The organism is Paenibacillus sp. JZ16 (genome assembly GCF_015326965.1).
GTDB lineage: Bacteria > Bacillota > Bacilli > Paenibacillales > Paenibacillaceae > Paenibacillus_AQ.
Genome location: NZ_CP017659.1, coordinates 346029 through 576714, shown reverse-complemented (window position 1 = coordinate 576714; position 230686 = coordinate 346029). Strand labels below are relative to the sequence as shown.

Here is a 230686-nt window from a genome sequence, read left to right as displayed (position 1 = left end):
GAATCGGCTGCGAACCTTGCTGATGCATGGGGGCGTTCATGGAGGCAAGGTAGACTTGATCGTAAACTTTGTTCCGTTCCGCCTGGGTGCCGGACCTACGGGGGGAAAGAGCGATGAAATCCTGGCGTTACTAAAAGAAGTGGACGCTCCGATGTTCCATCCGTTTTTCCTGACGCGCCGGGAACGGCAGGAGTGGGAAAGCTCCAGACAAGGCTTGACGCCTTCCGAATTTCTGGTTCAAATGATGCTGCCTGAGCTCGACGGGAGCATTGAGACGCATCCGGTTGCCGCGTTATCCAGCCTTGGATATGACGAGGACATGCGGTTTGATGCCAAAGAGCTCCGTATGATCGAAGATCGAGCGCAGCGGGTGGTCGGTCGTGTAAAGCGGTACCTGAATCTCCGATCCAAGAAGCAATCCGAGAAGCGAATCGCCATTATCGGCTATAACTACCCTCCAGGGGAAGGACATCTGTTCCAGGCCTCCTTTCTGGATACCTTCGAATCGATATCCCGCATCCTCACGGCGATGAAGGCGCATGGTTATGATACCGAGACATACTCTGGTTTCGAATTAAAAGAGCGTTTTATACAGGATGGAACCATAAATTCCGCAGTGTGGTCCAACGACAACTGGCCCGATCATCTTCCGACTTATAAAAATACATCGTATGAGCAGAGCAATCAGGTCTTGAATAAGCGGAAAAGAGAGCTTGTTCAGCAGTGGGGCGAAGTGCCAGGCGACATCATGACGACCGAGGACGGCGATTTCAAAATTCCCGGCCTTCGGATCGGCAACTTGTTCATCGGTATCCAGCCTAGCAGGGGTGTACATGAGCATCCGGAGGCAGCTTACCATGATAAAAGTCTCCTTCCGCACCATCAGTATTTGGCTTTTTACCAATACCTTCGTGATGAGTTCAAGGCTGATGCGATCTTGCATGTGGGAACCCATGGTACGCTTGAATTTTTGGAAGGCAAAGAAAGCGGCATGTCGGGGGATTGTTTACCTGATGCATTGATTCGGGATATTCCGCATTTTTACGCGTATTATGTCGGCAACCCCTCCGAAGCCATGATTGCGAAGCGAAGATCCCATGCTACCTTGATAGGATACCAATCCCCTCCATTCACAGTATCCGGGTTATACGGAGAATACGCCGGCCTGGAAACACTGCTGCATCAGTATCGGGAAGCGGAACAGCTGAATCCTGCACGACTTCCTGATCTGTGGGAGATGTTGCAGGAGCAGGCAGCTGCGCTTTTTCTTGAATCCTCTAGTCTTGAATCGCTGGAATCCGAGCTGTACCGAATCCGAAGATCCATGATTCCTGATGGCCTGCATATATTAGGCGAGGGGTATACACATGAGCAGGCGGCGCAGCATATGAGCATGATTTTTGGCCATGAACGGGGAACCTACGGATCGCTGCAGAGATTATATGCGCGTTCGATGGGCTGGGATTATGATGAGCTGCTGGAAGCCCAGGATATCCGCAGGCTGCGAACGCTGGATGAGTATGTGGAGAAAGCTGTGTTAACCTTTGTTCAAACCCGGGAAGTTCCTGAACCTCCGCAAGGATCAGCCGATCAACAATCACAATGGCAGAACATTTGGGAGCTCGGCTTAAAGGCTTATCAGTCTACGAAGGCAGATCTGGAGCTTACGAATCTTCTTAGGGCCATGGACGGTAAATATATACCGGTTAGTCTTGCAGGCGACTGCTTTCGGAATCCGGAGGTTCTGCCGTCCGGAAACAATCTGGTACAGTTTGACCCAAGGTCCATACCAAGCCGTGCAGCTCTTGCGAGTGGTTGGAGGATTGCGGAGAACACCTTGAATTTGTATGATGCAGCGCAAAAGTCATATCCGGAAACATCCGCGCTGGTTATGTGGGGCTTGGAAACGTCCCGGACACAAGGGGAGACGTTGGGGCAGATTCTGGCTTATCTAGGCGTTAGAGTTAAGGACCAGGATCACCATAAGCAGGTGGAATATGAAATTATTCCGCTATCAGAGCTGAAGAGGCCGCGACTGAATGTCCTGGTCCATATCTGTGGATTTTTCCGCGACATGTTCCCGGACCAGCTATCAACGCTTCACCGTCTCTTTAAAGAAATTTCTGAGCTGGAGGAGCCGGTTGATCAAAACCGGTTCAAAAAGCATTCGGAGAGGTTGTATCAGCAGTTACGCAGCGCCGGGGCAGAGCATGACGAGGCTTGGGACTTGGCATGTGCCCGCATATACGGGCCTGCCGCAGGAGAATATGGAGCCTCGGTAACAAAGCTGATCGAGACCAAGCAGTGGGAAGAAGAAGACCAATTGGGCGCAGCTTTCATGAACAGCCTGAAGCATGTGTACAGCTCCGATTACAGGGGCAAGGATATGTATGATTTGTATGCGGCGAACTTGGCTGCCGTTGATATTGTTTCACAGATTCGGAGCAACCATGAACATGAAATTACCGATCTGGATCATTATTATGAGTTTTTTGGAGGCTTGGCGAAATCGGTAGAAATCACCAAAGGCGTCAAGGCGGAAATATATATTAGCGATACCACGCGGGAGCAAATCTTAACTGAAGAAGTAAGAAACTCTGTCCATCGTGGAGTACGAACCCGTCTGCTCAATCCCAAATGGATAGACGGTTTGCTAAAGCATGATTATCATGGAGCCCAGAAAGCAGCAGACCGAGTAGAAAACTTGTTGGGGCTTGCAGCGACGACCAACCAAGTAGACTCCTGGATTTTCTCAGCGGTTCATCATGAATATGTGGCCAACGAACAACGCAGCAAGCAAATGTCTGAAAATAACAGCTGGGCCTACTCTGGTATGTTGGAAACGCTGCTTGAAAGTCATCAACGGAACTATTGGAAGGCGACAGAGGAAGAATTGAACATGTTACGGGATCGTTTTTTGGAGCTTGAAGGAGAACTTGAGGGTCCTCACGATTAAGAAGAATGACTTATAGCAAACTGTTTGTATACTAATGCCTCCGGGCAGACAATGTGAATGTCTGCTTGGAGGCTTTTTTAATCCCTACGTGTTCATGAGGGGGGAAGTGTTGACATATTATAAAATTGCAAGTAGACTTTAATTGTAAATATTACGATTAATCGAGGTCTTCTCGATTCTTTTTTCGATAATTAATCGTAATTATTACAATTAATGAAACTGATATCTTGTTTAGCCTGAATAAAGGGGCCTTGTATGGATGACAAGTGACTTTGATATCTCAAGGGAGAGTGAATAAATGGAAAAGACGTTACATAAATGGTACGAAGAGAGTTTCGGCAAGGATTATTTGCTAATCTACCGTCATAGGGATAGACGCCAGGCTGAAAAAGAAGTATTTAGAATGATGGAGTGGCTGAAGCTTCCATCTCAAGGTAAAATCCTCGACCTATGTTGTGGTATGGGGAGACATGCAATGTCACTTGCACGTGCAGGCTATCGCGTAACAGGTGTGGATCTTTCCTCGGAGCTGCTCCAGGAAGCTAGGGCCTCCGACCCTAATGAACTTGTAAATTGGGTTGAATGCGATATGCGGGCTTTACCAGAAAGTAAGATGTTTAAGGAGCGATTTGATGCCGTTGTCAATTTATTTACCTCATTTGGTTATTTTGAAGAGGACAGCGAGCAGTTAACGGTGTTACGGCAAATCCATAAGGCATTGAAACCGGGAGGGCGGTTCATTATCGATTATATGAACGCAGAATACACAACAGATCACCTGGTTCCTTTTTCGGAGCGGGTAGAGGAGGGAAACCTCATCTCGGAAACCCGCCGCATTTTAAGCGGTTTCGTTATGAAGGAAATTGTAGTTCAAGGATCTAACCATCTTACTCGTCGATATTCGGAACGCGTCAAGCTATATGGTCCAGAGAAATTGGAAGATATGCTGAAAAAAGTCGGTCTTACATTGGATATAATTTACGGAAATTATGATGGACAACATTATGATAAGAGGCATTCACCGCGAATGATTATGGTTGGTCATCGAAAGGAAAGCGTAGGTTAAAGGAATGCTTAAGAGTATTTATTTTTCATGCTAGATGTTCATTAATCGTAAATATTACATTTAAAATTCCGGAGGAGACACACTTTGTTTATTCAAATAAAATTCTTGTCGAACGTTATCATTAGACTCGCATTTGCAATGATTCTAACTTTGCTTATAGCGGGATGTTCGACAACCAATAATGATGATGCAATTGTAACAAATCAAGAAAGTCAACAGCTGAGTTCACAAAAAGATACGGAACTAAAAAGTTGGACCTTTACCGATACAAGTGGCAAAGAAATTACACTAAATATCCCGGTTCAGAAAACCGTCGTTATTAATCGAAATACAGCAGAAGCCATTAAACTGTTGGGAGCGGAAGACCGCGTAGTGGCCACTGGTGACAATACGATCAAACACAATCCTTATCTTGGCTTTGACAAATTGCCAGACATTGGAGAAACGGAACAGGTAAATTTGGAGGCGATACTTAGCTTAAAGCCTGAAGTGGTATTCACCTACACGAATCGGCCTGATCAAAAACTGGAGGAAAAGTTGGAGCCGGCTGGCATTAAGGTCGTACGCATGAACAATTACTTGCCAGAGCAGACGGATATAGAATGGAAACTGCTGGGTAAGCTGTTCGGTAAAGAAGAAAGGGCCGCTAAATTTCTGGAATGGAGGCATGAAATTGAAAGTATTCCGGCAAAACGAATTCAATCTATAGATACAAGCGAGAAAAAAAGTGTTCTGGCACTGTCAGCCGGTTTTCTCAACTCCAATGGCGGCTATCGAGTTTTTCCAAGCCAGTCACTGGATGGTAAGACCGGCGTAGGTGAAGGTTACGCCACAATTTTGGCGGGTGGAAAAGATGCAGCCGATCTACAATGGAATCCTGCGGAGGCTTCCACAACGATCATGGTCGATGAAGAATATGTGCTCAAACGAAATCCAGATGTCGTTACACTACATGGTACTTGGCTAGGTGGGTACGAAACGATGGATGCCAAACCGCTTGATGAGGCGTTCGCCAATATCATGAAAATTTCATCCTTGAAGAAGTTGAATGCAGGCAAAGACAGGGAAGTTTATTTTTTTCATACTAATTTTATTGGTTCAGACAAACGATATATCGGTGTTTTGCAACTTTCCAAGTGGCTGTATCCTGACCTATTTGAAGATGTTAATCCTGAAGCATATGCCAAGGAATATTTTGAAGAATGGCTGGATGTTCCTTATCAAGGGATTTGGTACTACTCGTTTAAGGAGACGGAATGATGGAAAAATCAATCCATCACAACGATATCCCATTGGAGTCGATGTCCTCAGATCGTCAAATGGAATCGATTTACCGTGGTAGATCATTACGTAAGCTCTTGCTGCTCATATTGCTTCTGATCTTATTGATCATTACAGCAGGAGCAGCGATCACCAAAGGCTCGGCGACGGTGCCCCTTCAAGAGCTCTGGGCAATGATGACTGGCGCCGGTGCTGACGAAATGAATGTGTATATCGTACGTGAGGTTCGGCTCCCCCGAGTCCTGATGTCTGTGGTGACCGGTATATCGCTGGCCGCAGCGGGTACGATCATGCAGGCATTGCTGCGTAATCCTCTAGCCGATCCGTTTACCCTGGGGGTTTCAAGTGGAGCAGCCTTCGGAGCCGCACTTGCGATCGTGGCGGGCACTAGCGTATTCGGTATGAACCTCGTTCACAGCGGACCATGGCTGATTGCTTTTAACGCTTTTCTCTTCGGGTGTTTGGCAGTAGGAGTTGTATACGGTATTGCTCGTATGAAAAACAGCTCAACTACGGTCTTGCTACTCGCGGGTGTAGCGATTGGTCAATTATTCTCGGCCGGCGTATCGGCTCTTAAGTATTTTTCCAACAACGATGCGCTTAAAGATCTGATTATTTGGTTAATGGGGGGGTTCTGGGGCTCCGGTTGGCATGTGCTGGAAATTCTCTTGCCGCTGTCCGCCTTTGCGCTATTAGTCTTGATGAAATATGCATGGGATTTGAATGCTCTCATCTCCGGGGAGGAGGTAGCACTCACGCTCGGAGTGAAAGTGAAGCATATACGCTGGGTTTGCTTGGTGACGGTGACGCTTCTGGCATCAACAACCATTGCTTTTACAGGCATTATCGGTTTTATCGGGCTTGTTGCCCCGCATATCAGCCGAATGATAATCGGTACCGACTATAGATATTTATTACCGTGCTCTTGCTTGATCGGCGCCTTGCTCTTGCTTACGTCGGATACGGTGGCGCGGCTGCTCCTTACGCCGATTGAAATCCCCGTTGGAATTGTAACTTCCTTCTTCGGCGCACCATTTTTCATCTATTTACTGGTCAAGAAGCGCCGGGAGTATTGGACCTAGGAGGGGGAAGTCTTGTTTTTACAAATAACGGGTTTGTCATTTGGATACCGTTCAAACTCCATATTACGAAATATTCACATGAATCTGGAAAAGGGCCGGGTGGTCAGTATTGTCGGTCCTAACGGCGCAGGGAAGACGACATTGCTCAAAAGCATCGCTTCCATTCTTCCGCCTAAGAAGGGAACGGTTTGGCTTAGGGGAAAAGACGTATATTCCCTCAAACCCAGAGATTTGGCTAAAATTCAAGCTTACGTTCCTCAGCATACGGCATCCAGTTTTCCGCTGACTGTCATGGAAACGGTCATGCTCGGGCGAAAGCCGTACATTCGATGGGGAGTGTCATCAGAAGATCTTCATATTGTGGGCACCCTCCTGTCCGACCTTCATCTGGATCACTATACAACGCGTTATCTGGACGAGCTAAGCGGGGGAGAGCGGCAAAAAGTTTGGATAGCCCGCGCGTTGGCACAACAGCCGGATTTGCTATTACTGGATGAGCCGACTTCAGCACTCGATATTCGCCATCAACTCGAAGTGTTGGAGCTAGTACGCAAGCTCTCAAAACATTCGGGCATCCTAGTGATCCTGATTTTACACGATCTAGAGCTGGCTGCTCGGTATTCGGATGAAATATACATGCTCAAGGACGGGGAAGTGTATGCTTCCGGTCGACCTGAGGAGGTGTTTACCTGTACAAATATGGAGACGGTTTACGGCGTAAAAGTGGAGGTTGCCTCTGCAAAATACGGATTGAAAATGACTGCGGTTGAGCCGGTATGGACTTAACCGAGTGAGGAATAGAGGGGGAAACTAAATATGTATCACGGCGTCCGCTTTGATATGAATTTTAAGCAGCTATGGCTGGAAGGGATGAAGGATTGGAACGGCAATCTGCCGGAGCGAATGAGCGACGATGCCAAGGAGGAATCCTTCTGGGAAGGATTTATTCCCAAAAAAACAGATGCATTGGATGACTATGCAGCTGATATTCGGCGAGAGCTTCTTCAATTTATCGAGCCTACCGATGACGTCTTGGAGATTGGACCGGGATGGGGGAACTATACCTTTGCTGCTGCTGATAAAGCATCCTCGCTTGTTTGCGTGGACAGTTCACGTAGTGTGCTCAATCATTTAAAGAAGGATACCAAGCGGCAAGGTCACCAAAATATACGGTTCATTCATTCTAAATGGGAAGACTCTGTACCAAAAAAACAGTTTGATGTTGTTTTTGGGATCAATTGTTATTATCGGATGCAGGAGATCGATCGGGCGCTTCTAAATATGAATAACTCTTCCAAACGGTGGGCGATTATCGGGCTGACAACCGGGCCTGAAAAACCGCATTTGTGGGAGATCCATCAAGAGCTTGGTTACAAAGTCAAATTTCAGCGACGGGACTATATCTATTTAACCAATCTTCTGTATGAACTTGGTATCGATGTAAATTGCAAAATTGTAAATTTGGAAAGAATCTATCGCTATGAGAATGAAGAACAGCTGCTGAAGGACAATTTAGGCGTTATTTTGGAAGCTAACTATGACCGAAAAGCAACGGAAAAGATTCTCAGACAGTTTGTTACGGAAGAGAACGGCATTTTGTTGTACAAACATCGTTTTAAGGCAGCGCTTCTCTATTGGAGGCCCGAAGAGATGATTTTCAAAAAAAATTAGCGCATGTGGTTTGGTTATAAACTCACTGAGGGGCTAATTTCACCTGCACTCCAATCACTACATATGACATTTTCCTTCTTTCTTGTTAAAATAAAAAGATAAGTCTTTTTCAAAACGGAGCGACGGTATTTTGCTGGATGTTTTGTATACTGAGGAAGGGAACGTATGTTTATGAAGGAGAACAAAACCAAAGTTAAAGATATGTTGAATACCATGGCGCGAAATGGATGGAGAGTGACGGAACAACGAAGAACATTAGCCCAAATTTTCGCCGATCACGATGGCTATTTATCGCCCAAAGATGTCTACGATCAAATGTCCGTTCATTACCCAAGCATGAGTCTGGATACAGTTTATCGTAATCTTCGTATGTTAAGTGAGATGGGGGTTTTGGAACATTTCTACTTTATGGACGGAGGTTTAAAATTCAAAGAGAACTGCCTGACTCACCACCATCATCATCTGATTTGCGTCAATTGTGAAAAAACGCTTCCCTTTGACTACTGCCCAATGGATCATGGTCTTGAATTACCTGGGGACTACAGAGTCTTGCGACATCGATTTGAGGTCTATGGGATATGTGAAGTATGCCAGGCACTGGAGAAAGAAGAGACTATGGAATAGAAGAAATGATATTCATTAAGCATGGTCCCGTCCGAGGAACCATGCTTTTAAACTTGTTGTGGTGGGGAGTCATCATTCTTATACTGATTAATAACTTTGCGCAATGCCTGCCATCCCATTAGCGCACAGTTATGCCGAGCCCTAAACGAATGAACCCCTAGTAACGAAAGTGATTCTTCCAGGGCCTCATCTTCCGGGGAGATCCCGATCGTGATCATGGAGGAGAACAGACGGGTGAGATTTTCCGCCTCCTCTAAAGACCGTCCTTTAACAGCTGATGTCATCATGGAACAGGATGCCATACTAATGGAGCACCCGTTACCTTCAAACTTAATATCATGGATCTGCCCTTGATCGACTAGCAGATATAATACAATCGTATCCCCACATGTGGGGTTTTTATAAAATAATCGAATGGAAGACATGTCGTTTATTTCACCATAATTTCGGGGATGTCTATAATGATCGATGATAAGCTGCTTATAAAGTTCGTCCATTTTCAATTCCATCACTCTCCCTGGATAGTTACAATTAGGATTAATTATTTTTCAACAAAAAACCTGATGAATATAATAGACCTCTCAGCTGGAAATGGCACAGACCTACGGCTGAGAGGTCTTTTTGGTTAAATCGATTATGTCTTAAGTGGCTACACAACCAGCAAACTGTTCATGGAACCAGTTCTCGTCAAGATTTCGACCGATCACCACGAATTCGCTGGTTGGCACTTCATCTGGTCTCCAGTCCCTGTCAGGATATGAACTGAACAGCATATGAATGCCCTGAAAAACGACTCGTTTCTTGACTCCCTTAATGTTGAAAACGCCTTTATATCGGAATGTGTCTACGCCATGGTCTACCAACCATTCATTGAGAAAACGTTCGACTTTCTTTAAGTCGAGAGGTCGAGTTTCCCGAAAGAAAATAGAGGTTACTTCATCGTCATGTTCATGATCATGCTCTTCTTCCAGAAATCCAGGTTCGATCTCCAGCTTCTTCTCTAAATCAAAAGCACCTATCCCGAGAATTTGGTTAATGTCAATTTTGGACTGCTGGGTATGATATAGCTTGGCTGCCGAGTTCATGGTACGAAGGCGACGTTCCAACCTCTGTAGTTCGTCTTCTGAAACAAGATCCGTTTTGTTCAGCAAAAGTACGTCAGCAAAGGCGACTTGTTCCTGAGCTTCATGTCCGTCGTCCAAATGCTGCTCAACATGCTTTGCGTCCACAACCGTAACAATCGCATCCAGCTTATAAAAATCAGCTATTTCAGGGTCGACAAAGAAGGTCTGCGCAACCGGGCCAGGATCTGCCAAACCTGTCGTCTCGATGAGCACACGTTCAAAATCTGCTTTGCGATCACCATTACCCAGCTTCGCATCCCTAAGCTGATTAAGAATACGAATGAGATCACCTCGTACCGTACAGCAGATACAGCCATTGTTCATTTCAAAGATTTCTTCATCCGCTCCTACAACAAGTTGGTTGTCGATACCAACTTCACCGAACTCATTGACAATGACCGCTATTTTTTCGCCATGCTCCGCTGTTAATACATGATTTAGTAAGGTCGTTTTACCGGCTCCGAGAAAACCTGTCAGTACCGTGACGGGAATACGTGGGTCGGTCTGTTGAATTGACATAAGAATCACTCCTCGAGACAGATGTCTTAATTGTAAATATTACAATTAAGACAAGTATAGAACTCCGTTTTTCTTTTGTCAAACAGCACTTTGAAAACTTCTTCAGATTCATAACAAGATCCAATTAAAGATTGAAACATACTTTATACGTGTGTATAATCGTAATAATTACAATTAAGACAGGGTAGGTGTTCAACCTCCTCAGTAATATGTATCGCTAGAGAAGGAGATGTTCTATGACGACTTGGAATTTAAATGAGACTCGCTGTCATTTACTTATATGTAATGGCGGTAGTTGCATGAAGCTGAATGCCGAAGAAGTGACGGAAGCAATCCGGGATGAAATTACTACGCTAGGAGCTGACAATTTCATTCATACTACACGTACTCGGTGTAATGGTCGATGTGCGGACGCTTGTGTCGTAATTGCTTACCCAGAAGGAACATGGTATAAATCTATAACCCCTGACCTTGGCAGAGAGCTTGTGCGAAGACATCTTTCAGGAGATTGTTTGGAGGAGCTCAAGGTATATTCGTTTGACGGCAAATTCATTGCGTCTGGTCTTTCCGTTAAAGGTAAAGATAAAGCTCCAGCGGCTGATAATTGAAAATATAATGACTTTAAGAAGGTGATATGGGTGAAAAAGGTTCCTGTTGTTGTTTTGTCTGGTTTTCTGGGGAGCGGTAAAACGACATTACTATCTAAATTGCTAAATTTTTATGAGAAAAAAGGAGTGCGTCCTGCCATCATCATGAATGAAGTTGGCGATGTCAACCTGGATGGTCAGCTTGTAAATGAGGATGTTCCGTTGCGAGAAATGTTAAGTGGTTGTATCTGCTGCACAATAAGTGGTGATTTGGGAATGGAAATCCAAAAACTGGTGCATGAATCGTCGCCAGATCTAATCATCATTGAAGCTACTGGTGTAGCGAACCCGATCGATATCTTTGAGGCGGTAACAGAGGCAGCACTATTGATTCCAATTGATATCTACGCGATGATTACAGTGCTAGATGCCGGACATTTTCAACATTGGTATCGGAAAGGGTCTGGAAAGACCTATCATCTCATGAGAGATCAAATCCGATGTGCATCCGTTTTACTGCTCAACAAATCGGATCTTATTCATATTTCAGACTTGAAAGAGCTGAGAAAGATTATTGAATCAATAAATTCTAATGCATTACTATATGATACCGTTCATTGTCAAATCGATTATTCCGTGTTGGATACAATTTTTCTAGAAGATACTTTTCCTATTTCTCTTGAGGAATCATATCAAGAGAATACACATCAGCAATCTGTATGTAACCATAGTCACCATGATCAGCATTCTCAAAATGCCGCTCATGTGCATCATCATTCTTACGATCACGTTATGGTTTATACGCATTACTTTCAAAATTACATAGACAGGAGTGGTTTTGAACAAATCATAAGAGAACTTCCAGAGAGCGTTTACCGTGCAAAAGGCATTTTTACGGAGGCAGGTACCGGACAGCGTATGTTGTTTCAATTCGCATACAGGCAGTTAGAACTTATTCCGATTAATCCGCAAGGAAAGGTTCAAGATGTAGCTGTATTTATAGGAGAGCAGTTTCCTAAGAATGAGCTAAAAGGGCTGTTGGAACAGTGTGTAACCTGCAGTGCCAAATAAATAACCAGGTAGGGATATTATGACAATGAATAAAAAAGGAGATTCTCTTTTACTTCCATCGAAACATGAACGACTTCAATTATTTGGTACAGTGGATCCGGTCAAAGGAAAGAAACCCGTGGTCAAGGAAGAAATGCAGGATATACAGAATAGCAGAAACGATTTTTTGTTTGAATTGGAGCAGGTTGGAATCGATAATTTGAAATATCCTATTGAAGTTGTGTCTTCCATAACTCCTCAAAGATTTTCGAGTATTGGAAATTTTCGACTCTCGACATCTCTCGAAAGGGAGAATAAAGGAATTAATATGAGCCGGCTCATTGAACAACTTCAGAACAGTAGAGAATTGGGACTCAGTGACAAAATTCCTGATCTCATTGAGTTGACGAAACGTCTTTCGAAGAAAATGGACCAAAGGAAAGCTGAATTGAAAGTATCATATCCATGGTTCTATGAACGTCAGGCACCAGTAAGTGGGTTAATGGGTTTAAGCCATTCCCAAGCATCCGTTACTGTGAAATGGGAGGCTGGCAATGTAGCTGTTCTAAAAGCCCAATTGGAGATACAAATTACGACATTATGTCCTTGCTCAAAAGAAATTAGCGAGTATAGTGCCCATAACCAACGTGGTTTATTACGCATTGAGGTGGAGGGCTACGATGGTGAGTCACTTCCCGAACAGTGGAAAGAAGAGCTTTTGGAAGCAGCAGAGAGCAATGCAAGTAGTTGCCTACACCCGATTTTAAAGCGCCCAGATGAGAAACATGTTACAGAGCATGCATATGAAAATCCGCGTTTTGTGGAAGATATTGTTCGGCTTGTAGCGGCGGATCTTTATGAAAAGGACTGGGTTCGTAATTTTAGTATCGATTGCCGTAATGAGGAATCCATTCATCAACACGATGCAGTAGCGCGTATTGTGTTTGACAAACTCAAGCAAATTAAAGTTTACCCTGACACTGAAAACGTATGAGAGCAACGAGGTGTGATTATAGTTGACGAAATAATACTAGCGAAATTAGTTTGATGGTGATCATACTCCGTAATACCTCACCATGTAAGCATATGTTGTCGCCTATAATCGTAATAATTACATTTAAGTGCCTATTAAGGAGGAGAGAGTGTTGAATAAGGAACAGTTGTATAACAAATGGTGGAATGCGCCAACCGAGAGCGAACAACTGATGGAAGAAAGTCATCGAACCTTCTGGAATAAGATAATCGATAAAATTCTTGAGAAGGAAAAGATCAACGATTTTTCGGTGTTGGATTTCGGGTGTAATCAAGGAGGATTTCTCAGGTATCTTTATTCACAGTATCCTTTCAGGGAAGGAGTGGGTACAGATCTAGGAAAGGAATCAATTCAGGTTGCTAATGAACGCAAAGGGGATTTACCCCTTCAATATGAAGCTACGGCATCCCCTGAGCAGTGGGGTCATCGCTTTGATCTTGCCGTCAGCACAGCTGTAATTTACTTAATATCCGACCTTCAGGAGCATGCATATAAAATCAAAGCTGCTTTAAAGCCCGGGGGAGTCTACTATGCCAGCTATAGTGATTACAGCAAGAATCCAAGCCTCCCTTATATGCGCAAGAAAATTGACAGTAACAGTATGCTACCTATGAATCTTCATGCACTGGATGATATTGCTTCAGCCTTCTTTTCAGAAGGTTTTGAAGTAGGTATTACACGGCTGACTCCCGACATGTATGTTCAGCTTTCCAACAAGGAACGTTTTTTCAGAAACGTCCGGGACCGAATTCAATATGAATACGAAGAGGCCTATTTATTTCGCTTTGTAGCACCAATCTAGAAGAAAGAAAGGACGTTTTTGATCAAATGAAAAACCATGGGTTAGGAGTCAAGAAAAAACTGGTGTTGTTCCTCGCTGTCATATTCTTGGCGGGCTGTTCCAGCACTGGAACCCAATCTGTAAGTCAGGGAGCCACATCGTCTGACAAAGCGCTTACTTTGGCATGGCCTAATGATATTGGTCCGCTCAATCCGCATTTATATGCACCAAGCGAGATGTTTGCTCAGTCCATGATCTATGATTCGCTAGTTACTTATGGTGAAGATGGAAAAATCAAACCCAGTCTAGCAGAGAGCTGGGACATTTCCGAAGATGGACTGACTTACACCTTCCATCTTCGCCCAGGGGTCAAGTTTTCCGATGGCACAAGTCTGACAGCCGATAATATCATTCGTAATTTTGATGCCATAATGGCAAATAAAAGTCGGCACAGTTGGATCGGTATCATGAAGCATATCGATCACGTTGAAAAAGTAGATGATCTTTCCGTACGTCTGCTCTTGAAGGATTATTATTATCCTGTTCTTCAGGATCTGTCCTTTGTTCGGCCGTTTCGTTTCCTGGGAGAGGCTGGTTTCCCCGCTGACGGGAAAACATCCGAAACCATTGTTAAGCCGGTAGGAACAGGGCCATGGGCGTTAAAAGAGTACAAAAAAGATGAATATGCGGTTTTCAAGCGCAATGAACATTATTGGGGACAACAACCTAAGCTGGAGCAAATAACGGTCAAAATTATTCCGGATCAGGAATCCATTGTGCTGGCTTTCGAAAAAGGGGATATCGATTTGATATACGGACGAGGCGTCATCAGCAGAGACAGCTTCCTTCACTTGAAAGAATCCGGCAAGTACGGCGTCTCTCTTTCGGATGGCCTGACGACCCGTGCGATTATTTTAAACACGCTGAAAGGGGCAACTTCGGAACTGCCAGTTCGCCAGGCCATTCAATACGCAATTGACAAGGCTTCGATGATTGAAAGCGTGACGAAGGGAACGGAGCTTAACGCTGAAACAGCTCTCGGGAGAAATATTCCGTATGCTAACCTGGATCTGAAGCCGATTGAGTACGATCCGGCTAAAGCGGGCAATTTATTGGATGAAGCTGGATGGATAATTGATCCATCATCGGGAGTGAGAATGAAAGACGGGAAGCCATTGGTATTGAAGTTTGTTTATATTAGCACGGAAGCGGTTCAGAAGCAGATGGCTGAAGTAATCCAAGGAGATTTGGCTAAGGTAGGAATTAAGGTGGAGATTCAAGGCGTTGAAGTCATGCTTGGCTTACAAATGCTTAAAAACGGAGAAGCCAATATGAATTTTTGGTCCAGCTACGGAGCCCCTAACGATCCACATAATTTTGTTACTGTAATCGCGAATCCAACGGCTGACGGAATTTTTGAAGCTTTCTCAAACCTGCCTCAGAAACAGGAAATAGACCAAGAGATTAATAAGGTTCTTATAAGCAAAGATGAAGAAGAACGAAGAAGTATGTATGCTGATATTTTATTCCAGATTCATGAGGAAGCAGTATTTTATCCTATTTCGTATGAGGCCAATATTGCACTTTACCAAAAGAAATGGATCGGAGTTGAACCAACCGCTTCAAAGTACAAGTTTCCTTTTGAATCCATTGATCTGCGGCCATAGACGGAGAAGTTAATGCGGAGATTTGTTTGGAGACGACTATCTGCACTCCCTTTAATTCTCATAGGGGTATCTGTGCTAACTTTTCTGCTTGTCCGACTTGTACCGGTAGAGCCTGCTGAGGTCATCCTTCGACAATCTAACCTGAATGCAACTGAAGAAGCGATTGCCGAGGTGCGTTCCCAGCTTGGATTGGATCAACCTTTATATATCCAGTACTGGATGTGGATCTCTAATATAGTGAAACTGGATTTTGGAGTATCTTATGTAAGTAAACTCCCGATCTCTTCAGAAATCGCAGAGAAATTTCCAGCTACGATACAATTGGCGTTGTCGGCCATGCTACTTACGGTGATGATCAGTTTACCACTCGGCCTTCTATCATCATTGTTTCCCAATCGTTGGATCGATCGAGCTACCGCCATATTTATCTATGTCGGGACTGCCATCCCGCGGTTTTGGTTAGGCTTCATCCTCATATACTTTTTTTCGCTCAAGCTGGACTGGCTGCCTTTCCAGGGAAAAGGTGGTTTAATGCATTTACTTCTTCCATCCATTACGCTCGCGCTTGCCCAAACTGCAGTGTTCACCCGTTTGTTACGCAGTCAGCTACTCGATCAAATGCGAGAGATTTACGTGCTATACGCAAAAGTACGTGGGCTGAAGGAAGGCTTCATTCTTATTCATCATGTGTTACGTAATGCGTTTTCACCTTTGCTTGCAGTAATGGGAATTAGCCTGGGGAATATGCTAGGGGGAACGGTTATCGTAGAGCAAATGTTTAGCTGGCCAGGCATGGGCCGATACTTGATTGAATCCATTTCTAATCGTGACTATCCGGTGATCCAGTGTTATGTTTTGCTTATGGCTGTTGTCTATGTCTTTATAAATTTATTGGTCGATTTACTACAACGATGGATTGATCCAAGATTGGAACAAAGCGAGGAGAGTGGGATTGACAGATGATTTCGATTACATCGGGAACTCGCATTTCTCTAAGGATCCGCCTGGGACTTGCTGGTGCAGGATTTTTATTCTTGATTTTCATGGGGGTTGCCGGAGCATTGGCTCCTTGGATTGTTCCCCATGATCCTTATCTGGTTGATTTATCAATCCAGTTTAGCCCGCCCTCTTGGACATACCCTTTGGGGACAGACCACTTGGGCCGATGCATTCTTTCCAGGCTTCTTATTGCGATACGTTATTCTTTGGGTGGAGCACTCATTGTTGTAACATGCAGTGTTGTTTCAGGAACGGTGATGGGTGCTTTTTTCTCTTTAAAAGGAGGGTGGCTGGATCGTGCCTTCATAAGGTGTTGCGATATTTTGCTTGCCTTCCCGACACTAGTGTTAGCATTTGCACTTGTAGGCGTGTTGGGTTCCGGGTTCTCAAATTTGCTGATAGCCATGATTTTTTCACAGTGGATTTACTATGCACGATTCGTTCGGGGGATTGTTCTGTCGTTGAGAGAGAGCGATTTCGTCCAAGCAGCCATCGTGTCTGGTTCCAATTATCTGCAAATACTATTGAAACATATCCTTCCGAATATCGTTATTCCTGTATCAGTGCTGGCGCTGCTGGAGACGGGAGGCGTCATCCTCGACATGACGGGACTAACGTTTCTGGGGCTGGGAATACAAGCACCACAAGCGGAATGGGGCATGATGATCAATGAAGGGAAAGACTATGTGTGGCGCCATGCTTTGCTTATGATGTATCCCGGATTAGCGATTTTGCTTTCTGTTATTGCCTTTAATCTAATCGGGGACAGACTTCGGACGTTGTACGATCCCAAGGAGAAATTATGATACAAAACGGTTTATCAAGAGAAACAGCTTCATCCATTAAAATCGAGCAATTATCCGTCGAAATGAAGAAGGGAAATCACAAACGGGTTGTCGATCACGTCAATCTATCAATTTCCGCGGACAGCGTACTTGGTATTGTGGGGGAGAGCGGCAGCGGTAAAACCACATTATGCATGGCGCTTATGGGACTTTTGCCCGAAGAATTTCGGATTACGAAAGGTCATATCTGGTTCAAGGAAGCGGATATTGTTGCGCTCTCAGCTAGAGAACACCGAAGGCTTCGAGGAACAACATTCTCCATGATCATGCAGAATCCAAGGGTTGCGTTTAATCCGCTACGAACCATAGGTGCACACATGATCGAAACGTTTAGGACTCATATGAAATTGAATAAACGAGAGGCCTCCCAATTAGCGGAAGAGTATCTGATTAAGGTCGGCCTGCCTCGTCCTATGCAGATTCTGAAGCTGTATCCGTTCCAGTTGAGCGGGGGCATGCTGCAGCGAGTGATGATCGGAATAACGATGGCTATGAAACCGGAATTGATCATTGCCGATGAGCCGACAACCGGTTTGGATGCAAGCAATCGCAAGCTTATTTTGAATGAGTTGACAGTCTTAAGGCAAGAGACGGGGGCGGCCATTGTAATCGTTACGCATGATCTTGACGTAATTGCTGAAATGGCTGATTCGGTGGCAGTTATGCAGAAAGGAGAAGTTGTTGAATTGGCACCTTGCAAACAGCTGTTTGATTCGCCTAAGCATGAATACACCCGACGTTTATTGCATGCCAGAATAGACTTTAGGCCTTCGCTGGATTGTTAACCTTTAGATAGGAGGCATATAAGATACGAATGAATGTTTTAGAAGTAAGTGAAGTTTCTAAAACGTATCAGCTGGAATCTAGAAGCCCTTGGAGCAATGGAAAACGATTCTGTGCGGTTAACCGAGCTTCGCTCACGATTAAAGAGGAGGAATGTGTCGGTCTGGTGGGTGAGTCCGGATGCGGTAAAAGCACTTTAAGCAGATTAATTCTGGCACTGGACCAGCCGGACTCCGGCGAAATATTCTTCATGAGTAAAAAATGGAACAAAATGAGTCAAAAGCAGCGGTTTCCATATCGTAGATACATGCAAGCCGTTTTTCAGAACAGCTTGTCATCCATGAATCCGAGGTTAAAGGCGGGAGACATTGTAGTCGAACCCTTACTTAACTTTGTCAAAATGGATAGAAAAGAAGCAAAGGCGCATGCTCGCATGTTGCTGGATAAAGTAGGTCTTGATCCTGTGTCTATTGATCATTATCCCCATCAATTTAGTGGTGGACAGCAACAGCGTCTGGCGATCGCACGTGCGATCTCAGTAAACCCAAAATTAATCGTACTGGATGAAGCCATCAGTAGCCTGGATGTTATTACGCAATCCGCGATTTTGTCTTTGTTGAATGAATTGAAAAATAGTTTCGGTATCTCTTATCTGTTTATAACTCATGATATTAAGGCCGCGTGTTTTTTCTGCGACCGTTTGCTGGTTATGCAGGAAGGTACAATTGTTGACGAGGCAGACGCCAAAAAAATCGAACAGTTTTCACACCCCGCTGCTTTAAAATTGCTTAATTCAATGTTGGTGATGCATCCAGAGGACAGGGTCTGAATCTGATGCGATTTCGTCAAATACGAAACCAGTGGTGATTAAATGAAATTTTCCAAGGCGACGAATTATGCTCTTCATACGATGTTGTTTCTAAGTATATCACCTCTAGACAAACCAGTAGGGGTTCAGCAACTCGCTGAAAAGCAGCGAGTATCACCATCATACTTATCTAAAATACTATCTAACCTGGTTAAGGCCGGAATGGTTGAATCGACTTCTGGCGTTAATGGAGGTTATAGGCTTAAACGTCAAAAAAAACAGCGGAAATGTGGGATGTCAATACAGAGTAGATAGAATATATTATATCTGTGCTTTATTGAAAGGTTGTGGCCGGGCACCAACCTTCCTTCAAATAATAAACGTATAACGAGCCTTCGAGAAATTCTCTAAGGGCTCGTTTTTAGTGTATTTCAAATGATAGATGATCAATTTACCGGTATTACTAATCCAGTAGGTTGTTAAAATTGTCAACGTAAGGGTAGACATAAGGAGTCTCCGGAGCATCGATCCGTTGAATATATTTTCCATCCACTTTCACGACGTCAAGATTATTGTAGTTTGTTTTTCCGATTGTTCCCGTTATTTGAACCCATGTGTCTTTCTGCAAAGTGGCAGCAGCATCATCTTCAACGATGATACCGTAGGGAGTGGCGTCAGCAGAACAACATTGGACGGCCAACCTGGAGAGGATAAACTGATTAGCGGCCATATCGGGTTCCCGATAGACAAACCCTGTTAGCTCAACTTTCTTTCCAGTAAGAGCGTCAGCGTATAGACTGAAAGTTGTCAGGTATTCCATAAAACCAGTGTCATTTACGGTGATATAAGGAAGCTCGTTGATTTTCTTGCCAAACTCCGCAAAGTCCTCTAAATGCTCATATTCGGGAAACGGTTCAGGTTCCATCGGAATTTCTTGTTCAGCATCGAACGAATCCATTCCTTCGGGTTCATCTGACGGAACGTCTTTTTGCAACTCCGCATCCAGTCGAGCGGGGGTTAAATTCATCCCTTTTATCGAAGCGACATTACTAGCCATGATGGTATTGGGAAGGAGAACTCCCAGCAGCAACGGAAAGATGAACAATGAATAAATCCCAACATTCCATTTAAGGGATTTCGGCGGATTGCATTGGCACTCACACATGACACTGCGTTTTCGGGCAGTTTGCATGGCCAGGTATGATTGACTAACACTGAGAAGAAAAAGCCCGACTGCAGCTAACTGGATAAAGATTTTCATTCTGGGTGCAATATAATACATTAACGTCCCCGTCTTGACGAGATAGACAATAAAACATAAAAAACTGAGCAGGATGATCGCCCGTATCCAATAATGGACGGCTTCATTTCGCTGATGTTTCACTTAATACACTTCTCCTTCAGAACATCATTTGTCCAAGCGCAATCGAGAGAATAAATACGGTAACGCTTGTAAGAACGATCAGAAATATGACAAAGCGTTTGTTGAAGACAGACAGCAGCATCAATGTACTCTTGAAATCTACCATAGGCCCAAAAACAAGGAAGCTGATGATAGAGGATGCGGAGAATGTCTGCAGGAATGAAGAAGCTACAAAAGCATCCGAAGTAGAGCAAATCGACAATATAAAGGCAAATACCATCATGAACAGATGGGAGCTTAACTCACCTTGTCCAAGTTGAATGAGAAGTTCTCTGGGGATAAATGACTGAATAGCTGCCGTTATAATGGAGCCGATAATCAGATATTTCCCCATGTCAAAAAACTCGTGAGCGGCATGATCCATCATGGAGAGGAATTTGTTCTGGGACTGTCCGTGTGAAGCCTCATTTGCATTGGAGAGACTGGCGGTTTGAGCATTTTTCAATGGATTGCCCGATACAAATTTATAGACGACAAGCCCGATGATCAAACCAACGACCAAAGCCAGGCCCATTCGGGAATAGACGATCTCTGGCTGTAAACGAAAGGCTTGGTACGTTGAGGCATAAACAACAGGGTTAACGATCGGTCCAACCAGTATAAAAACAATCCCGATATAAAGCGGCATCCCCATCACCATGAGTCTACGCACAATAGGGATCATGCCGCATTCACAGACCGGGAAAAGAATGCCGAGTGTACAGGCGAATATAATGCCGAGGACCGGATTTTTCGGGCAGAACCGAGCGATCCATTGTTCTGACAGGAACAGCTGCATGAGTGACGAAACAAATACACCGATCAGGATATATGGCAATGCCTCCAATACGATGCTGATCAGCATCGTTTTAAATGTCTGGATTTTGTCCATATCGGGGACTGGAAAACTTAAGTTTGAGATGACGTCTGGAAATAATGCAACATAGATGATACTTAGAACGATTACGACAAATACCAGATTGAGTCCGGACTTTGAAAGCCACTTACGCAAAACAGTTCCTCCTATTTATAGACAGCTGCTGGAGAAGTGTGAATAATGTACCGATTTTCATATATGTATTTCACCTAATACGTAATAATTATCATTAAATCATGAATGGCAGTCAATTGACAACATCTTTCGTTCCATTTGGGTTTCTCTCGATTTATAGTGTAATAAATACTTTTTGTGGTAAGCGCCGTTTTATGTTGTGTGAAATGGATGCAAGTTTTTGATACGGCATATCGTAATTTGCGCTAGTTAAGTGAGATGGAGGTAATGGAACAGTCTTATTTTTTAGATGGCGGGGTGAAATATTAAGGTTGTTGTTTTTCCCATCACCATCGAGCCTGAAAGTTGACAGATATAAATGAATACTTTATTATTCATTTATGATGTATTTCGTAATTTTTACGAATAAGCAATAACAAAGAGTCAAATGACTCGGAAAGAAGAGGACATCAGATGCAAAAAGGGATACATCCCAACTTTCAGAAAGTCATATTTCTGGACGCAAGCGTAGGCTATACATTTCTTAGCGCCTCCACAAAGACTTCTTCAGAAACCATGGAATGGGAAGACGGTCATACCTATCCTGTGATCCGCGTAGATTCGAGCTCCGCGTCTCACCCTTTCTTCACAGGCAAACAGAAAAATACTGAGATCGGCGGTCGCGTCGATAAGTTCAAGAAACGATTAGGTTATAAAAAGTAGTCGTAAAGGGCTGCCTATATGTGACAGCGTGAAGTGAATTATCACGCTGTCTTTTTTTACTGAAAATGTACGAATAAAAGGGGATACACTGTTCATTTCCGCTCGTCACGGGAAAAAGGTAACACTATCGATCGGAGTGGGCCATTTTAGTTATTTTATTCCATTGACATTTCAAAGAAAGCTAAATTATAATCCTAATCGTAACAATTACGATAAATATGTATAGTTTCTGGTTGTACGGTTTGCGTAAAGGCTATAGATATTCATCAGTGTTTAATTTCGTAATAATTACATATAAAGGAGCTAAAATGACACACAGGCAGTACCTTAAGCTCTCCATTCCTCTCATTATAACCGGTCTGTCCGTCCCCTTGCTGGGAGCGGTTGATACAGCCGTTGCAGGTCGTTTGGGGGATCCGTCCTATATTGGTGGAGTAGCTGTGGGAACATTAATATTTAACAACCTGTATTGGCTATTCGGTTTTTTAAGAGTAAGCACCACCGGGTTTACGGCTCAAGCGGCTGGAGCCAAGCACGACGAGCAGCTTGCATATGCCTTCATCAGACCTCTGCTGATCGCGATTTTGTTAGGCGTGGTGTTCATCGCGGCACAAAAGCCCATTTTGCTGGCTGCCATGCACCTCATTGGGGGCAGCGATGCAGTGCTCCAGCAAGCTGGAATCTATTTTGACATACGGATCTGGGGAGCTCCCTTCGCGCTTCTGAATTATACCATTACGGGTTGGCTGATTGGGGTGTCGAAGGTTAAATTGACCTTGGTTTCTCAATTGTTCGCAAATGTGCTAAATATGCTCTTTGGAATATGGTTAGCCTTGCAGTTGGACTGGGGAGTTGCGGGTATTGCAGTTGCCACCTTGGTGTCAGAAATAATCAGTGTAGCAATTGGCTTCGTGATCATTCGATACAGCAAGCAATTCGCACTAGTTCATCTCCAGATCAGAGAACTGTTTGATCTTTGCCATATTAAAAAAATGGTGATCGTGAATCGTGACCTTTTCCTACGTACGATTTGCTTATTGGTGATGACCAGCTTGTTTATGGTTCAAGCGGCTCGAATGGATGAAACCGTATTGGCAGCCAACGCCATATTGCTGCAGCTCCATTATTTGCTAGCCTATGTGTTCAGTGGCTTGGCTAATGCCTCCAGCATTGTTGCTGGACAGGCTGCAGGTGAAGGAAATATTAATGGTTATCGGAATGCGTTGAAATTATCAGCAGTCTGGGGAGCGCTCTTTGCCGTGTTAATGGGGCTTGTGCTCATCGTTGATCCGTTAGACTTTGTGTCATGGTTTACGGGCGACCTACAGGTACGGTTGGCCGTGCGGGAACATATGTTTTGGATCGCGCTATACAGTATAGCCGGTGTTTGGGGGTTGCAACTGGAAGGCATATTTTCAGGGGTAACACAGGCTTGGGCCATTCGCAACGGCATCTTTATATCGCTGCTCATCTACATTCCCGTTAACTGGATAGCAGGGTTGTCGTGGGGTAGTCACGGCATATGGCTGTCTTTCGTTATCTTTCATTTGATGCGTACGGTTTGTACCTCCATGTACACCGGGAGAGTACAGCGGTCGATATACTCATCTTAATTACATCTACTACAATTATATTCAGGAGGATTCATGAAAAAGAAACTTTTACTTGCTATGTTTACGTTACTGATTGTATTAACAGGCTGCAGCCAGGCTACCAAGAGCAACCCTGCAGCAGTGGACAAGAACGAACTAGTCTTTGCCAGCACCAAAGATATTCGCGATATTAATCCGCATCTGACAGGTGGCGAACTCGCTGCACAAAATATGGTTTTTGAATCTCTGGTTATGAATACACCGGAGGGCGTTAAACCCAAGCTTGCTGAGAAATGGGAGATCTCGGAGGATGGTTTGACCTATACGTTCCATTTAAGAAAAAACATCAAATTCAGCGATGGTGAACCGTTCAATGCGGAGGCCGTCAAGAAAAATATTGATGTCGTCGTAGCCAACTATGAGAAGAATGCCTGGCTGAATCTGGTGCAGGTTATTGATTCAACTAAAGTTGTCGATGAATATACGTTTTCCTTGACACTAAAAACACCATATTATCCGACGTTGGAGGAGTTGGGGCTTACGCGTCCTTTCCGAATGATCTCCCCTAAATGTTTCATCGACGGAACAACAGCGAATGGCGTCAATGGTTATGCAGGCACGGGACCCTATATATTGGCCGAGCATAAAGACAATCAATACGCGTTGTTTAGTGTCAATGAGAACTATTGGGGAGATAAACCGAAGATTCAGCATGTTCGTTGGAAGGTCATGCCGGATCACCAGACGATTCTACTTGCTCTGCAGAACGGCGAGATTGATCTCATATTTGGCGCGGACGGCGACATGCTAGATGCTAATGCCTTCTCCTCCCTGCAAGACGAGGGCAAGTATGTAACGAAGATCAGTCCGCCATCCGGTTCGCGCTCGATATTGCTGAACAGCAAGCGAGAAGCAACTTCTGACAAACTGGTTCGCGAGGCATTGCAATATGCCATTAACAAAAAAACGATCGCGACCGGCATTCTCAACGACACGGAGCAAATTGCGGATGTCCTAATGTCTAAATCCACTCCGTACGCCAACATTGAGCTTAAGGTTCGTTCCTACGACACCCAGAAGGCCGAAGCTTTGCTGGATCAAGCAGGGTGGGCAAAATCAGACGATGGCTACCGTTATAAGGATGGGAAAAGGCTTAACCTGATGCTGTCCTATAATTCTGATAATGCGCAGGAGAAAACGATTGGGGAATCGATGCAAAATGATCTCAAAGCGATTGGCGTTGAGCTTGAACTGTTGGGTGAAGAAAAGCAAGCCTATTTCGACCGTCAAAAATCCGGTGATTTCGATTTGCAATACTCTTTATCCTGGGGCTTGCCTTATGATCCACAAACCTATGTGTCAACCTGGCGTGTGCCTTCGCATGGTGATTATCAGGCTCAGGCAGGTCTGGAAAAGAAGAAATGGCTGGACCAAACGATCAGTGATGTTCTCGTTGAGCAGGACGAAACTGCGCGGGCGGAGAAATATGAGCAAATATTCAGCTATGTGAATGAAGAGGCTGTGTATCTGCCGTTGACTTATTCAGTTGTCAAAGCGATTCATGCCGAACAGCTTAAGGGCGTTTCCTTCAATGTATCGCAATATGAAATCCCGTTTGAGCTCATGTATTTTGAGTAAGCAGAGAGTGAGTCCTTTATGATACAGTATGTAATAAAACGCATAGCAGGTACCGTTCCGCTCCTGCTGCTGGTTACCTTCATGGCGTTCATTCTAATTAATTTAAGAACTAGTGATCCGGCAGAGATTGCTCTGCGTGTAAATCAGATTACCCCGACCGAGGAAGTGGTCCAGAGCATGCGCGAAGAGCTCGGACTTGACGATCCTTTTCTTATCCGATATAAAAACTGGATTATGGACAGCTTTCAAGGGAATTTGGGTACCAGCTACGTCAATAAAAAGCCTGTATTGGAAGAGATGCGTCAAGCGATTCCTCCAACGCTTGAATTAGCGGGGGCTACACTTATAATTATTGTCCTTTTCAGCGTTTCCATCGGGATAATCTGCAGCATCTTCGAGAATAGATGGCAGGATCGTTTTTTGCGGGGCTTCATCTTTTTGCTGTCAGCGATGCCAAGCTTCTGGATCGGCTTGCTGCTCATGTGGTCTTTTTCGGTTTATCTGGGGTGGCTTCCGACAAGCGGGAAGAATGGTCCTTCATCCATTATCTTGCCGGCCGTCACCTTGTCACTAACCTTTTTATCCACCTATGTCAGACTGATACGCAATAATATGATTCAAAATACGCAAGAAAATTTCATTCTTTATGCCAAGCTGCGCGGACTCAAACAGAGCACTGTAATGTGGAAAGTGTTTTCCAATTCGATCCAATCGGCTCTTACCGCGTTCGGCATGTCTATTCCGCGTCTGATTGCTGGGACTGTTGTTGTTGAAAATATATTTGCCTGGCCCGGCATAGGTCGTTTATGCGTCAAGGCTATTTTTAACTCGGATTATCCTGTGATCCAGGCTTATATTCTGATGATGGCCGTCTTATTTATCGTTTGCAATTTATTGGTAGATATTGTGGTCGTGATGATAGATCCACGTTTGCGGAGGGAAGCCAAATGAGTTTTTTCAAGCGTCTTCAACAGGATAAGCTGGGTATCACTTGCTTGATATTTTTGGGCGTGGTCTGCCTTGCTGGGATCTTCGCCCCTCTAATTGCTCCGCATGATCCGACCTTACTTCAGGTGGATATGAAGCTTGCCATGCCAAGCGCAGAGTACCCGCTCGGGACTGATCATCTGGGAAGATGCTTATATTCACGGATTTTATTCGGCATACGCACCACGTTCTTTTATGCTCTACTGGCTATGAGTGTGACGATTTTTTCCGGGGTCGCATTTGGAATTCTAGCCGGCTATTCGAACGGAAGAGTCCGGGAAGTCATTTTGCGTTTCTGCGACGCTATGCTGTCCTTCCCGTCAGAGGTGATGATTCTGGCTATTATCGGCATATTGGGACCCGGGATTATGAATATCGTGATTGCGAATATTTTGTCCAAGTGGGCCTGGTATACACGGATGATCTATAGCAGCGTTCAGCAGTATCGATCAAAAAACTATGTGAAGTTCGCTCAAGTCCATCAGGCTTCTCCAATCTATATTATGAGAAAGCATATTGTTCCCGGGATCTCCGGTGAAGTAACCACACATTCGACCCTAGAGATGGGCTGGGTGATTCTAAGTATTTCGTCCCTTTCCTTTCTTGGATTGGGCGTGCAACCTCCTGCTCCTGAATGGGGAATGATGCTGAATGAAGCGAAGAATGTGTTGTTCACCCATCCCTGGCAGATGATCCCTGCCGGTATTACCATTCTGCTTGTCATCGTCGCGCTAAATTTTCTCGGTGACAGTCTGCAGCAGGCCATGAACTCGAAATCCTACATGGCAAGCCCGAAGCAACAACGCAAGCTATTCCGCTTGGGTGAAGGGAGGAAGATGGTAAGTGACCATACTGACCGTTAAGCATCTTAATATTGTTGATCTCAAGACCCAAAGAAGAATTGTAAAAGATGCATCCTTCTCGGTGCAAAAAAATTCTTGCCTTGGTATTGTTGGGGAGAGCGGCAGTGGAAAGACGATGACTGTTCGGGAAATTTTAGGTGTAAATCCCCGCTGGATACAATCTGAAGGAGAGATTATTTTCGAGGGCCGCAACATTTTGAAGGACAACGAAAAACAGCGGAGGTCCATTCGGGGTCAAAAAATCAAGATGATTCTTCAGGATGCAATGACGGCTTTCAATCCTATTGAGAAAATGGGCTTCCAGATGAAACAAACTTTTATGCAGGTATTGAGGGTATCCAGAAGAGAAGCTGAGCGATTGAGTTTGGAAAGCTTGAAAAAATTGAATTTCCCGGATTCGCTTGCCGTTTATAAGAGTTATCCTCATGAGCTGTCCGGTGGGATGCTTCAACGCTGTATGATTGCGATTGCTCTTGTGCTGAAGCCGGACATTATTATTGCGGATGAGCCTACAACAGCTCTAGACTCCATTAATCAATTGGAAGTCGTCAATCAATTTCAGTCCTTAAAGGAAATGACGGGTACCACACTGATCCTCATCTCCCACGACCTGGGAGTTGTGCAGCGGTTGGCCGACAGCGTTATCGTCATGAAAGAAGGAGAAGTGTTGGAACAGGGCTCGGTCACTGATGTTTTTAATGAGCCTAAACATGCCTACACCCAATATTTAGTTAGCACGCGCCTGCAGCTTTCAGATAGCTTTATGAACACAATGCATAGCGGGGGGATCCAAGAGTATGATTACGGTGGAGAATCTTCAGAAAAGCTATAAGGCTGACCGTGGGCTGCGGAATCACACCCAAAAGCATGTACTGACCGACGTCAGCTTTCATTTGAACGATGGAGACTGTCTGGGCATTGTAGGGGAGAGCGGCAGCGGTAAAAGCACGTTATCCCGGATCCTACTTGGATTAGAAACCAGTGATGGCGGGACCATTCGGATAGATGGCGTGCCACATAAAAAGTGGCTTAAGCAAAACAAAGGGAAATTCAGTGTCGTGTTCCAGGATTATCGCACCTCTGTCAACCCGAACTGGACCTTGCGGCAAATTATCGAGGAACCACTCTATATGCTACGAAGCGGCAAAAACGCTCATGCCGACCATGAAGCGATTATTGCAGAGCTGATGGAGCGGGTAGAGTTGCCCCTTGACTATCTAAAGAAGTATCCGCATGAGCTAAGCGGTGGACAGTTGCAACGTGTATGCATAGCGCGTGCCTTGACCACACGGCCGCGCTATCTTGTTTTGGATGAAGCCATTAGCTCGCTCGACGTTTCTGTGCAATCTCAAATTTTATCTCTCTTAAAGGAGCTCCAGAGGGAGTTTCAATTAACATATTTATTCATAGCGCATGATCTGCAAGCCGTAGCCTATTTATGTAATCGCTTAGCCTTTCTGAGGGATGGGGTCATTATTGAAGAGCTTGATTGCAACCACTTTATGTGTGCGAAGAGCGAATATGTAAAGTCACTGGTGAGCTCGATCCTTCCCTTTCAATCGAGGTTCAACCGGACGAGTGGTCACAATGTTACTTAATGAAAAGCTCCGTTTTCCCTAAATCGGGGCTGGGATTGACCTTAAACGTGTAAAGAAATATGTAGGGGAGATGAAATTGTATTTATCATGAGGGGGAATTCGTGTCAATGGACATGAAGTGTCAGACGAACCTTCATCATCGTTTAATATGCTCACTATGGAAAGGCAACTCGCCAAGAATCAATTAAAAGTTCTATACAGCTCCTAGATAACTAGAGAGCAAACTTTTTGGCCCTTCGACTCCCACTAGGAAGTTTGAAGGGCTAAATTTAATGTATGAAAATATTAAAACAGACTTCTAAGTAATTCGATGAAGTAACGGGGATCACATCACAATTCGCTCATAAGAAAATGTCGGGGGACAAGAACAGACCGATTAGATAAGCATCTAAATATGTTTCCAAGTAATTTAGCAAACGGGACCGTTACCTTATGGAGGGCGGTCTATTTTTTCAATGTAAGCAAGAAGCGCCAAAATAAAAATGCCTAACAAGAATATTAATGAAAGTGCGTCTTTGCCTCCATGCTTGGGCTTATGGTTATTTCGTGATTGGTCTTGCTTTTTTACCCATAATATTAATTCCGATCCAGGCTAACATTAATAAGATCTGAGCCAGAACGACCAGCCACAATACTTCTGTGTAACCTCCTATAAGGCAAAATATAGTATTCACCAGGGGGAACCCCAAGAAAGTAAACATGATAGGAAAATCTTTTTTGGGAGTGATTGAATAAATAGCCTTCCGGTCCCAGAACTTTATAAAAGCTAATGCTAAAACTCCTGCTGTAATTACAGAAAGTGCAATCAACATCACCCATTGCATATTAGAGGTTCTGGCGAAGAACGGCCCCATATAATTAAAGAAGTTAGATAAAGGTGAGAACATGCAAGCCAATGACGCAATTGCCGCCAGAAACGGATAGATATAACCAATTGATTGACTGTAGCCTTTCTTTTTGTGCCACCATTCACCAATTAGTATAAAGACTGTCCAATATCCCGCTATATAAATCCATCCTGTAAAATTCATCACGGGTTCCCCATAGATTTGAGGTTCACCGGCTAGCGGATAATAAGTCCATCTTGCCATGAGTCCATCCGTAGTCTGAAATATCTGTTTAACGGCCACCGGGTCCAATGAAAAGTCAAACACCATAGCGCTTAATCCCGTAATAAATGGTTTAGTCCAGGACGGTATAGTTACAGATTTTAGAACACGCAAAGTGGAATAAATGATCAGAAACTCAATAATAGGGACAGTAATCGGTATATTAAATAACATTAAAATACTCCGCCCATAGGCGTAAAAACCTTCCCCAAGCGATGAAGCAGTAATTTCAAAAACAGCTGCGTAAAAAAACACAAAACCTATAAATTGCAGTAGAACCGTTTTGGGATGTGTTTCCTTATCAAGGATATAGAAAACCATTAGAACAGCAGCAATTAAGACTATAATATCTTGAATTATCCATACAGGCACCACAGTTATATCACCCACATTTTACCCTCCATTTAAGTTGAAATTGAATTGAACGTTCAAATAAATTATAATTTCACTGTGTTACTTAAACAACAGGCTGTTCGATTGAGATATGTTAGTTATCATACAAACCACAGTAGATTTGTTCGCTATTTCTAATTGGAGGATATTATGGCAGACAAAAAAACAGATCACAGAGTGAGATATACAAAGATGGTTGTAAAAGAAAGCCTGCTGAAGCTTTTGACAGAACGGTCTATCAATAAAGTGACAGTGACCGACATTTGCAGAGAAGCAGGGATTAATCGCAACACCTTTTATACACACTATGCGAATCAGTTTGAGCTTCTTTCAACGATTGGAAATGATCTTTACGAAGACATTAAGCAAGTTGGGATGAGTTCTTCAAACCCTCAAAAGCTATCTTATGAATTATGTAAGTATATAAAAGCGAATCAAACGATATGTAAGGTTCTGTTCTCAGAGCATGGCGATAAAGAATTACTAGAACGAATCCTTTATATCAGTCACGATTTAACTATTGAGCGATGGAAGCAGGAATTAAAAGATTTTGATCCACAATTATTTGAGTCCTGGTATACGTTCACCGCTCATGGCAGTATAGCTATTATTAAAAAGTGGGTGAGTAGTGGTCTGAAGGAAAGCCCCAATAAAATTGCAGCTTTTATTGATAAAGCTACGGAATCCGTATCTAAAGCTTTTTATTCTGAAGAATTGTAGTAAGTGAAAACTGCATCCCGTATTTTACCTCGTCGGTCAGGTTCGATATAACTCGATTGCTGGCCATCACAGAAGATCCGGTAATATTATCTTCTATTGCTTTTCCGATGTTTAGAATTAGTAATGGCGATTAGTTCCTGCTCTCGCTTTTTCAAAACAGTTGGATATGATTTAATCATTTGCTGTATTGTCTATTATCAATAAATCTGTTTGCTATATGTTCCAGCAGATACAACCATTTTTTAAGAAGTTGGGCATAACAGTTAAGCCGAAAACTTGAGCTGTCGAGAAACAAGAACATGTAAAACTCCACGTTAACGAAACGTTAGGAGCAACCCTAGTTCCTAACTCAAGAAAAACTGAAGCCTTTTCAAACATGGTTGTAAAGCCACTCAACTAACGGGAAACGATAGTTAAATAAATATAGAAAAGCAGCTGGCCATGATCAGCTGCTTTTTGTTCAACTAACGGGCAGGTTAGTTTAATTTTAGTCACGGAGAAACGTAAGAAACTAAAAAGGAAAGTGGTGACCCAACGTTGGCACGCAAAATCTAGGCAGCCCGCAGCGAGGATGTTCGTGGGGCTGCCTAAATTTGTTGTGGTTACAGGTTGTAATTAATGCCTTCGCCAGCACCTGTGCGGGCGTTTACGTATACGTGAGAAACGCCTTCGATCCCAGTGACGGGAAATGCGTATACGAGCTGGCTGTTGTGGATTTCCAGCTTTGGCTTGCCCGAGGGGGTTACTTTTGGGCCAAGCTTCGCGGAGGCTTGCTCCGCTGTCAGCCTCGGGTGAACGGGGAAGGTTTTATTGTAATGGGAATAATAATTAGACGCATCAAAGCTCTTCAACGTACCGGTACGGCGATCAAATCGCCATACGACTTTCATTTGCGGAATGGAAACTTGCTCCCGGACCGGAATATACGTGAGATAAATGGAAGTATCGTTTATCTCTTTCGCTACTAATGTCAGACGTTCGTCAGACCAGCGAGCCATCCAGGTGTCCGTAACCGCGACAACCTGCTTTAAGTCGATAGTTTGCTCTACATCTCCTTTCTCAGAGATCGAGCTCTTGCGTCTCACTTGGAGCACGTGTCCGCTTTTACTTAGTGTTGCAATATAGGAGTTGGTTGATTTTCCATCGGTGTCCGATAACTTGAAATCCAAGACTTCTCCGAATTGGGGGCTGCTCCCGCCTGAGATGTGGACAATTTGCTTACCTGCTCCTTTATTCCAAGCCTCGCCCATGAAAATTTTCGCTTTGGCCGCAAGCTCCGTAGCCGTATAAGTGGTTTCACCGGCGAAAACGGTTCCTGGCTTCGGAGGTATGTATGGATTCTGGTTGTACAGGAACTCGTTAAAGGCTTTATTTCCATAGGTGGAGACCGAGTCGAGTTGAGACAAAGCCTCTTCCATTTCAGTTGATATCTGTTGTATATCTGATATAGAGGAATCAACAGCTTTCTTTCTCATCTGATCGAGATAAGGTAGGGCGGTCCTCGCGAACGTTCTCAAACGCTGAATTTGTTCTAATTGATCCGGGTTAAGCGAGATTTCCTTCTCGCTGGCAGGATAGGCCAAGTAGCGGCTGCCCTCTGTGATAAACGACTCATATGACCAAGATTGAAAGTTCATTGTAACGGATCCGATCCTTACAGATTGCAAGATAAAATTGGCATTTTCAATCGCAGATTGAAGTGCTGCTTGCCGATCTGAAATCGTAGATGCCGCAAGGGACTCCGCAAGCGCATAGTCGAAATCACGCAGGTAGATCAATTGCATATGTGACCAGTATTGCGTATTGTGCTGTTGTTGCTGCTCCCATTGCCGATTATTCTGATGCTCCGTATAACTGAAATAGGTGCCCGCTAATGTCGTCACGCAAAGCAGACCAATGATAGATTTGGTGAGAACGCTCATGTCTATTAAAACTCCCGTCTTTGTCTTCATAATGCTTATCCACTTTAACAAAGATGAGAACACAGTTTAATGAGTAAATATTGCCAATGCAAATCGCTAGCCCATTAGGCAATCCTGCACAGATGAGACTTATGAAAAGTACATTTGAGGTGGGAAATAGTACCATCAGGACAGATTATTCACGTTAATTTTTGTTTTAATCTTTTACGACTAAGCGATCAGCTGTCTTGTTAAGCTAACGGGCAGTATAGTTCAATTTCCAATGGGCATACTATCCCAAAAAGTATGGAGGGATATCATAAGGGTTATCACCTCCGCTCCGGAAGCGATACTTCCCCACCCAAGTTTGTTGTACCTCCTGATTATTTCACAGGGTAAACAGGAATGTGGAATTGAGGTTGGGGAGAATTATAATTTGGCTAAAGTCAGAGGATGCGAAGCAACCGAATTGCCAAAGCTGATGGTAGAATCGACAGACTTATACCTTATAAAAAATAGTGGAATTAATTGACAGAACAAGTTGAGTGTGATAGCATTGGTTCAACTTAAAACGAAAAGGCTATGATGAGAAATAGTAGCTATTAGGGATCTCACAGAGAGAAGATGGTTGGTGCGAATCTTCATTGATCTAATAGTGAAGCAGTCTCGGAGCTGTGAACCGAACAGAGGAATCTAAGTAGGCTTCAACGGAGTTCCACCGTTATTCAGGAAACAATATCGGAGATATCCCGTATTGATAGAGTGCAGAGAAATCTGAAATTAGGTGGTAACACGGACATCATAGTTCGCCCTAAGTTGACAAGAAATAGGTCAGCTTAGGGCTTTTTTGTTTTATTTCTTCTCGTTTGAATATCTGCAAAGTAATTTCCGAGAATAATTAATAATTGAAATGGAGGTATTGAGCATGGTGAAAATGACACCAGATGAGTTAAGAAAATCATATATTGATTTTATGAAAGGAATAGGGGCTAGCCAAGTGCCCTCTTCTAGCTTGTTGCCAGAAAATGATTCCTCAACGTTGTTTACAGGAAGTGGAATGCAACCTATGGTTCCATATTTATTGGGGGAAAAGCATCCGATAGGTAATGAGATTGCTAATATTCAGAAGTGTTTAAGGACAGTGGATATTGATGAAGTAGGAGATACGTCGCATCTGACATTTTTTGAAATGATAGGTCGATGGGAGTTTAAAGCAAATGAAAATAACTATAAGAAAAAGCAAATCGATGCCATTTGGAATTGGCATATTATCGAATTAGGAATTGATCCTGGCAGGCTGTATATCAGTGCTTTTATAGGAAGTGATGATTTGAATATACAGAAAGATACGGAAGCCATTCAAATCTGGTCAGAAAAATTTAAATCAGTTGGTATAGAACCTATCATTGAAGATGATCCCTATCAATATGGAGCATCTAGAGGTGGAAGAATATTCTTATACGATGAAAAAGAAAATTGGTGGAGTCGAGCCGGAAGTCCATTGGATATGCCTGTTGGTGAACCGGGTGGGCCTGATAGTGAAATGTTTTATGATCTTGAACCAGGCGGTGATTCACTGGATCATCCTGCTTCTGAAAGCGAGAGGTTTTTAGAGATTGGGAACAACGTATTTATGTGTTACAAAAAAGAAGGCACAGGATTTGTAAAAATGCAAAATCCCAATATGGATTATGGAGGCGGATTAGAAAGGGTTGCAACAGCCCTTAATGGTGACAAGGATATTTATAATACGGCTTTCTTCCTTAATCCCAAGAAAAAATTGATGGAGTTAAGTGGTAAACAATATACTGACGATTTAAAGTCGTTTAGAATCATACTTGATCATGTGAGAGCGGCTACTTTTCTAATTAATGATGGTGCGGAGCCAGCTAATAGTGATGCAGGGTATATAACAAGAAGGTTATTAAGAAGGGCGATTCGTGCAGGTAAAAAAATAGGTATACAAGGAAGTTTTGTGGGTGAGTTGTCTGAAGTTTATATAGATGAAGCAACAGCTTATGAAGATTTGATCGGTAATAAAAAGAAAGTTATCGAAACAGTAAATAAGGAAGAAAATCTTTTCTATAGAACTTTACAGCAAGGAGAATTTGAAATACAAAAACATCTTAAGAATAAGGGTAAAGTTACAGGTGCAGATGCCTTTTATTTTTACGAAACATATGGGTTTCCCTTGGAGTTGACGGAAGAGTTTCTAACTGAAAATGGATATAGCATGGAGGACAAGGCGTCTTATATAGAGGCGGCAAAGAAACATGCTGAAAAGAGCAGAACTGCTTCTGTGGGTAAATTTAAAGGTGGATTAGCTGAACATTCAACAGAAACAACAGCGCTGCACACGGTATCTCATTTATTACTTGCTGGTTTAAGGGAAGTTTTAGGTGATCATGTTCATCAACAAGGAAGTAATATTACCTCAGAGCGAATACGGTTTGACTTCAACCATGATGAAAAACTTACGCCAGAGCAAATAGCTGCGGTGGAGAAGTATGTGAATGATGCGATTTCGTCAAAAGCAATTACCTATATTTCAGAGATGCCTAAAACTGAAGCAAAAGAAAGTAATGTTGTAGGGAATTTTTGGGATAAATATCCGGATATCGTTAAGGTGTATACAATCAAAGATAATGAAGGGAAAGTTTGGAGTCGAGAAGTATGTGGAGGACCTCATGTAGAGGATACAACAAACATAGGAAAGTTCAGTATTAAAAAAGAACAATCTTCTGCTGCTGGAGTTAGAAGGATTAAAGGAGTAATTAATAAAAACGCTGAACAATAGCTGATGTTTTAGGATTGCCATTTGTAACAACGTTATGAGTTGCCGGGAATCCAGGATGAATGATAAATCCGGCAAATGAAGACGGTTTGACATCGCTTGGCCTTTCCGTTGGCGGTACCGGAGAACAGTTTTTAAAGAAAAAGCAATTCGGATTTAATCCGAATTGCTCAGATTGGGAGATCTTTTTATGCCACTTGTTAAATTAAAACTACTAGTTGGCCTAATAAGATTGTATTTCAGACAATACTGCTTTTAATCTGCCTAGATTATCAATTTTAAATAGTTTTTCTCTAAAAGAAATAAACTCATTAGCCGCCTTAAGAATTTCAGATAAAAATTCTTCTTCAACAACAATGTTTTTCGTCTCTTTGTAAGCTTCGTAAAGGTTTGTACCTTCAAAAATCAACGGATTTCTTTTTACTCTAAATAATATCTTGTTCTCTGGTTTTGTAATGATTCTTTTGACACTCCACTCATGGCTATTCATGGCCATAATGTGCTCTCCAAAACCTGTTTTTTTATATTCCAAAGTCATTTCTAAAACACCGATCCACATCAAGTCAATATCATCCCAATCCATAAAGTTGGTGATTGTAGTATCAGACGTTTTTATATTTACTACACCATCTAACTTATGGCCTTTATGCTTGTTTAATTGTCTGTTAGCCACCTGGATTGATAAACTATCTTTCAATGAAATAAAATAGTCTTCAATATTATCTTGACTAAAGTAAAAAGAATCTATAGTCTTCTTTTCAATGTATGTGGTTATATTTAGCATAAACTACTCCAATAACTAAAGGTATGTTGTAACTTAATCAATAAGGTAAAATGTATTTATTCTATAATTACTTACAACCAACCTGTACATTTGTCCATCTATACTAACATTTATTGTAGCATAACCGTTACCGCTAATAATTGTACTTCTATTCGCATTAACAATTGAAATAATTCTTGCTCGGACATCATTTATAGCAAGGTTATAGTAGAAGGTTGTTTTTCCAGTGGCTCCTGTCCAATATAATGGGTGGTGATTCGTAAGAACATGATTCATACTGCTATTTTGTAATGCTACGATGCTAATATAGCAGATAGGTTGATGGTGAATATTAATTTGGAGGATTAAATAATGAAACAAAAACTGAAAATCGTATCCGCATTTTTATGTGGCGCTATATTCAAATCGATAATTACTAAAAACTTCCAATTACTATTGCACGTAACGATGTAACAATCACTTTAAATTCCCTGAATTAAGTAAATGGGAAAGTCCTTTTAAATGTTACTGTAAAATTTTATAGTGATAAGCGTATTGATTTTGAACTTTCACGAATTAGAGCTGACGATAATGTTAAGGGTAGAAAGTCGTACACTACAAGTGCAACGTATTTCTATACACCAACTAAAGGCCCCTGGGTTATTACTACAGAAACATACTTAGATAAACCCATCCTAACAGTTTATTCTGGGCACTACCACGAAGGCAACCGCTAAGAGATCGGCTGCCTTTGTTCACAAACGGACAGGAGGCAAATCATATGTATACATGAGTGTTGCTCTACTGAAGGGCCTTACTACGCTACAAAGACATTCGAAGGCTAGCACAGAAGGATGTGACCTAAGAATGATGGGTATTAATCTCACTGGGAAATTTCGAGTGTTCCACTTATTTTGATAAATTAGGACCCCGACGGAAATCTGCATTGTCAGCGCCTTCCGGAAAATGAACGGCCAGCGTCAGGAAGAGGATTCCGAATTGAATAAAACCGTCGACCTGCACAACTAAGCAAGGTGGTTGTAATGGGTTACCATGGGAAAAACACGGAATAAGCGGATTCCGTGTTTTTCGCTGTTCATTTAGTTGACTATGTCAAATTAATATTTGACTTAGTCAAATATTAATGTTAATTTTTTGCTATCCGAATAAAAAGAAAGGGGCTCACTCATCATGTCAGATGCAACCATCATTCAGACGATCCGGCGCTTTAACCGTTTTTATACGAATGTGCTCGGACTCCTCGATCAACATCTGTTGCACAGCGATTTTTCTCTCTCCGAGGCTAGGGTGCTTTACGAAATTCAGAATACGGAGCATTGCACAGCCAAAATGCTGATCGACAAGCTGAGCATCGATGCCGGATATTTAAGCCGCATCTTAAAGCGATTCGATAAGCTTGGGCTGACCTACCGCGTTCAATCCGATAAAGACGGCAGATCCTACTATCATTACCTGTCCGATCAGGGCCGTGAAATGCTGCACAAGCTCGATGCGCTATCCGACGAGCAAATCCGCCGGTTAATCGAGGGACTACCGGAGCACAGAAAGGGGCTGATTGCGAAGAGCATGACGGCCATTGAAAGCTCCCTCTCCACCGAAGAGGATCGCGGTCTGGGCGTGGTCATCCGCACCGAGCTGCGGTCGGGGGACGTTGGCGTCCTGATCCATCTGCACGGCTGGGTGTACGCGGAGGAGTGCGGTTATAATCATGGATTTGAGGGCTATGTTTGCAAGACCTTTCATGAGTTCTTCCAACATTATGACCGGGAGAAGGATCGGTTCTGGCTGGCGGAGGCGGACGGCCACATCGTCGGCGCTATCGCCATTGTCGGGCATACGCCGGACAAAGCACAGCTCAGATGGTTCATCCTGCACCCCGATTTCAGGGGAAGGGGACTTGGCAAGACGTTATTGAACGAGGCCGTCAAGTATTGCCGGGAAAAGGGCTACCGGAACGTGTTCCTGGAAACGACCGAGGATCAGGAAAATGCGATTCGGATGTACGAGAACGTCGGTTTCCGCAAGACCGGCGAGCGTCCGAACGAAGCGTGGGGCGTAAGCCACGTCGAGCAGGTTTTCGAGCTTCACTTGCCATAACGTCCCTTCATCGAGACCCCAAATCCGGATTGCTAACAATTTCTATATTACTACCAAAATACACGGTATTGAAAAGTAGGGGGCGAGCTTGAACCGATCTTATGTCGCAGATCCATTCATACGAAATGAACACGAGGTGAACATTGCGGAGAGGGCAGACCGGCTGGCCGCCATATTCGCGGAGAGAGCTCCCAAGCATGATTCGGAAGGATCGTTTCCGTACGAGAACTTTGAAGATCTCAAGGCGTCAGGCTATTTAAAACTAACCGTTCCCAAGCGATTTGGCGGAGAGGAAGCCTCCGTCTATGAAATGGTGCTGGCCCAGGAACGGCTGGCGCGCGGAGACAGCTCCACCGCACTAGCTGTCGGCTGGAGTATCAGCCTCTTGCTTAAGCAGCGTCTGACCCGGGCTTGACCCGAGGCTTTGTTTGAAAACCTGTGCGAGTCGATAGAGTTGATGGCCTTGTTGGGCGGAACCGAAGATGCAAGACCGGCAAGATTACCGTTACTTATCAAAAGAAATCCTACACCTTGAACCCCAAAAATCAAATCATTTAGAATAAGCGCACATACTACCCTACGAGAGAGCTCGTGACTGGTATCTGTCTAAAGCTATTGATCAAAAGCAAAGCGCAGGCTGCAGATGATTGTTTACGGAGTTTCAAATCATCGAATAGCGATCGAACGTATTCAAGTTACTATAAAACAATAGAGAATCGCCAGGTAAACGGAGAAGACTAACGAAAAGCAAATGACCATATAAAGAAAATATCATTTGTAGGACTTTCAACTATTAGCAAGTGGAGGTTGAAGAAGAGATTAAATAGACTAAATCTGAGTCGCGGCAGTTTTGTGTACAATCGACATGACACATTTAATCCCCGGTGTGTAAAATGTGTCATGTAGACAGTACACATTAGGAGGAGTTACGATGGACCTTCGAGCAGCCGCTCATCTCATTAACACTTCACAGCGTAGAGAGTCTGACCCACCGATCGTACATATATTGGATTGTACCGCCTGCAAGAAATCTTACGCGAGACTTCCCCAAGATATTGCGCTTGCTGAACGGAATGGCTCGTTGCAGCTTTGCAACCTGTGTCAAGATATACAAAGAAAGAGTCAGAAGAGTAGTCGTCTTTATGCCAGAAGAAACGGTAATCTGAAGTGGTCAGATTCGCTTGGCATTGCATATCCTACAAAAGGAAGCATCAAGAATGGAGAAGGTCCTTATACCGAGATCATGCACCGATTTGAGATTTGGCTTCGAGACGTGCACAATTACTTACCTGGGCAAGAAATTGAATGGGAGACCCGGAAGCAGTTACAAAAACAATTCTTCCTAGAGTTTATTGATGAGCCCAACCTCTTCTCTACCCAGCCAATTCGGAAGCTTACACATAACGGTGAAACAGTCTATGTATGTACCGGCTGCCAGGCTCAGATGAGCCCGACCTATTTTATTAAATGTTGCCCATCGAAAAAGCCCAAGAGCAATTAGCATCTAGAGTAAGGTACTGAACATACCAGTGGCTTATGCGCTATCCTACCTGTATCCTTAGTGAGGCAGCGTCAGTCTAATACTTAATTTTACTAGGTTATCAAGACCTAAATTTAAGAAAGATAGATATATTAAAGGGTTTCACATATTAGTCATGACTAATATGTGAAACCCTTTATGTTCAACTATCATTTCCCGTTAGATCAACAAGTAATAGGGTTATCATGTATTATAATAATGGAAATTTAATGAAGGGTAGTGTTTTTTAAATTGAAAACTTTTTATTGTGATCTGGAAATCACTTTAAATGTCATTGGCGGGAAGTGGAAGCCTCTTATTCTGTATTATTTAATAAAAGGTCCTAAACGGACCGGTGAATTGAGAAGGCTCATACCCACAATATCTCAGAAAATGTTAGTCCAGTCGTTGCGGGAGTTGGAGAGTGCTAATTTGATTATAAGAAAAATGTACAATCAGGTACCACCAAAAGTGGAATATTCAATATCAGAAATGGGTATGTCACTTGAACCCACTTTGCGAGCTCTTTGTGATTGGGGCCAAAATTATGCAGAGAAGAACTTGAGTAAGGATGAATATCGGAGATTAAATGTAGAATAGAGTAATTTCATTGATCCATTTATTCTGCACTTCATCACAATTATCACTTTTTAGTTACTATATAACATAAAAGTACGTACTATTTTAAAAGTTATGGATGGATCATAATAAGACTTATGGCCATGAAGAAAATCAAAGAATTAATAAAAGGAGTCGTATGTAGATCGATAAGTTTTTGGAGGTGCGTTATGAAATTTGGCTTTATTGGTGCTGGAACAGTTGCTCAAACGCTGGCGAAACATCTATTGCTTCACGGTCATGAAGTTATTCTCAGTAATAGTCGTGGTCCCGAAACGCTCTCAGATCTGGTAAGCTCGCTTGGTGCTGGCGCAAAATCCGGAACACCGTCAGAAGCAGCTGAGCAGGACTTTGTAATATTATGCGTGACGTGGGCGCAAATGCCTGCTGCTTTGTCAATGGTTCCTGACTGGACAGGCCGTGTTCTTATTGATGCTACCAACCGTTTTGAAAATACGGAACCTCTACTTGGCGAATGGTCAGGAAAGAATTCAAGTGAAATCGTAGCCCAATATGCTCCGGGTGCTCATGTAATTAAAGCTTTTAACAGTGTTCCGATGGAATGGATTAAGGATTACACGGAAGAGAAGCCGAAGACTGTCCTGTTCATGTCCGGTGACGACATCCAGGTAAAACAAGTCTTGAAAGAAATTTGGGAGAAGATTGGCTTTGCCTGTATTGATCTTGGATCCTTGAGCCAGGGCGGTCTGCTGCAGCAAATAGGAGGACCTCTCGCCGGATTGAATTTAAATCTGCTGGATCAATACACTGTACGATAACGTTATCCTATACTGCAACTGGTTTATCAATAAAAGTTCAAAGGGGTTACTAATATGGGTAAAATACTTATTACTGGAGCAACGGGTAATCTTGGCAGCAGGACGCTAAACCTTCTTCTTAAAAAGGTTCCGGCAAATCAGGCCGCTGTATTGGTACGTGATCCGCAATCTGAAAAAATCGAAAGGTTTGTTAAAGAAGGTGTGGAGGCCCATCAGGGCGACTATTTCGATTATAACTCCCTTCTGCGAGCTTTTAATGGTGTTGACAAAGTCATGCTTATCTCCGCGCAAGCATTTACCGACCGTAATACGCAACATTTCAATGTCATCGCAGCTGCAAAGGAGGCTGGTGTTAAACAAGTGATCTACACGTCGATCATTCGAAAAGAAAATTCAAATCTTATTTTGCCCGAAGTAACGATGTCAGACTTATTTGCTGAACAAACGCTTAGAGCATCCGGATTAGACTATACCATTCTGCGGAATCCACCGTACCTTGAAACCTTGCATATGTATTTCGGAGATGCGCTTAAAGCCGGCGTGCGAGTACCAGAGGGTTCCGGCAAAGTTGCCGCTGCATCTCTGGATGACTTGGCGGCAGCTAACGTAGCCGTTCTCACTCAACACGGGTACGAAAATAAGACATACACTCTAAGTGGCAGCGAGGGGAGCTCTTTTGCAGACATCGCTGAAGCCCTCTCGGAGATTAGTGAGATGAATATCCCTTATGAGTCAGTTAGCGAAAAAGAATATATAGACTCTATGGTAGCAAATGGCTTGCCTGTTTTCATGACTGATTTTTTATTAGGCTGGGTGCGAGGAGTCAACACTGGAGAATTTTCGGAGACATCCGGGGATCTTGAAAGTCTAATTGGCCGAAAACCAATGACATATAAGGAATTCTTTAAACATCAGTTTTCTAAAGTTGAAGATTGAAAGCAGGGTATGTTTTAGACTAAATTTGAAAAAGAAACAGCGACAGCCAAGGACGAGAAAATTGACTGTCGCTATTTTATTGAGCTAACGTTTCCCGCAATAAACGTCCGGATTGACCGGCCGTTTATGTGACACAACCCATAAAGAAGTGTCGGAGGACAGAAACATTGTCCCATGGAAAGTCGCTATTTTAGCGGCTTTTTTGTTATATCGGTACAAGTTCTTGTCCCGAGCCAAGGACAAGAACTTGTACCGATTGCCGTAAAGGACAAGAACATGAGCCGATTACCGATTAGACAAGTATCTAACTATGTTTCCATGCAATTTCACTAAGCTAACGGGCAGTTTAGCTTAATAATGTTGAAGTTCCAGGATTGTTTTAACAGGGATATAAAGTTCATTAAAGAATAAATACTTAGTGACATTTCGAGCAGATGAGAAGATAAAGAATTGAGTATATATCGAAGGAAGTCATACAAAATAGATTCAAAAAGAATAGATGAATTTAATCATTTATTTAATGAATTTCTTTTACCTACACAACTCAAATATGGGGCAAGTTTAGTTGGTCGGTGGATGACGGAAGAAATCGAAGGTGCTATTGAAGTCTTTGCGATTTGGGAATATAAGAGCCTTGAGGAATATCAAAATATAGAAAACCAGGTTAAAGGTGATGAAGAGCATGTTAAACGCGTACGGAATCAACACGAGGAACTAAGAATACGTGGAGAAAATCTCTTAAAAGAAGCACCTAAAGAAGACTTTTTATTGAGTACAGTACCTAGGAATAAAACGATACTATCCAATTTTTCATAAAAAACAATTCAACTAACGGGATACAGATAGCTCAATAAAAACAAGAATGCAGCCAATCAACGTAATCGGCTGCTTTTGTTCAACTAACAGGCAGGGTAGTGCAAGAAGGTTGTGGAATACATAAAAATGTTATTATTATACTACTGCATCAATAAATTGGTATTGGATATCTAATTAAAATTATTAACCTAGGGGTAGGTAAACAATGAGCAAAGATTATGAAACTCCTGAAAGAACAAGAGAAAGACTAAGACAAGAAGAATTGGAAAATAATCCATTTGGTCATATGAATCCCGGAAATAGTAGGGCTCGGTATAGTATAGTCGATTTAGGTTGGAAAGGCACTTTAGTATTAACTATTGTTATTATTGTCGGTCTTATAGTTGTTCAATATTTTTATTAATGGTTTTAATATTTGAGAAAGCCAAAATTGTCGAGATACAAGATATCGGTACAAGTTCTTGTCCTGAGTCGAGGACAAGAACTTGTACCGATTGCCGTAATGGACAAGAACATGAGCCGATTACCGATTAGATAATATCTAACTAGGTTTCCATGCAATTCATTAAGCTAACGGGCAGGTTAGTGCAGTCATAGTGGCTAGAATAAGATGACCATTAAAATTAAAAGTAAACATTCCGAAATAAATGGATTTTCTTTGTGATAAAGTTCCACTACCTTTAATGCTGTATGCACAATGAGAGCTTATTTCTGTAAGCTTATCAAAGATAGCAAGTGAGCATTTTAGCTATCTCAAAATACAGAATAAAGGAGCATTATTTGTGATTTCGAACGAAATGTATTCTGCCACAAATGACACCGATGTCAAAAAAGAAAGTCTTCCATGGGCAGGTCTACTGGCGTTAGCTATGGCAGGATTTATCTGCATACTTACGGAAAGTCTGCCTGCTGGGCTACTACCCCAGATTGCGAGTGATCTTGGCGTAACGCAGGCGCTGGCCGGACAACTGGTTACGTTATATGCAGTGGGCTCCCTGCTGGCTGCCATTCCGCTGACCACGGCGACACGAGAGTGGAGACGCAAACCGCTTTTGCTGCTATGTATCATAGGTTTTCTGGTATTTAACACGGTGACTGCCTTATCTTCGGTGTATGCTATAACGCTAATCGCACGTTTCTGTGCAGGAGTAGCAGCGGGGGTGTTGTGGGGAATGACTGCAGGTTATGCACGCCGCATGGTGCCTGAGTCGTTAAAAGGAAAAGCCATGGCCGTCGCTATGGTAGGCACACCTTTGGCATTGGCGCTCGGGGTTCCGATAGGAACATTTTTCGGAACGTATGCAGGCTGGCGCCTGATCTTTGGAACAGTATCCATATTGACGCTAGCCCTCATTGCATGGGTGCTCTGGAATATGCCGGATTATGAAGGAGAGCCCGCTCAGCATCAACTCCCATTGCATAAAATCTTTTTCATACCTGGAATTCGGCCCATTTTGTTTGTGGTTCTCGCCTGGGTGCTAGCTCACAATATTTTGTATACCTACATTTCCCCTTTTCTGGCCGACACGGCACTGGCCCATAGAGTCGATCTGATTCTGCTATTATTCGGTGTGACTTCAGTAATCGGCACTTGGATCATTGGGTTGCTGATTGATCGTTATATGAGAATACTGGTTTTATCAAGCATTGCGATATTTGCCCTTGCCTCAGCGGCAATGGAAATCTGGATAAATCAGCCGGTCGTCATCATCTTCGGTGTCATCGCATGGGGAATGACCTTTGGCGGAGCAGCCACATTACTACAGACAGCCATTGCACATGCAGGTGGCCAAAGTGCGGATATCGCTCAATCCATGCTAGTAACGGCGTGGAATCTCGGAATCGGTGCAGGAGGAATTGTTGGGGCTATCCTGCTTGATTGGATCGGGGCCAGATTCCTACCAGGTTCATTGGTTCTCTTGTTGCTAATTACCCTTATTATAGCTTGGACCGCCCAAAATCACGGATTTCCTAGATCTCGCTAAAAGCGGATTTTTATATCGGAAAAGATCAGTTGTTAGGAATCCCTTCTAAAACGGCTTCATTCTTTATACGAAAGACCGCCCATCCATGTAACCGATAGATGGGCGGTCTTTAAATAAATGCGTAATACTCAGATGAGGAGGTTGGTTCCTTCAATCAGGTTTTTATGCGCAATAGGCGAAGACATCGCGATAAGTGTAGTGTAGGTTCCGAATTTGTCACACTGATCTCCAAACGCTTCTAGGTCCGCGATGGAGTCTGTCATGACTTTTAATAAATAGTTATGTTCCCCGCTTACGCGATAACATTCCACAACTTCGGGGGAAGAACGGCAGAAATCAAGGAAAGCATTGCATTCTCTGGTCCGAAAAAGTAGATAGGATGTACTTTGTTTTCCTATTTTTTTGGGATTTATAACGGTACGATACTCTTCAATCACCCCGCTTTCTTCCAGTCGCTTCACTCGTTCCGTGACGGCTGGCTGTGATAGTCCCACCAACTTTCCCAATTCGGTCATGGACAATCTGGCTTGGTTTTCCATATGAAACAGGATGTTTTTATCGATCTGATCCACATTATCGCTTCCTTTTAATGTATAGGTTATTTGAATAAAGTTCCTTCAGATTAACGGTGATTGAAGATCGATTTTTTGAAAATCTTATGTAATGTAGAAGAAATTATTTATATAATAAACGCACTTACTTTAAATAATCAAGTGGGACCTTTAAGAGAGGGGATGGGGAGTCCACATATTGAAGCTGCAAATATTAGCTGAGCACACCGCAGTCATTGATTCTATTTGTAGTTTGGAAAGCACCGCGGAAAGATTAAATCTGGAATAATTTGAAATAAACGAACAACAGTATCGTTAAGCTAACGGGAAACGATAAGTCAATAAAAACAAGAAGGCAGCAGATCAATGTGATCGGCAGCTTTTGTTCAACTAACGGGCAGGATAGTCGAACAAAGTGTCTAAAACTCTTTTTCACACTAAAGCTTAGAACTGCGGTATAATTCGGTAAAGTATTACATGAGTGGGTGAGTAACTTGACGTTAATAAATAATAATGTCCAAAAATTGGTACAAGAGACTGTGAAGAAATTTATAGATCCTAAAGCAGAAGTTTTAAGCATTGAAAGCAAGGCGATTAATATGGGATTACAAGCAGTTGAGTTAATGCGACATAGTGTACTAATAAAAATACTTAACGAAACCTCAAAGTTGTCTCTTGTTTCAAAACATGCTACCAGGATAGAACGGCTGGTACTAACAAGGCTTTACTCACAAAAAGCAAGTGTGCCTTTTTCTCTGTCATATGGCTCTGAAGTAGATGAAAGGTCTCTTATTTGTTTACAGGATGTTGATTATCAAACGGATTATAAAACTATAAATATTAGGTTGCTTCAGAAAAGTGAACCGAGTGTACTATCACATATTCACATCTCTAACTTTGGTCAAAAAAAAGAACTTTCATGGTTACCTGAGGTAGACAGCTCCCATATTGAAAAGATGTTATACGAGCGGTGGAAACCCCAATGGCATGCAGCTAAGGGGAACGAACAGTTTAGAGCAACCTTCGGAGAATACATACCTTTAGTAGAAGATGTGGCAAATACGATTTCCGAGGATATACAATACGTAATAAAAGATGAGAGCAGTCAAACATTAATTCATAACGACCTTAATCCAGGAAACGTGTTAGTCCATAACAATACGGATGTAATTTTTATTGATTGGGAAGAAGCTAGGTATGGCTCTTTATTTCTAGACATTCCTCTTCGCTGCGGTACCTCGGAACAAATTGAGGAATATAGGGGGTTACTGGCTGCTAATACTATGGAGTTTTCAGATAATCATTTCAATCAAATGTATGCAATCGCCTCTCGCTACCTAGGACTTAGATATATGAGTTGGAATTTAGGAGCTTGGACTAATAATTCACACGCCAAAGATGACTTAAGGAAATACTTGGACATGGTGGTGGGAACTTCGCTAAACTAACGGGAAACGATAGCTCACTAATGATAAAACTGCAGCCGACCAGTTGATCGATTGCAGTTTCCTTACGCTTACGGGCAGGATAGTTTCGGTATGTGGTATTATTTGATTGATGGAGTAAACTAAAGGGTGAGACATGAGTCAGCGTTGGCCAACAAAGGAAAGGATAACGATTAAAGGCTTAAAAGGGAGTGAACTATATTGAATGTACAGCATTCCTATTTACGACAAATTCAGCTCAAGAGGCACCAAGTACCCGCTTATAATCGTTACCCCTTTGATTTGGCGGTCATTCGAAGCCTAAATACTCTTGATTTCCACCCCAAGGTAACCTATATCGTAGGTGAAAATGGGATGGGCAAATCAACACTGATGGAGTCCATTGCTGTCGCATGGGGATTTAACCCGGAGGGTGGGACGATCAACTTTTCCTTCTCAACCCAGGCTACTCACTCCAGCTTATATGAATATATACAATTGATCAGAGGTCCGCGACGCCCGAGGGATGGCTTCTTCTTCCGGGCAGAAAGTTATTATAATTTAGCCACGACGATCGATGAGTTGGACAGCCAACCTTCATTCGGTCGCCCTATTAAAGATTCGTACGGTGGCAAGTCCTTGCATGAGCAATCGCACGGAGAGTCGTTCTTTTCCACTTTCATTCATCGATTCGGGGAGAATGGATTATATATACTTGATGAGCCTGAGGCTGCATTGTCTCCCCTTCGCCAAATGGCGATGCTGACACGAATCCATGAACTTGTTTTGCAAAACTCTCAATTTATTATTGCGACTCATTCCCCAATCCTTATGGCATATCCAGATTCGATTATTTACAATCTAAAGCCGAATGGTATCGAGGTCCAAGTATTGGAAGAGACCGACCATTTTATGATTATGAAAGAGTTTGTGAATAACAAGGATAGGATGCTCAGAGAGTTATTCGCAGAAGCTCAAGATTAAATCCACTGCTATCCTATGGAACCCAAAATTTCAAGAGAGGTCGTTTTAAACGAAGAGATCTATTGTCATGATTAAGCTAACGGATAACTATAGCTTAATGATGACCCGAAGGCAGCCGACGACTAAGATCGGCTGCCTTCGCTGCGCTAACGGGGGCAGGGTAATACAATAGGATATTAGTCTTTTATGGTAAGATTATAGAACAAGAAAATATAGTTAAAGTCGTCGTTTTTAGAATGAACAGTATGAAATTATAGGAGAGTCCTAAAATGAAAAAGAAAATGAACTATTTAATTTTAATTTTAACGATCATCTTTATGGTTGGTTGTACCAACATAGAAGATACATCCAATACAGATGTAGAAACAGATTCACAAGAAATAACCACAGATACAACAACTAAGAATAGTGAAAAAAAAGCAGCTGTCAAAGCGGTTGTTGATGAACCAGTAGGAGAGGAAACATCAACACAACCAAATAACGAATTGTTTTTAGGATACAAGCTTATCGAAGTCGATGGTGGTGATTTGTCTGGGCATCGTGAACCTAACGTTGTTGTTGACATTGGATACGGAGACCGTGAATATTGGGCATTTACTAATGAAGATGGGCAATTAGTACGTGTCATTGCTGATGAAATTATTCTACAAGACGACCGTAACGAACTTGTACTATCGTCTGGCAGATACTACCCTGATGAGGCAAAGGTTCCTGGTGTCGAAAGTGACGTTTTAGATGAAGGACATATCATTGCTGATTCTCTCGGAGGGGTATCGAATGCATATAATATTACCCCACAAGATAGCACACTCAACCGACATGGTGATCAGGCTTATATGAAAGATACGAGCTCCTTCAAAAAGAAGAGCAAGAATTAATAAATAGAATACAAGAACAAGATGTTAAGACTGATGAAATCAGAAACCTATACAGCCTCGACGAAAACTATTTAGGAATGTATATAGACCAAGCTTCAGGAGGTACAATTAATATAGGATTCAAGGAAAATACAACTTCTATGTTGGAGGCTAGTTCCATTAATAGCTTTCTGCCAATTAAAACTTTTGAAGCTGAGTATTCTGAAAAAGAAATGGAGGATGCAGCCAATCTCCTACGCAGCAATCTTTCAATAGTAACTGAATTAATCCCAAGCCTTCTTTATATTAATGTTGACTTTATTAATCAAGAAATTCAAATAGGTACTATAGAGAAAGTTAATGATGCCGATGGTTTAATAGTCCAAAAAATCAGTGAGATTACTAGACAAAATAAAAACCTATTTAAAATAGTTACAGACCCAACTTCAAAGACAGAGGATAATTTACGTAGGGATCGCATTAGACCCTTACAGGGGGGATTAACTATTGATTCGGCACCATCTACAGCTGGAAATTGTTCAACAGGTTATTCTGCCTTAGATTCTTCAGGTAACCCGTATATTATGACTGCAGCACATTGTTGGTATAAACAACCGGGTACAGGAATATATCAGTCCGATGCGTATATTGGTACCTTTAGTAGTATAGCCCATTATGGGAATAACGTAGATGCTGCGGCGATACGTGTTAGTTCAACCAATCTTCTAAGTAATCAAGTCTACAACGAAACCACAAGGTTAACAGCTCTGCAAGTTCCAGGTAATGATGTTATAGGTGAGGTCGTGTGTATCTCAGGACGAAATAGAGGAGAAACCAACCCATGTGGTACTCTGCAGGGTAAAAGCGCTAGTGCATTTTGGGAAATAATGGATAATGGAGTCTTAACAAAAGTATGGTTTTGTCGGGGGACAAGAACATAGTCGCATTGTAAGTCGCTAAAATAGCGGCTTTTTTGTTTTATCGGTACAAGTTCTTGTCCCGAGTCGAGGACAAGAACTTGTACCGATTGCCGTAAAGGACAAGAACATGAGCCGATTACCGATTAGATAAGTATCTAACTGTTCTCATGCATTATCATTAAGCTAACGGGCAGGATGGTGGGATACAACGGCGAATACATATGTCAATTCAGTAAGGAGGTTCAATGTCTTTTCCATTTGATTGCATCAGTGATTTTATGTTTTTCGAAACGGAGATCGGACACGCAGATGTTATTTTAATCCCAGGCGCGAGTCAACCTCAGTTGATGGAAAGAGCCGCAACGTTATACCATCAAGGGCTCTCTTCCTTGATATTACCTTCTGGAGGTTCCACCCCATATGTAGAAACAACCGAATGGGAATATCTACAAAATGTGGGTGTTTCGTTAGGGGTTAATCCTAAAGCAATACTTAAAGAAGATAAAGCAACGAATACCTTTGAGAATGCTCGCTTCTCTTTGGAAGTATTACAGCAACAAGGGATTCACCCTAAAAAAATTTTATTGGTCTGTAAAAATTATCATGCACGAAGAGCACTACTAACTTATCAATTTCATTTTCCTAGAGAGACTATTTTTTATGTTAGTCCAATAATTGATAAATCAGGGACAACTAAAGAGAACTGGTTTCTAGAAGACGATAAAATAAAGCTCGTTATGGATGAGTTAGAGAAGGTTGGGAAGTATTTTAGGCGACAAATACCGAAGTGGGTTGAATAGCTATTTATTCAACTAACGGGAAACCATAAAATAACTTTTCAACCACTGGAAACGTTTTAATCAAGGGAGGTGGCTTGGAAACAACGCTTTGTAACGGAAGAATAAATGATATTTAAAGATGGAGGAATAGTTATGGAGACGAAGGAAGAAAATTTTCCAAGTGATAGCACCATGGAATCAATCAAAAGTTTAACAGAGAAAGATGCCAAGACTTTCTTGAACCTTATATATGCACTTTTAAAAGACAACAAAAATCCGAGCGAACATTTGATTTCAAATGTATTATCCATTTTTGAAAAACAATTACCGAGAGTGGCTAAAGCAAGACAGAATGAAAACTAATCATCATGCTGCTACAAAACGCTGTGAAGATAAAATAATTGAATTTGAACAACGGATAATGTGTGGGGAAAGTGGTGGGGGTGATCGGTAGCCCGTTAAGCTAACGGGAAACGATAGCTCAATGAAGACATATAGAGGCAGCCAGCTTTTTGGTCGTCTGCTTCTTCTCAACTAACGGGCAGGATATTTTCAAAAGTTTAGAGAATACCCTTCATATGGAATTATTTACGAAGTAGTGAATAAGACGTTATACGACAGTCTCTATAATACATAGAAAAACATAGAAAGGAATCATTGAATGATCATTAGGACCGTTTCATTGTGTCTAATTCGAAGAGGCGATCAAATATTAGTTGAAGAATCATATGATAAAGCAGTAAACAAGACTTTTTATCGACCGGTTGGTGGTACGGTTGAGTATGGAGAGAATAGTAAAGAGACGATAATTCGAGAAGTAAAAGAAGAATTAGATTCCCAAATACAAGAACCCAAGCTAAAGTTTGTCATTGAAAACCTATTTTCATACTTGGATCAGATAGGTCATGAAGTAGATTTCATTTATGAAGCTGATCTTGTTGATCATGACTTATACAAAAGAGAAGTTATCGAAGGCATAGAAGGAATAACTCCATATAAAGCAGTTTGGAAATCAATTAATGGATTCGAAAATAATGAACAGGAAAAACTAGTACCGGATGGATTATTGGACCTATTGCTTGCGAATTATTCAGAGAGAATTAGCAAAGTCGAGCACATTAGAACTACATAAAATCAAAAAGAACAACTATGTAAGCAGAAGCGGAATTCGCCCTTAGCTTTGTCTTCGAGTTCGACCCTTAGTTGGTTGAAGTATTCTTGGACAAGATCGAGGAGCACTAGTTGAATTGCTTTGGCGTGCCGAAGCAATTTTAAATCCTGACACGTAACGATGATACGCAAAATAAATACCTCCTCAAGATACAGAAATAGCCCCGTAGATCAGGTGCTCATGGAATTAATATATGGTTGAAATCCTGTCGCTTTCGGTTGCATTTTACCCTCACACAGTATAGAATGAATTGATGAAAAATTACTGGAAGGGGTGGGAATATGAGGAGGAAACGGAAGGCTTATGATAAGTCGATTGTTACAATTTCATATTCACGTTCCATTAAGACACTAAAGCATTCGTTGCTTTAGTGTTTTTTATTTGCGCGGAGGTGTTAATTTGACAAGGTACAAAAGAGTTCTTATTAAACTAAGTGGTGGAGCAGTGGCCGGAAACACGGAATTTGGTTTTGAGTCCGAAACGTTAGACCATATTGCTAATGAAATTATGTCAGTTGTAAATCTAGGTGTTGAGGTATCATTAGTTATAGGTGGAGGGAATATTTTTCGCGGCAATATGGCGGAAAGCTGGGGAATAGAAAGAGAAGAAGCTGACAACATCGGGACGCTTGCTACTGTTATTAATAGCTTGATGCTTCGAGGAGTTCTTAAAGCCAAAACAGACAAAGAAGTTCGTGTAATGACAGCAATACCTATTACATCAGTTGCAGAACCATACATCAGACTAAGAGCAGTTCACCATCTGGAAAAGGGCTACATAGTAATTTTTGCAGGAGGAAACGGGCAACCCTACGTTACTACGGATTACCCTTCCGTTCAAAGGGCAATCGAAGTTAATTGTGAAGCATTGTTAGTAGCAAAACAAGGGGTGGACGGTGTTCTCAATGCAGACCCTAAGTTCGACAAAGAAGCAAGGAAGTTCAGGTCACTTCACTACAACGATGTTTTAAAATACAACTTGAAGGTAATGGATCAATCAGCTTTCATCTTAGCTAGAGACTACAATCTGCCAATGCATGTGTTTAATTTTGACAAGCCGGGCTCAATGAAAGAAATTTGCGAGGGGAAAGTTAATGGCACAATAATTAGTGGTGAGTCAATTTTGGAATTGGAATGAGTTGAAGAATATGAGGGAGCATAACAGCGCTCCCTCTTTTTCGTAATACTTGCGTTACAGATAGAGCGGAGAACCGTATCACAAGTAGTGGTAAAGCGGAGAATTGAGCTCTTGGTGAGTTTAACTGGGAAGAATAGCTAAATAGTGAGCGAAATTTACGGGCCAGAGAACTGTATTGCAAATTTCTGGACAAATTCAGATGATCAGCAAATTGTTGCACATGTTCGCTACATAGAATTGTGTATAAAATATCGAGTTTTTGTTTATACAGTAAAACAAAAAAGAAAGGACTGTACTTAATGAAAAGAAATGAAACCATTGCTCAAAAACGAACTGTAAGAGGATCCCTAAAATCCGGAAGAAAATAACAATAACTTTTAATAAAATCAGCATTCAGAATGAGTGCATTTGTCGAGGGACAAGAACATGGTCACATTGAAAGTCGCTACTTTAGCGGCTTTTTTGTTTTATCGGCACAAGTTCTTGTCCCGAGTCGAGGACAAGAACTTGTACCGATTGCCGTAAAGGACAAGAATATGAGCCGATTACCGATTAGATACATATCTAATTAAAATTCTGCAGCTATTTCATTAAGCTAACGGGCAGATTTGCATAATACGGGTTTAAGGTTTTGATGATAATAATTGATTTAAAAAATTCTTTATTCCCGGAATAAGGAGACCTTCTGATAATATGGATTTGAAGGTATTTGCACCTAATTCTCGATGTGGATAGGATTTGATTAGATAGGTGATTGGTCTATGGTTTAATCCCCTCAGAGTATAGATACATAATTAAAAACGCTGTTGATGTTTAGCTGACAGACAGCAATGTGGTTGTAACTCCGCTTAGTAAATTAATATATGGTTTTAGAAAACTGGAACCACATTTTATTCTTGAGAGGGTGGGTATAATGAGAAGTATAGATTATAGCAATTATTACTGGCAAGATGATGAAGTTAGATTGCGTGCCATACAGGCCGAAGATTGGGAAAGTTGTTACATAAGCGACTTTGATACTCCGGCACGTCGTCTTTTAGAATGTGCTATTGAATTACCACCAACAATTTCTGGGGCAAAAAAATTTGTAGAGGAAAATGCTAATTTCTCTTCTACAAACGGACGGATCATGTTTACCATTGATAAGCTGAATGGGGAAAGTATAGGCGGTATCAATTTAAACAGTATCGACGAGAGAAACGGGACATTTAGTATTGGAATAGTGATAGATAAAGAGTATCGTGGTCAGGGTTACGGTACAAGGGCTATGGAAATTCTCTTAAAATATGCCTTTTTGGAACGAAGACTTAATAAATTTAATGACTATGTTCTTGAAGGAAATGAAGGTTCTTCGAAAATGATGCAAAAACTTGGCTGCATTCAAGAAGGTATACGGCGACAGGTGGTATATATAAATGGTCAATATTTAGATTTTATTTTGTTTGGTTTAACCAAAGATGAGTTTATACAGAAGCAAAATGAGAAACTCAAAATAGGTTGAAGGAGAAGGAGCTTCCTAAGGCAGCTCCTTTTTCATCCGCAAGAAAGAAGGGATCATGGGCATTTTTTACAGAATTAACTTATATATATAAACATCGGTGTCGGGTGACAATCCTGCCTTTGTTACGCTAACGGGAAACTATAGCTGAATAGACACAACGGCAGTTCGGCCAAGAGGTCCCTGCCATTTTCATTAAGCTAACGGGCAGGATAGTTCCAATTTATGGTATTATGTATTAAAAATATTATTACTTTGAATGGGAATGGAGACTTATGGGATGAGAATGTATACAGACCCTAAAGGTGAAGCTTACGAGCAGGTAATAGATTTGGCAATACGGAACTCGGAATGTTTTGTACTTGGGGAGAAAATTCCGGGTGATGTGGTAAGGAGCCATTACACAAGCGTATTGGAAGCGTTGGAACCTTATCTGGTGAAAACAATCATAATCCAAGGTGATAATAGGGATGAGTTTACACAAATAAGAAATACCTATCGCAGTAATGCCTTTTATACTGCAGGAACCTACTATTTTTATAGATGCTGCGAAGAAACCGGGTACTTGCTGAAGCAAATGGCAAACCGCCTGTCGGATTGGATTTACCCTAGCTTGCCGGAAGACTTGTGTTTCTTGAAAGAAGGTGGCGGAAACTACCTTTACTCGGTTGTCCATGAACATATGTATGGTATGGAATTAACTGAGGAAGAAGCAATCGAACTGATGGATCGAATTACAGGGCTTTTTTTGGAATTAAAGTCTCACCGGGACCTGAATCGTCTGCTAGATGATGCCATTAAGCATAAAACCGACCGGCTGTATATAAGCGGACATGGGCTGACAGAGCTGCCTGAGCGAATCCGGGAGCTTACAGAGATGCGTGATCTAGAAATTTTTGAACAGGATCTTTATCGTCTACCCGAAGGGCTGTTCGAAATAAGCAAGCTTGAACGCTTGAAAGTCATGACGGCTGATTTGGAGAGTATTCCCGCATCAATAGCCAGACTGAAGAACCTGAGAGAGCTTTGCATCCAATGTGCGAGCTCGGATCGGCCGGCTCCCGGGTATCGGGTTAAGCCGAAGGAAGAGATCAGCCTAAACAGCATCCCACCGGAGATTGGAAAGTTGGAACAACTGGAGCAGCTTACGATTCAATACACCTCGATCCATGAGCTACCCCTCGAGCTAGAGAAGCTGAAGCACCTGCGAATCTTGGACTTAGGAATGAGCATGATCAATCGCAAGCCAGATTTCCTCTATGGTATGAAGCAATTGAAATATTTAAATGTGTCACGGGATTCGTTATGGGAAACGATTGAATCAGAACAGTAGCGTAATGCATTACGCTAACGGAGAACGATAGGTCAATAATGACAAAAAAGCTGCCGGCCAGAGTTATCGGCTGTTTAGCTATAGAAAACTCACTTCCTCTTATCCATTTAATAAAAAATAATAAGCAGGGCATAATACACCAAATTAAATTGTTACATTCACTTGCTGAGATTCCTTTAAACAAAGTGAAGTGATTTTGGATACTCTCCAGAAGACGGCAGCTCATTAAAGACTAGAAGACAGCCTGTTATTGATGAATAAGCACGAAAGCAGCCGACAGAAACAATGGCTGCTCTTTTTATTTAATCTAACCAACAGGATTGCACGCACAAGTAAATATTAACCGATAATTGAAAAGCGTCATTGCTCAATTTAAAGGCAGAAATATGTAAATTGTCAGTAGTTAATTAGATACGACGCATATATTAGAATAATGATTTGAATTAAGGAGGGTGTTATATGCAACCTCAAATACCTAAAGATCCTGTAGTCCCTGAATTAACTGAAGTACAGATAACAGAATTAACTGATATCGTTTTCTTATCTAAGGAAATATTACCTTGCGATGCTATTTTTGTTTTTGGAGGTACTCATCCAGGGCATTGGGAAGCCGCGATTGACGCTTATAAAAGAGGCTTGGGAAGAACTATTATTGTCACAGGAGGAGTCAGCCCTACAGGAATCAAGCATGAGAATTGGGTAGATAAAACTGTACCCGAAGCGCATGTCATTGTTAATAAACTAACTGAGGCAGGTATTCCTTTAAATGTAATCGTTTACGAAGATCGCTCAAGGAATACGTTAGAGAATGTTTTATTCGCTAAAGAAGTATTTAACTTCGACGCTATCGAGTCACTTCTAATTGTATGCAAATCTCATGGTGCAGGCAGACAATATCGTACATTAGCGAAGCATTTGCCCCCAAAAATTAATTATTTTTCATATGGCTTTGATTCAAGTTATAATGGCCAAACGATAAACAGAGAAAACTGGATGCACAGTTCAATAGGTCGCTCGAGAGTGTTTGGAGAGTATTTGAGAATCTGTTTTTACGGTGACCGTGGAGACATACTTCGCTTAAATAAGAAAGTGGAGGGACTCACTTAAAATATGGATGATTGATTTATTTTATTCATGCGACAGCGGTAGTAGATTAGTCCGATGTTTGCCAGATCAACATGATTTCAACTTATAATGTCGAGGGACATGTCGGGCGACAAGATCATGGTCCCATAGAAAGTCGCTAATTTAGCGGCTTTTTTGTTTTATCGGGTACAAGTTCTTGTCCCGATTGCCGTAAAGGACAAGAATAAGTGCCGATTACCGATGAGATAAGTATCTAACTGGGTTTCCATGCCGTTTCATTAAGCAAACGGGAAGGATTAGGTGGAAACAAGTGGAATATTTATATAGCATTCACGAATGGAGTGACAAGATGATCGGGAGGATCATCCGAGTTTTGGAACAGAACCCACGACTCGCTATCAGCGTTTTTTACCCCTCGTCCGAGGGGCACCCACTTAGAGGGCTAGACCTATACGCACCTTGTCAAACGGAAGTAGCCGCTATTTTTTTAAGGAAGATGGGGGGTTTGAAAATCTGAACGTCATCGATAATTTGACGACACGTGATAAGACAGATGCAAACAAAGGGACATGGCCAGTGATTCTCTTTTCACCGGGATTCGGTGTAGAACGCGATATGTATCTTGGGATTATTTCGCATCTTGTGCCGAGGGGATATATTATTGTCACTATTAGTGCCTCGCACGAATCCGTGTTTACTGGGCGGTGTGGCAGTCCTAGAAGCCGCCAAGTTGGTGAATCGCATCAAGGCTGCTATCCTTCTCGATCCTAGCTTTCATCTCTTCTGTCTGGATGAAATACGTCCATTGTTCCGGTTTTGTTGTTGCGGCAAGAGGCTTCGACTTATGGATCGATGGCAGCAGTCATGTATGAGAAAATCGCGTACGATTACATCGATGGACAACGTATTGCTTACAAGGCTCTAATAAATGCCAGGTTCTATCGGGTATACGGAGCACAACATATGTCGTTCTCCGACGTGCCGCTCCACTACGGCGACCTTCATGCTTCCCCGGTTCATTCCGTTACGATTGAAGCCACACGGCATTTATCTAAGCTGTCCTTCAAAGCGGTCACTTGCCGGCTACCATGCCGTTACAGCTCAGCGAAACGGTCGTTCAGATTAATGCTGAAGGTGATCCCATCTAACTGAGGTAGGATAATAAGCTGAATTAGAAAAAGCAGGCTTACATAGCTAACGAGAAACGTTAGTTCAATAAAGATAAAGAGGCAGCCGGTCATATCGTTCGTCTGCCCTTTAATTCAACTAACGGGCATGGGAAGGTAAGGGGTGTAAATATGTTTAAGTTTATCTTAGGAGTGGGAGTTTATTTTTTTGCAACTTTGCTTATGAGTTATTACTTTGTAGGGGTTAGCTTTATAAAGTCTATACAGATGGCATCTCTTATTACAAGAAAACTAATTAATAGTGGAGAACGATAATTGGGTAAAACTACTACCAAAGATTGGTATTCAGACAACGAAGCTGGATGAAGCGATCGGCGGTCATCTATCGGACTCTAACGTGCTTTGTACGGATGCATGGCGAGCATTCAGTTCCTATGCGAACGCGAAAGGCTTAGCTCATTACCGCTTCAAATCCGACGGAAAACAACATGTGAAAGGCGTATACCACATTCAAAACGTCAACAGCTACCACAGTCGCTTGAAGAAATGGATGGACCGCTTCAATGGTGTTGCGACCAAGTATTTGCAAAACTATTTGGCTTGGTTCCGTTATATAGACAGCAAGGAATGTGAGAATACGGTTTCGAATAAGAAAAATATGTTGGTCAAATCGTGCCTGTTTGTGGTTACTGATACGAATGAAAAGCTTCGGCTTGCTACTTATTTTTGTTAAACTAAAAACGGGCAGTTTAGTGACAGATAGAAACATCTAATATATTGTGCTTATCCAGTTGAATGGAGGGTCTGCCATGGGCATTAGGAATTATCTGATTGAAGGCGTTTCCGGCGCCGGCAAAACTACGGTCTGCAACGAATTGCAGCGGCGCGGCTACCATGCTATTCATGGTGACCGTGAATTGGCATATCAAGGCGATCCGGAAACTGGTACCCCGACGGATGGCTTTAAACCCGAACACCACATTTGGCATGTTGATATAGTAAAAGCTTTGGTCGACAATCAGGATGAGGCGGTAACATTTTTCTGCGGTGGTTCGCGGAATTACACCAAATTCATCGACCTCTTCGACGGCGTGTTTGTCCTTGAGGTCGACCTGGAAACCTCTCTCCGGCGGATTGATGAGCGAGTGGCGCTGGACCCAACTGACTGGGGTGGCAGACCAGAGGAACGGGAAATTAGTGCGCGCTTGCATCAAACGAAAGAAGGCGTTCCTAACAACGGGATTATAATCGACGCCACCGCACCGATCGCGCACGTCGTTGACGAAATCCTCCGTCAAATCGAAGCAAATGAACGCCAACGACAGTAACTTACGGGCGCTCAAGGACAGCCCAATACATCAGTGCACTTGGATAACGAATAGCACCATCCACTGCGCTAACGGCGAACGATAGTTCAATTAACGCCTTTTCACAAGGCGGTATTCTTTTGGTCATAAATCAACATTCGAATTTAATATAGCCTCTGCAATAAAGAGATTGCATAGTCAAATACACAATGCTGAAAAAACGATAATTGCAATAAGTGAACACTATACACAAGTCTTGCATTCATACCAAGGCATATTAAGAGCAATGGAAAAGGAAGAACATATTCTGCTTTTAAATCGTCAAGTTGATTATATTGAGGAACAATACAATTGGATTGATTCACTTGGTCATACTAAACCGTCAAACGGCATATTTTATCTTTTAGAGAGGTTCCACATAAATCATAGAGCAGCATTTCTTAATTCTGCAGAAATTGAGTCGATGGGTGAACGTCTATCAAGGCTGAACGCACATTGTGTACTCTTAACCTTGTCCAATGATACTGTAGAGTCCAGATTTATTGAAAGTCGAAGCGAAGCTTGGAAAACCATATGTATTGAAAAACCAACTCTACGTTAACGGAAGCAAGCGAAAAGTACTTGGAGGATCAGGGAAAACTTCGCAAATGTGCGAAACAATCATACATTCCTACAGTAGAGATAAACACAGACAAAGAAGACTGGAATTCTTATGCAAAACAAATACTACCGGTAATAAGGGGGACTGCAAGGATTATCCATGCAGTCCCCCTATATAAATCTGTTGGATGTTTTAAATACTATACATACTTTAAACGAACTTATAGGTATTATCAAACACCTCGTTGGACAGGGATCATTCTAAGCTTGCAAAGAAGCATAGCATTACACGGGGCTAGATGCCCTACAACCAAAGAAAAGGTGGATAAGGTGTAAGAAAATGAAAAAGGGAGGCATCCGATGTGGATTGGATCCCTTTTTCTATGACACATTATTATATATAATATCTGACGAGTCGAACGAAAAGAATTCGAAAGCGAGCGGTCGTCAGGGATAGATTGTCCAGGCACCTTGCTCACTCCTAGTCGTCCAAGATCTGAGGGTCAGTCAAAGCCACGTCTGCTGCATACACATTGGTGCTTTCAATCCCGATATGGGTTGCTCCAGTAAATGATGAAATGCAACAATGTAGTAGTGAAAGGCATTTTTAACGAGCAATGTTATAACTATTGTGATTTACGGTTTACTGTATTATTATCTTTTATTTCTTTAAGTATTTTTAATACTTCAGCATCGTTTTTCTTAGATCGATTTATATGTCCAATAATAATAAACATGGTATATATACTAAGTATAAAAGTTAACGCACCCACTAACTGAAGTAGTCCTTCCAATTCCTGCATTACAATCTCCCCTTGTTGTTTTATAAATTAAGTATTATTTAGGTCCACTTTGCATTCTACCATAGTTCTATATTCGATGGCTTCTCAAAAATTAATAGGAAAATATTCCTGTTGACCCTCTTGATGTAATAAATGTATGCTTTTCGAGCGATTAAATTAATTGACATCATGAGAAAGTAGGTCGTTATTTTGAAAAAGTTTCTTAGTTCTATGGTTCTTGCTGGTTTTTTTATAATCGGCGTGAGCAGCCAAACCATGTTTGCAGACTCTGTTGAGTCCCCATCTTGGTTTAAGGAAATATCTGTAGAGGAGGCAGTGAAAACAAATATAGATGAATTTGTACAAGGGTATGCTTCCAAATCATCATTGCGAAATGTTGTTTCAAATGAGTATTACTTCATTTCAAACAATGGAGAACCGCTGGATAAAAATGAGTTAAGTGTACTGACTGATAACAGCGTTGAACAATTACCTAACGAAGACGGGAAAATAAGCAATGTTATTGCATTAGGTAAAAGTTCTATTAATGGGGTTGTGATGACTGACTATTATTTTTCGGAAATGGAATTTAATGAGATGGAATCCTTTAAGGAGAATGCCATAAAAGTGGCAACTAATAGTCAAAAGAGTGAATATGCGAGAACATTAACTAACACGGTTACTCCAATGTCAGATGCCCCGAACTACATAGATACTTACTCTTGGGCAATTTATGACGATATCAATCCTTCCGCGATTGGCGGATATCTTAACAGTACTGTTGAATATTATAAACAAGGGAAGGCGATCTCTGGAGGGAAAACTGTTTCCGTTTGGGATATGAAATCATTTAATCAAACAGAACCTATCAATGGATATCAAACTCGCCAAGCATCTTCTAGACACAGCGTTGAAGCTTATGTTCCTGATGAAAAGATGATTTCATATGGACCAACAGGGGATGTAGGGTCATCTACGGTTGAAGTTTCGCTTACCGGAGGAGTACCAACTCTCACTTGGGCTTTTAATAGTACTAATATCACGATTTCTGATCAATCTTCAATGTCCCAAGGTTTTGGAAAATGGACTTTGAATTATGTATTAGGAACAACAAATGCAAAAAGTCCTTATACGTATGCTCCAGGAATTAGAGCAATAAATTTTAGTGGTGAAATGAAATTCCAACATAATCATTTTGGTAAGTTCTATAAGAATTTAAGCGCAGAGGCAACTGAAAGTACTCCACTTGTTGTTAAACGTCTTACTGACCTATAGAAATTTGCTTAGGCTTTCCATAACAGATGAGGCTTAGTTGACCAAATATTCAATGTAGAAGAAATGGAAATAGAGACCTTGAAGTTAACGCTTTGGTCATAGCCCCGTCAAGTAGACATTAAAAAAAGAGATTTTATTAAGCGGCGACTTTTTCCCGAAACTCAATCGGGGAGAGGTCGCCCAGTTTGTTTTGGAAACGTTCCATGTTGTAAAACGAAATATACTCCGTAATTTGGCTCCTGGCTTGCTCCAGATTTTGAGGTCTCTCCAAATACAGTTTCTCTGTCTTTAAGTGGGAGAAGAACGACTCAATACAAGCATTGTCATAGCAGTTTCCACGCCGGGAATGGCTTCCTGTAAGCTTCTTCTCTTCAAGTAACTTGGCATAGGTTTGTGTTGTATACTGAAACCCCTGGTCCGAGTGGAGCAAGGAAGGTCCACATTTCAGTTTCTTCACTGTGTCTGTAACGAGTTTTAAGTCATTTCGCTCAGAGAGTTCCCACGCTACAATTTCATTGTTGTACAGATCCATCACCACGGAGAGATAAGCAAAATCATGCCCAATCCGGACATACGTAATATCCGTCACGAGCTTCTGCACAGGAGTTGTCGCTGAGAATTCCCGATTTAGGACATTACGGAACAGAACGGACGGTTTCCGGCCAGCAAATGGACGTTTCTTGCGAATCACGGAACGAATCTGAAGTTCTCTCATTAAGCGGCGTACCTTTTTGTGATTCACTACAAGGCCTTCTTTGCCTAACGCGGTTCGCATACGTTTGTAGCCGAAATAAGGACGAAGCCGATGAATGCTTAAAATATGTGCTTTCAGATCCGCATCCCGGTCTGCTCGTTTCTCTCTGAGGGCAGCATTTTTCTTCCATTTGTAGTAACCTGCACGCGAAATTTCAGCAATTTTACACAGCCAAACCACAGGTGCCCACTTGCTTATTTCTCGAACGGACTGGCACCGGGCTTCGAAATCCAACTTTCCTCTCCGTGCAAATTTGGATTGAGCTTTTTTAGATATTCTACCTGTGCTTTCAGATAAGCATTTTCTTCTTCTGCACTACTAAAATGCTTCTTCGTCCAACGTCCACGGTAATCCTCGAAACTCTCTCCATTTTGGTTTTTACGAACCCATGTGATAATCTGGCTCTCGCTCTTAATCCCAAACTTCTTCATGATCCGACTGTACGTCCAACCTTCTTCCACTCGCAGACGAACGGCTTCTTTCTTCGTTTCTTCGCTATATCGATTAAAGGTTTGGCCTTTCTTCGCTGACATAACAAAAATCCCCTCCGGTATCCAGTATTTGAGTTCATTGTAACATGTCCTCTTTTTTCACTGTCTACCATGAGGGGATAATACCACTTCGAGGTCTCTTTTGTCCCCTCCTTTTATTTAAAAACAAGTTCGAATTAGACAGGATCCAAGATGAATATACCGTCTTAATTTGTAAGTCTGCAGGTAATGACGGCAACTCTTATATTACAGGCGAAGAACCAAGAAAAATTAGCGTATGCCGCCGATTCAGATAGAGCTTTAACAGTTGGATCTATTTCAAGACATTCCATGAAAATGTGGAGTTAGGACTGAAGATCAATCATGCAGCCCAATCCCACTTGAAAACGACGATGGCTTTTGCCGTTATTCCCACATTGGTTGAGCTGAAGTTCGGGATGGACCACTTATGCATTGAACCTCAGCCTTATCTACTCATGGCGGAGGGATTCCCGAACCCGCTTATCCACTTTAACAAAGATGAGAACACAGTTTAATGAGTAAATATTGCCAATGCAAATCGCTAGCCCGTTAGGCAATCCTGCACACATGAGATTTATGAAAAGTACATTTGAGGTGGGAGATAGTACCATCAGGACATTAGATTATTCACGTTAATTTTTGTTTTAATCTTTTACGACTACTTATGCTAGGATATTGAACTAACGGGACACTCTAGTTCAAATCAGAAAGATTAAAACCTTCTATTAGAAGCAAACTAGATTTAATAGCTCTAATAGGAGGTTTTGTTATGATATTAAGCGAGTTGTGGCGACTGTATGAGACTGATAAACGTATCCAAGGATTTAGTCCGAAAACATTGAAAGCATACGCTCTCCAGCACAAAATGCTGATGAATGAACTCGGTGACCTGGATATAACCGAGATAACTTTAACTCTGCTGAAGGAGTACTTAGCGAAACAATCTAATCGGTTGAAGCCAAGTAGCCTAGGACACCGGATTCGCTTTGTTAGTTCCCTTTTTCGCTATGCTTTTGAAGAAACATACTTGACTTCTAATCCCTCCCTAAAACTACGAGAACCTAAAATGGATAAACGAATACCTAAGTTTTTAATCGAGGAAGATATAATTCACTTAAAGATCGCTTGTCAATCACTGAGAGAAAGGGCGTTACTTGAGTTTCTCTACAGTACGGGCTGCCGGGTTGGAGAAGTGGAGAAGATAAATATCGAGGATCTTAACTGGGAAAACTGCTCTGCAATTGTTAATGGCAAAGGTTCAAAGCAGAGAGAAGTTTATTTCACGACAGAGTGTAAAGTGTGGCTCAAGAAGTATCTGGCCGGCCGTGAAGACAACTGTAAAGCCTTATTCGTAACCGATACACATCCGAGTAGACGGATGGCCATTCCTACGATCCGGTGGGCGTTGAAACGGCTTGCAGGCCGAGGAGAGCTTGAAGTAAATCTATATCCGCATCGATTTCGTCATACCTATGCGTGCCAACTCCTCGATAATGGAGCACCTTTAGATTTCATTCAAGGCATGCTAGGGCATGAAAAAGCATCAACCACTCAAATATATGCTCAGCTGCGCGGCGAACGACGACGAGAACTTTATCGTCGTTTTTTTAGCATTATGAATAACAGCAGATCCCAATAAGGTCCGCCTTTATTCAACTAAGGGCAGATAAACATAATAGGCAACGAGGCAATGACATGAACAGGTAAATTAAAGTATCCCTTGAATATTAATATGTAAATATATACTGGTGAACTATTGTCTGGAGGTGCTTTTTGGGATTCAACCAGCAAACCCGTGTAGGTATGTTATGGGGAGATTACCCATGGACTACGGCTCCAAAGAAAATGGGGAAATTGTGGAGTATGGGCAGGGTAGCCCGAGATGTTTCGCATGCATTGCGTGAAAACATGGTGGTTATCCCGTACGCACAGTCAGAAGGTGAACCTAATCAGCGGGAAAACATGACTTCATTTCTTAAGAGCATAGATATCCTCTGGGCAGATTTATATCCATCCAGTACATATGCACTTAATCTCCGTGACGAATTAGGCCTAACTTGTCCAGCGATTTTGTTTGCTGGAGGAGCCATGCCCAAAGGAGCAGAGGCAATGTTGTTTCCTTGGCAGTCACTACTACGTCCTTATGATGGGATTCTCTTTAGTTGTAAAGCAGACCAAGATATTTGGAGACAATTGACAGAATGGAGCACATTAAAGGAATGGGTTATACCGCTTAGCATAGACGAGCAAATATTTTATCCTCGAAGTGTCGATGAACAAATGGATATACGCAATAAATTCGGCATTCCAGTTCATTCCCCGCTATTAATATTTGTTGGAAGATTAAACATACAGAAGAATGTCCACGCTTTACTAAAAATATTACGCTTTGTTAGTGAAGAAATCCCTGATGTTCATCTTTGTATAATCGGTGAAGAAGATGATATTGTACTAGGAGAGTTTAAGGTCCGGAATACCAATTATAAGGAGTGGTTGCAACAAAAAGCAGATCAATTTGGTTTAACACAACGTGTACGATTTGTAGGCCCACTTTTCGGTGAAGAACTGGCTCAAATGTATTCTGCTGCAGATGTGGTGACTAATCTTGGGTTTTACCATCGTGAAAATTTTGGACTCTCTCAAGCAGAAGCAGTAGCTTGTGGTACACCGGTTGTTTGTACTGAATGGGGGGGATTCAAGGATGTTGTACAGCATGATCTAACAGGTTATTTTGTAGATGCGGTACTAACAAAACGTGGAATACGTGTGGATTGGGCCAAAGGGATAGATTTCGTAATTACTTTATTGCAAAGAGAGGCTCTACGTACGAAAATCGGAAGACAAGCCGCCAATTATGCACGTCAACATTTTAGTATAGCTGCTCTAACAAAAAATTTAGTACAGGTAGTAACAGATGTACAAAGTAGTCTAGCTACGATGAGTAAAGGTTCATTAAATTCTGTCGCTTACAAGCCGAGTCGATTTGCTGAAAAATACGAGGCCCATAAACGTACATGCGGGTGGTACGCAGCTAGCACAACAACGGGCACTCCTCAGTGGTATCCACCAATGTTTGTAGGCGAACATTACGAATTATATGAAAAACTTATGCAACCTTACTCCACGCGATTGGCGGAGGAACTTCAAATCAATTCCCTCAATGGAAACTGCATCCCGTATTTTACTTCGTCGGTCAGGTTTGATGTAACTCGATTGCTGGCCATCTCGGAAGATCCGGTCTGGCCCAGTCGCAGATTTCTTTCGCCGAACGAGTACAGTATGCTAAGGTTCATAGATGGTAAACGTACCCTGAGCAACATCGTAGCTATGACTGGGCTCGAACTTACCCCTTGTATAATAAGTGTTTGGAATTTGTATTTAGATGGCTTTTTGCTCTTCAGAAGTTAGAGGGAAAACAAGCGGTATATCTCTATAGTTACTACGTAATTATTCCCAGCCCAAAAAGAATCATTCGTAACGTATAATATGGCATAATACGCATAATATTGAACTACCGGGAACGATAGTTAAATAAATATAAAAAAGCAGCTGGCCATGATCAGCTGCTTTTTGTTCAACTAACGGGCAGGTTAGTGTAATAAAAAGGAAATCAACGCCGGATCTCGAAATAATGAATATAAACCTGCTTGTTAGGAACGAAACAGATCTGAGTGAAGTTTAACGGAGGTGTGGAGATGAACGAACGTCAATCTACTTACAACATTCAAAATGCAACTCTGGGTTTTGAATCTGAAATAGAACGATTGAAAGTACAGGCAACCATGGGATGGGCTAAAGAATTTCGCAACTTACAATGGTACGGATTACAGAATGGAATGAAAATCATTGAACTCGGTAGCGGACCTGGTTTCGTTACTGAGCAAATAGTTAATAGCTTGCCAGACAGTCAAGTAACTGCTTTGGAAATCGATGGAGCGTTAATCGATAAAGCTAAAAACCTGTTAGAACATGTGCCATCTTCAAGACTGCGATTTGTTCAATCATCAGTTTATGACACAACACTGCCTGATCAATCATTTGATTTCGCAGTAGCTAGGTTACTCTTTCTTCATCTGCATAATCCTGTGCTGGCAGCTCAAGAAATTTATAGAGTTCTAAAACCAGGAGGAAAGCTTGTTATTATTGATGTAGATGATGGGATCTTTGGGGCAGTATATCCTGATATTGACGTGCTACCTACTGTGTTAAAGAAAATTGCTGATCACGTAGCCAACAAAGGTGGGAACCGGCATATTGGTCGGAGTTTACCACGCCTTTTAAAAAATGCAGGCTACACCGATATAGATACTGATGCGATTATTCAGCACAGTGACATTCATGGAATCGAGGGTTTTAAGCACCAGTTTAATATCAATCGTTTCACTGGTTTTTTCAAAAATGGGCTTATTAATAAGCAAGAATATGATCAGCTGGAAGAAGCTTCTCATCAAATTAACAATGCCTCTGAATCCTATGCAATGATGACATATGTTATGGCATGTGGTAAAAAGCCAGAGTAGCAATGAGTTTTGGACAAAGAGTGTAAGATTATCATACTAATCACAAGGACTATTAAACTAACGGGAAAAGCTAGCTCAATAAAACCACTCTCAAAAAAGAACCGGCACGCGCCGGTTCTTTTTATTCACCAAGAAATCTTACCATTACCGCTTATTAATGAGCTATCTGATGTTATAACATCCAAATAGACTCTATATCTACCTTCCCTCTAATACTCGAACCTTGAGTTCTATATATAGTATAAGGGATATAAAATCTATTAGAGAATTCATAGGTAAATGTTTCAACACCAGCTATTTCGTAATTTTGACCAGGTGTTTCGGTGGGCTTATTTGATTCATTATCTGCGGACATAATAGATGTTGTAAAAGAAACCGAGGAGAAAATTACAAACATAAGTAAATATATAAGCTTCTTTTTCACAATATCAAACATTCCATTTTTCCTGTATATAAGAATAAAGACTTAACATTATATTCTAATTTATTATTGGTTAATATTTTCGTTGTTATATGGGAAATAATAATTTTAACATTAAAAAGAGGTGATCAATATGAAAATTAAGCTAAAATTTATTTTTATATTGTCTGTGATATGTTTAGCATTGAGTTTGGCTAACTTTTGTTTTGCTGCACCAGAAGATTCAAAATACGAAGATATTCGAACCTACACTTCACAGATATTGCATAAAGAAATTAACAAATCAATCCATGATAAATTCGGAACCAATTGGATATTCACGCCTAAAAAAGTTTGTGAGATTAATGGGGAAAATCTAATGGTTGAAGGGAATTTGAGTATGGAACGGGGGGAAAAAAGAATACGAATTGAATTAAATAAGGATGATGAAACAAAGTATAGGGTTCTCCGTATTACAGAACTCTAAAATTAAATTCAGAAGAGGCAACATTCTCAGCAGGCACCGAAAAGTAAGTAGTAAATTCAATTAACTTTGACGAAATCTTGTCAGGTGACAGGTGTCGCGGGACAAGAACTTGTTCCCATTGAGAGTCGCTATTTTAGCGGCTTTTTTGTTTTATCGGTACAAGTTCTTGTCCCGAGTCGAGGATTAGAACTTGTACCGATTGCCGTAATGGACAAGAACATGAGCCGATTCCCGATTAGATAAGTATCTTACTATGTTCCCATGCAATTTCATTAAGCTAACGGGCAGGTTAGTTTAATGATGTTTGGTATTATCCCCTCATGGTAGACAGTGAAAAAAGAGGACATGTTACAATGAACTCAAATACTGGATACCGGAGGGGATTTTTGTTATGTCAGCGAAGAAAGGCCAAACCTTTAATCGATATAGCGAAGAAACGAAGAAAGAAGCCGTTCGTCTGCGAGTGGAAGAAGGTTGGACGTACAGTCGGATCATGAAGAAGTTTGGGATTAAGAGCGAGAGCCAGATTATCACATGGGTTCGTAAAAACCAAAATGGAGAGAGTTTCGAGGATTACCGTGGACGTTGGACGAAGAAGCATTTTAGTAGTGCAGAAGAAGAAAATGCTTATCTGAAAGCACAGGTAGAATATCTAAAAAAGCTCAATCCAAATTTGCACGGAGAGGAAAGTTGGATTTCGAAGCCCGGTGCCAGTCCGTTCGAGAAATAAGCAAGTGGGCACCTGTGGTTTGGCTGTGTAAAATTGCTGAAATTTCGCGTGCAGGTTACTACAAATGGAAGAAAAATGCTGCCCTCAGAGAGAAACGAGCAGACCGGGATGCGGATCTGAAAGCACATATTTTAAGCATTCATCGGCTTCGTCCTTATTTCGGCTACAAACGTATGCGAACCGCGTTAGGCAAAGAAGGCCTTGTAGTGAATCACTAAAAGGTACGCCGCTTAATGAGAGAACTTCAGATTCGTTCCGTGATTCGCAAGAAACGTCCATTTGCTGGCCGGAAACCGTCCGTTCTGTTCCGTAATGTCCTAAATCGGGAATTCTCAGCGACAACTCCTGTGCAGAAGCTCGTGACGGATATTACGTATGTCCGGATTGGGCATGATTTTGCTTATCTCTCCGTGGTGATGGATCTGTACAACAATGAAATTGTAGCGTGGGAACTCTCTGAGCGAAATGACTTAAAACTCGTTACAGACACAGTGAAGAAACTGAAATGTGGACCTTCCTTGCTCCACTCGGACCAGGGGTTTCAGTATACAACACAAACCTATGCCAAGTTACTTGAAGAGAAGAAGCTTACAGGAAGCCATTCCCGGCGTGGAAACTGCTATGACAATGCTTGTATTGAGTCGTTCTTCTCCCACTTAAAGACAGAGAAACTGTATTTGGAGAGACCTCAAAATCTGGAGCAAGCCAGGAGCCAAATTACGGAGTATATTTCGTTTTACAACATGGAACGTTTCCAAAACAAACTGGGCGACCTCTCCCCGATTGAGTTTCGGGAAAAAGTCGCCGCTTAATAAAATCTCTTTTTTTAATGTCTACTTGACGGGGCTATGACCAGTTTTATAAAAAAATTCTTCCTTTTTTTAAAGGTAAGGGATTTCTTCACAAACTCTTAAGTAATTATGATTCTTCAGTAATATTTCTATATTGTAGATAATCTAAAAACCGTTTGAGAGCAAGAGAGGTAGAGTTTTTATCTTTCATTGCAAGGCCAATTCTACGGTAGGCTGGGAATTCAAGTTCTTTTACAACAATACGATAGGGGGTACGTTTTAAAATAAGCTCAGGCAGAATACTGATCCCTAACCCACTTTCCACCATCGACATGATGGCATAATCGTCCCATGTGGTAAAATGAACTTGTGGTGTTACATTACATCGCTCAAATATTTCTGAAATTTCGGCTTTAGCGCCTTTTTCTAAAAGCATAAACGGATCTTCACCCAATGCTTTGACAGGAAAACGATCACAGCTTGCGAGTGAGTGATTTTCCGGTAGGATCACAAGTAGCTTATCTTCTTCCAGAAAAGTCGTGTCAAGTTTGGTTTGAGAGGGGAGCCTTAGAAAGCCACAATCCACACGACCTTCCGATATCCAGCTTTCAATTTCCGTATAATCTCCCAGTAAAAGTTCATAGTCAATGTTCGGATATTCTTTTTGAAATGCTTTGATTATATTGGGAAGCCAATGCGTAGCCACGCTTGAAAATGTTCCAATCCGTATAATCCCAGATTGGAGTCCATGTAGTTCGTCAATTTGGGATTGCAGCTTCTCATATTCATTACACACACTTTTCGCATAAGGAAGTACTTTCAGACCCTCAGAAGTCAGTCGTACGCCAGAGCGATCTCGTTCTAGAAGAGATATCTTCCATTCTGATTCTAAATCGTTGATCATTCGACTGATCCCCGATTGTGAATAATTCAACATTTCGGCTGCTTTGGTAAAGCTTCCGTATTCAACGGTTTTAATTAAGGCTAAATATTTCTGAATGTTCTTATCCATATCATTTTTCTCCTCTTTGTATCTGATTTTATCATGATAAACATGATAAACAGTCGCTTTTGTAATAGTAAGAACGATGATACACTTTTATTCAAACAAACACAAATATAAAAAATCTACAGTTTGAAAGGATCTTATACATGTTTTTTATAAGCAATATTCTAATTTCAACGCCGGAGAAGTATCTGACACAACTACAAGAAAGAACTTATGAAACATTAGAAAAACTACAAATACCTTTTGAACGCGTAAATACAGATGAAGCAATCTCTATGGAGGATTGTATTGAAATTAATCAAAAACTAAATGTAAATATTGTGAAGACACTCTTTCTTTGTAATAGGCAACAAACCCAATTCTATTTACTTATTACTACAGCTGATAAGCAATTTAAAGCTAAAGACTTTAGTAATCAACTTGGTATTTCTCGTGTGTCATTTGCTTCGGCTGATCAGTTGGAACATTTGTTAGGTGTAAAAATAGGTGCTGTAACTATTTTTGGTGTCTTATTGGATAAAGATCAAGTTGTACAGGTTGTACTTGACGAAGACATAGTGGCCCAAGAATGGTACGGATGTAGCGACGGGACAACGACAGGCTATATGAAAATTAGAACATCGGATGTAATCCATAAATTTCTACCTTACACTGACCATTTACCAAAAGTGAGACAAATTTAAGAAAGTGAAGAGATATAAAAAATGAAAGTGAAAATTTATTTCCTTATATCGATGATTATCTTTGGTGCAGTTGGCGTATTCGCAAAATATATAGATTTGACTTCAAGTAAGATTGCACTATTTTTAAGCTTAGTTGGTGTCCTGTTCCTTTTAATCATTTTCGTTTCTACAAAGCAGAAAATGCCATGGCAACAAGTGAAAAAAAATGCTATTGCTTTAGTCTTTGCAAGTATGGCCTTGAGCGGAAACTGGATTTTTCTTTTCCAAGCATATAAGGAGACTACCATTGCTAATGCTGCATTGAGTTATTATTTTGCACCTGTTTTAGTTGTAATACTCTCCCCTTTGGTGTTAAAAGAAAAGATTTCTTACAAAAAGGCAGTATGTATTGTCATTGCTCTGCTCGGGCTGTTCCTCATTTTGCATAATGGAAGGATGCAGACAAATGGACATCATCTCCTCGGTATCGGTTATGGATTAGTGGCTGCCGGTTTCTATACCGGATTGACCCTGATTAACAAGTTTATTCGTGGTCTAGACGGATTAGCAAATACGCTTTTGCAGCTAGGACTATCAGTTATCACGTTAATTCCATTTGTATTGATTACAGAGGGTGGCACTGTTTATTCGGTCGACAGCACCACAGTAATACTGATGCTTGTATTAGGTATCTTTCATGGTGGTGTTGGTTTTTATCTTTTCTTCGCCGGAATGAAGGGACTTAATGGCCAGAGCATCGCTGTATTGAGTTACGTTGATCCCTTAACCTCTCTTTTTATTTCAATCCTAATTATTGGAGAGAAGATGACTTTTCAGCAACTTATTGGCGCTGTCTTGCTATTGTGCTCGATTTGGATAGGAGAAGCTGGTGAAAAGAAGGAGAAAAATAATTACCAAATTGATTGTGAATGATTCTGTGGCTGGCCAAAAGTAGGTGGTGCATTAAACTAACGGGAGACGTTAGTTAAATAGAAGACAAGAGAAGGCAACCGTTTACGAGTTCGGCTGCCTTTGTTCAACTAATGGGCAGGATGGAGGGATACAACGGCGAATACATATGTGAATTCAGTAAGGAGGTTCACTATGTCTTTTCCATTTGATTGCATTAGTGATTTTATGTTTTTCGAAACGGAGATCGGACACGCAGATGTTATTTTAATCCCAGGCGCGAGTCAACCTCAGTTAATGGAAAGAGCCGCAACGTTATATCATCAAGGGCTCTCTTCCTTTATATTACCTTCTGGAGGTTCCACCCCATATGTAGAAACAACCGAATGGCAATATCTACAAAATGTGGGTGTGTCGTTAGGGGTTAATCCTAAAGCAATACTTAAAGAAGATAAAGCAACGAATACCTTTGAGAATGCTCGCTTCTCTTTGGAAGTATTGCAGCAACAAGGGATTTTCCCTAAAAAAATTTTATTAGTCTGTAAAAATTACCATGCAAGAAGAGCACTACTAACTTATCAATTTCATTTTCCTAGAGAGACTGTTTTTTATGTTAGTCCAATAATTGATAAATCAGGGACAACTAAAGAGAACTGGTTTCTGGAAGACGATAAAATAAAGCGCGTTATGGATGAGTTAGAGAAGGTTGGGAAGTATTTTAGGCGACAAATACCGAAGTGGGTTGAGTAGCTATTTATTCAACTAACGGGAAACGATAGTTAAAAAATATAGAAAAGCAGCTGGCCATGATCAGCTGTTTTTTGTTAAACTAACGGGCAGGAAAGTGCGAGAAGCATATGGAATGAATATACAAATGTTACTGCATAAGGAGGTCGTAATATGACATTTCCAACGCATATAGTAGCCACAGGTGGATTTGTAGAAGATGGGCAAGGAAATATACTTTTAGTAAAAACTCGTGACGGTGGTTGGGTTTACCCTGGTGGACAAGTAGAAGTTGGAGAAAATCTGATAGATGGTTTGATTCGTGAAATCAAAGAGGAAAGCGGAATTGATGTTTCTGTTGGCAGCTTAGTTGGTGTCTATTCGAATACCGGGATACAGAAATGGTATGACGGCGTGACTGATGTTCCTACGCAAGTTGGATTTGATTTCGTATGTCAGCCTATTGGGGGGGAATTATTATCTTTCTCTGAAGAAACAACCGACAGCCGTTGGGTAGCGAGGGATAGGGTTCTCGATTTAATTACACAGCCAAGTGTTCGCTTTCGCTATCAGGCTTATTTGGAGTTTAACGGAGCCGTAAACTATGCGGACTACGTAAATAAGCCTGAGTTTACAATCAAACATCAAACATATATTTCGAAGTAGATTGTTCTCGTTGCTGAACAAACGGGAGACGATAGCTCGATAAAAGCAAGAGGGCAGCGATCAAGGTGATCGGCTCGGTTGATCTATATGTTAGAAAATTGAATTTTCAAAACCCCCGTTGATGATTAATTCCAACGGAACGATAGGCGAAAAGGGGAATATACGGGAAAGGGTACAAGTTCTTGTCCTCCGACAGTTCTTGTCATCCAACAGTCGGGGGACAAGAACATGGTCCCATTGAAAGTCGCTAATTTAGCGGCTTTTTTGTTTTATCGGTACAAGTTCTTGTCCCGAGTCGAGGACAAGAACTTGTACCGATTGCCGAAAAGGACAAGAACATGAGCCGATTACCGATTAGATATGTATCTAACTGGGTTTCCATGCAATTTCATTAAGCTAACGGGCAGTTTAGTTCCAACATGTGGTATTATCTGTTTTTTAACTTAATGACCGCGTTACTTTAATATCATTACGGATGGGGGTTGTGAGTAACATTAAACAGAAAAATTTTGTTGGATTGTTCGCATCAATATTTCTCATTCTCTATGGTATATGGAAACTAAATAATTTTTTTGAACCAAAAGTAGGTCCAATAGGTAACGGTCTTAGTGATACTGATGTGAAAATAGTGTGGATATTGTTTGCGATATCAATGATTTTAGGTGTTGGTGGAGTGATATATTTTTCTTATTCTATTTTTAAAAGAAATGATTAATTAAGCTAACGGGAGACGATAGTTGAATAAAGAAGAGAAGGCAGCTGGTCAGGGCGATCAGTTGCCTCTTTAGGCTAACGGACAGGATACTTCAATTGTTCCTCGAATACATTTCGAGATGGAGTAGTTACGAACTTTCTGAATATCATGATATATGAAGTTACAACCTGACCTAAAACATAAAGGAGCGATTAGTTAAATGAACCGCCTAATAATGACAGTTGGAAAAACGCATAGTGGAAAAACTACCTTTGCTAATGAATTGGAATCTGTTTTTCAAGAAGCTGCAGTCATTGATCAAGATAATCATGCTGAATTTATTAATAGTCACTATAAAAAACTTCTGCCTATAGAAGGACCTAACAGGATTAAAATTCTCTATTACCAATACGATTTTTGAATATGCAGCACTGCAAAGTAATTTTCATATCATCTTAAGCAATTCAAATCTAAATAAATCAGGACGAACGAATGTACTCAGATATTTTCATGAAAAGGGATTTAAAAGTATTGTTGTTTACTTTAATTTAACTATTGAAATACTTAGAGCACGAGTTGAACAAACACAAAGAAGTAAAGCCATTTTCAAAAGTGCATCGAGCTTTGTATAAGTGTTGGAGCGACAAGGAAAGTTGGGAGAAATTCCACCCAGTAAAGACGAAGCTAATTATCTATTTTAAATCAAAGATCCCAATAGTATCACAGAAGTAATACAACATATCAAACAAATCTCGGTCAATTGAAGCATTTAGTATTTCGGGATTGAACTAACGGGAAACGTTAGTTTATGACAAAAAAATAGTGACATTAGAAGCCGCTGATTATGCGGCTTTTTATATTTAGGCTTCTCTAAGTTTTATCCTGAATCAGGCCGATATTAACTAGTATAAAAATTAATCGAGAATTTAACAATCAAATAAATGAGAGAAAAGTGAGACTCCAAATAAAAGATGTAATTATTCGAGGTTAAGGGAGAGAAATGTATTGGGAAATCAAGAAAGTGAAGAACTACTGTTTAATAATGTGAAAAAGCTTGATGAGTTACTTTCGCGGTTTATGGGCTTCGATGTCCAAACGGAGTTGAAAAAGAAAGACCAAGAGAACGAGTATGACACTGAAGTCACTGCACACTTTCCAGGATCAATATCCCCGCTGAACCTCAAAATTGCGAATGATTTACTGGAAGCTTCGGCGAAAATATTGGAAAGACAGTTAGAAGATTCAGAGGGGAACTTCAATCATAGTATATTTCTAACCCATGTCCAGGAGACTGCCCTTTCTCTAATTTTCGACTCATATGATAAATCCCAACCAGATGACATACTACGAATACATCGATTTATTGAAGAGGTAAGTGATGTTGGTGGACGTACATACGAATCAGCTGCTGTCAGTCTTGGTATTGTATATTTTCAAGAGGATGCTATGAATAAGGCCAAAAAAAGTTTCAAGGACGCCAATATGGAGTTCCTACCGTTGGAAAAAGCTACCCCATTTATGGAGTTATACTATGGAGAAAAGGCTTTCTTGAGACTTATTGATAACCGCTCGATGGCATTAGTCTTAAATGAAACCTTCGCGGTGATTGGTGTACTCCGCAAAAAGAATGATTGCAGAAGTATCTCCTCGGAGTTAGAGGAACATATATTCACTTATAACATGAATGCTGTGTTAGAGCTGGTTTATAAGAATACGATCGACAAGGTGATTGCTAGTAAGAAAGAAATATTTGAAAATATAAAGAGTAAGCAGCCTGAACTCACAGATGAGAATGCAACCGGTAATATTAACTTTTTTCTAGAACAACTCAACAATATTATCGAGGTTGTTCACTTGGAAAATCAAACGCGCAAATATCCAGATTTTCTGTATGTCTCTGTAGTTAATGATAGATTAGATTTTTATACACAAAACCGAATGACCGTATCTCTTGTCAACGGAATATGGAAAGTGAGGCATTACGATCTTTTCATCGCTTCCATTTTACAGAATTTGATGGTCAAGAAACTAATAGACACCGAGACGTTCAAACAAAATAAAGAAGGATACTTTCGATTGTTTAAGACCTTCATCGATCTCTCCCGTGAACAAAAGAGTTCAGTTTATATAATTATTGAAAGTCCTGATATTATACATGGCATAGAGGAGTCTAAGGCTGAGGTTCTTCTGAAGGGGACAGGGTTCCTGCATTCCGACCGGGAAAGGAGAAGTCTCCTGGCAATAAAGAGAGGAAAAGAAAATGCCAATCTTATTGATCTAGACCCGTATCTAATTCAATCATTGTCCACTGTCGACGGAGCTGTTGTGCTTGATTCGAACTTGAATGTGCTAAGCTTTGGTGAGACGATTTCTGTTCCAGATGGTGTGAGATACAAAGGAACTTTTGGGACAGGATCTACAGCTGCTCAGTTTGCCTCAAAAAGTGGAATAGCTGTCAAAGTATCTGAAGATGGCGACATTACTTTGTACATTGATCAGCGAATAATTATGAAGTTATAGATCTTATGGAGTATTTGTTCTAGACAACGAAAACTTTTGTTGTTGAACATGAGCAACCCAAGTGATGAGCATAAAATGTTTCAAAAAACAGTTGAAAAATATTCGAAAAAATTAAATTCTTATACTGAGGGACAAGAACATGCTCCCATTGAAAGACGCTAATTTGGTATTATCCCCTTTTAGTAGACAAGAGAAAAAAGACATCTGTTAAGATCGACTTAATCTTACCTAACGAAGGGGATATTTTCATGGCTAAAAAAGGACAATCTTACCGAAGGTACTCCTTGTAATTAAAATTGGAGGCGGCCCGGCTGGTCAACGAAGAACATATGAGTATTCGTGAAGTAGCAAAACGTTAGATATTCAAAACAAATCTTAAGAAACAAGTATGGAAGCATTCTAGAAGAATGCTCGGGGATCAGGTATTCTGCAAAGGATTTGTTAGAGAGGTTGCCAGACTAGAGTTTCAGTAAGGATGGGGCTAATGAAACGAATTCGTTGAAATTGCGAGAAGGAATTCTTCAGTGATTAATGGGGTCGAGCAGATTACTGCTCGGCTAAAGTGAGGTAAGCTTCTATAGGTCTATCACCCTACAGGAGAAGGGAATTAGTCATATTTTGGAGAATATTTATAGGCAGGAATTATAAATGCTGGAGGTAGTTTATGGCTAAGAAAGAACGTTGCTTCTGCGGAAGCGGGAAGGCTTCGAAAAATTGTCATCGGGTCGCTTCTGACAGTCGCGCAGCACATCTATTCAAACTTTATGATCAAGTTGAAACTACAGTTGAATCATACTTTAAACATACCGAGAATTCCCACCAGTGTTTTTCGGGATGTAATAGTTGTTGTAGCGACTTCTTTACAGTCTCAGAGGTTGAACTTGAAATAATCATGGATGAAATTCATACAACGTGGACTGAGCAGGAAATTATCGACCTATATAAAAAGGTAATGGATAATGTCAGGACGTTTCAAGCTGAACATCCAGATTTAGATAATGCAATCCTGACCCAGCTTGATTACGAGGCGACCTAAATAAATTCAAGTCATTTAAAGGCAGTAAGACTAGGACAAGTTTCTCATGTCCACTTCTCAATCAGGAAAATGGAAAATGTTCAGTCTATAGCAAACGCCCATTGGTTTGTAGAACGCATGGAACCACTCATTTTGTATTAGATGAGAAGCTAAACACAGTTGAGAGTACTGTGTGCGAGCATATCCCGAGTCGATTACAAAATAATGTTGTTACACCTGATGTAACTGAGTTGCAAACAAGGTACGAGGAAATCGTCAACGTCACTACTAAGCAAGGTTCGCTCTATATTCGGAAAATGCCACTATTCTACGGCATTCGTGCTCTAGCTTCGATGCAGGGGTATAATCCTGCTAAGTCGGCGGTATTAAACAGACACAATTTAGATATGTCAATGCAAGAGAGTGATTCGATGCAGCTTAAAAAAGCAGCGGCTATGAAGTAGCTGAGGGAGTTACAGTATGGGGCTTGGAAAACTAATCTTCCTTAGACGAAGACGGATTAATAGATTGATGAAGCTGAATAGAGATGAGTTTGATTATTACTTCGACCTCAACAATGTAATGGTCGGTATAAAAGATTTCGATCTAAAGGGCAAATCCGTCAGTTTTTACTTTCATATCGGTAACTGTCATGTATATAAAGATCCATCTCAGGGGTGCTCATTATTTCTTCAGGCTTAGATGATTTAGAACAGCACAACCGTAATGATAAGTCTAATGCTAAGCATTGTCTGTATGTTAATCAGCTAATGCAGGAAGAACCAGAGCGTATGTTTCCGATTAATTTATACAAGTATAAATGCGGTCACTACAGTACTGGTCAAGGTCAGCACAGATTTTGTATATCAGGCACATTATCCAGACCGATTCCTACGGTGATATTGGGGTTCCATAATCATTTGGATTGTGGTTCATGTTCGGGAGAAGGTTTTTATACTCTCAAAAGCTTTTAATTCAATTGAAGGAGATACTCATGTATACGATAAATCTGTTTGAATCATCTATGTACTCTAATCACTTGAACAACAATACATTCCTAAAGTTTGAGTTCGACTTGAGAGTTTCTGATAACATTCAGTTTTTCGATATTGTGATGTCGGATCAAACACACAGGCTTCAAAACATTTTGGACATTCAGGTATCTGCTAAGTCTAACTCCACTTTCTTGAAGAAAGCTGTCGGTGAAATTCAACCCAATATTAAGGTATTCAATCAAAGCTCCGGTTACAGAGAATGGGAATGGATTTTCGATCCCAATGATATCTCTGCTCTCGAAGGGGTTCGATCTGGCGACTTGCACTTTAGTATTGAAGTTAAAGCACTTGTCGAAGTACGGGAGAACGGAAATAAGATCATTCCGATAACCGGCAGCCAGCAGATAAAGATATCTGAATCAGACTGGATTCGGTTCATCCGAAACTTTGGGTATTCCACGAAATACGGAATGACACTTCCCACATCATTGCTAAATGATACGAGTTGGACTCAAGCGTATGAGCATCTCGAATTAGCCAGAGAACATATGCAAAGGGGATTCACTTATGACGCCCTTCGCCAATGTCTATCAGTTATTGAATCATACACCGACATCGGAAATGGACGAGGTGGACCTTACATGGCTAAGTCATGGGAAATGTTTCTAGAAGATGTTTCAGACCAAAAGAAAAGTGGGATTATTGGATTGTTGACTGGTGTATCAACCTATCTCAATAAGATTGGACACCACCGTAACTCAGCACATAGGGAGAACGGGAATCTACCTCCAGTAGCTGTTGACCAGAATGAAGCAGAGTTATTGCTGAGTATTTCACAACTTGTGGTTACATATTTGGAAAAATTAAAACCTAACGGAGGTAATGCAAATGTCCGTTAGAAAAGTAACACTAACCGTAAAAGAAGTCTCCGAGATGTTGGGTATATCAAGTGCAAAAATATACGAAATGGTCAGAACAAAGCAAATTCCCAGCATCAAAGTAGGTAGTAGAGTTGTTTTCCATGAGGACGTACTACGTGAGTGGATGGGAGCAGCGACTGTCTCGCCAAGAGGACCACTGTTAACTCCCCTACCTTCTGACCGAGGTGATTCAGATGATCAGCTATCTGGAATGCGATATGAAATGCATTTATCGAGTGAAACAATTTGCTTTATCCAAACAGTCTTAGAAATTCAAGAAGCTGATATAAAAAAGCATTTAGACGAAGTATTCGAGGAAAGTGCAACAAAAAGCGTTTATTATAAAGATAGACCTGAGGATTTAGAAAAGCGTAGGTTGTATGCCCAGCGTAGATACCACGCTTTAATTCTTGCTCTTGATGAAATTGATCGTGAATTTGCTAGAGCTCAACGGCGAGAACTCAAATGATTGGTTATGTTATTAGAGGTGAAGAGGAAGCGAAGAAGTGGTATGACAAACATATGGATGTGAAGGAAGCTGCCGAGTATTTAGGGCTCTCTAAATATTTAGTTCGCAAAATGGTAAAGGAAAACAAAATTCCTTACACTAAGAGTTACAGGGATATCTCCTTTCATAAGGCGATTCTTGATTCATGGATGCGTGGCGATTTTATTCCAGGTAGAGTTGCTCTAATTCTTGATGATGAATGTATCGAATATGACCTTAGAGATGCACTTAGTGAACATTACCGAAGGTACCCTGAGCTAGTTGAAATGAAACACGAGATACCGCTAACTTTACCCAACGATAATTATCACATTGAAGTTCGTGATGACTGGGTATCTATTTCAATTAAATCAGCATCAGGTTCGGTATCTTCGCAAATGTTTCTCAACAATCAAGTTATTGATCACCTTTTGCATATTGTAAAGGCAAAGAGGTCACCAGAATAAGTAAGGAAGAGGTTCAATGTTATGAACCCATATATTCTCGCTAACGGCTTGCTTGAGAAGTTCAAGCAAGCCGTTAGCGATCATGACGATTTCCTGATTAACACATACAGCAACTACAACGGCAAGAACCTATGGAGCCTGATTTGCTCAGCGAAGGATTGGCTCTCCGTCAGCGTGAACGGTTTGCCGTATATCGATTTGACCCACTCTCATGACGATGTTCGCTCATTGAATGTTCTGCAGCTGATCACGACATACGATATTGTTCTTCAATCCATCGAGCAGCTCCATCGTGTTTTCGAGATGGAATACCCGCTAAAGAAAGACGATTCGGTATTTAATGCGGCTGTTACAGACGATGCGTATTTCGCGCAGATCCGGGCATGCTTCGGAGCGCATCCAGTCGATTTAAGGAGTGCTGATGGAACGAAGAGTACGGACAAGTTCTTCGCTTCCTGGTCTAGTGATATCTGTAATATCGGGGGTAACGGAGATTATTCGGTTTATCTCTACAGCAACAATCCCGATTTGGTTCAACCTATTCGGTTCTCAATGAGTTTCGCCAAAATTCATGAGTATACGATTAAACGATACTCCCTCTTATCGAACGTGATCAGCGTAATTGGAAAAAAGCATGGTATCTTTATCGAGGAGCAGCGGCGGCAGGAGATCGGGTGCAGCTCCAATGTTGTCGAGCATCTCGAAAATCTGTTGCAGGAGAATAGCAGTCGGATCGGAGACGGTGAGGGGTATCATTATGAGATCCATACGCTAATCGGACTTTTCACGGCTCCGCAGGACTTCCCCGAGCACGAACGGCAGGAAGTAGCTAAGTACCTAAAATCCTTGCACCTGTTAATCGATGAGATACACGAAGCGTTTCAGACCATGTCGGTTGGTGAAGAGGATTTAGCTCATATGCATCTTCTGCATTCGAGACCTCGCAGGTTCAAAGAGGTATCCTACGATCTGCACAAGGTATTCGAGTACCTGCACAATTCATCGTATCCGTTATCGATGGTCGACTATCACCTTAAGCGGCTCTCCAGTGAGGGGGTATTGCCGCCCTTTGTGAGTTTGGGAACGGACAAGCTCGACCTGCAACTCCTGCTCTTGGCGAGTCTTGCTAAGAAGAGCTAAGCAGACCATTTGCTTGTCCATATTTTTACTTAATGATATGTTGTGGAATATGGATTTAATGTAATGAGGGAGGATGAGTCTATTGGGGAAAATAACTTCTGAAGTCAGAGCGATAATTGAGAAGTACCGTTATGATCGAAAACTGCGTAAATATTCGGATCAGCACTTCTTCAACGATCATAGAATCTTTGGTGGAACGTTGAGCGGGTTAAAGCAGGTGTCTACAACAGATTCGGTCAATACAAAAAGGTTTACCCGAAGCTTTAATTAAGAACCTTATAGAAGAATCGGATTATTATCGGGCAAAGAATATTATGAAAGAATTAATTAAAGAAGTTGAAACAATGGAAAACAAAATTATTAAGAATAGTATGAACCACTTTAAATACATTTTGATGGAGTCACAGGAAGGCATTAACTTCCGATAACAACATATTCAAACTTCGGGCCATTCGGCCCTCGGTCCGGCAGAAGTTAGAAGAGGATTCGGAGATGGATTTTCAGTTGCGAGGAAGTGGAATCAGCCGGACACATCCCTCCACCTAACCGCATCGCGGCCGCCCTACGGGTTTAAGGCGGAGGGATGTCGTGAATACAAGAACGTTATAAGAAATTCGGGCAATGACTGTAACACAAATACTTGGTTTATACTTAGTTTGTAAATAGGGGGAACTCATGGATCATAGCAAACTTTCTGATCATATTTTCAAAAAAGGAAAATTTATCACGCCTTGGAATGAGTTAATGAATGAAATCGGCAAAGAAAATTCATGGTATCATGGAAGATTGCCAGAATATTTATGGATAGCTCTTATTATTAATTTTTATGGAAGAGAAAAAGGACTAGTAAAATGCAATATCATTCTTAATAAAATTAAGGAACAATTTCCAGCATTAGTTACTCCAAAGTTTTCAAAGATTCTTAATTTCGAGGCGGAAAAGCAAGACGGATTTTTTAAATACTTATTAACTGTTATTGATACTCAAGTATTAGCACCTCTAACTACTATTTTTACCTACTCTAACTTTCCAATTTTTTCGTCAAAGTTCCAATCAAATATGTCAGTTGATCAAAGGATAGAAACTATAAATTCTGTAATGGAGCAAACCAGCGATCATCAATCATATCTCTCTACTGACATTAGATTTATTATAGTGTATTTCGTTGTACTGTCAGGGAAGTTACATATGCAACGTGAATCAATGGCAATGCTTCTTGAGTATCCTACATTACCACATGAAGATGAGAGAATGAGAATGATACGTCCAACGGTAAGGTCAATAGAAATGATGCAGAACGAAATTGATCCTTTTGATGGAGAATATTTAGATTTCTTTTGGGAGGCAGTTAGTAGAATGAATGATTGTAAGTTGTTTTACATAGATATGTCCAGTGATCTACCTGATACAAAAGAATACATGAGCAGAGTTAAAGTAATACTTGAATATTATACAGATTTGTTTACATCAGCAAACCCACTTGATAATAAAATGCTGGTTCTCTTAGGAATAACCACGTATTCGTACAAACGATTAATAGAGTTGGTTGAACATGAACTCTTCTATACAATTTCAGGTAGGGGTATTGTTCGTACAGTAATAGAGGATTACATCATGATGAAATATTTACTTAAAAACGAATCGTTACATACTGATATATGGACAGAGTATCAGTATTACGGAATTGGTCAGTATAAACTCATTGTTGAACGTTTTAGACAATCGGAAAAGGAGTTGCCAAATAGCCATGTTTCTTATGAATATTTAGACATTTTAGTTAATGAATATAAAAACAAAGAATTTATTGACATGGATACTACCTACTTTGATAAACAAAATATCAGAGGAAAGGCAATCGCTGTAGATGAAAAGGAGCTTTTTGACTTTTATTATGATTATGATTCTGCGTTTGAACATGGACTATGGGGAGCGATTCGTGAAAGTTCATTAATTAAGTGTAATACACCTTCACACCAGTATCATTGTGTTCCGGATATAGAAAATAACCAGAAACTGAGAAACGTATGGCACGATTGTGTAAGAGTTATGAATAAAACACTTAATGTTTTAGAGGGGTTATATGGAGTTCCATTGCACTTGTCGGCAGGAGTAAAAGAATATGAATAATAACCTTCTTATAGATGAATTAAATAATATTCAAGTTGAATATAGAACTATTTTAATTAATGCTCTAAAAAATATTAGTGATAATGATGCTGACGCTGTTGTAGATGAAATAGGGGTCTTCTGGGAACGTAATAAAAAAATTGTACAGTGTATATTACGTTATTTATATCAACCTTATAGCGCTTATGTATTTACAGCAGCAACAATTTTGGATCTTGGTGATTACCAGCATTTCCCATTCGTATCGTTGGGGAAGTATCATTTCTGGGATGATCCTATATACAAGTATATAACGATGCTTAGAAAAACTGATGTTAATAGAGATTTTAATTATAAGATGAAGGAACAAATAGAATCTACAATTATGGATAATATAAAGATCATTGATCAAGCTGAGGGAATAATATATATTTTACCAATTAGATTATTAACCGAAGATAATTCGATGATTTATAAAGCTGCTGATCAAGCATTTTTCAGCATGTTTAAAGACTCAATTGATATTGAGTTGTACAAGAATAAATTTGAAACTATAAGTGATATAAAGAATGGATTATTACCGGGGGTTGATAAGAGCATATTTTTTTTAGAAGATGAAGATAGTGGACTGGATCTCGAAACCAGATTTACAGATTATAAGGAGTCAACAGTCTTACCATTACCATCCGATGCTACGGATGCTGAAGTTTTTTGGTTCGTAGTATATAGTTATTTAGCTCAAGCATTCGATACTATTCTATTAAGTGCAGAACATAGACTAGTACCATATGTTAGGTATAAAGTAACCTTTAAATATATATTACAAATCTCAGGAAACTTCGTTGATCATGAAGAAATATCGAATATGCTTTTTAAATGTGTAATTTCCCATATAGTACACTATAAGTTTGACAAGCAAAAAGTATATAAAATTGATATTAGAGATTATTATGAAGCTATTAGAATTTATAATTTTGAAAATCTAGTATTTTCAGAATTAGAACAGAAAGGTAATGGTAATCCTTTTTCTAATCTATCAGTTAGCGAAGTAAATACTATAATTAATCGTAATTTTGATAGTTTTTTTAGATGGTTTCATGATATTAATTAAGTAGATCAGTGATGGCCCGAACTTCTTATAACAAAGTATCTACGTTGCGGGGGACACCCTCCCTTGATCTGCCCGAGGTGTACCAGAGAAGTGAATCTGGCAGATAACCCTGCGAGGCTAAGTCTGTCGGATCCAGTCGCAGTTCTCCCTTAAGCCTCTCAGATTCGTAAATACAAGAACGTTATACGCAACCCCTTGAGATTATTAAACTATGAAACTCACAAAGTATAAATCACTTCAACAGGGATGGTTGGATCTAGTAAATAGACATGAGGGATTAAGTCTACTGGCTGCTGAACAGTATCTTAGAGAGCTTAAAAATAATATCAACAATTAATTTTGGGCAGCTCAAGGAGATGGGTAATTGTAATGGCTATTAGTGTGAGTCGTAAAGAAGTAATAACAAGAACAGGAGAGCTTATAGGCTATAAGTCTGGCTTAGGCTTGAACAAGGAAGAGTTTGATGATATTATTCCGACAGAATATCATCAAATTTGGTTTGGACCAGCAGAAGGTTATCTGCGATTGTATCCCGAAGAATTTGAAGGACTGATTGAGGAACTATTACAGCGCCTTGGTAATATCGAGTCGACAAGTCCTGGATTGTTTACATTGCATTTACGTCATAAGTATAGGCACAACGCAAAAAAAACAAAACTACTGGATGACGTATTTCCGTTTTTTCTTAAAATGATGGAGAATTTCAATACTGCAGCTCAACAAGGTGAAGATCCAAATAAGGCAATGGTACCACCTTTAATTGAAGCGACATTGAAGTATGGTAAAGAAGGTTCTGATCTCATAATGGAGCTCGTAGATGGATTAAATGGTCTCCTTCATAAAAGTCCTTGGACTAGCATTCGGGAAACCGAATGGAAGGATGTAGCTAAACTGAATGATTTGTTTGTTAGCGAAAATTTAAAAACACAACACGGGACTTTTATGGATCAGCGGTATATTGATTATCTAAGAGCAAATTTCGATGATAAGATAGGAAGTATTCACTGGCGAAAATTTGAAGGTCTAACAGCTGAATTTTTTGAAAGACAAGGATACTTTGTTGAAATTGGTCCTGGACGGGCAGATGGTGGTATTGATGTTAGAGTTTGGACAGAAGACCCTAAGCTTGCTGGCCCACCAACAATTCTTATTCAGTGTAAAAGACAAAAGAGTGTGATCGAACAAACTATTGTAAAAGCCCTATATGCTGATGTGCTACATGAACAAGCCCAAAAAGGCTTGATCGTTACATCGAGTAGCTTTTCGCCTGGATCGAAAACATTATGTTTGACACGAGAATATCCAGTCGCAGAAGCCAATCGTGAGACTCTTCGAAGTTGGGTTAAGGCGATGCGTAAACCAGGTACTGGGATCTGGGCCTTGTAAAAAGGAACACGTCATTCATTATTTTATTTCTATGAATGAAACAGTTCCGGTCATACGAACAATATTTGACACAAATTATTTATTGGAATTGTCGAGGGACAAGAACATAGTCCCATTAAAAGTCGCTAATATAGCGGCTTTTTTATTTTATCGTTACTAATCTGTGCAGATGTCGGGAGACCAGAACATGTTCCTTTGAAAGTCGCTAATCGCGGCTATTTTTGTTTTAACGGTACAAGTTCTTGTCCCGAGCCAAAGACAAGAACTTGTACCGATTGCCGTAAAGGACAAGAACATATTCCGATTACCGATTAGATAAGTTTTTATATTTACACTGCTCTAATTCTTTAAGCTAACGTCAAAATAAGATGGCAGCTGATCATTGTGATCGGCTGCTTTTGTTCAACTAACGGGCAGTATAATGGAATAACCAGGAAGGGACTCTAAGAGGGCTCTTTTTTTAAGTGAGAGAAACGGCAAAGGACATCCGTCTATAATATATGAAGTTCAGATGATGAGCAGGGAGGATGGTTATGGCAGACCCGTCACAGGACGTTACGCTGGTCAGTCAAGTACTGGCTGGCGACAAGAGGAGCTTTACACAGCTGGTGGATACGCACAAAAATAAAATATACGGCCTATTACGAGGCCTGGGTGCTAACCCGCAGGATGCCCAGGACTACACGCAGGAGGCTTTTCTGAGAGCTTACCGCAAGCTGGCGGGCTTCAGGGAGGAATCGAACTTCGCCTCATGGCTGTACGCCATCGCCGTGAATGTGATGAAGGATGCGGGGCGGAGAAAAAAGCCTGAGCCGGTAGAAGCTGATGTGCTGATCCGGGTGCAGCATCATCACACCGAAACGCCGGAATCGGCTTATCTCCGCAAGGAAACCGGCGGGGAAGTACAGCAATTACTGCAGCAGCTGCCGGATAAATATCGGATCGTGCTGCTGCTGCGATATACGAATGAACTAAGCTATGACGAAATTGCCGCTATTGCCGGCATTGAGGTGAATCAAGTGCGCAATCGGCTGCACCGGGCCAAGAAGTCTCTGCGAAAAAAGTTCAAGGAGAAGGAGGGGATGATACATGAGATGCTGGAAGCTTGCTCAGACAAAAGAGTACATTCGGTCTGGAAATAAAACGGACGAAGAGCTGGAATTCCATCTTCGCATGTGCCCGGAATGCCGGAGTACGGTAGCCGCGGCAGAGGAGGAAGAAAAAGTATGGACGCAGCTGCTGTATGCCGAGAGACTTCCAGAAGGCTTTACCGAGCAGGTGATGGCTTCCCTTGAACAGATGGAAATCGAGCCTGCAGGGGAAGAATCCATGGCTGTTTCTAAGAAGAGTCATCCGAAATCGCGGCCTTTCTTGAAAAAAAGCGCCTTGTGGGTTGCTTCGCTTCTCGTTGTAGCCATGGCATTGACTTTGTATGCACAGCCGTCCATTGCCGACTGGGTCCGATCGATTTTTGCGAGGGAAACCTCGGATAGCGGAATGATGGATGCCCAAAGCCTTGGACTCGTGCAGAACCCCCATGTCAAAGTGAAGGATAAAGGCTACACGATTGAGATTAACGAAGTGGTCGCCGATGCGACCCGGCTTGTGATGGGGGTGAAGGTGACGGATCCGCGGGGGAAACCTGCCGTGAATCAGGTTGACTGGAGTAAAATTCTTGTCCTAGATGCTAACGATAATGAGGTGGCGCGGCTCAGGGAACAAGGAGGATCGAAGTTCATCGATAAATTGACGTTTGTTTTTACTCGTGAAGTTCAGAATGATCAAGTGAGCGTAGTAGGAGAGGTAAGCGAAATAGGAAATGTATTTTCCAAGAAAGTCGTGAAAGGAAACTGGGATTTCAACTTCAAGCTCGACATGAAAAAGGCGAACGCGCTGAATATTACGACGCCCCTACATGAGAAGTACATGACGCCTGACGGTATGCAGATTGAGATGGAAAAGCTGGTACGCACGCCAAGCGGCGTAAGATTGGAGCTGAGCACTTCCTTGACACCTGAAGCCGCCAAGCGCTCGCCGGGAGTACTGGAGAGCATGCAGCAGCTGATGTTTCATTTTGAAAATGAAAAGGGAGAAGACATATCGAGCGTAAACAATTACAGGGGCGGACACCCAGAGACGATCATTTCGCAGAACAGTGAGCTGCAGGGCGGTAAGCGGCACTGGACCTATACCTTCAGGTATCTTCCGTATGACCGCGAAAAGCTGAGCTTCGTATTTGACGGATACTCCATTCCCATTCAAAGCAGCGGTTCGCTTGAACTGATTCCAAGCGAGCTTAAAGAACATCCGGTTATATTCAAGGATCAGGGAGACGTCGTTACATTAAGCGGCTTTACGGTTGAGCATGACCCGAATGCGAGGATGAATGATCCGAAAATTGCGGGTCTAATTAACATGAAAGGGCAATATCGCAATGAATTCAGCAAAGATGTTTGGGTCGTCAGAGATCAGGATGGAAGGGAATATCCGGCGGAATTCAGAGGGGGAGTCAGTATGGGCAAGATCAAAGAGGCTTCCGGAGATCCCGGCTTTGTTGTGCAGGGCATGACCGAACTGCCGGAGAAGGCCACCTTGATCCGCAAAGTCACCGACAAGTGGTATCCGAATGTGAACTGGTCCTTTGAACTGCCGATCGGCAAGCCAATTCCGGGTCTTGAAAACGTGGATCCGGAGAGCTACTGGAGCTTGGAGATGCCTTAACCTTAGGATTCCGTATGTTTTTATTGTATTTTGACATTGAGCAGAAAAAAGAGTACCTTCTATTCGGTAAAAACCGATTAAGGGTACTCTTTTTTTGCAAGCTTTTTCATCACTCTGCCGTTTATTCCTAATTATTGGCTACATCTTCTCTATATTCTCCTACTTATAATCGCTCCAAGTTGCATGTCAAATCTGGCTGCTGCGATCTTAGGCAGGGGAAATCAGTTCTAGTAACCGTCAAGGATAACGGAGTGGGTATTTCGGAACACGAAATGCCACTCATATTTAATCGCTTTTACAAAGGAGATTCCTCTATAAATAGAGGGGATCATGGAGCGGGTCTAGGACTATCGATCGCGCGTTGGATCGTCGATCAACATTCAAGGTTCTGTCCACATTAGCAGCGCGGGAGGGCGTAGTACGACCGTTATGATTCGTTTTCCAGTGATTAGTTAAATAGCAGAGATGATAGGATACCGCTACCCCTCCAGGCTGGCCTCCTCAGATGCAACTGGCGAGGGTGCCTACGGGTACTAGGTGTTTTCCCTAGTCCGATATAAGCGGTAATGACCGTAACAGACAATAGCAGAACAGTTAATAGCAGAACAGTTAATAGCAGAACTGCGAGATTCGTGCGAATCCATTTCTTCATAAATGATGTCTCCTTGCCTATTAGATTTGCCTCTTAACGAACGGCTGAGCCAAGTATGGCAAAGGAGTTGTCACACCAACAAGTTGCATTTTGTCATCCATGACATCCAGCCACTTTGAAAGAGTCATGTGACAATTCGGCACTAGGTTTATTGACAAGGGAGGCATTAAGATACCTGTAAGGGCGATGAATCCTTGCCCAAAGCCATTAGAACTGGAGTGTGAACATCATCGTTTTCTTACAAGATATCGTTATCCATTACGGTTATATTGCCATCTTCCTATGCCTTGCGCTTGGCATTTTTGGTTTGCCTGTGCCTGATGAGGTTCTTATGACGATGGTTGGCTATCTTTCGTCTATGGGGCTGCTTGATTTCCCGGTATCTCTTGTGATCAGCGTCCTCGGTGCTATGAGTGGTATGCTCTGCAGTTACGCCCTTGGGCGGAAGTTCGGCAAGCCGTTGCTGTGGAAGTATGGAAAATGGGTCAGGTTCACGACCAGGAGGATAGAGAAAACAGAGAGCTGGTTCGAGCGTTACGGCCCCTGGGCGATATGCATCGGTTACTATATCCCAGGGCTCCGCCATCTGACCTGTTATCTGGCAGGGATGAGCGCCATGAACCCACTGAAATATATACTCTACTTGGGCTTGGGAGCCATGTGCTGGTGTGCGATTTTTATTTCAATTGGGTATTTCTAGGGGGAAATATTGATTTTTCGGATTATTATGGTTCTATTTTGGGGTTGTTTTTCTCTTGAGAATCGAGGGCTTTCAACAAGCTAAAACTTGCCGTTACAGACAGCGTGGAGCGAATGATAACCCTGGTAGAGATGACCCTGAAAGTACGTGAACATTGTGAAACAAAATTCACCCTCTGTTTCATCCTCCAGTTCCACCATTAGTTGCGTGAAGTAGCCCTCGACATTTTCGAGGAGTGCCACCGAAATGTATCGACGCGGTTTAGTACGTCAAAGTCTGCCTTGTCTTGATGATTCTCATTCTTACATCACCTTAGAATTAAATTGACCCCTTGAAAAAGGGGTCTTGGTACTAGGTCACGAATATGATATATATTCCAAAATGTGCTAGAATCGGTTCTTACATGGCGTGGATTTGTATATATGTATGCAATTTTGCTGGGTGGACACAAAAACAAAAGACTAGTAGATATGGCAACATGTTTGAGGGGGAATCAGTATATGATCCGCTATCCATTGTTACAGAAAGGGACGACGATAGGCGTCACCGCCCCATCATCCGGCGTAAAAGGACCTTTACACGAGTTGGTAAACCAGTCAATTGGCCGTTTGAAAGAGAAGGGCTATCCGGTGATTTGCGGGGAAACAGTATGGACTCAAGAGAAAGCAAAGTCGGCATCTGCCACTATAAGGACTGCAGAACTTAACGCTTTACTGCAGAACGAAAAGATTGGAATGATCTTCCCGCCATGGGGCGGAGAACTGTTGATCGAAATAGTGGATCGAATCGAATACGATCTTATTCAGCCCAAGTGGATTCTCGGCTACTCAGATACGAGTGTTCTATTACTGGCTGTTACGCTCACTACAGGAATAGCCACAGCTCACGGTACGAATCTGATCGATTTGAGAGGGGAATATGCGGACGAGACAACTGCAATGTGGGAAACCGTGCTGGCGACGCGGGTCGGTGAATCCGTTCAGCAATTTTCGTCAAAGCTGTTTCAAAAGACATGGGATCACGAAAATCCTTCGCCATGTGTTTTTCATCTAACCGAGTCTACCGCATGGCAAACATCAGGCAATAATGCCCGTGTACGCGGGCGTCTACTTGGGGGATGTATTGATGTCATCCGGCATTTGATTGGGACGCCGTATGGCAATGTACGGACATTCCAGAGTCAATTCATTCATGGCGAGCCGATTCTTTGGTATCTTGAAAATTGTGAATTGAACGTAACCGACCTTCGGCGTTCACTTGTACAAATGAGACTGGCCGGTTGGTTTGACCATTGTAGCGCCATCCTATTCGGCAGAAGCGATGCGAACAAGCCCATCGACGATTATGAAGTATCGGATGTGTACCGAGAGCTTGCGGAGGAGCTAGGCGTTCCAATAGTCTACGATATCGACTGCGGTCATGTGCCCCCACAGATGACGTTCGTCAATGGTGCACTAGCGGAAGTCGAAGTAACGAATGGCATAGCCTCCGTAATACAGTTTTTCGAGTCGTAAGTCTTAATTTATGAGTGCCTAACTAACAGAGAACGATAGATGGATAAAGTAAGATCAAGGAAAGGGCCATCCCTCAGAGGATGGCCCTAAAACTTGCCGTTACAGACAGCGCGGAGAACCGTACCACATGTAGGGAAATGTCGGGGGACAAGAACATGATCCCATAGAAAGTCGCTAATTTAGCGGCTTTTTTGTTTTATCGGTACAAGTTCTTGTCCCGAGCCAAGGACAAGAACTTGTACCGATTGCCGTAAAGGACAAGAACATGAGCCGATTACCGATTAGACAAGTATCTAACTATGTTTCCATGCAATTTCACTAAGCTAACGGGCAGTTTAGCTTAATAATGTTGAAGTTCCAGGATTGTTTTAACAGGGATATAAAGTTCATTGAAGAATAAATACTTAGTGACATTTCGAGCAGAGGGGAAGATAAAGAATTGATGATATATCGAAGGAAGTCATACAAAATAGATTCAAAAAGAATAGATGAATTTAATCATTTATTTAATGAATTTCTTTTACCTACACAACTCAAATATGGGGCAAGTTTAGTTGGTCGGTGGATGACGGAAGAAATCGAAGGTGCTATTGAAGTCTTTGCGATTTGGGAATATAAGAGCCTTGAGGAATATCAAAATATAGAAAACCAGGTTAAAGGTGATGAAGAGCATGTTAAACGCGTACGGAATCAACACGAGGAACTAAGAATACGTGGAGAAAATCTCTTAAAAGAAGCACCTAAAGAAGACTTTTTATTGAGTACAGTACCTAGGAATAAAACGATACTATCCAATTTTTCATAAAAAACAATTCAACTAACGGGATACAGATAGCTCAATAAAAACAAGAATGCAGCCAATCAACGTAATCGGCTGCTTTTGTTCAACTAACGGGCAGGGTAGTGCGAGAAGGTTGTGGAATAAATATACAAACGTAACATAAAAATGTTATTATTATACTACTTCATCAATAAATTGGTATTGGATATCTAATTAAAATTATTAACCTAGGGGGTAGGTAAACAATGAGCAAAGATTATGAAACTCCTGAAAGAACAAGAGAAAGACTAAGACAAGAAGAATTGGAAAATAATCCATTTGGTCATATGAATCCCGGAAATAGTAGGGCTCGGTATAGTATAGTCGATTTAGGTTGGAAAGGCACTTTAGTATTAACTATTGTTATTATTGTCGGTCTTATAGTTGTTCAATATTTTTATTAATGGTTTTAATATTTGAGAAATCCAAAATTTGTCGAGGGACAAGAACATGGTCCCATTGAAAGTCGCTATTTGAGCGGCTTTTTTATGTTATCGGTACAAGTTCTTGTCCCGAGCCAAGGACAAGAACTTGTACCGATTGCCGTAAAGGACAAGAACATAGTCCGATTACCGATTAGATAAGTTTCTAACAATGTTTCCATGCAATCTCATTAAGCTAACGGGCAGGATAGTTCAATAAATTCACGAATACTCTACATTTGGAATTATTTACGAAGTTCGTAAATAAGGATATGCAAAACATTTTGACAACATATATTGACAATGATGGTGATTTTCTAGTTGGAATACATGATAGCATGATCGTATGCATGGGCGCATACCGTAAACGAGATTATTTGACCGCAGAAGTTAAGAGAATAAGAGTAGATAGTATCAAAGGCGAGGATATGGTCAAGATATGAGAATTTTGAATGTTTCGTCGGGATCATAACATATGTACAAAATACGAGTTTTGTGTAACAGATGTTAAGTAAAATCGCCTTAGATGGTTTTCCAACTGATTTTTCTGATATTTTGCTTAAATCCTACAATTATTACTTATACTCAACTTTGTCATCGTTCTCTTCCGTTTCTAATCAACTATTCGGTTGGTTTTATTTTTTCACTCAAATATTTCATCATTCGATTAAGTCTCACTTGAATTGCACTTAAATCCTAGCTTTAATCAATCATCATAAATATCGATCATCGCGTCGATCGTTTTGAACGTTTTTCACTAAATCTTAATTTCGTGTGATCATCCAGATTCATTTATAATAAGTTTTTTTGCTACACCGTCTAGATTGTTGATTTAGTTTTTTTTGATCATTACCTGGATTATGTTTATCTATTGTTTTTTTCTTTCATTATCATCACTAGCACTTCCTGAACATTTATCCTTGTAATTTTTCACGTTGCCTCCCTTCTATATCTTATCATTTACCATTTATTGTTATTTTATGTGTAATTTCAATATCTATTTTATTCGCTTTGAACTCTATGATCGCCCTATCCTGAATAATCTACATACGCAATATCACAAAAAAAACCGGCCATATAGGTCGGTTTTTTCCGGGCATCATCAAGATCATGCACGTTTTACATAATACTGGAATATATTGTGTTGTTTGACTCATATAATCATCATGATTAGGCCCGTCTCTGCAGGGATAGGATTACCTAGGTTTTATACAGTCTTTTCACGCGGCGGATAACCCTCGAATCCGTGAATTTTATGTCTCAACCACGCCAAGACGCACCCAGTGCAGTCTCCTCCTGATTTACTTCAGATTTGCCGACCATTTCTCAGCGCGAGCCTGCAGATCATCCAGAAACTTCTGAATATCCGGTGCGTTTCCGGATGCAGCCTGGCTAATAAATCCGTTAATGGCAGGAGCGATATCGCTCATGTAGAACGGATTGGCTTCATCCATAAGCTCCGAGTGGCCGACATCTGCGATTTCGAGTGCTTTCTTCACAAACTTGTCTTCCGGCGTTACGAAATCAGCGTTTTTAAGTGTCGGAGTACTGGAGAAGTTTTCATACATATATTTTTGCGTCATGTAGCTGGTCAAAAACTTTAACACTTCCCATGATGCATCCACATCTTTCGCATTCTTCGCCATGATGAACGGGTCAACCGCAACCCAGCCTTCGCCTTTAGGCCCCATGTTCAGCACAGGCTCAAATCGGTCCAGCAGCTCTTTATTCTGCTTCGACCGGTATTCACTCATCGTAGAGCCGCCGGTGGAATCAAGGGCAATGGCGATATTGTTCTTCTCCAGTCCGAAATTCTCAGCTCCCTGAGCATTCACGAATCCTGCCGGCGGCAGTTGTGCGGCTTCTTTCAGCCATTCCAGCACTTTGACCATCTCCGGTGAATTCAAGTGCCATTTAATGTTCTTGATATCTTTCAGCGATCCTTCCGCTCCTTTGGCGCCATAAGCAAGGGTTAATGCAACAAAGGTGGAACCATTTAATGAATTGCCGCTCCAGTACAGACCGAAATTGTCTTCACCGGTTTTTGGGTTTTTGCCGGTCATTTGCTTGGCTTTCTCCAGAATTTCATCCGGTCCTGGCTGTGCCGAGAGTGTTTCGACACCCCAGTCTTCAAACAGCTTCTTATCATAAATGGTCATCCGGCGGCCAAGAACGGCAGGAATCCCAAACTGCTTGCTTCCATCCGGCGACTTGGTGCTGTAAGAGTTGTTCATAATGCCTTCCAGATAGATGCTCGGGTCAAACGAGGTATCCTTTTCGATCAAGTCGTCCAGGTCACGCAGCAGTCCTTCCTGGTACCATTGCGATGCAAAGGCTCCGCCGGTATACAAGACATCCGCATCACCGGAGAGCAGCATGGCCGTTTGTTTGGCTTTTACGTTCTCCCAAGGAATTTGATAAACCTCCAGCTTGATGTTCGGATACATTTTTTTGAACGTTTTATCCAAATATTCATTGAGTCCGATGGTCGGGTTGCCTGTCAGCGCATCGATTCCGTTATCCAGCTGCCAGCCTGCCAGCGCAACGCGAACCGTTCCTTCCATATCCGATACTTTTTCAATAGTAACGCCGCCTGTTACATCTTTTCCCGAACTGCCTGAACAAGCGGCCAATGTAAACACCAGCACGAATGACAGGATAAGCAGCACAGCTTTTTTCATCACATCAACACCCCCGCATAATTTTAGCTTTATTGTGAATTATTGCTTGATACCGGATAGCGCAATGCTCTCGATAATATAACGCTGCAGGAACATATAAACGACGATAACCGGAATGAGGCTCGTAGTCGTGGCCGCCATAATTATAGATGGCTGTTGGTTAATACCGTTGTTATACGTAAACATGGCCAATCCAATCTGGATTGTGTACTTGGCAGCCGATTTCAAGATCAGCAGCGGCCACAGCATATCATTCCATACGCCTAAGAACAGCAGAATGACCATGGTGGCGATAATGGGCGTGCACAGCGGCAGATAGACCCGGCTGAATACGGTGATTTCCTTGGCGCCATCCAGAACGGCCGCTTCCCTTAGACTGCTGGGCAATTGATCGAAGAAGGCTTTAGCTAAAAAGGTACCGAACGCATAGTTCATGGCCGGCAAATAAAAAGCCAGGTAGTTGTCGACCAGTCCGAGTTTGCTGAACAGCAAATACTGCGGAATCATCGTCATTTCGAACGGAATCATCATCGTGCTGAGCGCTAGCAGCAGGACGAAGTTTGCTCCTTTGAAGCGAAGCTTGGATAAGGCATAACCGGATAGAAGTGCTGACAACGAGCTGATAATGATGACCCCTGCACTTACAAGCGTGGAGTTCCCGATATATCGGAACATATTAATGTTGGTGAAGGCGGCTTCATATGTTCGAATCGAAGGCTCTTCCGGCCATATTTTCGGTGGGAATGAAATATTTAATCGTGCAGCCCAATCGAAGCTCGTTACCAGCATCCATAAGAATGGCACAATCATGATGAATGAACCTACCAACAGAACCAGTGTTAGGATCAGCTGTTGAAGTGTAATTCGTTTACGGCGCACAGGCTCCTTGGGCAAGGCTGAACTGCTCATAGTTACCCTCCTGTCTTCTGGAATAAGGTTCCCCTACGGATCCGAATAATGGATAATGGCATTAGTCCAAACTGTCTTTGCGGCGGTTGAGCAGCATGAGGAACACGGTTAGGATGAGTATGATGACGAATAACAGATAGGATACGGCCGTAGCCAGCCCCATCTGCGAAGAGAGAAACGCATTTCGGTAAATATACAGCACCACGGTCATCAAGCTTCCCCCTGGATTACCAGCGGTTCCGCCGATTAGCCATACATCCGTAAACCGTTTCATTCCGCCGATGGTTCCCATGATGAGCATGAACACGAAGATTGGACGCAAGTATGGAATCGTAATGTACCACCATTTCCGGTAGGTGCCGGCCCCATCCACTTCTGCAGCTTCATAAAGATCACGCGGAACGCTCTGCAAACCAGCCAGAAAAATAATGGTGTTGTACCCAAGCGCGCCCCATAAACTCATGAGCACGATACTGTAACGCGCCACTTCCGGGTTCGTGAACCAACCGACGGGATCAAGGCCGAACAAACCAATCACAAAGTTGATCAGCCCTTCCTTGGACGGAAAAAACAAGAAGGAGAACAACAAGCTTGTAGCAACGCCTGACACGACATTGGGAAGAAAATATACCGCTTTGAAAAAATTACGTCCCAGATGCCATTTCAGATTATTAATTAGGCTCGCTAAAACAAACGATAGTGCGATTCCAAGCAGTACAGACCATATCCCCATGACAAACGTATTTGAAAGCGCTTGCCAAAATAAGGAATCTTCTAATGCGTATTGGTAGTTGCTCAGGCCCACCCAGGTGCCGGATAAATTGAGCCCGGATGTCTGATGAAAACTCATAAACAGTGCGGCAAACATAGGATAAATGGCAAACACGATGACGCCAACAATCAGTGGGGCGCTGAATAGATAGCCCATCCAGTCATTGCGCGTAAATCTGAACTTTCGTTTAGCCCATTTTCCATGCTCCGCTGTCCATTTCCCTTCTGGGGTGGATGACAAACCGATCCTCCTCCTTTCGTTAATAACCGGATCCATTCCGGTAATCGGACAAGACGTTCATGTCCATTCTGTAAATGGTTATGTGGACGAATCCGGATTATGTGTTATTCTTTTTTTCACAGACGTGAATGGAAGAACAACACCTTCAGCGATTCCTTATCGGCAGTGTATGCAGCGGCCTGCATCCGGGTGTATGCCTACACCGACCATGTTTCAATCTCACTGAAAAAAGCACAGCCTGAAATAGGCTGTGCTTCTCTATAATTCGAATGCTTATACCTCGATAATGATGGGAAGAATCATCGGCCGTCTCTTTGTCTCGCTGTATATGAATTTCCCAACATGATCTTTCAAGGTCTGCTTGATCAGATTCCATTGGGTGGACCCGGTTTCCGTTAAATCCTTCATGGAAGACATGACGATATCGTGGATTTGACCCATGAATTCCTCCGAATCTTTCACGAAGATGAAACCTCTGGATATGAGCTCAGGCTTCGCCACCATCTGCTTTTCCGTTTTACTGAGCGTGGTTACGATAATAAGCATCCCGTCGGAGGACAGTTGTCTACGGTCTCGCAAAACGATGTTGCCCACGTTCCCGATCATCAATCCGTCCACCAGGCTGTTGCCTGAAGGGATTTTTGGACCTAAGGAGGCCATTCCCTGCTGGATTTGGATCGTGTCGCCATTCTGAATTATGAACACATTCTCATTAGGGATCCCCACGGATTCCGCCAGCTGACGATGCTGATACAGCATTCGGAATTCACCATGAACAGGAATTAAGTAATCCGGTTTCATCAAGGTGAGCATTAATTTCAACTCTTCTTGGCTGCCATGCCCGGATACGTGCATCCCTGAAGCAGAACCGGACCCATAGATGACCTGGGCTCCCAGCACATACAAATTATCGATCACATGAGCAAGGTTCCTCTCATTTCCCGGTATGGCCCCTGCAGCTATGATAACGGTATCGCCAGGCAAAATCTCAATATGGGGATGCTTGGAGTTGGCTAATCGTGATAAAGCTGCCATTGGTTCCCCTTGACTCCCCGTGCATAGCACGGCAATTTTGTCCGGTGGATAACGCTCGCTGTCGCCTGCATCAATCAGTAAGTCATCGGGGATATTTAAGTAGCCATGCTCCTTGGATACGGTGACGACATTCACCATGCTGCGGCCGAGCAGAATGAGCTTTCGCCCTGTTTCAGCGGCGGCATCGATGATCTGCTGAACACGGTTCACGTTCGACGCAAACGTAGAGATGAATACCTGCTGTTTTGCCTGAGCGAATGCTTCCAGGATATGTCCGCCAACGAGACGTTCCGAAGGCGTAAATCCCGGTCTCTCGGCGTTTGTGCTTTCGGATAATATCACCTTTACCCCCTGCTTGCCGATATCAGCCATCCGATGCAGATCCGGATATGGTCCCTTCACAGGAGACATGTCAAATTTAAAATCCCCCGTGTGGACAACATTGCCTTCTGGCGTCTGAAAGACGATACCCACGCAGTCCGGAATGCTGTGGCTGGTCGAAAAAAAAGAGGCATGGATGGCGCCCGCTTCAATGGTGGAATTTGCATCAATCGTGTGGAGCTCGGAATCACGCAGAAGGCGATGCTCTTTCAGCTTGATTTTAATCAGCTCAATCGTGAGCTTCGTCCCATACACAGGGATCGGGAGCTGCTTCAGCAAATAAGGTATCCCTCCGATATGGTCCTCATGTCCGTGTGTGACAATAAGAGCTCTGACTTTATCCGCATGGTCCAGCAAATAGGTGAAGTCAGGCACAATTAAATCAATGCCGGGCAGGTTTTCGTCTGGGAACTTGGAACCGCAATCAATGACCACGATATCTTGATCATACTGAATGAAGTACATGTTCTTACCAATTTCATTAACGCCGCCTAGCGCTGCGACCAGCAATTTATGTTCAGCTATATTCATAACGATGAAGCCTCCTTCTGTCTATCCACCTAGTCCAATTCTTAGATGCTGTCGGTTCTCCTATATTATTGAAATTGTCACAAAACTTATGCACCAAGGTAAACAATGGTTCATTCCGCGAGCGTGGTATGGAAGAACAGCAAAAAAACCCGCCATCCGTAGGCGGGCTATCCTTGAAATGAAGATAAGGCTGAATCCGGGTTTCATGTTAAAAACCGAGCAGGTTTTTAAGCGTAATGAATACGACCGGGATCAACAGCGATGGCGTGAGATTCATGGTTTTGAAATTCCGTATACCCAAAATGTTTAAGCCTGAAGCAAAAATTAATATGGCGCCAATGATGGATATTTCGGTTAACAGCTCCGTTGTAATAAAGCCAGAGGCTGCGCCGGCCATCACGTACAATAACCCTTGCCAACAAAATGTGGCCACGGCTGAGTAGAACAATGCCAATGCCGAAGGTTGAAGCTAGTACGATGGACGTCACGCCATCCAGAATGGCATTGGTGAACAGATAGGTATGATTATTATTCAAAGCGCTCTCGATCGGTCCGATAATGGACAATGTTCCCATACAGAACAACAGAATGGCCGTTGTTAATCCTTCAGCCAAATTACCCTTGGTGAACCTCGACACCGCTTTTTTAAATCCCTGCTCCAGGTTCAGCTTCTCCCCGATCAGACCGCCTATGGCAAGACTTATAATGAATAAAACGGGATATTGGCTATCCGGCATATACTTCACGATTGAATTCACACCAAGTGCCATGACGGCCAAACCCATCGCCTGCATCAGGATGTCCTGATAGGTTTCGCTCATCCCCTTCTTAAATACATTTCCAATCGTGCTGCCTACAACAATGGTTGTTACGTTTACAATGGTTCCAATCACAGTCGTTCTCTCCTACTAAATATGTTTTGATACAAAGAATAAACCCTCCAGCAGCTGGAGGGTCAATCGTTTATTTAGCAAGCATTTGAATTTCGGTTACGAATTGAGAGGGATCACCGGTAAGCCCGTAATCAATGTATGTGATCTCCAACGCATCCTCGATCAGGCTGTATCCTTTTTCCTCGATATAATCCAGGAGCATTCTATAATGAGGCGCTGCATCTTCGTGTGTCCCGGCAAACCGAATCGTAATATAAGTGCCTTGGGGCGATATCTTCTCTTCGACCTCAGTGCTGCTGCGCGCACTTTCCTGCTCTACAATGACAAAAATGGAGTCATATTCATCAAATTTACTTTGCATTAAACGATTAATCGAGATCGATAATCCTACTTTGCCAAGGAAAATGGTGGACTTCATTTTGGTGCTGTTCTCCAATAATCGGATCGGCATATCCAGATTGTCGCTTTTATGTATGTTCTGTTTGAGCAAAACCATCACTCTCTCGGGAAACTCGACTTCCCGAATTTTGTAGAGCTCTTCCTTATTCGAGGCATCTTCGATCTGCTCAATTCGGCTTTTGATCTTCGCCCGGATTCTTTGATATTCCTCAATTTTCTCTTCGGTTCTGCGCTGCTGCTCCTTGAGCAGGGTTAGTATATTCTCAATCTCCCGATCATCCAGAAAAAGCTTAATGTCCTTTAAAGGGATGCCAAGCGCCTTGAGATACAGAATGGTATTCAGCTGCTCGAATTGATCGACCGAATAATAACGGTAATTTGTCAGATGATCCACGGTTGCCGGTTTAAATAAATCAATATCGTCGTAATACCGGAGGGTGCGGATATCGATCTGAAAAAGCTTGGATATTTCACCGATCGTAAACATATCATCTCTCCTCTCCTTAACAGCCTATACCCTTCGTTAAATTTGCACAATAAAATGATAGGATATGCAGCAAAATACAACCAACTTCTCATCAGCTATATTACGAAATGCATCATTATACTTCGTGTAAAAAAACAAAAAGACTACCGAACCACCGGCAGTCTTCTAAATAAATCGAGTGCGATTCGCATCCTACTGATGCTTTCTCTGTTTGTTAGGGCCTTTAACCGGCTTGTCGCCAACGCTGACAAAGATCGGATTAGAATAAAACCACAGGTCGATGTAGTTTCGTTTATTAATTTCCGCAAACCGCTGCTCATTGTCTTCGATGTCCGTTTTCGGATCTATGAGTGGGTCGCCATTGCTGGTTTCTCCAGCAACATTCACGCCAAGATTAGTCCCTCTTAAACGGAAGTATTGATCCTTCGTTGCGGTCGTCCGATAAGTGATGACGTTGTATCCATCCCGATCGGTCTTCCAATCCTTGCTCGTAAACCGTTTAACCACTTTCGTCGAATCGTTAGTGCTCCTGCTGTAAGCCGCCGTACCTGGCTGCGCTTTACCTGTTACGTCGCCTGAGATCAAATCGACATGATCTACGGTTACAGGATCACCGTTGTTATTTTTACTCGGACTTTTGAATCGGATCGTAATTTCAATCGGGTTCCCTTTCTTCACTTGCAGGTTACTCCCCATTTCGGCCTGCTTGTTCCCGTGACGAACGCGATAATCCAGCGCGTTAATTAAATCGCCGTAGACGGAGAACGATTTACCCGAACGCATACCGTTAAGTACGCTTTGCATGTCGTCCCCATTCACCCAAGTGTAATTTTTAGCGTATTGCCCGGGCCAATATCCACTGGAGTACAAACGGTTTTCACTGATCTCAAAATGAGAATCCGAGTTCGCAAAGTTCCAAAATTCGCGTCCTTCGCCAAGCAGCGCATCCCATACGCCGCCAACCTTGGCAATCATGTAATCAGCGCCGCCGTACGTTCTGTTTTCCGGCGTGGTTAAGTTTAGTCCGCCGCGGTCAGGCTCCATCTGATTCCCCGGCATGCCTTCCATTCCGAACACCACGTTTGGCGCAATATTGTTGAAATCCCGGATATCCGCGATGGTGTACACGGTTTTTCTGGAAGGATGGTTGAGCAATGCATAACTGCGGTTTCCATAGCTTTTCTGAAGCCATGCCAGTGCTGCTCGGGCATCTTCGGGAGTCGTATAGGCCCGGCTGTCTTGTTTATTCCAATCGGCTACGTCTTTGGGATCGAACATCGCTTCATCCCGATCGGTGAACAGATACTCGAACTGACGGGCTGCCTTGAGGCTCGATTCTGAACCGTATTTACCTGATATAATACCGATTCCCACATGTTCATATGTAGGCATGTCCCACTCAAAGCCTGAGAAGATAATCTTGTTCTTGTATTTCCCTGCTTCCTGAAGCTGCTGAATCTTGGGAATCTGGTATTGAGCCATTCCCATGGAGAACGGAATAGATCCGCCGGCAAGAGGATTTCCCTCGTCGTCCCGTTTAGAAACTCTAAGATGGTCGGAGACCGCGATCCAATCCAAGCCATATTTCTGGAATCCGTTGTCCAGCAGTTCCTGCAGGGATTGGCTGGCATCATCGGATTGATACGTATGCGAGTGATACTCCCCTGTCATCCATTTGCCGCTTCCTTCCGGCCTAATCCTAGCCCCATCTTCCTTTGCATGAACGATCATGCCTTGCGAAAAAATGGACAAGCTGAGCGCCAAAACCATGATGGTTTTCTTCTTTAGCTGCACTTCATGGCACCTCCAAATTGATATCGTTCGTCAAACTTCTTAAGTGTAAGCCTCCATGATGAAGAGAATGTTATCGTAAATCGTTGATTGTGTAAGAATGAAGCTCCCTATTCAATATGTCTCTATGAAAAAATATCACCCATCAAACTCGAAATACGCCATTTTCTTTTCTTCAAATCTTTAAGATTACATATTAAATATTATGTAAACCTTTTAAAAAGAATGACTACAACCTAACCTCGGCTGCAGTCATTTTCAAAGCTATCCATTTAAGATTACAATCTTTTAGACAAAGTTCGACGCACCAGCTTCACCCTTCCATTCATCCCGGAAGGCAATGCAGTCTTTCCATATAAGTTCTCCAGCGTATTGGCTGCCCGGATGGTAATCCAATTGCTCCCCTGCTCAACATATGGCGTGATGTCCCAGTGATAAGGAGGCCACAATCGAATCCCTACCTCCATATCATTCACATATAAAGAAGCTGTCTCCCTTATATCTTCAGCTTCCAGCCATAATTCCTCATCTGGAGCCAAGCTAACTTGGGTCAGATTCACTTGCTGTGAGTATTCTCCCGCTCCCGCATAATAAGGATAGCCGGCAGAAGTCCAACAACCAAACATATGTTCCGGACTCGCGTTTAGCCTCATCCGATCTTCTATAACAAAGGGTCCGATCAAAAATGCAGGAAATGAAATGGCCGGCATCGGCTCCAGCAATGATACCGTCAGAATCTCAAGTTCGTTCTCGCCCACTAACAAATGCGGCGTGATATCCACGCTAGCATAGTGTTGATCCTGCCAAGTAGAGGGCTGCAGCGCATTCTGTCTTACGCCATTCACGAAGATTTCAAGGTTGCGCCTGCGCTGCAGGAAACCGATATGGGAAGGGATCTTCTGCTCCACATCGTCCAGAATGAGCTCGATCTTCGGTGATGGGTTGTTATTGGATTGATCCGGAAGCCCCCTACCGCTCGGTGATTGCAAGCGTTCGATCAGTTCCTGCGTCATGGTAAACGTTGTACGATACGTGTTCACTTGCCCAGGCATCGTAGCGTTCATCCTGGACTGTCGGTCATTCAGCGTGACCTGCCATTGGTCGAGTAATAAAACATTAGGTTCGAGTGTCTGGAAACGCCATGGATTATCAAGAAGGGTTACATCCTCTGCATCCCGCTTCATATCGAACATTTGTTCCGTTGAACCAATTGTGCTCTCCTCAGGTACAACCGATAGCACTCGCAGCTCCCCAGCTGCATAGGTAAGAACGGAATCGCTGGCTAACCGGCGTATTTTTCCGCTTTCCAAGCCCCATTCTTCGATTCGGTACTTCGCCTCAATGGCATCAAGCTTCATGGAAACGAGATTCTCCGACCAGTTCATCAGCCACACATATACCCGAGTCCCGAACACACGTTCTACACTAATCAAATCCTCATGTTGTCCTTCGATCAACTTCCATCGTAAAACAGGACTTTTCCTTAATAACCCGCTTACACGTTCACACAATGAATCAATCGGATCAACAAGTGGCAAGTTCTCCAGGGAATAAAACAGAGTATACCCCTTGCCGATGGATCGTAATTCATTATGCTGCGGAGTCGAACCAAACAGCGCATGCATATGCTTCGCCAGTTCCGGATCATGATGCAAGCACTCGCTATGCCGCGGTATCGCTCCTACAGCAATGAGAGTACCGCCTTGCTTAACATACGAAACGAGCTGTGCGGCTATGTCCTTCGACATGACCTCAATCTCCGGCATAATCAAAACCGAATATATGTTCGCACACCCGTTAAATCGCACCCCTTCTCCATCCATAAGGCTTGCTTCGCGAAGCTGAGATTCGTCTACATAGTCGTAATCAATGGATCTGCGAAGCATCCGATCCGACAGGAGCGAGAATAGAGCATCGGAAGCGGGATATTTATTCGATTGACCGGATACGAACATATTTTCGTATACCGTATGGATAGGTGACAGCAGAAGAATCTCCGGTGTACGTTTACCGCTCGCGCCAAGCAGACCCAGTCGACCGAGATAGTCGGCAAAAGCACGATAATGCGGCCAGTGAGGCGCATGCTTGAATTCCGTCGGCGGGAAATCGGTCTTCCGATACCCGGCAAACGAGTAATAGAACGCATGCGGGATGAAGAGGTTAACGCCCAGAAATGCCATGAAATTGGCATCCAGTCGCCGCTCTCGCATGGAATAGCCGTGACCGCTTGCGCCAAACGATTCGCAGATCACCCGTTCCTTGCTGTTCAGCTGAGCGACAGAAGCTGCCGTCTTCACCGACACGATCCGATGCGGATTCTCCTTCGTGCCGATTCCGGGCGTTAAATAATCCACGCCAGCGTAGTGAAACTGCTGCAGCACCCGGGTCTGATTGCCTTGCGATCTAGCCTGTCCCCAGACCGGCTCTTCGAGCGTATGACCAATGTAGAGCAGTCCATGCCGCTCACACCATGAACGAATCGCTTGATGATAGCCCTCAACATACCAGCGTGTTATCGTATCATAATACTGCTGCTTCGTTGACCGGCTGCCATCAGCCATGTTATATAACAAGGCGCCTAACCGCGGGATGAGATCATAGCCGTTCTCTTGCCGATATCGCTCCGCCATCCCTTCCGTCCAAGCGAAGACCATGCCCGGCAGGGTAGCGCCTACATCGTGAACTGCCGTCCGGATCGCTTCCACCCCAAAGAAACCATCATGGATCATTAGCCCGGGTTCGTCGGTGAAAACGCCCTGTATCGTTGTGCCGAAGTATTCCTGCAAGGACTGAAACGGATCATAGGACATTCGGATGAAGGCCTGAACGGCTTCCGGATTCAACGTATCCAAGTAGTACCCATTGGCAAACGTGATCCCTTCCGCGATCTCGCAGGACCAGCAGGCCAGCACGATATAAGGATCCTCCGTAGTCGGCGTCCATTCTCTACCCCATACATGCGTAAGATCCTCCGGTTCATCACAGAGCATCCATTCCCCGTCCTGCCAAGCAGCGCGATAAGCCAGGATGGCAATAAGCTCATTGTGATCATAACGCGCAAAATCCAGCTTCAATCCTTGTTGTTGTCCGTCATGCGTATATCTTTTCTCTTCAACCCTTAAATAACGCATGCGATATTCCGGATGCTGACGCGTCAGTTTGCCGCCCAACGTTCCGCTTGGCCAATTGTCCTCATCGTACAGCCAGACGACCATATTGCGTTTCTTGCACTCCAGGGTACAGAACTCCAACGCTTCCATGAATGCCGGCGACAGGTAAGAGGTTTGCATCCCATGGCGCGCATGCAGAACAACACCTCCAACACCCGCTTCATACATCGATTGGATCTGGCTTTCCAGCTCCGGCCTCGTGAGCTCATGATTCAGGAACCAGAACGGCTGCGGGCGATATGTGGCATCCGGATTCTCGAATTGCTGCTTCAGTTGCATTAGATCCTTATGGGCTATTTCTGCCTGAACATTAACGTTATTCAACATGCATCACCTGTCTTATCACAGATTTCATTCAGACCGGGACATAAGCAACCGGATGAAAAAACCACCGACAACGGAGCGATTCTGGAAGTTCATCTGTTTGCCGCTAAGCGTGTCATACCAATCGGTCACCGGAACGCGAGCAGAGGTTTCATTCATGAAATCCCATAAGGGCGCAATCATGGCTTCAAACTGGGATTGCGTGGCACTCATGGAGGCACACCATACCAGCCAATCCGCTTTTGTATACGTATCGCGGCTATCCAGCGGAAGGCCGTAACGATTCTGTTTCAACTTATAATAGTCCAGCTCTTGGGCAGCAACTTCTTTTGGAAACAGGTTTAATTCCAGCAGGCGATCCCACACCAGATTGTATTTCAAACTCCAGGTATCGTTTGCGCTGTCAAACGTAAGCTTATAATGATCACCTGCATCGGCCATGGATATCCACTCATTCGCCATATTCCGAGCGGCTGCAAGATAAGATGCCCCTTCCTGTGAGCCCAACAGGTCGCACATGTATGAATACGCGGCAATGCCCAAGATCGCTTTAATGGACAAATTCGCATTATGCGCCAAATGTCCGGCAAAATCATCCGTGCACAGCTGATTATCCGGATCGAGTCCATGCTGCAGTAGATATCCCGCCCAAGAAGTAAGAGGTTCCCAGTGCTCCCGGGCAAAATCCGTATTCCCTTCATATTTGCAAACCGCGGCAGCCATTAGGAGCATATTCCCGCATTCTTCGATCGGCATCTGGTATTCCAGCTTGTTCTCGCCATACACCTGCCCGTTGGCTCTGGGGTATGTTCCCACGTCATGAGGCGCAAAATCGAACGGCCAATCAGGGCTCATGGCATACTTATAAATCGGGCGCATCATCCCCTTGACCAGCTCAGGATTGTATCTCAGGAACAATGGAATCGACGGATAACTGACATCGACCGTAGCGATGCATCCGTTGCTGAAATTCTCCTTGGAAAAAAACAGCACATGTCCCACTTCATCGGCAACCAATTTATGCGCGGCTACCGCCTGTCGATACGTCAAGGCCAGGATATCCCGGTATTTTTCACCGCCTGCGGCAAGGCTCTCCGCCGTCAGCTCGCGATTGAAACTCTCACATTGCTGCATGATGACTTCATATTGGGCGGCGGATTGTAACAGCATGTCATGGAACGTCAATCCGTTTCGCTTCCAGTAAGCATCCAGCGGCTGGTTAAAATATTCGATGGCATGAATATCATCATACGCAAGCATCAGATACTCAGATACCCATTCATCCCGTACTGGGCCCAGATCGATTTCGGCTGCCATAACGGGGGTATGATTGGATACGGCCCGCGGCTTCTGCTGATCATCTTCCGGGGGGAATTGACCGGTTCGTACATATAACTCACGGCTTGACACAGAATGAATCACCGTCTGGATACGTTCCGTACGGGGAACCGCCAGCACCATATACCCCCAATCGATTCGGGTATCATCTCCGGCAAGCTGAAGAATCGGCTGTTCGACAGTACCCATCGCCATCATATTCAATTGTCCATCGATAACGCGATGCTCCCAGGTCACTTGCTGATCCGGTGTATTTACGCACCATTCGCCTGTAACATCGAAGTAGAGCTTGACATCATGTTCACGCCCATCCATCGAACGAACCTGAACTGTCACATACGTTACGGGCCGGGACAACAGATCAAGATCATTCAGTAATAAAGGCGTGGTGAACTCAACTTGAAGCTCAATGCCTTCCCCTTGGAACGTATAACGGGTAGTTACCGGCTCAACCGTCAAATCGGTTTGTTGAAGAACTTCAAGCTCGGGATGCTCTGCTGAATCCGCTGCTGCTACCTTCCCCATAAATCGTCTGGGCAAGCCATCGATGATCGCAAGGCCGACCATACCTTGGATCTTGTTCGTCCAATGCCGGGTATGATCATCGTAGAGATGATCCGCAGCGGACCATACGCTGAAGTAAGGATCTACGGTGACCAGCGGTACGGATGGAGGTCTGAATTTCGTTGTCATCTGACATCAACTCCTTCATGTCTTGTTTATTCTTGATAATGCCTTCTATATCCTTGTGATGGGGAAACAAAAACCAAAGAGAACAGCAAAAAGCTCCGCCCCCTTGATGGCCAAGGTGCTGCGAAGCCTTTCGTTTTACCGGGCTCCCTTGACGATGGAAGTCATCAGTTCGGCATCTGAACGGTTACCACGTCTTTCCCCTTCAGATTTTCGTTCGTGAACTGCATCGCTTTCTCATATCCGGTTTTACGGAGCTGTTCCCGTAGTTCATTGATAATGCTCATCGCCGCTTCATCCGATTTGGCAAATACCGCTTCCTTCCACGCATCTCCCATTCGATCCATCGATGGCTTCAGCATTTCCCATTCCGGCGCCTTCGTGATAACATCACCCGGGTTATAAGCAGTAATTACGTGAATGCCGTTCGGACGGAGGATTTTGCGAGCGTTCTCCATCGCTTCAAGCCTTTCTTGTTCCGCCCAGATGTCTCCTCCCGCAGCGGAATTGATGCGGTCAAGCCCTGTCAGCGATTCCAGACCGATGCTGATACCTTCGTTCTTCCGCAGCTTCATGTTGGTGTCCGTGCTGAATTTGTCAAACCATTCCTGATTGGCAACAGGCTTGCCGTCCTTCATGTCCCAATGAACACCCTGCACCCCGTACCGGGCCAGCATAAAGCCTTCATCGGAAGCCATGAAATCCAGGAACTTCAATGCAGCGTCAACGCAAGCGCCTTTGCAGTTCTTCGTGATCGCCGTTACGTTATTTCCCTGAATCCCCAGATCGACGGGCCTGTCCGGCTCAACGTCAGCGCGCTCCAACGGACCGAGAGGAATGTAGTCGCTGCCCGGATGCGAAGAGACATACTCCTTGGAAGCATCCAGGATGGCCGGATAGTGCGCGGCCAGGATGGCGATGCGGCCTTGATTGATTTTTTCCTTGGCAATCGGGTCTGTCTGGGTGAAGGCTTCAGGATCCATCAACCCCTCTTCAACGAGCTTTCGATAAAACAGCGTGTATTCTTCATAGCCTTTGGTGAAGAAGTTATGTTCAACCGTGCCGTCGCCTTTGTCGACGTAACTCGCTCCGGAATAAAACATGGTGTTGCCGATGCCAACGGCCCAGCCGTTACTGAAACCGCCCAGCGGAAAGACCGGCTGGCCGTTCTCCTGCAGATTGGCATCCTTGATTTTTTTGAGGAAGTTGTAGAAATCCTCCTTCGTCACAACGGATTGCGGATCGACGCCGACTTTCTCGGCGATGTCTTTGCGCACATAGAAACCATAAAGCCAATCCATGCCGTCTTCGTTCGTGGCCGGCTGATTTTGCAGCAGCAAATATTTTTTACCGTCGTAGGCGTCTATCGCTTTCTCATATAATGCCGGCGGCACATTTTCTTCCGCAATCGATTTGGACAAGTTTGGATAATCCTTCAGCTTGTCCGATATATCCACCAATTGTCCCTCTTTGGCAGCCTTAATGATGCCATCCAATTCCCCGCCCCAGGCTGGCCCGGTATAAATGTCCGGCAAATCCTGCGTGGCGAAGATCTGGTTAACCTTCTCCGTCTCACTGCCTTTTGTATATTCCCACTCGAGGGTAACACCGGTTTTCTCCTTAATGACTTCCTCCACGGGCGTTATGGCATCAGAACCGTTGGAACCATTCCAATTGTGTAGTATTTTGAGTTTGTATGAATTCTCTCCTTCTGCCCCTTCTCCGTTATCTCCGTTCCCTGATGAATTCGTGCAGCTGATCAGCAAACCTCCAACCATGATGGACACGAGCAATGCGGATACGCCTTTCGACCAAATCCTCTTCAAACCAATCGCCTCCTGGAATATGGATATCAATGATCTTGGTAAAGCTTTGGACAAATTCCGGGTCAGGATGACCTAACCTTTAACTGAACCGATCATAACCCCCTTTACGAAATATCGCTGCAGGAACGGATAAATGCACAAGATCGGGAAGACCGTAATGACAAGCAAGGCCATCCGGAGCGATTCCGGCGTCGCGCCAGCACCGCTGGTTCCGCCAATCGTCTGTCCGCCCTGCTGCGCGGCTCGCTGCATCGAATTCGACAGCGCTTCAGCTTCCGTCAGCATTTCTTGTAAAAGGGTCTGCACCGGTATCAAATCTTTGTTGGATACATAGTAAGCACCCGAGAACCAATCATTCCAATGGGCCACCCCGATGAACAAGGAGATAGTGGCAAGCACCGGGCCCGATAGCGGCAGTATAATCCGCACGAAGATTTGAAAATCGCCGTACCCGTCAATGCGGGCAGACTCCTCCAACTCCTCGGGGATGCCTTGCAGGAAGGTTCGGATGATGACGATATGCATGAAATTGAACAGCATCGGCAGCACATACACCCAGAAGCTGTTGATCAGATGCAGCTTTTGCAGCGTGATGAAGAACGGGATGAACCCGGCACTGAAAATCGTCGGCAAAAAGATGTAAAAGGTGAAAAAGGAGCGGCCCGGCAATGTCTTTTTGGAAAGCGCATAAGCCATGAGCGTACACAGCACAACATGCAGGAATGTACCCAGCACGGTGCGCATGAGCGTAATTTGGTACGCCTTCCAGATGCGGGCGTTATCGAATACCTGGGCGTAGTTCTCCAGCGTGAATTTACGGGGCAAAAAATAGATCGCCCCCATCATCGAATCCTTCCCGTCGTTAAGGGAATACGCCAAAATGTAAATAAACGGATAGATCATCGAAAATCCGATGATGGCGAGAACGGTGTAATTGAACATCGAGAAAAAAGACCATTTACGTTTCATTACGTCACCTCCTTAGAACAGGGATACATCACTGACTTTACGGGCGATGCGATTGACGGTCAGAACCAGGATGAGCCCGATAATGCTTTGGAATAGGCCGACCGCAGCGGCGTAACTGAGACGCCCTTCCCGGATACCGGAATTGATGGCGTGCACGTCCAGCACGCTGCCCATACTGGCAGTCGCAGGACCATTCAAGAGAAGGAGCTGTTCATACCCGGCGCTCATCAGATTTCCCACGGCGAGAATAAATAAGATGATGGCCACATTGCGGATACCAGGAAGTGTCACATGCCACATCTGCTTGAAGCGTCCTGCGCCATCGATCTTGGCAGCTTCGTACAGCTGCTGATCGATACCCGCAATGGCGGCCATGAAGATAATCGAATTCCAGCCGATGTTCTTCCAGATATCGGACCCGACAATCATCTGATAGAACCAGGTAGGATTGTTCAGGAACTGGATCGATTCGACCCCAAACGATCCCAGCAAGTCATTGACCGGACCGCCATATGGAGTCAGTAAACGCTGCATCAGCGTGACAACCACGATCCAGGATACGAAATAAGGTAAATAAGAAAGCGTTTGAATCGTCTTCTTGAATTTCATCTTCCGAACTTCATTCAATAGGAGCGCAAGAATGATCGGCATCGGAAATCCGATCAACAGCTTCATAAGACTGATGATGACCGTGTTGCGAATGATGTCACCGGACTGATAGTAATTGAAGAATTGTTCAAAGTACTTGAATCCTGCCCAGGGACTCCCGGTGAAGCCGCCAACGAAGGTATAGTCCCGGAAAGCAACTTGAATTCCGTATAAGGGCACGTAAGAGAATAGAAAAAACCAGACGATGCCTGGCAGCATGAACAAGTAAAAGAGCTTGTGCTGCCAGATTCGTTTCATGAATCGGTTGTTGGTTAATCGTGACTTGCTCACATTCCCACCTCTCCTTTCAGTGGGGCGGACGGGCCGCCCCGGGTTATCCTAGCGGTAATCTCAAACGCAGCGTAATGATTTCAAATGGCGTAAAGGATAGCGTAATTTTGTTGGATGCTTCGCCAAGCGGCAGCGCTGCAAGGATGTTTTCCATCAAATCCGTAGTCCAGGCTTCGGCCGCTTCAAATCCACAATGAAGTGTCGTGCTGGCATGTGTTCCCGATGTTTCATACAGACGAACCACGATGTCGTCGCCATCCTCGGCTTTCTTGACGGATTCCACCATAATGTTCGGATGATCCGGCCGCAGAAATGCTTGGGAAGACGGAAGCTTTCCTGTCGCTTGGTCAGGCACGGAAGGCAAGGATATCGCCCGAAGCGGGATATTCAGCTCATTGCCTCGTCGATAGATTTCGGCTTGAACATGGTTCCCTTGATGCGGATATAACGAATATGTGAATCGGTGCTCCGCACGGTCTGCATCCGGATCCGGATAAGAGCTGCTGCGAAGCAAATGCAGATCCAGCACGTTATGGATCGCCCGATGGCCGTATTTGCAATCATTGAGCAGCGCGACCCCATAATCCGGCTCCGATAAATCAATCCATTGATGGGCACAAATCTCGTCCTTCGCAAAATCCCACATCGTATTGCGGTGGGTCGGCCTGCTCAAGCTGCCGAACTGGATCTCGCAATGAACCTGATCCGTACGTATATTGACCGGGAACGAGGTTCTTAGCATCTTGCCGTTCTCTCTCCAATCGACGGACGTCTCGAAATCGATACGCCGGCTGCCCTCCGTCAGCACAACGGTCTGCGTCAGCGCAGATTCGCCATAAGCGTACTCGAAGACCAGCCCGACTCGCGGCCCGTCCCGCAGCTTCTGTATCGCGAGGAGGTTTAACGGCTTGCCCGGGTTCGCCGAATAGTCATGACGGAAATCCCATGCATCCCCTTCGTCATGGTACACGCGAAGATCGTTACCCGAGTGGCCTTGCTGAATGACTTCGCGAGCTTCCGCCTTATCCAGGATCGATAGAATGCCCCCGTTTTGATCAAACTTCACGATCAGTTTGTCGTTCTCCAGGCTTCGCTCCGAAACTGTAACGTCTAATTCCGCTTCCGGTGTTTCCAAAAGCATTTCAATACCTGACGCTACTTCATCTTCAGCTCCGGCATCGGCGTCATTCGATATCACGGTGTAGCCCATCGATGGAACCAACACGTGATGCCATCTTCCATTCGCGCGCAGCCACTCCCGGCGTTCCCAAGGTAGCGAATTAAATACGACCGTTCCGGGGGTAGCTTTGGCATCGTGTGAAATGTGGTCTGCCAGATAGCGATAGGTCTCGGCAATCATAGCCTCCGTGTTTGATAGCAGCTCTTCATAACGTTCTAACGATTCATCATACACCCGCTTTATTGAAGAGCCCGGAAGAATGTCGTGGAACTGATACAGCAGAACTTCTTTCCAGATCGTCTCCAGCGTCTCGGACGGGTATGTCCTGCCTAACCGGGCAGCCAGCACGGAAGCAAACTCCAGTTCACGCAGCGCTTTCTCCATCTTCCGGTTGTACCGCTTGCTTCGTGCCTGACTGGTCAGGGTGCCTTGATGCTTTTCCAGATAAAGCTCACCGCGCCACGTCTGGAATGAATCGCGTTCTTCGTTCAATCGCTCAAAGAACTTCCACGAGGGCTCCTGTATGACAGGGGATAGACCAAGCAGGTTCTTCTCGCGTGCAAGCCGCTCCAAATGCTCTTCACCAGGACCGCCGCCGCCGTCCCCAATGCCGAAGAGCATCAGGGCATGACTGGATACATTTTTATCTAAATATTCCCGCTCCGCTTTGGCGATGGAACGCGGGGCTGCCGGACTGTTGTACGTATCTTCAGGCGGCATATGCGTTAATACGGCGGAGCCGTCAATCCCTTCCCATAGGAAGGAATGGTGAGGGTGCCGGTTATATTCGCTCCAGGAGAGCTTCTGGGTCATCATGTAATCCACGCCCGACTTCTTGAGCAGCTGCGGCAGGCTGGCTGAGTAACCGAAAACATCCGGCATCCAGAGCGATTTCATCTCCAAACCGAATTCCTGCTGAAAGTACCGCTTGCCATACAGGATCTGGCGCACCAGAGATTCGCCGCCCGGCACATTGGTATCCGACTCCACCCACATGGCCCCCTGCGGTTCCCATCTGCCTTCGCGTACCCGCTCCTTGATCTGTTCATATAACGCGGGATAATGCCGCTTCATCCAGTCGTACAGCTGGGGCTGGCTTGCGCCGAATACATACTCCGGATAGCGTTCCATCATGCGAAGCGCGGTCGAGAACGTCCGGGCGCCTTTCCGGATCGTTTCGCGGATGGGCCACAGCCAGGCCAAATCGATATGCGCATGACCCACCGCGCTGATCGTTAAGACCGGATCGCCTCCCTGCAAGCTTAATTGTTTATCCAATTGCTTCTTCGCTTGTTTGACCTGCTCCGGCGAGAATTCCGTTAACTTCAGTGATACGTCATAGAGGGCCTGATAGATTTTCTCTTTGCGCGCGGTTCCGGCAGGGAGCTGCTCGGCAGCTTCCAAGAGGACTTCGACATCGTAATATAGGCCTCGAATGTCTTCCCGGCAGACTGCGATGACAGCCTCTTTCAAAGAGCCTCCCTGGTATTTGCCGAAGAGATCGTTATTGCCTGCATCTGCCCATACTTCAATGTCAGATCCTCTCATGTACATCTCATGAAGCCGGACAACACGCTTGCCGGGGAGTCCTAATGAAAAATCGAATTCCGAATTCACGGTAGTCAATCCCTGGACCGGAGATCCTTCCCGGTCCACCAGACACAACTCGCCGTTAATGTCCAGTAAAAGGACGTGGTCTTCCTTACAGCTATTTTCCGGAAGGCTGCCGGTAAATCGGAACCAGGCACAGTCCCACAGGTTGCCCCATCGTTCTCCGTGGACAAGCGTCATTGGCGCACCCGTCATTCGATCCATGAACGATACGGGCTCGGGCGTAACCCATGCCTTCACTTCCAACTCGGCAACCGGCTCATATATCGCTTCCCGAAGCTGGTTTAACATTTGTTTTAACCGTTCCGGCCTTATCGGTTCGTATGGCATGATGATTTGCTCCTCTCTAGTGCGTCAATCGGCTGCAGAGTCAGATATGAACTTCGCTTTCCTTGCTGTCCAATCCACCTGGATCTCTGCATGGTTCACGCTGCCATGTTCATACTGCAGCAGCACGGTTTGCGACTTCGGATCCCACTCCCATTCAGCAGGTACGGCTTGATCCTGAATAACGTACTGTACAGATTTCGGCTCCATTGGGCAATACAATCTCGCGCTTGCCTGCAGATTGGACGGCCCTCTCGCGATGAATCGGAAGCCTGATTCCGTCTGGACAAGATCCTCGATTCGGGAGGAAGCGGCAATGACGGACACCTTGCCGTCCGAAGGACGTCCGGCCTCAACATCATAGAGCAGCACCTGTTTCCCGGGGCTTAACGTAACCTGATCCAGAACGGATAGCTTCGAATCGAACAAGTCCACAATCGGGCCCGAGATATTCAACGGCTCAGCGGAGATCGATTCCTCCAGAACCGAAGCGATCAGATAAGGGCCTCTCTTGAGCTTGAAATAATGTTTGGAATTCCACGGTCGTTCTGCGCCATGATGTGCTTCCAGCGTGGATTGGACGGCTTGCCGCAGCCGGTCTGCCCCCGCTTTGGATAGGGTGAGTTCAGCCGGATGCTGATCCAACCAGCACACGATGCCTTTTCCTACCGGATGGACGCCTTCCGCTTTCCCCTTCAGGCCAAGCTGCTCAAACAGATGCTCCCGCGGCGAGTTATACTTCGAGCCAAACGGTTGATCCTTGCGGTCATTGTTCCACCATGAACGAATACCGTGATATGGATCGCTGTCATCGCCAACATAGATCAACGCCCCGCCATCCTGCACCCACTGGGCAAGAGCATTATGAATGTCCGGATACTCCGGTTTAATAAATTCATAGCTCAGAACCAGCACGCGGTATGGAGCCAAATAACCCGGATACCGCCTTACATTATCCAGCTGAAGCGGACGAACCGGGATTCCATGTTTCAGCAGCGGCAGTGACAGACCGTAGAAAGGGGAAAAATCGAGAAGCTCGGTGTCCCCTTCCGCCTGAAATCCTTCAGGGTCCGTACCGTCGTATTTACCGGCATCGGGCGCTTCCGGATCCGGCTTCATCCGCTGAAACATCGCGGAGTCGGCAATAAGAACGCCAACCTGCAACTCATCTTCTGCCGATTCGATCACTTCCTGGTCCATGTTACCCAGCGTGTGCATGACCTGGAGCAGCGTCGTTGCATAGTCAGACGGGATGGACTCCTTACCCGAGCCGTCTTCAGATGGATAAGTTCCCTTAAAGATTCTTCGCGGCCAGGGTGAAACTTCGTAATGGGCCACTCCGGGATGCAGCAGTGAGGCGACCACGGTCTTTAAGTAGTTCTGTTTGTAATCCGCCCAAGTGTGGTTCGGGTTATCTTCAATCGAATCATGCAAGAACCACATGCGTCTGTCGGTTCCGCGGACCAGCTCCTGCATCACGCCATATTCAAGGTAAGCGGTTTCAAACGTCCGTTCCTTGCGCAGTCCTTCATACACATTCGGCGTTCGGGACGTCCCCGTCCAGATCTGTGCAATGTACCCGTCAATGGACGGAAGCTCAACGAGCCCGGATTGCGGGCTGACAATTCGCCACTGCGTGTAATTGATCAGGGAATGAGTCGGAACGTAAAAACGAAGGACTCGGCCATAACGATGCAGCGCGTAATCCTTCATCTCTGCACATAACCGGTCCAGCACGCGTGTATATAAATACGCTTTCAATTTGGAAGCCCGGTATTGTGCGTCTGGGGAAACGTGCGGTGGAATCCATGGCTCTTTGTAATACAGCAGCCATTCTCGCTTAAATGCTTCCGAATAACCGCCATTTACCCAGAATTCGGGCTCCTCCAGATGAATGGCCTCTACGCCCGCATCAACCGCAATGCGTATTCGATCCGCTAGATAGCGCCCAAAGGAAATCGTTGGCACCATGTAAGGAATAACCGGTTGTTTGCCATGCAGGATCATCTCTCCGTGACGATCGGTCTGTGCTTCATCCCAATGTGATAAGCCGTCAACCTCCCCGTCCAGGTAGTTGTTGTATGTCCCCCATGCGACTCCTGTCATCAGATGGACGATATATCCTTTGTCCTTCCATTTCTGAATGCGCTCCGGCATCGTTTTATCAATTCCGTAGACCATCACAAAGTCAGTCTGAAGATCATAGTCGGGATGATAAGGGGCCGATTCCTGAAAACCGGTTCGTTCTTCTCTGCGGTCTCTTGGCACGTTCTAAACCTCCCTGCTCTGGTTAGATGCACTCTTGCTTCTTGGGTATCCATCATTTTCTAGAATATAATATATAATATTAATATATTCAATATGTTTTTTAGTGAGAAATAAAAAAAGCCCTCTCCGTTAGTTAACGGAAAAGGCTTTTCCTTAGCGTAAGTATTACGTTTGTGGAACATGACCCGACGTTTGGCGAATGACCAGCTCCGGCTCAATCAGCAATTTGCTGTAGCTCTTCACTTCTCCATGACCGCGCAATACTTCGAGCAGTTTACCGGCAGCCTGGTATCCCATATCCCATTCAAACTGTTTGACATGGGTAAATATGCTGAATTCCTCCACGATAGAAGTCGGATCGTCGAAGCTGACGATCGAAACGTCTTCCGGCACGCGAAGTCCCGCTTGCTTGGCCATCTGATAGATTTGGACGCCCAATCTCCCGTTTAGCGAGATATAGGCGGTAACCATGCGATTTCGGATATATCGGTACAATGGATGAGCTTCGGCATCCTTGAGCACACTCAGCGGTTTGAAATCCGTAATCATATGCGCCGGATTGATTAATGCGCCCTTGTCCTTTAATGCATCAATATAGCCTTCGATCCGCTCCTGAACCGTGACGGTTTGCAGGGGAGAATCCGAGCATATGGCGATGTCCCGATGTCCTAACTCCCATAGATGTTCAACGGCGAGCCTCGTACCGCGCCTTCCATCAGCCGCAATATAATGCGTCTCGACCCCTGGCAAATACCGGTCAATCAGCACAAAAGGAAACCCGGATAGTTTCATACCCAGTATTTCCTCGTTGTAGTTCTCTTCGTCTACCGGGAAAATCAACAGGCCTTCGGCTCCGAGAGCCTTCAGCTCTTTGATGGCATCCTTTTCTTTTTCCAGCTTGCCGTCGGTCAGCATGATCATGCTGCGATAACCTTCGTCATTCAGCGCAGCTTGGATTCCCTCAATGAGCCTGATGGCGAAATAATCATGGATGGTGGGCATGATCACGCCTATGATGCCCGTGGCCAGCTTCCCCTCTTTTCCCTTAAGCTTCGCAGTTGATGACTGGCCCGCAGTTAAGAAATCGGCCTCCTCTGCTACAAAACTGCCTTTGCCCGGCACCCGGGCAATTAATTTCTCATTCGCTAATCCGGTTAGGGCATTGGCAACCGTTATTTTACTGACATGAAACTGATCCATCAGCTCCTTCTCTGTCGGAATGCGGTCCCCAGGCTTCATATTTTCTGTTGTTATGACGTGCCTTATATAGTCCTGGATTTGCTGATACAACGGAATTCGATCGTTTGCACTCATTCTAATCACATCACCAATTCATTCATGATATTTGAAATATATAATATATCCTTACACATACAAGCGCAATAAACAAGCATGAGTCGATCACCAGACTATAACGACAAACTCTTGATATACCTATGTTTAATTTGCCTGATTTTCAAGAATTATAGGAAGTTTTGTCGAACCACTTGTAAAACCATACTTGAATATATTAAATATGTGTTGATAAGCGGAGTGTTGACCGGCTATTGGGCCGAAAAAGGAGGATCGATGTTTGCGGATGAACACACGCTTTGATTTCTGACCACAGATCATAACAAGGAGTGAATTCGCCATGGCTCGTAGATTCACGATTCTCTGTTTAGCTATCCTATGTGCTTTTTCATTAACGACCAGCGCAGCTTATGCTTCGGAAACGAATCCACAGTCAGCGCAAACTGACAGCTCCAATCATCGTGAACTGCCAAGTTTCAAGAAGCCTAAGCATCTGGACGTCGCAGATATTTATGATGCACCAGGTGACATCAAATTGTTGTTAGGGACCTTGCAGGGAATCGTAAACAGGGAACAGCCCCGAATCTATTTGATTGAATCCCAGGAAGAAGGGAAAATGACCTGGCTTAACGATATCAATGTGCCTTACACGCTTCATGAAGACTATTGGGACGTGTTCTCCGCATATCGCAGCGAGGCGAAAGGCATGATTGTATATGATCCGGAAGTTCCTGATACGATTAATGTCGCCACCACGCTCGCAGGTTTGAAGAATGCGGTCGTTGCCAGCCCTGAGCTGGCCGACAAATTGTCTAAAGCTCCATTCGACTTGAAGATCCTCGACGATCTTCGCGGTAAATTCGATAATCGACTTGAAGCATACACCTGGCAATATGAGCATCTGTGGGAGCAGACAACTCATCAGATGCTGATCGGGCTGGATCCGGATACAGCGATTCGTATTCCTTCCGGAATGCCTGAATCGTTCGTGACGATTGCGGAAGAGAAGCAGCAGGTGCGGGATGCGAGCAACCGTGATACTTATAACCTCGACCTCTCCTCCCTCTTGGGAGAAGCATCCGTTTATCTGCGCTTTGATGATGCTTTTACCCAGGATGGCTGGGGACCCGCGGTACATGAAATAACGATCAAGGCTGACGACAAAGAGATAGCGAGCTTCATCGCAGGAACGCCTGAAGAAGAGTCTTATCTCTATGATCGGCAAAACTCCAAGTTCAGTGAAGGCCAAGGCGGTCACCGCTTTGCCGATAACGGCAGTTATTTTGTATATGAATTCACTCCGCCTGCGGGAACCGAGATACTGACCGCAGAAGTTGATATGTGGAACCAGTACAAGGTTTCGGCGGGGAATATCCGTCCGCCTTCTGCAGAGCAGCAGGAGCCCTATGGCTATTTAAGAGATTACGCCGTTGCCAATAAAGCGATGGTATTCTGGCTCGATTCCAATGTACCTGAGCAAAAAGCGCTTTTCGAGAAAATCATGTCCGATGTGGAGCCGGGCACCCCATACCTCGGCTGGTTCAGCAACGATGTGGAAGGCGAGTTCAGCTCGGTCGAGATAGCCTCCCGTTACGGCGTCTATGTGCTGGCAGCCGATTGGTTCAGCAATCTGACCGTGTTCTCAGGAACCAAGCCGAAGTTCAAGCTGGCGAAAACACCTCCACAGCCGGCCCTTGAGAACAAAATTTATGTGACCTATACCTTTACGGAAGGCGACAACTTTCAATATAACCAGCATCGCATGCGCGTCATGTGGGATGACCCGGCCAGAGGCAAGGTTCCGATAAACTGGACTTCAAGCCCATTGCTCTATGAAGGTGCCCCTGCCATATTGAATTACTATCTAAACACGGCAACAGAGAACGATTTGCTCATTGCCGGACCTTCCGGTGCCGGTTACTTCTATCCGAGTCCATGGCCTGACGCTAGCTTCCGTGAGTTTTTGCAGCAAACCGAGAAGTATATGAAAAAGACAGGAATGACAATCCCTTATGTACTGAACCGAATCGACAGCGAAAATGTGCCGTTATCACCGTTTAAAGCAAAAGCTTATGAGGAGGAATATAACGTACCTGGTTTATTTATTAGTTATGAAGACAAATACGGGGTTGAAATTATCGGCGACAGCCTGCCCGTGTCTACGATCCGGGGGATCAGCACCGTTCAAGACGGATTGCAGGTGCTCAATGAAGCCAAAGCGAATTGGGATGGTAAATCACCGTTGTTCGTCTCGCTCGGTATGCTCGCATGGAGCATGACCCCGTCCGATGCGCTGGCGCTGACCGAACAGCTCGGGGCAGATTTCAAAGTCGTTCGCGCGGATCATTATTTCTCCTTGCTCCGTGAAAGCTACAACTTGCCAATCAAGAAATGACGATTTTTAGTTAAACAAATGACAGACGTATAATGGCATCGCAGGTCCGATTATCAGGATCTGCGATGTTTTTTATGATGGAATGGATATCCTTCCCCACCCCGTGGTTACGGGATTTAGGAGGGATAATTAACGACATTAAATATAGTTAGTTAATGCCATTAATTAATCTTACGGTCACTATTCGCTGTATGCATTTAATGTAGTTAACTAATTTAATTAATAGCATTAATTAAATGCGATCAACCTCCTAATTCATGAACCAATAGAAACTCGCGACTCCATGATCTCCACCATACATCCTCCCTAACCGGCACATTTCCTCTGCCTCCGCACAACAGCCCCACGATTTCCGCAGACTCTGTAGCTTGCATCCAGATGATTTCTCCTGATTATTTCTTGGGTAATCGCAAAAACCACATCCATTCGACAGAAGACCGAACTCTTCCCCTGATACATAAAATGCGGCAAATGGTGAATACTCACTATATCGATTAGCATGTATTCCCTCATATGGAGATTAGTATAATGCCCACTAGCAAAAAGATATCATTGATTGAGGTCTACTTCATCATGCTGTTGTCCTTGGGTATCACCAATCATGTTATCCTGATTCCGCTTATTCTGCAGTACGCGGGCCGCGACGCATGGATGGGCACCCTGCTGACCATGATCCTGCATATAGGCTGGGTCTACATTTTGTTTTTTATCATGAAGCGAACACAGCAACAATCGATATTCGCCTGGTTCAAAGATGGTTTTGGTCCGATCATCGGCTGGATATTTATATGCATCATGTCACTCTACTTTTTTGGATGTCCGTAGTCATATTAAGAGAAACGGTGACATGGATTCGGGTTACCTACCTGCCGCAAACGCCGAAAACGGTCGTCTCGCTGACCATTATTCTGCTATGCGTATATGTGGCCAATAACGGGATTCGCTCGATAGCGATCATATCCGGCATTTTGCTCCCCGTTGTGTGGGTACTGGGCCATTTTGTAGCTGTGTCGAATCTTCAATATAAGGACTACTCATTGTTAACTCCGCTATTCGTTGAAGGTTACACTCCTATGCTCAAGAGCATGATCGTAGCCGGTGGCGGGTTCATGGAGATGATTGTGCTGATCTTTCTTCAGCATCATATGAAACGAAAGATGAATTACCTCTCGATTGTTATTTTATCGGTTCTTCTCGGCGGGCTCACGCTGGGACCATTGATGGGAGCGATCGCCACATTCGGTCCTGTTCCCGCGATGGAATCCCGCTACCCTGCCTACGAACAGTGGATGCTGGTCACCATTACGAAATATATAACCCATGTCGATTTTCTGGCTCTATACCAATGGATATCAGGGACATTAATCCGCATCTCTCTTTTCCTGCTTATTATGGCCGATGGTATCTCATTTAAAAAATCCAGGCGACGCCTTTGGTATTTGTTAGGGTTGGGTACCGCACTGACTGTCTTTTCTTTAATACCGGTAATCGATCGACAAATCGAGTTATTCGTTCTCGGCAAATACTCTGCTGCATTCCTTGGCTTCCTGTCTGGGCTAACGCTATTCATTGCGATCCTAGTAACATTTAAACCTAAAACCAAAGGGGGCGGGTAGACGATGACACATCACAGACCTCGAAATCGAATGTTCCGTCGACAATCGAAACAAGCTCAGTTTGCAGTTGACCGCCGCAAGCCTGCTCTCGATACATTGGATGAGAACACCCTGCGTTCCATGTTTGCCTCTTCCGCAGACGTTGTCATCCAATCCTTTCCGGCAAAGAAGGTTAGTGCGTTTCCTGCATTGCTCATCTACTGCGAAGGTATGGTTGATCCCACGCTGATGACCCAATATGTGCTGCCGGATCTGGAAGAAAAGCTGGAACACTTCAATGAGTGGGAAGCACTGGCCAGAGAATTGGATAAATCGATGGAATGGAGTGAAATTAACCAGCATGCCGACGTTGTAAAGCTTTTGTTCGAAGGGCACATGATCCTGTTTTTTACAACAGAAAAATGCTGTTATTCCATCAATATTGCCGCACGCCCAAATAGACAGCCTGATGAATCCAATACCGAGGTGGCCATCAAAGGGGCGAGAGACGCTTTTACGGAGGATATCACCACGAACGTGGCACTCGTCCGAAAAAGGCTGCGCACGGCCACACTCCATAATGAACAAATGATCATCGGAGATCGCAGCCAGACCCGGGTTTCACTTCTATATATTTCCGATATCATACGCCCTGAAGTCGTCAACGAGGCTAAAGAGCGATTAAAAGGCATCCATGTCGATGCACTCATTACCAGCGGCCAACTGGAGGAGGCTCTTTCCGATTCCACCCTCTCCCTGTTTCCGCTGATGGACTATATAGGCAGACCGGACTTTGTAGTGGAGTGTTTGCTTCGAGGACGTTTCGTTATTCTTGTGGATGGTTCGCCAATGGCGTTAATTGCACCATGCAATTTGATGGCATTATTAAAAACGCCTGAAGATTCCTACTTCCCTTACTACTTTGTAATCTTTGAACGGCTTCTCAGGCTGCTGGGTCTCTTTCTCGCCATTATGCTACCGGGATTTTGGATTGCCCTCACAAGCTATAACATCGATCAGCTCCCCTTTCTACTTCTTGCGACCGTCACTGTTTCCAGATTTGGGCTTCCGCTTTCCTCTCCCATGGAGATTTTATTGATGCTGGGTATGTTCGAGCTTTTCAGAGAGGCTGGCATCAGGCTGCCCAAAGCAGTCGGTCAAACCATTGCGGTTTTAGGCGGTCTCATCATCGGTGATGCTGCCATCCGTGCTGGTCTTACGTCACCAACCATGCTGGTTGTCTCTGCAACAACCGCGGTCGCGACTTTTACTTTAGTGAATCAGACGCTTAGCGGGACGGTCAGCATTATTCGACTCTATGTGCTCATCTGGTCTGCCTTGCTGGGTATGCTCGGATTCTTCATTGGCATATTAACGCTTGTCGCATACCTGTCTGTTCTCGAATCCTTCGGACTTCCGTACTTAGCTCCCCTATCGCCATTAACGTTCAAAGATCTGATGAGTTCCCTCTTAAAAAAACCATGGGCTTTCAACAAAAAACGACCGCAAATGCTTCAAACGATAGATGACTCCTCTGAAGAAAGGGAACCTGAATGAAATGACAACCTGCGTCAGAATCATAAAATTAATGTGGTTAATCGTATTACTCCATTTGTTAACCGGCTGCTGGGACATTAAAGAGATTCAAGACATCAATTACATTACTGCCATCGGAATCGATCAAGAAGACGGAAACTTTGTCGTTTACACCCAGCTGATGGATTTCACTTCCGTAGCCAAAATTGATTCAGGAAAATCTGATAAGCCCTCACAAATATGGACGTCCAAAACAAAAGGGAAAAGCTTGGACTTGGCGATCAATAACATTTATGACTCTGCGCAGGAACGTACGATCTGGAGTCATATTTCCTGTATTATCATTAGTGAAAATGTGTTGAAATCGAATGTCCTATCGAAACTGGATACCATCGGTCGCTACCAGGAGGTTCGCATGACGCCTTGGGTATTCGGCACAAAGGATTCGATCGAGCAATTGATGAATATCCCGGCATTTTTCAACCTCTCCCCTTTAAATACATTAGCCCATGAACCTGTTGAGGAATATAAACAGAGATCCTATATTGAACCGATCCGATATTTCGACTTCATGGCACTGATGACAGAACCAGGCTGGACGGTTTTGCTTCCAAATCTGACGATCGATACAAAGACATGGAGCCGTAACCAAAAAGAAGATCCGAAGTTAGAGATTAACGGAGTATTTGCTATATCCAAAGGGGTATCCAACGGCTTATTCACCAATGACAAGCTTACCGGTTTGCGCTGGCTGGAAGCCGATACTAAGCGTTCCCACATCCCGATTACCAATCAGAACGGTGAATTAGCAGGAGTCGCGGTATTATCCAACCCTAAAATCAGCGTGAAAATAAACATTGTCAACGGCATGCCCAAATACCGCGTTAGCGTCAAGTTAAGTGGAAACGTAGTGGAAGCACTCGATGATATGAACAAAACGGATTTTGAATTACAGGCAGCTAAGGGGGTACGCGAGGAAATTTTGACTACGTTTAAAAATGGAGCTGCTTCAAAAACGGACCTATTCAGCTTGGAGCACGTGTTGTTCAGGAGGAACACCCGGCTTTGGAAAAAAGTCAATCAGTCATCTGCTCAAGCGATCGATCCAAGCGCACTGGAGACAGTTCACGTCGAAATCCATCTGGATCACGCCGGCATGAAGCTGCTCCCTCATCATAATAGTCCGATTACACCTACGACTAAAGACGAAGCAGACTCCTGACACTCTATAATTAAAGAACCCATAATAAAGGCAGCCTGTTCTTATAGTCAAGAACGGCTGCCTTTGATTTGGAGGAAGCTCCATATGGCATATATGATAAAGCGAATTTTTGATATTGGTAAATAACATCTTGGTTAGATGATAACGTCCACATCGTCATCCTCAAACAAGTCATCATATGCGACGTAAAGGCCTATAGCTGAGGCAATCAATACTAAGATAGCTGCAATGAACGCCAATTGCTTAACCGTAGCTTTTTTTGAAGCTGCTTGTTGTCTGCGTTTTCTTTGCGTTCCTTGGCCCATACGACATACCTCCCACTCCATGCCATTACCATAAAATATGAATTCGACATGAAAATGTTGTTAGGCAAAGTACGGTTATATCGCATTCGTGATTCTTGTCCTATCGGGTAAGCTTGCTAAAAAATGCTCTTATATCCTCAATAAGTGATTCCGGGTCAGCCATGGCAACCATATGACTGCCACTTTCGCGATTCGACCAGTGGATAATGTTGTTTTTGACTTCTGCAATACGCCGGAATACAGAACCTCCCCCATGGGAAACCCCTGTCGGGACTCTCATCTGATTGGTTGGCATCCCAGCTGCTCCTTCATAATAGGTCCAGGCCGAGGAAGCAAATGTCTGCGTTAACCAATAAACGCTTGCGTTAGTGAGCAGCAGATCTTTATGGATCGGTTCTAGAGGAATCTCTTCCGTGTTTTTAGGCCATCCGTCAAATTCTTTAAACCGCTCAACAAGGTAAGCAAGTCCAGCCACCGGCGAGTCAAGCAGCCCATAACTGAGTGTTTGCGGTCGGTTGGACAGATACGGTGCATAACCGCTCCCACCTTCAAACAGCTCGGCTAGATGAGTAATTTCGGCCATTTCCTCCTCGCTGCACCCTTCCAGTTCACTCGGATCTCCCATGGGGATACCCAGCCCTCCTGTAATATGAACACCAATCATATGCTCAGCATCAAGGATAGCCAGCTCGGGGGAAACTAATGCGCCTGCATCGTTGCCATGTGCTCCATAAGCTTCATAACCGAGTCTGTGCATCAGCTCAGCCCACACACTGGCTACGCGCTTGATGCTCCACGGTGTCTCATCTGCCGGCTCCGGAAAAGTGGAAAAGGCGAATCCTGGAAGCGAAGGTGCCACGATATGAAAAGCCATGCTTGGATCTCCACCATAGGCTCGTGGATTGGTTAGTGGTCCAATGATGTTCATGAATTCAACGATGGAATTCGGCCAACTATGGGTCATGATCAACGGTAAGGCATGTGGCTCGGGAGATCGTACATGAAGAAAGTGGATCTGCTGACCCTCAATATCCGTTATAAATTGCGGAAATGCATTAAGTTTTTGCTCATACTCACGCCAGTCATATTCATTCTGCCAATATTCCACCAGCTCTTTAAGATACGAAACAGGAATTCCCCGACTCCAATCACCGCCAGGTAACTGGGAAGGCCACCGGGTATGAGCTATACGTGCTCGCAGATCGTCAATGTCTTGTTGAGGAATGTCGATGTGAAAGGGGCGGATGAAGATTTCGGAATCTTGGTACATGGTATCTTGATGATTGTTAGCCATCGGATTACCTCGCTCTCAATTTTTTCTTCATTATAAGAGCGAAACACTGACGACAATGTGTCAGTGTTTTGGTGGAAGATTTCTCATATTGTGAGGGTGCCTAGTCACTCAGAAGTAAAGAAAGAACCCGCGATATACACGGGTTCTGTTAAGTCATAAAGCTTTATCGATTGACCATTTAGGAGTTGTTAAAGTGAATCACCATGCCTGTTTTATCATCGGATTTTTTGAATCTTGCATAACTTAAGCACTCAGGGTCAGCCTCTTCGACCTCAAGTAATTCATGTGCATACTGCTCAAGCCCCTTTTCGAGTATACACTGCGCCATATAACTCCAATAGGATCGATCACTCGGGACATCGCGTTCAGGCCAGAATAAACCATCCGTTAACAAGATCACGTGTTTTAAGCGTGACTTGTTGATCTTTCCGTATTCGAGAAAATGGGCAGCTTGGGCTTCTCCGTTCAATACGCCATAGCCTCCATTCGTATTACTCTGAAAGCGATTCGCCCTGATGATATCAATAACCGTCCCGTGGAGGTCTTTTTGATTGGTTAATCCCTTAATCACGCCCTCCTCCCATTTTGCGATGGCCGGAGATTCCAAATGAGCGACTTGTCTCCAGGTTAACGGGCGAACCTCCCCATCTTGGTAGACGGCAAGAATCATGCAGTCGCCTGTCTGAATAAATTCCATACGGTCCTCTTGAATTCGAACAAGAGCAAGGGCAGTGCCCCAGAGGCCCTCTTTATTCTTCATGTTAATATTGGCTTGCAGCATAAGTTCTCTTAGCTTTTGGTTCGCTTCCGCAACATGATCCGTAAGCTGTACAACCCGGTCCAGTGATTCGAAGTACTTCTTCACGGTTTGGGCAGCGATGTAACCTCCGGTTTCCTTCTTGTCGCTGAGGTATGGAACGATGGATGAAACTCCATCTAACACGCCATACAATGAGGCTCGTTCGTTTATGACAAGTGCATCTTCGTTTAAGAAATGGATTCCCCTATGCGTGAATTGCTCAACGGTTACCATAACGCTCCTCCTGTCGATTCCGATTCTAATTACTAGCTTTGCAACTTGACCCTTGCAGCCCGCCAAAAGGCAAGACATGTTACAAGCAGGGCCAGCATGAAGCTGCTGATAGCCGGAACGACAAGCTGTAATACAAACGTCATCCCTTCACCATCAACAACCGTCAGCATGGCCATGAGCATAACCAGAATATAGATCACTATAAATACGCACCAAAATGGTAGAACCGAATTTGAATGTTCTCTTTGCGCTGGTGCTACATACAAATGGCGATGGATCCACCATACGATCAGGACCAGCCCGATCAGACTGCTGCCGTGCTGACATAATTTATATACCGGAATTTGTACGGAATCGATATGTATCCAATGGGTAAGAAAAGGAATCTGATTCACGATCCAGGCACCTTTATGCGTAAACTGATCCCATAATAGATGTGTGCCAACGCCCACTAATCCCAAGATCATTACGGTAAGCCAACCTTTAAAAGTGGCCGGCACCTTCCCTGCCCGATCCCATCGGTATGGAAACCATGAAGGTAAATATACGAATAGAACGGGTCGTACCACCGTCTCGAAAATAACGTACAGGAGCAAGATCATGGGAAGGTTGAACAGCAAGATGCCAGGACCCTCGTGGCTCCATAAGCCAGACGCCCGAAATCGGATGAAATATTCAAAATCCGGTGCCATGCAGCCGATTATTAGGGCTGATACCGGCAGCGATTTCTTCTTCCACCAAGGCATCGTTATGACAGGATGAGCGAACGTAAACGGCATAAGATCTCCTAACTGCTGCGAATGTTGAACATAGCTAATTTTTAACTAACAGATTCGTACTCATAAGAGGCAAAGAAATTTTACATTTACAAAAAAAAGGACAGGCATCCGCCTATCCCTCATCTACTTTATATTACAGCAATTCGCGTGCGAGCAGTCGGTAAACCTCCAGCCGTTTCTCCTGCGAATGCGGAATGCTGCATATCATGGCTTCCTGGAATCCGTAGTGCGCTTGCTCTTCCTGTAAGCGTGCCGCGATATCCTTTACCGCTCCCACAAGATGGATCTTGCGGCCTTCCTGGATAGCCATCCGGTCGATTTCCGTTAAGGACACATTCTGAGCCTCTTCGGGCGTCAGCACCTGCGTAATTCGGCCCTTGCTCATCATCAACCGGAAAATGTCCTGCGGCAGCGCTTCATACTCGGCCTCTTCCTTCGTTTCTGCCGTCGTCACCATATAAGATACATTAATCTCAGGCTTTTCCATGAATATGGACGGCTGGTAGTTATCGCGGTAATGATCCAATATTTCGCTGCTCATCGCTCCGTTAAAGAATTGCGCGAAGGAGTAGCCGACTCCCATCTGAGCCGCTTTTAACGCGCTATTGCCGCTGGAGCCCAGCAGCCACACTTCAGGCAGGGCAACTCCGGTTGGAGCAGCGGCGTTCTTGGCGTAGAGTTCATCTTCCGGGATCTCGTCACGAAGGAGCTGCATGGTAACGGCCAGCTTATCATACATGTTATGAAGCATCAGCTGCCGTCCTTCAGACAAAGCGTACATGGCACTCGTATCACCGCCTGGCGCTCGTCCTACACCAAAATCAATCCTTCCCGGGGTAAAAGCACTCAACGTCTTAAACACTTCCGCAAGTTTAAGGGGCGAATAATGCATCATCATGACACCCCCGGTGCCGATGCGAATCCGGTCGGTTTTGGCTGCAAGCCGGGCTGCCGTCACTTCGGGTGCGGAGCTGGCAAAGGTATTCCCGCCATGATGCTCGGCCATCCACATTCGGCTGTATCCCAATTCATCTGCTAAGACAGCCAGTTCTTCCGCTTTATTCAAGGCGCCTTCCGCTGTGTTGCCGCTTGTTACGGGTGCCTGATCTAATACGCTTAATCTCATGAGAGTTCATCCCTTCCTCGGTCAAATGACCATTTTGTTGTTGATCCATTCCTCTAAAGCCGCCACCTTGTCCTTAAAGCGCTCACCGCGCATCTCCTCCGTCAGCGAAGCGATGGTCTCTCGCTTTAATACAGCCTTCCAGGATGACTCTGCTTCTTTCATTAAATCGGATAACAGGCAGCAGCTTTCTTCCTTTTCCAAGTCCAGCATGTCTACCAGTATTCCGTGGGATGAATAGAGGGATTGCTGCCCTTCTACCGCGAGGTATACGTCGTATACACGGATATCCTCGGGTTTCTTCTTTAATCTAAAACCACCCTTGATACCGGGAACAGACGTGATGATGTCTGCTGTTACCAGCTTCCTTAACAGTTTCTGAAAATAGGTTGCCGATGTCCCCAGCTGTTGGCTGATCGCTTCCCCGGGCAGCACGGCCTTGTCCGGCAGCATATTCAGCAGAACCAGGGCGTACACCGACTGTTCCACGCCGGTTTTCATATGCATAAACAGCACCTCATACAGGAAAATTATCTAAACTACACACTCATATAACCATTCATGATTAAATCGGATAAACAATATCCACGTTATATATTATATGAATTCGAACGGAAAGTAAAACGGGTAAAAGCGAGTGCTGTCGCTTGTCTGGAATCGATTCGTCCTCTCCGCTATGTCTTGCAGAATGCTACTTATTTAGACGTAAAGAAACCGTTCTTTGGTAAAATGGCGGGGCTACCCACACCATTTACGAAAAGAACGGTTTCTTTTGTGCATTCAATATACTATGAAGCAACTCAATATCCAATGGATTCGGAGGAAGCTTCTACGCTTCGTCCCATAACCGCTTCAGATTGTCTAGACCCAGCCGGGTTCCTTCCCGGCATTCTTCCATACCCTCGAATTCCAGCGTAATGTCTCCGTCATAACCCTCGTTCTTAATGAGACGCAGAATCTGGCGAACATCGATATCACCTTGGCCGAAGATCGAGCCTCGGAGGTAATTGCCATGGGATGTTCTGAACCATTTCCCCCCACCCGGGTCCTGATCAAACGGACGATAATAGAAGTCTTTCACATGGATGAGCGAGGCCAGCGGCAGGTTGCGATTCACGCCAACCAGCGGCTGCTCGTCAACGCATAGAAAGTTCCCGATATCCAGAGTTGTCTTGAAGTTCGGTCGGTCGACCGCCTGAAGCACACGCTGTACACGGTCGCTCGCCTGTACGCTCACGCCATGGTTCTCGATCGTAGTCGTAATACCGTACCCGGCTGCGTAATCTGCAATAAGACGACACCCTTCTACAATCCTATCCAGATGGGTTTCCACATAATCAATGCCCATCTTCTCAGGCGGCAGCGTGAAAGCTGTCACGTCATGACGCATATGCTTCATTCCCAGCCGGTTGACCGTATCCACATGTCGCTTGATTCGTTCCACCTCCGAATCAAAGTCGTTCCGGCTCTCCTGGACGAAATTAGCGGGCATGGAATAATTGGACAACGCGATGCCGACTTCCGCCGCCCGCTCACGCACTGCGTCAGTAAGCTCGGGATTGTCCTCCAGCGTAAATCCATAGGGTACGATCTCCATGTGCTGTCCGCCGTTCTCGGCTATCCATTCCACAACATCCAGCACCGTCATCTCGCCTGCACGAATAGCCGGCAGCAAGCTGTAGGTGCTCACACCAACCCTCATTCTAAGATCCCTCCTTTATTTGCTTCTTCCATCATACGCTTCCTGGTAAATTTCCAGATAGCGGGCTACATTCATGGCCTCCAATTGCTGAACGTAGCCATCCCAGTCCTTATCCAGATCGGCATCGCCAATCACGAAGCGGGCCATCATTTCATCAACGTAATCATTGATCGTTTTGGACAGATCCGCAACCTCGGACGCCTGCTCGTTGGTCAGAAATAACGGCGGCACGGTGCTGACATCGGTAGGTTTGTGAGGTTCGTATTTATTCTTCGTCTCATTGTACAAAACGACTTCCAGATCGTCGTCCCCTTTGGCAACGGCGCTCAGACGGAAATCATTCGTCCGCAAGCTCGGGCCGGTTTGAATCCAGGCGATATTCTGCACCGTGCCGTAAGACTTTAGCTCAGACCAGACCGCAGGCTCCCCGTTGATGCCGACCTCTCCGTCCTTCGCTTCACGCCATTCCTGGTCCGGGCGGCCATACACGCTTCGCAGCGTATGCTCCCGCTCGTACAGGCCATCCGCCCAACGCAAGGCGAGCTCAGGATGCTTCGCCTTCTTCGTGATGACAAATGCACCCGGATTCATTCCGGTGGAATCTAGAGCAGCGTATCGAACTCCATTCGGTCCCTTGAGCGGCGGCACGGTCTTATATTCCAACCATCTTCCGCTTTCGCCGAGGAGTTGGGTAAATATACCCTGGTGGCCGCCTGTTGAAGCGCCAAGAAGCACGGTATCGGGATTCTCGCCGATCTGTATCAATTGATTATCATCCTGCGTGAACGACTCCGGAGCGAGGAGCCCCTCAGCGTACAGCTTATTCATATACCGCAAGCCTTCCCTCCACTCCGGTTTGTTAAAGGCAACGTCAAGCTTGTCGTCTTTTATGAATATATGCTTATAACTCGAGCCGTAAACCGGATTATAGATGAATGAATTTAATAGGAACGCATCGATGGAGGAGCTCCAGGATTTCGGAGAAATCGACAAAGGAATTTCGTCCTGCATGCCATTTCCGTTCGGATCTTGCTCTTTGAAAGCTTTCAGCACCTCGTACAGCTCATCCGTGGTTTCCGGCATCTTCAGATTGAGTTTTTTCAGCCAAGGCTCATAAATCCACATTTTCTGGCTCATGGAACAGTGATAACATTCATTCACTTCCGGAAGCGCATAGATGTTACCGTCCAGCGCCGTGATCGCGGATTGGATCTCCGGATTGTCCTGGAACATTTTCTTCGTATTCGTCCCCTGCTTCTCAATCAAGTCATTCAACGGAAGAAAGGCACCCTGCGAGCCGTATATCATCTGCTGCGCCGGCGATATATTTAAACCCATAATGACGTCGGGATAATCCTCGCTGGCAAGAACAAGATTCAATTTCTCCTGTATGCTCTGCTCCGGAACGACCTCCCATTCGATGTGCACATTCGTTTTTTCTTCGTACCACTTGGTGAAATCATTCGTTTCAAAATTCTCAACCAGCGGATTTCCCCGCACCATCACCTTTAAAGTGGTTTTCTCTTGAACCAGCGGATAGGTCCCCGGTTCGGATAAGGCGATTGGCTCGGTACCGGCATTTGGCGCCTCATCCGAGCCCTTCGGGCTCTGTGAACCCGTACAGCCTGCAAGAAGGATGCTGAATGCGGTGAAAGCACCCATAATAACTCGCGTTCTTTTTCTCATAACGTCCCGCCCTCCTGAATAATGGATGGATTATCCCTTTAACGAACCGATCATGACTCCTTTAACAAAAAACTTCTGCAAAAACGGATATACGATCAACAGCGGAACCGAGGTCACGACGATCAGCGAATATTTCAACAGCTCCCGCAGCCCTTGCCGGGCCGCAGCGGTTTTGGCGTCGCCGAGCATTTCGATATTCACCTCGTTCTGAACCAGAATATCGCGAAGCACAAGCTGGAGCGGGTACAAATCCGCGCTCTTTAAATAGATCATAGCGTTGAAATATTGATTCCAGTGTCCAACGGCATAGAACAAAGCAATAACGGCCAAGATGGGACCCGAAAGCGGCAGTACGATGCGCCACAGGAAGCGAAAATCGGTACAGCCGTCCAGCTGGGAAGCCTCCAGCAGTTCCTGTGGGATGGTCGTCTGGAAATACGTGCGCATGATGATGACATTCCACACCGACAGCGCCCCCGGGATCAGCATCGACCATATCGTGTCAATCATGCCGAGGTCCTTCACCAGCAGATAGGTTGGGATCAGCCCCCCATTAAACAGCATCGTGAACACGAACAACAGCATGAACACGCTGCGGCCCCGAAAATCTTTGCGTGATAACGGGTACGCCGCCATGACGGACAGAATGAGATTGATCACAGTGCCTGCCAGCGTATAGAACAGTGTGTTCATGAAGCCTTTGGCAACCATCGTATTTTTGAATACCGCACGGTAGCCTTCGAGCGTCGGTTCGACGGGCCACAGCCATACCTTTCCTGACAAAACCGCACTGCTGGAACTGAATGAGGCGCTGACTACATAAATGAGCGGGTATAACACAACGATTAGGAAAATGGATAACATCGCGTAGTTGACCACCGTAAAAACGCGATCCGAGCCGGATTCCTTCATGGCAGGTGATTGCATACGATTCCTCCCTTCCTTACCATAGACTCTCCTGCTTCAGCTTTTTGGCCGTTTGATTTACGATCAACAGCAGCACGAAACCGATGATCGCTTTAAACAATCCAATCGCCGTGGCATATGAGAAATTCATCGCTTGGGATACCAATCCCACCTTGTACACATACGTGTCAATGACTTCGGATGAACGCAAATTCAGTGCGTTCTGCATTAACAGAATTTTCTCGAAGCCGGTCTCCAGCATTTGCCCCGTATTCAGAATGAGCAAAATCATGGCGATGGGCATAATGCCCGGAAGGTCAATGTGGCGCATCCGCTGCATTTTCGTAGCCCCATCCATGACGGCTGCTTCATGAAGTGCCGGATCAATACCTGAAAGCGTTGCCAAAAAAATGATGCAGGAAAACCCGACATTCTGCCAGATATGGGACCACACATAGATCGACTGAAACCAGGACGCCTCCGCCATGAAGTGAAACGGACCGATGCCGATCCAGCCGAGCATCGTATTGATGAGTCCCGTTCTGGGATCCATAAACTGCAGAATCAAGCCCACCAGCACGACCAGAGAGATGAAATACGGCGCGTATGTAACCATCTGGACGGTATTCTTGAATCGCCGGTTCCTTACATAATTCAGTCCAAGCGCCAGCATAATGGGAAACGGAAAACTGGCGATCAGTGTATACAAGCTGATGGAGAACGTATTCTTCAGCAATCGCCAGAATTCATGCGATTGAAAGAAACGTTCGAACTGGGCAAATCCTACCCATGGACTTCCGTTGATCCCCTTCGTGACGTTGAACTCTTTAAACGCAATTTGCGCTCCGTACATCGGCACATACTTGAAAATAATGATGTACAGCAGCGGAAGTAAAAAAAGCGCATACAACTGCCAGCTGCGGATGAAACTTTTCCAGCCACTCAGCGGCTACCACTCCAATCTTCAATGGATTCGTCCCGGGTGCGGTCCGTGATTGGAGTATATACAGAAGGGTGGATCTGCGTAAATCTTCATGTTTCCGGTCCATTATTCAGAATTTTAGAATGGGCTGTTATTCATCAATTAAGCACTACGCATTTCTTTAGATTAAGCATGTTCTCCTTCACGTTGAAGGCGTCTATACTCGGTAGCACTAATGCCATTTACTCGTTTGAACGCACGGCTGAAGGTATTGAGTGAGAGATAGCCAACAGAAGCAGCGATGTCGCTTACCGGCCTATCGCCAGACGACAATTCCCGCTTCGCCTCATCCATTCGGAGCTGCTCCAGGTAATCCGAGAAATTCAAGCCTGTTTGCTCCTTAAAAAAGTAAGATACATAGGCTTCGGAGGTGCGCGTTTCCCGGGCAAGCGCGGTCAAACTGAGATCACTTTCCCAAAAGTGTCCCTTGATATAGGTTAGCAGTCGGTTCGTTAAATGATCATTGTGACTCTTCTTCCTCTCTTCGTTCTTCCGACAGAGCCGAATGAAAGCGGTATGGAGAATATTCATGGCTTCCGCCGGGGACATCACCGGATGTAGAGCTCTGATGACGGCATCCATTTCCTCCGTTCTGCCGCTTCCATCATCTCCTGTCTGTTCGCAGCATTTCATCAGGGTACCGCTAAGCTCCTGAGCAAGGAGCTTCTCCACAGCCATCGGCAATTGCCGCTCCGATCTATTCTTCTCCTTGATCTGCAATAAGAGCTGCTTGGTCTCATCCAGATTGCCTGCTTTTACAAGCTGAATCAATCTCATCTCTTCATCGGCCGGATAATAATAGGTGAAGGGCGGCGTTTCCATTTCAGCATGAAATAAGATAGGCGTCTTCTCGCTCCATCCAGCGTGATGAAGCACAAACCTGGCTTCTCCGTAAGAACGGTATAACTCAGCAATGCTGGACTGGCATTCACCTACAGCTATATACAAGCCCGTATCCGGGATTGCGCTCAAATGCTCATAAATTCCCTGTATATATGCTCGCATCCTTGTCGTAAAATCCGCGTTGTCTGCCGCCGTTCCGGACAGGATCAGGACCAACTGGTTTTCACCAAAATCATGCAGCAGCACTTCCTCCCCGCATAACGATTGAATCCGGTCGCGGATGTTGATTTTTACAATATCAAGTTCCATCAGCATCTCTTCCATAAACGGCTCCTGGTATCCCCGAATATGAAGCAGGGCAACCGCATGGTGAGAGCCCCGAAGTTGGACTTGTGCATGTTCCATGGCAGCGTCGATCTCCTGCATCGAGGTGAAACCTCCCTTCAGAAGCCTGTCAACTACGACATTTCGCAGCATCGGGATCTGCTCTTCCAACCGCTCCTTCAGCGTATGATGGCTTTCGATCAGCTCGGACACGGAATGACCGATATAATCGACAGCGTTACGAGCAATAGCATGTTTTACATCCCGGCGCGATGAGGGTAGAAGCTGGAGAATCTTCAGGAATGGCCTGCTGCTTCGATACGCGAGATAGCCGGCTATGCCAAGCCCTAGGAGAAGAGCCGTGATAAAGATCGCCAATGTCAGCTGTTTGATATAATTTACCTTTTGCAGAACCACGGATTTCGGTTGGGCAGATACATAGCTCCAGCCATTGTATTGGGACGTGGATTGCGTCACCAGCATTTCTTGACCACCTAATCGAATATGGGAGTAGCCTCCTTTTTTAGGAAGCGCTTTCAATACATCCGGTTCTTTCAAACCAATGGAGCTGATCAGGTTGCCGTTCTGATCTGCAATGTAGGCAAAACCCTCTTGTTCTGGATCGACTTTACGAAGCATGTCCTGGATCTGCATATTATTAATCAGTACAGTGACCACTCCGCTACTCCTTTTATTCCCGAACGATTGCATGTAGCTGACAACCGAGTAAGGTTTCCCTTCATATACAACCGAATGGCCCGGGGCATACGTTTTATAATGATACTGCCCAAACAAGGCTTGCTTCCACTCGCTTAATGGCTGGTCGTCATAGTGCAGCTGCATTCGATAATACTGGTCCACCGTATACACCTTGCGAGGTGATACGATCATGTTGCTGTTTCTGTAAGCGATGTAATAATCCACAATGAAGTGATTGAACAATTTGTAATTAAACAAACTCTTTTCCAAATCCCATAGACGATAGGGACCCGTACCGGCAAACGGTTCTTTCTCAAATTGAAAAGAGAGCACCTTCGATTCGCTCGACATCTGCCGTGCAAGGTTCTCGATTTCAGCAAATCTCTGATCCAGCGCTTCCTGGATTTGCTGCAGAGCTGCGGAGGTGGTTCTCACCGTCTCGCTTTCGATAAGCTCTGCGGTCTTCCCATAAGCAAACCATCCAACCAATAGGGAGCCCACCAAAATGACAGCATACGGTATAAAAAATCGAACCAGCAGCGCTGCCTTCTCCCCGGAAACGGATTTCACCGCTTGATTCCCCCTTTCAACTATTCAGATATGATCCAATATAACAAAGAAAACGACGGATAGTCAGTAGACCAAATGGCACTCTTTAAGAGTCAATCAGGGTTCTATTTTCTCGCAAATTGGTATGATCAAGCATTTGGATACTGTCGGCATTTCATCCGTAAATTGGTTATCTCCTCCTCCTTCCCTTATACTGGAGATGAACCTATCATTTTCGAGAGGAGCCCCTATATGACAAATGCGAACGAATCTCTGAAAAATGTATTGTTTACGAAGGAATTTACCCATAACCCTTATCCGGTATACGAGAAATTGAGGCAGAGCGATCCCATTCTGAATCTGCAATTTCCCGATGGACGTTTCGGATGGCTGATCAGCAATTACGAGCAAGCTGTTGAAGCGCTCAAGGATGGCCGACTTAGCAAAGACGTTGCTAAAGCAATGGGTCAGGAACAGACCAGCGTATTCAGCACCAACATGCTGTTCTCCGATCCACCGGATCACAAACGGCTTCGCGGTTTGGTTCAAAAGGGCTTTACGCCACAGAGAATCGCAGATATGCGAGGCCATATCCAAGAGATCGCGGACAACCTGCTGGATGCTGTCTCCTCCAGAGACACCATAAATCTCATTGACGATTATGCCTTTAAACTTCCCATTATCGTAATAAGTGAAATCCTTGGCGTGCCTACGGAGGATCAGGACAAGTTCCGGGTATGGTCCAACTCCATCATCGGCGCCTCCAACCAGGAATTGAACGAGCAAGTGGTCCAGCATATGAATGAATTTATCGCTTATTTGAAGGATTGGTTCCCGAAGGTTCGCGAACAACCGGGCGATGATTTGATCAGTCAGCTTGTGATTGCCGAGAATCAGGGTGATCGCTTATCCGAACAGGAGTTATATGGCGTCGTCACCCTGATGATCATAGCCGGTCATGAAACGACGGTGAACCTGATCGGCAATGGCGTGCTTGCGTTATTGGAGCATCCGGAGCAGCGCAAGCTTCTGCAGGAACAACCCGAACTCATTCATGGCGCAATTGAGGAAATGCTTCGCTACAACGGTCCCGTTGAATTCAGTACATCCCGCTGGGCAGCGGAGGATATGGATTTTCATGGCGTTCACATGAAAAAAGGCGACTTGGTTGTCATCGCTTTGAACTCCGCAAATCGGGATGCCTCACAATTCGAGAATCCGGATATCTTTGATATTACCCGGGAGAAAAGCCAGCATTTAGCCTTCGGCAAAGGAATTCATCTCTGCCTGGGAGCCCCGCTCGCCAGACTGGAGGGTGAAATCGCAATCAACACGCTGCTCCGCCGCTACCCCCATTTTGAGCTTCAACGGGACATCGATGAGCTTGAATGGAGACCGGGTATGATTGTTCGCGGTGTAAAGGAGATTCCGATTTCACTTCATGCCTGATGCTCAACAACATAAATTCCAATATCAAAAGGCGAATCCTGTTAGGGGTTCGCCTTTTTCATGTGTTTTTAGAAGACAACCAAAGTGAACTGAAGTAGGAACTTTTGATACAGTCATCTAACGGGCAGGAATTCATCGTTAGGATTTATCCGCGAGTTTACATATTATACATTATGTAAACTATTCACCGTATTGCCGTTTATCTTTTAGTTCAATAAGGAATCCTCATTCCAAGCCCCAGGAGTTATTGAAATGGTAAAAGTGGGTAACCTTAGTTAGTAGAACCCTTTTAAAACAATACACTTCGAATTTTTATGAAATGGAAGAGGATGAACCGAATGAAGTCAACAAAATCCAAAGAACACCAATTACAGCGCAGACGTTACTCCGCACGTAATTTATGGGCCGGCATCTTATTCGGATTAGGTCTAGTCGGTTTTATCGATGAGGTTGTGTTTCATCAATTGCTGCATTGGCATCATTTCTATGATAAATCTACAAGCGATATCGGTCTTGTCTCCGATGGACTGTTTCACGCTTTCAGCTGGTTCGCCACCATCGGATCCTCGTTCATGCTTGCCGATCTTCACCGCCGAAATGCGTTCTGGCTGAAACGGTGGATTGGAGGTATCCTGCTTGGAGGCGGCGCCTTCCAGCTGTATGACGGCATCATTCAGCATAAATGGATGCGTCTGCACCAGATTCGTTATAACGTCGATATCCGTCCCTACGATTGGATCTGGAACCTGATTGCTGCGGGCATGATCATAGTGGGTGTGATTCTCATCGTGCGAACTCAAAACCGTGCTCTTTCCAGGGAGGCCTGATCTTATGGTGAGTAACCATTCGTTTGATCATGGGGCTGGAATGTCCGGAGCCTCTGTTTCATGGACGTCCTGGGATTTATTCATAGGTGGCTTGATCTTCGCGTTTCTCATTCTTCTGTATATGGTTGCTGCTAGAGTCTCCAATCGAAACTACCGAACATGGCCGGTCTATCGTTATCTGTGCTGGGTTGCGGGAATGCTTTGCGTTGGTTTGCCGCTGATCGGTCCGCTGGCGCGACTCGCCCCTACGAACTTCACGATCCACATGCTCGGACATCTGCTGCTTGGTATGCTGGGGCCGCTGTTGATTGCATTCTCCACTCCGATGACGCTGCTGCTCAGGTCTACCCCATTACTATTCGCAAGACGGATCGCTCGTTTGCTGAAGAGCAAGCCAGCTCAAATCGTTGCTCATCCAGCGGTAGCGGCCTTGTTGAATATTGGTGGACTATGGGTCCTGTACACAACCGGCCTATTCATGGATATGCATCATAGTCTTTTGCTTCATATCGTGGTTCATTTTCATGTTTTTGCAGCCGGATATATATTTACGGTATCTATGATTTACGTAGATGTGGCTCCGCACCGTCACAGCTTCCAGGCTCGTGCGATCATCCTGGTCATCGCCATTGCCGGACATGGAATCCTCTCCAAATACATATACGCCCATCCGCCAGACGGCGTCCCTTCGGAACAGGCCAAGCTCGGCGGAATGCTGATGTATTACGGCGGCGACGCGATTGAGCTCATTCTAGTGTTTTGGCTGTGTATGCAATGGTATAAGTCGGCGCGCCCGCGACCTGCTGCATCCATCCTCCAAGCCTTGGATTAATCACCGTTTACCGGATTGTGCTTGGTGTCACTCGTCTCCTCCGGCAGCATGTTAGATATGCTTGGTACATTGCGCGGCTTATATTCTATGAGTTCGGAAGAGTAGATGGCAACGGTCATTCTTCCTCCATTACCGAATGCCCGGATGAGGATAGGCTGATTATAGGCGTTCTCAAAAACAAAATCCGGACCTCCCCAGCTCACCGTAGCATCGCGCCCCGGCAGCACATAAGGGACGTTCCGGCTGTGAGAGTAACGCTTTACAATCTGCAAGCCTGCACGATCAATGGCGTTATACAATGTAGAAGAAACCTGACAGATCCCTCCTCCTACTCCCTCTGATAACTCACCTCTGACGATAACGCCGGCACGTCTGTAACCTCTGTCCACTGTTCTCATGCCAACCACCTGATTAAATGAGAAGGTTTCTCCGGGGAACACGACTGCACTGTCAATCGCCTGGGCAGCTAATGCTATATTATGGGAACGATTTTTGTTGTTGGAATTAAAATAGGTGACATAGTAACCTATCGGTTTAACCCGAATGGAGGCAAGAAGCTCGGTATCCACCTTCGGATAAATCGGATACCTCGGCGCTTCGACGGTAGCGCCCCCAGTCCCGTACCAATACGAATAATATCGTTCCAACAGTTTGCGTCGATCCAGTCTATGACCATTCTGCCCCGGAATGATTTGGCCGCTGCTGCCAATCCGGGCATTCCTGGCTTCCAGATAGGTTTTCCGATCAAGCGCATCCACCCATTGATTGTATTTATCCATATCCAGCAGCGGGAATACATCAAGTGCATGTTCGCTTCGGCTCACGCTGGCCATGACTTTGCCTTCTTGCGTTATCATTAAGTTGTTGTTTTCCGGTTCATCCCCTTGCAGGAGCATAAACAATAGACCGAAGACTGACATCCATCTCAAGCTGGTTCACCTGCTTTATCTTTATGTTTTTCTCTACTTTCGGTTTACGTGTGATATGTCCGGTTTCGTTTACTCTCTGGTATTATGATTGCATTACAGGTAATTCATTCAGATTGTTTTATAAACCAAAGAAACCCGCACCATGTATGTGCGAGTTTCTTTATATGTTCTGTCTTTATTTTACAAGGAGACCGGCGTCTCTTTCCTATGACTAAAGGGCATAACAAGGAACAGGAACGAGCTTACAGCCAGTAATTCTGCAATCCCGATGACCGTTCCCATAGGTGCAGCAGTCGTTCCGTCTCCCAGGCCCACCAGTGGACTTGCGGCTGCGCCTAATAGCAAAGGCAGTAATCCAAGAAGCGCGGACGCACTGCCTGATGTATGGGCTGCTTGCTTCTGCATCGCCAGTGATGTTGTCGTTGCACTGACCATGCCGACGGCAGAAACAATCAGGAATAACATCGGGGCAATCAGCAGCAGTCCGCCGCCAAGCCAGGTGATCGCGAACAGCGAAGTCCCGCCAAAGGCCGCAATGATGAGACCCGTTGTCAACAATTTGGACTCCCCTGTGCGAGAGGCCAATCTACCCGTGATTTGAGAGAACAGCACAATGCCAACCCCATTAACGGCAAAGAACAGGCTGTACATTTGAGGGGATACGCCGAAGATATCCTGCAGCACGAATGGTGACCCTGAGATATACGCAAACATCGCGGCTGATACGAACGCTTGAGAGAGCGCATAACCGACAAATACGCGGTCCCGAATCAGCGTACCGAAGGTACGGAAGGTTTGTTTGATCCCTCCATTGGCCCTTTTCTCCCGATTGAGCGTTTCCGGAAGACCAAACCATACCGCGAGCAGCATAAGCAGTCCAATCAGGAACAGGACAACAAAAACCCCCCGCCAAGAGACAAAATTAAGGATAAACGCACCGAATACTGGAGCGATAATGGGTGCCAAACCATTGATCAGCATCAGCAATGTAAAAAACTTGGTCAGCTCCGAACCGGTGTATAAATCCCGGACGACAGCCCTGGATATGACAATACCGGCTGCTCCACTTGCTCCCTGTACAAATCGAAGCGCAACCAGAACCCATATACTTGGGGCAAACGCACACAGCAAAGAGGTAATCGAATAAATTATCAAGGATATGATGAGTGGTGCTCTTCTCCCCCGAATATCGCTGAGTGGGCCTGCTACAAGCTGTCCTAGTGCAAGACCAAGTAGAAATGCCGTCAGGCTTAATTGGGCCAACGATGCTGGCGATCCCAAACTCTCGGAGAGTTTAGGAAGTGCAGGTAAATACATATCAACGGAAAGTGGCCCGAAAGCCGAAAGAGATCCGAGAATCAAGGCAAACTGAAGCCTCTTCCTGCGAGATAGAACCATGGTTGAACCGGCTTCTTTCGTGGACATCGACATACGATCTGTTACTTCCTTTCTTGCAACACATTGATGCATGAGTATAAATTTTTGCAAAACCATGTTGGATTTGCTATACAACTATCCTATCATAGGATATATTTCGGTCGATTGCCATCCAAATTTTCTAAGCCAGTGGAATCCGCAAGGTAAACGTCGTGCCGATCCCTAGCTCGCTGTGAACCGTTATTCTGCCGCCATGGTCCTCTACAATTTTTTGACACAGGGACAGCCCAAGGCCGGTCCCTTCTTCTTTGGTTGTATAGAACGGATCAAAAATCTTGACCAGATTTTCATCGGGAATGCCTTTTCCGGTATCCTCAACTTCCACAACAGCCATTCGTTCTTCCGCCCTGAGCGAGAGTCGGACAGTACCGGTGTGCTCCATCGCTTGAAAAGAATTACGGATCAGGTTGATAAGCACCTGAATGATCTTATCACGGTCCATGACAATCTGAATCGGCTCATCACTTAAGTCCAGCCTAAACAAATGACCGCGCGAAGCTGCTTCGGATTCACACAAGGAATAGACCCGGGTCAAACAATCCGTTAGGGATTCAACCCTCATATTGCTGGCATGCGGCTTGGAAAAGTGCAAAAATTCTGCCGTCAGCTCCCCTACCCGCGTGATTTCCCCCATAATGACCTCATACCACGGCTGAATGTTATAACCTTGATTTTTGGAGAGTTGGATGAAGCCTTTAATAGAGGTAAGCGGATTCCGAATTTCATGGGCCATTCCGGCAGCCAATTCCCCAACCATCTTCATCTTTTCCGTTCGGATCATTTCCTCCTGGCCTCGCATCCAGGAATTTCGCCGCATTTGAAATATCCGGTCTTCTGCCGTGCTGATCATCTCTTGATAAGTTAAGGCTTCGTGCGGGTAACAAGTGATGCTATAGGTCACCTGTACGCCGATACTTTCAAAATTGAACAGGCTGCTGTCGATGTTGACATGCTCGGGGAGCAGCACAGCAAAGCGATCCCCTGCATATCGGGAGGCTGCCAGCATATCGCTCAGGAACAGCTTGCGCAGCGCACGAGAGAAGTTGATCAGAATCTCATTGGCTGTGGAGATGTCCTTCGCATTTAACGATTTAAAGTTGTTGATGTCGAGCAGCACCAACTGGAAAGGCTTGTTCAACTCAACAAGATGCTGGACTTTATGCAAATATCCATCATAATTCAGAAGCCCCGTCAAGGGATCGTGATAGGTCAAATAATCGTTTTGCTTATATAACTTCTTCTTCTCCGATTCGAGAAAGTTTACAAAGTGAAAAGAAACCACGATGACAAAGGAAGACAAACAATCAAATACAGCGACCAGTATGTTGTACTTTGTAATCGGCACATAAGTCAGACGAATGATGGAATACTGAAGGATCATAAGAAGGCACAGCGGCAACGATTCTATGAAACGCTCTTTTTTATGAATGAGGTTGATGATGAGTATGTAATACAACAAGATACACCAATTCAAATGGCTGACAAAATGAAACGCCCCGAGAAAGAGAAATTGAATATTGCGAAGCCATTCGAACTTTCGATCAAAAATAACGGATGCATACAGTAACGATGCCGTGAGCAGCATCATAGGGATTGACGTTTGATATCCAAGATAAACCGATGACACCATAATAAAAACCGATATCAATGGAACAAATAGGAGCTTAAGTACTATAAAAGACAAAGCGAATCACTCCTAAACCACTATTACTGGCGCAAAATGTAGAAATCACGGAGGCAAGTTTCACCAAATATGGTACACCATATGTATGCGTCTGAACAGCAGGAAAACACGACTTTCATAAAAAAGCAACCGTGATTCTCTTTCAGGAAATCGTGTTTATTCCTGCTAACAAGCTCATTTCTCCGGCTAGATTTCCTCGTACCGAATCGATATGAACTGATGGGTTGTTGGATGAAACGCAACGGTTACATATACGCCGAATTCACGAGCCCCCTCCTTAAGCCAAAGTTTAAACTTCTCCTCCGCCATTTCACTAGAGATCGTGGTTCTTCCCATATAGAGGTAGTCCACTACATCCATATTATATTTACGCTTTGCTTCCGTGACGGCAAGAGTTCCCCACGTGGCGTAAGCAGGGTCTTTGCTGTTCACCGCATGGATCAAGGACTCTGCAATTTCTGTCAATTCCTGCTGCCTGATTTCTGAAGAAGCGCCATTTGCAGAAGTTAAAAGGTATTGCCAGTTCCCCTTTTCGAATACGAACAGTTGCAGCGTATTGGTCGGCCCCTTGTAAAACTTTGCGGGTGTATGATCTGTCAGCATCGATTCCTGAAATGATAGATGTTTCAACTGCTGTTTATTCTCGAGCGGATATAATTCGATTTTGTAGTCATTATCAAGTTTATATCGGTTAAGATAATGAATCTCCAAATGCTCGTCCAATCCCCCATCCATGTCATAACAGCGGCCATACTGATGCGTGAAAGCGACGGGCGGCAACTGCGGCGGTAAGTAGACGGCTGTACCGAAATGTTTCGCACACGCCCTCACTGCCTCCTCCACAAGCTCACCACCGGATTCAAAGATGCCCTGCTGATCATAAGCATCCTGAAGTTTGTTAATCACTTGATCATGATCAGGGCTAATCCCAAGCGATATAACCCCGGCCATTAAGATACTGCCCAGCATAGTAAACCTCCTCTTTACACCTCTAGATAAACTCTCGCTTCGTCTCTCAAGCCTAAGATTCCCGCTAACGGTCTTCCTAATTCGATATGGGATTCGTTGGATAGATCCAGGGCAAAGTACGCACACTATGACAGACTATGCAGGAATCCGAGGTGTAAAGACGTGGGAATAAAGCAGAGGTTAAAATCCATCTTTCTGGTCAACCATGAGCATGCCGATAAAGGTCCGGCTCAAGAAAATCAACAGGACCCTCATCCTCAGGAGGGAGCAACGCTGACACTGCAGCATATCATCGATCAATTTGATCATGCCGCCGATTTTGTCCATAAATCCTATATTAATGAACGTCTGCAAGTTTTGTATTTCAGTCATTTAGTCAATGAGGATCGGCTGGAACGTGATCTGCTCCCCCCTGTGTTAACCGCTGAAGAGCCGCTTGCGTTGTTAACGGAACAATCCCAGTTTAAACCAATAGTGGATACCAAAAAATGCGTTGAAGGCATTCTTAGCGGCATGGCGGCTATCTTTTATGAGGAAAATGCATTCATGATCGATGTCATATTCCCGGTGTCCCGTACGGTTGCAGAATCCGAAACGGAATCCATCATTATCGGGCCGCACGAGGCGTTTACCGAACAGGCTTATACGAATCTGTCTTTAATTCGAAAGAGAGTTCAGAGTTCTCATCTCAAAGTCATTAAACTTTCCGTGGGAGAAGTCACGAAATCAGATGTCTATGTTCTGTACATCAAGGACATCACGAATGAGAAGTACGTAAATGAAGTGATAAAGCGAATTAAGGATATTGAAATCGATGCTATACATGATACGAATATGCTTATTCAGTGTATTGATGATGCTCCGTATTCGATCTTCGCCCAATTTCTGACCACCGAGCGCCCGGATACGATTGCATCCAAGCTGGTTTCAGGTCGAGTCGTCGGGATTATGGACGGGAGTCCGACTGCCTTCAGCGCTCCGGTCAACTTTTTTGAGTTCTTCTCATCCTCCGATGATTATTACCAGAGGTGGAGCATTGGTACAGCGACCTTGTTCCTGAGGTTTGCAGCGCTCATCATCACGGTGACATTGACGGCCCTTTACGTGTCGGTGACCTCATTTCACTATGAAATGATTCCACAGAATCTACTCCTGACATTAACCGAGTCCAGAAGCAGAGTGCCTTTCCCCCCGATCTTTGAAGCGCTTCTGATGGAGACAACCATTGAACTTCTGAGGGAAGCCGGGGCCAGACTGCCCACCAAGATCGGCCAGACCATCGGTATCGTAGGCGGTATCGTCATAGGACAAGCTGCCGTGCAGGCAGGATTAACCAGTAACATTCTGATTATCGCCGTCGCTTCCTCAGCAATTGCCTCCTTTGTTATTCCCAATTATGTCATGAGCGCTTCTTTTCGCCTGCTCCGATTCGGACTCATTATTATGGCAGGATTTTGGGGCAATCTGGGTTTGGCCTTTGGACTGGCGTATATCGTCGTTCACCTTAGCGGTTTGACAAGTATTGGCAGCTCTTATTTGTCGCCAATTGCTCCTTTTGAGCCCTATGACTGGAAAGACGTATTTATGAGATTTCCTTTTTCCACCCTGGCCAAGCGGCCGACTCAAGTTAGAGCGAGAAACAAAGTGAAGTTAAAAATGAAGAGGTGAGGACAATTGAAAGAAAAACTATCCCAATTTCATACAGCGATCCTCATCTATATGATTCAAACGGGCGTCTACGTATTCAGCATCGCGCAGATCGAAGCCCAGTATTTCGGGACAAATGGCTGGCTTGTTGTGATCCCGATATCCATTCTGGTCTGTCTCAATATTTACCTAATGTATTGGGTGTATCGGCTGGGCAAAGGTCAGTCGATCTTTGAAATACTGGAGAAAAGCATTCCCAAGTTCATCCTGGTCCCCTTCTATCTGGCTTTTAGCATGGTATGGGCACTAATCGGCTGTCTCGTTGCCAAGGAATATGTGCTGATCTTTCAGATGTTTGCCTTCCCGACAACCGACCCGATGGTGTTCAAGATTGCGATCGATGTTCTAGCCTTTATGCTGCTGACCAAAGGGCTCTATAACATCTCCAAGGCTTCGACCGTTTACTTCTGGTGCACCATTTGGATGAGTTTGCTGCTTATTTACTACTCTGGGGAATTCAGATTCGAGCGATTAACGCCTTATATTTTTCAAGACAGCTACAATATGACCGAAGGATTCTTTCATATCTATTTGGCATTTATGGGATATGAGCTGTGTTTACTATTCTTTCCCTACACCGATAAGAAGACGAAATTGTTCAGGGCCGTTATTTACGGTCATCTTATTCGTACAGTATCCTACGTTCTCTTGGGTTTTGTCTCGTTCGGAGTCATTGGCAGCGATATGCTGAAGGTTATGTTGTTTCCATTACTCGATTTATTGGCTTATATCAAGCTGCCGTTCATGGAGCGAATTGAGAATCTCTTCTACGGCTTCTTTCTGTTCACCACCATCATCACCCTCGTCCTTTACTTTTGGGCAGCCGGTGAGAGCACCCAACGAGTTTTCCCGAAGATCAAAATCAATGTTCACTATTTCTTTATCATTCTTTTTGCCTTGCTCATATCCTACATTCCAACCGTATTGAATACCATCCGAGAATGGATTTTGTATCTGGGTTATATCCAGATCGGATTCGCCTATATTGTACCGGTGATACTAATCATTCTGCTGCTATGGCAGCGGCGAAAAAAGGCAGCGTGATGTGATATGTTAAAAAAATGTACATGCTTGCTCCTCCTGCTGTGTATCATCCCTCTATCAGGTTGCGGAGATCAGCGGATTCTGGAAGATCTGGGTTTCATCCAGACCACCAGTTATGATTTGCTGCCGGATGGCAAGCTAGCCATCTCGGTCTCGATTCCCCAAGCGGATCCGGAAACCACCGCTAAACGGGAGGTATTGACGGCGACCGCCGAGAGCAGCAAAGAAGCGAAAATGATCATGTCCAGGAGAACGGGGATGCTGCTGGTAAGCGGACAAATCCGCAACGTATTGTTCGGCCTTTCGATGGCGAAAAATGGACTTCATGGACATCTGGACACCTTGTTCAGAGATCCCTCCATTTCATCACAGGTCAAAGTGAGTGTGGTTGAAGGACATGCAGGCGAGCTATTGATCGACGATTACAGGCAGCATCCGCGTACAGGGCGATATATCGACATGCTGCTTGAAAAAGAAGCACTGGGGCAGACAATTCCAAAGGTAACTTTATTCAGCTTTGCCAGGGATTTTTTCGATCAGGGTGTAGACCCCGTTGCTCCGATTATTAAGAAGCATGAGAATAATTACATTACAACGAATGGAATCGCATTATTTCGAGATGATCGTTATGTAACGAAGATCGAACCTCAGGATGCATTGATCTTCGCTTTTCTGAAAGGCAAATTCAGAGATGGCCAAATAAATATTGAACTAGCGGAGCCCGGTGACACGAAGGAAAACGTCATGTTCAGTTCATTGATCAGCTCACGTAAAGTGAAAGTCACCCGTGGAGCTCAGGGCGTTGACAAAGTGACGTATCATATTAAAGTGACCGGCACTGTTCTGGAATACATCGGCGATGCCAGGTTGAGCAATGATCGGGAACGGCATGAGCTGGAGAAGCGGATCAGTAAATATATTTCGAAAAAAGGCGATCGCATCATTACGCTCATGAAACAGCATCAGGTAGATAGCCTCGGAATAGGAACGGTTGTCCGTAACCGTGTTGGTTACGCGCAATGGAAAAAGATGAACTGGCGACAGGAGCTTCAGAAGCTGCCGGTGGAATGTTTGGTTGAAGTGCATATTAAAGATTATGGCAAGTTTCGATAAATTGTGAAGGGCCCGAATAGGGTCTTTTTTGTGTGCTTATTAAGAAATCCTCTATCCCGCTTGGAGTAAATTTGTTCGTGAAGTGAAGTCAATGTAATAATATCTCACATTAATATTGACTATTTATTTGGGTAGTGCTACATTTATCCAAAATAAACACCATTATGCATCACTATCTTTATAAACACCACTCGGTGTGTAAAGTATTCTAACAAATACAATGTGAAGGAGTGGCCAGGATGCATCTCACTTACCAGGAAAGAGACAAATTATTGCTTTTCCTCGCGTCGGAATTAGCGCAGAAACGGTTAGCCCGCGGGTTGAAATTGAACTACCCTGAAGCGGCCGCACTCATTTCAGGTTATGTTGTTGAAGGAGCTCGTGATGGTAAGTCTGTAGCCGAATTAATGGAAGAAGCGCGTCATGTGCTGTCAGCGGATCAAGTGATGGACGGCGTCGCCCACTTGCTTAGGGAAGTCCAGGTCGAAGCCACCTTTGTGGATGGTACCAAGCTGGTCAGCGTTCATGACCCGATTCAAGGCGCGTCAGACGCAACCGGCATTATTGCAGGCGAATACGACCTGCGAGATGAGCCGATTGAGCTGGTACCCAGCCGCCCTCGCATTACGCGTGAAGTCACCAACAGTGGAGACCGACCGATTCAGGTAGGGTCGCACTTCCATTTTTACGAATGTAATCCCGCCTTGTTATTCGAGCGGAACGGCACGCAGGGATACAGGCTAGATATTGCTTCCGGATTGTCGACCAGGTTCGAACCCGGGGAAACCTTGGAGGTCACACTTGTTCAAATTGGCGGCACCCAGGAGATTCACGGTTTTGCAGGGTTAACGAACGGAAAAATCAATGGGGTGGTGAGCTTATGACAACAATTGATCGTGCTACCTATGCCAGCATGTACGGGCCAACAATTGGGGATCGGGTTAGGCTGGCCGACACCTCCCTCTGGCTTGAGATCGAGAAGGATTATACCGTCTACGGGGATGAATGTGTGTTTGGCGGCGGTAAAGTGATACGTGACGGCATGGGGCAGCATCCCCTCGCGACCCGCGCGGAAGGCGCACTGGATCTGGTCATTACGAATGCCATCATTATCGATACTTGGGGAATTGTTAAAGCGGATATCGGGATCAAGGACGGGTTCATCTGCGGTATCGGAAAAGCGGGAAATCCACTCATGATGGATGGGGTCACCGAAGGTATGATTATCGGTGTGGGCACCGAAGTTATCTCCGCCGAGAACATGATCGTAACAGCTGGCGGTGTGGATTCGCATGTGCACTTCATTAGTCCACAGCAAGTCGAAATCGCGCTCCAAAGCGGTGTCACTACCTTTGTTGGGGGAGGCACCGGGCCTGCTACGGGAACTCTGGCAACCAATTGTACTTCCGGGGTATGGAATCTGCAGCGGATGCTGCAGGCGACGGATGCTCTTCCGATAAATATGGTTTTTCTGGGCCGCGGGAATAGCAGCCGTCCGGAAGCGCTGGCGGAACAAGTCCATGCAGGTGCGGCCGGACTCAAAATTCACGAAGACTGGGGCAGCACGCCCTATGTGATTGACAAATGTCTAAATGTTGCCGAAGAACTGGATGTGCAGGTTAACATCCATACCGATACGCTGAATGAAGCGGGTTTTGTTGAAGACAGCTTGCGATCCTTTAACGGCCGGGCGATTCATACCTATCATACCGAGGGTGCGGGAGGCGGTCACGCCCCTGATCTGCTGCGGGTAGCATCCATGCCGAATGTCCTCCCTTCCTCGACCAGTCCGACCATGCCCTATACGGTAAATACGGTTGACGAACATCTGGATATGCTGATGATTTGCCATCATCTTGATCCGCGTATTCCGGAGGATGTTGCCTTTGCCGCATCAAGGATCCGGGCAGAGACCATTGGGGCTGAAGATATTCTCCATGACATTGGCGCAATCAGCATGACCAGCTCCGATTCACAAGCGATGGGCCGTGTTGGTGAAGTCGCTATCCGTACATGGCAAACGGCGGACAAAATGAAACAACAGCGCGGTTCGCTAGGATCTGATACGAAATCGGACAATTTCCGAATCAAGCGCTACATCGCCAAATACACCATTAACCCTGCCATGACCCATGGCATATCCGATTACGTTGGCTCCATCGAAGTCGGAAAAATGGCCGACCTCGTACTCTGGAAACCCGCCTTCTTCGGAGCCAAGCCGGAGATCGTACTGAAGAGCGGCATGATTGTACACGCGGTCATGGGCGATCCGAACGCTTCCATCGCTACACCACAGCCTTATATGTATCGGCCGATGTTCGGCAGCTATGGCGGAGCGCAGGCTGCACTAAGCGCAACATTCGTTTCCCAGTCCTCCCTGCAGCTGGGTACGCTTGATCCATTAGGATTGCGCAAACAGCTACTGCCTGTTCGAAACTGCCGAACCGTAAGAAAGGCCGATCTGGTTCACAATGGTGAGACACCAGAAATTATGGTCGATCCGGTGACTTATGCGGTAACCGTTAACGGCGAGAGGCTGACAAGCGCCCCATCCTCCCACCTGCCTTTATCGCAGCGTTATTTCCTGGTTTAACGAATAAGCGAAATAAAATCCTATCAAATGAAGCGAATGTAGATATCTCTGGCAATGCCGAAACATAAAAACCATGAGCTGCTTGGTATGCAGCTCATGGTTTTTTTCTCCATCAGAAGTTTCTTAGCAGCGAATGCGAGCATGCCGTCTGAAGATCCCTCCAGCAGCGATTGATATCGGCGTCTTCCATCGCAGCGGATAAACCCAACAGCGGGAACATCTGCTGGCCGCAGGATAACGCGGTTTGGGCTGCTGCTATGCTGCGGGCGGTTACCTCTACTTCCGTTGCATTTGATATTTCACCATTACGCAGCAGCTCCTCCCATGAGCTTTCCACCGTTTTATAAAAATCCGAAACAGATAGCTCCAAAGCAGCCTTACGCTCCTCCAGCTTGCTGAACACATGAGAAGAGCTTCCTCGCTGTGTCGCAAGCGATTCCGCGGCCTCAAGGAAATGCTCGGCGATGCCCGCTGCGACGCCAGCAAAAGATACTTGGGCAAACGGCAGGAAGGATATTGATAGATCGTTTCGTTCTCATACGCTTGGATTTCCGTAAGGGAGAACGTCATCTCCACCGGCACGAACGCCTCCACAGCAGATATCGTATGACTCGCCGTTGCCCGCAGTCCGAAGGCATTCCAATCCTCCAGAATCTCGATTTGATCAGGATTCAGAATAAAGGATCGAATATGAGACTCGTCCTGGTCCGCATTCGGTACATCAGCTGCATCTTGTACCGTGGAAGCCGGTTCAATAACTGCATTGGCCGTAAAGGTCGTAGCATAGGTAGAACCGCTGCAATACTTCCAGCTGCCGTTCACAATATATCCGCCATCTACCTGTCTTGCCGTACCTGTTGGCATCCCGCTGCCCGCAATCACCGCTTCGCGGTGCGCGAATACGCGGCGGCTCACCTCCCGGCTCATCAGCGCAGCGAAGAATCCTCCACCTGCACCAATCGTAACCAGCCATCCCAGGTTGCCGTCGATCCTGGCACTCTCCTGAAAAATGCGCGCAGCCTCCGGCAGCGATGTCATTCTTCCTTCAAGCTCATCGGGCACAAACAAATGAAACAAACGATGATCATATATTGCTGCCAACACTTCGGGTGTTACTTGTCGACGCTTGTCCATCCCAAGCGCTTGTTCTCTTATGGTTTGAATCTGCTGTGCTGTAAATAACATAACTCCACCGCTTTCCACTTTCATTTCTCGGTCTGAATGATATTACAATTAAGGCCTTGTTCGAATGTGTTTCATCTATTCTATCGGAGCCGTTTCATCGATCTGGGTTAACACCTTCTCCAGGGAACCCATCAAGGATATACGTTGTTCTTGATGATGTTGATACGAACTCATAAAGTCCTCGATTTGAGATTGTATGCTGGTCGTAACAGCTTCCTGGTTGGAGGAAACAGATGCTCCCAGACCCTCTGCATCCAATTGGCGTAGTTCTTCCATGAATCCACTCTCTGCAAGGTTAATTTCCATCATCTCATGCAGCAGCGACTTCAGCTTCACGATCTTAGCCAAGCGTTGTTCATGGCTCCACTGTTCCTCGGAAGTCGATGCATCCACAAGTGATACGCTGTAATTTCGCATGGCATCCAGCTCGCCGGAGTAGGTTAATGCGCCTTCCTGAATCAGGTGACGAACCCGATATTCGATAAAAGAGTCGGAAACGGTTAATTCACCCATGCCGATCACCTCGCCAATAATGCGGGCTGATTTCTTGAAGAACCCATGTCTGGCCTCAAGACGATAAGCGGCTTGCAGTATATCTGCATCATAGTAAGCTTCAGGAACGGTGCACAGCCGCTCGCCTTGAAGGACGCGAAGGAACCCATCGTCGTTTACGAGACGCTGCCAATCCGCACGATAGCCAGCCTGATCCTGCGGCGATAATGGAACTTGCCCGGCTGTATCCAGCACGATTTGAAGTTTATCTGAAGTCATCTCAAACGTTCCCCGATACCAACTGTTTGGATCCTGCTGACGATGAACGCTTGTCGCATTTACCAATATGACTTCAGGATGATCTGGTATCAGAGACAACAACCTGCGTAAACCTAGCTGTTCCGAAGCGGAATCGCCAGCCCATATCAAGCACGGCATCTCGGTCAGCTGCTGGGGCCAGGTCAGCCAATCGAAGGCGGCTTGCAGCATCGTTAATTTTCTATCTTCCGCATGCGCAATGCTGTATCGTTCCTGAAACCACTTATTTCGGGTAGAGAACGAACGGGAGAAATCATGGTCTTTGGGAAGCGGCCCTACCATAAGGTTATCGCCCAATGTAACCACGATCTCTCCCGGTTTCGAGCGCAGCATCATCTTTAACGACCCTGCCGTTGAATCATCGAAGGCAATATGGACACGTGATACATTCCGGCGATGAATCGGGGATTCGTGCAGGTAGGCTTCATTCCCCATCGCCCACTCTTTATCGAATAACTGGAGAAAGAGCTCGAGACTTTGATGCTTGCCATCTGCCAGCAGCCTTGCCGATTCCGTATTCATTTTATCCTTCAGCTTCAGAAGCTTTTCATGGAAATGGTTAACGGCCGTGCTTTTGCCTTTTCGATATTCCTCTTGTGTCATATGCTCCCGAAGGGAAATGTATGGATCGTACATGCTTTGACCCTTCCATCCGGAATAAGCGAAAGTACGGGCAATCCCGATTGCACCAATCGCATCCAGACGATCTGCATCCTGTACAATTCGCCCTTCCAATGTACGCATGGCGCTCCCCGTTCCGCCTGAGAACGACATCGTACTAATAATCTCCAACACGTTCTCCTGGTCAGATGCTTCAACACCGGCTTGGTTCAACCATTGCTGAACCCGCTCGTAACCCGCTTCCTTTGATTCATTCAGCTTCTCATCAGCAACGTCATGCAGGTAGGCTGACAACTCACATATGTATGCATTCGCCCCTTCAAGATAAGCTAGGAGTCGGGCGATGCGGGTGACACGCTGAACATGCCACCAATCATGACCGCTGGAATCTTGTCCATGCACGGAACGTGCAAAATCTTGAGCTTGCTGAATGATATGACTATGAGTCGATTTCATCTGATTTATTTTCCCCCATCTAAAGGTTCCGGCTTTTGCCTCTAGGTTCTATTATTCCCGATTTACTAGAGCGTCGCAACTTAGAGAATGTTATAGGCTGTTGTATCCGCCTAGCGCTTGCGGGCATACGATAAACAGGATTGGGTTAACGAATTGGGTTTAACAACGGCCAAGATAGAAAGGAACTGAACGGTTATGCTGGTGTTTATTCTTCCAGGTTCATATCCCCATTTAAGCGAGAATACCGCAGCTTCGATAAAACGCGTTTGCCCCGATGCCCTTCCTGTGATAATTCCTAGCGAAGAAGTGACCGCATCGATCCTAAATGAGACACTTGCCCGGGAGATTAAGCCGTGGTTCATAACGCTCCATGCCGGAGATACTGTCCAGCCTCATGCCAAGGAAGAGATTGAACGTTGGCTAAGGTCCTGTAGCGAGTACTCTGCCGGCTATATCATGAATCCAGCTTCGAATATAGATCAGTTGTCACCATCTAGGAACAGATACGTTTCACCTTTACGGATTCCCCGTGGTCCGCTGTTATGGCGCACGAAGACTGTCATGACAGGACAGACACCGGGTTTCAGAACTAGAGAGCAGTTGCCATTCCAGAGGTACGTATTGATCGATAAACAATTCGAGTTATCCACGCGGTATGAATGGACGGAAGTTGATTCCGATGGATTCTTGTACCTTCAACGCCAGGCGCCCGCCTGGATGAAAGAAGCTGAGGAATGGCAGGCCTTATTCCCTCTTCTCGAAGCTGGTGCCCAAGAACAATCACAGCCACCGGATATTGACTGCCCTCCTCTGGTGACTATTGCTTTGTGTACCTATAATGATGGCGCATATCTTCCTTGGGCTGTGCGGTCCGTTTTAGCGCAGACCCTCGGGGCATGGGAGCTTGTGATTCTCGATGACGGGTCAACCGATGCAGAGACCGCACATTATCTGATGAGACTGCCTCAGGATCCACGCATTAAGCTGATTCGGCAAGAAGAGAATAAAGGCAAATCACGAGCTCTGAACAAAATATTGAAAATAGCAAAAGCCCCCTGGTTATTGGAGCTGGATGCCGATGACTGGCTTGCTCCTGATGCGCTGGAGATCCTCCTGAGGGAGGCTGGCAGCCAACAGGATACGGCCGTCGTTTATGCTAATCATACGGAGTGGCTGGAACGCGCAAATAAACAGCTCGTGTATCAAGGAGTTAAAGCAGCGCCCTCTTCCTTGTCTCCTTATGTGCTGCTGCACGAGGCCCCAGCCGTAGCTCCGCGCATGTTCAATGTTCCCATACTTAAGCAGGTCGACGGCTGGGATCCTCATACTCTCTTTGAAGGGAGATTGTATGAGGATATCGGACAATTAATGAAGCTATCCGGTACACACAAGCTATGCCACGTGGCGGAGGCGCTATACCACCGAAGACTACGAATGACCAGCTTGACGCATCGACACCCCCATCATTACTTGAAATGGAGGAATTCCATGATTGACGAGACCGAAACACTGAAACATGGCCATCCTTCAGAGAGGCAGAATGCGCACGAATGAAATACTCTCATTAAGCACAGTGACCACTTGAGAGGTAGGGATATAATTCGAGCTTACCACTTCCACTGTAATTAATCCGTCTGCTGAGGATCGTAACTGACCTTGCAGAAATTGATTGACCTGAACAACCTCTACCGTTCTGCCCACGAAAGTAGCCAGAATTTCTGAAAAGTCCATACTATCTGCTTCCTCCCATCTTTTATCAAGCGATAGACAAGAAACTGCGGAGCGGGATTATGACGATACTACCGTTCGGCTCTGCAATCTGAACATAATCTTCTCCAATCGCGATCAGCGTTCCGAATATGGTACCTGCCGTTGTTTCCACTGTAACCCGGCTGTTCAACCTGCCTCTTAAAAAAGCAATGATGCTGCTGCCTGGACCTACCCCTGGACCTGCACCTGGACCTGCACCTGGACCTGCACCTGGACTTGCTCCACCTCGTAAACCGTTCACCTGCTCTTGAAGCGCATTTAGCCGTTCATTCAATCGAGCAATCTGCAATCGGATTCCTGCAATACTGCGGATGAGCTTTCGACGCAGAGATAAAAATTTACTCCATATCGAATACGAGGTTTTTTTACGCTTTTTCTTTTTTCGGACTGTGATTTCTTTGCATCCCTCATCAAGACTCCTGTTCCAGTATCTCCTCACAAGTGCCCCTCCCTTTGTTTGGTCATTGGTACCTTATGTGAATGCCGGGACAATGGCTACCTGGAAGGTCAAAGATAAGGAAATGGCCTAAATTCCTGGACACCGGAAGCCTGCAATCAGTGGTGCCCTTTCCAATCTTTCCCGGTATTTCCCCTTCATCTGGTGTTCTACCCATACAGATATTTGGAATGATACATAGTTTGTTAAATAGACCCTTGCACCAGAGAGGAGGCTAACCTTGAATAAAATCAAGCCTTACCGCCGACGTAAATCTTCAACCCATCGCTCGGCCTTGCGTCAATGGAAACAGCGCCAACTTGCCTTGAAATATATCCGAAGGAAGCGATCCGCTCCACCTCCAACTCCCGCGTACACATTACCAATGACATACCCGCGATCCATACAACTTATGGATCAGGCACCTGTCCAGGCCGTGGACGTAAGCATGCCCGCTGGGGAGCAGCCCGAGCCTGGTACGATGCCGTTGTACGACATCATGCGGTTTCCCGTCATTGATTGGCAGTTCCGATGGCAGCGCCCCCAGCAGATGTCAGAGCAATTCGCTCAGCAGGGGCATCGAGTGTTCTACGTAAATCCCGAGATTGTAGGGTTAGGAAAAGAGGAAGCGTCAAGAGAAGAAATCAGCCGTCAGGTTAAGGTTAAAAATATTGATCGTAATATATGGCTGGTTACCTTGTGCGCCAATCAGCCTTTGAATTTGTACCGGGATCGAATGGAATACTGGGATATCCAGTATTTGAAGTGGTCGGTAGAGCATGTAAGGGATAAATTTGGATTATCCCAACTGGTCTCCATCGTGGATCTTCCATTCTGGACTCCACTCGTTACCGCTATGGATCAGCATCATATCGTCTACGACTGCATGGATCATCATGCAGGTTTCTCAACGAACGACAAGACAATGCTTCTGCTGGAAGAACAGCTGCTGCAAGAAGCGGGGCTCGTGGTAACAACCTCCCAGCATCTGCATGACTGGGCCTCCCAGTACAATCCTTCGGCTGTACTTATCCGCAATGCAGCAGATACTGCTCACTTCACGAAGCCGCCTGATGAGGCGCTGCCAGAGCTTGAGTCTATTCATCAGCCGATAATTGGTTACTACGGGGCAATATCCGACTGGTTTGACATTCAGCTGATGGAGTCACTCGCCAGAAGTCGGCCGGATTGGACGTTTGTCCTCATTGGAAATACTTTCGGCTGTGACACCTCGGGGATCGAGGAACTGAGTAACGTATTATTGCTAGGTGAGAAGCCGTACCATGAACTCCCTGCTTATCTGCATCGCTTCCAGGTCGCTTTAATTCCGTTCAAGAAGAACGAGCTGACGCAAGCTACCAATCCAGTTAAGCTGTACGAATATTTGGCAGCAGGCAAGCCGGTCATCTCTACGGAACTTCCTGAAGTGAAAACCGTTGCAGATCACCTGGTCACGATTGCGGATACTCCCGCGCAATTTGAAGAGGCAATTGAAGCTGCCCTTCTACAGTCCGAGCATAGCGTCATTGAACAGCGCCAGCAGTTTGCAGAGCTCAACAACTGGGATCATCGATATGAAGTGCTTCATAGTGATATCGTGCAGTACCTGTTCCCCAAAGTCAGTGTAATCCTGGTTGTTCATAATAACTGGTCTTATACACAGCAATGCCTTCATCGACTCCTTCAACCGGGTCATTATCCGAACCTGGAGATAATCATCGTAGATAATGCCTCAAATGATCAGACATCCGCCTATCTCAGGAGTCAAAATCATCCGCTGATCAAAGTGATCACCTCGCCTACGAATCTCGGTTTTGCCGCTGGCAACACGCTGGGATGCGCGCAATCAAGCGGAGAATTTATCATTCTGCTCAATAATGATACGCTTGTTCCGGATGGAAGCTGGATCTCGCGCCTGCTGAGACCTTTTCAGAAAGACGAAATGTTAGCTATGACGGGTCCGATGTCTAATCACGTGGGGAACGATCAAGCGCTGGATCATTTTATAGGAGATGCTGTTCAAGGCGCTCACCCCCGCTGGCTTAGCGAATTCTACGAGTATTACCGGCGAAGATACCGTTATACCGATCTGCTTGGATTTTTCTGTGTAGCCATTAGGCGGAATGTATGGGAACGTGTAGGGGCACTGGATCCCGCTTATGGACTCGGGATGTTTGAAGACGATGATTATTGTGAACGTGTCCGGAACGCAGGGTACCGCCTGGCCATCGTGGAAGACGCCTTTGTTTATCATCACGGGAGCGTTACGATCAAGAAGCTTAAGAATCATGTCTATAACGAGTTATGGAATAAGAATAAAGCCTATTATGAACAAAAATGGAACAAACCGTGGAGGTCGCCAAAAGGACCGGATAGCATTTTTCATATGGTAGATCGTCCGGATGAAATCGCATCTAGAGTCAATCAAGCCGGAACAAAAGTGGTGCTGGTGCTCGGTCTTACCGTTTGGGAGACCAATTCCAGACGCTGGCAGCAGATTGTGAAGGGTTTGAGCGAGAACGAGAATCTGCTAGTAATTGTGTACACCCATGTATATCATGGCCATCTCATCGTAGGAACCCGAAAAATAGGCCCGCGGCTGTATTTTACAAACCGGATTGATCTGTTCTCGGAGGTTCGATTTGATCAAGTCGTATATTGCGGCTCTACAGATGTCCACCCGCAGGTCCACTCCGATCATTATTGGGTGGATTCCCTAAGCTATCATGAACAGCAGCTCAATTCCTTGCTAACTCAAATATCCAATCTGCAGGTATTGGACCGGGTCGGGGTAACTCAAGCTGTCAGCCACTTATGCTCGTCTGTCCACGCTTCAACAATATGACAACGGAATAATAAAAGTAACCCCTTCAAGATGACTGATTCTACAATCAGGTCTTGGAGGGGTTATTTCTTGATTATTCGGTTAAGATCCTAAAGCATCCCGCCGATTTAGATAGTTCATGATAACCTCAGGATGCTTGCCCTCATAAGGCTTTGTGACGATATCATAGGCTTCAGGCTTGAATGTCCAATCCGGCTGTCCGAGATTCATCTGTACATTGACATCTCCTCGGCGGTTATCATTGTACTTGATTTTGTTGCCAAGTGCATAGTGGTAGTGATACACGTTCACATCGCATCGCCCGCGGGGGATACTCCATATACTCCGGCCATCCGCAGCTTCCAGCGTGCAGTGATGCTTCTCATCACGATAGCGTATTCCTTGCTTGGCCCTCCACATTCGGGTGATATCATTGGACCAGCGCTCATCGCCAGGGCTATTCATCCGAATCGTCCACGGATCCCCCCAGAAATTAACGAAGGGAAACTGATAGATATCCACGTCTTGACGGTTCACGAGCTCTGGCAAAACATCAGCGAATCGATCATCCATCAGCTCGTCGATATCCAGATTCATGATCCAGTCTCCTTGGGCCTGATCAATCAAAAAATTACGGACCACGGATTCGTTCCAATCCTCGGTGTATGGCATTCCGCTCTGCTGGACATGGAACAGTCGAATCGCATAGCGCTGCTGAAGACGCTCGATCTCCTCAATGGTCCCGTCGGTGCTGCCACCATCGGCAATGATAATCTCATCCGCGTAACGGATGGCACTTTCTATATACAATGGAACGAAGGTGATTTCATTTAATACCGGTACAATAACTGACAGCCTCATAAGCTATTCGCCCCTCCTTATTGAGAAGATGGTTCCTGAATCAATAGCCGCATCTCTTCCTGATTGCCGCGCGCCTTTAGATAGCGCAGATACAGTGCATAATTGGAATCGTAGTTGGGATTCCCGTCAGGTCCTACGAATGGATGCCAAAAATGAACCATTTCCCCTCCCAGGCGGATATGGCTGCCGACCAAAGTATCCAGCGCATAGGCAAAAGCCTCATCTTCCCCGCCCCAACCGACAAATCGTTCATCATATCCTCCTACCGTTTCATAGGCTTCGCGGCCAAGCACATTAAATCCGCCAACAAATGCGGTCGCCTGCTCCGCGGCTGTTTCAGTTTTAACGGTCAATGGCCATATGTTTTCTTGCTGCAGCAGCAGATGCGATATTTCTTTGGATAAACGAAGGATCCGGCTGAAGGGAATGACCCACTGCCCACTGTTCACGTAAGTAATGGATTCCCTCAACAGATTCGGGTCGTAGACGATATCGCTATCCGCAATCACGATAATGTCTTTGGTAGACTGGTGATACGCACGATTGATCGCCCTGGATCTGCTGAAGAGCTCCCTTGCGTCCGCTATTTCGCCTACACATACCTCGACTTCCGGCATCATCCGTGCGTAGAAGCCCAATACCCACTCAAACGCTGTATCTCTGGGTCCGTTTCCATCCGATTGATACGGAATCAGCACGGATACTCGATCTAACACAGGCTCCCCTCCTTCACGGCTGCTTCTCCCATTGGAATAACACCCTTAACCAGCGCTCTATTACTTGTTCTATCGTCCAATATGACTCAATGTAGTGCCTGCACTGCTGTCCGATGTCAGCCAGCTTACGCCGCTGTCCCATCCATTGATCGATCATGTTGATAAAATCCTCCGGATTGTCACTGTCCAAGATCAAGCCGTGCGCATCCGGATGAGCCGCAGCCTTAATGTTACCCACATTTGTTCCTAACACGGGTACCCCGCATGCGTAGGCCTCCAGTGCAGGAGCCGCGCTGCCCTCATTTGCCGAAGTGATGAGCAGCAGGTCCAGCTGATGATAAAATTTAGGCATCTCTTCATAGGAGTAAGCTCCGGCTGTTTCAATAAATCGAATCCGTTCATCTTGGCGGAAATGGTCACGGATATGCTTATATAACGTAGCGTAATTTTTGGATCGTTTCGCAGGATCTCCGGCCCAGCCTATGACAAACGGAGCACTACCCCTGCTCAATATCTTGCATGGTTGGAATAACCGATGGTCTACAAAATGCCCGATATATTCCACTTTAGCCTCCGGAGCCACCTGTCTAAGCGCTTGGGTCAGCTGTTGGTTCATCGCACCGATTACGCCGATTCGGGGAATGACCAGCCTGAGAAACTCCGGGTCGGGGATCAGTTCGTCACCGATCCATTCGCGAAAGGTTTCGTAATTCTGACTGAAATAATAATAAGAGACCGCTGCCGAGGCGTTGATACGAATATGCTTGAAAATACAATAGGCTGCGATTCCCAAGCACATTGCACCGATTCGGTCATAGGCCTGATTCATATCCTCACTGCTGTGCCGTTCCAGATACCGATCCAATTCCCCGATGGACATCAGATCCAGGGATGGGTGAAACTGTTGAATGACCTTTGCATGTTTACCTAAAATCCACCACTCCACATCATAGATCAGCAGATGCCTTCCCATGGGTCGAACACTCCTTTATGCTCATAGTGAATTATATTCGTTCCAAGGCCGCCAAGTTTGTCACCGCGGCATAAATGATGAATTTGTCCATCATTCACGAAAAAAAGAGCCGCCCCATACAGACAAGTTCTGTATCGGCACGGCTCTTCATACGGATTATAGTTCATGGTGGATCGAGATCGACTTATACTCTTTTATCCACGATATGCTTGTTCTCCTTAAGCTCATTTACATCCTTTCGAAGCATTCTCATCTCTTGTATCATGGCATCCATTCTAATGATGATTTTGGATGAATTGATCGCGTAACGAATGACAATGATGGCAACGATGATACTTAACACGGTCATGAAAATCACAACAAACTCCATTTAATATGAAACCTCCATTAATTATTCTGAATGAATCCCTTGAGCAGACCTTGCATCATCGCAAAGACCAGCTCGGAGTCCTGAAGCTCATTCTCCTTAATCCGGTGCAGGCAATCCTTTACGCTCATTCTTACTACGTCGATGTTCTCGTATCCCTCGAGCTGCTGATCCGCTTGACTGATTACCTCATCCGTATAATAAACATGGGCAATCTCATTGCATCTCCAGGACGCCGGATAGAGCTTGCCCAGATAATGAAGTTTGCCGCAGGTGCAGCCCGTTTCCTCCAGCATCTCACGGCGTGCTGCCGATTCCAGATCCTCCTCCTCGCTTACGCCACCACCGGGTAACTGAATGACGTAGTCATCCACGGCGGCGCGATATTGACGGATCAACAGCAGTTGATCGCCATGCTTAGCCAGAACAACAACGGACACATGATTCTCTTTCGTATAATACACTTTACCTGACGCTTCCTCGTAAATCGAAATTCCGTTATGACGGATCAACAATAGGGTATTATCCATACAGGCAGAAGCTCCTTAACCATGTGATAGATTTAAACTTCGAATTCATCTTTGAGGATGGAGAATAAATAGGAATCATGGTAAGCCCCTTTAAACCATAGGTGCTGACGAAGAAGCCCTTCCTGCTTCATTCCGATATGGCGCATAACCGCAGCTGACCCGATGTTTCCCGGCCTGCAGGTGGCGTAAATCCGATGAACTCCCAGCTCCTGAAAACCAAAACGGCACATCACGCTAGCAGCTTCTGAAGCATAACCCTGTCGCCAATAGGCGGAATTCAAGCAGTACCCAAGCTCTGCGTTTGTCTTGGATCGGTGAATACCTACACCGCCGATTAACTGGCCGTTATCTTTTAGCACGATCGCCAGTTCATAGCTGTCACGGGGGCTCTGCTCTTTCATTTGGTGGATTTCCTTTAAATATTCTAAAGTTTCCTCTTCCGTATTCGGTCCCCACATCGTATACTCGGTCACTAATGGGTCAGAGGCATAGGCATGAATACTAGCAAAATCCTCCTCCTCAAAATCCCGGATCACCAGTCTTGTCGACTCCATCTGCATATGTACTCACTCCTTTGAAATAACCTTCTTCACACCACGGCATTAATTCCTGATTATAACACACCCCATGTTTTGGAAGACAAAAAGAAGCCTGGGCATCTCATCGCCCAAGCTTCATGCAGCATCCCTTATTTCAGGATACACCGTCCAGTTTCTCTTCACTGCCATGTGTATTAAATTTATGAAGATAACGGGAAAGCACGCCATGTCTCGGAGAGAACAGGAAGCTGAGAATAAATACAATTCCGGTAGCAAATGCCATAGAGCCTGAGATGGAGGTGTCCAGCCATAACGCGACATAGTAACCCATGAATGCAGAAATGACGCCGAAGGCTCCGCTTAACACCAGCATGATGGAGAGTTTATCCGTCCATAGATAGGCTGCTGCGGCAGGTGTTATAAGCATAGCCACCACCATGATCGCTCCCACGGCATCAAACGATGCAACCGTCGTGATGGAGACCAGCGACATAAATACATAGTGCATGAGCACGACAGGAATGCCGATACTGGCCGCCAAAGCCGGATCAAAGGACGTAATCTTCCATTCCTTATAGAACGCCAGGATGACGATCAGTACAGCGAGGAGTACGGCTGCCAGCATGAAGGTAGCTTTGGGTACCTCCCCTAATAGAGGAACGTACATCACATCCCAAGGCACAAACGTAATCTCACCCATGAGGGCATGCTTGGTATCCAGATGGGCATTGCCAACCTGGGTTGCAATCAGGATGACGCCAATCGCAAACAAGGTTGTAAATACAACACCGATGGAAGCATCCTGCTGAACGCCCCGGGAATGAAACCATTGAACGAGAACCGCTGTCAGCAATCCGGCAATAATCGCACCGATCAGCATATGAGGTCCGCTTAATTCTCTTGTGACGATAAAAGCCGTTACGATCCCAAGCAGCACAGTATGACTGATAGCATCGGCCATCATCGCCATTCTGCGCAGTATCAGGAACACGCCAACGATACCGCAAGACAATCCGACGAGAGAAGCCGTTAGCAATATCCATCCTGTATAGGTCATTGATTGCTCCCCCTTTCGGACAACTGCGGACTTAGAACCGATGGGTTATTGGAGTCCATATGTTCTTTTTTCTGAGAGCGGAGCTGCAGCGCCTGGATTAGCAGTCCTTTCTCGGCACCGAAGACCAGAGAAACCGTGAACAATACGGAAGAGGCGACAACGATAAACGGTCCTGTAGGCCATCCTTTTCCGATCGTGCTGACCAAGGTGCCGACAAACCCGGAGCCGCCACCAAATATTGCCGACAAAATGACCATCATTCTGAAGGATTGAGTCCAATATCTTGCGCTTACGGCAGGTATGATCAGCATGGCCGCCATCAAAATGACGCCAACGGCCTGAATACCAATGACAATGACAAGAACAAGCACCCCCATATAGAGGGAATTCATCAGACGGCTATTCATCCCTAATCCCCGGGCAAAATCGGGATCAAACAGGAATAGCTTCCATTCCTTAAAGCCAATCGAGACAACCAGAATAACTAAAGCAGCCAGAATGAGCATCGTAAAAACATCCTTACGAACCATGGATGCAGCCTGACCGAAAATAAAGTTATCCAGTCCGCTCTGATTCCCGCCCGCTGTTCGGTTCACAATGGTAAGCAGCATAATGCCCAGTCCGAAAAATACGGATAGAATCATGCCCATGGCCGTATCTTCCTTAATGCGGCTGGAAGTACGGATCCACTGGATCATCCAGGCTCCGATTAAGGCGCTGACAGCAGCTCCGAGTATCATCACCAGCAGATTCTTGCTTCCGGTCAATGCAAATGCAACCACGACACCCGGAAGAGCCGCATGAGACAATGCGTCACTCATCAAACTTTGCCGCTTCCAATAGGCGAGACAGCCGATCATGCCGGCTGCCATGCCCAGAATTAATGTGCTCAATAGCACCCATTGCGTGTTCGGAGATAATAATAAATTCAGCATGAATTACGCCTCCTTCATCCAGCGAAGCGAACCGCCGTAGGCGCGGTATACATGTTCCTTCGTGAATACATCTTCCGTCTTCCCATGTGCAATGACCGTACGGTTCAGAAGCAGCACATGGTCGAAATAATCCTCAACCGTCTGCAGATCATGATGGACCACCATGACCGTTTTACCGGCCATTTTTAGATCCTTCAGCGTGGTCATAATCGCCCGCTCGGTTGCCGCATCAACACCAGCTAACGGTTCATCCATGAAATAGAGGTCGGCATCCTGGACAAGCGCCCTAGCGAGGAATACGCGCTGCTGCTGTCCGCCGGAGAGCTGGCTGATCTGGCGGTCGGCAAAGTCCGCCATGCCCATTTGATCCAGCGATGCCATCGCTTTTTCCTTATGGCTCTTGTTCGGTCGTTTCAGCCAGCCCACCCGGCCGTATAGACCCATCATGACAACATCCAGTGCATCGGTCGGGAAATCCCAGTCCACGGATCCGCGCTGCGGCACATAGCCGACACGGGTCTTGGTTTTGCTTAAGCTTGATCCAAAGAATGACACATTCCCGGACAGCTTGGGGTGAAGCTCCAGCATGACTTTTAACAGCGTTGATTTACCGGCGCCGTTTGGCCCGACAATGCTGGTTAAAGAGCCTTGTTCCACATGAAAGGAGACTTGGTGGAGCACTTTATTTTTACGATAGGATGCATTGAGGTCTTGAACTTGAAGTACAGACATTTTATTCACCACTTCCTGTTAATGCATGATAGATGGTTTCGACATTATGACGATACATTCCGATATAAGTTCCTTCCGTTGTTCCCGCTTCGCCCATGGCATCGGAGAAAAGCTCTCCTCCAAGCTTTATATCCAGCCCGTTCTTGGCAGCACCTTCAATAACGGCATTAATGGAAGCTGGATTGACGCTGCTCTCAACGAATACGGCAGGCACCTTGTGCTGCAGCAGGATATCGATCGTTCCGTTAATGTCCGAGAGGCCGATTTCATCCTCCGTACTCAATCCTTGCAGTCCAACTACCTCCAGGCCATGCAAACGGCCGAAATACCCAAATGCATCATGAGCGGTAACCATCACCCGCTGTTCTTCCGGAATTTGACTCAACTTATCCTTGGCCTCGGCTTTCAATTCATCCAGCTGGGCAAAATACTTCTGCTTGTTCTCTTCAAAATAGTCAGCGTCATTCGGAGCAAGAGACTTCAACTCCTCTACGGCCGAATCCAAAGACACTTTCCACAAATCGATGTCAAACCACACATGGGGATCAATGGCCTGCGTATCATCCTGCAGCAATTGATCCTTCGGGATGGCATCTGCAATCGCCAGTACAGGTTTGTTCTTACCGATCTGTTCGAATATTTCCGTCATGTTGCCTTCGAGATGAAGCCCGCTATAGAAAATAACATCGCCACTATCCAGTTTCTTGATATCGCCTTGGGTAGCATTATATAAATGCGGATCGACGCCAGGCCCCATCAAGCTCAGTACCTCGACCCGATCTCCCCCAATAACGGAGATGGGTTCCGCAATCTGTCCAATGGTTGTAACCACTCGGATTTTCTTATCCCCTTGTTCACCGGCTGTTCCTTCCTGCTTCACTTCTCCCGTAGCGCAAGCGGTTAATACAAGCAGCAAACTCAGAATGGCGGCTGCCCCTAATAATATCCTGTTTCTATTCGTCCTCTTCTTCATCTTCTTCTTCTCCTCCACTCCACATCAATAATGAGTTTGCTCAATCCTTAGACGACATTCTCAAACCTCGTCCTGCCGCGATCCAATTATTTTGCTCTAATGCAACTTTAATTCCTATGTACAAAAAATAATCCATCTTTAGGATTTTGTCAATGGAATTTTATAATTTCGCAGATCTCATTCTAATGGATTTCTCCATTTTTCTTGATTTCATTAAGAATATTCGTATATATATAGCTTGTTTTTCATTAAGGAAAAATATTTAGCTGCATATAAAATATTTTGTCAGTTAGATTTTCTGTTACCTTACAGACAGAAAAAGACGACTTCCCAATATGAGAAATCGCCTTTTCTATAGTTATATTCCCGCTATCGCTAAAACTCTACACTACGAACTTTCGAATAAACCTTCAAATGTGAAAATCCATCCACTTGTTATCCAAAAAATCGGATGTGCGCAAATTTGGTTTTGATTCGATCGAGTTTCTTCTTGGCGGAGCTGCGATGATCAGGCAACAGCTTCACATTTGCCAAAGCACCGATCGTTTCGACCACTTCATCGATCGATAGATGATCCGTGTCGATATGATGCTGAAACACTTCATTCGAGAATCCGCTGATACACCGGTCAATTTGTTGTGCGGCCCATGAATTCGAACCTTCCCCTCTGCTCCGCAGCCGTCTAAGGAGCACTTCCTTGGAAGCGCACAATGTAAAATGCTCTACTTTCACGCCATCACGTCTCAAATTACCAACGATTTCATCGAAATATTCCGCGTTTGTAATGGTCATCGGAGCAATGATCAATTGATCCGATTCCTGGTCCATATACTTAAACATGGAGTAATTAAACTCCCTCCACATCGGATAATGCTGAAAGTCATCGCGTTTGGCATCTCTTGGCACATTATCGCGAATGAAGTAACCTGCATTTTCCGGATCGTACACGTACGAGTTCGGGATTCTTCGCTGAAGCTCATGCGCAGCCTGGGTCTTCCCCGAACCGAATGCGCCGTTAACCCATATAATCATTGAGGAATCCCCCTTCTAAACTAATCCTTCCGCAGAAAATCCGGCATACGAGTCAATGTTTTTCCATGATCGCGGACAAAACCGTATTGCTCATACAGACCATGGGCATCCCGCGTTGCCAATATACCGAATACATTTCGGTAATCCTCGTGGGTCGTAATCGTTTCGATTAATTTCTTCCCCACGCCAATTCCACGATATGCCTCATCCACAAATACATCACACAGCCAATAGACGGTTGCGCCATCACTTACCACACGAGCAAAACCGATCTGTCGGTTGGCGTAATATGCCCCGAAGCACGTAGAACCTTCTAACGATGTTTTGATTTTTTGGTCAGAACGCTCATTAGCCCAGTAGCTTCGCCGCAAAAAATGTACAATGGCATCCAAATCCAACAGCGAAGGGTCGCTGCTGATAAGGACCTGCTTCATATCAATGTCCGACATCGCACCCACCTAGTCCTTTATCCCGGAGCCAAATCCAATTACGTAGCCGTCTGGATCTTGAATCGCAAAATCCTTCCACACGCCCCAGTCCGCTTCCATGAATACAGGTTCCTGTGCCACTTCGGCCCCCCTGGAGGTCAGTTCTTCATACAACGCATCCAAATCATAATGTGTACCCACGTAAGCGTATGTATCCCAGCGCGTCGCATGGTCCTTCCCCGCTGGATTGGGTGTGACATCAGCGCGGGATTCCGCCTGAATCAGCTTGAATCCGAGCGCAAAATCATCCCTGACCGCCCATACGTCATTCACTTCGCAACCCAGCACTTCTTCATAGAACTGTTTGGAACGGGTAAGATCGGATACCAATCGAACTTGGACTGAGAATTGAATCTTACTCATAAGATCATCTCCGACTAGTTTTATTCCATATTACAACCGTCCAATTCGCATAACAAGAGCTTTTCGTCAGCTTATTTTCAAGGCTATTTTTTTTCGTAATATTTTTGCAAGATCGGCGCGACTTTGTTCACGACATACCCGCTGCCTCCCCGATCTTCAACATGCTCTATCATCATCGCAAGGAGAAGCTTGGACTCCCTCGTGTCAAACGCAACGAACCATCCGTTCTCCTGTCCTTTTTCGCCTTTGCTGATTTTCAGTTCGGCGGTTCCCGTCTTCCCTGCAAGCTCAATGCCCGATAGATCAGCACCGTGTCCGCTGCCTTTTGGATCCTGAACCACATCGACGAGCATACGCTTGATGATTCCGGCAGTGTCCGAATCCAACACCTCTCTTGTCTTCTGAGGCTTGTTCTCCTGCTCTGATAAATCCAGTACAGGCTGAATCAGCTTCCCGCCATTAATGAAGGGAGTATAGGCCAATGCCAAATGTAAAGGACTCATGAGTACTTCACCTTGACCATATCCGGAGTCCGCGAGTTGAATTTCGTTCTTGATCCCCTCATTAGCCAAGCTTGCTTTCGGGAAAGGGAATGGAAGCGGCAATCCCTCTTCGAACCCGAATTTTACAGCTTCCTTCAGAAAAGGATCCGCACCCATCTCCAATGCTTCCTGTGCCAGATAGATGTTATCTGAATACACAAGAGCATCTCTCAGATTCAGGACGGGTACTTCCTTCACGCGTGTCACGTAATAATTTCCCCAGCTCGGGTCTTTGGACCAACGCAAGCCGTGGATCTCCCTGACCTTTCCAGGGGTAGTAACCCCAAGCTTCAGACCAACCGCAGCCGTGATCGGTTTAAATACCGAGCCCGGAGCGTACAGCTTCGTGAATCGATTCAATAGCGGTTTATCCGGATTGTGGTTCCACTCATCCCACTGCTCTGTCGATAATCCAACAATGAAAGCATTGGGATCATAGGACGGGCTGTTAACCAATGCCAAGATTTCTCCGGTCTTGGGGTTGATGGCTGCTGCGGTACCTGCATCCTCACGAAATGAAGCAAATATGGATTTTTGAAGTTCAGCATCAATGGTTAAACGAATATCCTGACCATCTACCGCTTCCTTCTCGGCTACGATTTCTTTGACCTTACCCGAGGAATCCACGATCGAGATCCGCTTACCGTCCCGGCCACGCAGCACTTCATTATATACCTGCTCGGATCCTGATTTACCTATAAGTTCAGTCGGTCTATACTGCGCCTCGGGCGCATGGGCCAAATCCTCCTCTGTCACTTGTCGGATGTAGCCTGTTAGATGTGCTGCCGCCGCGCCGTAAGGGTAGACTCGAGCACGTTCCTTCTTCTTTACAACGCCTGGCAGATCACTGTAATCCATTCTGCCCTGCTGGGCATTGAGGTTCAAGATGGGTACGAACAAATCGTCTTTCACCCACGGCGCATCAAGCTTACGCTTCATAATCTCGGTCGAAATCCCCAGGCGTTCAGCTAATTCAACCAAGGTCTGTTCTCCATCGGCGCCGAGCTTACCCGGAACGATACCGATGACCTCAATCGTGCCATTAATGGCCAGACCGTGACCGTTACGATCCAAAATCTCGCCCCTGCTGGATGGTAACGTCTGCACGTTCACCTTATCCAAGGCATCCATAGCCGGCAATATCAAGGAAGGTTGCCACACCATTCGCCAAGACAGCTTCTTAGTCTCGGTTGGATCCTCCTCTTTTAATAGCTCAAACGAACCTTCTGCCTGCACCCGACCTGCCGATGTTTCCAATTGGATTTGATAGGGATAGAACACTCGCTCATCCCTTGTTTCGCTTGCATCCTGAGCCGTAAAGTCTGTCGTGATGGTGAGGTCTTCTGCTCCAATCCCCTCATAAATGTTCCGAAATCGTGTTATAAAATCCTCTTTTGTCATCTTCTGTCTAGACTCCAGTGACAGCACATCATACATCGATTCGTAGCTGCCCTGCTCCCACCATTCCACATACTGTTTCACAATCTCTCCCGGATCCGATTCCTTGATGCGGTCACAGCCCGTAAGGATTACCATCACAATCAGGCACAAGGAGAGCCATGTCCATTTAAAATGCATCGATCCCATTCCTCAACCCCCGTATTAATCGTCATTACATCGTTCTCCTAACGATGAAAATGATCATGATCAGCACACAATCCATCCCAATCAACATCAACAGCTTGGCATGTTGTTTCCTTTGAATCGCAATCCCGGTTTCTATGAGTGCAATAGCAAGTAAGCTCCACAGAGAAACCTCCATCATGATCCCTACCTTCTCAATTAAAACAATATCGAACCAAACCCCTGCTGTATTGTAGAGTATACTTATAGCATGTTGTTGTGAGAATGCATGTTTTCCGGCTCTGTACCCGTACAGATCGAATGGAGGTATAACGAGATATGAAATACACCGACATTATTCAGTCAGTTGAACGCCAAATACTGGATGGTTTATTAAAGCCAGGCAGCAAACTGCCATCCATCCGCGCTTTGACAGAATCCTATTCATGCAGTAAAAATACAGCCATACGGGCCTATGCTGAATTGGAAAAGAGACATATTATCTATGCTGTTCCCAAGAGTGGTTACTATGTCGTGGAGGGCAGAGGAAACATAAACCTCTCGAACCCAGCGGACCAAGTGATCGATTTTCGATCTGCGGGACCTGACAAAACGGTCATGCCCTACCGAGACTTTCAGCATTGCATGAACCAAGCAATTGAAATATATAAAGAAGAGTTATTCACCTATTCCCAAATTCCGGGTTTGCAGTCACTTCGTGTTGAGTTAGCACGGCATTTAATCGACTTGCAGGTCTTCACGATTCCTGAAAGGATCTTTGTTGTGTCCGGTTCGCAGCAAGCGCTGCATCTGCTGGTCTCCCTTCCTTTTCCTAACGGAAAGAACAATATTTGCGTGGAGCAGCCCACGCACTTTAGCATGATGGACTCCCTCAAGATTCATCAAGCCGTGACATACGGGATAGAGGTTACGAAGAACGGCATCGACTTTGGGCGGTTGGAGGACATTTTTAAAACTCGGGATATCAAGTTTTTCTATACGGTCTCAAGGTTCCATAACCCAACAGGCTACAGTTATACCAATGTGGAGAAGAAAAGGATAGTAGAGTTTGCGCAGAAGTATGATGTCTATATCATCGAGGATGACTACATGGGAGATTTGGATCCGGATTCGAAACATGATCCGATGTTTGCCTTCGATCCCTCTGGCAGGGTGATCTACACGAAGAGCTTTTCCAAAGTCATGCTCCCCGGACTACGGCTGGGCTTGGCTGTGATCCCCGAAGCGATGAGTGAAATATTCCAGCGGGCGAAGCACGCGGCGGACATACACAGTCCGGTGCTCATGCAAGGCGCCCTCGAAATTTATCTGAAGAACGGGATGTTCCGAGCACATATTCAGAGGATGAGGCAGACCTATAGTAAAAAAGGGGCTCTGCTCCAGCAGGCTTACCAAAATCACCTGCCGCCCTTCTTATCCTTTACGGGTTCGCCATCCGGATTTTATTCCACGATCCAGCTGCCAGAACCATTAAAAGCATATCAATTGGTTCACTATCTGGAGAATGAGAACGTATATGCTCAGGATGCCAGCAGCATGTTCTTGCCTGAGTTTAAGAACGAATCCATGATACGACTAAGCGTATCTCAGGTGAAGGAGGAACTCATCGAAATCGGTGTTCAGAAAATTGCGGAAGGAGCCGCTAAATTGTTAAAGAGACGCAGCGAGGTGAGGTTCATCTAGTCGGTCCAAGCCGCAAGCGACCGGACCGACTGATGAAATAGGTTTAAGCGATGGGAGTACCATTCGGCAGATCAACATCCGGCTTCAGAAGCACAACGTCTCCCTGCTCCGGTACCCCGCCGAGGACAAGCACTTCGGATTGATAGCCAGCTATGCGTCTAGGCGGAAAATTGACGATAGCGACGACTTGATTACCTATGATGGTGTCCGCATCATATCGATTCGTAATTTGGGCACTGGTGCGCTTGATCCCGAGCGGGCCGAAATCAATCTTCATTTTGATGGCGGGAACGCGCGCTTCCGGGAATGGCTCTGCTTCCACGATCGTCCCGATCCGAATATCCAGCTTGGTAAAATCTTCGATGGTTGCCATGACTATAGACCTCCTTACAGCTAGGTTATGAAGCAATAAGACGATGCTTCACAACACGAATTTTATGTACCATCTTATCATCTGCGTTTCCGGTTACTCAAGTGATAGATTAGTTTAGCGTGTTCTATGCCGCTGAGGATCAGCTGGAGAACTGAGATAAAGTGAATCATTCGGTTCCTTCTATACTTGCTCATTCTCCATAAGCTTCCTCCAATTCTGATGCTGCCTGTAAACCTTATCCCATATCAGGTCCCGTTCGATCATGGAATAGTTGACGAGCGGCTCATTAAATATGTCCGCCAGGATCTCGAACCATTCCGACTTCGATGAAATCTCTATCTTATCCAGGGTATTGCCGCTCCACTTTCTCCATATGCAGCCTTTGAGCTCGTTCATGCCCTGCTCGTGCCGTTGCCTAACAATGAACAGCTCCATCCACGGGGATTCCGGTGATCGGCTATAAAATTCATGGTTTGATTTAAATAGTTCCAAGCTGTTCACAACATCAGGGGCATAATCTACGCCTACATATGAATAATGGGGATCATGGATCAGCCTCCAGCCATCATCCGTTATGCGAGACGGCTCAAGCGTATATTGAAAAGGTCCCTGTATGTATTCCCCGAATTTCAATGGGATCGGTTCCCATGGCATATCGCCAAGACCGACATCCACGAGCCACCGCTCTTCTTCCCCAAGTTGTTCATTCAATAAACTTACCGTTATCCCGAGATGGAAGCCGTTAATCCGTGGTTCTTGCCCTAAAGGCTGTACTCCTGCCCGATGCCAAGATACCTTATAACCTAAGGCTCGAAGAAGCGCGGTAAAGGCTCCATTCAGATGAAAACAATAACCGCTTCGTTGATGGATCATAAGTTGTACCGATTCCTCGATATCGATGGATGTCGGTTTCCCAGCAAAAATATCCAAGGTCTGCCAAGGTATTCGTGCCACGTGGGCTTTATGCAGCTCGAACAAATATTCCTTTGTCGGTTCCTGAATATCCGAAATTCTTAAACGGTTTAAATATGCTCTTACCTCACTTTGGGTGATCATAGCACGCACTCCTACTTTTTTTTCTTATCATAAACAAGAAACTGACCCTTATGAAATGGTCAGTTTCAATATTTTATAAAAGACAGATATTAACAAGCCATGTTCAATCCATGTTCCAGGCCTTCTTCAGAAGCCGTATCCCCTTTTCCATGTCAGCGGCGTTCAAGCTTGCAAATCCCATATATAACCTCGGGAACTGGTTTGCATCTTGCTGGTCGTTCATCCACATTTTTCGCAGGTCGTACACGATAACCCCGACGTTCGCCGCCCTCTGAATCAATTCCTCCGAGGACACTTCTTTTTTGACGATCAGCTGAATATGGAGCCCTGAATTCTGACCCGTAATTTCAACAAACCTGCCAAGATAAGCCTCAACCAACTCAATCAACTGATGATGTCTCTTCCTGTACAGATTACGTACTTTACGAATATGACGGTACCAATGCCCCTGTTCAAAAAACGCGGTCATTGCCCACTGTTCCACGCGTGAAGGGGCAAAGAATACTTCCTGACGTTTGTGGGATATGTGATTCAGCAGGGCCGGTGGCAGAACGAGATAGTTCATACGCAGTGTCGGAGTCAACACTTTCGAGAACGTGCCGGCGTATATGACCCGCCCGTTATGATCCAACCCTTGCAGGGAAGGAATCGGTTTTCCCTGGTAACGAAACTCACCGTCATAATCGTCCTCGATAATGTATGCATTTCTGGTATTGGCCCACTCCAGTAATCGTTCCCGCTCCGGATAAGGCATGATGCTTCCCGTCGGGAATTGGTGAGATGGTGTTACATATACGAGCTGTGCGTGGCTGCTCTCCAGCTGGTCAAGCGAGATTCCCTTATCACTAAGCGTAATCGGAAGTAAATCACAGCCATTCAAGTGAAATTGATCTCGTACCAAGCTGTAACCCGGCTCCTCAACCGCAATGTGCTTAAGTCCTGGCAGTACTCTGGTAAGCAGCCCCATGCTATAGGCCGTGCCGGCGCCGATCACAATTTGACCAGGTGTTGAAATAACCCCTCTGGAATTTCGCAGATATTCCGAAACCACGGTGCGCAGCCCGTATTCGCCCTGCGGATCCCCATACATTCCCATTTCACTCACATGCTGTTCCAGCGCTTCCTTGAGCATTTTATTCCAGGTTCGTACCGGAAAGGACGCTTGATCTAATCGAGTTGGATTAAAGTCAATAACACCTTGACCTTGATTCAAGTGCCCGTTGGAATTCATAACTGACATCGTTGTTATGGAGGGGGTCCGCTGTTGATGATGGTGAGATAGTTCCTTGTATGGATTTATGACATATAGCCCCGACCTCGGTTTGCTGATCACATACCCTTCAGACGTTAACATTTGATAAGCCGTCTCGATCGGCGTTTTGCTTATATTGAGCTGAAGCTGGAGGGCACGAACAGAAGGCAATCGTTGTCCGTCGGGAATGACCCCATTACGGATACCCTCACGAATTTGCAGATATAACTGCTGGTATAATGGGAACTCGCTTTGCTCGGGTAGAAGAATATCAAACAAGTGGGACCACCTCAGGCATTATATTAATAAAATTTACTGTCGTAATGGCAGGTATGTTTAATGAATTATACATGAAACTCAGCCTATGTTGCGCATCCTATTCACGAATAGCTTCATTCGGTAACACAACCTTCAGTACATCTGACTTTCATAAACAGATAATAACTGACCATTTCTGTATGGTCAGTTTTGTCTTAAGCTAACGTTAACTTGGATGTATCTCAATATGAATCTATTACGTTATGAAAGGACGTATGATCCTATGTCTCATCCCCTCCATCTCCAACATAAAATCGGCCAGGGTTTAACGCCTCTCCAATTCATGGAGAATATGAAGATTCGAGAAATGAAATTGAGCAGAATCCCAAATACGAAGGAATTATTCAGACAAGTCTATGATCGCTTCCAGTGGGAGAACAAAGAGACTGAGGGATTCTTCACTTCTGAGCGAAACCCATTCAACCATCTGCACTGCCTGATTCTCTGTACGGATTGGTGCCCGGATGTCATATGGAATGTACCTGTCCTATTTAGAATATTGGAATATAGCCGAATTCCGTCCGACGTGCTCATCATGGAAGATCATATGGAAACAATGGACCTTTTTCTAACGGATGGCGGACGCGCACAGCCGATTGCTGTCTTCCTCCATGCAAGCACAGGAGAAGTACTCGGAACTTGGGGCGCTCGTCCGGCGTATATCCAGAACGTCATGGATGAGTTCAAGAGGAACCACCCCGATAAACAAGCTGCATCCTATCAAGAACAACTGGACCAAACGTACAAGAAGATCGGAGAGCTCTACCATGACGGTAATGAATATCAGAGGGTCATGATTCAGGAAATAAGGCAACTGCTTACTTCGTTTATACCTGATAGAATTGCCGATAATAACCTGTGACCGCGTTTGGCATAAGCGTGATCCCCCTCCCCTGATGAAGGTGTATGGTTTCTGACAGTGTCAAAGTTAAAAATGAACACACAGGATGAAATATATCACAATCCCGCTGCTTAAATCTTCCTGAATATGTTATCATTACTATCGATGAAGCCTTAGGGATTCACTGTTCCGGCAGCCTTTTATTAGGGTAATTCATCAGAAGTATACCATTCACCAAATTTCATTAACTCAGTACAAGGAGCGAAACACTTATGACAAAAAATGAAGCTCAGCGTCCGTCCCGCGTGGTGATCATCGGTACGGGAGCTGTGGGAGCAACGACTGCGTACACCTTATTCTTACGCGAAAGAGTATCTGAACTGGTATTAATCGATGCGAACCATGACAAAGCGCTTGGTGAAGCCTTGGATATGAATCACGGCCTCCCCTTTGCCGGAGGCGTCAAGCTGTGGGCTGGAGATTACAGCGATTGCAAGGATGCAGACATCATTGTCATTGCCGCAGGCTCCAACCAAAGACCCGGCGAGACGCGAATTGACTTATTGAAGCGAAATACGGCGATATTTGACGATATTATCCAAAACATCGTGAAATACAATGACCACGGCATCATTCTTGTGGCTACGAATCCGGTGGATATTCTCTCTTACGTCACGTTGAAGAAGAGCGGCTTCCCAGTCAATCGCGTGATCGGCTCCGGCACCTTGCTGGATAGCGCCCGTTTCCGGTATTTGATTGGTCAAAACAAAGGCATTAATCCGCGCAGCATTCACGCCCATATCGTCGGGGAACACGGTGATTCCGAATTGCCGCTCTGGAGCATTGCCAACATCGCGGGGATCGGAATCGTTCTGACTGACGGTGAAAAAGAAGATATTTTCGACCGCACCAAGAATGCGGCTTATGAAATCATTAACGCCAAGGGTTCCACCTCCTATGCAATCGCATTGGCGCTCGATCGGATCATCGTCTCCATTTTGCAAAACGAAGGTTCCGTTCTCAATGTATCCACGCTGCTCACGGACTACCACGGTGTGTCTGATGTATACTTAGGCGTACCTTGTGTGGTTGATCGTACAGGCGTTCGGGAAATTCTGAATCTCGAGTTTAATGACGAGGAACTAACCCAATTTCATGCATCTGCTAACAAACTGAAAGAGCAGATCTCCAACATTTTCGAGTAATACAAAACAAGGCTTTCCGGATTGTGATTCGGGAAGCCTTGTTCTTTTGGCTGAGGAGCGATGACATTACGTTGTAGCTAGCAAATCAGTTCGTGGCATAAATAGAAAAGGCGCTGTAAAGCAGAAGCAATCCCATCAATATATTAAACGGGCGCTCATATCGGGATAACAGATGCTGGAACAGCGAACCGAATAGCGCCCAGGTCATGTTGGCACAAATGCCGACAATCGTGAGCAATAACGAGTAGGATATCAACTGTGCATGGGAAGTAGAGATCGGCATGACGAAGGTCGATACAGCTGTTATCCCGTATAAAATAACCTTCGGATTCATGAACTGGAAGATGAACCCGAAATAAAAGGTATTGAATCCACGTGCCTTATCATCTGCATGAGAGGGCTTGCTCTGCATGATTTTTATGGCAAGATAGATCAGATACAAGCATCCGATGATATTCATAACAAACCTGATCTTCGGGATGAATGGATATAATACCAGATTGAAATAGCTGGACAACAGCATAATGACCAAGCATCCAGCTGCTACCCCTCCGATAAAGCGCATCGTTTTCTTAAATCCGTGGATCCGTGCATTCGTCATCGAAATGATGTTGTTGGGTCCGGGCGTAAATGAAGCGACAATCGCATAGGTCAACAGCGAAACGATGAACACGCGCTCCCTCCTTTCGCGTATGTTATAGTAGTAATAATTGTACGTTATAGCGTCCGTACGTTATGATTATACAATATGTATGTTATAACGCACAATCTAAAAAAGGCGGTGTATGATGTTGAAGCCGATTCATTTAATATTGGCGAATAATATGAAGCTGCTAAGAGAGCAAAGGAAGCTAAGCCTGGATAAAGTCGCGGAGATGACCGGAATCAGCAAAACGATGCTGGGCCAGATCGAACGAGGAGAATCGAGTCCCTCTATAACAACCGTCTGGAAAATCGCGAACGGGTTAAAGCTTTCTTTTACGTCTTTGATTAATGAGCCTCAATCCGAAACGGTCGTGGTATCCCAAGAAGAGGTGCAAGCGCTGGTGGAGGATCACGGAAAAGTTCGAATTTATCCTTTTTTCCCTTTTGAGGAAGGGCGGCGATTTGAAATGTATTCGTTAGAAATGGACTGTGGCGGTTATTTAAGTGCAGAGGCTCATATCGAAGGGACGGAGGAGTTTATTACCGTATTCGAAGGGGAGATCACCATTCGTATCGATCATGAGGAATATACGGTAAAGCAAGGGGAATCCATCCGGTTTAAGGCCGATAAACCGCATGTTTATCATAACTCCGGCTCCTCCATGAACCGGTTAAGTATGGTGATCCATTATTCCAAATGAAAAAGCCGCAGCCCCTCCATAAGAGGGAGCTGCGGCTTCGTATAACAGCACTACGTTCATCTACGGAGTGAGTTCGCACTGACTACCCCGTAACGGGACAACAACTTGCGCCCGAGCAGACCTACGGCACGGTCCGTTATGAACCCCATCAATCCCAGACAAATCAATCCGACAAAAATCCAATCCGTACGGAAGAACAAACGTGAATTCCAGATCAGATACCCCACGCCTTCATTAGACGCGATCATCTCTGCCCCGATAATCGCCATGAACGAGGTTCCCATGGCAAGCCGGATGCCGGTGAACATAAATGGGATCGTTGCAGGAATGATGACATGTTGCACAATCTGCCACTCGGATGCCCCCATGCTGCGGGCGGAGCGGATCTTATCCTCTTCTACGGATAACACACCCGTCAACGTATTTATTACCACAATGAAGAAGGTTGCATACAGAATAAGCATAACTTTCGATGTTTCCCCGATGCCGAACCAGACCAGAAACAAGGTGATGAAGGCAATCGGCGGAATGAACCGGATGAAATTGAGGAACGGTTCGGCAAAAGCGCGGATTGGCCCTACCTTCCCGATGATAAGTCCGGCCGGGATTGCAATCAGGCTGCCGAGGGTCCATCCGAGCAGCACCCGGTACGAACTGATCCCGATATACTGAATCAGGGTGCCGTCCATCAACAATTCATATCCGCCCTTAACCGTATAGATCGGACCCGGCAGAATTTCGGGCCCATACGCAAGGGAAAGCAAATGCCAGACGCCAAGACCAGCAATCCACACCAGGATATGTAGCGACCATTTCTTAATTTTCTTGCTCATGGGTTCCCCTTCCTCTCTACTCGTCAAAATGCGATTGGATTTGGTTATATAGCGCATGGAAAGCCGGATTAGATATATCTCTCGGATAGGCGAGAGGCACCTCGTAGATATCCGTTATTTTTGAGGACGGACCCGCTGACATGATGCCGATACGTCCTCCGAGTAGAAGAGCTTCCTGAATATCGTGCGTCACGAAGATGACGGTTTTATCCGTGTCCTGCCATATGCGTACCAACTCTCTTTGCATCGTCCGTCTTGTCATCGCATCCAATGCGCCGAATGGTTCATCCATGAGCAAAATCGCTGGATCATTGGACAATACCCTTGCCAGCTGTACCCGTTGTTTCATACCGCCTGACAGTTCGCGTGGATATTTGCTCTCATGCCCCGCAAGACCCACTAGCGAAATAAACTGGCTGGATATGTCCTTTCGTTTCGCGGGAGGTATTCGCTTCATCCGAAGTCCAAATTCCACATTTTCTCTTACGGTCAGCCATGGGAACAAGGAGGAGTCGGCTTGCTGAAATACGACGGCACGATCCTGGCCCGGACGGTCCACCTCCTTCTCGCCTACTCTCACCTGACCCGAAGTTTTGGATACAAAGCCGGCGATCAGACTCAGCAGCGTCGACTTGCCGCACCCGCTTGGACCCAGCAGAACAAAGAACTCGCCGCCTTTTACCGCCAGATTGACGTCCTGGATAATATAGTGCAAGTCACCTGCCGAGGTTTGCTGTGCGTAACTTTTATTCAACTGTTCAATGTGGATTTCATTCTGCCTTGACGCTGCTCTCATCGTCTTCATCTCCTCACTTCAGTTCAAGGACTCGATCCGGGAATGCTTCCCTCACCAAATCCAGATTCAATTTTTCGTTCAGCTCGAAGTCCTTTTCGATGATCCCGTTATCCACCATATATTCCTTCTGTCCCTGTAATCCTTCGTAGGCTTTTTCCGTGAAACCAAGATTCCATGAATTCTTCGGCAGATCCTTTAGCGTTGCTTCTCTCGGCTGCTTGACCTCTTCATACATCAGATCCGCCGTTTCCTCCGGATGCGCCTGGGCATAAGCTGACGCTTCATCCAGCGCTTTCAGCAGCGCTACGAAACCTTGCTTGTTACTGTTGAGCCCTTCATTCGATGCGATCAATCCGGTACCAAGCCTTACCGGTGTCTTGGACATATCCGACAATTCTTTGGCTTCGGTAAGCGCACCGAACTTCTCGTTCAGCACTGCTCCATATACCCAAGCGGCGTCAATGTCGCCTTTTTTGAGAGCTACATACGCCTCGTCGAAACCTCCCTGTCCGATCAGCTCCACATCCGAGAGCGCAACTCCGTTTTCGGCCAAATACACATCCCACAGATAGGGGATGAAAGTGCCTCTTGAGAAACTTAACCTTTTCCCCTTGAGATCCGCAGCGCTTCCAATCTCTTTACGAACGAACAGCTTCCATTCGCTCGCACTTAAATCCGTTGCCGTTCCTGAGGAAGCAAAGATGGAGTAATCGCCTTTGCTGACAGCGTTCAGGAGCGGGAAGTCCGCTCCGAACGCAACGTCTACCTGTTTAATGAATAAGGAGTTCACGCCTTCAGCCGGCGTAGCGAAGTTTACCAATTCGGCATCAATTCCGTGTTTGTCGAAGAAGCCCTTGCTTTTTGCCACACGAAACACGGTATTGGTGGAAATGTCCGCGATTTTCAGTTTGAGCCGATTCTCCTGCTGCTCACCCAAAGCATTGCCGCACCCGCTTAGCATACTCATGATAAGAATCACCGACAGCATCCAAAAACTCCATTGCTTCCAAGATTGATGTCTACTCATCCCGATCCCTCTCTTTATGCACGACTTCATCTGTTCTGGCCACGCAAAGCGCGCCCTCACCATATGAGATTGTACCTTCGACTTCCACGCTTGTAACGGCACCTCTCGACGCGGCCCCCGGCAGACGGTAATCGGCAACATCCAGCGGGGCAATCTCCGTCTCAACGGGCAATTCAAGCTGAGGAACCCATTCATATGGAACCCGGTATGCGCGATAGACCATATTGGAGTTGCGGCTGTTCTTATAAGGCGAAATATATTCCCACACCAGCTCGAATTCTCGTGTCACTTCGAGTATTCGCCCGTCAGCCCCTTCGGTAATCAGGGTGTTGCCATTGGGAAGCCGCTGTGCCGAGCTGATATACGGGCTGTAAAAGCGGTAAGAGTCAAGCGGAGCCTGGAATCCGGCTTCCGTCGGCGTATATTGCCATTCAATCTCTAAAGTAACGGGGTTGATTTCCAGGATGCGCGAATGGTCACGCCGAGCTATTTTCAAGCCATCCGCCGCTTCCGGATTCGGCTTTCCGTAACCGCCCCAACCCCCATTATCAAAAATCAAAATGTTACCCTCGCCCGGAAGGCCCTGCGGTATGAGATGTGCATGATGCTGGCCGATAATCCAGCCGATATGCTTCGTTTCCTCCGTGGAATAATCGGGGCCAAGCTTCCAGACGATGTCCCCGGATTTTTTATCAATGATGGCAATAATATTCGTTTCCCTGGCATCCCAGATTATATTATCGGGATGAAAGCGTTCGTCTCCCGCATCATAAAATCGGTTAGGCCCGAGCACCGAAGCCGAATTAATGTGCATCCAATCGCCCGCATGAGCTCCAAAGCCGCGGGTGTTCGGATCGCGGGATAATGCGAGCTTTGCATCCTCATCAAATCCCAGTTCATCAAAGTGATCGCTAACGGCCCATTCCCACACCACATTTCCTTCCCAATCCACTTCGATGATCGTATCATCCAGCAGCTCGATGTCGGATATCTCGGGACGCTTCACGTTCTTGTGGGCCAGAATGAGCGTATTTCCCGAATCCACCTTCGGATCTTGCCCTGGAACATAATAACCGACGGGATTGCCCTCACGCTGATAATCGTGATGCTGGCGTGCCATCCACTGGGGCGGATGCCCCGGATCCTCTATGTATTCATAACGATCAAATTTCCAGACGATATTGCCGTCCCAGTCGACCTGCACCAGATTGGTTTCATCCTGAAACCCGTATTTCGGGTCGCGCTCTGAGGTGCTTCCCAGCACGTAACCACCCGGAAACAGCTTGTTGGGAAATCCTCGAAGCCCTTTCCACAAATGAACCTCTCTCCCATTCATGTCAATGAGGAGAGCTCCTGTATCCGCTGCTTGATATATCGTGTAACCGCTCCAAGTCTTCTCCGGATTATAAACCGTTGTACCTGTTGGATAAATCGTCGGATGTCCCATCGTCACAACTTCCTTTCAAATTTGATTTTTAGTAAGAAATAAAGGCGTTTGAACGTTTCACGGAGCCGCGAATACCTTGAACATTCCTTTCGTTTGGCTCGGTAAATATTGCACACTGTTGAAGCACGGAATCCGAGAAACCTTCAAGATGTTCATGGAGCTGTTTAAAATAATGAATGAGTTCCCTGAGCTCCTCGTGCGAGAATGCGCCGAAGATGAGGTCAATCATATACCCGCCAACATTTTCATTACGCTGCAGCATCTCTCTTCCTGCTTCTGTAATATCTAAGGCAATCGCTCTCCGGTCCGTCTTGCTACGCCTTCTGATCGCGAACCCGGAAGTCTCCAGCTTGTCGCATATCGCCGTTACAGCTCCGGATGTGAAGTCGAGCTGTTCCGCCAGCTCGCCAAGCCTCTGCTCTCCATTCCGGAATATCGTGTTGAGAATCAACAAGCCTGGCAAGGATATGCCTTCCACCGAAATCTTGTCACGTTCTTTGACAAATCTGCGTACCACTTTGCGAAAATGCCAATCGGCCTCCTCTAACAAGTCCCAATTCTTATCTTCCATGTCGCTCCTTTCTCGGGTCATGAACCTCCGTTTTCCGGTCCTTATCCCCTATTGCTAACACTTGAAAATACAGAAAGACCCCCGTCTCCCCCTTTCGTCGTACTTACGACAGAGGAGTAAACAGGAGCCTTTGGTGGACCAATCGGCTGACATTATCCTTCAATGCTAAGATAATGAATGATCATTTAATGATGACTGAAGGGTGATACCTGTGGCTAGATTAAACCAATTAATTCCACCTGTCAAGTAGGAATTAAATAAAGTTCATCCAGGGAGAAATGCGCAGCATTATAAAAAAGACAACCGCGCACCCATTTGACGGATATGGTTGACGTCCGCAAACAAGATAAAATAATTGTAGAATGTTTCCCCGATCTGGACAGGGCGGGGGTATCTTACGATCAGAGCGGACTGCTTATTCATCTCGGCTGGCTGGTCGGCTGACGGGAAGATGAAACACGCGTCTTGATGTTGCACCTTCACATGGATAATCGTTGGTGATGAGCCGTAAGGCATTAATGGATGAAAAGCTTCGGCGTGGCATACTTCGGTAATAGGGTCACTCGAGGAAATCGCGGATACCTGAAAAAAACCGTCGGCCCCTTCGTATCTTTCTTCACTTACCTGACGCCAGTTTGCGGGATATGGAAAGGATACCCGATAAACGAGGCTGGTGAAAATGTTTTCCGGAAGCCTTCTGGCGCGGGGAGACCACTGCACGGCGGTAATACGCCCGCCGCTGACGACGTTCACCGGCATCTGCTCCCTGATATCCACGATCCAGAGCTGACTAGCGCTTTCAACACCTCCGCATCCCGACAAATACGCGATTTTCGCACCGTCCGGCGACCACCCGACAGGGGTGGCAAAACAGTCGGAAACCGCAACCGTCCTTTGATTCTGTCCGGTGCGGCTGACAATCTGGATAAGAGAATAATAATACGGCTCTTCATAAGCGGTTGCGCTGTAGGCGATGTTCTGGGAATCCGGTGACCATGACGGAAAATAGTTTTTGGCGAGCGGTCCGCCCTCCAGCGTATAGACGGTTCCGGTTGCCAAATCGACAGTTGATATCATGGAGATGCTTGCACCGGGGAATGTATAGAGTGCGAAGGCACCGTCCGGGGATATCCGAACGTTATGGAGCGGTCCATTCATATTCCGTGTGATTTGTCTCCGATTTTCGCCATCGCTCCGCATGCGGAAGAGCTGCGTAATGCCGCTGGCATCCGGAGCCGCAAATAGAAGCTCTGTACCCGAAGGGAACCATTGAACATCGCTAGCTCCAGGCTCTGAGATGGTATAGCTCCGATGGGTGAACGTATCATAGACGACGATCAGGCCGTTTTTAACATACACCAGCGACCGGTTGTCAGGAGACCAGTCCAACAGCGTGTAAGGTTCGATTTGGTCAATTCTGGCTACGGTAAGCGTGGCGGTATCCAGCAAGTGGACCACATTTCCCATTCCGATAAATGCAATCCTCCTGCTGTCCGGCGACCAATAGGGAACGGAGAATTCCGCGCCAAGTCCCCGAGTAAGTTGAACATGAAGTCTATCCCGCGGTCGGTACAGCCAAATGTCGAACGATCCGGCACGATTCGATGTATAGGCGATCCACCCTTGATCTAGATCATGAGAAACAGCTTGCAAGGCCAACATCCTCTCTTGAATCATCTGATACTTCAGATATATTCAGTGGAGGACGGTTAGGCGACCGTCCCGATCGGATTTATATCGAGCTTCTTCATTTTTATTTGAATGGCTCATCATGCGGATGTGTCGTATTTTCAAACGAGCTGTTAGGCATTAAATTCAATTGCAGGGTTACCTGAAAACGTTGTTTCGGAATATTCGCCGATCGTGTATTCTGAGATGATTTTTGTCCAAAATGCTTGGGCCGACCGATTTTTTTCCAACCAGGCAATACTCCACTTGCCTTTAAACATTTTGAATACTTTAAAGGCTGCTTCCTTACCAATTGCCTGCTTTCGGTATTTTTTTAAGATGAAAAATTCCGCCATGGAGTAGTTTCGAGTGAAATCTCTTGCTGTTTTTATTACTCTCACCAATACAAACCCGGCCAGCTTCCCTGATTGTATTACAAAGTAAGGATACCGCCCCTCTTCCGTCCAGTAATGGTCTAAATACTTATAATTGTACAAGCCAAATTCATTAACGTCATTCTCACTCTCAGCTTCGTATTGGCTCATATCGTATTGATAGAGTTCCATGAGGTTACGTAATACTGTTTTCTGTTCATATGAAACCTTTAAAAGTTCCACCTGCCCACCTCCTTGATCTCTGTATGGATGTAAAAATATATTCAACATGGTGTGTATGGATCCTGCCCATATTTGAGAATAAGGCAGTCGAGGATCATTCTCTCATTGGTAATGATTTGCCTTTTTCTAGTATTGCTCAACCCCATGATGGTTGGTAGAATATAACAGTTATATTATCGTACATATACAAGGAGAGGAACACAATGACAGTTCAACAACAAGCAGCAATGGATTCCATGATCGAATGGCTGGCAAATGAACAAGAGCTCGGTCATAAGCCCAGCAAAATCGAATTAGCGGGGGAATTTGATCTTCACGACATGCATTATTATATTTTCAAATATAAAAAGACCCTGTTTGGCAAATGGCTGGTCGGTGTCTGTGGCGGTTATGAAAATCCGTCAGACACCGAGCATTGCGGACATGTATTCAGTGAGATGCAGCCCTATCATTCTGCCACGGCGGAACAGGAAGCTGTAGCCATGGTTAACATGATTCGTGAGTATTGGATGAAACAGGCGGCGCTCTATGAGGCAGGGGAAGCTCCAGAGAATAACCCGACGGACTCCAACGAATCTTCCGGTATATTTAACGGCTTCGTTCTGTTGAACTCATCGGAATGCGACCTGGAGCAGATCAAAGCAAATCTTCAGCACGACTGGAATATTTCCTCTTCCCCGGAGAATGGCAGCTCCGAAGAGGAAAAGGAAGGTATTCTGGTCATTGAAGCAGACGGCTGCATGGTCGCGGTCAGCTTCGTTGATGCTCCGGTACCGGATGGCGAGGCTGAGCATTACGCGCAAGGAAACTACCTGTGGCCAGAGGCAGTAGAGGTAACCAAAACCCATGTCAGTCAGCTTATTCTGGCTGTGTTTTCGCGTGCTGCCTCCCCGCTTGATAGCGGCAGGATGTACACCAAGCTGGCGGCGAGCTGTTTGAAACTGCCTAATGCCGTCGGTCTCTATTCATCCGGCACGGTATTTCAGCCCGAGCTCTTTGTGGAAATGGCTGAAACCATGAAATCCGACGATCTGTTTCCGCTGTTAAATCTCGTATACTTCGGGCTCGTACGCACGGAATCCGGAGTCAATGGTTATACCTATGGACTCAGAGCCTTTGGTAAAGACGAGATCGAAGTGCTGGACAGCCAGGTAACACCTGCCGAGCTTCGTGAATTCCTGATGGATATTTCTTTATATATCGTTGAACAGAACGTCACACTAAGGGACGGGGAAACCATCGGCTTTTCGGCGGAACAGAAGCTGCCGATTATGCGTTCCGACGGAGTTTATCTTGATGGTGACACACTTAAAATCAAGTTCTGATTCAACGTAATCTTCCACATTAAAAAGCTCTCCAAGTCATTCAAAATAACTTGGAGAGCCTTTCAAACTCTACAGCTTGAAATGGCGATGTTCCCTTGAGTTTTTATATAACCGGCCAAAGCTGACGCCTTGACATGACACCCAGACCCGTGCAACGTTCATCGTTTGGATGGCAATTACTCATCTTCCTCCTTGAATGTCTGGGCATTTAATATATCCTCTGCAAACTGCAGCAAGCCTTCGCTTTTCATAATGGCAATTCCCTTCTGCGCCTCGTCTCCCAGAACCACCAGACTATCCCCGGGGCGTATATCGAATATATCCCTGGCTTTTTTGGGAATTACGATCTGACCACGTTCCCCGACCCGTACCATGCCGAAAATATGTTTTCCCTTCGGACGCAGGCCGATGTCTGAATGCTTATCGGAATAATGGACCAGATCATCCAATACCACGCCATACAGATCCGCAAGAGCTGTACAATGTTGAATATCCGGTACAGTCTCTCCACTTTCCCACTTCGCCACGGCTTGTCTTGAAACGCCGATCTTTTCGGCAACTTCTTCTTGGGTGAATCGGTGCATCTTTCGCAATTTCTTCAAATTCATATTAATCATATGGAGCTCACATCCTTTGTTCTCATTATAAAGTCAGATTCCGAGTAAACCAGTAATTAAGGATAACATTTCATGTTGCTTTCAGTTGCCGCAGAACAGTCACACATAAAAACGACCGCAAAAAAAAGGCCAACCAGAAGATTCTGGCTAACCTGATAATAGGAAAAAGCCCCCTTTTAGAAGGGAGGCTTTTTACGCAATTATGATATTACGCCTGGATAAACAGGCTGAATTCCTGGCCGTTTTTGACCGGCTCCTGTGCCATGGTATAGCCGTGTTTGACGACTTCCTCCGGCACGTTCCGAAAAGCGGACGGACAGTCCGAAATGACCTGAAGCGTCTGCCCTTTTTTCATATCACGGAGTGTTTCGAGTGTGTAGATGACCGGGTAAGGACAAGATTCCCCCCGGAGATCCAGTGTGAAATCAACGGACATGGGTTGCATCCCCTTTCTTGAATCCAACGCCGAAGCGGTAGTTTTTTTGCCAGTATGCGGCGACAGCGAATCCGCCCCCGAGTACAAGCAGCGTAATGATCAATGCACCGGCCGGACCCATGGCGGTGATCAGGTTGATAGGCGAGCCGCTCTTCACGAGAAGGTTAAATATCCCCATATGATCCCATGCATATGCCAAAGCAGTTGCACCTATTATATTGCCGATAAACACGGGTAAAAAGACAACTTGTCCCTCCATCAGCCGGTACATCATGCCGGTTTCGCAACCGCCGGCCATAACAATACCCAAGCCGAAGAGCAATCCGCCGATAAAGGTGCTTGGGGCGGCAATTTTTGTAATCGGGTCCAGACCGTATACAAGAATAACGATAAGTGTAGCGACAGAGCTGACCGCCATACCGACGGCAATCGCTTTTGTCATCGTAGCCCGGCCGCTGATCCACAGATCGCGGAAAGCGGAAGTAAAGCAGATCTGCCCCCGTTCGATCAGAATACCGAATGCCGCTCCGAAAAGGGCGGCTGTCCCCAACATCGTGCGACCTGTTGCGTAGAAGTATACGATCAGCGCGATGTACGCAAGACCTAGCATACCCCCCAATAGGGGTTGCCGGTTCTTACCCGTTTTAAGGGAAGACACGGTACCGCCCATTTTCAGGACGGGCTTCCCTTTCCACCATCTTGTGTTAACCAGCCGAGCACCTAAGAATGTGCCCGCGCCGGTAGCAACGATAAAGATCCAGGAATGAAGGGAGAATTGTGGGACGCCGGTAAAAAAGGCTGCGAGATTGCAGCCCAGAGCCAGCCGGGCTCCGAAGCCCGCGATGATTCCTCCGGCAAATCCCTGAACGTACCGCCGTTTCTGTCTCGGCATTCGGATCTTGAAATTGCTGCTCAGCAGAATCGTAATGAGGGCTCCGATAAACATGCCCCATACGATCCAGCCGTCGGTCCGCGTCCAAGTCGTTCCGTTCATATGTACGAGGTCGAAATACGCCCAATCCGACACATCTACCCCGATGAATTCCAGAATATGTCCCCCGAAACGGGTAAACTCACCGGTTACCGCCCACACCGTATGGGTGATTCCGAAGTAAACCGCGCTGAGAATACCGGCCAGAGCCATAACCAGATAAGGGCTCCAATAACTTCCGAACCATGTTGAATATAACTTATTCACTTGCCTCAATAACTCCTCTTCCATAAAGTCACGACACTCATCTATGGTAAAACCCACACATTCCATTTTACTATAAAAACTGCAACGCAGGGATGAAAATGTTCATGCCATTACATCGTTAAACAAAAAAGCCGCGTTTGTTCGCGACTTTATTGCGTGTTTGTTCTTAATATCCGAGTTCATTCATGTTCAAAGCGGCGGGTTTGCGACTCCCATTTGTATCCAACCTTCCTTTGAAGGACCATATACCGCAGGGATATTCAATCCCGACTGACGCATAAGAACGGTGACCTGCCCTCTATGATGAGCAATGTGCTTAATCAATCCCATAAAGATGGTAGCATTTGATTCCTGACGTCCAAAGGCATTTTGGATTTGTTTTAAACTTTCATCCGTCCATTGTGCTTCAAGAGCCGTCGCTACCTCTGAACTTATTTTTCTAAAAGTTTCGGCGATTTGTTTCGCGGCCGGTACATCATCTGAATCTTGCACCTGATGGAGAACAAGCCCGAATTCAGTCAAATATTCAGGGGTGTTCGTTACGAAATGCCAAGCAATTCTCCCCAGCGTCCTGCCTTCAGGATATACCTGCTGTTGTAAAGATTCATCCGTCAAACTGTCTAACACCTTTTGTGTTAATTCAGCTTCCCTCTTCCATTCTGTAATAAAATCAGAAACGGTTGTATACATGATTGATTCATCCCTTTCTAAGAAACTAAGTTCAATATTTGATGGATAGGATGTAAGATGATCATCCTTAAGTTCATCATATCTGCTAATAGTGACAAGGGTTGTCATAGTTATTTTTATCATTAGCGAACAACCGAACTGCAAGCAAGAGCGCTACCAAAACCATGACAAACCCGGACCACCCCAGATTGTCAATGGAGGAGCTGCTGATCACCAATCCGCCGATTCCTGAGCCGAGGGCGAAGCCAAATTGGATAAACGAAGTGTTGACGCTTAAGGCAATATCCGGCGATTGCGGGACCAGGGTAACTAAGTACAACTGCTGTGCTGGAGATGTCGCCCATGTGGCGGCCATCCATAACATGATGAATGGAACAACAGCGTAGATCGAGCCGTTGAACCAAGACAATAGCAGCAACGTTCCCGCTTGGATGGACAGACCGGCGTAGATCGTGAATCTGGATCCCTTCGTATCCGCTATCCCCCCTCCGAATTTGGAGCCAACAAAGCTGCATATCCCCGAGATCAATAGAATACCGGAAAGCGCCGTTGCGGATAACTCACTATTCTGCTGAAGATAGGGGGATATATACGTAAATAGCGATGAGTATCCTCCGATATAGAACAGCGTAATGACTACAGCCAGCACCATTTTTTTATCTTTTAATATCGACAGCTGCATTCTAAGTGTAATGGCTTTTTGCTCCGTAATGGACGGAACTTTGGAAACGACCGCCAAGAACGGAATCACCATCAGCAAGCCAGCAATGACGAATAAGGTTCTCCATCCCATGGTTTCACTCAAGAACGTGCCGATCGGCACGCCGAGCACCAGGGAGCTGCTAAGTCCCATCAATATGGTGCCGATCGCACGGCCCCGATTCCGTTCTTCAACCATGCGCGTGGCTACGGCCATAGCAATGACCGTGGCTGTTCCACCGCTGAGTCCCTGGATCATTCGAGTCATCAGCATCATTTCAAGTGAGTCACTAACATAGACGAAACAGCTGCTGAAAATAAATATGCCGAGCATGACGAGAAGCATTTTTTTTCGGTCCACCCGGATGGTTGCGGCGACCACTACGGGTGCGCCTATCGCTGCAGAAAGGGCGAATGTCGTTACGAATGATCCAGCGGTGGACGTCGCAATGCCTAGATCCTCCGCTACGATGGGAAGAATTCCGCTTATGATGTACTCGATCGTTCCAATGAGAAACACGGCCAGGGCAAGCAAATAAACGATCCATTTATTACTCATGCTCGTTCCTCTTCGTATTCAATTGGCAATTGAATTTCGATGAGACAAACCCCCGGCTCACCTGATAAAGGCACATAAGTTTCTCTTCCGGGCTGGTCGCTTCGAACGAGATAACCATGCTGCTCAATCCATTCGGCAAGATCCAGGCAGGCCGATTCGGAGTACGCCGAATCCGAGCGAAATAACAGTGTGGCCATGGTCTCAGAAGGCAGGGATCGATACTGGAGATGCTCCGGCAGCTTGAAGGTGTCCGATTTCACGGCATAACCAGCTTCGAACTCAAACACATGCTCCTTGCTGCCGGATACGTTCCACAACAACGTCTGCGGACCGTATAATAGAGACTTGGCTCGGCCATCATGCAGCCCATCGAACATTTCGAAAAGGCTTGGGATATCCTCAACGGTGCCATGGGAAGCATACGTGATCATGTGCATGGCTTCAACGCGTTTCAAGACAACCTCTTGTTTATTATTTACTTTTCCTTCACGTTCCAGGAGCTGCATTCTTTCTTTTACCCGGACAAGCCTAGAGCGCTCCATATCAAGCTGCCGCTCGATTTCACTCTCCTTGAGCCTCAGCATGCCCCGAATCTGTTCTGTTGATATATCTTCATGAAGGAGCAACGCGATCTGCTGTAATGTAAATCCCAATTCCTTATATATGACGATACGGTTGATCTCCAGTAGTTGTTCGGCGAAATAATACCGATATCCCGTCGATTCATCGGTCATGGCTGGCTTCAGGATTCCGAGCTGATCATAATAGCGCAGAGTTTGTAACGGAATTCGACTCAGCCTGGAAAACTCGCTGATTTTAAACAATGCTTTCACCCTCTATCTTGATTTATTGGTTAGAGTATAAACTCTCTAGTTAGGTATAAAGTCAAGAGGGCTAAATAAATTTGTACGCAATCCGCGATGGTAAGGACTGTTCCGTGACACAAGTTGATCGATTTAAAGCCTCTCCTTAAGTTAACAATCACCAGCAAGCTATTTCCTCTCAATGACAATATTCCAATTGTGATTACAAGCAGCTGGGATGCTTCCGCGCTCCAAGATATACTGTTCCACTAACTCCGCGGTGTCGATCAGTATCTCCCGCATCACTCTCTTCCCTTGGAACATACTGTAATCCCCTCCTCCTCTGGCCCGGTAGCTGTTCAGGACCACATCCAGCTCCATCCCGCCCGGCAAGTCTGCGCCGTTATATTTCAATCTGCTGACCCTTGATCCCGGCGCGCATGCAATGTTTAATGTATATTCAATGCCTTCCCACATGTCGTAATTATAGTGCTGCGGTTTCGGCTTCATATATGCCGGATTCACGGCAGGAGTCCCGCCTGGGCCGACCGTAAAATAACAGGCTGTCTGTTCCAGCGCGTCCCGGATGTCGCGTCCGGTCAGACGAAGAACGACCAACGTATTCGGATATAAGAAATTCGTAAGGATATCTCGTCTTGTAATAACCTCTCCGAACCCCTTGGAATCTTCACTGAGTAATGACGTACATGAAACGTTGACACCCGCATATTCCATCTGCACGCGATGGATAAACTCGATAAAAGGATGCTCCGCCAGCCGGCAGGCTGTAGGATCGTTCATGCCCATGTCACCCTCGACTCGTCCGATCGGCTCGTCGAGCCATGCCTGGGTCCGTTCTTCCAACTGCTGGCTGGAAGCTAACACCACTGTGTCAGTCGTTGTCCCAGTGTCCGGTCGCAGCAACTCGGCCCGTTTCTCCACAACCATCCAGCGTTCCTGTGCCTTAACCAGATCCACACGGATCTTGCCGATGGCCTGTCCATTGAAGCCGGGTTGGACAACTGTCACTCCGTGGACCTGCGCGGCCAGCAGCCGATGCTGATGCCCGGTGATGAGCACATCGATGCCCTTCACCTCGGCACACATGGCATAAGCCTGGTTCTCCCCGGTGATGCTTTCCGCCGGCTCCCCGGTTTCCATATCGCACTCAAATCCGCCGTGGTACGCCACGATCATCACATCGGGGTGCTCCTCCAGACGGATGCGCGGCACCCATTCCTTCACGGTTTCCAATGCGTCTTGGAATTCGAGACCCTGAATGTGGGACGGATTCTCCCAGCTCGGAATGTAGTGTGTCGTCACACCCAGAACCGCCACCCGGATGCCACCGATGTGCTTGATTAGATAAGGCTTACCAAAGGCGGGCTCCTTGCTATCCTGCAACCGGATTCCGGCTGACAACCAAGGAAACCGGGAATCCTGCACCGCTATTTCAAGCGTCTCCATACCATAATTGAATTCATGGTTACCCGGAACAGCTGCATCGTAGCCCAGCTCATTCAGCGCACCAATCAACGGATGGATATCCGTTCTGCTTTTAACTGCATAGGAAGCCAGCGGAGAGCCTTGAATCAAATCTCCGTTATCGATCAGCAACAGATCCGGATGGATAAGCCGCTCTTCACGGATTAGGGACGCCAGCTTGCCGAGTCCCATATCCCTTTCGTCCCGTGTCCGGTAATCCGTAGGGTACAGATGTCCGTGTAAGTCGCTGGTGGCCAGCACGGTAATCGTCATTTTATTCGTCGGATTCATACCATCTCTCCTGTTCACAACATATTCAAGCCATTCTATCAACTGAAATGCAGTTTTATATTAAAATTCCAAAACTTTACAAAGAGTTATCATTTCATTGACAGACCATTAACACTCCCTCCGTATAGTGGAGCAGGTAAGACATGTCATTAACTTATAAATGGAGGTCATTGTTTTGAAAAAATGGATGAAAATCACCATGCCCCTGTTATTGTGCGTCGCTGTCATCAGCGGATGCGGCGGCGGAAATACCGACACCGGCGGCAAAGCCGCGGCGAACGCCGGGCAGGAGAACTCGCAAGGCACAAATACAGACAGCAGCGCGACCACAGAATCTACCGGGTATGTCCCTGATAAACTGACGGTCCAATTCGTTCCTTCCCAGAATGCCGATACGCTTGAAGCCAAAGCCAAGCCGCTCGAAAAGCTGCTGTCCGACAAAATCGGGATCCCCGTTGCGGTCAGCGTATCGACTGACTATAACACGATTGTAGAAGCGATGGCATCCAAAAAGGTGGACGTTGGCTTCCTGCCGCCAACCGCGTATGTTCTTGCCAAAGAGAGAGGCGCTGCTGAGGTTATACTGCAGGCCCAACGTTATGGCGTTAAGGATGAAACCGGCGAGCCTACGGATGAGCTTGTGGATTTCTACAAGGCGATGATGATCGTGAAAAAGGATTCTGCCATCCAATCCGTAGCCGACCTGAAGGGCAAAAAAATTGCCTACCAAAACGTTTCATCCTCTGCCGGTTATGTGTGGCCTGCGGCGGTTTTGATGGATAACGGGATCGACCCGATGAAGGACGTCGAGCCGATTACGGTAAAAGGCCATGACCAAGCCGTCCTTGCCGTGTTGAACGGCGATGTCGATGCAGCTGCCATTTTCCAGGATGCCCGCAATGTCGTCAAGAACGATTACCCCACCGTATTTGAAGATACACGCGTACTGACTTATACGGAGGAAATTCCGAACGATACGATCACCGTGCGCTCCGATATGAGCCCGGAATGGATTGAGAAGCTGCAAACCGCGTTTATCGAGATCGGCCAGGACGAAGAAGGCCACAAGATTATCTCGGAAATTTACACGCATGAAGGTTATGTCAAATCCGATGACAGTCGTTTCGAGATTGTCCGTGAATATGGCAACAAGGTTAAGACCGAGTAAACGATAAGGGACTGGGTGCCATGATTGAAATTCGCAACGTTTCGAAAACATACGCCAATGGAACCAAAGGACTGAACCATATCAATCTGACGATCGGCCGCGGCGAATTCGTGGCGATCGTCGGGCTGTCCGGCGCCGGTAAGTCGACCCTGCTGCGGTCGATGAACCGGCTTCACGACATTACCGAAGGCAACATCGTGATCGACGGTAAATCGATCACAGCGGCCAAGGGCAAAGAGCTGCGGCGCATCCGAAGAGATATCGGCATGATCTTTCAAAGCTTCAACCTTGTGAAGCGCTCCTCCGTGCTCCGCAATGTGCTCGCCGGACGCGTCGGGTACCACTCCACCCTGCGCACCCTGCTCGGCCGATTTCCGATGGCCGATGTAGATCTCGCTTTTCAGGCACTCGATCGGGTAGGCATCGTCCAGAAAGCGTATGCCCGGGCCGACGAGCTGTCTGGCGGACAGCAGCAGCGAGTCGCGATTGCCCGAGTGCTTGCGCAGGAAGCCAAGATCATACTAGCGGACGAGCCGGTTGCTTCCCTCGATCCTTTGACTACGAAGCAGGTCATGGATGATTTAAAACGAATTAACGCGGAATCCGAAATTACGACGATCGTGAATCTGCATTCGATCGATCTTGCCCGGCAGTATGCTACGCGGATTATCGGATTGCGCGCCGGGGAAGTAGTCTTTGACGGACCTGTATCGGAAGCGACGGATGAGCGGTTTACGGAAATATACGGACGGCCATTCGGCAAGAATGAGGTATTGGAGGAAACGGCTGTATGAAGATGGAAATGGAAACGGGGCCGTTTAAACCATCAGCTCAATCTCCTCTCCTTCGCCCGAAACCACCTGGCAAACTGAAGCAATACATGACTACGGCTTTCCTGCTGCTTCTCGTCTGGGGCAGTGCGCAGCAGACGGACGCTTCCTTCATGGAGCTTGTAGAAGGTCTGCCGAATATGCTCGACCTGCTGCGGGAAATGTTCCCGCCGAAATGGAGCTATCTCGACAACATTTTGGAAGCCATGCTGGAAACGATACGCATGGCGCTGATCGGGACCACGCTGGGCGCCGTCCTGGCCGTTCCGGTGGCGCTGCTCTGTGCAGATAACATGGTCAAGAATCGGTGGATCACCTATCCGGTTCGCTTTCTGCTAAACTTGCTCCGCGCGATTCCCGACCTTCTGCTCGCCGCCTTATTTGTTGCCATAGCAGGACTCGGTCCGTTACCGGGGATTTTTGCCTTATCCGTCTTTTCACTGGGTCTGATAGCTAAACTCACCTATGAAGCGCTGGAAGCGATAGATCCTGGACCGCTGGAAGCGATGACCGCTGCCGGAGCAAATCTGCCACAGCTGATCGTGTACGGTGCTGTCCCGCAGGTTCGGGCGCATTTCGCTTCTTATACGCTGTACACGTTTGAAATCAATGTCCGTGCCGCTGCCGTGCTCGGTCTGGTGGGAGCTGGCGGGATCGGTCATTATTATGAAGTGACACTCGGTTTTTTTGAGTACGACAAGACATGCATGATCATCATCTTCACCCTGATTGTTGTCCTCTTGATCGACTATCTTAGTGCGAAATTGCGGGAGAAATTGTTATGAGCCAATCATGGAACGACATCGTTCCCCAACCGAAAAAAAGCCGGCTCCGCTGGCTCATCTACGTTATGCTGGCCTTCGTTTATGTCTGGGCCTTCTCCGGTATTCCGTACTCTGGCATAAAGGAGACGGCTGGTCAGGTGACAAAGGCTATTTTCTCAGGTTTGCTTTCACCCGATTGGGATTTTGTCTATTTACCAGACGGAGAGGATTTGCTGCGAGGCTTGCTGGATACGTTGGCTATATCCATTCTGGGGACGATCATCTCGGCGGTCATCTGTATCCCGTTCGCTTTCTGGGCCGCGGCCAACATGACCGGGTCCATATTCGCCTCCGGATCAGGCAAAGTGCTGCTCAGTCTGATCCGCGTCTTTCCTGAAATCGTAATGGCACTGTTGTTCATCAAGGCAGTGGGCCCCGGCTCTTTTGCAGGTGTGCTGGCACTCGGTTTGCATTCAGTAGGCATGCTTGGCAAACTGTTCTCCGAAGAGGTGGAACAGATCGATACGGGCCCGACCGAAGCATTGATCGCTGCTGGCGCGACACGGTTGCAAATCGTCCGGTTCGCCGTTTTGCCACAGGTACTGCCCGGTTTTCTGTCGTATATCCTCTACCGCTTCGAAATCAATCTCCGCTCCGCCACCATCCTGGGCGTGATCGGCGCAGGCGGCATCGGGACACCGCTTATTTTCGCGCTGAGCTCACGAAATTGGGACCGCGTCGGCATTATTTTGCTCGGAATTATTGTCATGATTACCTTGATCGACTTGATTTCGGGCGCGATTCGAAAAAAGCTCGTTTAACGGAGGGCCATGAATAACTTTGGAAGTATCCTCCATACTAGTGATGAACAACATCTTACAACCAAGGAGGAACCATGATGCTCGACAATTTGGAAAGCGACTACAACTGCGCGAATGCCGGCGACGATCTCCATCGGCTCAAGCAAGAGCTTGCCGCTCTGCGGGAACAGGGTACGGAAGGCCAAGAAACACAGGAACAACTCAACCGATTGGAGAATCAAATCTCCTTCATTATGAACAAATGCGATATTAACCATTAACGTTTAATCTACACACTTCTTCGAGATCTGCAATGATCTCGCCATTACCTGCATGACGTAATTGATTTTGAAAGGTATCTGACACCTCGAAAACTCTCCATGATTAAAAAACCCGTATCCGTGAAAGGATACGAGTTTTTTTAGTTTCGCTATTATTCGTCAATCTGCTGAATCAATGTCTTCATTGGATCGATCGGGCGGTTCGCGTCACCCTAATTCACTCAATAATTTTTATTAGTGAATGAAATATCAATTTTAAACTAAATAAGGTTTTATTTTCTTATTTTTTGACCACTGTTTTAGCCATTTTAATCAGGTCTTCTTCTTTCAAAGGATTACCCGGATTGGTCGAGATGCTGAATGACTTGCCATTTTCAATCCAGGAAAGGGTATTGGTTATAAATTCCTTACCAAGCTTGGGATACTTCTTTTTCAATTCCTCAGCGGTTATATAGGTATAGCCTTTCTGCTTCTTGTCTTTCGGATCAAGTCGAGCACTTTGGAATTTAATATAATGGGTTCCATTCTTATAATGTAATAAAATCATGTTTGATTTTGCCCAGTTAATTTTTTTGGAATGCACCTGTTTTTCTAGCCTTTTTGCTTCAGCCTTCATTTCATTATGATATTCACTGCTGTATGGACCGACAATTTCCCCTGACACAAAGCGATAATTCTCCGGCAGATTTTTCGGTTGCTTCAGTACCGGTTCTTGTAAAGTAGAGGCTTTCTTCCAATAATCCTCATATGTATTGTACTCTGGATGAATGTTCCCCATAGCGAAAGTCTCTAGACGTTTTCCATTTGTCAGTTCATTGCTTACGTATACCATATAAGAGTCATCCGGATTCTCTTCAAGCAGTTTATTAATTCTGGCTGTTTCCTCCTTTTCCAGTTGTTCCACTTTGCTCACAGCGGCTGCCGTACTTCTAGAGGTACCCGGTGCTGCTTCCGAAGCAACATTCATGGAACCCAGCATCAATAAACCGCTTAGCGCAGCAACCGTTATTTTCATACTTTTGTTCATCGGTCATGTCTCCTTGTGGTTGTTTTATGTTTTCCATTTATATAACAATACCAACAAAGGCATTTGTGACATATAGGGAAGAAAGGAATGAGCGACAACTAGTTAACCGACATTCAATCGCATACGCAGACGGACTGTATTATAGTTAAGAAGCCGGGTTGTCCTACTCTAAGGAATCCGGCTTTTTTCAAAATCATAATGAACGTAATGATCATTCTCGAAAAAAAATAAAGAAAGAAACCGAACCTTTTTTAAATAGAGAGACAATATAGGGTGTAAGCCGCTTACCCAGGAGGGCCCTCTGAATGCAACGTGAATACATGTTTCAATTACTCAAACAAATGAAAGACGGTGATCAACAGGCGTTTCGTACGATGTATGATGCCACCTATCAGGACGTCTACCGGACCGTTTCCTTTCTGGTGGATCATCCGCAGGACCGGGAAGATGTCATGAATGAGATTTATTTGCAAATGTGGACGTCACTTGCCAATTACGACACGAATCGACCTTTCCTTTTCTGGCTGCACGGCTTGGTCATCCGTCAAGTGCAGAGATTTCGGGTCAAGCGCTGGCGGAGATTTCGAATTTTCGAGCGCATCCGTGACTTTGCCCGGGAAGAATCGCATTGGGATCAACCTTCGGTGTTGATGGACGGCACGAACCAACTCATATCGCAGGCAATCCAAAAACTGACGGATAAACAGCGAGCGGTCATTATCCTCCGCTTTTTTCACGACTACACGCTGGAGGAAATCGCGACCATACTCGATATTCCGCTGGGTACGGTCAAGTCCAGATATCATGCGGGCATCCAGGCGCTTCGAAAAAACATATGGAATCTCCCCCCGGAAAGGATGGAAAAGATCAATGACTATTGAACGTAAAATCCGAGAGCATCTGCGCAAAGAAGCAGAAACGTTGGATTGTCCTCCGGCCATTTCCAACCGTATAGAGCAATCCTACTCACAATTTTTGCTACGACAAAGGAGCGGAAAAACCATGAAAAAACGTTTTATTGCTGGCATCGTTGCTACTGCCATTTTGATTCCAACCGCAGCGTTTGCTGCCCCTACCCTGATTGAAATGCTGACTAGAACACCGATGACGGCTGAACAAGTCAAGTCGGATGTAGTTGGGAGAGCAACGCTCGAAAAGCTGTACAGCGCATTTCCCGAAACTAAATCGTTTGAGATTATCGAGGCGAGCACGGTTCAAGGTACCCAAACCAGCATCATCCTCCAGGAAAAAGGGGGAATTGGCAAAAAAATCACCCTTCATACCAACAGCAAGACGGGTAAGATTGAACACGTGATTCAAGAGAATTGGGAGCCTAAGGATAAGCCGCTCACGGCTCTAACGGATCAGGACATCAAGTCGAAGGTTGATGATCTTCTGAATAAAATGTATGGCAACATGGAAGAGTATGAGTTTGCTTTGGAGAAAATGGAGAATCCGGATCAGAAAACGTTGATGTTGAATTACACCCAAAAGGGATCAGAAACACCCTTATATCAGGTATTCGTTCAGGGCAATTCAATCAGTGTTTCTCTAATTGGAGGTGAAACGAAATCTGCAAACCATAAAGTAGAAGGTTTCTTCACTATCAATGGCAAGCCAGATTATTTTGCAGATGCCTATTTGAATGACGACAAACTCTTTTCTTTACTAAACATGAGCCCAATTGAACTCAAACAAGAATTAGCAAAAGGTAGATCTGTAGTGGAGATTGCAGCATCTAAGAATGTCTCCAAACAACAAGTGATGGATGTCATCGCAAAAACTCAGGTTGAAGCACAAATTCAAAGTGAGAATAATGGCGAAGTTCCTAAAAACAATCGTTCCTATGAACAACAGTTAAAAGCAATTGAACCAAAAGTATTACAAGTAATTGAATACAAAACTGACACACCAGAAAAAAAATAACTCATTAATCAAACAAACAAAAGCCGGATTCCTTAAAGTAGGAAAACCCGGCTTTTTCACTATTAATCAGTTCTAATCGTATATTTCGTTAATTTGTTGGTGGTACTCCGTCTACCTCTTTCATAAATGCTCTAAAGTTCTCAGCGATTTCTTTGAAGTGGGTATGGTGTAAATAATGGGATCCATTCATGGTTATTACTTTTCCATGTACCGAATCTTTGATCTGCCCTTCATGCAGAGGGATCCAACCTTCTACACCTTCATTATTCGCTTGTACAAAGAGAAGAAGTGGAAGGTCTTTAGGGAAGGTTAAATCTTGAGCCCCTTTAAAATTAGAAGAAATATGTTCCATCTCGTTCAAAGTCGTGGGAGTATACATGTTTTTATTCGAAATCAATTTCATTTGCTCTACCGTTTGATTTTCAAATGCGAGTCCAGTATAGGGGTCAGCACTTATTTTCATTCCCAATCTTAAAAGACCTGATTTTTTGAGGAATGCAAACGTATTTATAGGTAATTTGGCATCCATGCCGGGTTGCGTTGGAACACTGCTATCGATTCCGACAAATGCAGACACCTCGTCCGGATATTTGTTCACATAATCAATACCGTAAATGCCTGCAATCGAGTGGCCCATGAGTGTGTATCGATCAATATTAAGCTCCTGTAGAGCTTCATGAACTTCACTTACGATATTCGCCGTGGTTCGCTCTTTTTCAGTTGCATCACTTAATCCATAACCGAAAGGCTCAACGGCGACAACTTTGTAAAATGGAGATAATTCATCGATAAGCAGCTTAAAATCAAGAGCTGGTGCTGCTGTTCCATAACCAGGCAGGAGTACGACTGTTTCTTCCCCTTCTCCCTGAATGAACACATTCATATTTTTCCCATCTACAGATACGTGCTGGCCGTAAGCCTCTATTCGTTTCGCCTCCGAATTATTACTGATCACATTCGTGATATAAACAATACCTAGAAAAAGAACAATGGCTATCACGATTGCTCCCATGATTTTAAGTACTAGGTTTCGCACTTTCTTTGTTTTTGTGCTATTCCCCGTTTTCTTTTCCACTATCTGTGTCACTCTCATCTTCTCCTGTCCTGATCTGTTTATTAGGCTGCCTTAAATCGGCGACTAATGAAAGTGTAATCAACCAAGATGTACTCCTCATGACGGCAATATGAACGGAGTATGAACAGACAAAAAAAAGCTCCGGCTCACTTACAAGGAAGTTTACATGTGAGCAGCAGAAGAACGAGGGCTAGTCGATCCAATGGATGGATACTCCAGGAATCTAACTAATCTGGTGGGGGAGTGATTGGCAAGGTAACAATGAAGGTAGCTCCTTGACCAGGTTCACTTTCCACTCGGACGTCGCCTTGATGCAGGGATACGATTTGTTTAACGATGGCAAGTCCCATACCGCTGCCGTCATACTTGCGACTGTGGGAACGATCGGCCTTGAAAAAACGTTCGAATATTCGCTTCTGGTCTTCGAGAGAGATACCAATGCCAGTATCGGATATTCGAACAGAGACGTATTTGATATCTTGTTTGATGCTGACGCTAATCACGCCGCCGTCCTTGGAAAATTTGATGCTATTGCCAAGGATGTTCGTCCATACCTGATTTAACTGATCGTGATCAGCCGTTACTTTAACGGTCTGCAGATCAAGCTCAAAATGAATGTTGTGAGCAGACCACTGCGGCTGCAGCGCCACGATGACTCGCCGGATCTGTTCATCAAGGCCGAGTGTGACAAACCGCAGTTGCTGTGACTGCGACTCAAGCATACTCAGCTTGAGCAGGCTATCACTCATTTTGGACATCCGCTTCGCTTCAGCGATGATAATATCAAGATACCGGCTTCGTTCTTGATCTGAGAGGTCCACTTGCTTGAGCGCTTGAGCATAACCGGATATTGAGGTGAGCGGGGACTGAACCTCGTGCGACACGTTCGTTACAAATTCCCTGCGCATCTGCTCCAGCTGCTGCAGATCATTCGTCATTTCTTCGAAGCTGCGAGCCAACGTCCCCAGCTCACTCGTTTGCTTAATATTCAGCTTGACGTTGAAATCTCCAGTCGCTATACGTTTGGTTGCTTTTGTCAGCTTTTTGATCGGTCTTACCAGAAATACAGAAGCAACCAGAATCAATAAGCTTCCTGCAATCAACAAATAGGTTCCAAATATCAATGCCCAGTTAATGACAAATGAGGCGGAAGGAGGGGCGAGCATTTCCAAAAACATCGCCTTCGTTCCCACTTCCGTTTTTAACGGCAAACCTAAGAAAATTGAGGCAATACCATTTGAAGTGTCTTGAACAACGCTTCCATTTAATACTTTTTTTACTTGCTCCATCCTCACAGTAGCAGGTTTGTGTCCGTTAAGCTTTCCGTAAGACTGGAATTGACCCGTTGCTTCATAAATTCGAATATGATAGAGTTCGAGCTGCTTCATTTCACTTACGAACAAGTCCGCTTCACGTAACGGAATGGTCTTGTATATCCGGACGATGTCTTCGCCAAAGTTACGTAAGTTGATTTGAGCGTACTCGTTCAATTTTTCTTTGAATATCCAAGAGGACATAAAAAAAGCAATGATCGTTCCTGCGATGACGGAGACCAGAAATGTCAGGACCACACGAATATATAAGGATCTGATCATTCATAAACCTCAAGCCGATACCCAAGCCCGCGAACCGTTTCGATCCGAAAATCGGGTGTAGTCGCAAACCGTTCACGCAGGCGCTTTATATGTACATCTACCGTTCGATCATCTCCTGCGTAATTGATCCCCCATATCTGGTCAATCAACTGCTCGCGAGTATAGACTTGCCCGGGTGTTCCCGCGAGCTTATACAGCAATTCGAACTCCTTGAGCGGCAGCGTGAGCGACTCCGTCCCTCTCATCACCTTATAGGTCTGCCTGTCAAGAATGACGTTTCCGAACTGAATCATCTGCGTGGAGCCAATCCGATATCGTTTCAATAATGCCTTAACGCGAACCGTCAACTCCAACGGATCGAATGGTTTCGTCAAATAATCATCCGTCCCCAGTTCGAACCCTTTCACCTTCTCCCATGTTTCGCCTCTTGCTGTCAGCATAAGTAACGGAAGATCAGGATTGGTTCTTCGCAGCTCCGAGCACAATATCCAGCCATCCATAATCGGCATCATAATATCAAGCACGACAAGATCGATATGGGTTTCGGCGTAGACGGTTAGTGCTTCCTTGCCATCCGCGGCTTCGACCGTTATAAAACCTTCGTTTCTTAGAAATAAACAGACGAGTTCGCGAATATTCGCATCGTCGTCAGCAACCAGTATAGTAGGCATCCGTTCCCTCTTTTCCAGTTATCCATCTCATATTAAAGTAACCATTATACTATAAATATAATGATATACTCCCATACTACCTAATCATCATACCCGGGATATTCAATGAATGCACCCTCGTCTCCTTTCATCCGTACACGCAAGTCAGCGCCTGTTTCTGCGGAAACAGGCGCTGACTTCATTTCGTTTCAGTTAATAAACAATCTACAATGGGTTAAGGAGCGTCGCTGCATCGCGTAACAAATATTCCGCAACCTCGGCGGAGATATGATTCCCTTTTTGTGCATGGACTTCAGAAATGAAACTGCTTAGGTTTTGTTTTTGCAATTTTTTCAGCAGACTGTTAGCAATCCCTTTGTTATCAATGGTTCCCTCGTCTGCGAAACGTTGAACCAGCTCCTCAAGAGCGGCATAACTTGTTTTCACCTGAAAGTCTATTGATTGTATAGATGAATTCCCTGTTAAATCAATTGCTTTTATCGTAAACGTATGTGTACCCTGCTCAAGTTTGTATAACGGAATATCAGTTAAATCCGTTAATACGTTTCCATCCAAGATGACTTCGGTTTTTGCATGGTTGACACCTGACAGAATGTCCGCTACTTCAAATTTGGGTTGAAACACGCCCGTGTTATATTCTGATGTTACAACTTGATATATCGTGATCTCCGGAGCTGTCCAGTCCACCGTAATATGGCTGGAGGCCTGAAAATTGCCGTCTTCCGTCGTTGCCGTGATAACAGCCCTTCCTTCCTCTACGGCTGTCACGATGCCATGATCGTCTACCGTTGCCACCTGCCCTTGATTCGTGCTCCATGTAATATTTTTATTGGTTGCATGATCCGGCATAACCGTTGCGTGGAGCTCTCTACTCCGGCCGGAAGAGGAATTAAACACAAGCTCCGGTGTATCCACTATTATTCCAGTAACGGGTACGTTATCAACGATATGCTCAACGACGAGTTCATTTAACGCGATGTTCCCCCATATCCGATTCCCGTCATTCACCTTTAACCGAAGTTTATAGGCGTTTACCGTTGGGAAAGAAACGCTCTGGCGTTCTTTGGTGCTGTCGTTCAGATTCCATTCCACCGATGCGCCAGATAATGCCGTCACCCAACGGCTACCGTCAAAATACTCCACATCAAAATTGGTAATACCCTGACCGATCCCAAAAAACGTGACTAACGTAACCTTGTTGACCGGTACCCTATGATTGCCGTAGTCAAGAGTAATATAACCTGGAAAGGTTACATCTCCGGTACTTCCCCATGCAGAGTTCAAATTGTTGTCGATGATGTTAGTAATGGTGCCTGCCCCCGTCGCAAAGGTCGTGGTGACCATATCTTTGGATAGTTCAGGATTGTTATACAATTCAAGCTCGTTCAGTGCGATTCGCCCCGATGGGTTAACACCGTCATGGACCTTCAATCTGATTTGAGAGAATCGAGTAAGTGGAAATTCCACGGATTTGATCTCATTTGCGCCCGTGTTCAAATCCCAAGTCAGATTGATATTGGTGCGTAAGGGAATCCATGCCGAACCATTACGGTATTCAAGATCAAAGTTCGTAATACCCAAATCCTTTCCGTATCTTGTATTAAGCTTCAATTGATTGGCCATAAGCGTTTGCTCGCCAAAATCGAGCGTGATATCGTTCGGAAAGGAAGGCGAAGTATCGGTTTCCCATGCCGTGTCGTAATCATTATCAATGATATTTTCAATCGGTCCTGAAGACGACGTTTGAAATGTCGTACTTGCAGCTGCCTGCGTAGCTAGATTGTCGACAGGTGTGCTGGCAGGCCGTTTCGGAACGATGACGATCGGATCAGGCATGTTCCCGGCTGGTGGAACACTGCCCTCGTATTCGTGGGCACCGATATCGGGAGCGCCATTATATAACGGGTTGCCGAAATAATCCCTTCCTCCGTTATCGTTTATGCGTATGCCTGCGCCTATTAGTGGTGAAGTCGCTTGCAATTGGTACCCGTTCACTGTATCCATGCCATTGCCGCCGCTTCCGGGATCAACCAATTTCGGATCGTCCGTTATCTTATGGGCATCAGCCTGCACTAATGTGTTTCCTCCGTAATATGCGTTGTAGTCAAATGTCTGACCCGTCAAGTCCCATCCCTTATCGCCGACGCTGTAGTACACATTATTATAATTATGAATGTTGCGCGGGGCTCCCGAAGCCTTGGTGAAGTAATCGCTCATCACCGGGTTCCCTGATGATTTTCCTACGTATATCGTATTATTGTAGTTGTAGACGTTATCAATGGATCCGCTGTATCGGAATATGCTTTTTCTGTCGTTTTGGCTGATGTTGTATCTGACGATGGTATTGATTGTGTTGTAAGTGTCGTTTACGAACAGCATGAAGCCGCCAGCGTTATCATGACTGTAATTGTACTGAACCAACGAATTGATGTTTCCTGCATCAACGTCGAAGCCATGCCCGTCTTCCGCGCCGTTCACACTGGCAAACGATTCGTTGAATTGAACGAGGTTATTGTCCGCATACGCCCACCAAATGGAAGCATTGGTTGCCAGATAGGTAGCTTGTTGGACGGTGTTGCGCTCGACCACCGCTCCATCGGTGACATTCCACGCGATCCCGCCGGTTGCGGCTCTGATGACGGTATTATTGGATATTTTCACTTGGGTGGACGGCGTCCATGGCCCGTAAGGTTTAGGTACCCATGGCCATAAATCGCCCATTCCGTAGCGCAAGATACAATTAGAGCCAATGTAAATGCCATAGGCATCCACATCCGTCAGTATATTACCGTCAATGAGAATATCGTTAAATGCGCTGGGTGTAGTCGAACCAACCGAATCGAAAATAATGCCTCCGGAGCGTGTGGTATATGATCCATCGACATCATGGATGTTCATGTTTTGGATATAGATGTGATTCAATAGACCAGCTTCCTCATTCAAGATATAGACACCCCGTCTTTGGCCCCGCGGATTCTCCCAATCTCGATCAAAAGGCAGCGGCGAGCTGTTTGTCACCTCCAGGTTGTTGATTTCCCAATACTCCTGGTTTTTCAAAAAGACGGCTTCCAGTTCGGACGTAATCCCGGCGATTAATGGTTTGCTTCCGGAACCGTACATATCGATAATGATCGGATTTCCGCTTGAACCGGAACCTTTAGGCCACAGCCTGCCATTCCAGATTTCCCCAGCTTTGAACAAGATTTTGTCGCCTGGGGCAAAGGTAGTCGCGTTAACTTTGTCTAACGATCTCCACGCAGAGTCTTGACTTGTGCCGTTATTCCTGTCATCGCCCCCTGTACTGTCCACATAATAAGTGGTTCCGGCAGCTAAAGCGTCCGACGGTGAAGCGGTAACCCAATTGCAAACCAAGGAAAAGATAGAAACCATGCAGATCAACTTTTTGATAAACGATTGCCTCAATCATCTTCATTCCTTTCATTTTTATTTATGTAATGCCAAATGGGCAGTTACATTTGAAATTTACCGTACAACTCCTCATTCAATACAACGTGCGCATCGGTTATTCGCTCACGTATGTACTCTTCATATTTGTTATCGATGTAGTCCTTTAACACTTGTTCTCTTATTCCGTCAAATGCCAGAAACTTGGCTCCCCTCTGATTATTCTCCACGCATTGGATGAGATAGAAGCGGCCGTTCTCTTCAATAATTTCGCTAACCTCTCCTGGATGAAGGTCGACAGAAACTTGAGCTACCGGACTTCTGGCGTTGTGCCTGTGACTATCCAAGTTATATAACTGCTCCGTAACCTGGCTATCATGCTTGATGTCCTTTGCTGCTTGCTCAAATGAAATTCCGGATAAAATTTTCTGCCTAGCAGTCTCCAATCTTCTTTTCTCCCGAGTTTTGAGAAGGGTATCGACATTCCGATTGGCATCAAGAAAAGATAATGATAATTGTCGTACCTTCACGGTTGCGGGCGCATGATACAACCGTCTCTTATTCGCCTCATAAAACGTGAGCAGCTGTTGTTCATTCGGCTTCCAGTCTTGCTCCATCAGATGGTTTTTGACCGCTAAGTCCGTGTTTCCCATCACATATTCTAAATAGGTTTCCTCCGTATATTGAGCGGGTCCGAAAACAACATGATTGTTCTTGATTGCTTGCTGCCTTCTCTCATTTTCAAGCAAGAGGTTTTGTACAAAACCGTCGTAACTGATATCGGAGAGCACGCCCTGCTCTTTGGCAAGGATCTGTCGAATTTTAAGATGGATGCTGTCTTCGAGCGCCTTCTTTTTGATCAACTCAAGCGGAGTTTCATTTCCGTATGGCGTGGACCAAAATTCGGTCGACTGCGCTGCATCATATTTTTCATGGAAATACTTGATCATTTCAGCTCGATTGGCATGAATAGCTCTTTGAAATTCGCTCACATGAATCACTTCTCCGTCAACTGTTGCGATATAAGTGTCCTCTGGATGTGTCTGTGAAAATTCAGGCTTTGCGATTAAAAAGACCGTCACGATGATCAAAATTAAGATTCCGGCTATGTACAGCCATTTCAGACTGCAAAATTTCTGTACCATCATACCCATCAGCACCCTCATCATTAGCTTTATTTAATGAACACGCTCCCTACCTAGGCGACTCCAATTTATGTATAATTCATTATAATTTCCAGAAGAAAACGCTATCAATTGTTCCTTTTTTACATTCCTTTCACTTTCTTTACTTGTTCTCAAGCATATAAAAAGACGACAGAGGATTGATTCCTCTGCCGCCTTCTCTTTGTATATTCCGTTTTCTTGATTGCTGCAATACGGCTTCCAACCGAATCATGACACCTTTTTATGCTTGTCCGATGACCGTGAAATTGAAGCCCGACATCTGCTCCGTTATCCGCTTCTGTTCCCTTTTTTGAATTTCATGAGGGACCAGACAACCAATAGCAGCAGGACGGACAGACATACGCTGATGCTGACCCGGTTCTGTCCGTCTATCAGAAACAGGACAGCGATCACCGACAGGCAGAGCGCAGTTACGCCGGTTATATAGGGGAACCCCCATACCTTAAAGCTGGGCTGCATCGGATAAGCTTTGCGCAGCTTCAGCTGCGAGAAGCAAATGCAGATCCACACGAGCACAACGACAAACCCCGGCACCGCCATCAGAACCCGAAACAGCTGGTCTTGCGCAATCAATCCAAGCAAGGAACCCGCTAATAGTATGATCGCGCAGAGTTTCAGCGTATTAAGCGGAATGCCTTTGCTCGTGGTCTTGGCCAGGCTTCGTGGAGCCTCCCCGGCAGCTGCCATGGAATAAATCATGCGCGTCGCACCATAGATACCGGAGTTGGCTGCCGACAGCACAGCCGTCACCAAAATAAAATTCATAATGTGAGCTGTTCCCTGCAATCCCGTAGCGGACAACACTTGAACGAAGGGACTTGCCTCTCCCCCGAGCTGATTCCACGGAATCAATCCGCATATGATCAGAATCGGCAGCGTAAAGAACAAAATTACCCGCAAAATAAAATTGCGCACGACTTTCGGTAGGATTTTCTCCGCATTCTCAGTCTCGGTTAATGTGAGACCGATCAGCTCGGAGCCGCCATACGAAAAGGTAACGACAAGCAGAGCCGAGAATATGGCGAACCATCCGTTTGGTAAAAAACCGCCATGAGCGGTGAAATTTTGAAGGTATGGGGTGTCTGAACTCGGAATAATGCCAAACATCAGAAAACTTCCCAGCACAATAAAACTAATAATCATGGCGATTTTGATCCCGGCAAGCCAAAATTCCACTTCGCCAAAGCTTCCAACACTCATCATATTAATTAAAATAATGAGCGCAGCACTTGCTAGGCTGAGCAGCCACAGCGGAACCTCAGGAAACCAGTATTGCAGAAAGCTGCCTGCCGCAATCACTTCAATCACGCATACCGAGAGCCACATGAAACAATACATCCAGCCCATGACAAAAGAAACCCGTTTTCCAAAGGCTTCCCGTACAAAATCTTTCATGTTCCGGCCCGGATACACCGTAGCCATTTCTGTCATTGCTCCCATTACCACCAGAAGCAGCAGTCCTGCAAAGATATAAGAGAAAATTACGCCCGGACCGGCGAGACTGATCGTCTCGGAACTTCCTTTAAATATCCCGGTGCCGATTACACCGCCCATTGCCATAAAGCTGATATGCCTTGGCCTCAATTTCTTCTGTAATGAAACTTCATCTTGTTTTGCCATTAACATATCCCCCTGATGACTTTCAAATTAACCTATTGATAAGTATAACCTTTTCTGCTAAGGAAACAACTTAAGAAATTCGCAAAGTTAAGAAGGAAGCATGATCGTTCTAATGCCTCTTATTCCTTAACAACGGTTAACAGATTGTTTTCGAGAACGGACAAAAAGAGCCCGGGTGGCCCCAGGCTCTTTATTCATCTCGATATGATTGCCGCCAGCTTTTGCGATTAATATGAGTACAGTGCTTTTGGGATGGTCATCATCGCATTACATTCATGGCTTCCCCGTCGAGACGATTCTGACATTGCTGATTTTGGACATGTTACCTGAGGTATCGTACGCAACGATAAAATATTGATACGTTGTATTCGGCGTCAAGCCGCTATCCTTATAATCCGTCGTATTCGACGTTCCAATGACGGTATTATTCCGATAAACCTTATACTCTGCAATTCCCGCATTATCGAATGAAGGCGTCCACTTCAGTTCCACGGATGAATCGGATACGACTACCGCTTCTTCGATGGTTGGCTGGATCGGCGCTTCGGTATCCGCGATGGTCGGTGACCACCAGTTACCCGAAACGACAATCATGCTTAGAAGACGCAGCGTGTTTCCAAAATAAACGTCATCGTTCGTAGAAATGGAGGCGTTGTGGTCCCATAATCGGTTGAGCCACTGCTGATTCGCCGGATTAATCATGGCGCTGACCATCATTGGCGCAGAAAATGAGGTATCCGTATAATTCACGAGTGCTTTTGACCCGTCCAGCTTGTAGCCGCCATATATTTTTCCCGGATCATCCCCGGTCACTTGGCGAATCCATGACGTCATTTTATTTAGCTGCTCTTTCGCACGGGTTTCCCCGGTCATAAGAGCGTCCGTGCCGAGCCGCCAAGGAATGCGCGAAGAGTTATAACTGAAATCCCCGTCTGTTTCAGACTCCAGGAATTCCGGATCTGCCGGTGCATAGCTGCCGTTTTTCTTCTCCACAAAGTCGGGCAGCAGCCCCGCATTCGGACTGTACTTTTTGTATACTCCTTCGCTGATGGAATAGGTCTTGTCGATGACCCGATCCCAATTGGCATCACCGCTCGCATTTTTGAAGTCTTTCAAATGCTGAAGCATAAAATCGGAAGGACGCGTAGCGCTGCCATACTTAGCATCGTTGTCGCTCACCCAATCAGCAAGCTTCAACGTCCACTCGGCGTGATTGACATCGCTCTTCATGATCGCATCGATTACTTTTTTGGCTTCGGACAGGTAATTGATCTCACCGTCGCTTCCCCACTGGCGATCCGCAAGGAGCAAAGCGTACGCGATATCCATATCACCATCTGTGGCCGAATCAACACCGCCGACATTTACGACGGCCTGACCTGTATCGCCCTGCTTCCAAGCCATCAGCTCCGGGTTGATCTTGCTCGGATGTGCTCTGAAATATCGATATAGTCCGTCAAAATAAGCCTTGGCCTTAGGATCATGACCCGCCATGTGTGCGGTGATCAGCATCCCGTATCCGTGCGCTTCCGAAACGGTCATGGGTTGATAATTGACCTTCAGCTCCTCGTCATACTCCTCTTGAAACCAGTCCCCGTCGGCATACCAGACGTAGTACTGATCCGGCTCCGAAGATTGGAGATACGGCTTCTTTTTCAAGTATTTCTGCTTCCATTCATCATACAGCCGGGCAACGGTCGCATCCAGCTGCGCTTGTTGCACATGATTCGGCTTGATCGAGCCGGAGCTGTAGGCTGTATGCTGCGGGAACGGTTTGTAAGGCCCGGTGCCTTGCGAAGAAGTCATCGTTTTCAAGCGAATTTCTGCAGTCGGCAGTGATTCAACGCCTCCCATAGTGACGGCAGTTACCTTGTACCGATATTCCGTTTCGGGCGTCAGCCCGGTATCGGCATATGTTATTTCCTTGGTTGTTCCAACGTGACGATCGTTGCGGTATATATGATACCGATACGGCGCTTTGCCGGAAGGTGCTCTCCAGGTCAGGTCGATTTGAAAAGGAGACACGCCTTTGCCCGCCAAACCATCCACAGCAGATGGAGGTTCATTCCCCTCGGCATGATCCGAAGTGCTTACGGTGACTGGGCTTGAATTGTCTCTTCTGCCAACGGACTTGATCACCAGATTATATTGGATATCCGGATTCAATTTGTCGATAACGACGCTGTACTGGGACGTTCCCGACTTCACTGGCACATAAAGGCTCCAATGTTTGCTGATCTTGTCATCCTGTTCATAAATGCGGAATCCTCTTACCTGCTCATTGCTGGAAGTTGGTGTCTTCCAGGTCAACGTAGCCTTGGCACCTTGGAGCTTAACCTGTGCTCCCTCTACCGGATTCGGTTTGGTGTCTGTTCGTTTGATACCGTAATGATCGTACACCTTCAGCCCATTTTTCCCAGATCCGCTCTTTCCTTCATCTTCAATAGCAGCCGTGTAGGCATCGAATTTCAAAATTTGATCCGAAACCGACACATCCGTAAACATTTTTTTCTTCGGCTGATTGTTAATCGCTGCGAAGTAGTCGTCATACGGCTCGTTTTTATAATAGAATTTGTTTCCAAACGCGTTGGGCATCAGATACACCGTTCCTTGAGGATTGACGACATTGCCTGCTTCGTCTTTTTCCAGTTTTTTCGGATCGATGACCTTGTCCCCATACATTTGGAAGGAACGCATGTACATATGATCGTGAGCCTCGAACACCATATCGATGCCAAGCTCGTCAAAAACAGGAATCAGATTTTTCCGGTAAAATTCAACGCGATCTCCTTCCCATTGCGCGGAATTATCGCCAGCTGCATAAGGCGCTTTGTGAAGCGTGACGAATTTCCACTTCTTGTCGGTCTTCGCCACCGTGTTCCTCATCCAATCAATCTGGTTCCAAAATTGTTCATGCTGATCGTCGTCCCAATCGACGGAGCCGTCTTCATTCAGCTTGCCGTCAAACTGCGAGTTGTACACCATGTAAAGCGCGTCGCCGTATTCAAAAGAATAAACCGACCCGTCATGAGTCGCATCCACCACTTTCCGCGGCAGATTGAAATGGTTGTAAAAGTTATTATTCGGCGTCGTGGCATCCCCGTCCCAATCCGATACTTCGTGTCCGCCCAGTACGGGTACAAATGGCACTTTCATCAGATGCTCCTGCGCGAGTCCGAGCATCCACTGCCACTGCTCCTCCAAGTCGCCATTATCGACCAGATCGCCGGCATTGATCAGAAATTTGGGGTTGCCCATATGTTCGTAGGCTTTCTTGAAGGTATCCGCCCATGGTTCAAAGCCTGATTTGCTTGAGGCTTGAGAGTCGGCTCCCACGATAAACCGATATGGCTTCGGTGTTGTCGTATCGGTTGTGAACGATCCAACGGAGCTCCATATTGAACCATCGCCTACCCGGAATACATAATCCGTTCCCGGATTTAATCCATTCGCGCTTGCTTTATGGCTGAAAAACTTTTTCTTCTTTCCGGTCGTTCTGTCGCTCTTGGTCATATACGTCGAAATTTCCTCCGAGGAGCCGGTGAATTCAAGAAATCCCTCTTTCGGAAACAGGTTTCCGGTTCCCGTTGATTCGGCAACCTGGACTTTCGTTGCGGCCGACGTATCCGTGTACCAGGCGAAAGCCATGCTCGTTTTTGGATCTCCGTTCAGGGTCATGTTAATAAGTTTCGGCTGAGAGACGGCTCCTACAGTCGTAAAGCTCCACTCGATATTTCGAAGCAGAGGGGAGCCGTCTTTTCCTTGGACCGCGGTTTGGAGTATTGTTACCCTGTAGCTCTTCCCTTGACCTAATCCGCTATGCCTAATACGCAATGTCGTCTCGTTTATGACTTCGACGGCAATGCTTGAAACAGGCTGATTCTGGCCATCCCGTACCGTGATGTCCTGTTTGGCCGTTACCGTGATCGGTTTGTTGAACTTAACCTCAATCGGCGTTGTCACGGCTACCTTTTCGGCACCTTGTTCCGGCACATAGGATACGTCGATGGTAGGCTGTTCAGGCGTTGTTCCGGATATCGGTTCCCCGGTTACGCGAATGTTCCGAATTTTACTGGAACCTCCCGATCCAATGCCATTCGGATTATCTTTGGGGTTGGTTGGCTTATTGGAGTTAACCACCCAGCGGATATACAGCATTTGCTTATCCTCTGCATTCGGCAGGGGGAGGTTGCGGAGTAAGCAGGCTTGATTCGGACAATTGTAACTCGAAACGATATTCATCTGTACAGTGCCTCCCGGAACATCAGTCCATACCGTTCGGTCGGTGCTTACCTGTACTTTGAAATCGTTAGGCGCAGAACCCGAAGAGCTTTGCTCCGAGGATAGTTTGACATTCTTGTAGGCTGACGTAGGAACCATGGCCAACCAATATTTCTTGCCCTGGCCATTGTCCCAGCCCTGATAGCTGATGTCTTGGGCTTTACTGTCGTAGTATTCAAAATATCCTCCGACCTGTTGGAGGATGGAGGAAGACTTGTTGAGTCCTCCGGTTGCAGGATGGATGCCTCCTTCTCCCTTGTTCTTGAAGACCCATTCGGCGATTATGGCTTCTGCCGCTTTCCCCGGTCCATCAGAGGCTAGCTCGGGCTTGGACGTCACGGAGTCGGCATGAGAATTTGCCGGCAGTGTCCAGGGGATCAACAATAATGCTAAAAACAATAAGAACATTCGCTTTGCATTCCGTCCTCTTTTCTTCTTGATTCGCATGACTTTGCAACCCCTTTCCCGTTCAAATATGAACGGTTTGGCTTGGGGATTCGATATGAACCCCGCCTTCTTGAATATATCCCATGTTTTCTCGGGATTCTCGCGGGATCTTATTTAAAAATGGCCATTTTCAACATATCCTGCTGTTATTTTGATTAACAATTCAGGAGGCTTCGGGTACAATGAGGACATCATGACCTAACCGGATTTCGTGAGAGGTGATTTGACATCAACTTTTTTGTTCCGATCCCTTTTATATCAGTCGAGAGAGCAAATCCCGATCGAGTATTCCTTCATTCCACTATCACGACGCTTATGAAATTCTGTACATTGTCTCAGGCGAGCTGCATTATTGTATTGGAAGCCAGCCGTTTCAGCTCGTGGGCGGTTCTATGCTGCTCATTCGCAAGAACGACGGACACCGTCTGATCAATCCTAACGGTGCCCCATTCGAAAGAGTAACCCTGCTCTTTCAAGAAGAGTTTTTAGGCGGGTTGTTGACCGAGGATCCGTCTTTTCATCCCCTCTCCCCTTTCCAAGCAGGTTCCGGTTCCATCCGGTTAAAGGGTCAGGAACAGGGGTATGTCGAAGGGCTCTTTGCGAGGATGGCCGCCGAATCGGCTAACGAATCCCCAGAGTCGAATTTCTATCTCAAAATCCTGTTATCCGAGCTTTTGGTGTTCACCCACCGTATTCTGAACAGCGGCCGCCAATACATAACTATCTCTACCAACCAGGTTCATCAGCGTATCTCCCATATAGCTCACTTTATCAATCACCACTACGACCAGCGCCTCACTTTAGAGGAACTCACCAGCCGGTTCCATGTAAGTCCCTCCCATCTTAGCCGAACCTTCAAGGAATCGACGGGGTTTACCCTGATCGAGTATGTGAATCACGTACGGATCAAGCAAGCGTGTCATTTGTTGAAAGAATCCAATATGCAAGTTTCAGATATCGCCGAAAGCGTCGGCTTCGAGAATTCAACCCATTTCGGTCGCACGTTTAAAACCATAATCGGTCTCACTCCCCTGAAATTCCGTAAAATTCATCAGACGAATATACAGCTGTAAAGCAACGTTCTGAGCAAGGATGAAATGTTGGCGCAAAGGCGAGCGCTGACGCTTGTCCGGAATCGATTCGTCCTCTCCGCTACGCGTGCAGATCGCTTACTTCTAGACGCAAAGAAACCGTTCTTTGGTAAAATGGAGGGGCGACCCAAACCATTAACGAGAGGAACGGTTTCTTTTGTACATACAATACACCATGGACCCACTCTATCTGCCAGTGGATGCTTGTACATTTGGTTTACATAACATTTATTACGTAATGTTTATCTTTCGGGGTGCAATTCATGGATTTTGGATATAAGATCGACTGAATTGGTATGGAATGCTTCGTTTGAATCCGTCCAGGCTGATTTCAGAAAATAAGAGGCATGAAACCGCCATCCTTGATGATCCGGATTAAAATCCAGTTGAATCTCACGCCCCGGCCTTCCACGGTACACCTTGGAACCCGGCATGCGCCAACTGCCAATTCTAGTGATCCTGTCCGGATTCTGACCCGTGATATATGTAAACCGGTCATTGTAAGGAATATCCTTCAAATAAAACCTTGGACATCCTACAGCAAACACATGGATTCCCCGATAATTAAACTTCTCCTCCAAATAAAGCCCTGCCTTATAAGCGATCACGCCTCCGGCGCTGTGCCCGATCAGGATCAGCTGCTCCGCACCAGCTGCATGCTCATGGATGATCTGTCCTGCTTCCATAACCCGCTGAGACTGCTCTCGAACCAAATCATAGCCGACTTGCGTAAGCTGCCGGGCCAGTAGACGGACTAACGAGGAAACCGATATGCCGTTTGCCATCCCGTAAGGAAAGATCATTAAGATTTTGGCATTTGGGTATCTTCGGGCAACCTCGCTTGCAGCATCTTCAAAATTATTTCGATAGGTCAGGACACCGGCAAAAAAGCACACCACCGTCCGGCACTTTATCGAGCATGTGCTATAGGAGGATACGAACGTCTCTGTCATGACTTCACAATCCACCTCCAAAAGTGTTCCATTCTTACGCTGTAACCGTGAGAGAAAACCCCCATGACCACAACGCGATTTATATCTGCATTGTAGCATGAGGGTCCTCTTAATTTCATATCCGGTTCACCTTATTTTTGGCAGCCAACCATTGAGACAGCACATTAATTTCGTCTTCCGTCAGCCTGCCTTGGAATGCCGGCATTCCATTGCGCCCATTTGAAATAATACCTGCAATTTCGCTAGCGTCGTGCTTGGAGCCTACATTTTGAAGGCTGGGGAAATTTCCGCCTCCGCCTAAGTCGGTAGCATGGCAAGCCATGCAGTTGGCATTGTACAGCGTCATAGCTGCATCGTTGTTGGCATCCCCGCCGGTTGCTCCTTCCTCTGGTGCTTGTCCGCCGTTTTCTGCAGGAGCCGGAGCCGGATCTGCTGCATCATTACCACCACATGCCACCACAGCAAGAGCAAAAGTCAATAGCAATACTAACAGTAATCCTTTTCTGAACATGGTTGAAACTGCCTCCTTTTGTAAAATGCAAGCTATACTAACAGCCCGCCCTTTTTGCTGTATTCCATAATTCCATCCACTGTGCGATATGCAAGAGCCCCGACCGTGCCGGTCGGATTATAGCCGCTATTATGCGGGAAAGCGGATGCGCCTACCACAAACAAGTTTTCCATATCCCACATTTGCATGTAGTTGTTGACGGCCGAATTGCCAGGGTTCTCTCCCATAATCACCCCGCCGGTATTATGAGTCGATTGGTATGTCGTAATTTCGTAAGGTCCCAGTTCCTTTAATTTCATGATATTCTGGCCCCCCATCTCCTGCACAATCTCCGCGCAGCGATCGGAAAGATACCTGGCCAACTGGCGATCCTGCTCTTCGAAATCAAACGTGATTCGAATCAACGGGTCTCCGAATGCGTCCTTATAGGTGGGATCCAAATCCAGGTAATGATGCCGATAAGGCATCGAAGAACCTTGAGACCCTACGGTCAGTACACTGTTGGCATACTTCAAGGAATTCGCCTTAAATTCTTTGCCCCAACGCGGTGATTCCTCCGGAACAGGATTGTTTTGAATAGGCCTTTGTCCGGTTACCGTATGGGCAATATTCCCCCATGAATGAACTTCAGGTCTGAGTGATCGAAATTGTCGCCGTTAAAATCGTCCACGCTCATCCCTAGGCTTCCTGCACCTGCAAACAGATTGAATTTGTCCTCAAAAAATCCGGCGGCATTCCCCTTGATCACCTGATAGGCATAGTTTTTGCCGATCACGCCCGTCCCGCTGGACGAGTCGTATGGTTTGCCGATTTTCGAGAGAAGCATCAAACGGGTATTGTTAAATACATATCCCGTCGAGACGACGATATCGGCCGGCTGTTCGATTTCCTCCCCGGTCGTTAGGTCCGTGTACATGACGCCCGTTGCCTTACCACCCTTATGCAGAATTCTACGAACATAGGAATGGGTGCGGATTTCGAACTTTCCGGTTTTTTTCGCAACAGGAATCACGGTAACGACAGGATCCGCTTTCGCTCCGTATTCGCAGCCAAACCGCTCGCAGTATCCACAATACTGGCAAGCCGCTCGAGAAATGCCATCCGGGTTCGTATAGTTTTCCGACAGATTGGCTGAAGGAACCGTATACGGATTGAGTTTCAGGTTTTTCGCAGCATCCGCAAACATCTTCATGGATGGCGTATGCAGCATAGGCGGTGTTGGGTAAGGATTCGAACGTTTTCCTGCCAAGGGATTTTCCTCGCCGGAGATGCCGGTCGTCTTCTCGAACTTATCAAAAAACGGCTCGAGCTGATCGTAGGTAATACCCCAGTCCTGGATCGTCATTTCCGGCGGTATTTTATCTTTCCCATATCGTTCTTCCGTCATGCTCCGGATTTTAAAATCGTAGGGAAGGAAACGGAACGTTTGCCCATTCCAGTGCACGCCGGCTCCCCCAAGTCCCTCCCCTAACAGAAACGATCCATACTGCCTCATCGGTAGTGCACGTATTTTTTCGGTGCTCCGGAATGTAATCGTTTCTTTGGAAAGGTCCTGCATCAAATCGTACCGGAGCGCGTAACGGAGCTCATCGTGAGCCATGTAGTAGTCTTCCGTTACCCTTTCTTTACCTCTTTCCAAACCGACGACAGATAAACCCTTCTTGGTCAATTCCGAGGCGATAATCCCGCCAGCCCAGCCGACGCCGATAATGACAACATCCGTTTTCGGTAATTTTTTGGCCATATGCGTACTCCTTTCGCTATAGATGAGCTGTTATAGGTGATCCTTTAAACTCTTCGGCGGGATGACGGTGAAATTCTTCTCAATAATATTCGTGTAAGCCATTTGGTTACCCGGATATTGACGCATCGTCCAGCCCTGCATATTTTTGTTCCCGCCATACAACGGATCACTGTAGACCCCTTCCAATGTGCTGCTGCGGAGCAGGTTAAAGAACCCGCTGGCCGAGATCGTTGTCAATTTGACCTCATCGTTCTGGAAGGCAGTTAACACGGCATCCTGTTCCTCTGGTGACAGGCTAGGGAAATCTTTCTGATACTTCTTTTGGCTGTAGTTCTGAATCTCGCGCAGACCAATGTAGAATATCTCCCGTCGTCTTAATCGGCCCTGATAACCTTGCGTTTTCTCTCCAACATAGAATGGGGGCTGCATATAATCTCTTGCATTGAACCCCCAATCACCGGCCAGCTGATGGTCGATGAAGAAGGCTGCGCCGAGTTCTTTAGCGCCCGGACCGTTCTCATCCGCAGGAAAAATACGCTCTACGGCTGCTTCCGTGATCCTGTATTGCTCCTGGTTAAAGAACATTAATGCTTGGTTGTAGTTGTTATCATTCTGTTCAGGTGCCGGTGCTGCAGGCGGGGTTTCCCGCTTCGGCAAAAGATATCCGAGTACACCGCCCAGCACGACACCTCCCACGGCATAACCGGAGTTTCTCAGAAACTTCCGCCGTGTCATCGTCTGCGAGCCGTCAGGCTTCGATGGTTTGGTTTGTTGTTCGTCTTGTTCGCTCAAACTCTCAGCACCCCTACTCTTCTTCATTTTTGAATAATGGGTATTGTCCCCATCAAAATTTCATTCATACATTATTCTCCATCCGGGCATGATAAAATTACTAACCGATATGGAGGCGAATGCTCATGAATCAATTGTGGAGCAGGTGGAAAGGCCCGATTATGGGCTCGGCACTGCTTCTTTCTTTAACAGCCTGCTTAAATCAAACCGACGACAATCAACAAAACGCGCAATCCGTGGAGCAGCATAATGCCGATGCCGTTCACTTGCACAGCACCGACGTGATCCCTAGCTATCATGGACCGAAAACCGAAACAACCAATGTCCATGGCAATACCACAAGCGGGATGGGCATGTCCGTGTACAGCATGATCGGCTCATCCAGCCTGCATGAAGGCGGCGTCTCTTCCCATGTTCAGTCAAGACTTGCAGGTCTGGGCATTGATGGAGTGAAAGCTTTTGTCCTCAATGACACGATTATTCTGGCACGTGCAGAATCACGCGTTTCTTCTAACCACTATGACAACATGCAGCAAAAGGTGTTAAGTCAGACGGAAGGAATGTCGGGCAAAGGCGAGCCGGATGAAGGAGTAAGCGGAGCAAAGAACGTGGACAACGATAATATGTCGCAAGCCAAAGAGCAAGTGAAGAACATGTTTAATGAAGAAGTGCAAATTCTAACGGTAACGAATCCTCAAGCTCCTGCGCTGATCGACCGAATTGCCTCGAAGCTGCATGATGCGCCGCGCGACAAGTCGATCGCCAGAGATATTACTGAGCTGCTGCATATGGCATCGGATAAAAAATAAATAAAGGAGTTGATCATATGCCTCTGGGAAACATCGGAGTGACAGGGCTGATCCTCATTCTGTTGATCGCCTTGATTATTTTCGGTCCTTCGAAGCTGCCTGAACTGGGCCGTGCCTTCGGTCGAACACTAAGCGAGTTCAAAAACTCAACGCGTGAACTGGTTTCGAGCGAAGATATCCATGATGGAGATAAATTGAAATGACCCAGCACGAGCAAGAACAGGAGTTGCATATAATAGAGCACTTAACAGAGCTCCGCAAGCGGATTCTCATCACATTGGGCACCTTTTTGGTAGCCCTTTGTGCCGCTTTTCTATATGTTGAACCGCTGTATGAAATGCTGACTCGCGACGTGGAGGGTCAGCTTCAAATACTGGGACCAACGGACGTGATTTGGGTATACTTCATGATTGCAGGCGTTATAGCTCTTGCGGTGACGATGCCTGTTGCCGGATTTCAGGTATGGCGGTTCGTCGTACCCGGGTTGAGTACTGTTGAGCGGCGTGCATCCCTGGCTTACATCCCTGCGATCGGAGCCCTTTTTCTATTGGGTTTGGCCTTTGGCTACTTTGTCATATACCCCATGGTCCTGTCCTTCCTGGATTCGCTGTCGCACCATTTCATAACAGCTTATACTGCCGAGAGATATTTCCGTTTTATGGTGCATATGACCGTACCGTTTGGTGTGCTGTTCGAAATGCCCGTCGTTATCATGTTCTTGACCTCGATTGGCATTCTGAATCCGCTCCGCTTAGCTAAAATGCGCAAAATCTCCTATTTGCTGCTGACGATTGCAGCCGTAACCATTACACCGCCGGATTTCGTGTCGGACATCCTCGTCATTGTGCCCCTGTTCCTTCTATATGAGATCAGCGTTGGATTGTCTCGAATTGTATATCAGAAAAGACTGACCAGGCTGGAATTAATAGGTGAGTAAAAACCAGCTTCGGATCAGGGACGCTGTGTATGAATACTAAAAAAGCTTGGAGATCTCTTTTAGATCCCAAGCTTTTAATATATAAGCAGATATATATAATAAGGTTAGAAAATCGTAGGCACCATTCCCCCATCCATACGGATTGGTGAACCTTTAAACGCGGATGCATAAGGACTGCATAGGAATGCAGCCAGTCTACCGATTTCGAACGGCCTAATAAATCGTTGAATTTCGGATTGAGGCAGGTTTGTACTCATGAAAGCTTTCTCTTTTTCCGCAAAGGTCATATCTTCATTGGCGTATATTCCCTCGATAATATCCTGCACGTTCTCGGAGAGAGTCGGGCCGGGCAAAATCGTATTGACTGTTACTTCGGTACCTTTCGTTAATTTGGACAAGCTTTTTGCTAAGGATAGCAGCATGGATTTTGTCATGGCATACTGCGGCATTTGTCCAGAAGGCATCATGGCTTCTTCACTCGCCATGAAGATAATACGTCCAAAATCGTTCTTTAGCATGCCGGGCAAATAAAATTGGGTTAATCCGTTGGCTGCAAGCACATTCGTACGGAAGTAGGTATCCCAAACTTCATCGTTAACATCCTCGTACGGCATGATTTCGTATATCCCCATATTGTTAACCAGAATATCCACGTGAGGGTATTTATCAAATAGAGCCTCTCTTTGCCCGATATCCACCAAATCGGCGGTAGCATTCTGAGGACTTGTATTCGGGAAATCCGACTTGATTTCATTAACGGTTCGTTGTACCTCTTCATCATTTCGTCCGTTGATAAGAACATGGACACCTTCTCTGGCAAGTTCAATGGCAATAGCCTTGCCTATCCCTTTCGTAGATCCTGTAACCAATGCTGTTTTATTGTTTAATCCCATATCCATAATATAAACATATCTCCTTTGTGCTCTGGATAGTGTTCATATTACATTGTATAGATAGCTGGGTAACTAGTTTATCGCGCCAAAGTACTTGTTTAACACGCCAATTGTAATTGACAAAGAAACCTGTGTTTTGATGTCCAAACGCTATGAACCCATGGTCAACATTTCCTGTCGGTGTTCGGACAGCGAAGGACTATTAAAATGTTCAGTGCGCCAATGGGATGGAGTATCTCCTTCCCAAAGACGGAATGCTCGGTAGAACGAGTTCTGATCTTCATATCCAATCAAAAAGGCAACTTCTTTGATATCGAGCGAGGGGTCTGCCAAGTACTCGATGGCCTGCTCATGTCTTGCTTGTGTCAACAATTGCTTGAAGCTTGCATTTGCATCCGTCAGCCTGCGCTGTAACGTACGATCACTCATATTAAGCTCCTTCGCCACTGACTGAATGTCAGGGCGCCCTCCTGTGAGACTGCGTTTCATGATCCATTTGACCAGGTCAGTAATGGAGCGGTGGCTCTGTAGTTCATCAAGCGAACGATCCAGAGCTGGAGTCAGAATCTCCAGCAATTCTTCGTTATACGAGATAAAAGGTCGGTCCAGATCTCTTCGATAGAGCGTTAATCGATTACGGTTTGCACCCATCCGGATGCGACAGCCAAAATAAGCTTCAAGAGCTTGTACATCGCCCATAGGCTGCGAAAATTCAACCAATTGCGCGGTCAGCGGTTGACCTGTGCCCCGTCGTCCAAGCTCCAGAAGACATGCCAGTGTAATGCCAACAAGCAGCGCCGGGCCAGGTTGATCGCTTAGGTTCAGCCATTCCAGCTCGATGGTACATCGTTCGCCCTCCTCGGAGATTAGCAAGCCTTCGGGTGGACATAGCTGCTTATACCGAGCCATTCGGTTTAAAGCATCCCGATAGTCACGAGCGTGGTAAGGCGCTAAGACGGTCGGCGGGTACTTCGCCGTTTCAAAGACGGTCGCAAGCTGGATGATGCCTTGGGCAGTGTCCCCCATGAGATCGGAATAGGCCTGCCAGATCGCGAAGTATTGGGCGGTGGTGACTTCCGGCTCAGTAATGACGGCGAGCGGCAATTCCGCTTTGCGAGCCACGTCTTGGGCGGCAATGCCTAATTGGTGTATTCCTTCCCATAATCCCGGCGGGATTTTAATTCGGTCAGAAGTATAACGCTTCATATATAATGCTCCTTTGACTACTGTTTATTGTAATGTTATTTATTCTCGATCGTGTAAAGGATGAAGTTTATCATCCTGTATTGGACTTCTTAGATTAAGCTCAGCCAAGTTGCAGGAGTCATCACGGTAGCTGATAGCTTCGTTCTTTTGCCATGCGAGTGATACTCGAAACGTTATTATACAGCAAATTAATGAAGATTGCAGACAATATACAAGTGATGATCGTTGTACCCTCCGCCCGAATAGACAGAGCGAATTCCGATTCCTCCATTTGACAAATCGAGTTTATTTTTTATACATTAGAGTTAGTTGTTTGAATAACTCACATCCAAGGAAGGTGAAACGGTCATGGCGAAACCGAACGTCATCAGCAAACAAGAACTGCTCGAAGCTGCCCAAAAGTGTGTTGCAGAAAAAGGTATGGATAAATTAACTTTGAAAGCAGTGGCCGATCAAGCAAATGTCAGCCAGGGAACGGTCTATTACCATTTTCGAACCAAAGAGCAATTAATAATTGAACTCGTTGAGAGCCTATGTAATGCTTCATGGGTTTCAGTGGAGCAAAACAATCGATCAGTTGAAGAAGCCATACAAGAAGCCAAGGAAAGATGCGATTATCATTCTGTTTACCATCGATTGTTTTTCTCTTCATTAGCTGCTAGCTTTCAGATCAAAGAGAACCGCAATCGAATGGGTTCCATGATTCAAGAAGAAAACAAACATCTGACTGATATTCTTACAGCCCGGTGGGGGGAATCGCCCATAAAGAACATATCCATGGATCAGTGGGGAATTTTAATGAATGCTATAATAGACGGGCTGGCCGTGCAGGCTTTGTTGGACGAGGAGTTTCCGAAGGAGGATGTTTTTACCGCTTTGCAGGTGATTTTTGATTTCATGACCAATGAGGTGAAGCGATGAACGCACAACGGATCAAAAACCGGCATGCTGGTCTCTTCTTATTATGGGGTTTTGCCCTTTGGCTGATCGCCACGATCATCTTTCATTATGGGGGGAACCTGCTGATTGATATCAGGCACCCGTTTAGAACCGTCTTGAGTTTTGCTGCCGCCATCCCTTTAATTTATGGATGCATCGCTCCGTTGTTCTCATTTCTTGATGTTCCGTATTCAGATCGTACCCGCCGTTCCGTCCAGATTGCTCTGCCTGGTATGTTCATGGACATTTTTTCGATTCTTTTCCATGATGTCGCTTTCCCATTAATCTCTGAGCAGAGCGTTCCCCTATTGGCAGCCTGGCTGTTCTGGGCATACAGCTTGATTCTGCTGGTTGGGCTGAGCCCCATGAAGTTTCGTTTCTCGTCACCTTTCATTAAGAAAAAGAAACTCCTTTTAAAATAGCAAAAAAAGAAGTCGCCGATAATGGCGACTTCTTTAGCTTGTGTAATTTTGTTCTGTTGATAAAGCATATACGAATAACTATGGCAATTGCCGAAATTCTTCCTCCAAAATCGACATCAAAATCATATCATGGAATCTTCCGTCCCAACATATCGAGTCCCGCAGGATACCCTCCCGTTTAAAACCAAGCTTTTCATAGACATGTATGGCCCGAGGATTAAACGCATATACACCTAACTCTATTCGGTGTAGACGTAAACTTTCGAAACCATGACGCAGCATGAGCTTCATGGCCTCCGTGCCGTATCCTTTATTGCTGTGCTGACCGGAAATCGATATGCGGATATTGCAGCTGCGGTTGTTGGGGTTGATTTCGTTCAGGACCACTTCACCAATTAAACCGTCCGTTTCCTTCTCCGCAATCATCATATCCAGCCGATCCTCATGAGCGTATCCGATTTTATGAATCCAGGCCGCAATCGAATCCTTGGTAAACGCCTGCTGCGTTCCCGTTAATCGGTTAGACTCAGCATCCTGCAATAATCCGAAATAGGCATCAAATTCATCTTCCCTTACGGGACGGAGCACAATGCGGTCCCCTTCGATCCGTGTTTCAAGCTTATTTTTCACTGCCCTAGGCCTCCAAGCCATTCATCCATTTATTAACGAGATATCAGCTAATTATAAGGTACCACCGATTCGCCGATCTGTCAGTCTACAAAACATTTATAGTTAAACTAACCTACCCTCCAAATATGGATGAAGTCCTCACCATGCAAAGAATATTAAACCCGAAATAGGGAACTTTAGATCGTATGAATCTTGTCAAAGCGAGCTGATCCCATGCCCTTTTTTAAACGAACAAAGCGAACCCATTCGAAAACGGCACTGCTTCATCATAACGAGCAAACGGTGCAAACCGCCGAATCCTCTCGTCTCTCCGACCGCTTGGATCAGAATTTACATAGAATCAGAGAACAAACCGGCCACAGTAGGGACATCATCATTCGGACCCTAAGTCATATGTTCGGAAGCGATTGCACCCTGGCCGTCATTTATATCGATGGACTGGTTGATACGCTCACCATCAATCACTCGATTATGGATTCCTTAACCTCAAAGGATTACGAAGAAAAACTGCATGCCTCTAACCCTGCAGAAATCTTGTCCATCATCAAAAACCGTTTCTTATCCATAGGCAGCATTAGCGATTTGGAGCATATGGAATCCCTGATCTCCGCCATGCTAGAAGGCAATACTGTCATTCTCATAGACGGTTCATCCCGAGGCATTATCGCCAGCTCTATCGGTGGAGAGGAACGCGGTGTAGAAGAGCCCCAATCTCAGACCGTCGTTCGCGGCCCGAAAGAAGGATTCACCGAGAATATTCGTACGAATACGGCCTTAATCCGTCGTAAGATTAAAAGCCCAGACCTCTGGATCGTGGACCGCAAGATTGGCCGCATCACCCAAACGGATGTTGCCGTTATGTATTTGAATGGCATCGCCAATGATAAGATCGTGCAAGAAATATTGAATCGTTTAGACCAGATCGATACCGACAGCATCCTGGAGAGCGGGTATATCGAAGAGTTTATACAAGATACAACGTTCACCCCCTTCCCTACCATGACTAATACGGAGCGCCCCGATGCTATCGCTGGTGCGATTCTGGAAGGAAAAGTTGCCGTTTTGGTTGATGGGACACCGTTTGTGTTGATCGCCCCCATCACCATCTTCAAACTGTTTCAATCGAGCGAGGATTACTACCAAAAGTTCGATATCGCGACCTTTTTGCGGCTGTTGCGCATCATTTCCTTTATGGTATCGATGCTTCTCCCTTCACTATATATTGCCATCTCCACGTTTCATCAAGAAATGCTGCCAACGACCTTGCTGATCAGCCTTGCAGCACAGCGGGAAGGCATCCCTTTTCCCGCCGTTGTCGAAGCCTTGGCTATGGAAATTACGTTCGAAGTATTAAGGGAAGCCGGTGTTCGAATGCCTAGAGCGATGGGCTCCGCGATCTCCATCGTAGGCGCGTTGGTTCTGGGTCAAGCTGCTGTACAGGCAGGCCTAGTGTCTGCTGCCATGGTTATCATCGTTGCATTTACCGCCATCGCAAGCTTTGTTGCGCCTTCTGTGAGCATAGCCAACTCCGCCAGACTGCTCCGTTTTTGTTTTATGATATTGGCGGCAACTTTAGGGCTCTTTGGAATTATGGCAGGATTAATCGCCATGCTGATCCACCTATGCGGTTTGCGATCATTCGGTTTGCCATATCTTACTCCGTTCGCTCCGTTTATCCCTTCAGACCAAAAAGACGTTCTGGTCCGTGTTCCATGGTGGGCCATGCTGACAAGACCGACCCTTATCAACCGTAATAACGCGAAACGGCAAAAAATGAACCAGCGTCCATCGCCTTCCAATGGCAAGAAATAATATATAACCGGTATAACTTGGAGGTGAAGAACAGATGATCCGGAAGTTGAATCTCCTGATTCTCATGTTGGCTGCCTCGCTGCTGCTCAATGGTTGCTGGGATAGTCAAGAGTTAAACTCGCTTAGTATTGTATCGGCGACGTCCATAGACCGCAGCGAGGATGAATGGGTCATCTCCTTCCAAGTCGTCATTCCGCAGTCCATCGCCACCCAGACCGGCGGCGGAGCCGGGGGAAGCCAATCTCCGATCACCATCTTCTCCACCAGGGGCAAGACCATTCGCGAAGCTATGCAGAACGCGAATTTAGAAGCGCCGCGTGCGCTGTTTTTTGCCCATAACTCCGTGCTGATTATCAATGAACAAGTCGTTCGGAATGAAGGCGTACGGCAAATCCTTGATTTTTTCCTCCGTCCGGTGGAAAGTCGGGAAACGATGTCGGTTCTCCTGACCAAGGATAAAGCCTCCAATCTATTGGAAGTGCTCATTCCATTAGAGAAAATAACAGGAAACGCGATTCAACGGGTCATTACCCAAGGTCAA

The 230686-nt window shown here is 45.3% G+C and carries 200 protein-coding genes, 9 pseudogenes and 1 other annotated feature (2 of these 210 only partly in view); of the genes and pseudogenes, 114 read left to right on the top strand and 95 right to left on the bottom strand.

Annotation, left to right across the window (positions count from 1 at the left end):
• The 7 genes from BJP58_RS02520 to BJP58_RS02490 all read left to right on the top strand — a co-directional run.
• Positions 1–2956: the 3' portion of a cobaltochelatase subunit CobN gene (locus BJP58_RS02520; RefSeq protein ID WP_194542659.1), read on the top strand. The gene continues 782 nt to the left of window position 1, outside the view; 2956 of the gene's 3738 nt are visible here — the last part of the coding sequence; its start codon lies beyond the left edge, outside the window; its stop codon occupies positions 2954–2956.
• A 298-nt stretch (positions 2957–3254) separates the two neighbouring features.
• Positions 3255–4022, top strand: coding sequence for a class I SAM-dependent methyltransferase (locus tag BJP58_RS02515; protein ID WP_194542658.1), 768 nt, complete (start codon positions 3255–3257; stop codon positions 4020–4022).
• An 84-nt stretch (positions 4023–4106) separates the two neighbouring features.
• A complete protein-coding gene (locus BJP58_RS02510) occupies positions 4107–5282 on the top strand; it encodes an ABC transporter substrate-binding protein (protein WP_233354877.1) in 1176 nt (391 codons plus the stop codon).
• Complete coding sequence (locus BJP58_RS02505; RefSeq protein WP_233354876.1) at positions 5279–6385, top strand: FecCD family ABC transporter permease; 1107 nt, start codon at positions 5279–5281, stop codon at positions 6383–6385. Before BJP58_RS02510 ends, BJP58_RS02505 begins: the two co-directional genes overlap by 4 nt.
• 12 nt (positions 6386–6397) lie before the next feature.
• Positions 6398–7171: an ABC transporter ATP-binding protein gene (locus BJP58_RS02500; protein WP_194542657.1), complete on the top strand. Its 774-nt coding sequence runs from the start codon at positions 6398–6400 to the stop codon at positions 7169–7171.
• Between the two features lie 54 nt (positions 7172–7225).
• Positions 7226–8056: a class I SAM-dependent methyltransferase gene (locus BJP58_RS02495; protein ID WP_233354875.1), complete on the top strand. Its 831-nt coding sequence runs from the start codon at positions 7226–7228 to the stop codon at positions 8054–8056.
• 165 nt (positions 8057–8221) lie between these two features.
• Complete coding sequence (locus BJP58_RS02490) at positions 8222–8680, top strand: Fur family transcriptional regulator (RefSeq protein WP_194542655.1); 459 nt, start codon at positions 8222–8224, stop codon at positions 8678–8680.
• Positions 8681–8727: 47 nt separating this feature from the next.
• Here BJP58_RS02490 and sufU read toward each other — a convergent pair whose 3' ends face one another.
• Together sufU and BJP58_RS02480 are read right to left on the bottom strand one after the other, a co-directional pair.
• Complete coding sequence (gene sufU, locus BJP58_RS02485) at positions 8728–9177, bottom strand: Fe-S cluster assembly sulfur transfer protein SufU (RefSeq protein ID WP_233355104.1); 450 nt, start codon at positions 9175–9177, stop codon at positions 8728–8730.
• A gap of 144 nt (positions 9178–9321) precedes the next feature.
• Positions 9322–10323, bottom strand: a complete 1002-nt coding sequence (locus BJP58_RS02480) for a CobW family GTP-binding protein (protein ID WP_194542653.1) — start codon at positions 10321–10323, stop codon at positions 9322–9324.
• A gap of 236 nt (positions 10324–10559) precedes the next feature.
• On the opposite strand from BJP58_RS02480, the gene BJP58_RS02475 reads away from it, so the two are divergent.
• The 10 genes and pseudogenes from BJP58_RS02475 to BJP58_RS02430 all read left to right on the top strand — a co-directional run.
• A complete protein-coding gene (locus BJP58_RS02475; RefSeq protein ID WP_194542652.1) occupies positions 10560–10931 on the top strand; it encodes a (2Fe-2S) ferredoxin domain-containing protein in 372 nt (123 codons plus the stop codon).
• Positions 10932–10961: 30 nt separating this feature from the next.
• Positions 10962–11981, top strand: a complete 1020-nt coding sequence (locus tag BJP58_RS02470) for a CobW family GTP-binding protein (protein WP_194542651.1) — start codon at positions 10962–10964, stop codon at positions 11979–11981.
• Positions 11982–12006: 25 nt separating this feature from the next.
• Positions 12007–12954 (top strand): GTP cyclohydrolase FolE2, encoded by a 948-nt coding sequence (folE2, locus tag BJP58_RS02465; RefSeq protein ID WP_194542650.1) that lies wholly within the window; start codon positions 12007–12009, stop codon positions 12952–12954.
• A 151-nt stretch (positions 12955–13105) separates the two neighbouring features.
• Positions 13106–13795, top strand: a complete 690-nt coding sequence (locus BJP58_RS02460; protein WP_194542649.1) for a class I SAM-dependent methyltransferase — start codon at positions 13106–13108, stop codon at positions 13793–13795.
• Between the two features lie 26 nt (positions 13796–13821).
• Positions 13822–15441 (top strand): nickel ABC transporter substrate-binding protein, encoded by a 1620-nt coding sequence (gene nikA, locus BJP58_RS02455; protein WP_194542648.1) that lies wholly within the window; start codon positions 13822–13824, stop codon positions 15439–15441.
• Positions 15442–15453: 12 nt separating this feature from the next.
• A complete protein-coding gene (nikB, locus tag BJP58_RS02450) occupies positions 15454–16404 on the top strand; it encodes a nickel ABC transporter permease (protein WP_194542647.1) in 951 nt (316 codons plus the stop codon).
• Positions 16401–17246 (top strand): ABC transporter permease, encoded by an 846-nt coding sequence (locus tag BJP58_RS02445; protein WP_194542646.1) that lies wholly within the window; start codon positions 16401–16403, stop codon positions 17244–17246. Before nikB ends, BJP58_RS02445 begins: the two co-directional genes overlap by 4 nt.
• On the top strand, positions 17243–18070 hold the full coding sequence (locus tag BJP58_RS02440; protein WP_194542645.1) for an ABC transporter ATP-binding protein: 828 nt from the start codon (positions 17243–17245) through the stop codon (positions 18068–18070). Before BJP58_RS02445 ends, BJP58_RS02440 begins: the two co-directional genes overlap by 4 nt.
• Positions 18071–18099: 29 nt before the next feature.
• A complete protein-coding gene (locus tag BJP58_RS02435) occupies positions 18100–18897 on the top strand; it encodes an ABC transporter ATP-binding protein (protein WP_194542644.1) in 798 nt (265 codons plus the stop codon).
• Positions 18898–18939: 42 nt separating this feature from the next.
• Positions 18940–19152 (top strand): annotated as a pseudogene (locus BJP58_RS02430) (Rrf2 family transcriptional regulator); the annotation flags it as partial.
• Positions 19153–19339: 187 nt separating this feature from the next.
• Here BJP58_RS02430 and BJP58_RS02425 read toward each other — a convergent pair.
• Positions 19340–20260: a TIGR03943 family putative permease subunit gene (locus BJP58_RS02425; RefSeq protein WP_194542642.1), complete on the bottom strand. Its 921-nt coding sequence runs from the start codon at positions 20258–20260 to the stop codon at positions 19340–19342.
• Positions 20261–20276: 16 nt separating this feature from the next.
• Complete coding sequence (locus BJP58_RS02420; protein WP_194542641.1) at positions 20277–21290, bottom strand: permease; 1014 nt, start codon at positions 21288–21290, stop codon at positions 20277–20279.
• 453 nt (positions 21291–21743) lie between these two features.
• Between BJP58_RS02420 and BJP58_RS02415 the strand changes: the two genes are divergently transcribed.
• The 7 genes from BJP58_RS02415 (at position 21744) to BJP58_RS02385 (ending at position 28670) form a co-directional block, all read left to right on the top strand.
• Positions 21744–21992, top strand: coding sequence for a type B 50S ribosomal protein L31 (locus BJP58_RS02415; protein ID WP_113060141.1), 249 nt, complete (start codon positions 21744–21746; stop codon positions 21990–21992).
• A gap of 308 nt (positions 21993–22300) precedes the next feature.
• Positions 22301–23605: an MATE family efflux transporter gene (locus BJP58_RS02410; RefSeq protein ID WP_194542640.1), complete on the top strand. Its 1305-nt coding sequence runs from the start codon at positions 22301–22303 to the stop codon at positions 23603–23605.
• A 33-nt stretch (positions 23606–23638) separates the two neighbouring features.
• The gene (gene nikA, locus BJP58_RS02405; protein ID WP_194542639.1) at positions 23639–25222 is read left to right on the top strand and encodes a nickel ABC transporter substrate-binding protein; all 1584 of its coding nucleotides are present in this window, start codon (positions 23639–23641) and stop codon (positions 25220–25222) included.
• A gap of 18 nt (positions 25223–25240) precedes the next feature.
• On the top strand, positions 25241–26173 hold the full coding sequence (gene opp1B, locus BJP58_RS02400) for a nickel/cobalt ABC transporter permease (RefSeq protein ID WP_194542638.1): 933 nt from the start codon (positions 25241–25243) through the stop codon (positions 26171–26173).
• On the top strand, positions 26170–27072 hold the full coding sequence (opp1C, locus tag BJP58_RS02395) for a nickel/cobalt ABC transporter permease (protein ID WP_194542637.1): 903 nt from the start codon (positions 26170–26172) through the stop codon (positions 27070–27072). The genes opp1B and opp1C overlap by 4 nt, the downstream gene beginning before the upstream one ends.
• Positions 27053–27904: an ABC transporter ATP-binding protein gene (locus tag BJP58_RS02390; protein ID WP_194542636.1), complete on the top strand. Its 852-nt coding sequence runs from the start codon at positions 27053–27055 to the stop codon at positions 27902–27904. Before opp1C ends, BJP58_RS02390 begins: the two co-directional genes overlap by 20 nt.
• A complete protein-coding gene (locus tag BJP58_RS02385) occupies positions 27870–28670 on the top strand; it encodes an ABC transporter ATP-binding protein (protein WP_194542635.1) in 801 nt (266 codons plus the stop codon). The genes BJP58_RS02390 and BJP58_RS02385 overlap by 35 nt, the downstream gene beginning before the upstream one ends.
• 430 nt (positions 28671–29100) lie before the next feature.
• Here BJP58_RS02385 and BJP58_RS34200 read toward each other — a convergent pair whose 3' ends face one another.
• Positions 29101–29247 carry a putative holin-like toxin gene (locus tag BJP58_RS34200; RefSeq protein ID WP_442953962.1) on the bottom strand — a complete coding sequence of 49 codons (147 nt, stop codon included), beginning with the start codon at positions 29245–29247 and terminating at the stop codon, positions 29101–29103.
• Positions 29210–30169, bottom strand: a complete 960-nt coding sequence (locus BJP58_RS02380; RefSeq protein WP_194542634.1) for a carotenoid biosynthesis protein — start codon at positions 30167–30169, stop codon at positions 29210–29212. Before BJP58_RS02380 ends, BJP58_RS34200 begins: the two co-directional genes overlap by 38 nt.
• Before the next feature lie 153 nt (positions 30170–30322).
• On the opposite strand from BJP58_RS02380, the gene BJP58_RS02375 reads away from it, so the two are divergent.
• Positions 30323–30892 (top strand): TetR/AcrR family transcriptional regulator, encoded by a 570-nt coding sequence (locus BJP58_RS02375; RefSeq protein WP_199341197.1) that lies wholly within the window; start codon positions 30323–30325, stop codon positions 30890–30892.
• A gap of 602 nt (positions 30893–31494) precedes the next feature.
• On the opposite strand, the gene BJP58_RS02370 is transcribed toward BJP58_RS02375, so the two are convergent.
• Entirely contained in the window at positions 31495–32814 is a 1320-nt protein-coding gene (locus BJP58_RS02370; protein WP_194542633.1) for a hypothetical protein, read from the bottom strand.
• A 552-nt stretch (positions 32815–33366) separates the two neighbouring features.
• Positions 33367–33610 (top strand) — a binding site (T-box leader).
• A 108-nt stretch (positions 33611–33718) separates the two neighbouring features.
• Here BJP58_RS02370 and BJP58_RS02365 point away from each other — a divergent pair.
• Positions 33719–35590 (top strand): alanine--tRNA ligase, encoded by a 1872-nt coding sequence (locus BJP58_RS02365; protein WP_194542632.1) that lies wholly within the window; start codon positions 33719–33721, stop codon positions 35588–35590.
• Between the two features lie 220 nt (positions 35591–35810).
• On the opposite strand, the gene BJP58_RS02360 is transcribed toward BJP58_RS02365, so the two are convergent.
• On the bottom strand, positions 35811–36371 hold the full coding sequence (locus BJP58_RS02360; RefSeq protein ID WP_194542631.1) for a hypothetical protein: 561 nt from the start codon (positions 36369–36371) through the stop codon (positions 35811–35813).
• A 1170-nt stretch (positions 36372–37541) separates the two neighbouring features.
• Between BJP58_RS02360 and BJP58_RS02355 the strand changes: the two genes are divergently transcribed.
• The 9 genes and pseudogenes from BJP58_RS02355 to BJP58_RS02315 all read left to right on the top strand — a co-directional run bounded on the left by BJP58_RS02355 (position 37542) and on the right by BJP58_RS02315 (position 45121).
• Positions 37542–38468: a bifunctional helix-turn-helix transcriptional regulator/GNAT family N-acetyltransferase gene (locus BJP58_RS02355; protein ID WP_194542630.1), complete on the top strand. Its 927-nt coding sequence runs from the start codon at positions 37542–37544 to the stop codon at positions 38466–38468.
• Positions 38469–38556: 88 nt separating this feature from the next.
• A pseudogene (locus BJP58_RS02350) lies at positions 38557–38880 on the top strand (acyl-CoA dehydrogenase family protein); the annotation flags it as partial.
• A gap of 519 nt (positions 38881–39399) precedes the next feature.
• Positions 39400–39969, top strand: a complete 570-nt coding sequence (locus tag BJP58_RS02345; protein ID WP_194542629.1) for a hypothetical protein — start codon at positions 39400–39402, stop codon at positions 39967–39969.
• Between the two features lie 270 nt (positions 39970–40239).
• Positions 40240–40587 (top strand): winged helix-turn-helix transcriptional regulator, encoded by a 348-nt coding sequence (locus tag BJP58_RS02340; protein ID WP_194542628.1) that lies wholly within the window; start codon positions 40240–40242, stop codon positions 40585–40587.
• 188 nt (positions 40588–40775) lie between these two features.
• Entirely contained in the window at positions 40776–41384 is a 609-nt protein-coding gene (locus tag BJP58_RS02335; protein WP_009594196.1) for an NADPH-dependent F420 reductase, read from the top strand.
• A 54-nt stretch (positions 41385–41438) separates the two neighbouring features.
• The gene (locus BJP58_RS02330) at positions 41439–42320 is read left to right on the top strand and encodes an SDR family oxidoreductase (RefSeq protein ID WP_194542627.1); all 882 of its coding nucleotides are present in this window, start codon (positions 41439–41441) and stop codon (positions 42318–42320) included.
• A 450-nt stretch (positions 42321–42770) separates the two neighbouring features.
• Positions 42771–43136, top strand: a complete 366-nt coding sequence (locus BJP58_RS02325; RefSeq protein ID WP_233354872.1) for an NIPSNAP family protein — start codon at positions 42771–42773, stop codon at positions 43134–43136.
• A gap of 205 nt (positions 43137–43341) precedes the next feature.
• On the top strand, positions 43342–43539 hold the full coding sequence (locus BJP58_RS02320) for a DUF6366 family protein (RefSeq protein ID WP_096773700.1): 198 nt from the start codon (positions 43342–43344) through the stop codon (positions 43537–43539).
• A gap of 394 nt (positions 43540–43933) precedes the next feature.
• Positions 43934–45121 carry an MFS transporter gene (locus BJP58_RS02315; RefSeq protein WP_194544782.1) on the top strand — a complete coding sequence of 396 codons (1188 nt, stop codon included), beginning with the start codon at positions 43934–43936 and terminating at the stop codon, positions 45119–45121.
• A gap of 128 nt (positions 45122–45249) precedes the next feature.
• Here the strand turns inward: BJP58_RS02315 and BJP58_RS02310 are convergent, their stop codons facing one another.
• Complete coding sequence (locus BJP58_RS02310; protein ID WP_194542626.1) at positions 45250–45693, bottom strand: Lrp/AsnC family transcriptional regulator; 444 nt, start codon at positions 45691–45693, stop codon at positions 45250–45252.
• Positions 45694–46157: 464 nt separating this feature from the next.
• On the opposite strand from BJP58_RS02310, the gene BJP58_RS02305 reads away from it, so the two are divergent.
• The 15 genes and pseudogenes from BJP58_RS02305 (at position 46158) to BJP58_RS02235 (ending at position 59896) form a co-directional block, all read left to right on the top strand.
• Entirely contained in the window at positions 46158–47120 is a 963-nt protein-coding gene (locus BJP58_RS02305; RefSeq protein WP_194542625.1) for a phosphotransferase, read from the top strand.
• A 198-nt stretch (positions 47121–47318) separates the two neighbouring features.
• Positions 47319–48080 (top strand): AAA family ATPase, encoded by a 762-nt coding sequence (locus BJP58_RS02300; RefSeq protein ID WP_194542624.1) that lies wholly within the window; start codon positions 47319–47321, stop codon positions 48078–48080.
• Between the two features lie 269 nt (positions 48081–48349).
• Positions 48350–48925: pseudogene (locus BJP58_RS02295) on the top strand (DNA/RNA non-specific endonuclease); the annotation flags it as partial.
• 110 nt (positions 48926–49035) lie between these two features.
• On the top strand, positions 49036–49878 hold the full coding sequence (locus tag BJP58_RS02290; RefSeq protein ID WP_194542623.1) for a S1 family peptidase: 843 nt from the start codon (positions 49036–49038) through the stop codon (positions 49876–49878).
• Between the two features lie 224 nt (positions 49879–50102).
• A complete protein-coding gene (locus tag BJP58_RS02285; RefSeq protein ID WP_194542622.1) occupies positions 50103–50657 on the top strand; it encodes a YdcF family protein in 555 nt (184 codons plus the stop codon).
• Positions 50658–50789: 132 nt separating this feature from the next.
• Positions 50790–50999: a hypothetical protein gene (locus BJP58_RS02280; RefSeq protein ID WP_194542621.1), complete on the top strand. Its 210-nt coding sequence runs from the start codon at positions 50790–50792 to the stop codon at positions 50997–50999.
• Between the two features lie 298 nt (positions 51000–51297).
• Positions 51298–51768 carry an NUDIX hydrolase gene (locus tag BJP58_RS02275; RefSeq protein ID WP_194542620.1) on the top strand — a complete coding sequence of 157 codons (471 nt, stop codon included), beginning with the start codon at positions 51298–51300 and terminating at the stop codon, positions 51766–51768.
• Between the two features lie 438 nt (positions 51769–52206).
• On the top strand, positions 52207–52944 hold the full coding sequence (gene pyrH / locus BJP58_RS02270; RefSeq protein WP_194542619.1) for a UMP kinase: 738 nt from the start codon (positions 52207–52209) through the stop codon (positions 52942–52944).
• 913 nt (positions 52945–53857) lie between these two features.
• Positions 53858–54445, top strand: a complete 588-nt coding sequence (locus BJP58_RS02265; RefSeq protein WP_194542618.1) for a GNAT family N-acetyltransferase — start codon at positions 53858–53860, stop codon at positions 54443–54445.
• A gap of 574 nt (positions 54446–55019) precedes the next feature.
• Positions 55020–55775: a leucine-rich repeat domain-containing protein gene (locus BJP58_RS02260; protein ID WP_194542617.1), complete on the top strand. Its 756-nt coding sequence runs from the start codon at positions 55020–55022 to the stop codon at positions 55773–55775.
• Between the two features lie 459 nt (positions 55776–56234).
• On the top strand, positions 56235–56882 hold the full coding sequence (locus BJP58_RS02255; RefSeq protein WP_194542616.1) for a YdcF family protein: 648 nt from the start codon (positions 56235–56237) through the stop codon (positions 56880–56882).
• An 831-nt stretch (positions 56883–57713) separates the two neighbouring features.
• Positions 57714–58013, top strand: a complete 300-nt coding sequence (locus BJP58_RS02250; RefSeq protein ID WP_194542615.1) for a hypothetical protein — start codon at positions 57714–57716, stop codon at positions 58011–58013.
• Positions 58014–58343: 330 nt separating this feature from the next.
• Positions 58344–58761: pseudogene (locus tag BJP58_RS02245) on the top strand (IS1595 family transposase); the annotation flags it as partial.
• A gap of 36 nt (positions 58762–58797) precedes the next feature.
• The gene (locus tag BJP58_RS02240) at positions 58798–59316 is read left to right on the top strand and encodes an AAA family ATPase (protein ID WP_194542614.1); all 519 of its coding nucleotides are present in this window, start codon (positions 58798–58800) and stop codon (positions 59314–59316) included.
• Between the two features lie 265 nt (positions 59317–59581).
• Positions 59582–59896 carry a hypothetical protein gene (locus tag BJP58_RS02235; protein WP_194542613.1) on the top strand — a complete coding sequence of 105 codons (315 nt, stop codon included), beginning with the start codon at positions 59582–59584 and terminating at the stop codon, positions 59894–59896.
• Between the two features lie 625 nt (positions 59897–60521).
• Here BJP58_RS02235 and BJP58_RS02230 read toward each other — a convergent pair.
• Entirely contained in the window at positions 60522–60698 is a 177-nt protein-coding gene (locus tag BJP58_RS02230; RefSeq protein WP_194542612.1) for a hypothetical protein, read from the bottom strand.
• 189 nt (positions 60699–60887) lie between these two features.
• Between BJP58_RS02230 and BJP58_RS02225 the strand changes: the two genes are divergently transcribed.
• Positions 60888–61952 carry a hypothetical protein gene (locus BJP58_RS02225; protein ID WP_194542611.1) on the top strand — a complete coding sequence of 355 codons (1065 nt, stop codon included), beginning with the start codon at positions 60888–60890 and terminating at the stop codon, positions 61950–61952.
• A gap of 136 nt (positions 61953–62088) precedes the next feature.
• Here BJP58_RS02225 and BJP58_RS02220 read toward each other — a convergent pair.
• A protein-coding gene (locus tag BJP58_RS02220) for an IS3 family transposase (protein ID WP_194542610.1) occupies positions 62089–63239 on the bottom strand; the annotation gives its coding sequence in 2 pieces (ribosomal slippage) (positions 62089–62978 and positions 62978–63239; 1152 coding nt in all).
• 296 nt (positions 63240–63535) lie between these two features.
• Here BJP58_RS02220 and BJP58_RS02215 point away from each other — a divergent pair.
• The 6 genes and pseudogenes from BJP58_RS02215 (at position 63536) to BJP58_RS02190 (ending at position 70167) form a co-directional block, all read left to right on the top strand.
• Positions 63536–63733 (top strand): hypothetical protein, encoded by a 198-nt coding sequence (locus BJP58_RS02215; protein ID WP_194542609.1) that lies wholly within the window; start codon positions 63536–63538, stop codon positions 63731–63733.
• A gap of 254 nt (positions 63734–63987) precedes the next feature.
• On the top strand, positions 63988–64857 hold the full coding sequence (locus tag BJP58_RS02210; protein WP_194542608.1) for a tyrosine-type recombinase/integrase: 870 nt from the start codon (positions 63988–63990) through the stop codon (positions 64855–64857).
• Positions 64858–64991: 134 nt separating this feature from the next.
• Positions 64992–66626, top strand: coding sequence for a glycosyltransferase family 4 protein (locus BJP58_RS02205; protein WP_194542607.1), 1635 nt, complete (start codon positions 64992–64994; stop codon positions 66624–66626).
• A 287-nt stretch (positions 66627–66913) separates the two neighbouring features.
• Positions 66914–67738 (top strand): methyltransferase domain-containing protein, encoded by an 825-nt coding sequence (locus BJP58_RS02200; RefSeq protein ID WP_194542606.1) that lies wholly within the window; start codon positions 66914–66916, stop codon positions 67736–67738.
• A 554-nt stretch (positions 67739–68292) separates the two neighbouring features.
• Positions 68293–68625: a hypothetical protein gene (locus BJP58_RS02195; protein WP_194542605.1), complete on the top strand. Its 333-nt coding sequence runs from the start codon at positions 68293–68295 to the stop codon at positions 68623–68625.
• A 391-nt stretch (positions 68626–69016) separates the two neighbouring features.
• A pseudogene (locus BJP58_RS02190) lies at positions 69017–70167 on the top strand (IS3 family transposase).
• Positions 70168–70273: 106 nt separating this feature from the next.
• Here BJP58_RS02190 and BJP58_RS02185 read toward each other — a convergent pair.
• Positions 70274–71158 carry a LysR family transcriptional regulator gene (locus BJP58_RS02185; protein ID WP_194542604.1) on the bottom strand — a complete coding sequence of 295 codons (885 nt, stop codon included), beginning with the start codon at positions 71156–71158 and terminating at the stop codon, positions 70274–70276.
• A gap of 140 nt (positions 71159–71298) precedes the next feature.
• Here BJP58_RS02185 and BJP58_RS02180 point away from each other — a divergent pair, with 140 nt between their 5' ends.
• From BJP58_RS02180 to BJP58_RS02070, 23 genes and pseudogenes are all read left to right on the top strand, one after another.
• Positions 71299–71838 carry a prolyl-tRNA synthetase associated domain-containing protein gene (locus tag BJP58_RS02180; RefSeq protein ID WP_194542603.1) on the top strand — a complete coding sequence of 180 codons (540 nt, stop codon included), beginning with the start codon at positions 71299–71301 and terminating at the stop codon, positions 71836–71838.
• Positions 71839–71859: 21 nt separating this feature from the next.
• A complete protein-coding gene (locus tag BJP58_RS02175) occupies positions 71860–72750 on the top strand; it encodes a DMT family transporter (RefSeq protein ID WP_194542602.1) in 891 nt (296 codons plus the stop codon).
• Positions 72751–72921: 171 nt separating this feature from the next.
• Entirely contained in the window at positions 72922–73476 is a 555-nt protein-coding gene (locus BJP58_RS02170) for a YdcF family protein (RefSeq protein WP_194542601.1), read from the top strand.
• Between the two features lie 150 nt (positions 73477–73626).
• The gene (locus BJP58_RS02165) at positions 73627–74118 is read left to right on the top strand and encodes an NUDIX hydrolase (RefSeq protein ID WP_194542600.1); all 492 of its coding nucleotides are present in this window, start codon (positions 73627–73629) and stop codon (positions 74116–74118) included.
• A gap of 484 nt (positions 74119–74602) precedes the next feature.
• A complete protein-coding gene (locus tag BJP58_RS02160; RefSeq protein ID WP_194542599.1) occupies positions 74603–74833 on the top strand; it encodes a hypothetical protein in 231 nt (76 codons plus the stop codon).
• Positions 74834–75047: 214 nt separating this feature from the next.
• The gene (locus BJP58_RS33450; RefSeq protein ID WP_233354871.1) at positions 75048–75233 is read left to right on the top strand and encodes a hypothetical protein; all 186 of its coding nucleotides are present in this window, start codon (positions 75048–75050) and stop codon (positions 75231–75233) included.
• A 584-nt stretch (positions 75234–75817) separates the two neighbouring features.
• A complete protein-coding gene (locus BJP58_RS02150) occupies positions 75818–77332 on the top strand; it encodes a hypothetical protein (RefSeq protein WP_194542598.1) in 1515 nt (504 codons plus the stop codon).
• A 664-nt stretch (positions 77333–77996) separates the two neighbouring features.
• Positions 77997–78368 carry a hypothetical protein gene (locus BJP58_RS02145; RefSeq protein WP_194542597.1) on the top strand — a complete coding sequence of 124 codons (372 nt, stop codon included), beginning with the start codon at positions 77997–77999 and terminating at the stop codon, positions 78366–78368.
• 38 nt (positions 78369–78406) lie between these two features.
• Positions 78407–78811, top strand: a pseudogene (locus BJP58_RS34195) (YkgJ family cysteine cluster protein); the annotation flags it as partial.
• Positions 78812–79386: 575 nt separating this feature from the next.
• On the top strand, positions 79387–80241 hold the full coding sequence (locus tag BJP58_RS02135; RefSeq protein WP_194542596.1) for a hypothetical protein: 855 nt from the start codon (positions 79387–79389) through the stop codon (positions 80239–80241).
• Positions 80231–80731, top strand: coding sequence for a helix-turn-helix domain-containing protein (locus BJP58_RS02130; protein WP_194542595.1), 501 nt, complete (start codon positions 80231–80233; stop codon positions 80729–80731). The genes BJP58_RS02135 and BJP58_RS02130 overlap by 11 nt, the downstream gene beginning before the upstream one ends.
• A gap of 53 nt (positions 80732–80784) precedes the next feature.
• Entirely contained in the window at positions 80785–81216 is a 432-nt protein-coding gene (locus BJP58_RS02125; protein WP_194542594.1) for a helix-turn-helix domain-containing protein, read from the top strand.
• Positions 81217–81237: 21 nt separating this feature from the next.
• Complete coding sequence (locus tag BJP58_RS02120) at positions 81238–82356, top strand: hypothetical protein (protein ID WP_194542593.1); 1119 nt, start codon at positions 81238–81240, stop codon at positions 82354–82356.
• Between the two features lie 675 nt (positions 82357–83031).
• Positions 83032–84483 (top strand): DUF5677 domain-containing protein, encoded by a 1452-nt coding sequence (locus tag BJP58_RS02115; protein WP_194542592.1) that lies wholly within the window; start codon positions 83032–83034, stop codon positions 84481–84483.
• Positions 84476–85573 carry a hypothetical protein gene (locus BJP58_RS02110; RefSeq protein ID WP_194542591.1) on the top strand — a complete coding sequence of 366 codons (1098 nt, stop codon included), beginning with the start codon at positions 84476–84478 and terminating at the stop codon, positions 85571–85573. Before BJP58_RS02115 ends, BJP58_RS02110 begins: the two co-directional genes overlap by 8 nt.
• Before the next feature lie 369 nt (positions 85574–85942).
• Positions 85943–86959 (top strand): restriction endonuclease, encoded by a 1017-nt coding sequence (locus tag BJP58_RS02105; protein WP_194542590.1) that lies wholly within the window; start codon positions 85943–85945, stop codon positions 86957–86959.
• Between the two features lie 533 nt (positions 86960–87492).
• A complete protein-coding gene (locus BJP58_RS02100) occupies positions 87493–88101 on the top strand; it encodes an RNA polymerase sigma factor (protein WP_194542589.1) in 609 nt (202 codons plus the stop codon).
• Positions 88049–89680 carry a DUF4179 domain-containing protein gene (locus tag BJP58_RS02095; RefSeq protein WP_194542588.1) on the top strand — a complete coding sequence of 544 codons (1632 nt, stop codon included), beginning with the start codon at positions 88049–88051 and terminating at the stop codon, positions 89678–89680. The genes BJP58_RS02100 and BJP58_RS02095 overlap by 53 nt, the downstream gene beginning before the upstream one ends.
• A gap of 134 nt (positions 89681–89814) precedes the next feature.
• Positions 89815–90081, top strand: coding sequence for an ATP-binding protein (locus BJP58_RS34190; RefSeq protein ID WP_442953947.1), 267 nt, complete (start codon positions 89815–89817; stop codon positions 90079–90081).
• Positions 90082–90552: 471 nt separating this feature from the next.
• Positions 90553–91032 carry a DedA family protein gene (locus BJP58_RS02085; RefSeq protein WP_233354870.1) on the top strand — a complete coding sequence of 160 codons (480 nt, stop codon included), beginning with the start codon at positions 90553–90555 and terminating at the stop codon, positions 91030–91032.
• Positions 91033–91532: 500 nt separating this feature from the next.
• Positions 91533–92546: a S66 family peptidase gene (locus BJP58_RS02080; protein WP_194544780.1), complete on the top strand. Its 1014-nt coding sequence runs from the start codon at positions 91533–91535 to the stop codon at positions 92544–92546.
• A gap of 442 nt (positions 92547–92988) precedes the next feature.
• Complete coding sequence (locus tag BJP58_RS02075) at positions 92989–93351, top strand: NIPSNAP family protein (RefSeq protein WP_096773701.1); 363 nt, start codon at positions 92989–92991, stop codon at positions 93349–93351.
• Positions 93352–93572: 221 nt separating this feature from the next.
• The gene (locus BJP58_RS02070) at positions 93573–93770 is read left to right on the top strand and encodes a DUF6366 family protein (protein ID WP_096773700.1); all 198 of its coding nucleotides are present in this window, start codon (positions 93573–93575) and stop codon (positions 93768–93770) included.
• Between the two features lie 1319 nt (positions 93771–95089).
• Here the strand turns inward: BJP58_RS02070 and BJP58_RS02065 are convergent.
• From BJP58_RS02065 to BJP58_RS01995, 15 genes and pseudogenes are all read right to left on the bottom strand, one after another.
• On the bottom strand, positions 95090–96469 hold the full coding sequence (locus tag BJP58_RS02065; protein WP_194544779.1) for an extracellular solute-binding protein: 1380 nt from the start codon (positions 96467–96469) through the stop codon (positions 95090–95092).
• A 39-nt stretch (positions 96470–96508) separates the two neighbouring features.
• Positions 96509–97378 carry a carbohydrate ABC transporter permease gene (locus tag BJP58_RS02060; RefSeq protein ID WP_071220686.1) on the bottom strand — a complete coding sequence of 290 codons (870 nt, stop codon included), beginning with the start codon at positions 97376–97378 and terminating at the stop codon, positions 96509–96511.
• A gap of 61 nt (positions 97379–97439) precedes the next feature.
• Positions 97440–98390: a carbohydrate ABC transporter permease gene (locus tag BJP58_RS02055; protein WP_194542586.1), complete on the bottom strand. Its 951-nt coding sequence runs from the start codon at positions 98388–98390 to the stop codon at positions 97440–97442.
• A 273-nt stretch (positions 98391–98663) separates the two neighbouring features.
• Positions 98664–100337, bottom strand: coding sequence for a ribonuclease J (locus tag BJP58_RS02050; protein WP_194542585.1), 1674 nt, complete (start codon positions 100335–100337; stop codon positions 98664–98666).
• Positions 100338–100545: 208 nt separating this feature from the next.
• Positions 100546–101230, bottom strand: a pseudogene (locus BJP58_RS02045) (DUF554 domain-containing protein).
• A 70-nt stretch (positions 101231–101300) separates the two neighbouring features.
• Positions 101301–102116: a MerR family transcriptional regulator gene (locus BJP58_RS02040; protein ID WP_194542584.1), complete on the bottom strand. Its 816-nt coding sequence runs from the start codon at positions 102114–102116 to the stop codon at positions 101301–101303.
• A 192-nt stretch (positions 102117–102308) separates the two neighbouring features.
• Positions 102309–103910 carry a CehA/McbA family metallohydrolase domain-containing protein gene (locus BJP58_RS02035; RefSeq protein WP_194542583.1) on the bottom strand — a complete coding sequence of 534 codons (1602 nt, stop codon included), beginning with the start codon at positions 103908–103910 and terminating at the stop codon, positions 102309–102311.
• A gap of 275 nt (positions 103911–104185) precedes the next feature.
• A complete protein-coding gene (locus BJP58_RS02030) occupies positions 104186–107404 on the bottom strand; it encodes a glycosyl hydrolase (protein WP_194542582.1) in 3219 nt (1072 codons plus the stop codon).
• A gap of 24 nt (positions 107405–107428) precedes the next feature.
• On the bottom strand, positions 107429–109432 hold the full coding sequence (locus BJP58_RS02025; protein WP_194542581.1) for a glutaminase family protein: 2004 nt from the start codon (positions 109430–109432) through the stop codon (positions 107429–107431).
• Positions 109433–109596: 164 nt separating this feature from the next.
• Entirely contained in the window at positions 109597–111255 is a 1659-nt protein-coding gene (locus tag BJP58_RS02020) for an extracellular solute-binding protein (RefSeq protein WP_194542580.1), read from the bottom strand.
• A gap of 72 nt (positions 111256–111327) precedes the next feature.
• A complete protein-coding gene (locus tag BJP58_RS02015) occupies positions 111328–112224 on the bottom strand; it encodes a carbohydrate ABC transporter permease (protein WP_071220677.1) in 897 nt (298 codons plus the stop codon).
• Between the two features lie 12 nt (positions 112225–112236).
• Positions 112237–113163, bottom strand: a complete 927-nt coding sequence (locus BJP58_RS02010) for an ABC transporter permease (RefSeq protein ID WP_113059944.1) — start codon at positions 113161–113163, stop codon at positions 112237–112239.
• 43 nt (positions 113164–113206) lie between these two features.
• Positions 113207–116284 carry an alpha-mannosidase gene (locus tag BJP58_RS02005; protein WP_194542579.1) on the bottom strand — a complete coding sequence of 1026 codons (3078 nt, stop codon included), beginning with the start codon at positions 116282–116284 and terminating at the stop codon, positions 113207–113209.
• Between the two features lie 24 nt (positions 116285–116308).
• Positions 116309–118549 carry a hypothetical protein gene (locus tag BJP58_RS02000; protein ID WP_194542578.1) on the bottom strand — a complete coding sequence of 747 codons (2241 nt, stop codon included), beginning with the start codon at positions 118547–118549 and terminating at the stop codon, positions 116309–116311.
• 165 nt (positions 118550–118714) lie between these two features.
• Positions 118715–119863, bottom strand: a complete 1149-nt coding sequence (locus BJP58_RS01995) for a GntR family transcriptional regulator (protein WP_194542577.1) — start codon at positions 119861–119863, stop codon at positions 118715–118717.
• 319 nt (positions 119864–120182) lie between these two features.
• Between BJP58_RS01995 and BJP58_RS01990 the strand changes: the two genes are divergently transcribed.
• A complete protein-coding gene (locus BJP58_RS01990; protein WP_194542576.1) occupies positions 120183–122237 on the top strand; it encodes a GxGYxYP domain-containing protein in 2055 nt (684 codons plus the stop codon).
• A 242-nt stretch (positions 122238–122479) separates the two neighbouring features.
• Here BJP58_RS01990 and BJP58_RS33835 read toward each other — a convergent pair whose 3' ends face one another.
• Positions 122480–122611, bottom strand: a complete 132-nt coding sequence (locus BJP58_RS33835) for a hypothetical protein (RefSeq protein ID WP_267907857.1) — start codon at positions 122609–122611, stop codon at positions 122480–122482.
• Positions 122612–122750: 139 nt separating this feature from the next.
• Between BJP58_RS33835 and BJP58_RS01985 the strand changes: the two are divergent.
• The 3 genes and pseudogenes from BJP58_RS01985 (at position 122751) to BJP58_RS01975 (ending at position 126590) form a co-directional block, all read left to right on the top strand.
• Positions 122751–123853, top strand: a pseudogene (locus BJP58_RS01985) (GerAB/ArcD/ProY family transporter).
• Between the two features lie 3 nt (positions 123854–123856).
• Entirely contained in the window at positions 123857–125389 is a 1533-nt protein-coding gene (locus BJP58_RS01980; RefSeq protein WP_194542575.1) for a spore germination protein, read from the top strand.
• Complete coding sequence (locus tag BJP58_RS01975) at positions 125358–126590, top strand: Ger(x)C family spore germination protein (protein WP_194542574.1); 1233 nt, start codon at positions 125358–125360, stop codon at positions 126588–126590. The genes BJP58_RS01980 and BJP58_RS01975 overlap by 32 nt, the downstream gene beginning before the upstream one ends.
• Positions 126591–126724: 134 nt before the next feature.
• Here the strand turns inward: BJP58_RS01975 and BJP58_RS01970 are convergent, their stop codons facing one another.
• The 11 genes from BJP58_RS01970 to BJP58_RS01920 all read right to left on the bottom strand — a co-directional run bounded on the left by BJP58_RS01970 (position 126725) and on the right by BJP58_RS01920 (position 138836).
• A complete protein-coding gene (locus BJP58_RS01970) occupies positions 126725–126895 on the bottom strand; it encodes a hypothetical protein (protein WP_194542573.1) in 171 nt (56 codons plus the stop codon).
• Positions 126896–126995: 100 nt separating this feature from the next.
• Positions 126996–128189, bottom strand: coding sequence for an epoxide hydrolase family protein (locus tag BJP58_RS01965; RefSeq protein WP_199341196.1), 1194 nt, complete (start codon positions 128187–128189; stop codon positions 126996–126998).
• A 178-nt stretch (positions 128190–128367) separates the two neighbouring features.
• Entirely contained in the window at positions 128368–129222 is an 855-nt protein-coding gene (locus tag BJP58_RS01960) for a protein phosphatase 2C domain-containing protein (RefSeq protein ID WP_194542572.1), read from the bottom strand.
• Positions 129223–129254: 32 nt separating this feature from the next.
• Complete coding sequence (locus tag BJP58_RS01955) at positions 129255–130001, bottom strand: DUF4184 family protein (protein ID WP_194542571.1); 747 nt, start codon at positions 129999–130001, stop codon at positions 129255–129257.
• Between the two features lie 133 nt (positions 130002–130134).
• Complete coding sequence (locus BJP58_RS01950) at positions 130135–131127, bottom strand: LLM class flavin-dependent oxidoreductase (protein ID WP_194542570.1); 993 nt, start codon at positions 131125–131127, stop codon at positions 130135–130137.
• 21 nt (positions 131128–131148) lie between these two features.
• Complete coding sequence (locus BJP58_RS01945; RefSeq protein WP_194542569.1) at positions 131149–131631, bottom strand: RrF2 family transcriptional regulator; 483 nt, start codon at positions 131629–131631, stop codon at positions 131149–131151.
• Between the two features lie 322 nt (positions 131632–131953).
• Complete coding sequence (locus BJP58_RS01940; protein WP_194542568.1) at positions 131954–132826, bottom strand: sugar phosphate isomerase/epimerase family protein; 873 nt, start codon at positions 132824–132826, stop codon at positions 131954–131956.
• A 15-nt stretch (positions 132827–132841) separates the two neighbouring features.
• Positions 132842–134512: an ABC transporter substrate-binding protein gene (locus BJP58_RS01935; RefSeq protein WP_071220663.1), complete on the bottom strand. Its 1671-nt coding sequence runs from the start codon at positions 134510–134512 to the stop codon at positions 132842–132844.
• 30 nt (positions 134513–134542) lie between these two features.
• Complete coding sequence (locus tag BJP58_RS01930) at positions 134543–135439, bottom strand: carbohydrate ABC transporter permease (RefSeq protein WP_194542567.1); 897 nt, start codon at positions 135437–135439, stop codon at positions 134543–134545.
• Between the two features lie 16 nt (positions 135440–135455).
• A complete protein-coding gene (locus BJP58_RS01925) occupies positions 135456–136328 on the bottom strand; it encodes an ABC transporter permease (RefSeq protein WP_194542566.1) in 873 nt (290 codons plus the stop codon).
• 198 nt (positions 136329–136526) lie between these two features.
• Entirely contained in the window at positions 136527–138836 is a 2310-nt protein-coding gene (locus BJP58_RS01920; RefSeq protein WP_194542565.1) for a helix-turn-helix domain-containing protein, read from the bottom strand.
• 231 nt (positions 138837–139067) lie between these two features.
• Here BJP58_RS01920 and BJP58_RS01915 point away from each other — a divergent pair, with 231 nt between their 5' ends.
• From BJP58_RS01915 to BJP58_RS01905, 3 genes are all read left to right on the top strand, one after another.
• Positions 139068–140264 carry a cytochrome P450 family protein gene (locus tag BJP58_RS01915; protein ID WP_194542564.1) on the top strand — a complete coding sequence of 399 codons (1197 nt, stop codon included), beginning with the start codon at positions 139068–139070 and terminating at the stop codon, positions 140262–140264.
• A gap of 338 nt (positions 140265–140602) precedes the next feature.
• On the top strand, positions 140603–141091 hold the full coding sequence (locus BJP58_RS01910; protein WP_194542563.1) for a DUF2243 domain-containing protein: 489 nt from the start codon (positions 140603–140605) through the stop codon (positions 141089–141091).
• 4 nt (positions 141092–141095) lie between these two features.
• The gene (locus BJP58_RS01905; RefSeq protein WP_442953946.1) at positions 141096–141923 is read left to right on the top strand and encodes a cytochrome c oxidase assembly protein; all 828 of its coding nucleotides are present in this window, start codon (positions 141096–141098) and stop codon (positions 141921–141923) included.
• On the opposite strand, the gene BJP58_RS01900 is transcribed toward BJP58_RS01905, so the two are convergent.
• The 4 genes from BJP58_RS01900 to BJP58_RS01885 all read right to left on the bottom strand — a co-directional run bounded on the left by BJP58_RS01900 (position 141920) and on the right by BJP58_RS01885 (position 146942).
• Positions 141920–142843 (bottom strand): VanW family protein, encoded by a 924-nt coding sequence (locus BJP58_RS01900; RefSeq protein ID WP_374198239.1) that lies wholly within the window; start codon positions 142841–142843, stop codon positions 141920–141922. The two genes, BJP58_RS01905 and BJP58_RS01900, sit on opposite strands and share 4 nt — an antisense overlap.
• Before the next feature lie 189 nt (positions 142844–143032).
• Positions 143033–144283, bottom strand: coding sequence for a multidrug effflux MFS transporter (locus BJP58_RS01895; RefSeq protein ID WP_194542561.1), 1251 nt, complete (start codon positions 144281–144283; stop codon positions 143033–143035).
• A gap of 127 nt (positions 144284–144410) precedes the next feature.
• Complete coding sequence (locus tag BJP58_RS01890; protein ID WP_194542560.1) at positions 144411–145973, bottom strand: ATP-binding protein; 1563 nt, start codon at positions 145971–145973, stop codon at positions 144411–144413.
• Positions 145974–146159: 186 nt separating this feature from the next.
• Positions 146160–146942: a YqzG/YhdC family protein gene (locus BJP58_RS01885; protein ID WP_194542559.1), complete on the bottom strand. Its 783-nt coding sequence runs from the start codon at positions 146940–146942 to the stop codon at positions 146160–146162.
• A gap of 162 nt (positions 146943–147104) precedes the next feature.
• Between BJP58_RS01885 and BJP58_RS01880 the strand changes: the two genes are divergently transcribed.
• The 5 genes from BJP58_RS01880 (at position 147105) to ureC (ending at position 153399) form a co-directional block, all read left to right on the top strand.
• A complete protein-coding gene (locus BJP58_RS01880; protein ID WP_194542558.1) occupies positions 147105–148610 on the top strand; it encodes a spore germination protein in 1506 nt (501 codons plus the stop codon).
• Positions 148611–148616: 6 nt separating this feature from the next.
• The gene (locus BJP58_RS01875) at positions 148617–149693 is read left to right on the top strand and encodes a GerAB/ArcD/ProY family transporter (RefSeq protein WP_194542557.1); all 1077 of its coding nucleotides are present in this window, start codon (positions 148617–148619) and stop codon (positions 149691–149693) included.
• A 6-nt stretch (positions 149694–149699) separates the two neighbouring features.
• Entirely contained in the window at positions 149700–150806 is a 1107-nt protein-coding gene (locus BJP58_RS01870) for a Ger(x)C family spore germination protein (RefSeq protein ID WP_194542556.1), read from the top strand.
• Positions 150807–151045: 239 nt separating this feature from the next.
• Entirely contained in the window at positions 151046–151690 is a 645-nt protein-coding gene (gene ureA, locus BJP58_RS01865) for an urease subunit gamma (RefSeq protein WP_194542555.1), read from the top strand.
• Entirely contained in the window at positions 151687–153399 is a 1713-nt protein-coding gene (gene ureC, locus BJP58_RS01860) for an urease subunit alpha (RefSeq protein ID WP_194542554.1), read from the top strand. Before ureA ends, ureC begins: the two co-directional genes overlap by 4 nt.
• A gap of 112 nt (positions 153400–153511) precedes the next feature.
• Here the strand turns inward: ureC and BJP58_RS33435 are convergent, their stop codons facing one another.
• Together BJP58_RS33435 and BJP58_RS01850 are read right to left on the bottom strand one after the other, a co-directional pair.
• Positions 153512–153865, bottom strand: a complete 354-nt coding sequence (locus BJP58_RS33435) for an acyl-CoA dehydrogenase family protein (protein WP_233355101.1) — start codon at positions 153863–153865, stop codon at positions 153512–153514.
• A 794-nt stretch (positions 153866–154659) separates the two neighbouring features.
• Complete coding sequence (locus BJP58_RS01850) at positions 154660–156471, bottom strand: DUF3658 domain-containing protein (RefSeq protein WP_194542553.1); 1812 nt, start codon at positions 156469–156471, stop codon at positions 154660–154662.
• A 285-nt stretch (positions 156472–156756) separates the two neighbouring features.
• Between BJP58_RS01850 and BJP58_RS01845 the strand changes: the two genes are divergently transcribed.
• Entirely contained in the window at positions 156757–158025 is a 1269-nt protein-coding gene (locus tag BJP58_RS01845) for a glycosyltransferase family 2 protein (RefSeq protein ID WP_233354866.1), read from the top strand.
• Here BJP58_RS01845 and BJP58_RS01840 read toward each other — a convergent pair.
• Positions 157999–158202, bottom strand: a complete 204-nt coding sequence (locus BJP58_RS01840; protein WP_071220647.1) for a hypothetical protein — start codon at positions 158200–158202, stop codon at positions 157999–158001. The genes BJP58_RS01845 and BJP58_RS01840 overlap by 27 nt on opposite strands.
• 25 nt (positions 158203–158227) lie before the next feature.
• Positions 158228–158515: a hypothetical protein gene (locus tag BJP58_RS01835; protein ID WP_233354865.1), complete on the bottom strand. Its 288-nt coding sequence runs from the start codon at positions 158513–158515 to the stop codon at positions 158228–158230.
• A 403-nt stretch (positions 158516–158918) separates the two neighbouring features.
• Here BJP58_RS01835 and BJP58_RS01830 point away from each other — a divergent pair, with 403 nt between their 5' ends.
• On the top strand, positions 158919–161522 hold the full coding sequence (locus BJP58_RS01830; RefSeq protein WP_194542551.1) for a glycosyltransferase: 2604 nt from the start codon (positions 158919–158921) through the stop codon (positions 161520–161522).
• 81 nt (positions 161523–161603) lie between these two features.
• Here BJP58_RS01830 and BJP58_RS01825 read toward each other — a convergent pair whose 3' ends face one another.
• The 15 genes from BJP58_RS01825 to BJP58_RS01755 all read right to left on the bottom strand — a co-directional run bounded on the left by BJP58_RS01825 (position 161604) and on the right by BJP58_RS01755 (position 173374).
• Positions 161604–162362 carry a glycosyltransferase gene (locus BJP58_RS01825; RefSeq protein WP_194542550.1) on the bottom strand — a complete coding sequence of 253 codons (759 nt, stop codon included), beginning with the start codon at positions 162360–162362 and terminating at the stop codon, positions 161604–161606.
• 17 nt (positions 162363–162379) lie between these two features.
• On the bottom strand, positions 162380–163078 hold the full coding sequence (locus tag BJP58_RS01820) for a galactosyltransferase-related protein (RefSeq protein WP_194542549.1): 699 nt from the start codon (positions 163076–163078) through the stop codon (positions 162380–162382).
• A gap of 13 nt (positions 163079–163091) precedes the next feature.
• Positions 163092–164051, bottom strand: a complete 960-nt coding sequence (locus tag BJP58_RS01815) for a glycosyltransferase family 4 protein (protein ID WP_194542548.1) — start codon at positions 164049–164051, stop codon at positions 163092–163094.
• Positions 164052–164235: 184 nt separating this feature from the next.
• Entirely contained in the window at positions 164236–164421 is a 186-nt protein-coding gene (locus BJP58_RS01810) for a hypothetical protein (RefSeq protein ID WP_194542547.1), read from the bottom strand.
• A gap of 17 nt (positions 164422–164438) precedes the next feature.
• Positions 164439–164948 carry an NUDIX hydrolase gene (locus BJP58_RS01805; protein ID WP_194542546.1) on the bottom strand — a complete coding sequence of 170 codons (510 nt, stop codon included), beginning with the start codon at positions 164946–164948 and terminating at the stop codon, positions 164439–164441.
• 32 nt (positions 164949–164980) lie between these two features.
• A complete protein-coding gene (locus BJP58_RS01800) occupies positions 164981–165508 on the bottom strand; it encodes a GNAT family N-acetyltransferase (RefSeq protein ID WP_194542545.1) in 528 nt (175 codons plus the stop codon).
• Positions 165509–165641: 133 nt separating this feature from the next.
• Positions 165642–166544, bottom strand: a complete 903-nt coding sequence (locus BJP58_RS01795) for a metal ABC transporter permease (protein ID WP_194542544.1) — start codon at positions 166542–166544, stop codon at positions 165642–165644.
• Entirely contained in the window at positions 166541–167479 is a 939-nt protein-coding gene (locus tag BJP58_RS01790) for a metal ABC transporter permease (protein WP_194542543.1), read from the bottom strand. Before BJP58_RS01790 ends, BJP58_RS01795 begins: the two co-directional genes overlap by 4 nt.
• Positions 167480–167482: 3 nt before the next feature.
• The gene (locus BJP58_RS01785) at positions 167483–168211 is read right to left on the bottom strand and encodes a metal ABC transporter ATP-binding protein (protein WP_194542542.1); all 729 of its coding nucleotides are present in this window, start codon (positions 168209–168211) and stop codon (positions 167483–167485) included.
• Between the two features lies 1 nt (position 168212).
• Positions 168213–169184 (bottom strand): metal ABC transporter solute-binding protein, Zn/Mn family, encoded by a 972-nt coding sequence (locus BJP58_RS01780; RefSeq protein WP_194542541.1) that lies wholly within the window; start codon positions 169182–169184, stop codon positions 168213–168215.
• Positions 169185–169619: 435 nt separating this feature from the next.
• Complete coding sequence (locus tag BJP58_RS01775; protein WP_194542540.1) at positions 169620–170216, bottom strand: AAA family ATPase; 597 nt, start codon at positions 170214–170216, stop codon at positions 169620–169622.
• Between the two features lie 20 nt (positions 170217–170236).
• Positions 170237–170665 carry a GNAT family N-acetyltransferase gene (locus BJP58_RS01770; protein ID WP_194542539.1) on the bottom strand — a complete coding sequence of 143 codons (429 nt, stop codon included), beginning with the start codon at positions 170663–170665 and terminating at the stop codon, positions 170237–170239.
• 9 nt (positions 170666–170674) lie between these two features.
• Positions 170675–171067, bottom strand: coding sequence for a VOC family protein (locus BJP58_RS01765; RefSeq protein ID WP_194542538.1), 393 nt, complete (start codon positions 171065–171067; stop codon positions 170675–170677).
• A gap of 83 nt (positions 171068–171150) precedes the next feature.
• Positions 171151–173196, bottom strand: a complete 2046-nt coding sequence (locus BJP58_RS01760) for a penicillin-binding transpeptidase domain-containing protein (RefSeq protein WP_194542537.1) — start codon at positions 173194–173196, stop codon at positions 171151–171153.
• A gap of 25 nt (positions 173197–173221) precedes the next feature.
• Positions 173222–173374 carry a hypothetical protein gene (locus tag BJP58_RS01755; RefSeq protein ID WP_194542536.1) on the bottom strand — a complete coding sequence of 51 codons (153 nt, stop codon included), beginning with the start codon at positions 173372–173374 and terminating at the stop codon, positions 173222–173224.
• Positions 173375–173511: 137 nt separating this feature from the next.
• Between BJP58_RS01755 and BJP58_RS01750 the strand changes: the two genes are divergently transcribed.
• A complete protein-coding gene (locus BJP58_RS01750) occupies positions 173512–174876 on the top strand; it encodes an aminotransferase-like domain-containing protein (RefSeq protein WP_194542535.1) in 1365 nt (454 codons plus the stop codon).
• Positions 174877–174919: 43 nt separating this feature from the next.
• Here the strand turns inward: BJP58_RS01750 and csaA are convergent, their stop codons facing one another.
• From csaA to pdxR, 3 genes are all read right to left on the bottom strand, one after another.
• Complete coding sequence (csaA, locus tag BJP58_RS01745; protein WP_071220630.1) at positions 174920–175249, bottom strand: chaperone CsaA; 330 nt, start codon at positions 175247–175249, stop codon at positions 174920–174922.
• Positions 175250–175429: 180 nt separating this feature from the next.
• Entirely contained in the window at positions 175430–176305 is an 876-nt protein-coding gene (locus tag BJP58_RS01740) for an arylamine N-acetyltransferase family protein (RefSeq protein WP_194542534.1), read from the bottom strand.
• Positions 176306–176408: 103 nt separating this feature from the next.
• Positions 176409–177836, bottom strand: coding sequence for a MocR-like pyridoxine biosynthesis transcription factor PdxR (pdxR, locus tag BJP58_RS01735; RefSeq protein ID WP_194542533.1), 1428 nt, complete (start codon positions 177834–177836; stop codon positions 176409–176411).
• Between the two features lie 346 nt (positions 177837–178182).
• Between pdxR and BJP58_RS01730 the strand changes: the two genes are divergently transcribed.
• Complete coding sequence (locus BJP58_RS01730; RefSeq protein WP_233354864.1) at positions 178183–178737, top strand: thioredoxin family protein; 555 nt, start codon at positions 178183–178185, stop codon at positions 178735–178737.
• A gap of 251 nt (positions 178738–178988) precedes the next feature.
• A complete protein-coding gene (locus BJP58_RS01725; RefSeq protein ID WP_194542531.1) occupies positions 178989–179921 on the top strand; it encodes an L-lactate dehydrogenase in 933 nt (310 codons plus the stop codon).
• A gap of 85 nt (positions 179922–180006) precedes the next feature.
• Here BJP58_RS01725 and BJP58_RS01720 read toward each other — a convergent pair whose 3' ends face one another.
• The gene (locus tag BJP58_RS01720; protein WP_194542530.1) at positions 180007–180594 is read right to left on the bottom strand and encodes a LysE family transporter; all 588 of its coding nucleotides are present in this window, start codon (positions 180592–180594) and stop codon (positions 180007–180009) included.
• A gap of 118 nt (positions 180595–180712) precedes the next feature.
• Here BJP58_RS01720 and BJP58_RS01715 point away from each other — a divergent pair, with 118 nt between their 5' ends.
• A complete protein-coding gene (locus BJP58_RS01715) occupies positions 180713–181267 on the top strand; it encodes a helix-turn-helix domain-containing protein (RefSeq protein ID WP_194544775.1) in 555 nt (184 codons plus the stop codon).
• Positions 181268–181323: 56 nt separating this feature from the next.
• Here BJP58_RS01715 and BJP58_RS01710 read toward each other — a convergent pair whose 3' ends face one another.
• From BJP58_RS01710 to BJP58_RS01680, 7 genes are all read right to left on the bottom strand, one after another.
• The gene (locus tag BJP58_RS01710; protein WP_194542529.1) at positions 181324–182100 is read right to left on the bottom strand and encodes an ABC transporter permease; all 777 of its coding nucleotides are present in this window, start codon (positions 182098–182100) and stop codon (positions 181324–181326) included.
• Positions 182101–182116: 16 nt separating this feature from the next.
• Entirely contained in the window at positions 182117–182896 is a 780-nt protein-coding gene (locus BJP58_RS01705) for an ABC transporter ATP-binding protein (protein WP_194542528.1), read from the bottom strand.
• Positions 182897–182909: 13 nt separating this feature from the next.
• Positions 182910–183884 carry an ABC transporter substrate-binding protein gene (locus BJP58_RS01700; protein ID WP_442953961.1) on the bottom strand — a complete coding sequence of 325 codons (975 nt, stop codon included), beginning with the start codon at positions 183882–183884 and terminating at the stop codon, positions 182910–182912.
• A gap of 31 nt (positions 183885–183915) precedes the next feature.
• Positions 183916–185370, bottom strand: a complete 1455-nt coding sequence (locus BJP58_RS01695) for an aryl-sulfate sulfotransferase (protein WP_194542526.1) — start codon at positions 185368–185370, stop codon at positions 183916–183918.
• A gap of 28 nt (positions 185371–185398) precedes the next feature.
• A complete protein-coding gene (locus BJP58_RS01690) occupies positions 185399–185941 on the bottom strand; it encodes a MarR family winged helix-turn-helix transcriptional regulator (RefSeq protein ID WP_194544774.1) in 543 nt (180 codons plus the stop codon).
• Between the two features lie 288 nt (positions 185942–186229).
• Positions 186230–187603, bottom strand: a complete 1374-nt coding sequence (locus tag BJP58_RS01685; RefSeq protein WP_194542525.1) for a PD40 domain-containing protein — start codon at positions 187601–187603, stop codon at positions 186230–186232.
• 140 nt (positions 187604–187743) lie between these two features.
• Entirely contained in the window at positions 187744–188226 is a 483-nt protein-coding gene (locus tag BJP58_RS01680; RefSeq protein ID WP_194542524.1) for a GNAT family N-acetyltransferase, read from the bottom strand.
• A 203-nt stretch (positions 188227–188429) separates the two neighbouring features.
• Between BJP58_RS01680 and BJP58_RS01675 the strand changes: the two genes are divergently transcribed.
• On the top strand, positions 188430–189551 hold the full coding sequence (locus BJP58_RS01675; RefSeq protein WP_194542523.1) for a DUF4261 domain-containing protein: 1122 nt from the start codon (positions 188430–188432) through the stop codon (positions 189549–189551).
• Positions 189552–189727: 176 nt separating this feature from the next.
• Here the strand turns inward: BJP58_RS01675 and BJP58_RS01670 are convergent, their stop codons facing one another.
• The 7 genes from BJP58_RS01670 to BJP58_RS01640 form a co-directional block, all read right to left on the bottom strand.
• Positions 189728–190168, bottom strand: coding sequence for a helix-turn-helix domain-containing protein (locus tag BJP58_RS01670; RefSeq protein WP_194542522.1), 441 nt, complete (start codon positions 190166–190168; stop codon positions 189728–189730).
• Between the two features lie 208 nt (positions 190169–190376).
• Positions 190377–190604 (bottom strand): sulfurtransferase-like selenium metabolism protein YedF, encoded by a 228-nt coding sequence (gene yedF / locus BJP58_RS01665; RefSeq protein WP_015735163.1) that lies wholly within the window; start codon positions 190602–190604, stop codon positions 190377–190379.
• Entirely contained in the window at positions 190594–191826 is a 1233-nt protein-coding gene (gene yedE / locus BJP58_RS01660; protein WP_194542521.1) for a selenium metabolism membrane protein YedE/FdhT, read from the bottom strand. The genes yedF and yedE overlap by 11 nt, the downstream gene beginning before the upstream one ends.
• 165 nt (positions 191827–191991) lie before the next feature.
• A complete protein-coding gene (locus BJP58_RS01655) occupies positions 191992–192492 on the bottom strand; it encodes a DinB family protein (RefSeq protein WP_194542520.1) in 501 nt (166 codons plus the stop codon).
• An 85-nt stretch (positions 192493–192577) separates the two neighbouring features.
• Positions 192578–193750, bottom strand: a complete 1173-nt coding sequence (locus tag BJP58_RS01650; RefSeq protein WP_194542519.1) for an MFS transporter — start codon at positions 193748–193750, stop codon at positions 192578–192580.
• A complete protein-coding gene (locus BJP58_RS01645) occupies positions 193747–194574 on the bottom strand; it encodes a MerR family transcriptional regulator (RefSeq protein ID WP_194544773.1) in 828 nt (275 codons plus the stop codon). The genes BJP58_RS01650 and BJP58_RS01645 overlap by 4 nt, the downstream gene beginning before the upstream one ends.
• Before the next feature lie 168 nt (positions 194575–194742).
• Positions 194743–196329 carry a bifunctional metallophosphatase/5'-nucleotidase gene (locus BJP58_RS01640; protein WP_194542518.1) on the bottom strand — a complete coding sequence of 529 codons (1587 nt, stop codon included), beginning with the start codon at positions 196327–196329 and terminating at the stop codon, positions 194743–194745.
• Between the two features lie 160 nt (positions 196330–196489).
• On the opposite strand from BJP58_RS01640, the gene BJP58_RS01635 reads away from it, so the two are divergent.
• The 5 genes from BJP58_RS01635 to BJP58_RS01615 all read left to right on the top strand — a co-directional run bounded on the left by BJP58_RS01635 (position 196490) and on the right by BJP58_RS01615 (position 200172).
• Complete coding sequence (locus tag BJP58_RS01635) at positions 196490–197497, top strand: phosphate/phosphite/phosphonate ABC transporter substrate-binding protein (protein ID WP_194542517.1); 1008 nt, start codon at positions 196490–196492, stop codon at positions 197495–197497.
• A gap of 20 nt (positions 197498–197517) precedes the next feature.
• Positions 197518–198291: a phosphonate ABC transporter ATP-binding protein gene (gene phnC, locus BJP58_RS01630; RefSeq protein WP_194542516.1), complete on the top strand. Its 774-nt coding sequence runs from the start codon at positions 197518–197520 to the stop codon at positions 198289–198291.
• Positions 198288–199112, top strand: coding sequence for a phosphonate ABC transporter, permease protein PhnE (gene phnE / locus BJP58_RS01625; protein ID WP_194542515.1), 825 nt, complete (start codon positions 198288–198290; stop codon positions 199110–199112). The genes phnC and phnE (BJP58_RS01625) overlap by 4 nt, the downstream gene beginning before the upstream one ends.
• Positions 199109–199912 carry a phosphonate ABC transporter, permease protein PhnE gene (gene phnE, locus BJP58_RS01620; protein ID WP_194542514.1) on the top strand — a complete coding sequence of 268 codons (804 nt, stop codon included), beginning with the start codon at positions 199109–199111 and terminating at the stop codon, positions 199910–199912. The genes phnE (BJP58_RS01625) and phnE (BJP58_RS01620) overlap by 4 nt, the downstream gene beginning before the upstream one ends.
• 77 nt (positions 199913–199989) lie before the next feature.
• The gene (locus BJP58_RS01615) at positions 199990–200172 is read left to right on the top strand and encodes a DUF2524 domain-containing protein (RefSeq protein ID WP_071221694.1); all 183 of its coding nucleotides are present in this window, start codon (positions 199990–199992) and stop codon (positions 200170–200172) included.
• 280 nt (positions 200173–200452) lie between these two features.
• Here the strand turns inward: BJP58_RS01615 and BJP58_RS01610 are convergent, their stop codons facing one another.
• Positions 200453–201199, bottom strand: a complete 747-nt coding sequence (locus BJP58_RS01610; protein ID WP_194542513.1) for a hypothetical protein — start codon at positions 201197–201199, stop codon at positions 200453–200455.
• 305 nt (positions 201200–201504) lie between these two features.
• Between BJP58_RS01610 and BJP58_RS01605 the strand changes: the two genes are divergently transcribed.
• Positions 201505–202080, top strand: coding sequence for a sigma-70 family RNA polymerase sigma factor (locus BJP58_RS01605; protein ID WP_194542512.1), 576 nt, complete (start codon positions 201505–201507; stop codon positions 202078–202080).
• A complete protein-coding gene (locus BJP58_RS01600; RefSeq protein ID WP_194542511.1) occupies positions 202070–203125 on the top strand; it encodes a hypothetical protein in 1056 nt (351 codons plus the stop codon). The genes BJP58_RS01605 and BJP58_RS01600 overlap by 11 nt, the downstream gene beginning before the upstream one ends.
• 88 nt (positions 203126–203213) lie before the next feature.
• On the opposite strand, the gene BJP58_RS01595 is transcribed toward BJP58_RS01600, so the two are convergent.
• The 7 genes from BJP58_RS01595 to BJP58_RS01565 form a co-directional block, all read right to left on the bottom strand.
• Positions 203214–204212, bottom strand: a complete 999-nt coding sequence (locus BJP58_RS01595; protein WP_194542510.1) for an alpha/beta hydrolase — start codon at positions 204210–204212, stop codon at positions 203214–203216.
• A 215-nt stretch (positions 204213–204427) separates the two neighbouring features.
• A complete protein-coding gene (locus BJP58_RS01590) occupies positions 204428–205795 on the bottom strand; it encodes a sensor histidine kinase (protein ID WP_194542509.1) in 1368 nt (455 codons plus the stop codon).
• Positions 205792–206466, bottom strand: a complete 675-nt coding sequence (locus BJP58_RS01585; protein ID WP_194542508.1) for a response regulator transcription factor — start codon at positions 206464–206466, stop codon at positions 205792–205794. Before BJP58_RS01585 ends, BJP58_RS01590 begins: the two co-directional genes overlap by 4 nt.
• A 204-nt stretch (positions 206467–206670) precedes the next feature.
• Entirely contained in the window at positions 206671–209856 is a 3186-nt protein-coding gene (locus BJP58_RS01580) for a discoidin domain-containing protein (protein WP_233354862.1), read from the bottom strand.
• An 80-nt stretch (positions 209857–209936) separates the two neighbouring features.
• Entirely contained in the window at positions 209937–211019 is a 1083-nt protein-coding gene (locus BJP58_RS01575; RefSeq protein WP_233354861.1) for a peptidylprolyl isomerase, read from the bottom strand.
• 306 nt (positions 211020–211325) lie between these two features.
• On the bottom strand, positions 211326–212678 hold the full coding sequence (locus BJP58_RS01570; RefSeq protein WP_194542505.1) for an amino acid permease: 1353 nt from the start codon (positions 212676–212678) through the stop codon (positions 211326–211328).
• A 273-nt stretch (positions 212679–212951) separates the two neighbouring features.
• Positions 212952–217406: a glycosyl hydrolase family 8 gene (locus tag BJP58_RS01565; RefSeq protein WP_233354860.1), complete on the bottom strand. Its 4455-nt coding sequence runs from the start codon at positions 217404–217406 to the stop codon at positions 212952–212954.
• A 257-nt stretch (positions 217407–217663) separates the two neighbouring features.
• Here BJP58_RS01565 and BJP58_RS01560 point away from each other — a divergent pair, with 257 nt between their 5' ends.
• Complete coding sequence (locus BJP58_RS01560) at positions 217664–218479, top strand: helix-turn-helix domain-containing protein (protein ID WP_336245460.1); 816 nt, start codon at positions 217664–217666, stop codon at positions 218477–218479.
• A 260-nt stretch (positions 218480–218739) separates the two neighbouring features.
• Here BJP58_RS01560 and BJP58_RS01555 read toward each other — a convergent pair whose 3' ends face one another.
• The 4 genes and pseudogenes from BJP58_RS01555 to BJP58_RS01540 all read right to left on the bottom strand — a co-directional run bounded on the left by BJP58_RS01555 (position 218740) and on the right by BJP58_RS01540 (position 222497).
• Complete coding sequence (locus BJP58_RS01555; protein WP_194542503.1) at positions 218740–219450, bottom strand: alpha/beta hydrolase family protein; 711 nt, start codon at positions 219448–219450, stop codon at positions 218740–218742.
• 115 nt (positions 219451–219565) lie between these two features.
• Complete coding sequence (locus tag BJP58_RS01550) at positions 219566–219961, bottom strand: c-type cytochrome (RefSeq protein ID WP_194542502.1); 396 nt, start codon at positions 219959–219961, stop codon at positions 219566–219568.
• 32 nt (positions 219962–219993) lie between these two features.
• A pseudogene (locus BJP58_RS01545) lies at positions 219994–221705 on the bottom strand (GMC family oxidoreductase).
• A 30-nt stretch (positions 221706–221735) separates the two neighbouring features.
• Positions 221736–222497, bottom strand: coding sequence for a gluconate 2-dehydrogenase subunit 3 family protein (locus BJP58_RS01540; RefSeq protein WP_071221682.1), 762 nt, complete (start codon positions 222495–222497; stop codon positions 221736–221738).
• Positions 222498–222622: 125 nt separating this feature from the next.
• On the opposite strand from BJP58_RS01540, the gene BJP58_RS01535 reads away from it, so the two are divergent.
• From BJP58_RS01535 to tatC, 3 genes are read left to right on the top strand one after another with little or no spacing between them, the layout of a single operon-like run.
• Positions 222623–223306 carry a hypothetical protein gene (locus BJP58_RS01535; protein ID WP_194542501.1) on the top strand — a complete coding sequence of 228 codons (684 nt, stop codon included), beginning with the start codon at positions 222623–222625 and terminating at the stop codon, positions 223304–223306.
• Positions 223307–223323: 17 nt separating this feature from the next.
• Positions 223324–223509, top strand: a complete 186-nt coding sequence (gene tatA, locus BJP58_RS01530; RefSeq protein WP_071221680.1) for a twin-arginine translocase TatA/TatE family subunit — start codon at positions 223324–223326, stop codon at positions 223507–223509.
• Entirely contained in the window at positions 223506–224243 is a 738-nt protein-coding gene (gene tatC / locus BJP58_RS01525) for a twin-arginine translocase subunit TatC (protein WP_194542500.1), read from the top strand. The genes tatA and tatC overlap by 4 nt, the downstream gene beginning before the upstream one ends.
• Positions 224244–224347: 104 nt before the next feature.
• Here tatC and BJP58_RS01520 read toward each other — a convergent pair whose 3' ends face one another.
• Both BJP58_RS01520 and BJP58_RS01515 read right to left on the bottom strand, forming a co-directional pair.
• Positions 224348–225142: an SDR family NAD(P)-dependent oxidoreductase gene (locus tag BJP58_RS01520; RefSeq protein ID WP_194542499.1), complete on the bottom strand. Its 795-nt coding sequence runs from the start codon at positions 225140–225142 to the stop codon at positions 224348–224350.
• Positions 225143–225286: 144 nt separating this feature from the next.
• Positions 225287–226342 carry an AraC family transcriptional regulator gene (locus BJP58_RS01515; RefSeq protein ID WP_194542498.1) on the bottom strand — a complete coding sequence of 352 codons (1056 nt, stop codon included), beginning with the start codon at positions 226340–226342 and terminating at the stop codon, positions 225287–225289.
• A 348-nt stretch (positions 226343–226690) separates the two neighbouring features.
• Here BJP58_RS01515 and BJP58_RS01510 point away from each other — a divergent pair, with 348 nt between their 5' ends.
• Positions 226691–227263 (top strand): TetR/AcrR family transcriptional regulator, encoded by a 573-nt coding sequence (locus BJP58_RS01510; RefSeq protein WP_194542497.1) that lies wholly within the window; start codon positions 226691–226693, stop codon positions 227261–227263.
• A complete protein-coding gene (locus tag BJP58_RS01505) occupies positions 227260–227703 on the top strand; it encodes a DUF5367 family protein (protein ID WP_194542496.1) in 444 nt (147 codons plus the stop codon). The genes BJP58_RS01510 and BJP58_RS01505 overlap by 4 nt, the downstream gene beginning before the upstream one ends.
• A gap of 78 nt (positions 227704–227781) precedes the next feature.
• Here BJP58_RS01505 and BJP58_RS01500 read toward each other — a convergent pair whose 3' ends face one another.
• Positions 227782–228333 (bottom strand): GNAT family N-acetyltransferase, encoded by a 552-nt coding sequence (locus BJP58_RS01500; RefSeq protein WP_194542495.1) that lies wholly within the window; start codon positions 228331–228333, stop codon positions 227782–227784.
• Between the two features lie 213 nt (positions 228334–228546).
• Between BJP58_RS01500 and BJP58_RS01495 the strand changes: the two genes are divergently transcribed.
• Together BJP58_RS01495 and BJP58_RS01490 are read left to right on the top strand one after the other, a co-directional pair.
• On the top strand, positions 228547–230145 hold the full coding sequence (locus BJP58_RS01495) for a spore germination protein (protein ID WP_194542494.1): 1599 nt from the start codon (positions 228547–228549) through the stop codon (positions 230143–230145).
• A 34-nt stretch (positions 230146–230179) separates the two neighbouring features.
• Positions 230180–230686: the start of a Ger(x)C family spore germination protein gene (locus BJP58_RS01490; protein ID WP_194542493.1), read on the top strand. It continues 711 nt past the right edge of the window; only the first 507 of its 1218 coding nucleotides appear in the window; its start codon is at positions 230180–230182; the stop codon falls past the right edge of the window.

Excerpts from the sequence above, each read along its gene's own strand:
- BJP58_RS02515 (WP_194542658.1), top strand. The coding sequence starts at position 3,255 with ATGGAAAAGACGTTACATAAATGGTACGAAGAGAGTTTCGGCAAGGAT.
- BJP58_RS02505 (WP_233354876.1), top strand. The coding sequence starts at position 5,279 with ATGATGGAAAAATCAATCCATCACAACGATATCCCATTGGAGTCGATG.
- BJP58_RS02495 (WP_233354875.1), top strand. The coding sequence starts at position 7,226 with ATGAATTTTAAGCAGCTATGGCTGGAAGGGATGAAGGATTGGAACGGC.
- BJP58_RS02490 (WP_194542655.1), top strand. The coding sequence starts at position 8,222 with ATGTTTATGAAGGAGAACAAAACCAAAGTTAAAGATATGTTGAATACC.
- sufU (WP_233355104.1), bottom strand. The coding sequence starts at position 9,177 with ATGGACGAACTTTATAAGCAGCTTATCATCGATCATTATAGACATCCC.
- BJP58_RS02480 (WP_194542653.1), bottom strand. The coding sequence starts at position 10,323 with ATGTCAATTCAACAGACCGACCCACGTATTCCCGTCACGGTACTGACA.
- BJP58_RS02475 (WP_194542652.1), top strand. The coding sequence starts at position 10,560 with ATGACGACTTGGAATTTAAATGAGACTCGCTGTCATTTACTTATATGT.
- folE2 (WP_194542650.1), top strand. The coding sequence starts at position 12,007 with ATGAATAAAAAAGGAGATTCTCTTTTACTTCCATCGAAACATGAACGA.
- nikA (WP_194542648.1), top strand. The coding sequence starts at position 13,822 with ATGAAAAACCATGGGTTAGGAGTCAAGAAAAAACTGGTGTTGTTCCTC.
- nikB (WP_194542647.1), top strand. The coding sequence starts at position 15,454 with ATGCGGAGATTTGTTTGGAGACGACTATCTGCACTCCCTTTAATTCTC.
- BJP58_RS02445 (WP_194542646.1), top strand. The coding sequence starts at position 16,401 with ATGATTTCGATTACATCGGGAACTCGCATTTCTCTAAGGATCCGCCTG.
- BJP58_RS02440 (WP_194542645.1), top strand. The coding sequence starts at position 17,243 with ATGATACAAAACGGTTTATCAAGAGAAACAGCTTCATCCATTAAAATC.
- BJP58_RS02435 (WP_194542644.1), top strand. The coding sequence starts at position 18,100 with ATGAATGTTTTAGAAGTAAGTGAAGTTTCTAAAACGTATCAGCTGGAA.
- BJP58_RS02415 (WP_113060141.1), top strand. The coding sequence starts at position 21,744 with ATGCAAAAAGGGATACATCCCAACTTTCAGAAAGTCATATTTCTGGAC.
- BJP58_RS02410 (WP_194542640.1), top strand. The coding sequence starts at position 22,301 with ATGACACACAGGCAGTACCTTAAGCTCTCCATTCCTCTCATTATAACC.
- nikA (WP_194542639.1), top strand. The coding sequence starts at position 23,639 with ATGAAAAAGAAACTTTTACTTGCTATGTTTACGTTACTGATTGTATTA.
- opp1B (WP_194542638.1), top strand. The coding sequence starts at position 25,241 with ATGATACAGTATGTAATAAAACGCATAGCAGGTACCGTTCCGCTCCTG.
- opp1C (WP_194542637.1), top strand. The coding sequence starts at position 26,170 with ATGAGTTTTTTCAAGCGTCTTCAACAGGATAAGCTGGGTATCACTTGC.
- BJP58_RS02385 (WP_194542635.1), top strand. The coding sequence starts at position 27,870 with ATGATTACGGTGGAGAATCTTCAGAAAAGCTATAAGGCTGACCGTGGG.
- BJP58_RS02375 (WP_199341197.1), top strand. The coding sequence starts at position 30,323 with ATGGCAGACAAAAAAACAGATCACAGAGTGAGATATACAAAGATGGTT.
- BJP58_RS02370 (WP_194542633.1), bottom strand. The coding sequence starts at position 32,814 with ATGAGCGTTCTCACCAAATCTATCATTGGTCTGCTTTGCGTGACGACA.
- BJP58_RS02365 (WP_194542632.1), top strand. The coding sequence starts at position 33,719 with ATGGTGAAAATGACACCAGATGAGTTAAGAAAATCATATATTGATTTT.
- BJP58_RS02360 (WP_194542631.1), bottom strand. The coding sequence starts at position 36,371 with ATGCTAAATATAACCACATACATTGAAAAGAAGACTATAGATTCTTTT.
- BJP58_RS02355 (WP_194542630.1), top strand. The coding sequence starts at position 37,542 with ATGTCAGATGCAACCATCATTCAGACGATCCGGCGCTTTAACCGTTTT.
- BJP58_RS02345 (WP_194542629.1), top strand. The coding sequence starts at position 39,400 with ATGGACCTTCGAGCAGCCGCTCATCTCATTAACACTTCACAGCGTAGA.
- BJP58_RS02335 (WP_009594196.1), top strand. The coding sequence starts at position 40,776 with ATGAAATTTGGCTTTATTGGTGCTGGAACAGTTGCTCAAACGCTGGCG.
- BJP58_RS02330 (WP_194542627.1), top strand. The coding sequence starts at position 41,439 with ATGGGTAAAATACTTATTACTGGAGCAACGGGTAATCTTGGCAGCAGG.
- BJP58_RS02320 (WP_096773700.1), top strand. The coding sequence starts at position 43,342 with ATGAGCAAAGATTATGAAACTCCTGAAAGAACAAGAGAAAGACTAAGA.
- BJP58_RS02315 (WP_194544782.1), top strand. The coding sequence starts at position 43,934 with ATGTATTCTGCCACAAATGACACCGATGTCAAAAAAGAAAGTCTTCCA.
- BJP58_RS02290 (WP_194542623.1), top strand. The coding sequence starts at position 49,036 with ATGTATATAGACCAAGCTTCAGGAGGTACAATTAATATAGGATTCAAG.
- BJP58_RS02285 (WP_194542622.1), top strand. The coding sequence starts at position 50,103 with ATGTCTTTTCCATTTGATTGCATCAGTGATTTTATGTTTTTCGAAACG.
- BJP58_RS02280 (WP_194542621.1), top strand. The coding sequence starts at position 50,790 with ATGGAGACGAAGGAAGAAAATTTTCCAAGTGATAGCACCATGGAATCA.
- BJP58_RS02275 (WP_194542620.1), top strand. The coding sequence starts at position 51,298 with ATGATCATTAGGACCGTTTCATTGTGTCTAATTCGAAGAGGCGATCAA.
- BJP58_RS02265 (WP_194542618.1), top strand. The coding sequence starts at position 53,858 with ATGAGAAGTATAGATTATAGCAATTATTACTGGCAAGATGATGAAGTT.
- BJP58_RS02260 (WP_194542617.1), top strand. The coding sequence starts at position 55,020 with ATGGCAAACCGCCTGTCGGATTGGATTTACCCTAGCTTGCCGGAAGAC.
- BJP58_RS02255 (WP_194542616.1), top strand. The coding sequence starts at position 56,235 with ATGCAACCTCAAATACCTAAAGATCCTGTAGTCCCTGAATTAACTGAA.
- BJP58_RS02250 (WP_194542615.1), top strand. The coding sequence starts at position 57,714 with ATGGCAGCAGTCATGTATGAGAAAATCGCGTACGATTACATCGATGGA.
- BJP58_RS02240 (WP_194542614.1), top strand. The coding sequence starts at position 58,798 with ATGGGCATTAGGAATTATCTGATTGAAGGCGTTTCCGGCGCCGGCAAA.
- BJP58_RS02235 (WP_194542613.1), top strand. The coding sequence starts at position 59,582 with ATGGAAAAGGAAGAACATATTCTGCTTTTAAATCGTCAAGTTGATTAT.
- BJP58_RS02230 (WP_194542612.1), bottom strand. The coding sequence starts at position 60,698 with ATGCAGGAATTGGAAGGACTACTTCAGTTAGTGGGTGCGTTAACTTTT.
- BJP58_RS02210 (WP_194542608.1), top strand. The coding sequence starts at position 63,988 with ATGATATTAAGCGAGTTGTGGCGACTGTATGAGACTGATAAACGTATC.
- BJP58_RS02200 (WP_194542606.1), top strand. The coding sequence starts at position 66,914 with ATGAACGAACGTCAATCTACTTACAACATTCAAAATGCAACTCTGGGT.
- BJP58_RS02195 (WP_194542605.1), top strand. The coding sequence starts at position 68,293 with ATGAAAATTAAGCTAAAATTTATTTTTATATTGTCTGTGATATGTTTA.
- BJP58_RS02185 (WP_194542604.1), bottom strand. The coding sequence starts at position 71,158 with ATGGATAAGAACATTCAGAAATATTTAGCCTTAATTAAAACCGTTGAA.
- BJP58_RS02180 (WP_194542603.1), top strand. The coding sequence starts at position 71,299 with ATGTTTTTTATAAGCAATATTCTAATTTCAACGCCGGAGAAGTATCTG.
- BJP58_RS02175 (WP_194542602.1), top strand. The coding sequence starts at position 71,860 with ATGAAAGTGAAAATTTATTTCCTTATATCGATGATTATCTTTGGTGCA.
- BJP58_RS02170 (WP_194542601.1), top strand. The coding sequence starts at position 72,922 with ATGTCTTTTCCATTTGATTGCATTAGTGATTTTATGTTTTTCGAAACG.
- BJP58_RS02165 (WP_194542600.1), top strand. The coding sequence starts at position 73,627 with ATGACATTTCCAACGCATATAGTAGCCACAGGTGGATTTGTAGAAGAT.
- BJP58_RS33450 (WP_233354871.1), top strand. The coding sequence starts at position 75,048 with ATGACAGTTGGAAAAACGCATAGTGGAAAAACTACCTTTGCTAATGAA.
- BJP58_RS02145 (WP_194542597.1), top strand. The coding sequence starts at position 77,997 with ATGGCTAAGAAAGAACGTTGCTTCTGCGGAAGCGGGAAGGCTTCGAAA.
- BJP58_RS02130 (WP_194542595.1), top strand. The coding sequence starts at position 80,231 with ATGTCCGTTAGAAAAGTAACACTAACCGTAAAAGAAGTCTCCGAGATG.
- BJP58_RS02125 (WP_194542594.1), top strand. The coding sequence starts at position 80,785 with ATGGATGTGAAGGAAGCTGCCGAGTATTTAGGGCTCTCTAAATATTTA.
- BJP58_RS02120 (WP_194542593.1), top strand. The coding sequence starts at position 81,238 with ATGAACCCATATATTCTCGCTAACGGCTTGCTTGAGAAGTTCAAGCAA.
- BJP58_RS02115 (WP_194542592.1), top strand. The coding sequence starts at position 83,032 with ATGGATCATAGCAAACTTTCTGATCATATTTTCAAAAAAGGAAAATTT.
- BJP58_RS02110 (WP_194542591.1), top strand. The coding sequence starts at position 84,476 with ATGAATAATAACCTTCTTATAGATGAATTAAATAATATTCAAGTTGAA.
- BJP58_RS02105 (WP_194542590.1), top strand. The coding sequence starts at position 85,943 with ATGGCTATTAGTGTGAGTCGTAAAGAAGTAATAACAAGAACAGGAGAG.
- BJP58_RS02100 (WP_194542589.1), top strand. The coding sequence starts at position 87,493 with ATGGCAGACCCGTCACAGGACGTTACGCTGGTCAGTCAAGTACTGGCT.
- BJP58_RS02095 (WP_194542588.1), top strand. The coding sequence starts at position 88,049 with ATGAGATGCTGGAAGCTTGCTCAGACAAAAGAGTACATTCGGTCTGGA.
- BJP58_RS02080 (WP_194544780.1), top strand. The coding sequence starts at position 91,533 with ATGATCCGCTATCCATTGTTACAGAAAGGGACGACGATAGGCGTCACC.
- BJP58_RS02075 (WP_096773701.1), top strand. The coding sequence starts at position 92,989 with ATGATATATCGAAGGAAGTCATACAAAATAGATTCAAAAAGAATAGAT.
- BJP58_RS02070 (WP_096773700.1), top strand. The coding sequence starts at position 93,573 with ATGAGCAAAGATTATGAAACTCCTGAAAGAACAAGAGAAAGACTAAGA.
- BJP58_RS02065 (WP_194544779.1), bottom strand. The coding sequence starts at position 96,469 with ATGAAAAAAGCTGTGCTGCTTATCCTGTCATTCGTGCTGGTGTTTACA.
- BJP58_RS02060 (WP_071220686.1), bottom strand. The coding sequence starts at position 97,378 with ATGAGCAGTTCAGCCTTGCCCAAGGAGCCTGTGCGCCGTAAACGAATT.
- BJP58_RS02050 (WP_194542585.1), bottom strand. The coding sequence starts at position 100,337 with ATGAATATAGCTGAACATAAATTGCTGGTCGCAGCGCTAGGCGGCGTT.
- BJP58_RS02040 (WP_194542584.1), bottom strand. The coding sequence starts at position 102,116 with ATGTTTACGATCGGTGAAATATCCAAGCTTTTTCAGATCGATATCCGC.
- BJP58_RS02030 (WP_194542582.1), bottom strand. The coding sequence starts at position 107,404 with ATGTTGAATAACGTTAATGTTCAGGCAGAAATAGCCCATAAGGATCTA.
- BJP58_RS02025 (WP_194542581.1), bottom strand. The coding sequence starts at position 109,432 with ATGACAACGAAATTCAGACCTCCATCCGTACCGCTGGTCACCGTAGAT.
- BJP58_RS02015 (WP_071220677.1), bottom strand. The coding sequence starts at position 112,224 with ATGAAACGTAAATGGTCTTTTTTCTCGATGTTCAATTACACCGTTCTC.
- BJP58_RS02005 (WP_194542579.1), bottom strand. The coding sequence starts at position 116,284 with ATGCCATACGAACCGATAAGGCCGGAACGGTTAAAACAAATGTTAAAC.
- BJP58_RS01995 (WP_194542577.1), bottom strand. The coding sequence starts at position 119,863 with ATGAGTGCAAACGATCGAATTCCGTTGTATCAGCAAATCCAGGACTAT.
- BJP58_RS01990 (WP_194542576.1), top strand. The coding sequence starts at position 120,183 with ATGGCTCGTAGATTCACGATTCTCTGTTTAGCTATCCTATGTGCTTTT.
- BJP58_RS33835 (WP_267907857.1), bottom strand. The coding sequence starts at position 122,611 with ATGCAAGCTACAGAGTCTGCGGAAATCGTGGGGCTGTTGTGCGGAGGC.
- BJP58_RS01980 (WP_194542575.1), top strand. The coding sequence starts at position 123,857 with ATGACACATCACAGACCTCGAAATCGAATGTTCCGTCGACAATCGAAA.
- BJP58_RS01975 (WP_194542574.1), top strand. The coding sequence starts at position 125,358 with ATGACTCCTCTGAAGAAAGGGAACCTGAATGAAATGACAACCTGCGTC.
- BJP58_RS01970 (WP_194542573.1), bottom strand. The coding sequence starts at position 126,895 with ATGGGCCAAGGAACGCAAAGAAAACGCAGACAACAAGCAGCTTCAAAA.
- BJP58_RS01965 (WP_199341196.1), bottom strand. The coding sequence starts at position 128,189 with ATGGCTAACAATCATCAAGATACCATGTACCAAGATTCCGAAATCTTC.
- BJP58_RS01960 (WP_194542572.1), bottom strand. The coding sequence starts at position 129,222 with ATGGTAACCGTTGAGCAATTCACGCATAGGGGAATCCATTTCTTAAAC.
- BJP58_RS01955 (WP_194542571.1), bottom strand. The coding sequence starts at position 130,001 with ATGCCGTTTACGTTCGCTCATCCTGTCATAACGATGCCTTGGTGGAAG.
- BJP58_RS01950 (WP_194542570.1), bottom strand. The coding sequence starts at position 131,127 with ATGAGATTAAGCGTATTAGATCAGGCACCCGTAACAAGCGGCAACACA.
- BJP58_RS01945 (WP_194542569.1), bottom strand. The coding sequence starts at position 131,631 with ATGCATATGAAAACCGGCGTGGAACAGTCGGTGTACGCCCTGGTTCTG.
- BJP58_RS01940 (WP_194542568.1), bottom strand. The coding sequence starts at position 132,826 with ATGAGGGTTGGTGTGAGCACCTACAGCTTGCTGCCGGCTATTCGTGCA.
- BJP58_RS01935 (WP_071220663.1), bottom strand. The coding sequence starts at position 134,512 with ATGAGAAAAAGAACGCGAGTTATTATGGGTGCTTTCACCGCATTCAGC.
- BJP58_RS01930 (WP_194542567.1), bottom strand. The coding sequence starts at position 135,439 with ATGCAATCACCTGCCATGAAGGAATCCGGCTCGGATCGCGTTTTTACG.
- BJP58_RS01915 (WP_194542564.1), top strand. The coding sequence starts at position 139,068 with ATGACAAATGCGAACGAATCTCTGAAAAATGTATTGTTTACGAAGGAA.
- BJP58_RS01910 (WP_194542563.1), top strand. The coding sequence starts at position 140,603 with ATGAAGTCAACAAAATCCAAAGAACACCAATTACAGCGCAGACGTTAC.
- BJP58_RS01905 (WP_442953946.1), top strand. The coding sequence starts at position 141,096 with ATGGTGAGTAACCATTCGTTTGATCATGGGGCTGGAATGTCCGGAGCC.
- BJP58_RS01900 (WP_374198239.1), bottom strand. The coding sequence starts at position 142,843 with ATGTCAGTCTTCGGTCTATTGTTTATGCTCCTGCAAGGGGATGAACCG.
- BJP58_RS01895 (WP_194542561.1), bottom strand. The coding sequence starts at position 144,283 with ATGTCGATGTCCACGAAAGAAGCCGGTTCAACCATGGTTCTATCTCGC.
- BJP58_RS01885 (WP_194542559.1), bottom strand. The coding sequence starts at position 146,942 with ATGCTGGGCAGTATCTTAATGGCCGGGGTTATATCGCTTGGGATTAGC.
- BJP58_RS01870 (WP_194542556.1), top strand. The coding sequence starts at position 149,700 with ATGTTAAAAAAATGTACATGCTTGCTCCTCCTGCTGTGTATCATCCCT.
- ureA (WP_194542555.1), top strand. The coding sequence starts at position 151,046 with ATGCATCTCACTTACCAGGAAAGAGACAAATTATTGCTTTTCCTCGCG.
- ureC (WP_194542554.1), top strand. The coding sequence starts at position 151,687 with ATGACAACAATTGATCGTGCTACCTATGCCAGCATGTACGGGCCAACA.
- BJP58_RS01850 (WP_194542553.1), bottom strand. The coding sequence starts at position 156,471 with ATGAAATCGACTCATAGTCATATCATTCAGCAAGCTCAAGATTTTGCA.
- BJP58_RS01840 (WP_071220647.1), bottom strand. The coding sequence starts at position 158,202 with ATGGACTTTTCAGAAATTCTGGCTACTTTCGTGGGCAGAACGGTAGAG.
- BJP58_RS01825 (WP_194542550.1), bottom strand. The coding sequence starts at position 162,362 with ATGAGGCTGTCAGTTATTGTACCGGTATTAAATGAAATCACCTTCGTT.
- BJP58_RS01815 (WP_194542548.1), bottom strand. The coding sequence starts at position 164,051 with ATGGGAAGGCATCTGCTGATCTATGATGTGGAGTGGTGGATTTTAGGT.
- BJP58_RS01810 (WP_194542547.1), bottom strand. The coding sequence starts at position 164,421 with ATGGAGTTTGTTGTGATTTTCATGACCGTGTTAAGTATCATCGTTGCC.
- BJP58_RS01805 (WP_194542546.1), bottom strand. The coding sequence starts at position 164,948 with ATGGATAATACCCTATTGTTGATCCGTCATAACGGAATTTCGATTTAC.
- BJP58_RS01800 (WP_194542545.1), bottom strand. The coding sequence starts at position 165,508 with ATGCAGATGGAGTCGACAAGACTGGTGATCCGGGATTTTGAGGAGGAG.
- BJP58_RS01795 (WP_194542544.1), bottom strand. The coding sequence starts at position 166,544 with ATGACCTATACAGGATGGATATTGCTAACGGCTTCTCTCGTCGGATTG.
- BJP58_RS01790 (WP_194542543.1), bottom strand. The coding sequence starts at position 167,479 with ATGCTGAATTTATTATTATCTCCGAACACGCAATGGGTGCTATTGAGC.
- BJP58_RS01785 (WP_194542542.1), bottom strand. The coding sequence starts at position 168,211 with ATGTCTGTACTTCAAGTTCAAGACCTCAATGCATCCTATCGTAAAAAT.
- BJP58_RS01780 (WP_194542541.1), bottom strand. The coding sequence starts at position 169,184 with ATGAAGAAGAGGACGAATAGAAACAGGATATTATTAGGGGCAGCCGCC.
- BJP58_RS01775 (WP_194542540.1), bottom strand. The coding sequence starts at position 170,216 with ATGATTATATGGGTTAACGGCGCATTCGGTTCGGGGAAGACCCAGGCT.
- BJP58_RS01770 (WP_194542539.1), bottom strand. The coding sequence starts at position 170,665 with ATGTCGGACATTGATATGAAGCAGGTCCTTATCAGCAGCGACCCTTCG.
- BJP58_RS01765 (WP_194542538.1), bottom strand. The coding sequence starts at position 171,067 with ATGAGTAAGATTCAATTCTCAGTCCAAGTTCGATTGGTATCCGATCTT.
- BJP58_RS01760 (WP_194542537.1), bottom strand. The coding sequence starts at position 173,196 with ATGGGATCGATGCATTTTAAATGGACATGGCTCTCCTTGTGCCTGATT.
- BJP58_RS01755 (WP_194542536.1), bottom strand. The coding sequence starts at position 173,374 with ATGATGGAGGTTTCTCTGTGGAGCTTACTTGCTATTGCACTCATAGAA.
- BJP58_RS01750 (WP_194542535.1), top strand. The coding sequence starts at position 173,512 with ATGAAATACACCGACATTATTCAGTCAGTTGAACGCCAAATACTGGAT.
- csaA (WP_071220630.1), bottom strand. The coding sequence starts at position 175,249 with ATGGCAACCATCGAAGATTTTACCAAGCTGGATATTCGGATCGGGACG.
- BJP58_RS01740 (WP_194542534.1), bottom strand. The coding sequence starts at position 176,305 with ATGATCACCCAAAGTGAGGTAAGAGCATATTTAAACCGTTTAAGAATT.
- BJP58_RS01730 (WP_233354864.1), top strand. The coding sequence starts at position 178,183 with ATGAAATTGAGCAGAATCCCAAATACGAAGGAATTATTCAGACAAGTC.
- BJP58_RS01725 (WP_194542531.1), top strand. The coding sequence starts at position 178,989 with ATGACAAAAAATGAAGCTCAGCGTCCGTCCCGCGTGGTGATCATCGGT.
- BJP58_RS01710 (WP_194542529.1), bottom strand. The coding sequence starts at position 182,100 with ATGAGCAAGAAAATTAAGAAATGGTCGCTACATATCCTGGTGTGGATT.
- BJP58_RS01705 (WP_194542528.1), bottom strand. The coding sequence starts at position 182,896 with ATGAGAGCAGCGTCAAGGCAGAATGAAATCCACATTGAACAGTTGAAT.
- BJP58_RS01700 (WP_442953961.1), bottom strand. The coding sequence starts at position 183,884 with ATGCTGTCGGTGATTCTTATCATGAGTATGCTAAGCGGGTGCGGCAAT.
- BJP58_RS01695 (WP_194542526.1), bottom strand. The coding sequence starts at position 185,370 with ATGGGACATCCGACGATTTATCCAACAGGTACAACGGTTTATAATCCG.
- BJP58_RS01690 (WP_194544774.1), bottom strand. The coding sequence starts at position 185,941 with ATGGAAGATAAGAATTGGGACTTGTTAGAGGAGGCCGATTGGCATTTT.
- BJP58_RS01685 (WP_194542525.1), bottom strand. The coding sequence starts at position 187,603 with ATGTTGGCCTTGCAAGCTGTTTCTCATGATCTAGATCAAGGGTGGATC.
- BJP58_RS01675 (WP_194542523.1), top strand. The coding sequence starts at position 188,430 with ATGACAGTTCAACAACAAGCAGCAATGGATTCCATGATCGAATGGCTG.
- BJP58_RS01670 (WP_194542522.1), bottom strand. The coding sequence starts at position 190,168 with ATGATTAATATGAATTTGAAGAAATTGCGAAAGATGCACCGATTCACC.
- yedF (WP_015735163.1), bottom strand. The coding sequence starts at position 190,604 with ATGTCCGTTGATTTCACACTGGATCTCCGGGGGGAATCTTGTCCTTAC.
- yedE (WP_194542521.1), bottom strand. The coding sequence starts at position 191,826 with ATGGAAGAGGAGTTATTGAGGCAAGTGAATAAGTTATATTCAACATGG.
- BJP58_RS01655 (WP_194542520.1), bottom strand. The coding sequence starts at position 192,492 with ATGTATACAACCGTTTCTGATTTTATTACAGAATGGAAGAGGGAAGCT.
- BJP58_RS01650 (WP_194542519.1), bottom strand. The coding sequence starts at position 193,750 with ATGAGTAATAAATGGATCGTTTATTTGCTTGCCCTGGCCGTGTTTCTC.
- BJP58_RS01640 (WP_194542518.1), bottom strand. The coding sequence starts at position 196,329 with ATGAATCCGACGAATAAAATGACGATTACCGTGCTGGCCACCAGCGAC.
- BJP58_RS01635 (WP_194542517.1), top strand. The coding sequence starts at position 196,490 with ATGGAGGTCATTGTTTTGAAAAAATGGATGAAAATCACCATGCCCCTG.
- phnC (WP_194542516.1), top strand. The coding sequence starts at position 197,518 with ATGATTGAAATTCGCAACGTTTCGAAAACATACGCCAATGGAACCAAA.
- phnE (WP_194542515.1), top strand. The coding sequence starts at position 198,288 with ATGAAGATGGAAATGGAAACGGGGCCGTTTAAACCATCAGCTCAATCT.
- phnE (WP_194542514.1), top strand. The coding sequence starts at position 199,109 with ATGAGCCAATCATGGAACGACATCGTTCCCCAACCGAAAAAAAGCCGG.
- BJP58_RS01615 (WP_071221694.1), top strand. The coding sequence starts at position 199,990 with ATGCTCGACAATTTGGAAAGCGACTACAACTGCGCGAATGCCGGCGAC.
- BJP58_RS01610 (WP_194542513.1), bottom strand. The coding sequence starts at position 201,199 with ATGAACAAAAGTATGAAAATAACGGTTGCTGCGCTAAGCGGTTTATTG.
- BJP58_RS01605 (WP_194542512.1), top strand. The coding sequence starts at position 201,505 with ATGCAACGTGAATACATGTTTCAATTACTCAAACAAATGAAAGACGGT.
- BJP58_RS01600 (WP_194542511.1), top strand. The coding sequence starts at position 202,070 with ATGACTATTGAACGTAAAATCCGAGAGCATCTGCGCAAAGAAGCAGAA.
- BJP58_RS01590 (WP_194542509.1), bottom strand. The coding sequence starts at position 205,795 with ATGATCAGATCCTTATATATTCGTGTGGTCCTGACATTTCTGGTCTCC.
- BJP58_RS01585 (WP_194542508.1), bottom strand. The coding sequence starts at position 206,466 with ATGCCTACTATACTGGTTGCTGACGACGATGCGAATATTCGCGAACTC.
- BJP58_RS01580 (WP_233354862.1), bottom strand. The coding sequence starts at position 209,856 with ATGGTTTCTATCTTTTCCTTGGTTTGCAATTGGGTTACCGCTTCACCG.
- BJP58_RS01575 (WP_233354861.1), bottom strand. The coding sequence starts at position 211,019 with ATGATGGTACAGAAATTTTGCAGTCTGAAATGGCTGTACATAGCCGGA.
- BJP58_RS01570 (WP_194542505.1), bottom strand. The coding sequence starts at position 212,678 with ATGGCAAAACAAGATGAAGTTTCATTACAGAAGAAATTGAGGCCAAGG.
- BJP58_RS01565 (WP_233354860.1), bottom strand. The coding sequence starts at position 217,406 with ATGCGAATCAAGAAGAAAAGAGGACGGAATGCAAAGCGAATGTTCTTA.
- BJP58_RS01555 (WP_194542503.1), bottom strand. The coding sequence starts at position 219,450 with ATGACAGAGACGTTCGTATCCTCCTATAGCACATGCTCGATAAAGTGC.
- BJP58_RS01550 (WP_194542502.1), bottom strand. The coding sequence starts at position 219,961 with ATGTTCAGAAAAGGATTACTGTTAGTATTGCTATTGACTTTTGCTCTT.
- BJP58_RS01535 (WP_194542501.1), top strand. The coding sequence starts at position 222,623 with ATGAATCAATTGTGGAGCAGGTGGAAAGGCCCGATTATGGGCTCGGCA.
- tatA (WP_071221680.1), top strand. The coding sequence starts at position 223,324 with ATGCCTCTGGGAAACATCGGAGTGACAGGGCTGATCCTCATTCTGTTG.
- tatC (WP_194542500.1), top strand. The coding sequence starts at position 223,506 with ATGACCCAGCACGAGCAAGAACAGGAGTTGCATATAATAGAGCACTTA.
- BJP58_RS01520 (WP_194542499.1), bottom strand. The coding sequence starts at position 225,142 with ATGGATATGGGATTAAACAATAAAACAGCATTGGTTACAGGATCTACG.
- BJP58_RS01515 (WP_194542498.1), bottom strand. The coding sequence starts at position 226,342 with ATGAAGCGTTATACTTCTGACCGAATTAAAATCCCGCCGGGATTATGG.
- BJP58_RS01510 (WP_194542497.1), top strand. The coding sequence starts at position 226,691 with ATGGCGAAACCGAACGTCATCAGCAAACAAGAACTGCTCGAAGCTGCC.
- BJP58_RS01505 (WP_194542496.1), top strand. The coding sequence starts at position 227,260 with ATGAACGCACAACGGATCAAAAACCGGCATGCTGGTCTCTTCTTATTA.
- BJP58_RS01495 (WP_194542494.1), top strand. The coding sequence starts at position 228,547 with ATGCCCTTTTTTAAACGAACAAAGCGAACCCATTCGAAAACGGCACTG.